Raw genomic sequence first — 224,882 nt, 5'->3', positions numbered from 1 at the left:
TCAGGTGCGCATCGAACTGCAACACCGCGCGCCGCAATGAGCGCGCCGGTGCGTGATCGCTGACGTGTGAAGGTCAGCGCGCGAAGGTCAGCGCGTGGTGAACGACCAACTCAGGTCAACCGGCTGCGAACCCAGCCGGCCGGTGACGCGCACGGTGTAGCGCTGCTGGCTGGCCAGCGGCGCCACCGGCGTGCAGATCGCCAGGCCGCGCGCGGCGCTGGACAAGCCCGACGAACGGCTGTCGACCTTGACGCAGTTGACGTTGTTGCCCTGCGCATCGGTGATGGCGAAGTTGTCAGCATCGAACTGCAGCGAGGTGTTGATCGCCTGCAGCGACACCGGGTAGCCCACGGTCTTGCCCTCGTAGCCCGGCGCCGGGTTGGGGCTTTCCGTATTGACCCAGCTGGCCGGCACGTCGGCCTGGCCGTTGAACGGGTAGGCCACCATCTGGTTGTCGCTGCCGCCCTTGGAGGCGTCGGCAAGGTCGATGGTCTGGTAGTAGGTGGCCGCGGTGCCGCTGCCGTTCGGGCCCACGCTCTCGGCAAAGCCGCTGCCGGCCGAGCCGTAGCTGCCCAGCAGCGCGGCGCGGTGGAACGGCGCATTGACCAGGTCGGAGACCAGCGCGTCCTTGGGCGACATCGACAGCTGCGCATTGGCCACCGAGGTCCAGCGGTTGGCGCCGGCCACGACTTCGGCGGTGGCGTTGGTCGGGTAGGCGGCCTGGATACGCTCGTTCGGGCTAGCGCCGGTGTAGCCCGGCCGGCCGCTGATTTCGTCGTGCGTCAGCGTGTTGTTGGCTAGCATGTAGGCGGTGTGGTTCTGCGCGACCGTGTTGAGCCCATCGCGCGCGGCCAGCGGCGGCAGGCCTACCTGCTCGCGGCGATAGTTGGCGTAGCACAGGCCGGCGGTACGCGGCTCTTCCAGCACGCGGTAATTGCTGACCGCATTGCCGCGTGCCGGCAGCAGCGTGATGCCACTGCCCGCGGCGGGCGCCGGTGCGGCACCGCTGACGGTATAGCAGGCGCCCGCCGTGGTGGAAGTCGAACCGGTCTGGCCGCCCGTCGGCGCGCCCTGCCCCGCTGCCTGCGTGGAGCCTTGTGGAGAGCCCGCCGAGGTGCCGGCATTCCCGCCATCGCCACCGCCGCCACAGGCGGACAGCGCCAGCGTGGCAGCGGCGCAAAGGGTGGTCAGGGCGAGCGTGGTGCGCCGCGCGCGTCGCGGCAGAGTCTCTTGGCAATCAGCAAGCAAGCGTGTCCCGGTCATCGGTCTGAATCGTCGTGGTAGTCGGAGGAAGAAGACTGCCCGGAGGATCCGCCGAGGCGGACGCCGGCGAGACAACCTGCGCAAACCCATGGAACGAGGCTTGCGGCGGAGGTGCCGGGGGCAGAAAGACCGGTCGATGGTATTGGCGTGAATCGCGAGGGTCTACCCTGCGAACAATTGCTTACGTGTGACCCGCGCGCGGCGCACCGGAGCGTCGCATCCGGCGCCTGGCGCCGGCTGCCGGCGTACGCTGGAGCGCTCAGGCAGCGCTCGTCACATCCGTAGTGCCGCCGCCAAGTGACGCCATCACCGCCATCAGCTGCTCCCGCAGCCAGCGGTTGGCGCCGTCGTTTTCGCCGCCCGCGTGCCAGTACAGGTGCAGTTCGAGCGTCGGCACCTTGAACGGCAGCGACAGCAGGCGGTTCGCATAGGGCTCATTGGCGATACGCGCATAGCGCAGCGGCAGTGTGGCCAGCAGGTCGGTGCAGCTGACCACCCGGCACGCGGCGGCGTAATGCTGGCAGCGCAGGCGCACGCGGCGCGTCAGGCCCATGCGGTGCAGCGCCTGGTCTTCCAGTCCGGCGCCGCGGCGGCGCGACGAGACATGCACATGCTCGGCCGCCAGGTAGCGCTCGAGCGTTAGCTCTTTCTTGACCAGCGGATGATCGCGCCGCGCCAGCACCACCATCGGGTCAGCCATGAACGGCGCGTGGTGGATGGCGGGCGACACCGGCAGCAGGATGTCGATGGCGGCATCGATGGTGCCGGCCAGCAACTCGGATTCCATCTCGCGCCGGTCAAAGCGGATCGCAGCGATCTCCACATGCGGCGCCACCGCAGTCACGCGCGCCATCAGCGGCGGCAACAGCGTGGATTCCAGCGCGTCGCGCATGCCGATGGTGAAGCGCCGCACGGTGTTGGTGGGGTCGAAGTGCGGCGTGTCCTGCAGCGTACGGGCGAACGACTGCAGCGCGGTGCGCACCTCGGCCGCCAGCGAGCGTGCCAGCGGCGTGGGCGCCATGCCCTGGCCGCGCCGCTCGAACAGCGGGTCATCGAACAGCGTGCGCAGCCGACCCAGCGCATGGCTGACCGCCGGCTGCGTCAGGTTGAGCTGGCGCGCGGCCGCGGTGATGCTGCCTTCGCTGTAGATGGCGTCGAACACCACGAAGAGATTGAGGTCGATGCGGGAGAGCTGCATGCGTGGATTCTGTCACGGAATGCAGGGAATTGATACTGGCAAATCCAGAAAATTCATTTTTCTAATTACCGGCTTTCAGATAGAGTGCATTCCATCGGCCCATGCCGCACTGATGCCGAGGCAAAACGGCGCCGCCGCCCACCCTGGCGTCCACTGATCCGTAGCGAGGAGACCACATGGATTTCGAATACAGCCCGAAGGTCAAGGAAATGCAGACCAAGCTGCTGGCTTTCTTCGACCAGCACATCTACCCGAACGAAAAGCGTTTCGCGGATGAAATCGACGCCAACCGCCGCGCTGGCGACGCCTGGCTGCCGACCAAGGTGATCGAGGAACTGAAGCCGCTGGCGCGTGAAGCCGGGCTGTGGAACCTGTTCCTGCCCCGCTCGCCGCGTGCGCCGCAAGGCCTGTCGAACCTGGAATACGCCACGCTGTGCGAAATCATGGGTCGGGTGCCCTGGTCGGCCGAGGTGTTCAACTGCGCCGCGCCCGACACCGGCAACATGGAAACGCTGGAGCGCTACGCGTCGGAAGAACTGAAGGACAAGTGGCTGGAGCCGCTGCTGGCGGGCGAGATCCGCTCGGCCTTCCTGATGACCGAGCCGGCCGTGGCCTCGTCGGACGCGACCAATATCGAATGCAGCATCGAGCGCGATGGCGACCACTACGTGATCAACGGCACCAAGTGGTGGTCGTCGGGCGCGGGCGATCCGCGCTGCAAGGTCTACATCGTGATGGGCAAGACCAACCCGGACGCCGGACGCCATGAGCAGCAGTCAATGGTCGTGGTGCCGGCCGACACCCCCGGCATCACCATCAAGCGCTTCCTGCCGGTATTCGGCTACGACGACGCGCCGCACGGCCACATGGAGATCGAGCTGAAGAACGTGCGCGTGCCGGTCTCGAACATCCTGCTGGGCGAAGGCCGCGGCTTCGAGATCGCCCAGGGCCGCCTCGGCCCGGGCCGAATCCACCATTGCATGCGCAGCATCGGCGTGGCCGAGCGCGCGCTGGAACTGCTGTGCAAGCGCGCACTGTCGCGGGTGGCCTTCGGCAAGCCGGTTTCCAGCCAGGGCGTGACCCAGGAGCGCATCGCCGAAGCCCGCTGCGAGATCGAGATGGCGCGCCTGCTGACGCTCAAGGCCGCGTACATGATGGACACCGTGGGCAACAAGGTGGCCAAGGCCGAGATCGCGATGATCAAGGTGATCGCCCCGAATGTGGCGCTGAAGGTGATCGACTGGGCCATCCAGGTGCACGGCGCGGCCGGCGTGTCCAGCGACTTCCCGCTGGCCAACTGGTGGGCGCACCAGCGCACGCTGCGCCTGGCCGACGGTCCGGACGAGGTGCACCGCAACGCCATCGCCAAGCTGGAGCTGGCCAAGCACATGAACGTGAACCCGGACAGCATCAAGATGCCGGTGGCGCGCGGCTTCTGACCGGCTGGCAAGCCGCAGGGCCGCCAGCCCTGCCGGCAGTATGGAAAACGCGCAGCCCGTCTGCGCGTTTTTTTCTTCTGTGCTTAAATCGCCCGGTTCGCCACGTCAGTGGTTGATGTGACAGTCCACCACCGCTCCAGCCAGGAGATCTTACTCAATGATCGACGTCTACACCTGGGCAACGCCCAACGGCCACAAAGTCCACATCATGCTGGAGGAATGCGGCCTGGAGTACAAGGTCCATCCGATCAACATCGGCGCCGGCGACCAGTTCGGCGAGGACTTCCTGAAAATCAGCCCGAACAACAAGATCCCGGCGATCATGGATCCGGACGGCCCGGACGGCAAGCCGATCTCGCTGTTCGAGTCGGGCGCCATCCTGCTGTACCTGGCCGGCAAGACCGGCAAGTTCCTGCCCGAGGACGTGCGCGGCAAGTACGAGGCGCTGCAGTGGCTGATGTTCCAGATGGGCGGCGTCGGCCCGATGCTGGGCCAGGCGCACCACTTCCGCATCTATGCGCCCGAGAAGATCGAGTACGCGGTCAACCGCTACACCAATGAAGCCAGGCGCCTGTACGGCGTGATCGACACGCAGCTGTCGAAGCACGCGTACCTGGCCGGCGACGAATACACCATCGCCGACATCGCCACCTTCCCGTGGCTGCGCAGCTGGCAGAACCAGGGCGTGGAGCTGGACGACTATCCCGAGCTGAAGCGCTGGTTCAACGAGATCGCCGAGCGTCCCGCTGTCAAGCGCGGCGTGGAAGTGCTGGCCAGCGCGCGCAAGGCGCTGCAGGACGACAAGGCGCGCGAGGTCTTGTTCGGCGCGACGCAGTACAAGCGGCACTGAAGCCGCCGGGGCCTGGCCTGGACCCCATGCCACCGCCCTCAGGCCGCCACCAGCGCATGGCGCGCGGCGGCACGCCCGTCTGCGTGCCGGGTGGCGCGCCCGCTTCCGCTCGCGCCTCCGTCTGCGCCGAGGGCGATGCCATCGCCGGCCCCGAAGCAGCACAGCAGTCCGGTCCCCGACAACAGCACGTCCAGGCGGCATGACTCGTGCGGATCCGGCGCGTAGATCGCGCCAGGCTGCAGGAAGGCCAAGTCGACCCCGGCATGTGCAAGGGCCTCATGCCAATGCAGGCCGATCGCGCCGCGATGGCACAGCGCCCAGCGCAGGCCACGCGCCTGCAAGCGCCGGGCCCAGTCGTCCACGGACGGGTCGAGCTGGATGAACTCCGGCCGCGCGCCATACCCTGCCTCCCCAGTGCCTTGGCGGGGGCTGCCCCCGGCTTCTTCCGCCCCGACCGCGGCGATGCTGCCCAGCGCGCAGCGGCGCGCGCCCCTCGGCAGCGACACCGCGCGCGCGGCATCGTCCTGCTGCTGCGGCACCGCGCGCACAAGGATGGTGTCGACCATCGCGCGCACCTGCATTGGCACGCCCCGCGCGGGCGCGAACAGTTCGCCGCCGCCCATCAGCAGGCAGTCTCGCCCGGGCGCCGACATGCGCAGGCCGCCGCGCAGGCAGCCCCACCATTCATTGCGGTCTGCCACAAAGGCGTCCTGCGTCTCGCCGGCGCAGAGGAATACGTAGTCGCAGGTATCGCCGAGGCCGGCCGAGGCGGTCAGCACGCGCGACTGGAATCCGAGAGTGAGGTCCGCCGGGGCGTGGCGGCCGGAATGGAGGGCGCGCATCCGCGCCTCGAACAGCGTGAAGATCTGCATGGCAACTCCCCTGGCAGGGCGACAGGACGCAAGCATCCCGTCCACGCATGCCGCGCGCTTGTCAGCGTTGCGTGCGGCATTGCGCGGTGGCCCCGTTTGGCACGGCCATGCAGGCGGTCCGGTTCATGCCATCGTGCCGCGCCTTGTTGACTGGCGCATCCCTTATTCAGCGGATCAGGCACCGATAGTGAGGAGGAGAATAAGTTGTCGTGGCCTCAAGGTCAAACCCTTAGCCTCAGACCACTCCGAACTCTTAACGAGCCCATGACTTCTCGACATCTCAGACTATTCGGATTGCATCTTGCCTGACTACGCAAGCAGCGGGGCTGGTCCCAAAAAACCCTGTCGCTCGAAAGCGGTCTGGCGCGCTCGTACCTGAGCGGCATCGAAGGCGGCAAGCGCAACGTGGCGCTGATCAATATCTGCACACTGGCCGAGACCCTTGCCATACCGCCATCCGAAATGCTGGATTTCAGCCGCCACGACGCCAGCGAGCTGCAGGTGGAGCAGCCGCGCACGCCGTTCGGTAACCGCCAGCACGCGGCGATCGAGGCCACGGTGCGCCATATGGCCGAACTGAGCGAGCCAGAGCTGAACGTGGTTGCGTCAGTGGCGCGGGCGCTGGCCGGCAAAGGCAGCTTCCGTCCGCCCGTGAGCTATGTCAGGCACGCCAGCAAGGCCGGCGCCGCCGATGACAAGGAGCGCTAGACGCCCAGCATGCCCTGCCGTTCGATAAAGCGGATCACCTCGTCCAGGCCCTGCCCGGACTTGATGCTGCCCATCACGAACGGCCGGGCGCCGCGCATCTTGCGCGCATCGCTTTCCATCACTTCCAGTGATGCGCCTACGTACGGCGCCAGGTCCGTCTTGTTGATCACCAGCAGGTCGGACTTGGTGATGCCGGGCCCACCCTTTCTCGGAATTTTCTCACCGCCGGCGACGTCGATAACGTAGATCGTCAAATCAGAAAGTTCTGGGCTGAAGGTTGCGGCGAGGTTGTCGCCGCCGGATTCGATGAAGACCACGTCGGCGTTCGGGAACTTGGCCAGCATGCGGTCGACCGCTTCCAGGTTGATCGACGCGTCCTCGCGGATCGCGGTGTGCGGGCAGCCGCCGGTTTCCACGCCCATGATGCGCTCGGCCGGCAGCGCGCCGGAAATCGTCAGCAGGCGCTGGTCTTCCTTGGTGTAGATGTCGTTGGTGATGGCGACCAGGTCATAGCGGTCGCGCATCGCCTTGCACAGCATCTCGAGCAGCGTGGTCTTGCCGGAGCCGACCGGGCCGCCGACGCCGACGCGCAGAGGAGGGTTCTTCTTGGTACGGGCCTGGGTCATGGTGCAGTGTGGATTCAGGATCGGAACAGCCGGGAGTACTGCGTTTCGTGGCGTGCGGAAAGCAGGCCCAGCATCGGGGAAAAGGTGGAGAGTTGCGGCGGCGTGGAATCGGCGCGGCGCACGGCTTCCTCAACGGAATCGAGCACCGCTGCGTGCAGGCGGCGCAGCATGTGTTGCCCTGCCACCTGGCCTAGCGGCACCGCCTTGATTGCGGCGGCTACCTGGTTCTCGGCCCAGTTGAAGCAGTAGGCGGCGAGCCCGTCGCGCGCATCGACATGTAGCGCCACGCATGCCGCGGTGAAGGCCGTCGGCAGGCAGACCGGCGACAGCGCCGCCAGCGCGTCGCGCAGCGCCGGGGTGCCCCACTCCATCTGCGCAATCAGCTTTGCCAGCGACCAGCCCATCTGCTCGGTCTCCAGCCGCAGCTCGGAGGTCTCGCGCGTGGCGTGGAACCAGTCGTTCCATGCGCGGACCTGCGCGGCGTCGCCAGCGAGCCAGTGGCGATGCAGCAGCAGCCACAGCGGCGCTTCGCATTGCGCCTGCACGTGCAGCAGGTTATCGCGGATCCAGCGCTCGGCGGTCGGCGCGTCATGCACGCTGCCGCAATCGATGGCGGCCTCGAGGCCTTGGGAATAGCTGAAGCCACCGATGGGCAGCGCGGGGGATGCGAGGTGGAGCAGGGAGATGAGTTGGGGGAGTTGGGTCATGGCTGGCCCCCTGCTTCAGCGTCTGCCCCGTTATCTACGTGGCCAAGATCCAACACAACCTCACGAAGCTGTTCCAGAACTGCATCAGTTTGTCCCAGGATTTCGTTGTTCCAAAAACGGAGTACGCGGAATCCTTCGTGCTTGAACCAGTCGTCACGGCGGGCATCTGCGGCTTGATCGTGCTGGCCACCATCAGCCTCGATTACAAGCCTTAGCTCCTTGCAGACGAAATCCGCAACAAAGGGTCCCAACTGGCATTGTCGCTTGAACTTCAGACCGAGAAATCGGTGGGCGCGCAAGTGATACCAGAGGCGCCATTCAGCTTCGGTCTGGTTGGATCGCAGCATACGGACGAAAGTCGGTGCTGGCACGTGCCTGCCCTCTCCCCCGGCCCCTCTCCCGCACGCGGGAGAGGGGAGCAAACCGCCGGCCATAATCAGCGGTGCCGCCTCTGCTGCTTGCCGACTGTGTACTCCCTCTCCCGCTTGCGGGAGAGGGCCGGGGAGAGGGCCAGGCGCATCAACGAAGTCACGCGCTGAGCTATGCACGGACCGGACCTCACCCCCAAGTTTTCGCGGGTTCAATTCGTCATCCGTTGGCATGGAGTCGCCTCCCACTTCTGTCGTCTCAAACCACTTCAGTGCTTATGCCCACAACGCTCGTCATGCACATGATGCGATTCGTCATGGCCATGCGAGTGCGAGTGCCCATGGTCATGATCATGCCCATGATGCTCCTGAAACACCGCCTGCGCCGCCGCATAGTCTTCCGCAAACGTCGCATCATGCCCATGCTTGTGCCCGCCGCCATACGCACCCGCCTCAGGCTCGAACGGCAGCTCGGCACGTTCAGCATGCACGCCCAGCCGTTGCAGCATGTCTGCCAACACCGGGTCGTATTCCAGCCGCAGGTAATTGCGCCCGATCTCCACCGGCGTGTGGCGATTGCCAAGGTGGTACGCCGCGCGCATCAGCGCGTGCGGATCATCCGAACGCACTTCCAGCACGGTTTCAGCGGCGGCCTGTACCTCAATAAAGCTGCCGTCCTCCGCCACCAGCAAGTCGCCACCGCGCAGCACGGTACCGCGCGGCAGGAACAATGCGGCTTCCTCCCCATTGTCGAGCACCGCACGCAGGCGGCTCTTGCTGCGTTCGGCGAAAGGCAGCACCAGCTTGGGAGCACGCCGCACCAGCACCGGCGCGATGCCGTGCGGGGCGCTCAGGAGTTTGTCGATCTTCAGCATGCGCGATCCGGGGTGTGCGCCCCAATGATTCAGAACAGGAAATAGCGCTGCGCCATGGGCAGCTCGGTGGCGGGCTCGCACGTCAGCAGCTGGCCGTCGGCGACCACCTGGTAGGTCTCGGGGTCGACCGTGACGTGCGGCTGCCAGTCATTGTGCACCATGTCTCGCTTGCTGACCGTGCGCGTGCCACGCACCGCCGACAGCGTCTTGGCCAGCCCGTAGCGCTCGTCGATGCCCGCCGCCAGTGCCGCCTGCGACACGAAGGTCAGCGACGAGCGGTGCAGTGCACCGCCGGCCGACGCGAACATCGGCCGGTAGTGCACCGGCTGGGGCGTCGGGATCGACGCATTGGGATCGCCCATCGCCGCCGCGGCGATCATGCCGCCCTTCAGGATCAAACTCGGCTTGACGCCGAAGAACGCCGGGCGCCACAGCACCAGGTCGGCCCACTTGCCCACTTCCACCGAACCCACTTCATGGGCGATGCCATGGGTCAGCGCCGGGTTGATGGTGTACTTGGCGACATAGCGCTTGACGCGGAAGTTATCGTGCCCGCCGCGCGCATCGTGCGGATCGCCGGGCAGCTTGCCGCGCTGCTGCGCCATCTTATGCGCGGTCTGCCAGGTGCGGATGATCACCTCACCCACGCGCCCCATCGCCTGCGAGTCGCTGGAGATCATCGAGAACGCGCCCAAGTCGTGCAGGATATCCTCGGCGGCGATGGTCTCGCGGCGGATGCGGCTTTCGGCGAAGGCGATGTCCTCGGCAATCGACGGGTCCAGGTGGTGGCACACCATCAGCATGTCGAGGTGCTCGTCCAGCGTATTGACGGTGTACGGGCGCGTCGGGTTGGTCGACGACGGCAGCACGTTGGCCTCGCCGCACACCTTGATGATGTCGGGCGCATGGCCGCCGCCGGCACCTTCGGTGTGATACGTATGGATGGTGCGGCCTTTGAACGCGGCGATGGTCGCTTCAACGAAGCCGGCCTCGTTGAGCGTATCGGTGTGGATCGCCACCTGGGTGTCGGTCGCGTCCGCCACCGACAGGCAGGTATCGATCGCCGCCGGCGTGGTGCCCCAGTCCTCATGCAGCTTCAGGCCGATCGCGCCCGCTTCCACCTGCTCCAGAATCGGCCCCTGCTGGCTGGCATTGCCCTTGCCCAGCAGGCCGATATTCATCGGGTAGGCGTCGGCTGCCTGCAGCATTCGCTCCATGTACCACGGCCCCGGCGTCACGGTGGTGGCGAAGGTGCCGGTGGCCGGCCCGGTGCCACCGCCGATCATGGTGGTGACGCCGCTCATCAGCGCCTCTTCGATCTGCTGCGGGCAGATGAAGTGGATATGGCTGTCGATGCCGCCGGCGGTGACGATCATACCTTCGCCCGCGATCACCTCGGTGCCCGGCCCGACCACGATGGTCACGCCCGGCTGGATATCTGGGTTGCCGGCCTTGCCGATCGATGCGATGCGCCCGTCTTTCAGGCCGATATCCGCCTTGACGATGCCCCAGTGATCGACGATCAGCGCATTGGTGATGACGGTATCGACGCAGTCCTTCGCCATGCGCTGGCTCTGGCCCATGCCGTCGCGGATCACCTTGCCGCCGCCGAATTTCACTTCCTCGCCGTAGATGGTGAAGTCCTTTTCGACCTCGATGATGAGCTCGGTATCGGCCAGCCGCACGCGATCACCGGTGGTCGGGCCGAACATCTCGGCATAGGCCTGCCTGGAGATCTTTGCCATCACAGCGCTCCCATGATCTTGCCGTTGAAGCCGTAGACGATACGGTCGCCGTCCAGTGCCACCAGCTCGACGGTGCGAGTCTGGCCGGGCTCGAAGCGCACCGCGGTGCCCGCTGCGATATTCAGCCGGAAGCCGCGCGCGGCCTCGCGGTCGAACGCGAGCGCGGTGTTGGTCTCGTAGAAGTGGAAGTGCGAGCCGACCTGGATCGGCCGGTCGCCGGTATTGGCCACCGTCACGCTGACCGTGGCGCGGCCGGCGTTGAGTTCGATCTCGCCGTCGGCGGGCATCAGTTCACCGGGGATCATGGCAGTCCTCCTCAGGCAACCAGCAGGCCGGCGCCGTACAGCGCCACGCCGGCGCCTGCCAGGCGTGCCAGCCAGCCGGCGCGGCGGCGCAGCAGCGTGCCCGCGCCGATACCGAGCAGGTGCAGCGCCATGGTCGACACAGCAAAGCCGCCAACATAAGCCAGCACGGCCGGCAGCGCGCCCGCGGTGTCCGGCAGCTCGGCGCCGTGCGCATAGCCATGAAACACGGCGAAGCCGCCGACCAGCAGCGTGCCAGCCCACGCCGGCAGCTTGGCACGCAGCGCCACCAGCAGGCCGATCACCAGCAACGAGGCAGCGATCATCGGTTCGACCGCAGGCAACGACGCACCGGACAGCCCGAGTGCCGCACCCGCCAGCATCAGCGCGACGAAAGCCAGCGGCAGCCGCAACGTGTCGGCAGCCGAGCGCGCGATCAGTGCGCTCCACACGCCCACCGCCGCCATCGCCAGCAGGTGGTCGGCGCCGGTGAAGGGATGCGCCAGGCCAGCCCACAGGCTGGCGCCGACAGTGGCGGCGTCATGGCCCGGGTGCGCCAGCGCGGCGGTGGCGGCAACGGTCAGGGAAGTGCCCAGCACAAGGCGCAGGCAGGAGGTGCGGTTCATGGTCGGCTCTCGGTTGGTCCTGTTGTCGGAATCGGCGAAATGGGAAAGCGCTTCAGACGATGGGATGGTGGACGGTCACCAGCTTGGTTCCATCGGGGAAAGTCGCTTCGACCTGGATCTCGGGAATCATCTCGGCGACGCCGTCCATCACGCCATCGCGGCTCAGCACGGTAGTGCCCTCATGCATCAGCTCGGCCACGGTGCGCCCGTCGCGCGCGCCTTCCATGATTGCGGCGGTGATCAGCGCCACCGCCTCCGGGTAGTTGAGCTTGAGCCCGCGTGCCCTGCGCCGTTCGGCCAGCAGGGCGGCGGTGAAGATCAGCAGCTTGTCTTTCTCTCGCGGCGTCAGTTCCATCGTGTGTTCCTTGTTCTACGGATGTTTTCTCTCACGTTGCCCACAGGCGCAGCGGCCGCGCGACCACACCGTGCATCGGCTCGCGCAGCGCCTGCCAGCTATCGACCATGACGTGACGCACCGCTTCCATCTGCCGTCCGAGCACGCGCAACAGCAGCATCGATTGCCCGTTGGCTGCCAGGCAGGTCACACCGGCGCGCAAGTCCGGCGTATAAGGCAGTCGCTCGGCGAGCATTTCAGCCAGCTCCTGCGTGGCGCCCTCGCCCACTGCCCACAGCGTGCCCAGCACGTTCAGGCCGTCGAGCCCGGCCACCGCTGTGCGCAGCGGCGAGGCCGCCTCGAAATGCGATTGTTCGATCCACAGCGCACGCTCGCCGGCGCCGATGCGCGTATCCAGCCACAGCGCGCCGCGAGCCCACTGCTCGCCCGACGCCTGCCGCCCCAGCACCACCGCATCCCAGCCGATCGCGCTGCCGCCCGGCGCCACGTCGAGCACCGTCGAGTTGCGCGCTCGGGCATCGTCAAACACGATGTTCTCCTGCGGCAGCCAGTCCAGCCGCGCGCCCTGCCCGACGGTGAGGCGCACATGCTGCGCCGCGTCCCGCCCGAGCGACTTGTACCACTTGGTCGCGCCCGGTGTGGCCAGCACCGCATGCGCACCCGCCTCCACCGTCACGTCGATTTCCAGGCTGTCCCCGCCCGCCACGCCCGCCGGCGGGTGCAGGATGACGACGTGGCAGATCCCGCCTTCCGGATACAGCGGCTTCTGCACCAGCAGCGGCCCCTGGTGGCGCCGCTCGACCAGCGCGGTGCGTTCGCCGCGTTGCGCAAAGCGCAGCCGCAGCGTGGCCTGCCATGCAGCGGGCACGGCGAGAGACGAAGGGAAGTCGGGATGGCGCATGGCGAGGAAGTGCCGGCGACGGGGACGCGCGATGGCGGGTGTTGCAGGCAATCATAGCGCGCCGCCCGCCTGTGCGGAAGCGGCGCGAAACCCACAAACCCGGCGCCGCGCCATGCCCGCCTTACACGGCGATCAGCTCCCGCACGCCGTCCTGCTCCATGCTGGCGCCGGCGCCGCGCGCCACCACCTCGCCGCGGCTCATCACCACATAGTGGTCGGCGATATGGCGCGCGAACTCGTAGTACTGCTCGACCAGCAGCACCGTCATGCCGAACTCGTCGACCAGCAGCCGCAGCGCGCGGCCGATGTCCTGGATGATGGAGGGCTGGATACCTTCGGTAGGCTCGTCCAGGATCAGCAGACCCGGCTCGCTCATCAGCGCGCGGCCGATCGCCAGTTGCTGCTGCTGGCCGCCGGACAGGTCGCCGCCGCGGCGCAGGCGCATGGTGCGCAGTACGGGAAAGAGCTGGTAGATCCGGTCCGGCACGCCGGACGGACGCGCGCGGCTGGCCGCGCCGATCAGCAGGTTCTCTTCCACGGTCAGGCGCGGGAAAATCTCGCGGCCCTGCGGCACGTAGGCCAGACCGGCCGAGACGCGCTCGTAGGGCGGCTTCTTCTCCAGCGCCTTGCCCTCCCACTGGATGCTGCCGCTGCGCGTGGGAACCACGCCCATCAGGCATTTGAGCAGCGTGCTCTTGCCCACGCCGTTGCGGCCCAACAGCGTGGTCAGCTTGCCGGCCGGCACGTCGAAGCTGACGTTGCGCAGGATATGGCTGCCGCCATAGAACTGGTTCAGTGCATTGACCTGCAGCATGCTTATCTTCCCAGGTAGGATTCGATCACGCGCTCGTCGCGCTTGACGCTGTCGAGCGTGCCTTCGGCCAGCACGCTGCCCTCGGCCAGTACCGTGACCTTGCCGGTATCGCCAGCCAGCGCGGCAACGAACTCCATGTCGTGCTCCACCACCATCATCGAGCAGCTGCCGCGCAGGCCGTTGAGCAGGCTCGCGAGTTGCATGGTTTCCTCATCGGTCATGCCCGCCACCGGCTCGTCTAGCAACAGCAGCTGCGGCTGCTGCATCAGCAACATGCCGATCTCCAGCCGCTGCTTCTGCCCGTGCGACAGCAGGCCGGCGGGCCGGTAGGCCTCGTCCTCCAGCCCGGTCAGCGCCAGCGTTTCCTCGATGCGGCGATGCCCTTCCCCGGTCAGCCGCGCGCGCAGCGACCACCACCAGCGCTTGTCGGCCTTCATCGCCAGCTCCAGGTTCTCCCACACCGCGTGCTGCTCGAACACGGTGGGCTTCTGGAACTTGCGGCCGATGCCGACCTGGGCGATGCGCGGCTCGGTCATGCGCATCAGGTCGATGGTCTGGCCGAGGAACACGCGCCCGCTGACATTGGCATTGCGCGGCCCGGTCTTGCCGGTGATGACATCCATCATCGTGGTCTTGCCGGCGCCGTTGGGACCGATCACGCAGCGCAGTTCGCCGTGGTCGATCGACAGTGTCAGCTTGTTGAGCGCGCGGAAGCCGTCGAACTGGACCGTCAGGTCTTCCAGATACAGGATCGGGCCGTGCGACACATCGATGGTGCCGGGCTCGACGATGCGGCCCAGGCCGGTGGCCTCTCCGCTTTCGGCCTGGCCGTGCTGGAGTGCGGCGTTCATGCTTCACCTCCGGTGCGGCCCGCGACGACTGGGCTGGATACGGGCTCTGGCGCGGCAGGCGCCGGCGGCACGCGGCGCTCGCGCAGGCGGTTCCAAAGCCCGGTCACGCCATCGGGCAGGTACAACGTCACCAGCACGAACATCGCGCCCAGCAGGAAGAGCCAGTACTCGGCGAAGTGGGCAGTGAAGACGGTCTTGGCACCATTGACCAGGAACGCACCGATCACCGGCCCGATCAGCGTGCCACGCCCGCCAACGGCAACCCAGACCGCCATCTCGATCGAGTTGCCCGGCGACATCTCGCCGGGGTTGATGATGCCGACCTGCGGCACATACAGCGCCCCCGCGATACCGCAAAGCACGGCGGAGAAGGTCCACACGAACAGCTTGTAGCCGAGCGGGTTGTAGCCCGAGAACATCACGCGCATCTCCGCATCGCGCACCGCGGTGACCACGCGGCCGAGCTTGGACGTGACGATATAGCGGCAGGCGACAAACCCGGCCAGCAGCGCCAGGAACGTCAGCACGAACAGCGCCGTGCGCGTCTGCGGCGCGGCGATGGCAAAGCCCGCGATGCGCTTGAAATCGGTAAAGCCGTTATTGCCGCCAAAGCCGGTCTCGTTGCGGAAGAACAGCAGCATCGCCGCATAGGTCATCGCCTGCGTGATGATCGACAGGTACACGCCCTTGATGCGCGAACGGAAGGCAAAGAAGCCGAACAGCCACGCCAGCACGCCCGGCACCAGCACCACCAGCAGCAGCGCGTAGCCCAGGTGCTCAGTGCCGTGCCAGAACCACGGCAGCTCCTTCCAGTCGAGGAACACCATGAAGTCCGGCAGGTCGCTCTTGTACACGCCCTCGCGCCCGATCGATCGCATCAGGTACATGCCCATGGCATAGCCACCGAGCGCGAAGAACAGCCCGTGGCCCAGGCTCAGGATGCCGCAGTAGCCCCACACCAGGTCCAGCGCGATCGCCGCCAGCGCAAAGCACATGATCTTGCCGACCAGCGTCAGCGCGTATGCCGACAGGTGCAGCGGATGACCTTCCGGCAATACCAGCGCGCACACCGGCACGCCGATACCGACGATCACAGTCAGCGCCAGAAGCGCCATCCAGCCCCGCGGCGAGAACAGCGACTGGCGCTCCGGCACGGCAAGCCGGAACGGCGTGGCGGAAGAATTCGATTGGAATCGCTGCATCATGCCTCCGCGCTGCGCCCCTTGAGCGCGAAAAGTCCCTGCGGCCGCTTCTGAATGAAGAGCACAATCAGTACGAGGACGAAGATCTTGGCCAGCACCGCGCCGTAGAACGGCTCGATGAACTTGTTGATGATGCCCAGCCCGAACGCGCCGATGATGGTGCCCGCCAGCTGCCCGACGCCGCCCAGCACCACCACCATGAACGAGTCAATGATGTAGGCCTGGCCCAGGTCGGGGCCGACATTGCCGATCTGCGACAGCGCGCAGCCGCCCAGCCCGGCGATGCCGGCACCGAAGGCAAAGGCATAGCTGTCCACCTTCCACGTGCGCACGCCGACGCAGGCCGCCATGGTGCGGTTCTGCGTAGTGGCGCGCACGAACAGCCCCAGCCGCGTGCGGTTCAGCACCGCCCACGCCACCGCCACCACCGCCAGCGCGAACAGGATGATGACGATGCGGTTGTACGGAATCACCAGGCCAGGCATCCATTCGATGCCGCCGCTCATCCACGCCGGGTTGGCCACTTCCACGTTCTGCGCGCCAAAGAGCGTGCGCACCGCCTGCATCAGCAGCAGGCTGACGCCGAAGGTCGCCAGCAGCGTTTCCAACGGGCGACCGTACAGGTGGCGCAGCACCAGCCGCTCGAGCACGAAGCCCACCACCGCCGCTGCCAGGAACGAGGCCGGCAGCGCCGCCGGAAGGTACCAGTCGAACGCACCCGGCGCGTAAGTACGGAACAGCGACTGCACCACATAAGTGGCATAGGCCCCGATCATCAGGAACTCGCCGTGCGCCATGTTGATGACGCCAATCAGCCCATAGGTGATGGCCAGCCCGAGCGCGGCCAGCAGCAGCACGCTGCCCAGGCTCAGCCCGGCGAACAGGTTGCCGATCAGTTCGGCGCGGCGCTGATCGCTGCGCAGCGTGTCCAGCGCCTGCTGGGCAGCCAGGCGCACGTCGGCGTCGGGCTCGCGGTAATTGCCGGCGCTGTCGCGCTCCACCAGCGGCGCCAGCTTCTGGCGGCTCTGCGGGTTGCTGTCGCTACCGAGGATGCGGATCGCTTCCAGCCGCGCGTCATGCGCGGCTGGATCGGCTGGCTCGGCCAGCACCAGGTTGGCCCAGATCACGTCGAGGCTGGCGCGCAGTCCGGCGTCGGCCTCGTTCTTGCGCGCGGCTTCGACCGCGGCGCGCGAGGCGCTTTCCGGCTGGGCGCGCAGCGTGGCGACGGCCTGCGCGCGCACCGCGATGTCTGGCGACTGCAGCAGCAGGCTGCTGGCGGCGCTGTCGACCAGCGCACGCAGGCTGTTGTTCAGGGTCAGGGATTCCAGTTCGTCGGCCTTCACCGTGACCGGTTTCCCGGTGATCGCATCGACGGTCTTGTCGCCGTCCTGCCGCACCATGCCGACCGATGGTGCGTATTGCAGCGCATCGTCCTGCAAGGCTTTCAGGATCGGGCCAGCCTGCTCGGGCGGCGCCTTGGCCAGCGCGGTCAGCGCCGCGGTCTTGGCATCGAAGTCGTCTTCGGCGAGCGGCTTGAGCTCGGCCTGCGTCAGCGCGGCGGCCCACGGCGCCGCGGCCAGCAGCAGCGCTGCCAGCAGGGCGCGCAGCCATGGCATGGCGTTTTTCGGAAGGTGTTGGCGCATAGAGGCTGGCGGAGTGGTGGCGCTTGAGCGCCTTGTTCTTATGGTGTGCGGGAAGGGAGGCGGCGCGCTTCCCTCTCCCACCTGCGCGGGAGAAGGAAGCGGTCCCCGGGAGACGGACTGGTGTCCGCTTACATCACCTTGTCCGGCTTGCCTTCGTTACCCGCGATGAACGGGCTCCACGGCTGCGCACGCACCGCCTTCGGCGTCTTCCACACCACCGAGAACTGGCCGTCGCCCTTGACCTCGCCGATCATCACCGGCTTGTACAGGTGGTGGTTCTCGCCCATGGTCAGCGTGAAGCCATCCGGCGCCTTGAAGGTCTGGCCGTACATCGCGGCACGCACCTTGTCGGTGTCGGTGGTGCCGGCCTTCTTTACGGCCTGCGCCCACATATGGATGCCGACATAGGTGGCTTCCATCGGGTCATTGGTCACACGCTTGTCGCCGCCGGGCAGGTTGTTGGCCTTGACCCAGGCCGCCCATTGCTTCTTGAAGGCCTCGTTCTCGGGGTTCTTGACCGACATGAAGTAGTTCCACGCGGCCAGGTGGCCCACCAGCGGCTTGGTATCGATGCCGCGCAGCTCCTCCTCACCCACCGAGAACGCCACCACCGGCACGTCCTTGGCCTTCAGGCCGGCGTTGCCCAGCTCCTTGTAGAAGGGCACGTTGGAATCGCCGTTGATGGTCGAGATCACCGCGGTCTTGCCGCCCTGCGAGAACTTCTTGATATTGGCGACGATGGTCTGGTAGTCGCTGTGGCCGAAGGGGGTGTAGACCTCTTCGATATCCTTGTCGGCAACGCCCTTGCTCTTCAGGAAGGCGCGCAGGATCTTGTTGGTGGTGCGCGGGTAGACGTAATCGGTGCCCAGCAGGTAGAAGCGCTTGGCGCCGCCGCCTTCCTTGCTCATCAGGTATTCCACCGCCGGGATCGCCTGCTGGTTGGGCGCAGCGCCGGTGTAGAAGACGTTCTTGGACATTTCCTCGCCTTCATACTGCACCGGGTAGAACAGCAGCGAATTCAGTTCCTCATAGACCGGCAGCACCGACTTGCGCGATACCGAGGTCCAGCAGCCGAAAGTCACCGCAACCTTGTCCTTGCTGACCAGCTGGCGCGCCTTCTCGGCGAACAGCGGCCAGTTGGAGGCCGGGTCCACCACCACCGGCTCGAGCTTGCGGCCGAGCACGCCGCCGCTCTTGTTGATCTCGTCGATGGTCATCAGGGCCACGTCTTTCAGCGACGTTTCCGAAATGGCCATCGTGCCGGACAGCGAGTGCAGGATACCGACCTTGATCGGTTCCTTGGACTGCGCCATGGCCAGCGGGCTGGTACCGATCATTGCCGCGGCGGCGATCGCCGTCAGCTTCAGCATGTCACGTCGTTGCATTTGCAGCTCCCGTTTATGGTGTTAGTCAGGGACTACGCTCCCCGGGTGATGCATCTGCAACTAGCGTGCCATGGAGGCAAACGGCCTGATACCCGCCGCGCCGGCGGCAGACGGCGTGCTGGCGCGGCGCGCAGGCCCTGCCATCGCCCGCGATCACGCTTGTGCACCATAGCAGTGCGGGCGGCGCGCGCACCACTCCCGTGCATCGGCGCAATTCCGTGCGCCGACATGCGAAAGACGCCAGCCGCTGCGAACCTCCGCACCAGGGCCGGGCACCATGCCCCACGGCTGGCGACCGGCAAAAAAAAAGCGGGGCCCCTCCCGGGGCCCCGCTCTCGATGCCAGAACGTCAGTCCTTACATCACCATCATGTTGGTATTCAGGTTGTGCATGATCCACAGCGAACCCGCCAGCACGATCACCAGCACCAGCGCCGTGAATAGCAGCGCGACTACGTTGCTGCGCTGCTCGGACGACGAGTCCAGGTGCAGGAAGTACTTCAGGTGGACCAGGATCTGGACCGCGGCCATGCCGAGGACGATCCAGAGGATGGTGCCCTTGTCCAGGTTCCCGTCCATTACGATCTTGAACGGGATCACGGTCAGGATCACCGCCAGGATAAAGCCGATCGCGTACGACTTGAAGCTGGCATGGGTGTCGTGCGACGCGTGCGCGTGCGAGTCGTGGGCGCCGTGCGCCGCCGGTGCGTTGTGTTGTGCCATCACACTGCTCCCATCAGGTAGACCACGGTAAAGACGCCGATCCAGACCACGTCCAGGAAGTGCCAGAACAGTGACAGGCAAGTCAGGCGCTTGGCCAGCGTCGGGGTGATGCCCTTCTTGGCCAGTTGCCACATCAGCACGATCATCCACACCATGCCGCTGGCGACGTGCAGGCCGTGGGTGCCGACCAGCGTGAAGAACGACGACAGGAACGCGCTGCGGCCCGGGCCGGCGCCTTCGGCGATCAGGTGGTGGAACTCGTTGATTTCCATCGCCATAAAGGCCAGGCCCAGCAGGAACGTGATACCGAGCCACGCCTGCACGCGACTGAGGCTGCGGTTCTGCAGCGAGATCATCGCCATGCCGTACGTGATCGAGGAGAACAGCAGGATGAAGGTCTCCACCAGCACGTAGTTGAGCTCGAACAGCTCCTTGCCCGACGGGCCGCCTGCCACTTCGCCACGCAGCACGGCGAAGGCCGCGAACAGTCCGGCGAAGATGATGCAGTCGCTCATCAGGTAGATCCAGAAGCCATACACCGTGTTGGCACTGGTATCGTGGTGCGCATGGTCATGGCCGTGCGCGTCGGCGTGAGCCGAGGCGCCAGCCTGCGCGGGGATGCGGTCTAGGACTTGAGTCGACATGGTTCTTAGGCCTGCGAAGCAATGCGCTGCAGATGGCGCGTTTCGATCTGCTCGACCTCGGTGGCCGGCACGTAGTAGTCGATATGGTCGTCGTTGCTGCGGTGGATAAACGCCCAGATCATGCCCACCAGGCCAACGATGGCCATCCACCAGATATGCCAGGTCAGGGCAAAGCCGAACACCAGGCTGAAGGCGCCGATGATGAAGCCCGCGCCCGTGTTCTTAGGCATGTGGATCTTCTCGTAGCCTTCGGTCGGCAGCGTCTCGCCACGGGCCTTCATGTCGGCGAACGCGTCCAGGTCACGCACCACCGGGGTGTGCGCGAAGTTGTAGAACGGCGGCGGCGACGAGGTGGCCCACTCCAGGGTACGGCCGCCCCACGGGTCGCCGGTCACGTCGGCCAGCTTCTTGCGGTCGCGGATCGACACGACGATCTGCAGCACCTGGAAGAAGATGCCCAGCGCCACGAACACCACACCGACAACAGCCAGGTACAGCCACGGCGTCCAGGCGGGGTTGTCGGTGTGGTTCAGGCGGCGGGTCATGCCCATCAGGCCCAGCACGTACAGCGGCATGAAGGCGAAGTAGAAGCCGACCAGCCAGCACCAGAAGGCGCACTTGCCCAGGCGCTCGTTCAGCTTGAAGCCGAACGCCTTCGGCCACCAGTAGGTGATGCCGGCCAGGTAGCCGAACAGCACGCCGCCGATGATCACGTTGTGGAAGTGGGCGATCAGGAACAGGCTGTTGTGCAGGACAAAGTCAGCAGCCGGCACGGCCATCAGCACGCCGGTCATGCCGCCGATCACGAAGGTGATCATGAAGCCCAGCGTCCACAGCACCGGCGAGGCCATCTGGACCCGGCCGCGGTACATCGTGAACAGCCAGTTGAAGATCTTCACCCCGGTCGGGATGGAGATGATCATGGTCGTGATGCCGAAGAACGCGTTGACGTTGGCGCCCGAGCCCATCGTGAAGAAGTGGTGCAGCCACACGATGAACGACAGCACCATGATCGCGGCGGTCGCGTACACCATGCCCTTGTAGCCGAACAGCTTCTTGCCCGAGAACGTGGCAATGACTTCAGAGAAGATACCGAACGCCGGCAGGATCAGGATGTACACCTCGGGGTGGCCCCAGATCCAGATCAGGTTCACGTACATCATGGCGTTGCCGCCACCATCGTTCGTGAAGAAGTGCGTACCGACGTAGCGGTCCAGGCCCAGCAGCGCCAGGGTCACGGTCAGCACCGGGAAGGCGGCCACGATCAGCACGTTGGTGCACAGCGCGGTCCAGGTGAACACCGGCATGCGCATCAGCGTCATGCCAGGCGCGCGCATGCGCATGATGGTCACCAGGAAGTTCACACCGGTCAGCAGCGTGCCGAGGCCGGAGATCTGCAAGCTCCAGAGGTAATAGTCCACCCCTACCCCAGGGCTGTAGTCCAGGCCCGACAGCGGCGGGTAGGCCAGCCAGCCGGTCTTGGCGAATTCACCGACGCCCAGCGAGACGTTAACCAGCATGGCGCCCGACACGAACAGCCAGAAGCTCAGCGTGTTCAGGAACGGGAAGGCCACGTCGCGCGCGCCGATCTGCAGCGGCACGACCAGGTTCATCAGGCCGGTCATCAGCGGCATGGCCACGAAGAAGATCATGATCACGCCGTGGGCGGTGAAGATCTGGTCGTAGTGCTCAGGCGGCAGGACGCCGGTCGCGCCATTGGTGGCGAGCGCCAGCTGGGTACGCATCATGACCGCGTCGGCGAAGCCGCGCAGCAGCATGATCAGGGCGACCAGGCAGTACATCACGCCGATCTTCTTGTGGTCGACCGAGGTGAACCACTCGTTCCAGAGGTAGCCCCACTTCTTGAAATAGGTGATCGCGCCTAGCAGCGCGGCACCGCCCAGGGCGACGCCGGCCAGAACGACCATGATGATCGGCTCATGAAACGGAATCGCCGACAAACTCAACTTGCCAAACATCATTGCTCCTAGGATTGCGCGCCCAGCGTCGGCTTCACCGGCGTGGTCATCGACAGCTGCTCTTCACCGAGGGTGTTGCGCGACGTGCAGATCGGGCCGCCCTTGAACCCGTCGGCAGCCAGCGCGGCGCCGCTTTGGCCCATGTACTTGTGCAGGACGTTGTGGAAGAGCTGGTCTTCCACCTTGCCGTAGTACGTGACCGGCTCCTTCTCGCTGGGTTGTGCCAGCGTCTTGTAGCCTTCAACGCCCAGTTCGGTGGACGAGGCGCGAACCTTGGCGACCCACTGGTCGAACTCGTAGTTCGACATGGCGAGGGCCTTGAACTTCATGCCCGAGAAACCGCCGCCGCTGTAGTTGGCGGAAACGCCGTCATACGAGCCGGCTTCGTTGGCGATCAGGTGCAGCTTGGTTTGCATCCCTGCCATGGCGTACACCTGGCTGCCCAGTTGCGGGATGAAGAACGAATTCATGATCGAATCCGAGGTGATCTTGAAGTTCACCGGGGTGTCGACCGGGAAGGCGATCTGGTTGACCGTGGCGATCTTCAGTTCCGGATAGATGAACAGCCACTTCCAGTTCAGCGCCACCACCTCGATGGTGACCGGCTTCTTGCTGGATTCGAGCGGCTTGTACGGGTCCAGATCGTGCGAGGACTTCCAGGTGATGATGCCCAGCGCGATGATGATCAGGCAGGGGATCAGCCATACCACCACTTCGATCGCGGTGGAGTGCGACCAGTCGGGTTCATAGCGTGCCGAGGTATTGCTGGCGCGGTACTTCCACGCAAACCACAGCGTCAGCACGATCACCGGGACCACCACCAGCAGCATGAGCCAGGTGGCGATCAGGATGATGCCTTTGATGTCGACGCCGACCTGCCCCTTCGGGTCGAGCAGCGTCATGTTGCAGCCGGCCAGCAGGAGCAGGCCGAGGCAGGGCAGGAACCGCGTCCAACGCGGCAGTATGGGTTTCTTCATGTCACGACTGGTTTGGTTACACCGCGCTTTGGGCAAAAGCGTGGCTAAACCGCCTGATGCTCGCGCAAGAGGCGTGGGGCTATGGGAAAACCGGAAGGACGTGTCCTTAGCTGGCGTTGCGGTCTGGCGGCGGATCTAACGCCGGAGGACCATGCGGCCTTGCAACGCCATGAACACGGAAGGACAACTGACTGCGCGCGCTGCAGGCCCTGTGGGACCTTGCCGGCGCTGCGGCACCTGGTGGCCGAAACCGCGAACGGTCCCGGCTCAGTACAGCGGCCGGGTAGCGTTGGAATACGAGTTTTTTGCACTTCCCGACGGACCTGCCTTCATGGCAGGCGCGGTTTTCGGCCGGGGAGCGCAACACGTAAAACATCGTGGGCGCGACTGTACCGCAACGCAACATTAGGGGTAAACCCAACGGCACAGAACACACTGTCCGGCAGAACGGACAATCGAGATCACTGACCGCAGCGCGAGTCTTGATCGGCGTCAACGTCACAAAATCCGTGCGTAAATATGCAGAAAGCCGCGCATTGCGCGGCTTTCCCAAGGTGTGACAACGCCGTGTGGCATATTGTCGCAGTGCGTCAGAACCGACGTCGCAGGGTCAACCGTACCGGCGTGTGATCGACTCTGCCACGCACACCGGGCGATCACTGCCCTCACGCTCGACCGTCACTTCCCAGGTGGACTGCGCGCCCACCAGCTCGGGCGACTTCGGCAGCGGGTCGAGCCGTTCGACCTTGAGCAGCTTGATCCGTGCCCGCAACTTGCTGCCGACCGGGACGGGTGCGGTGAAGCGCACGCGGTTCAGGCCGTAGTTGACGCCGATCTTGGACGGCATGTGCAGGGCGTTGTGCATGAACTTGGGCAGCAGCGACAACGTCAGGAAGCCGTGGGCGATCGGGCCGCCATAAGGCGATTCCTTCTTGGCACGCTCCACGTCGACGTGGATCCACTGGTGGTCGCCGGTGGCCTCGGCAAACTGGTTGACCTGCTGCTGGGTCACCTCGATCCAGTCGCTGACCGCGACTTCCTGGCCCTGCAGGCCTTCCAGCTCTTCCAGCGATGCGATGGTACGCATGGCGGTTGTCTCCTCGATGGGTGGGTTGGTGTTTTTGCGCTCAGGCCGGCCGACGTCCGTACATGCCCATGCCCTTGACCGTGCAGACCAGCTCGCCGCGCTGGTTGGTGGCTTCCCACTGGGTGTGGACCACGCCGCGGTCCGGCTTGGACTGCGACGGCCGGGTATCCAGCACATTCAGCACGACGGTGAGCGTGTCGCCTGCGCAAACGGGCTTGAGCCAGCGGATCTCGTCGACGCCGGGCGAACCCATGCTGGCCGACTTGCCGGTGCTGCTCAGCACCAGCAAGCGCATCATGATCGAGCAGGTCATCCAGCCGCTCGAGATCAGCCCGCCGTAGATGCTCTTGGCGGCGGCTTCCTTGTCGATATGGAAGGGCTGCGGGTCGTACTGGCGGGCGAAGGTGAGGATCTCTTCCTCGGTGACGAGGTAGGAGCCCAGTTCACGGCGGCTGCCGACTTCAAAGTCCTCGAAATACAGCATCGGTTGTCTACTCCGTGTTATTGACGTTTGACTTGTCTGCGCGATGATCGCATGACGGGCGCTAGCGAGTGTCCGCATTTGCGGAACACAACCCTAACCTCGCGCAAAGAAAAAAACCGCGCCTGGGACTACGGCGCGGTTTCTGACTGGCCCTGCTTGGCTCAGGCGGCTTCCTGGAACCCCGGCTGGGCGGCAAACCTGCCCAGGTGGTGATCCACGTCGCCGAAGGTGGTGTTGATCAGTGTCAGCCGCTTGAACATGTGCGCGGCCGGCAGTTCGTTGGTCACGCCCATGCCGCCGTGGATCTGCACCGCCTCCTGGCCGACCGTGCGGGCTGCCTGCCCCACGCGCGCCTTGGCGGCGGAGACATAGCGGCGGCGCTCTTCCGGCGACACTTCCTCGAAGCGGGCCGCGGCCAGCAGCGTGATCGAGCGCGACTGCTCGGCATGGATAAACATCTCGACCATGCGGTGCTGCAGCGCCTGGAAGCGCGCGATCGGCTGGCCAAACTGCTGGCGCGTCTTGGCGTATTCCAGCGTGGCGGCGTTGAGCGTATCCATCACGCCCACGGCCTCCGCGCACAGCAGCACGGCGGCGTAGTCGGCGACCTGCTCGATGATCGCGAAGGCCTTGCCAGCCTCGCCCAGCAGTTGCGCCGGCGCGTCCTGGAAGGTGATATCGGCCGCGCGCAGGTTGTCGATGGTGCGGTAGTCCTTGATGCTGACGCCGGCGCCCTTGGCATCGACCAGGAACAGCGAGATGCCGTCCTGGTCGGCGTCGGCGCCGCTGCTGCGAGCCGACACGACCAGCTTGTCGGCCTGGCCGCCATGCACCACCACGACCTTGCGGCCGCTGAGCTTGCCCTCGCGGGCGGTCACGCGCACGTTGTTCAGTTCGTAGCGCGCCTGCGGCTCGTTGAAGGCCACGGCCAGCTTCAGCTCGCCGCCGGCGACCTGCTCCAGCAGCGCATCCTGGCCGCCGGCCAGGCCGAGCGCATAGGCGCCCACCACGGTAGCCAGGTACGGCTCGACGATCAGGCCGCGGCCCAGCTCCTGCTGCACCACCATCATGTCCAGGGCCTTGCCCGCAAAGCCGCCCTGCTCTTCCGGCACCGGCAGCGCGGTCAGGCCGAGCTCGACCAGCGAGCCCCATGCGGCCTCGCCGTAGCCGGCGGCGCTTTCATAGTTCTGTTTGCGGGACTCGAAGCCGTAGTCCTTGTCGATAAAACGGCGGACGGCGTCGGCCAGCTGCTTCTGTTCGTCGCTGAGATTGAAGTTCATGTTACGTGTCTCCTCACAGCCCCAGAATCATCTGGCTGATGATGTTCTTCTGAATTTCGTTGGACCCGCCATAGATGGAGGTCTTGCGATAGTTGAAGTAGTACGCGGCCAGCGGCGCGGCGTCGTCGTAGCCGGTGACAGCGTGCTCGGTCTCGCACTCCAGGTAGGCGGTGTCGAACGGCTGGGCGTACGGGCCGACGGCCTCGACCATCAGCTCGGTCAGCAGCTGCTGGATCTCGGTGCCCTTGATCTTGAGCATGGAGGCCTCGGGGCCGGGGCCCTTGCCGGCGGCTTCGCTCGAGACCACGCGCAGCACGGTGATCTCCAGCGCCATCAGCTCGATCTCCAGCGCGGCGACCTTGGCGCCGAACACCGGATCCTCCAGCAGCGGCTTGCCGTTCTTCTGCTGCTGGCGCGCCACGCGCTTCAGGAAGCCCAGCTCGCGCTTGGAATTGCCGACGCGGGCGATGCCGGTGCGCTCATGGCCCAGCAGGTACTTGGCGTAGGTCCAGCCCCTGTTCTCTTCGCCGACGCGGTTCTCGACCGGCACCTTGACGTTGTCGAAGAAGACTTCGTTCACCTCATGCTCTTCGTCGAGCATGATGATCGGGCGCACGGTGATGCCCGGCGTCTTCATGTCGATCAGCAGGAACGAGATGCCTTCCTGCTTCTTGGCTTCGGGATCGGTCCGCACCAGGCAGAAGATCATGTCGGCGTGCTGGCCGAGCGTGGTCCAGGTCTTCTGGCCATTGACAATGTAGTGCTTGCCGTCCGGGGTCAGTTCGGCGCGCGTCTTCACCGACGCCAGGTCCGAACCCGAGCCCGGCTCCGAATACCCCTGGCACCACCAGTCGGTGCAGTCCAGGATGCGCGGCAGGAAGTAGGACTTCTGGTCCTCGCTGCCATACTTGATGATCACGGGCGCAACCATCGCCACGCCGAACGGCAACACCCCGGGTGCGCCGACGCGGGCATTCTCTTCGTCCCAGATATGGCGTTGTGTAGCGTTCCAGCCGGTGCCGCCGTACTGGACGGGCCAGTGCGGCGCCGACCAGCCCTTGCCGGCGAGGATCTTGTGCCAGCGCACCAGGTCGTCGCGGTTCGGACGGCGGTGGTTGAGAATCTTGCTGCGGATGTCCGCCGGCAAGTTGGCTTCGAGCCAGCTACGCACTTCCTCGCGGAAGGCGTTGTCGGACGCCGAGTAGTTGAGATCCATGCCCGTCTCCAGTGGTGCCGGCGTACTCTGAAGCTGCCGGCGGATTGTTCTGCCTGCGCGTCATGCGCCGACAGCAACGGGCACAGGACGCAATTCAGTGAGCCGTCTGCTTCAGCGCATCCGGCACTACGAGCGGAAAAGTCTCGATGCCCTCCTCGGCCAGCGCCTGCACTTCCTCCGGCGAGGCCGAACCGCGGATGCCGCGTTCCGGCGCTTCGTCATAGTGCATGCGCCTTGCCTCTTCGGCAAAGCGGTCGCCAACATCCTCGGTCTGGGCCAGCACCTGCTTCACTGCCTTCAAATAGAGCGCTTGCAGTGTTGCCGGTGGCGCGGCTTGCTGCGCCGTCTGCTGCGCCGGCTTGGCGGCGCCCTTGGGCGCGGTCGCGCCCGACAGGTTCAGGCGCGGCGCGCTGGGCAGCCGCGTTACGGCGTGGTCGCCACAGACCGGGCATTGGACGAGGTCACGCGAGATTTGCGACTGCGCTTCTTCCTCCGAGGCAAACCAGCCCTCGAAACGATGGTCTTGCGCACAGCGCAGGTCGAGCACCTTCATGATCTTTCCAGCCCGTCAAAAGCTATATTATCCGTGAATCGAAATTTTGTGAACGGTCGTGCTAAATTTTTTCGAACGACCGTTCGGAACAGCTGCATGCCGCACCCATCACGCCGCGCGCCGTGCCTTGTCACCAGCTTAGCGCAGGCCGGGCCAAGACGCCGACGTGACGAGTGCGCATCTCAGCCTGGCAGTGGCTGCTCGCCTGGCTGCCAGGCGCCGGAGATCACTTTTTCCAGCCAGAAAGCGCCGATGATGGTCTTCACGTCGGTAATGCGCCCGCTGCGGACCCAGTCGATCACCTGTCCTACCGGGGTGATGAAGGTCTCGATGAACTCGCCGTCGTCCAGTTGCGCTTCGCCGTGCGTCAGGTCGCGCGCCAGGAAGATGTCGATGAATTCGGTCGAATACGAGATCACCGGATGGATGCGCGTCAGGTAGTCCCAGCGCGCCGCGCTGTAGCCGGTCTCTTCCAGCAGCTCGCGCTCGCCGCAGCGCTGCGCGCCCTCTTGCGGATCGAGCTTGCCGGCCGGGAATTCCAGCATCACTTCGCCGATCGGGTAGCGGAACTGGCGCTCCATCAGCACGGTGCCGTCATCGAACAGCGGGATCATCATCACCGCGCCGGGGTGGACGATGTACTCGCGCCCGGTCTGCTTGCCGTCGGGCAGCCTGACAATGTCTTGCTTGAGGGTAAGGAACTTGCCGCGATGGACCGTGGCCGAGGCGACGCACACTTCCTTCAGTGCGTCGTCGTTCTCAGTCTGGTCGGCGGGCAGCGAGGTACCGCCTTGAGTCTTGTCGGTCATGGACGCTCCGGATCAGGCAGGGCCCGGGGCCGACAAGACCGGCTTCAGGCCGTGCGGTGTTTGACGAGGTATTGCCAGGTGAAGCCCGGGAAGGCAAACACCAGCATCATGCAGGCGGTGATGGCGTAGAACTGCCAGCCCTGCGGGAAGGCGTTGCCAAGGCTGGCCTCTACCGCAAAGCCGGCGGCGCCGGCCACCAAGTACCACACGATCAGCTCCAGCAGGCGTAGCCACAGGGACTTGCGCGCCTGCCGCAGCGGGATCACCGCGAACAGGCGCTGGTTCACAAACGGCAGGTTCGCACTGACCAGTGCCAGCAGGATGACAAACCAGCCGCTTGCGGATGCGCTCATGGCGTGTGGCGGATCAGGAACCCAGCGTCGAGCGGATGGCCTGGTAGCACAGGTTCATCAGCGCGGCCGGGAAAATGCCCAGCAGGATCACCGCGGCGCCGTTCACGCTCAGCATCGAGCGCAGGCCGAAGGTGGCCTCCAGTTCCTCTTCGGCGGCGGGCGCATCGAAGTACATCAGCTTGACGATACGCAGGTAGTAGAACGCGCCAATCAGCGAGAACATCACCGCCACCACGGCCAGCCAGGTCATGCCGGCCTTGACCACCGCATCCAGCACGGCCAGCTTGGCATAGAAGCCCACGGTCGGCGGAATGCCGGCCAGCGAGAACATCATCACCAGCATCAGGAAGGCGAACCACGGGTTGCGGCGCGACATGCCCTTCAGGTCTTCCAGCGTCTCGGCCTCGAAGCCCTTGTTCGTGCGCAGCAGGATGATGCCGAAGGTGCCCAGCGTGGTCAGCAGGTAGGTCACCGAGTAGAACATCGCCGAGCTGTAGGCATCCGCGGCGCCGTCGGCCTTGTTGGCCACCACGCCCGAAAGCAGGCCCAGCAGCACGAAGCCCATGTGCGAGATGGTCGAGTACGCCAGCATCCGCTTCAGGTTGCTCTGCACGATGGCGGTCAGGTTGCCGATGGCCAGCGACATGATCGACAGCACCACCAGCATCATCTGCCAGTCGTTGGCCAGCGGCAGCAGGCCTTCCACCAGCACGCGGATAAACAGCGCGAACGCCGCGACCTTCGGGCCGCCGGCGATCAGCAGCGTCACCGCGGTCGGCGAGCCCTGGTAGATGTCCGGGATCCACATGTGGAACGGTGCGGCACCCAGCTTGAACGACAGGCCGGCGACGATAAAGACCACGCCGAAGGCCAGCATGGTGGTGTTGACGCGGCCCGACTCGACCACGCGGAACACCTCGCCCAGGTTCAGCGAACCGGTGGCGCCATACATCATCGAGATGCCGTAGAGCAGGAAGCCCGAAGCCAGCGCACCCAGCACGAAGTACTTCATCGCCGATTCAGAGGTCACGCGCGAATCGCGGCGCAGCGCCACCAGCGCGTACGACGACAGCGACAGCAGTTCCAGGCCCAGGTACAGGGTCAGGAAGTTGTTGCCGGTGATCATCACGATCTGGCCGCCGAGCGTAAACAGCGCGAGCTGGTAGAACTCGCCGGCGAACATGTCGCGCTCGGCCAGGTAGCGGCGCGTGTAGACCAACGTGATGAACAGGCCGGCAGCACAGAATGCCGACAGCACGTTCGCCATCGGGTCGATCACCACCAGGTTCGAGAACGCGTAGTGCGTCTCGCCGCCGGCGGCGTTCAGGCCGAACCAGACGGTCAGCACCAGGGTGGTCAGCAGCGACAGCGGATAGGCCACGCTTTGCTTGCCCTTGCCGCGTGCAAGGTCGATCCAGTTGACCGCGCCGATGGCGATCGCCAGGAAAATGATCGGCGCCACGGGGCCGAGTGTCGAGGACGGTTGCATGTTGATATCTCTCCCCGATTACAGCTTGGACTGCGCCGCATGCTGCAGCAGGTTCACCACGGACGGGTGCATCACGTCGGTAAAGGGCTTCGGGTGCAGGCCCATATACAGCGTCATGATGGCCAGCAGGCCGAGCATGACGAACTCACGCTTGTTCAGGTCGGCCAGCTCGCGCACGTGCTGGTGCACGACGTCGCCGAAGATCACGCGCTTGACCATCCACAGCGAGTAGGCGGCGCCGAAGATCAGGGCGGTGGCAGCCAGCAGGCCGATCCAGAAGTCGAACTTGACCGCGCCCAGGATCACCATGAATTCCCCGACGAAGCCCGAGGTGGCCGGCAGGCCACAGTTGGCCATCGCGAAGAACACCGCCAGCGCCGCGAACTTGGGCATCGTGTTGACCACGCCGCCGTAGTCGGCGATCTGGCGCGAGTGGACACGGTCGTACAGCACGCCGATGCAAAGGAACATCGCGCCGGAGATAAAGCCGTGCGAGATCATCTGCACGATGCCGCCTTCAACGCCGATGTCGCTGAAGATAAAGAAGCCCAGCGTGACGAAGCCCATGTGCGCGATCGACGAGTACGCCACCAGCTTCTTCATGTCCGCCTGCACCAGCGCGACCAGGCCGATGTAGATCACGGCGATCAGCGAGATCGTGATGATGAACGGGGCCAGGTAATGGCTCGCGTCAGGTGCGATCGGCAGCGAGAACCGCAGGAAACCGTAGGCGCCCAGCTTCAGCATGATGGCGGCCAGCACCACCGAACCGCCGGTCGGCGCTTCCACGTGGGCGTCGGGCAGCCAGGTGTGCACCGGCCACATCGGCACCTTGACCGCGAAGGCGACGAAGAAGGCGATAAACAGCGCGATCTGCTCGTTCATCGACAACTTGGCCTGGTGCCATTGCAGGATGTCGAAGGTGCCGGTCTTGTTGTACAGGTACAGCAGCGCGATCAGCGTCAGCAGCGAGCCCGCCAGCGTGTACAGGAAGAACTTGAACGCGGCATAGACACGGTTCGGGCCGCCCCAGACACCAATGATGATGTACATCGGGATCAGCGTGGCTTCGAAGAACACGTAGAACAGCATGCCGTCCAGCGTGCAGAACACGCCGACCATCAGGCCCGACAGGATCAGGAACGAGGCCATGTATTCGGCCACACGCTCGGTGATCACCTCCCAGGCCGAAATCACCACGATCACCGTGATGAAGGCGGTCAGCACGACGAACCACATCGAGATGCCGTCAACCCCCAGCAGGTAGTTGATATTGAAGCGTTCGATCCAGTTCGCCTTCTCGACGAACTGCATCGACGCGGTGGTGCGGTCGAAGTGGAAGATCAGCGGCAGCGTGACGACGAAGCTCGCGATCGAGCCGAACAGCGACATCCACCGCACGAAGCCCGGGCTCCGGTCGGAGCCGAAGGCAAGGATCAGCAGGCCGAAAAAGATAGGCAGCCAGATTGAGAAAGACAGAACCATTTCTATGTTTTCCTTACTTGGTGCCTATCACTTGGTGCCGATCACGCCCGTGACCGTCAGCGTCAGCAGCACCAGCATGCCGACGATCATCGCGAATGCGTAGTGGTAGATATAGCCCGACTGCAGGTAGCGGCTGGCCGAGGCGAACGAGGCCACCACGCGCGCCGAACCGTTGACGATCAGGCCGTCGATCAGGCCCTGGTCGCCGCCCTTCCACAGGCCGGTACCGAGCAGGCGTGCGCCACGGGCGAACACCGCCTGGTTGATGGCATCCATGTAGTACTTGTTGTCGAGCAGCTTGTAGAGACCCGAGAAGCGGTTCGCGATGGCTTCAGGGATATCCGGGCGCTTCATGTAGAAGAACCACGACAGCACCACACCGGCGATGGCCAGCCACAGCACGGGGGTGGTCAGCGAGTGCAGCGCCATCGGCGACCAGCCGTGGAACGCTTCCTTGAGCTCGGCCATGGCGTGGTGGTTCTCGCCGACGAAGATCACGTCCTTGAAGGCAACGCCGTCCTTGAAGAAGTTGCCGAACAGCATCGGCTCGATCGCGATCGCGCCGATGATCACCGACGGGATCGCCAGCAGCACCAGCGGCAGCGTCACCACCCAAGGGGACTCGTGCGGCTTCTCGCCCGGAGCCAGGCCGTGGTGATGGTCAGCGGAGACTTCCTCGTCCTCGTGGTTCTCGTGGTGATGTGCGTGCCCCTCCTTGCCAAAGCGCTCTTCGCCGTGGAACACCAGGAAGTACATGCGGAACGAGTAGAACGCCGTGACGAAGACACCGGCCAGCACCGCGTAGTAGGCAAAGCCCGAGCCCGCGATATGCGATTCGGCCACGGCCTCGATGATCGAGTCCTTGGAATAGAAGCCCGCGAAGAACGGTGTGCCGATCAGCGCCAGCGAACCGACCAGCGAGGTGATCCAGGTGATCGGCATGTACTTGCGCAGGCCACCCATGTTGCGGATGTCCTGGTCGTGGTGCATGCCGATGATGACCGAACCGGCGCCCAGGAACAGCAGTGCCTTGAAGAACGCGTGCGTCATCAGGTGGAACACGGCCACCGAGTAGGCCGAAGCGCCCAGCGCCACGGTCATGTAGCCCAGCTGCGACAGCGTCGAGTAAGCCACCACGCGCTTGATGTCGTTCTGGATGATGCCCAGGAAGCCCATGAACAGCGCCGTGATGGCACCGATCACCAGGACAAAGGACAGCGCCGTATCCGACAGCTCGAACAGCGGCGACATGCGCGCGACCATGAAGATGCCGGCGGTCACCATCGTGGCCGCGTGAATCAGTGCGGAAATCGGGGTCGGGCCTTCCATCGAGTCAGGCAGCCAGACATGCAGCGGGAACTGCGCCGACTTGCCCATCGCGCCGATGAACAGGCAGATGCAGGCCACGGTGATCATCAGCCAGTCGGTGCCCGGGAAGATCACGGTCGCCAGCTGGTCGCGCGCGGCGAACACTTCGGTGTAGTTCATGCTGCCGCTGTAGGCCAGCAGCAGGCCGATGCCCAGGATAAAGCCGAAGTCGCCGACGCGGTTGACCAGGAACGCCTTCAGGTTGGCGAAGATCGCCGTCGGGCGGGTGTACCAGAAGCCGATCAGCAGGTACGACACCAGGCCCACCGCTTCCCAGCCGAAGAACAGCTGCAGGAAGTTGTTGCTCATCACCAGCATCAGCATCGAGAAGGTGAAGAGCGAGATGTAGCCGAAGAACCGGTTGTAGCCGGGATCGCCTTCCATGTAGCCGACGGTGTAGATGTGCACCATCAACGAGACGAAGGTGACGACCACCATCATCATCGCCGTCAGCGAATCGACCAGGAAGCCGACTTCCATCTTCAGGCTGCCGATGGCCATCCACTCGTACACGGTGGCGTTGAAGCTGGCGCCGTTCATCACGTCGATCAGCACCATCACCGACAGCACGAAGGAAATGGCAACGCCCAGGATCGTGGCGGTATGCGCCACGATCCGGCCGCCGCGCGACTCCGAGGAAAACAGGTCGAAGAACTTGGTACCGAACAGGCCGGCGATTGCGGAGCCGACTAGCGGCGCCAGCGCAATCGCAAGCAGCAGGTTGGGGTTGAGCGTGGTTGCCATAGGACGCTTAGTGGTGTGCGGTCGGTGAGTCTTGGGTATCTGCGTAGTGCGGCACGGATCAGCCCTTGAGGGTGTCCAGGTCGTCCACGTTGATCGTATCCAGGTTGCGGAACAGCACCACCAGGATTGCCAGACCGATTGCCGACTCGGCGGCGGCCACCGTGAGGATGAAGAAAACGAAAACCTGACCAGCCAGGTCGCCCAGGTAATGCGAGAAGGCGACGAAGTTCATGTTCACCGCAAGCAGCATCAGTTCGATCGCCATCAGCAGCACGATCACGTTCTTGCGGTTCAGGAAGATGCCGACGATGCTGATCGCGAACAGGATCGCACCGAGGACGAGATAGTGAGCGAGAGAGAGCACAGCGTTTCTCCGGGCTTTAGTTCTTATTGGCGGCAGCCGCGGCTTCCGTCTGCGAGGTCTGGCTTTCGGACTGCATCGGCACCAGGCGCACGCGCTCGTCGCGGCGGGTACGCAGCTGCGCCGACACGTCCTGGCCCTTGACGTCCTTGCGGCGGCGCAGGGTCAGCGCTACGGCGGCGATGATGGCCACCAGCAGGATGATGCCGGCCACTTCAAAGGCGTAGATGTAGTCGGTGTAGATCACCTTGCCGAGCGCGGCGGAGTTGGAGTAGCCCGGGTCCTGCGAACCGCTGGCGATCACCGGCGTGGTGGTGCCGATGAAGTTGCGCACCAGCACGATCGCCATCTCGGCGATGATCAGCGCGCCCACCACCGATGCCATCGGCACGTAGGTCCAGAAGTCCCGCCGCAGGTGCTCGATGTCGATATCGATCATCATCACCACGAACAGGAACAGCACCATCACCGCGCCGACATAGACCAGCACCAGCAGGATGGCGAGGAATTCCGCCTTGAGCAGCATCCAGATTGCGGCGGCCGTGAAGAACGACAGCACGAGGAACAGTGCGGAGTGCACCGGGTTCTTCGCAGTGATGACTTTCAGTGCGGAGAGCACCAGCACCAGCGCAAAGACGTAGAAGATGGTGGTCGTGAGTTCCATGGTCCCTATCGGATCCTCTCAGGGCCGTCCGGCACAAGCCATCCCCTTCGGGTGGCCCGCTCCTGCGGCATCCTTGCTTTGGCCCCTCACATTGAAGGGGCCGTATTCAAATTCGGTGGCAGCGGCTGCCAGGTCTGCTACTGGCGGCAGCCGCAAACCGGTCAGCGGTACTTGGCGTCGGCAGCCTTGGCCGCGGCGATCTGCGGCTCGTAGCGGTCGCCCACTGCCAGCAGCATGTCCTTGGTGAAGTACAGGTCGCCACGCTTCTCGCCGTGGTACTCCAGGATCTGGGTTTCGACGATGGCGTCGACCGGGCAGGCCTCCTCGCAGAAACCGCAGAAAATGCACTTGGTCAGATCGATGTCGTAGCGGGTGGTACGGCGCGTACCATCGTTGCGCACGTCCGACTCGATCGTGATGGCCAGCGCCGGGCACACCGCCTCGCACAGCTTGCAGGCGATGCAGCGCTCTTCCCCGTTGGGATAGCGGCGCAGCGCGTGCAGGCCGCGAAAACGCGGTGAGATCGGCGTTTTCTCTTCCGGGAACTGGACGGTGATCTTGCGCGCGAAGAGATAGCGGCCGGTCACGGCCATGCCCTTGAAGAGTTCCTTCAGGAGCAGGCTGTTGAAGAAGTCCTTGATGGCGAGCAGCATGATGCTTCCTAGTGTTTCCACACGGTGCGCGCCCTGCCGTGTTGCAGAAGGCGCACCGTCGTTTGGCCGTTCAGTGCCAGATGTTCCAAGGCGACTTGATCCAGATCGCCACGATGATCAGCCACGCCACCGTCAGGGGGATGAACACCTTCCAGCCCAGGCGCATGATCTGGTCATAGCGGTAGCGCGGGAACGAGGCGCGAATCCAGATGAAGACGGACAGCAGCAGGAATACCTTGATCAGCAGCCAGAAGAAGCCCGGGACCGCGTTGGTCAGCACGCTGTTGATCGGAGGCGCCCAGCCGCCGAGGAACATCAGCGCGGTCATCGTCGAGATGACGATCATGTTGATGTATTCGGCCAGGAAGAACAGCGCGAAACCCATGCCCGAATATTCGATCATGTGGCCGGCCACGATTTCCGATTCGCCTTCCACCACGTCGAACGGGTGGCGGTTGGTTTCGGCCACGCCCGAGATGAAGTAGACGCCGAACATGGGCAGCAACGGCAGCCAGTTCCACGACAGGATGTTGATGCCCATGTCGGCGAAGTAGCCGGTGTTCTGGCCATTGACGATGGCCGACAGGTTCAGGCTGCCGGCAACCATCAGCACCGTCACCAGCGCGAAGCCCATGGCGATTTCATACGACACCATCTGTGCCGCGGCGCGCATGGCGCCGATGAAGGCGTACTTGGAGTTCGAGGCCCAGCCGGCCAGGATCACGCCGTACACGCCCACCGAGCTGATCGCCATCACGTACAGCAGGCCGGCGTTCACATCGGCCAGCACTACTTCGGCCTGGAACGGAATCACGGCCCAGATCGCCACGGCGGGCATCAGCACCATCAGCGGGGCAATCAGGTACATGCCCCGGCTGACCTGCGTGGGCATCATGACTTCCTTGAGCAGCAGCTTCAGCACGTCGGCAATCGGCTGCAGCAGGCCGAGCGGGCCCACGCGGTTCGGGCCGATCCGCACGTGCATCCAGCCGATCAGCTTGCGCTCCCACAGAATCAGGTAAGCCACGCACAGCAGCAGCGGCACCACAATGACCACGGCGCGAATCAGGATCCACAGCGGCGTCCATACGCCGCCGAAGATGGCGTGGCCTTGCGAGGTAATCCAGTCGATCATGTTGCGTTCTCGCTATTCTTCTACGCTTAGGCGGTGACTTCGGCCTGCTGGCCGACCGGCAGTTCAACGGCCTTCTCGACCGTCACGGTGCCGAACATCCCGCCCAGCCCGGTGGCCGCCGGCGTTGCCGCCGGCACGCGCACGGTGTTGGCCGGCAGCGTGGCTTCGAGCACGGCCGGCAGCACCACGCTGCCCTGCCCTTGCGTGACGCGGACCGGGTCGCCCGACTGGATGCCCAGGCGGTTGAACAGGTCGGCCGGCAACGCGATCTGCATGGCGCGGCGCGCGGCGGCGGTGAGCTGCAGCGAATCGGCGCGGCGCACGATCGGGTCGGCGTGGTAGATGGGCACGTCGGCGATGCGTTCGATGCCGTTGGCGGCAGCGGCGCTGACGCGGATCGCCGCGTCGGTGCCGTTGTCCAGTTGCTCGGCAACCGGGGCCGACAGTACTTCGGCACGGACCGCTTCGGCGGTGTCGTAGTCGAAGCCGGCCACGTCCAGCAGGTTGCCCAGCACGCGCAGCACCTTCCAGCCCGGACGCGATTCGCCGAGTGCGCGGACCACGCCGTTGAAGCTCTGCGGCAGGCCTTCGCAGTTGACGAAGGTACCGGCGGTTTCCGTGAACGGCGTCACCGGCAGGATCACGTCGGCGTACTGCATGGCCGCTTCCGAACGGAACGGCGACAGCACCACCACCGTGTTGGCCTGGGCCAGCGCGGCCAGTGCCTTGCGCGGGTCGGCGGTATCGAACTCGGGTTCGGTGTTCAGCAGGATGTAGGCCTTGCGCGGCGTGTCCAGCATCGCCTGCGCATTGGCGCCGCCCTGCTTGGGCAGCGCGCCGGCGACATAACCGCCGACGGTGTTCGCGGCCTCGGTCAGGAAGCCCAGCGTCGCACCCGTTTCGGTGGCGATCCACTGTGCCAGCGCGTGCAGCGCCGAGAACTGCGGATGGCGCACGGCCTCGTTGCCGAGGAACACGGCGCGGCGCTCGCCCGACAGCAGGGCTTCTGCCGTCTTGCTGGCGGCATCGCCGCCGTCGAATCCTTCGGTACCGGCCGGAGCGGCCACGCCCTTGGCGGCAGCCACGGCACGGGCCACGCCGGCGAGGGCCGCGGTCCAGCCCGACGGCGCCACGTCGATGCGGGCGGCCACGGGCATCAGCAGGTCTTCACCACCTGCGCCCAGCACCGCGACACGGGCACCCTTCTTGGTGGCCTGGCGCAGGCGCGAGGCCAGCAGCGGATGATCCTTGCGCAGCGACGAGCCGATCACCAGCACGCGTTGCAGCGCGGTCACGTCGGCCACCGGCATGCCGAGCCACGGCGTGCCCTTCAGCCCGGCCGAGAAGTCGGACTGGCGCAGGCGGAAGTCGACATTGTCGCTGCCCAGGCCGCGCACCAGCTTGCCCAGCAGGAACAGTTCTTCCAGCGTGCTGTGCGGGCTGGCCAGCGCGGCGATCTGGTCGGCGCCATGCTCGCGCTTGATGCCGGCCAGGCCGTTGGCCACGTATTCGAGCGCGGTCTGCCAGTCGGTTTCCATCCATTCGCCGCCCTGCTTCAGCAGCGGGCGGGTCAGGCGGTCGGCGCTGTTCAGGCCTTCATACGAGAAGCGGTCCTTGTCGGAGATCCAGCACTCGTTGATGTCTTCGTTTTCCAGCGGCAGCACGCGCATCACGCGCTGGTTCTTGGTCTGCACCACCAGGTTCGCGCCCAGGCCATCGTGCGGCGACACCGACTTGCGGCGTGCCAGTTCCCAGGTACGGGCCGAGTAGCGGAACGGCTTGCTGGTCAGCGCGCCGACCGGGCACAGGTCGATCATGTTGCCCGACAGTTCCGAATCGACGGTCTTGCCGACGAAGGTGGTGATTTCCGAATGCTCGCCGCGGCCCAGCATGCCCAGCTCCATCACGCCGGCCACTTCCTGGCCGAAGCGCACGCAGCGGGTGCAGTGGATGCAGCGGGTCATCTCCTCCATGGAGATCAGCGGGCCCACGTTCTTGTGAAACACCACGCGCTTCTCTTCCTTGTAGCGCGATTCCGAAGCACCGTAGCCCACGGCCAGATCCTGCAACTGGCATTCGCCGCCCTGATCGCAGATCGGGCAGTCGAGCGGGTGGTTGATCAGCAGGAATTCCATCACGGACTTCTGCGCCTTGACTGCCTTCTCCGAATTGGTGAAGACCTTCATGCCGGGAGTTACCGGCGTGGCGCAGGCAGGCAGCGCCTTCGGGGCCTTTTCGACCTCGACCAGGCACATGCGGCAGTTGGCCGCGATGGACAGTTTGCGGTGGTAGCAGAAGTGCGGGATGTAGGTGCCCAGCTTGCGGGCGGCTTCCATCACCAGGCTGCCTTCAGCAACCTCAACCTTCTTGCCGTCGATCTCTAGTTCAACCATGTTCTGCCACGCTTAGATGTAGGCCGGAACCATGCACTGCTTGTGTTCGACGTGATACTCGAACTCTTTCCAGTAGTGCTTGAGCATGCCGCGGACCGGCATTGCCGCGGCATCGCCGAGCGCGCAGATGGTGCGGCCCATGATGTTTTCCGCGACGTTGTTGAGCAGGTCCAGGTCTTCCTGGCGCCCCTCTCCGTGTTCGATGCGATTGACCATGCGGTAGAGCCAGCCGGTGCCTTCGCGGCACGGCGTGCACTGGCCGCACGATTCCTCAAAATAGAAGTACGACAGGCGCAGCAGCGAGCGGACCATGCAGCGCGTCTCGTCCATCACGATCACCGCGCCCGAGCCCAGCATCGAGCCGGCCTTGGCGATCGAGTCGTAGTCCATGTCGGACGCCATCATCAGGTCGCCCGGCACCACCGGCGCGGACGAACCGCCCGGGATCACCGCCTTGATGCGCTTGCCGCCGCGCATGCCGCCGGCGAGTTCCAGCAGCTTGGCGAACGGCGTGCCCAGCGGGATCTCGTAGTTGCCGGGACGCTCGACGTCGCCCGAGATCGAGAAGATCTTGGTGCCGCCGTTGTTCGGCTTGCCCATCTTCAGGTAGTTCTCGGGGCCGACGGCCAGCAGGAACGGCACCGCGGCGAAGGTCTCGGTATTGTTGATGGTGGTCGGCTTGCCGTACAGGCCGAAGCTGGCCGGGAACGGCGGCTTGAAGCGCGGCTGGCCTTTCTTGCCTTCCAGCGATTCGAGCAGCGCGGTTTCCTCGCCGCAAATGTAGGCGCCGTAGCCATGGTGCGCGTGCAGCTGGAAATCGAAGCCCGAGCCCAGGATGTTGTCACCCAGGAAGCCGGCAGCGCGCGCCTCTTCGAGCGCTTCCTCGAAGATCTTGTACTCGTTCCAGATCTCGCCGTGGATGTAGTTGTAGCCCACGGTGATGCCCATCGCATACGCGCCGATGGCCATGCCCTCGATCAGCGAATGCGGGTTGTAGCGGATGATGTCGCGGTCCTTGAACGTGCCGGGCTCGCCTTCATCGGTATTGCAGACCAGGTACTTCTGACCCGGGAACGTGCGCGGCATGAAGCTCCACTTCAGGCCGGTCGGGAAGCCCGCACCGCCACGGCCGCGCAGGCCGGAGGCCTTGACGTCGGCAATCACCTGCTCGGGCGGGATCTTCTCGGTCAGGATGCGCTTCAGTTGCTGGTAGCCGCCACGCTTGACGTAGTCTTCCAGGTGCCAATTCTTGCCGTCCAGGCCGGCCAGGATCAGCGGCTGGATATGGCGGTCGTGCAGACTGGTCATGTTACTTGCCCCCCTTGGCTGCAGCCTCGGCCTTGAGCTCGTCCACGAGCGCGTCGAGCTTGTCGTCGCTCATGAAGCTGCACATGCGGGTGTTGTTGACGATCATCACCGGTGCGTCGCCGCAAGCGCCCATGCACTCGCCCTCTTTCAGGGTGAAGCAGCCGTCAGCAGTGGTCTCGTTGTAGTCGATCCCGAGCTTGCGCTTCAGGTAGTCGCCGGCCCGCTCGCCGCCCGACAGGGCGCACGGCAGGTTGGTGCAGACGGCGAGCTTGAATTTGCCCACCGGCTTGGTGTCGTACATGTTGTAGAAGGTCGCCACCTCTTCCACCCACACGGGCGGCATCTCGAGGTAGTTGGCGACGAACTGCATGACTTCGGGGGAAACCCAGCCCACCTCGCCCTGCGCCACGGCAAGCGCCGCCATCACGGCCGACTGCTTCTGGTCGGCCGGATACTTCGCGATCGCGCGATCGATTTCCTTGAGAGCTTCTGCTGATAGCATGGTCATTGCAGTAAAACGGCGGAGGCAGCGCACTGGGCGTCCTTCCGCAGGTTTGCAGCCGTCGCTGCCGTTCCGCCGGCGGGCCTTAGGCCTTGCCGGTCCGCCGCGGGTCTTCCGGGCAGCTCCCGCCCGGGGAGCGCCGCGGAAAGCGCCCGGATCGTCGTCCGGGCCGGCGGTCCGTGATTAGCGGTCGATCTCGCCGAAGACGATGTCTTGCGTGCCGATGATCGTTACCGCGTCAGCAATCATGTGTCCCTTGGCCATTTCGTCCAGCGCGGCCAGGTGGGGGAAGCCAGGTGCACGGATCTTCAGGCGGTACGGCTTGTTCGCCCCGTCCGAGATCGCGTAGATGCCAAATTCGCCCTTCGGGTGCTCCACCGCAGCATACGCTTCGCCTTCCGGCACGTGCATGCCTTCGGTGAACAGCTTGAAGTGGTGGATCAGCTCTTCCATGTTGGACTTCATGTCCACGCGCGAGGGCGGCGCCACCTTGTGGTTCTCGGTGATCACCGGGCCCGGGTTGCGGCGCAGCCATTCCACGCACTGCTTGATGATCTGGTTGGACTGGCGCATTTCTTCCACGCGCACCAGGTAGCGCGCGTAGCAGTCGCCGCCCACGCCCACCGGCACGTCGAAGTCCAGCTTGTCGTACACCTCGTACGGCTGCTTCTTGCGCAGGTCCCACTCGATGCCCGAGCCGCGCAGCATCGGGCCGGTAAAGCCCATCTGCAGCGCACGTTCCGGGCTGACCACGCCGATGTCCACCAGGCGCTGCTTCCAGATCCGGTTGTCAGTCAGCAGCGTCTCGTACTCATCGACGTACTTCGGGAAACGGTTCGTAAAGTCCTCGATGAAGTCCAGCAGCGAGCCCGAACGCGCTTCGTTCATGGCCTTGATGGCACGCTCGTTGTGGACTTTGGAGGCACGATATTGCGGCATCGTGTCAGGCAGGTCGCGATAGACGCCGCCCGGACGATAGTAGGCCGCGTGCATGCGCGCACCCGACACCGCTTCGTACATGTCGAACATGTCCTCGCGCTCGCGGAAGGCGTACAGGAACACCGCCATCGCGCCGACGTCCAGCGCGTGCGAGCCGATCCACATCAGGTGGTTCAGCAGGCGGGTGATCTCGTCGAACATCACGCGGATGTACTGCGCGCGGACCGGCACTTCCAGGCCCAGCAGGCGCTCGATCGCCATCACGTAGGCGTGCTCGTTGACCATCATCGACACATAGTCGAGGCGATCCATGTAAGGCACGCTCTGGATCCAGGTCCTCGTTTCTGCCAGCTTCTCGGTCGCACGGTGCAGCAGGCCGATATGCGGGTCGGCGCGCTGGATGACTTCGCCGTCCAGCTCCAGCACCAGGCGCAGCACGCCGTGCGCGGCCGGGTGCTGCGGGCCGAAGTTCAGGGTGTAATTCTTGATGTCTGCCATGGCGCGTTCTCAGTGCTGCAAGCCGCCGTAGTTGTCCTCGCGGATCACGCGGGGCGTGATTTCGCGCGGATCGATCGTGACCGGCTGGTAGATGACCCGTTTCTGTTCCGGGTCGTAACGCATCTCGACAAAGCCGGAAACCGGGAAGTCCTTGCGGAACGGATGGCCGACGAAACCGTAGTCGGTCAGGATGCGGCGCAGGTCCGGGTGGCCGTCGAACACGACGCCGTAGAAATCGAAGGCTTCGCGCTCGAACCAGTTCACCGAATTCCACACGTCGATCACCGACGGCAGCACCGGGAAATCATCGTCTGGCGCGAACACACGTACGCGCAGACGCCAGTTATGCGTAACCGACAGCAGGTGCGAGACCGCGGCGAAGCGCGGGCCTTCCCAGGCGCCGTCGCCGTACTCGGAATAGTCCACGCCGCACAAGTCGATCAGCTGCTCGAAACGCAGCGAGGGATCGTCGCGCAGGATGCGGGCGGCTTCCAGGTAGTCTTCGGACTTGACGATCAGCGTCAGTTCGCCGGTCGCCTCGATCAGTTTCTGCACGCGCTTGCCGAGAGCCTTCTCGAGCGCGGCCTTCAGGGTTTCGAGCTTCGCCATTTCAGCCCTTGCGCGCGATGGTGTTGGTACGCTTGATCTTGTTCTGCAGCTGGATCACGCCATAGATCAGCGCTTCGGCCGTCGGCGGGCAGCCCGGCACGTAGATATCCACCGGCACGATCCGGTCGCAGCCACGCACCACCGAGTACGAATAGTGGTAGTAGCCGCCGCCGTTGGCGCACGAACCCATCGAGATCACCCAACGCGGTTCTGCCATCTGATCGTAGACCTTGCGCAGCGCGGGGGCCATCTTGTTGCACAGCGTGCCGGCCACGATCATCACGTCCGACTGGCGCGGCGACGGGCGGAAAATCACGCCGAAGCGGTCCATGTCGTAGCGCGCGGCGCCGGCATGCATCATTTCCACGGCACAGCAGGCCAGGCCGAAGGTCATCGGCCACAGCGACCCGGTGCGGGTCCAGTTGATCAGCTTGTCAGCGGTAGTCGTGACAAAGCCTTCGTTGAGAACGCCTTCGATTGCCATTTCACATCACTCCCAATCGAGCGCGCCCTTTTTCCAGATGTAGACGAAGCCCACGATGAATTCCAGCAGAAACACGCCCATGGCGATGAAACCCGCCCAGCCGATATCCCTCAGGGCAACACCCCACGGAAACAGGAAGGCGGTTTCGAGATCGAACAGGATAAACAGGATGGCGATGAGGTAGTAGCGCACGTCGAACTTCATGCGCGCATCCTCAAACGCTTCGAAGCCGCACTCGTACGGCGACAGCTTCGCGGGATCTGGCTTGTTCGGACCGAGGATCCGACCAATCGACATCAGTGCCACGCCGAGCACGACACCGAAGATGATGAAGATGAGAACGGGGAAGTAGGCTTCGAGATTCAAGGTACGGCCAGCCTTATCTGGAATGTTGTCAACAGCACCAGCTGAAGCGGCGTCCTGTTGCCCACCCCAGGCGCTAAGCCATGAGATCCATGGCGCGCCGCCTTGCGGACTGCCGGAGCCCCACGCTCGGGTGCATTGCCCGGCCAGGGACTCCGATCAAGTTGTTTGGTGCCGACGGCGAGACTCGAACTCGCACAGCTTTCGCCACTACCCCCTCAAGATAGCGTGTCTACCAATTTCACCACGTCGGCTGGGGGAGAAACAATATTGCCTGGCGCCGGGTTTTTCAGGCCCTTCAGGCCTTTTGCAGAGGCTTTCGCCTTCGCTCAAGACCCATCGCTGGGGAATCGTTTCAAGCCTTGCATTCTAACCCAAATTTCTTGCTTTGTTCAACGCACAACTGCAAAAAAACTCAGGAATCCGCCGCAAGGCCAACGGATTATTTCGGTACAGCAGGGCCTGCGGGCGCCGATGCGGCAGCCGCAGCAGCCGGGGCCGCGGCCGGTGCAGAAGCGCCTGCCGTGGCGGGCGCCGAAGCCGGCGCCGCACCCATCACGCCCAGCGAAGCGGCCGGCTTGTAGTTGCCCAGCAGCGTCAGTGCCAGCGTGCAGGCGAAGAACAGCGTCGCCAGCACGGCGGTGGTGCGCGACAGGAAGTTGGCCGAGCCGGTAGCGCCGAACAGGCTGCCTGAGGCGCCCGAACCGAACGCCGCGCCCACATCGGCGCCCTTGCCATGCTGGATCAGCACCAGGCCAATCACGCCCAGCGCCGACAACACCTGCAACACCACCAACAAAGTCTTGAAGATTGCCATTTGAATTTAATAAGCCTTACTTGGCTAGTTACTTGCCTGATCTGACGATCGGTACGGCCGGCATTCAGGCGTTGCCGATCGCAAGAAAATCTTCCGACTTCAGCGAGGCGCCACCAATCAGGCCCCCGTCGATGTCGGCCATGGAAAACAGTTCGGCCGCATTGTCCGGCTTGACGCTGCCCCCGTACAGGATGGCCATGCGCCCGGCCACGCCAGCGTCGCGCGCCGCCACCTGGCCGCGCAGGAAGGCGTGCACCGCCTGCGCCTGCTCACTGGTCGCGGTCTTGCCCGTGCCGATCGCCCAGACCGGCTCGTAGGCCAGCACCACGCGGCTCAGCTGCTCTATCGACAGCGCCTCCAGCACGGCCTGCAGCTGGCGGCCGACGACCGCCTCGGTCTCGTTCGCCTCGCGCTGGGCCAGCGTTTCGCCGACGCAGATTACCGGGACGATGCCGAATTCCAGCGCGCGCAGCGCCTTGGCCGCCACCACCTGGTCGGTCTCGCCGTGATAGGTGCGGCGCTCGGAGTGACCGACCAGCACATAGGTGCAGCCGAACTCGCCCAGCATCGATGCCGCCACTTCGCCAGTAAAGGCGCCACGCGCCTCCGCCGATACATCCTGTGCACCCCAAGCCACGTGCGAGCCATTCAGCAGCGTCTGGCACTGTGCAAGATAGGGGAACGGTGCGCACACCGCCAAGGTCGCGCCGGTCGAACGCCCGGCGCCCGCCTTGATTCCCTCCAGCAGCGCCGCGTTTGCAGCCAGGCTGCCATGCATCTTCCAGTTGCCGATGACGAGCTTCTGTCTCACTTAGTGCCCCTCCGAAATCAAACCCGTCATTGTAGCGTGTGGCGGGGGCACGGCGCTACCGCCGCCCGATGGTTGCGGGCGGCGGCATCCGTCACATGACAACGGAAGCGGTTCTTACCAGGTCAGCACAATCTTGCCGATGTGCTCGCTCGACTCCATCAGGCAGTGCGCTTCAGCCGCCTGCGCGGCGGGGAAGACCTGGTGGATCACCGGCTTGATCTTGCCGGCGGCAAGCAGCGGCCACACCTGCTCGTGCAGCGCCGCGGCGATCTTGCCCTTGAACGAGGCCGGGCGCGGGCGCAGCGTCGAGCCGGTCACGGTGATGCGACGGCGCAGGATGTCGCCCAGCGGGATCTCGGCCTTGGCACCGCCCAGCAGCGCGATGATGACGATGCGGCCATCGTCGGCGATGCACTTCAGTTCGCGTGCCAGGTAGGGGCCGGCGACCATGTCGAGGATCACGTCGACGCCCTTACCTTCGGTCAGCGCCGCCACTTCGGCGACGAAGTCCTGGGTCTTGTAGTTGATTGCGCGGTCGGCACCCAGGTCCTCGCAGGCCTTGCACTTCTCGTCGGTACCGGCGGTGACGAACACCTTGAAGCCCAGCGCCTTGGCGATCTGGATCGCGGTCGTGCCGATGCCGCTCGAGCCACCCTGGATCAGCAGCGTCTCATCCTTGCCGCGCGGGCCCTGCCCCAGGTAGCCGCGGTCGAACACATTGCTCCACACGGTGAAGAAGGTTTCCGGCAGCGCCGCGGCCTCGATATCGCTCAGGCCTTGCGGCACCGGCAGGCACTGCGCCACCGGCGCCGTGCACAGCTGCGCGTAGCCGCCGCCCTGCACCAGCGCGCAGACGCGGTCGCCGACCTTCAGGCCGAAACGGTTGTCCGCATGCGACAGGTCGCCGCCCACCACCACGCCCGCCACTTCCAGGCCGGGCAGGTCCGATGCACCCGGCGGCACCGGGTAGTTGCCGGTGCGCTGGAATACGTCCGGGCGGTTCACGCCGGCGGCGGCCACGCGGATCAGGATCTCGCCCGAGCCGGGGACCGGGTCGGGACGCTCGGTCAGCTGGAGGACTTCCGGGGCGCCGTATTCGCGGATCTCGATGGCTTGCATGCTTCTCTGCTCCTTGTCTTTGTGTCGGCACGGGCCGCACTGCACTCGCCGCGCCGGGGTCGGTGTGAGCCTTCGCTCGATGGGTTGCCGGCAGTGTAAACAAAAAAACGGCCGGGCATCGCCCGGCCGTTTTTCCGTGGCACCGCCTTGCGGCGGCACCTTTGGGACAAGCCCGTCCCGATTACTGCTGCTGCTCCGAGCCACCGGCCGGCGCTGCCGGCGCGGCGCTTTCGCCGGCATTGATCGGGCTGATGCTGCCACCCTCTTCTGCCAGCGCAGCCTTCAGCGACAGGCGCAGGCGGCCCTTCTCGTCGGCCTGGATCAGCTTGACGCGGACCTGCTGGCCTTCCTTCAGCCAGTCCTTGATGTCCTTCACACGCTCGTTGACGATTTCCGAGATGTGCAGCAGGCCATCCTTGCCCGGCAGGATGTTGACGATGGCGCCAAAGTCCAGCAGCTTCAGCACGGTGCCGTTGTAGATCTTGCCCACTTCGGCTTCCGCGGTGATGCCTTCGATGCGGCGCTTGGCTTCGGCCATGCCTTCGGTCGAGGTCGACGCGATCGTGATGGTGCCGTCTTCCTGGATATCGATGGTGGTGCCGGTTTCCTTGGTCAGCGCCTGGATGGTCGAGCCGCCCTTGCCGATCACTTCGCGGATCTTGTCCGGATGGATCTTCATGGTGATCATGCGCGGTGCGTGCGCCGACAGTTCGGTGCGGGCGTGGCCCATCGCTTCCTGCATCTTGTGCAGAATGTGCAGGCGGCCTTCACGGGCCTGTGCCAGCGCGACCTGCATGATCTCCTTGGTGATGCCCTGGACCTTGATGTCCATCTGCAGCGCGGTGATGCCGTTGTCGGTACCCGCCACCTTGAAGTCCATGTCGCCCAGGTGATCTTCATCGCCCAGGATGTCGGTCAGCACGGCAAACTTGTTGCCTTCCAGGATCAGGCCCATGGCCACGCCGGCCACGTGCGCCTTGACCGGAACGCCGGCATCCATCAGCGCCAGGCAGCCGCCGCAGACCGAAGCCATCGACGACGAACCGTTGGACTCGGTGATTTCCGAAACCAGGCGGATGGTGTAGGCGAACTCGTCGTCCTTCGGCAGCACCGGGATCAGTGCGCGCTTGGCCAGGCGGCCGTGGCCAATTTCACGACGCTTCGGGCTGCCCACGCGGCCGGTTTCACCGGTGGCGAACGGGGGCATGTTGTAGTGGAGCATGAAGCGGTCGCGGTATTCGCCGGCGAGCGCGTCGATGATCTGCTCATCGCTCTTGGTGCCCAGCGTGGCCACCACCAGCGCCTGGGTCTCACCACGGGTGAACAGCGCCGAGCCGTGGGCGCGCGGCAGCACCGACGAGCGGATCTCGATCGGGCGCACGGTGCGGGTGTCGCGGCCGTCGATGCGCGGCTCGCCGCCCAGGATCTGGCCGCGCACGATCTTGGCTTCCAGGTCGAACATGATGTTGCCGACTTCCACCTTGTCGGCTTCCACGCCGGCGGCCTCCAGCGCGGCCGTCACGTTGGCGTTCACTTCCTTCAGCTTCTGGCTGCGCGCCGACTTCTGGCGCAGCTGATAGGCTTCCTGCAGCAGAGGCAGCGCGACTTCGGTGACCTTGGCGATCAGCGGCTCGTTCTTCGGCGCGGCGGCCCAGTCCCACTCGGGCTTGCCGCCCTCGCGCACCAGCTCATGGATGGCGTTGATGGCGATCTGCATCTGCTCGTGGCCATAGACCACGGCGCCCAGCATCACTTCTTCCGACAGCTGGTTGGCTTCCGATTCCACCATCAGCACGGCACGCTCGGTACCGGCGACCACCAGGTCCAGGTCCGAGGTGGCGAGTTGCGAGCGGGTCGGGTTCAGCAGGTACTGGCCGTCCTTGTAACCCACGCGCGCTGCGCCCACCGGGCCGCTGAACGGGATGCCCGACACGGCCAGCGCGGCCGACGCGCCGATCAGCGCGGGGATGTCGGCGGGCACTTCCGGGTTCAGCGAGATCACGTGCACCACGACCTGCACTTCGTTGTAGAAGCCTTCCGGGAACAGGGGGCGCAGCGGACGGTCGATCAGGCGCGAGGTCAGCGTCTCGTTTTCCGACGGACGGCCTTCACGCTTGAAAAAGCCGCCGGGGATCTTGCCGGCCGCGTAGGTCTTCTCGATGTAGTCGACGGTCAGCGGGAAGAAGTCCTGGCCCGGCTTCGGATTCTTGGCGGCGACCACGGTCGCCAGCACGACGGTGTCTTCCACATTGACCAGTACGGCACCGCCGGCCTGGCGGGCGATTTCGCCGGTTTCCATGCGGACCGTGTGCTGGCCCCACTGGAATTCCTTGACGACCTTGTTGAACATGGACATTTGCATTCCTTGACTTGCGTGCACGCCGCGCGGGTCCATACATGAGACCCGGGCTGGGCATGCGACGCCTGCGTTCTCAGCCGCAGGCTAACTGCCGGATTGCCGGTCGCAGTCTCAGGGAAGTGCTATGCCATTCCAGCGCGGCACTGTTGCCGATGCCGTGCTGGAATGACACAAAGCCCTGTTTCCTTGTCCGGTCCGGGATACCAAAAATACAAAAAGAACAACTTACTCCGTTGCGCGGCTTGCTGCAACGGGGGCCCGCGGAATCGGAATTCTCGCCGGGCACAGTGAAGCGAAAATCACTTTCTCAACTTTGCCGCACCCCTGCCCGGCACAGAAGCGCCGGGCCAGAAATGCAAAATGCCTGCCCCAGCAATGCTGAAGCAGGCATCGTGGCCTCACGCGAAACCGTGCAAACCCAGGAATCGCGCTGCCATCGGACGCAACCTCTGGCGCAACCTTACTTGCGCAGGCCCAGCTTTTCGATCAGGGCGCGGTAGCGGTCGGCGTCGTTGGACTTGAGGTAGTCCAGCAGGCGGCGGCGGCGGCTCACCATGCGCAGCAGACCGCGGCGGCTGTGGTGATCCTTCATGTTGGCCTTGAAGTGCGGGGTCAGTTCGTTGATGCGGGTGGTCAGCAGGGCCACTTGCACTTCGGGGCTGCCAGTGTCGTTGGCGCCACGGGCGAACTGCTTGATGACTTCGGACTTGTTGATATCGGCGACTGCCATTTTGATTTCCTTTCACTTGCGAACGCCACAGCGCGGGATGCGCCGCATGCGTCGTGTTACTTGCTATGGATGCTATTGGACTATCTGCCGCCATCCGGCCCATCCCAGCGAATAGCCAGGCGACGACAGCCGCGCATTATAACGGAAAAGCCCTGGCAGGAGAACCTGCCGCCTGCCCCGGCAAATCCAACGCTCAGGGGCGCTCCATCCGGCACGTGGTCGGCAGCGTGGTTTGCGCCGCCTTGAGCTTGCGCACGGTGCGGAAGCCGTAGCCCGAGCCCTCGTTGTCGAAGCGCACCGCGCCGCCCTGCCGCTCCATCACCGACACGTACAGCGGTTGCAGCACCTGGTGATCCTCGGCACGCACGGTGGCCTCGTGGAAGTCGTTGACGAAGCGCATGTTCTCGAGCGCGCGCGCCACCTTGACCGCGTCAGTGGAGCCGGCTTGCTCGATCGCGCGCGCCAGCATCTCCACCATCATCTGCATGCGCAGGTGGACGTAGTCGTCCCTGGGCTCCGGATAACGCGCGCGGAACTGCTGGTAAAAGGCGTCGGATGCCGCCCCGCCCACGTTCGGGTGCCACTCCGCCACCGCCAACACGCGGCCGACGCCGGCATCGCCCATCGCCGCAGGCGCGCCCAGGCCGTTGCCATAGAACGTATAGAACTTGGCCCGCAACCCGCCCTCGCGCGCGGCTTTTACCATCAGCGTCAGGTCATTGCCCCAGTTGCCGGTAATGACCGCATCCGCCCCGCTCGCCTTGATCTTGGCGATATAGGGCGCAAAATCCTTGATCTTGCCGATCGGGTGGAATTCGTCGCCGACCAGCTGGATATCCGGCCGGCGCGCCGCCAGCATCTCGCGCGCCGAGCGCGACACCTGGTGGCCGAAGCTGTAGTCTTGGGCGATCAGGTACACCTTGCGCACCGACTGGTCCTGCCGGATCACCTCGGTCAGCGCCTGCATGCGCATGTCGGCGCTGGCGTCGAAGCGGAAGTGCCAGAAGCTGCAGTTCTCGTTGGTCAGGCTGGGATCGACTGCCGAATAGTTGAGAAACAGCACGCGCGACTCCGGCTGGCGGGCGTTGTGGCGGTTGATCGCCGACACCAGCGCGCCGGCCACGGCCGAGCTGTTGCCCTGCAGGACGAAGGGGATGCGCTTGTCAGTGAGCGCTCGCAACTGGATCAGGCTCTCGTCGACATTACCCTTGCTGTCGAAGGTGACGAGTTCCAGCGGCCGCGCGCCCTCGGCGGTCTTGACGCCGCCACGCGCATTGATGCGCTCGATGGCCAGGCGCAGGTTGCGCACCACCGCCTCGCCGGCGTTGGCGAACGGGCCGGAAAGCCCGTCGATCATGCCCAGCCGGATCGGCTCCTGCGCCGACGCGCCCGCCGCCGCCGCCAGCAACAACCCGCCCAGCCATCCCCGCCACCAAGCCGCAACCTTCATGTTCTCTCCCGGAAAGCGCTGGATGGTACGGCAGCAGCCATGCTCCAGGCAAATGCCCCATGGACATCCGGCGGGCAACTATTTCCCCGACGAAGCCGCGACTTTGCACAAAGAACGGACAAAAAGCAGCGTCTCATGCACACAAACCGGGGCGCCCCACTACACTTCCGGTATCACACCCTGCATCAACCGAGGTTTGCCATGAGTTCTGCAATCGCCGGCGGCGCGCGCCGGCTCGTGCTGGCACTGGGCGCCCTGCTGCTGTCCGCCTGCGCCACCCTGATGCCAGTGCAGGAAGGCCAGAAGCTGATCGGGCAATCCCAGGCAGAGGTCCAGGCGATGTTCGGGCCTCCCTCCGACGTGTTCCGGCTGCGCGACGGCACCTCGCGCTGGATCTACTCCAAGCAGCCACTGGGACAGTACGCCTACGGGGCAGACTTCGACAGCAACGGCAGGCTGACCAACTTCCGCAACATGCTCTCGACGCCGGAGCTCTACAAGGCGCAGATCAATATCTGGACCAGGCAGGACGTGCTCGAGCATTTCGGCATGACGCGCGAGCCGATCCAGTACTACCCGCGGATGCGCAACGAGGTCTGGTCCTACCGCTTCCGCCATGAAGACGTGTGGCCGTCGCTGTTCCACTTCTATTTCGACGATGCCGGCGTCCTGCGCCGGACGCAGATCACGCCCGACCCCCTCTACGAACCGGATGAAAGGTTCCGCCGCTGGTAGGCGCGCATGAAAAAGCCCGCCATCCCCGGATCGGGAATGACGGGCTTGGTCCGGACGCTCAGGCCGGGTCAGCCTTCCGCCGTCTAACGCAGGTGTCGGGTCAGATCTGCGGGTTGATCTTCTGCACGGCCTTGTCGTGCAGCTTGTTCAGCGCGGCCAGGTAGGCCTTGGCCGAGGCGGCGACGATATCCGGGTCGGTGCCCACGCCGTTGACGATGCGGCCGGCCTTGGACAGGCGCACGGTCACTTCGCCCTGGGCCTCGGTGCCGCCAGTGATGGCGTTCACCGAATAGAGCACCATTTCGGCACCGCTGGCCACGCGCGACTCGATCGCATGGAGCGTGGCGTCGACCGGGCCGTTGCCCTCGCCTTCGCCGCTCTGCTCCTGGCCGTCCATGCTGAACACCACGCGCGCATGCGGGCGCTCACCGGTCTCGGAGTGCTGCGACAGCGAGATGAAGCGGAAGTGCTCGTTGGCATCATGCTGGGCCTCGTTCGAGACAATGGCCATGATGTCCTCGTCGAAGATCTCGGCCTTCTGGTCAGCCAGCTCCTTGAAGCGGGTGAAGGCGGCGTTGACTTCGCTCTCGCTCTCCAGCTCGATGCCCAGTTCCTGCAGGCGCTGCTTGAAGGCGTTGCGGCCCGACAGCTTGCCCAGCACGATCTTGTTGGCAGTCCAGCCCACATCCTCCGCGCGCATGATCTCGTAGGTATCGCGCGCCTTGAGCACGCCGTCCTGGTGGATGCCCGAGGCGTGCGCGAAGGCGTTGGCGCCCACTACGGCCTTGTTCGGCTGCACCACGAAACCCGTGATCTGCGACACCAGCTTCGAAGCCGGCACAATCTGCGTGGTGTCCACGCCGACGTCCAGGTCGAAATAGTCGCGGCGCGTCTTCACCGCCATCACCACCTCTTCCAGGCTGGTGTTGCCGGCACGCTCGCCGAGGCCGTTGATGGTGCATTCGATCTGGCGCGCGCCGCCCAGCTTGACGGCAGCCAGCGAGTTGGCCACGGCCATGCCGAGGTCGTTGTGGCAGTGCACCGACCACACCGCCTTGTCCGAGTTGGGGATGCGCTCGCGCACCGAGCGGATCAGCTCGGCATAGCCCTCGGGCACGGCATAGCCCACGGTATCCGGCAGGTTGATGGTGGTCGCGCCTTCGGCAATCACGCCTTCGAGCACGCGGCACAGGAAGTCCATGTCCGAGCGGCTGCCGTCTTCCGGCGAGAACTCGATGTCATCGGTGAACTGGCGCGCAAAGCGCACCGCCAGGCGGGCCTGCTCGTACACCTGGTCCGGCGTCATGCGCAGCTTCTTCTCCATGTGCAGCGCGGACGTGGCGATGAAGGTGTGGATGCGGAACGAGTTGGCGGGCTTGAGCGCCTCGGCGGCGCGGGCGATGTCCTTGTCGTTGGCGCGGGCCAGCGAGCAGATGGTGGAGTCCTTGACGACCTGGGCAATCGAGCGGATCGCTTCAAAGTCGCCGTTGGAGCTCGCCGCGAAACCGGCCTCGATCACATCGACCCTCAGGCGTTCCAGCTGGCGCGCGATGCGGATCTTTTCCTCGCGGGTCATGGAGGCGCCGGGCGACTGCTCGCCGTCACGCAACGTGGTGTCGAAAATGATGAGTTTGTCAGACATTTGTGGAGCTCCTGATTGCTTGTAGTGTGCTGTCCCCGGCATGCCGCCACCGGAGCTTTACCGCCTGTTCCGCGCTCCACGAGCTGTGGAATGCAAAACGCCCCGGCGTGCATCGAGCAGGCCGGGGCGTTGGAAAATTCCTTGCGGATTTCGCGCTAAGGGGTGAGTCCGTCCTTAGCGTGCGCGCGTCCCGACCTGATGGCCTAGTAGGCCACCTAGGGTGGTGCGGGCGATTAGGACTTGGCGCGAAATCATGGCTGCGACTATATCTGACTTGGCGCGCGCGTGCAACACAGGGTTTTCCGCACGCGCCGGCCGGCGTCCGCAGCGATCAGCCCTTGGGCGGGATGCGCAGCTTCTGGCCCGGGTAGATCTTGTCCGGGTGGCTCAGCATCGGCTCGTTGGCCTCGAAGATCTTGTTGTACTCGGCGCCGTTGCCATAGGCCGCCTGCGCGATCGCCCACAGCGTGTCGCCCTTGACCACCGTGTGCCACTGCGACTCCGCCGCTTCGACATTGACCGACATCTTGTCCTCGACCTTGTCCACGCCCTCGACGTTGCCGGCGCACAGGATGATCTTCTCGCGCGTGGCCTGGTCGGGCGCGACACCGAATACGGTGACCAGCCCCTGCGAGCCGTCGACCTGCACCGTCAGCCCGGTGGCATCCAGCCCCATCTTCTTGATATAGGCCTCGATCGCGTCGCCCGCCGCACGGTTGGCTGCATCGACCTTCTCGGCCGACGCATCCGCCTTGGCAGCGTCTTGCGCCGCCTTGGCCTCGCCGGTGCCGAACAGCTTTTCCCCCGCTTCCTTGATGAAGTCGAACATGCCCATGACATCCTCCTGACGGTAAGTGGAAACACTGCAGAGTGCCACGCCTTCAAGGCCGCGGCATGAAAACAATTGTGAATCCCCCGTGACCCCCAAAGACCCTCAATGATCCGGAAAGCACGAAGGGCGCCGTAGCGCCCTTCCCTGCCTGCAACGATCAGGAATCGCTTCCGTTGTCGCGCATCTTCTTCACCCCGCCCTGCTGTCCGTGCAGGGCACGCCAGCCCCATAGCAGGTAGCCCGAGATCGCGTAGGCCACAAAGAGGCCGAACAACGCGACCGGCGGATCGGTCGACACCACCACGAACAGCACCAGGACCAGCACCATCATGCCGAACGGCACGCGGTAGCGTACGTCGAGCGCCTTGCCGCTGTAGAACGGCGCGTTGGACACCATCGACAGCCCGGCATACAGCGTGATGCCGAACGCCACCCACGGCATCCACAGTTCCTTGACCGGCAGCTTGTTGTCGATCACCAGCCAGACGAAACCGGCCACCAGTGCTGCAGCGGCGGGGCTCGGCAAACCCTGGAAGAAGCGTTTGTCGACCACGCCAATATTCGCGTTAAAGCGCGCGAGCCGCAGCGCGGCGCAGGTGCAGTAGACAAAGGCTGCGATCCAACCCCACTTGCCCAGGTCATGCAGGATCCATTCGTACATCACCAACGCCGGCGCTACTCCAAACGAAGTCATATCCGACAGCGAGTCATACTGCTCGCCGAACGCACTCTGCGTATTGGTGATGCGCGCCACGCGCCCATCCATGCCATCGAGCACCATCGCCGCGAAAATGGCGATCGCCGCCACGTCGAAGCGCATGTTCATCGCCTGGACGATGGCAAAGAACCCCGCGAACAGCGCCGCGGTAGTGAACGCGTTGGGCAGCAGGTAGATGCCGCGCCGGCGCGGACGCTGGCGCTCGTAGACGACGTCGTCGTGGTCTTCGGCGGCATCGTCGTCGTAGTCTTCGGCACCGCGCAGCTGGTTATGGCGGAACGGCCGCAGATGCGTCACGTTGCCATTGTTGACCCGCTTGTTACGTCGATGGAAGGCAACCATCACAGTCCTCCTGTATGGCCGTCGCTCACTTGACGTCGAGTTCGGCGAGGATGGTCGACGAGGCAGACACCTTCTCGCCGATGGTCACGCGCGGACGCGCATCGAGCGGCAGGTAAACGTCCACGCGCGAACCGAAACGGATAAAGCCGTAGCGCTGGCCGCGCGACAGGTTGTCGCCGACCTTGGTGTAGCACAGGATACGACGCGCCACCAGGCCGGCCACCTGCACCAGCGTCACCAGCTGGCCGTCGGCCGCGCGCCGGATCAGCACGGCATTGCGCTCGTTCTCGATCGAGGCCTTGTCCAGGTCCGCGTTGACGAACTTGCCCGCGAAGTATTCGACCTTCTCCACCGCGCCGTCGACCGATACGCGGTTCGAGTGCACGTTGAAGACGTTCATGAAGACGCTGATCTTCAGCGCCTCGCGGCCGGCGTACGGATCCTGCGCCTTTTCGACCACGACGATGCGGCCGTCGGCCGGGGCCAGCACCGCGTTGGGCTGCGAAGGGATCGGGCGCGGCGGATCGCGGAAGAATTGCAGCACGAACACCGTGATGATCCACAGCGGCAGCGCCCACCAGAAGCCCGCGCTGACGTGCACCAGCAGCGAGATGACAAAGGCGCCGGCCAGGAACGGCCAGCCTTCACGGGCGATCAGCGGATGAGGATAGTTCATGCAGTACGAGTTTCGGTGGATACAAGACGATGGCAAGACGGCGCGGCGGCGGCGATAGCGACCGCCGGGTCGGTGCCCCATTGTCGCGGAGCAGCATAATGCACGCCTTGCCCGAAGTCTGACAAGCATAACAAAAAGCCGTCCAGGCCCCGCACCCTTCCCTTCTGATGATAGAAGGGCATGGCACGGAACGCTGAACGGCTTCGGCCCGCCGCCGTGCGGCGCGGACCATCAGGCAGTCAGGTCAGCTTAGTTCTTCGACTGGTCGACCAGCTTGTTCTTGGCAATCCACGGCATCATCGCACGCAGCTTGGCACCCACTTCTTCGATCTGGTGCTCGGCGGTCAGGCGACGGCGCGAGATCAGGGTCGGGGCGCCGGCCTTGTTCTCCAGCAGGAAGCTCTTGGCGTACTCGCCGGTCTGGATGTCGGTCAGGCACTGCTTCATCGCCTTCTTGGTCTCTTCGGTCACCACGCGCGGGCCGGTGACGTACTCACCATATTCCGCGTTGTTGGAGATCGAGTAGTTCATGTTGGCGATGCCGCCTTCGTAGATCAGGTCGACGATCAGCTTCAGTTCGTGCAGGCACTCGAAGTAGGCCATTTCCGGCGCGTAGCCGGCTTCCACCAGCGTCTCGAAGCCGGCCTTGATCAGCTCGACGGTACCGCCGCACAGCACGGCCTGCTCGCCGAACAGGTCGGTTTCGGTTTCTTCGCGGAAGTTGGTCTCGATGATGCCTGCACGGCCGCCGCCGTTGGCGGTGGCGTACGACAGCGCGATGTCACGGGCGGCGCCGGACTTGTTCTGGTGCACGGCGATCAGGTGCGGCACGCCGCCGCCTTGCGAGTAGGTCGAGCGCACGGTGTGGCCCGGAGCCTTCGGGGCGATCATGATCACGTCCAGGTCGGCACGCGGGATCACGGCACCGTAGTGCACGTTGAAGCCGTGGGCGAAGGCCAGCGCGGCGCCTTCCTTGATGTTGTCGTGCACTTCGTTCTTGTACACGTCGGCGATCTGCTCGTCCGGCAGCAGGATCATGACCACGTCGGCACCCTTGACGGCCTCGGCCACTTCCTTGACCTGCAGGCCGGCGTTGGCGGCCTTGTTCCACGACGCGCCGCTCTTGCGCAGGCCGACCGTCACGTTGACGCCCGAATCCTTCAGGTTCAGCGCGTGGGCATGGCCCTGCGAGCCATAGCCGATGATGGTGACGTTCTTGCCCTTGATCAGGGAGAGGTCGGCGTCCTTGTCGTAAAACACTTTCATGATAAATCCTTCAATCTCTGTCTTTTGTATGAGGTGGGCGGCATCCTCGTGCGCGTCGTGTGCGCCCGGATCGCGCCGCCCGGGGGATACTGCTTGAACCTGTGCGACTGGCTGTGCGGGCGGCTGGCGATCAGACCTTCAGGATGCGCTCGCCGCGGCCGATGCCCGAGCCGCCGGTACGGACGGTCTCAAGGATGGCGGTGCGGTCGATCGCGTCCAGGAACGCATCGAGCTTGACCCCGTTGCCTGTCAGCTCGATGGTGTAGGTCTTCTCGGTAACATCGATGATGCGGCCGCGGAAGATGTCGGCGGTGCGCTTCATTTCCTCGCGCTCCTTGCCGACGGCGCGCACCTTGACGAGCATCAGCTCGCGCTCGATGTGCGCGCCTTCGGTCAGGTCGACCACCTTGACCACTTCCACCAGGCGGTTCAGGTGCTTGGTGATCTGCTCGATCACGTCATCCGAGCCAGTGGTGACGATGGTCATGCGCGACAGCGAGGAGTCCTCGGTGGGCGCCACGGTCAGCGTCTCGATGTTGTAGCCGCGGGCCGAGAACAGGCCCACCACGCGCGACAGCGCGCCCGGTTCGTTTTCCAGCAGGACCGAAATGATGTGTCGCATTACAGGTCCTCCGCGCCGAGCAGCATTTCAGAAATGCCCTTGCCCGCCTGGACCATCGGCCAGACGTTTTCGGTGGGATCGGTCTGGAAGTCCAGGAACACGGTACGGTCCTTCAGGCGGAACGCCTCGCGCAGCGCCGGCTCGACGTCGGCCGTCTTCTCGACGCGCATGCCGACGTGCCCGTAGGCCTCGGCCAGCTTCACGAAATCGGGCAGCGCGTCCATGTAGGAGTGCGAGTAGCGGTTGTCGTACTCGATCTCCTGCCACTGGCGCACCATGCCCAGGTAGCCATTGTTCAGCGAGCAGATCTTCACCGGGGTGTCGTACTGCAGGCAGGTCGACAGTTCCTGGATGCACATCTGGATCGAGCCTTCACCGGTGATGGTGACGACTTCCTTCTCCGGGAACGCCTTCTTGATGCCCATCGCGTACGGCAGGCCCACGCCCATCGTGCCCAGGCCGCCGGAGTTGATCCAGCGGCGCGGCTCGTCGAACTTGTAGAACTGCGCGGCCCACATCTGGTGCTGGCCGACGTCGGAGCAGATGAACGCATCGCCGTGGGTCAGTTCCCAGATCTTTTCCACCACGTACTGCGGCTTGATGATTTCGGAGGTGCGGTCGTACTTCAGGCAGTCCACCGAACGCCACTGCTCGATCTGCTCCCACCACTTGGCGAGGGCCTCGCGCTTGGGCTTGAGGTCGCTGGCCTTGAGCTGGGCGATCAGTTCCTGCAGCACGTCCTTGACGTTGCCGACGATGGGGATGTCGACCTTGACGCGCTTCGAGATCGACGACGGGTCGATATCGATATGGATGATCTTGCGCGCCTGCGAGGTGAAGTGCGACGGGTTGCCGATCACGCGGTCGTCGAAGCGGGCACCGATGGCGATCAGCACGTCGCAGTTCTGCATGGCCATGTTGGCTTCATACGTGCCGTGCATGCCGAGCATGCCGAGGAACTGCTTGTGGGTGCCGGGGAACGCGCCCAGGCCCATCAGCGTGTTGGTCACCGGGTGGCCGGTCATCGCCGCCAGCTGGCGCAGCTCGTCGCTGGCATTGGCCAGTACCACGCCGCCGCCGGTGTAGATATACGGACGCTCGGCACCCTGCAGCAGCGCCACGGCCTTGCGGATCTGGCCCGAGTGTCCCTTGTTCACCGGGTTGTACGAGCGCATGTCGATCGACTTGGGATACTCGTACTTGCAGGAATTGCGGGAAACGTCCTTCGGGATATCCACCACCACCGGGCCGGGACGGCCGGTCGAGGCAATGAAGAACGCCTTCTTGATGGTCGAGGCGAGATCGCGCACGTCCTTCACCAGGAAGTTGTGCTTGACGATCGGGCGGGTGATGCCGACCGTGTCGCACTCCTGGAAGGCGTCCTGGCCAATGGCGTGGGTCGGCACGTTGCCGGTGATCACCACCATCGGGATCGAGTCGAGGTACGCGGTGGCAATGCCGGTGACGGCATTGGTCACGCCGGGACCGGAGGTCACCAGCGCTACGCCCACCTTGCCCGTTGCGCGCGCATAGCCGTCTGCGGCATGGACCGCGGCCTGCTCGTGGCGCACCAGGATGTGCTCGAACTTCTTTTGCTTGTGGAGCTCGTCGTAGATGTACAGCACTGCGCCGCCGGGATAACCCCAGACGTACTCGACGCCTTCTTCGGCAAGTGCGTGAACGAGAATTTCCGCCCCGATCATTTCGGGTGCGGCAGATGAATTGCTGTCTGCGTGGGAGAATTCCGCGCTGGGCATGTTCATTTCAGTCCTTTGCAATTTTCGGCAAAAAATTGTTTGGATGCTCTCTGCCGGGCTTGTGGCTCGGGTTCAAGCGGTGCGCGTCTGCATGGAAGACCGCCTCATAAGCGGCCGGATGAGACAACCACTGATGTCGTGTGAACCGGGGATGATACTGCAATGCACCAGCGCGGTCTATACCGTGGTTCACGCTTGTCACCGCCCAACGGGTGAGGGGTTTCCCCGAGGCGATAGCGTTTTCCCCGCCCCTCAATGTCTTTACCGAAATACAAAGTGGTACACGAGGGCGTTTTTTTGCTAGCATCGCAGCACTTGCGTCTGCCACGGGCCGTACGCAGCACATTCACCAAAACCGGGCCATTGACCCGAAGCAACACAGCCGCAACTCCGCCTGAATGGCCACCGACCAGGAACTGTCCGATTTTCTTGCCAGCGTCGAGCGTCGCGCCTTCAAGCAGGCCGTGTTCGCGGTCCGCGACGACGAGGCGGCACTGGACATCGTCCAGGACGCCATGATCAAGCTCGCCGAGAAATACGGCGACAAGGGCGCCGCCGAACTGCCACCGCTATTCCAGCGCATCCTGCAGAACACCATCCACGACTGGTTCCGCCGCCAGAAGGTGCGCAACACCTGGGTATCGTTGTTCTCCAGCCTGCGCGATGACCGCGACGGCGGCGACGACACTGACCTGCTGGAAACGCTGGAGGCGCAGGCCGGCTCGGAATCGGCCGAAAGCAGCGCCGACAAGGTCGAGCGCGCGCAGGTCATGCACATCATCGAGCAGGAGATCCAGCGCCTGCCCACGCGTCAACGCGAGGCGTTCCTGATGCGTTACTGGGAAGATATGGACGTCGCCGAGACCGCCGCCGTAATGGGGTGCTCCGAAGGCAGCGTCAAGACGCACTGTTCCCGTGCCACGCATACGCTGGCGCAAGCCCTGCGTGCACGGGGGGTCCGACTATGAGCATAAACGAGAGAGAAATCCGCGAACGCCGGTTTGTGCATGAGGTTCGGGCGGCACTAGACGCCGCCGCGGACGACCTGCCGGCCGACATTACCCAACGGCTCGCCGCCGCGCGCCGGATGGCGCTCGCGCGCAAGAAGGCCGCGGTCACCGTGCCGGTGCCGCAACTGGCGATGCCGGGATCGCAGATCACCCTGTTCGACGATGACGACGCCTCGCCGCTGCACCGCGCCGGTGCCTGGCTGCGCCGCCTTGGCCTGATCTGGACGCTGGTGGCGCTGGCCGCCGGCCTGATGGGCATCTACCACTGGCAGGAGCAGAAGCGCATCGAAGAGCTGGCCGATGTCGATGCCGCCATGCTGCTCGACGACCTGCCGCCCACGGCCTACGCCGACGAGGGCTTCCACGTCTTCCTCAAGCGCGGGCAATAGCATGGCACCCGCAACATCCCACTCCGACGCCCCGCGCCGCCGGCTGGCAGCGCTGCTGCTGGCTGCGGCCACTACCGCCGCCTGCTGGGGACTACTCCCGCCCGCGGCGCACGCCCAGGGCGCCTCCGGCGCCACGCCGGCATCGCAGGCCGCCGCCAGCGCCCGCCCCGCCTGGGCCGAGCTGAGCCCGGTCAACCAGCGCATCCTGGCGCCGCTGCAGCCGCTGTGGGACACGCTGCCGGAACTGAACCGGCACAAGTGGCTGCGCATCGCCGAACGATACCCGAAGTTCTCGCCGGCAGAACAGGCCCGGCTGCAGGCGCGCATGGCCGAGTGGGTCAAGATGACGCCGCAGCAGCGCCGCCTGGCACGCGAGAACTACCAGATCACCCGCTCGCTGCCGGCCGAGAAGAAGGCAGAAGCCTGGGACAAGTATCAGCAGCTCCCGGAAGAGCAGAAGAAAAAGCTGGCCGCCGCCGACCGCGTACCGCGCCGGCCCGGCGCCGTCAGCGCGCTGCCCAGCGGCAAGCGCCTGCCCAGCGACACCAGCAAGCAGATCCGCCACGAGCCAAAGTCGACCAGCGCCCATGCGGGCAGCCGCAACGCGGGCAAGCCGGCCAGCGAAGCCCAGGCGGCTTCCGCGCCGGCCGTGGCCGCGGCGGCATCGGCGCCAGCCGCGCCAGCCGCGGCACCCGCCGCACCAGTGGCGCCCGCTACTCCCGCCACGACGACTGCAGAGGGCAGCACCGAAGCCGCCTCGGCGTCGGAAACCACCTCGCGCCAATAACACTGGCTAACCTCGCCGGGTAACCCGCAAGCCATTTGCGGCAGGCCCTTTGGCATAATGGCCGTCTTGCCCCGGGCGCGGCGCGTCTCGCGCCCGCCCTGCTTCCGTCGCCTTCCATGCCCGCTGCCATCCAAGACTCCAATCCCGCCGCAGCTCCTGCCCCTGCCGCGCCGCCCCTGCGCCGCCGCTTCGCCTGCATGCTGTACGAGGGCGTGTTGCTGTTCGGCGTGCTGAGCGCGTCCACCGCCGCCTACCTGCTGGCGCGGCCGCTGCTGCAACGCATCGGCGCGGACGGTCCGCTGACCATCCAGCTGTGGAGCTTCCTTGTGATGGGGCTGTACTTCACCTGGTTCTGGCAGCGCACCGGCCAGACCCTGGCGATGCAGACCTGGCGCATGCGCGTGGAGAACGCCGCCGGCGTGCCGCCGCGCTGGCCGCAGGCGGCGCTGCGCTATGTGCTGGCATGGCTGTGGCTGCCGCCGTCGGCCGCGGTCGGCCACCTGCTGGGGCTGGTGAAAGGCCCGTTCGTCGGCGTGCTGTGCGCCGGCCTGCTGATCTGGATCCTGCTGGCCTGGCTCGATCCGCGCCGCCAGTTCCTGCACGACCGCCTGGCCGGCACGCGGCTCACCGACTTGCGCCCGCCACCCAAGCCATGAGGCTGTCGGCGGCCGGCATCCGCCGTATCGCGGTGGCTTTGCAGACGGCCGCGGCGCTGGGCATCGCCACCGCACTGGTGCAGTGGGGCGGCTGGCCATGGGCCGGCGCCGTGATCGCCGGCGTGGCCGTCATCTTTGGCGGACTTGCCAGCGGCATTGCAATCGCCTTCGCCATGACCGACCGCGGCCTGTGGGTCGGCCGCGGCAATCACCCACCTGCCCCGCCCGCCGAGCTGGCCGCCACCCGGCGGCCCTTGCGCCTGCCTGACGCGCTGCGCTGCTACCTGACCGAATGTGTGGCCGTGCTGCGCATGTTCGACTGGCTGCAGCCGTTCCGCGCGCACGCGCCCTTTGCCGCGCCGGCCGACGCCCTGCCCGGCCGCAACGCGCCGCCGGTGCTGCTGGTGCACGGCTATGCCTGCGGACACGCCATCTGGCTCGACATGCAGCCGGCGCTGGCCGCCGCCGGCTACCGCTGCGCAGCGATCGACCTGGAACCGGTGTTCGGCGATATCGACGACTATGCGCACGCGCTGCTGGCCGCCATCCGACGCCTCACCGCCGAGACCGGCCGCGCCCCACTGCTGGTATGCCACAGCATGGGCGGCCTGGCCGCGCGCGCCGCGCTGCAACTGGCCGGCGACGAAGACGCCTGCGCCGGCGTGGTGACGCTGGGCAGCCCCCACCACGGCAGCGCGCTGGCGCGCTTCGGCGGTGGCGACAATGCGCGCCAGATGCGCTGCGGCAGCCCGTGGCTGCGCGCGCTGGCGGCCGCGGAAACCCCGCGCCTGCGCGCGCGCATGATCTCGGTGTTCAGCTGGCACGATTCGATCGCCGGGCCGCCCTGCACCGGCTGGCTCGACGGCGCCGGGCATATCCCGCTATCGGGCATCGGGCATGTGTCGCTGCTGCGGCATCCGGAGGCGGTGCGGGCGGTGCTTGATGCGCTGGGCGAATTGGCTGGGCGGGGGCGCTGACTGGGCCCGCTGAGATCGCTGGCTTACTTCCCTTTTTAGCGCGAGCGTGTCAAGCCGGCACCCCTCTCCCACCTGCCCTGAGGGGGAGAGGGAGAACACCTTGCTTAGGCAAGCTCGGGCGGCCTTGGTGCACCCAAAACCGTTGGCCTTGCTGGCGTTGTCCTTTTCCATTTCATATGGCAGTCATGTTTCCGTCACGGCACCGTCATCGCACGCTGGCTGAATGCAGCCATCGCCGCAACCGGGACCGCCATGGTGCAAGCAATCCGATCTGCCCGCGGATATCTGTCGAGGGCTGTGCAACTGACGCAACGGCTGGGCCGCAGCCCAGAAAGCGGCTGGGGGAGTGATCCCAACAGCGTCGCCGCGCTGACCGCCTTCATGCCGCCGGGCCTGGATGCCGCAACGCTGGCCCCGCCGCGCGAGCAGCAGGACGCCTACCCGCCCGAGCCGCACCCGATCCACCGCTACCGCGCCATCTGGCTGTCTGACATCCACCTGGGCACGCCCGGCTGCCAGGCCACCTACCTGCTGGACTTCCTCAAGCACAACGAGTCCGAGCAGCTCTACCTGGTCGGCGACATCATCGATGGCTGGCAGCTGCGCCGCGGCTGGTACTGGCCGCAGAGCCACAACGACGTGGTGCAGAAGCTGCTGCGCAAGGCGCGCAAGGGCGCCGAGGTGATCTACGTGCCCGGCAACCATGACGAGGGCGCGCGCCAGTTCGACGGCATGGCCTTCGGCGACATCACCGTGCGCGAAGAAGCCATCCACGTCACCGCCACCGGGCGCCGGCTGTGGGTGGTGCACGGCGACCTGTTCGACGGCGTGGTCCAGCACGCGCGCTGGCTGGCCTACCTGGGCGATTCGCTGTACACGATGATCCTTGCGATGAACCGCCATTTCAACCGCCTGCGCGCGCGGCTGGGCTTTCCGTACTGGTCGCTGTCGCAGTACCTGAAGCACCAGGTCAAGAACGCGGTCAACTACATCAGCGCGTTCGAGACCGCGATGGTCGAGGAGGCGCGCCGGCGCGGCTGCGACGGCGTGGTCTGCGGCCATATCCACAAGGCCGAGATCCGCGAGCTCAACGGCCAGCTCTACTGCAACGACGGCGACTGGGTCGAAAGCCTGTCGGCGCTGGTCGAGACCATGGAAGGCGAACTGAAGATCGTCTACTGGACCACGCTGCTGGACCCGCCCGCCCCCGCCCCCGCCCCGCCACGCGCCGCCGCCGCCGCGCCGCCGTGGCCAGCTGAGCCCCGCCGGCGCGCCGCGCGCGCCGGTCACTCCCATCCGCATTGCCCTTCCACCGCCCCCTAGGAGGCTGCATGAAGATAATGATCGTCACCGATGCCTGGGAACCGCAGGTCAACGGCGTGGTGCGTACGCTCAAGTCCACGCGCCGCGAGCTCGAGGCCATGGGCCACACGGTCGACATGATCACGCCGCTGGAATTCCGCACCGTGCCGTGCCCGACCTACCCCGAGATCCGCCTGTCGCTGCTGCCGTCGGCACGCGTGCAGCGCCGTATCGAAGCCTTCGGCCCCGACGCGCTGCACATCGCCACTGAAGGCCCGCTCGGCCTGGCCGCGCGGCGCCATGCGATCCGCCGCAAACTGCCTTTCACCACCGCCTACCACACGCGCTTTCCGGAATACGTGCACGCCCGCTTCGGCATCCCGCTGACCTGGACGTATCGCTTCCTGCGCTGGTTCCACGGCCCGGCGCGCGCCCTGATGGCGCCCACGCCGGTGGTGCTGGAGGACCTGCACAGCCACGGCATCACCCACGGCGTGCTGTGGACGCGCGGCGTCGACCTGGACGTGTTCACGCTGCAGCGCCCCAACGTGCTCAACACCGCTCACCCGATCTTCCTGTACGTGGGTCGCGTGGCGGTGGAGAAGAACGTCGAGGCCTTCCTCTCGCTGGACCTCCCCGGCTCGAAGTGGGTGGTCGGCGACGGCCCCGCGCTGGCGGCGCTGCGCGCGCGCTATCCGGGGGTCAACTACCTCGGCGTGCTGAGCCAACCGGAACTGGCCCGGGTGTATGCTTCGGCTGACGTGTTCGTGTTCCCGAGCCGCACCGACACCTTCGGGCTGGTGCTGCTGGAAGCGCTGGCCAGCGGGCTGCCCGTGGCGGCGTATCCAGTCACCGGCCCGATCGATGTGCTGGGCGACAGCCCCGCGGGCGTGATGCACGAAGACCTGCGCGAAGCCTGCCTGGAAGCGCTGCGCATCGACCGCGCCACGGCCCGAGCCCATGCCGAGCGGTTCTCGTGGCGCGCCGCTTCCGAGCAGTTCCTGGCCCATCTTCGGCCCTTCGCTGCCGGCAAGCCAGGCAGCGCGGCGGCCCAACCCGCATCCCAAAGCCATGCCGAAACCCCATCCGGAACTGCCGTCCGACCCGCCTCTGCAGAGGCCGCCGCAGGCAGTCCAGAGCGCTGACTATTCGATCGAGCAGAATCCCCACAAGGGCAACCGCGGCCTGACGCGCGCCTGGCACGCAGCCATCAATTCGCTGTCGGGGCTACGTTATGCGGTGCTCGAGGAGAGCGCGTTCCGCCAGGAACTGACGCTGGTGGCGATCCTAGCGCCGTGGGCATTCGTGCTGCCGTTGGGCGTGGTCGAGCGCATCCTGCTGCTGGCCACGCTGCTGATCGTGCTGATCGTCGAGCTGCTCAACTCCAGCGTCGAGGCGGCGATCGACCGCATTTCGCTGGAGCGGCACAGCCTGTCCAAGCGCGCCAAGGATTTCGGCAGCGCCGCGGTAATGCTGGCGCTGGTGCTGTGCGGCGGCACCTGGATCGCCATCGCCGGACCGCACGTGGTGCACTGGGTGCGGACGCTGGCGGGCTGATCCGTCACTCGCCGGGTGTGCCGGCAGCAGGGGCCGGGGCCGATTGCTTATAATCGCTACCCTGCCACGATTCACCGATCGCCCGGACGCCCATGGAACCGAAACCGCAAACCGGCCCCCGCCGCACCAGGGACCGCATCCTCGACGTCTCGCTGCGCCTGTTCAATGAAGTCGGCGAACCGAACGTCACCACCACCACGATCGCGGAAGCGATGGAGATCAGCCCCGGCAATCTCTACTACCACTTCCGCAACAAGGACGACATCATCAACTCCATCTTCGTGCGCTTCGAGCAGGAGATGGAGCGCCGCCTGAAGATGCCGGACGACCGCAAGGCCACCCTGGACGAAAGCTGGGGCTACCTGCAGTACATGTCCGAGTTCATGTGGAACTACCGCTTCCTGTATCGCGACATCAATGACCTGCTGGCGCGCAACCGGATGCTGGAGACCAACTTCAAGCGCATCGTCGAGCAGAAACAGCGGTTCGCGCACGAGATCTGCCGCCAGTTCATCGAAGACGGCGAGATGGAGGCGACGCCCGAGCAGGTCGAGGCCATCTGCACCAACATAGTGGTGATCGCCACCTACTGGCTGTCGTTCCAGTTCGTGCAGCATCCGCGCCAGTACAACGATCCCGAGCAGATCCGCGGCTACCTGCACGGCTCGAGCTATCACATCTTCTCGATCCTGGCCCCCTACCTGCGCGGCCGGCCCCGGGAAGCCTTCGACCAGCTTGCGCGCGACTACGCGGCAACCAAGGCAGCCGCCGAAGCGGCAAAGGAAAAGAAGTGAAATCCGTCTGCGTCTATTGCGGCTCCAACTCCGGCAACCGCCCCGAATACGCCGAGGGCGCGCGCCTGCTCGGCCGCACGCTGGCCGAAAGCGGCCTGGCGCTGGTCTATGGCGGCGGCAAGGTGGGCCTGATGGGCATCGTCGCCGATGCCGTGCTCGAGCACGGCGGCAGCGCCATCGGCATCATTCCCGACGCGCTGATGCAAAAGGAAGTCGGCCACCTCGGCCTGACCGAGCTGCACGTGGTGCGCAATATGCACGAGCGCAAGCAGATGATGGCAGACCGCGCCGATGCCTTTATCGCCATGCCAGGCGGCGTGGGCACCTTCGAGGAGCTGTTCGAGACCTTTACCTGGCTGCAGCTGGGCTATCACGACAAGCCGGTGGGCCTGCTCAATATCGGCGGGTTCTATGACGGCTTGCTGGGCTTCCTCTCCCATGCTGTCCAGGAAGGTTTCATGAAGCAGGTGCATGCCGACCTGCTGCACGTGGCCGACACGCCGGCCGCGCTGCTGGCGCAGCTGGCCGCCGCGCCGCGCGTGCGTGTGGACAAGTGGCAGCAGGCGCGCGACAAGACCTGAACGCGCCCCCGCCGCCGGGCTTCGTTCAGAACGACGAGCCCGGCTGCCGCAGGAACGCCAGTTCCTGCGCGGTACTCTGCCTGCCCAGCACCGCATTGCGGTGCGGGAAGCGGCCATAGCGCGCGATGATCACGCGGTGCTTCTCGGCCCACTCCACCACATCCACCTTCCCGCCGCTGGCTTCGCGCAGCTGCGTCGTCAACCGCACCGCCTCGTACTGGTCTTCCAGCGCTTCCGAATGCTCGAACGGCATGTAGCAGAACATGCGGTGGTGGTCGGTCGGCAGCGCGCGGTCCATGCCGGTGGCGACGATGCGCTTGGCCAGGGCCAGCGCCTGCGCATCGGTGGCAAAGCTGCGCGGATCATTGCGGAACATGTTGCGCGGGAACTGGTCGAGCAGCACCACGCGCGCGCACGCGCCCTCGGGGGTGACCGACCAGTCGTCCGTGGCGCCATCGTGCGCGGCCTGCCAGTCGGCGAAGAACTGATGCCGGATCTGCGCATCGAATTCATCCGACTTGGTGAACCAGGCGCGGCGCTCGGTGTTCCAGCCGGCCGACCCAGGCGTTTCGAACCAGAAATCGAGCACGCGCCGGGCGGCTTCAGGCAACGGGGCTGTCATGAGGCAGGAAGTCCTTTCTGCTCTTGGTCTTGGTATTGAACGGCAGGCGCCTCAGCGCGCCACGTTGCGCATCCAGTCGGCGGTCTGGAAGAACGCCTGCATCAGGCGCAGCTGCAGTTCCTCGGTCAGGCCGACGTCCTGCATCGCCAGCGCCATGCAGCGCATCCACTGGTCGCGCTCGCTGACGCCGATCTCGAACGGCATATGGCGCGCGCGCAGGCGCGGATGGCCGAAGCGCTCGATGAAATGGTTGGGGCCGCCCAGCCAGCCGCACAGGAACCAGAACAGCTTGTCGCGCGAGCCCTCGAGCGAGGGCGGATGCAGCGCGCGCAGCCCGGCGAACTCGGGTTCCAGGTCCATCAGGTCGTAGAAACGGTCGACCAGCTCGCGCACGCGCGCTTCGCCGCCGACCAGTTCAAAGGCGGTCACCTCGGGCTTGTCGTTGGATTCAGTACTCATCACACACTCGATCCGCGCGGCCGCAGTGGCTCAGTGAAGTTGAGCTTCAGGCATCACGCAAGGTCGCCAGCGCGGGCTGGCGCAGCACTTCGCGCAGGCCCAGCCAGCCGCCGGCAAAAGCGCACAGCATGCCAGAAACCACGCCGACCGGCACGATCCAGGCATTGAAGCGGTACGGGAAGTCAAAGACGAACTGCGACAGCCCCCAGCCCACCGCGATCGCGCCCAGGCTCGCCAGGAATCCGGCCAGCCCGCCCACCACCAGGAATTCGGCGTACTGCGTCTGCCGCACCAGCGCGGCCGACGCGCCCAGCGCCTTGAGCAGGCCGGCGTCGCGCATGCGCTCGTCGCGTGCGCCGGACAGCGCCGCGTACAGCACGGTCACGCCCGCAGCCAGCGTGAAGATAAACAGGAACTCCACCGCCGCGATCACCTGGTCCAGGATGTCCTGGATCTGGCGCAGGATCATGTCGGTATTGACCACGGTGATGTTGGGAAAGGCCGCGATCAGCCGGTTGCCCAGCGCCGCGCTGGCCGCCGGCAGGTGGAACGAGGTGATATAGGTCTCGGGCAGCCCCTGCATCGCCTGCGGCGGCAGGATCACGAAGAAGTTGACCCGCATCGAGCCCCAGTCCAGCTTGCGCAGCGAGGTCACGCGCGCCTGCACGCGCTGGCCCGCCACGTCGAAGCGCAGCGTGTCGCCGAGCCGGATGCCCAGCGTCTTGGCGATGCCCTCCTCCACCGACGCGCCCGCTTGCGCGCCATCCGAGCCGTTGGACCAGCGCCCCGCGATCACGCGGTTGCCTTCTGGCAGCGCATCGGTATAGGACAGGTTGAACTCGCGCTCCACCAGGTTGCGCGCGCGCCCGTCCTCGAAGCTGTCGCCGCGGATCGCGCGCTCGCCGATATGGGTCAGGCGCCCGCGTATCATCGGGTACAGCAGGTCGTTGATGCCCGCACCCGCCAGCATCTTGCGCAGCGGTTCGCGCTGGTCGGGCTGGATATTGATGATGAAGCGGTTGGGCGCATCGGCCGGCGTGGCGCTGCGCCACGAGTCGACCAGGTCGTTGCGGGTCATGCCGAGCAGCAGCAGCGCCATCAGCCCCACCGCCAGTGCCACGGTCTGCAGCACCGTCACCCCGCGGCGCCTCTCCAGCACCGCCAGCGCGAAGCGCCAGCCCATCGCCGTGCGGCCGCGCAGGCGCCCGCGCATCAGGCGCGACAGCAGCGTCAGCAGCGCCAGCGCCAGCACCCCGAACACCACCCCCGCGGCAACAAACCCGCCCGCCGTGGTCAGTCCCAGCCGCAGGTCGCGCGCGGCCACCAGCAACAGCGAAACAAAGGCGCCCAGGCCCAGCGCATAGGCCACCCATGCCGACACCGGCGGCAGCCCGATATCGCGCCGCAGCACCCGTAGCGGCGCCACGCGCGTCAGCGCCAGCAGCGGCGGCAGCGCAAAGCCCGTCAGCAGCACCAGCCCCGCCAGCACGCCCACCAGCGCCGGCAGCAGCGACGGCTGCGGCAAGGACACCTTGAGCAGGCCGCCCAGCGACAGCAGCAGCCCGTAGTGCGCCAGATAGCCGATCAGCACGCCGGCCAGCGCGCCGGCCGCGCCCACCAGCAGGAACTCAAGCCCGAACGTGCGCAGGATCTGCCCGCGCGTCAGCCCCAGGCACTTGTAGACCGCGCAGGCATCGGTGTGGCGCTGCATATAGCGGCGCGCCGACATGGCGATCGCCACCGCCGCGATCATCGACGACAGCACCGCCACCAGCGACAGGAAGCGCTCGGCCCGGTCCAGCGTCGCGCGCATCTGCGGCTGGCCCGATTCCAGCGACTCGATCCGGGTGTTGCGCAGCTTGCGGCGCTCGATCTCGTCCCGCGCCCACTTCTGGTAGCTGGCGCCCGCGGCGTCGGGGCCGGCCACCAGCAGGCGGTAAGTGACGCGGCTGCCCCAGCCGACCAGCCCGGTGCCCTCCAGGTCCGACAACGGCATCAGCACGCGCGGCGCGAAGTTCATGAAGCCGGTGCCGCGGTCCAGTTCCTGCGTGATGACGCGGTCGATGCGGAAGGTGCGGCTGCCGAGCTGCAGCGTATCGCCCACGGCAACGCCCAGCGCGCCCAGCAGCGCTTCGTCGACCCACACCGTGCCGGGCACGGGAATGCCCTCGGCGGGCCCCTCAGTTGCGCCGGGTGCGCTGGCCACCTTGAGCCTGCCGCGCAGCGGATAGCCGTCGGTCACGGCCTTGAGCGCGGCGAGCTGGCTGGGCGCGTCGCCGCCGGCCGGCGCCTTGCCGTTGGCGGTGGCCATGCTCGGGAACGTGACAGTCTGTGCGACCGCCAGCCCTGCTGCGCGCGCGCGCTCGGCGAAGGCCGCATCGAAAGGCTGGTCCGACACCAGCAGCACATCGGAGGCGATCATCTGGCGCGCATCGCGCTCCAGCCCCAGGCGCATGCGATCGGCCATGAAGCCGACGCTGGTCAATGCCGCCACCGCCAGCACCAGTGCGAACAGCAGCAGGTAGAGCTCCCCCGCCAGCCAGTCGCGCCGCGCCATGCGCAGCGCCTGGCGCCAGGCGGAGAAACGGCCGCCGTGCGCAGTGCGCGTGCCGGCGACAGCGGGACTGGCGGGGGTGGTCGGGGCAATGGCGGACTCGGGGGGCATCGGATTGTTCGGTTCTTGGATCCCGGCGGCGGTTCGCCTCGGGTCAATCAGGGAAAGCCGGCGGTAATGGCGGTATTCAGCGCCCGCCGGGCAAGGTATCGGGTCGTTCGGTCCTGCCGCGCAGGCTTGCATGCAGCCGGCGCACGCCGCGCCACAGCTTGGGAATCAGCCAGATCGCGACCACCAGGAACACCACCAGCATGACCAGGAACACCACCGGCAGGAAGAATGCCAGCAGCAGGCTGCCGGCCGCGGTCAGGTCTTCAGTGAATGAGGCCGCCCAATTGGAGAACGGTTCCGGCGACACGTTGATCAGCGCACGCGTGCCGGCCTTGGCCGCATGCGCGGTGCCGGCCAGCGTGCCGCCGATCAGGCCCGCGGCCACCACCCACTGCGGGTCAAGCTGGCCGAAGGCCGCGGCCGCCAGGATGGCGCCGGCGGGAATGCGCACGAAGGTATGGATGCCGTCCCAGACCGAATCGAAGCCCGGCACCTTGTCGGCGACGAATTCGGCCAGGGCCAGCACCGCGGCCACGCCGATGACCCACCACGATTCCAGCGGCTGCAGCCCGGGCGGCAACTCCAGCAAGCCCAGGCGCGCCAGCACGCCGGCGGCGAACACGGCGAGGTAGAGGCGAAAACCACTGGCCCAGGACAGGCCCGCGGCCAGCGCGGCGGTTTCCAGCATGGGGCTCCTTGCAAGGGCGGGCGCAAACGTAGTGCGCCCTCGCATGGAGTGTAATACGGACCGGGCAGGCGGCGCGGCGGCGCGCCTTCAGTTCTCTTCCTTGCCGTCCGGCCCGAACCACGGCAGCGCCTCCTGCGGCGTCATGATGCCCACCGGCTCGGCCATGGTGTAGCCCGGCAGCGCTTCGATGCGCCGGGCGAAGGCGGGATCGGCAAGCAGCCCCAGCAGTGGGGCCATCCAGCCGGCGGTCTGGTCGTTCTTGCGCAGCGCCAGGTAATACGCCTCGCGCGTCAGCGGCACGAAGCCCAGTCCGTGCGCCTCGGCATTCATGCGCAGCCCGAAGCCGACCTGCGCGCGCCCGCCGTGCACCGCCTCGGCCACCTTCTCGTTGCTGAATTCGGTCCCTTCATAACCGGCGATCTGGTCCGGGTACAGCCCCTGCGCGGCCAGCAACTGGTCGAACAGCATGCGCGTGCCCGAACTGCGCTGCCGGTTGACGAAGCGTGCCTGGGTGCGCGCCAGGTCGCGCAGGTCGCGGATCTCGCGCGCCACTTCGGGGGCGACGATCAGCCCCTGCTCGCGCCATGCCAGCCGCAGCAGCCGCACCGACGCCGGCCGCAGCCACTTGCGCAGCGTCACGTGCGCCACCGAGCCCGCGGTCTGCACCGGCGAGACGTAGAAGCCGGCCAGCTCGGATTGCCGCTCCTGCAGGCAGATCAGCCCTTCGACACTGCCGCAGAACACGGTATCGAGCTGCAGCGGTGTGCCGGCCTGGCCGAGCGCGCCGGCCAGCACCTCCACCGCCGGGTCATGGCTGCCGGTGAAATGCACGCTCGTCTGCGGCTGCTGGGCGTCATCCAGCTCGGCGATGAACTCCGCCATCGCCTTCTGCACCGCCGGCTCGATCGACTCGCGCAGGCGCAGTTCGGCGCGCAGTAGGCGCTCGCCAAAGCGCGTCAGCGAGGCGCCACGCCCGCGCTCCATGTCCAGCATGCTGCGCCCGAACATTTCCTCCCAGGCACGCATCACGCCCCAGGCGTGGCGATAGGACAGGCCGATCTCGCGCGCGGCGCGGTGTAGCGAGCCGGTTTCGCGCACGGCCTTCAGCAGCTGGAACACCTTGCCGTTGGCGCGCGGATTGTCGTCCGGCGCGATCACGGGGAACAGGTCAAAGCGGAACGTCATATGTTCTGCCTTGCATATTTACTTTTCGATTTTGACTGCATGACAATGAATACCCCGTCCCTTATGTAGTTTGTCTCATTCTCTACGATCCTCGCAGGGAATAGCAATTATGTCGGCAAAAACATAATACAAAGGAAGCAGACTATGTCGCCCAGCCTCGCCCAACGGCTGCCCCGTCACCTGCGCCGCGCCGCGGCCATTGCCTGCCTGGCGCTGCTGTCCGCGGCCCATGCCGGGGAACTGAAGTTGGCCACCACCACCAGCACCGAGAACTCCGGCCTGCTGAAGTACCTGCTGCCGCGCTTCGAGCAGAAGTCCGGCGTCAACGTGAAAGTGATCGCGGTCGGCTCGGGCAAGGCCATGAAAATGGGCGAGATGGGCGACGTCGACGTGCTGCTGGTCCACGCCCGCAAGATGGAAGACGCCTTCGTCGCCGCCGGCTATGGCGTGAACCGGCGCGACGTCATGTACAACGACTTCATCGTGGTGGGCCCGGCCAACGACCCCGCCGGCATCAAGGGCGGCAAGGACGTGCTGGCCGGCCTGCGCAAGCTCGCCGGCAGCGGCAGCAAGTTCATCTCGCGCGGCGACAACTCCGGCACCGACGTGATGGAGAAGGAGTACTGGAAGCAACTGGGCATCGAGCCCAAGGGCCAGCCGTGGTACGTCAACGCCGGACTGGGCATGGGCGAGGTGCTGACCATGGCGGCGCAGATGCCGGCCTATACCCTGTCAGACCGGGCCACCTATGGCGCCTATCGCGCCAAAACCGGCCTGGCGATCGCGGTGGAAGGCGATCCGAAGATGTTCAATCCGTACGGGATCATCGCGGTGAATCCGGCCAAGCATCCGGGCACCAACTACACGGACGCGATGAAGCTGGTGGAGTGGATGACGTCGAAGGAAGGGCAAGAGGCCATCGCCAGCTACAAGGTCGAGGGGGAGCAGTTGTTCTTCCCGGACTACAAGACGCAGACGGTACAGAAATAACGCTTAAGCGAGACCTGCCTCAGCCCGCCTCGGTCTCCAAGCGCGGCAACTGTGGCAGGTCCGTCGCCACCTCCGCAATCATCCGCCGCATCCACATCACATCCGGCGCTGCATGGCAGCGCTCGTGCCAGAGCTGGTAAAAGCGCATGCGCGGGAACGACACCGGCGACGGCACCATCCGGATCGGCAGGTACTGCGCATAGTGCGCCGCAAACTGACGCCCGGTGGTAAAGACCATGTCGGTCTTCATCAGCACATACGGCACCAGCCCGAAATACGGCAGCGTCACCTGGATATTGCGCTTGTACCCCTGCTCGGCCAGCGCCTGGTCGATCATGCTGCGCTGCATCGATGCATAGGGCGCCGGCGCCAGGTGCGGCATCTCCAGGTAGTGCTTGAGCGTCAGTCCCTTGCGCGCGAGCGGGTGCTGCGCGCCGAGCATGCACACCACCTCGTCGTCGAACAGCGGCGAGATATGCAGGTGCTCGGGTGGCGACAGCCAGTTGCCGACCACGATATCGAGCTGCCCCTGCTCCAGGTCCTCCAGGAAGTCCGACGACGAGGTCATCGGGTGCACGAACAGCTTGGCGCCGGGCGCCAGCCGGCGCACGCGCTCGACAATATTGGGCAGGAAGAAGGCGTCCAGGTAGTCCGGCGCGCCCAGGTGGAAGGTGCGCGTGGTGGTGGCCGGGTCGAACTGCTGCGGCGGACGGGCGATGCGCTCCATCGCCGCCAGGCTCTGCTCGGCAAGCGCCAGCAGTTCGCGGCCGCGCTCGGTCGGCACCATGCCGTTTTTGCCCCGCACCAAAATGGCGTCGCCGGTGATCTCGCGCAGCCGCTTCAGCGTGTTGCTGATGGCGGGCTGTGACTGGCCCAGGCGCACGGCGGTACGGGTGACGCTCTGCTCGGTCAGCAGGGTGTGCAGCACCCGCAGCAAATAGGTATCGAGATGGTCGCGTCCGTGCATGGCGATAGCGGCCCTCCGGCGGGGGCCGGATGGGTGGCGTGGGGGATGGGAACGGCGCATAGTGTATGACACGCACCCCACAATCGGTCAAATCCGCACCCAACTGGCTCCGCCGGCTCCGTGCGGCGGGACACCGACCGGCGTGCCTGCTGATGGCGCATATCACCTGGGCCGAATATTGCATGAAAGGCCTGGGTGCTATGTTTCCGCCATCACCAAAAGAGAGAAGACCATGGAGACGCAAACCATCCGCTTTTTCCACCGCGGCCAGGTCAAGGAAGTATCCGACGCCCCCATTTCCCGCACCGTGCTGCAATACCTGCGTGAGGACGCGCGCTGCACCGGCACCAAGGAAGGCTGCGCAGAAGGCGATTGCGGCGCCTGCACCGTCGTGATCGGCGAGCTGCAGGACGGCGGCGACATCGAATTCAAGGCGGTCAACTCCTGCATCCAGTTCCTGCCCACGCTCGACGGCAAGGCCCTGATCACGGTCGAAGACCTGCGCCAGACCGACGGCACACTGCACCCGGTGCAGGAAGCCCTGGTCGAATGCCACGGCTCGCAGTGCGGCTTTTGCACTCCGGGTTTCGTGATGTCGCTGTGGGCGCTGTACCAGCAGCACACCCCCGGCGGCGAAGCCCCCTCGCGCCAGACCATCTGCGACGCGCTGACCGGCAACCTGTGCCGCTGCACCGGCTACCGCCCGATCATCGACGCCGGCGAGCGCATGATGGCGCTGCCCGCCCCCGCGGCCAACAAGCTGGACCCGAAACAGATCGCCGAGACGCTGCGCAACCTGAAGCGCGGCGAGACCTTCCGCTACCGCGCGCAAGGCCAGGAATTCCTCGCGCCGCGCACCGCGGCCGAGTTCGGCACGATCAAGGCGGCGCAGCCCGATATCCGCATCCTGGCCGGCAGCACCGACGTCGGCCTGTGGGTGACCAAGCAGTTCCGCGAACTGGGCAACCTGCTCTACGTGGGCCAGGTGGAGGACCTGAACCAGATCGAGGAGCGCGACGGCATGATCGAGATCGGCGCCGCCGTGACGCTCGAGAAAGCCTATGCCGCGCTGAACGCCGCCCACCCCGAGCTGGAAGAAATGTGGAAGCGCTTTGCCTCGCTGCCGATCCGCAATGCCGGCACGCTGGGTGGCAATATCGCCAACGGTTCGCCGATCGGCGACTCGATGCCGGCGCTGATCGCGCTGGGCACGGAAGTGGTGCTGCAGCACGGCGAGACGCGCCGCACGCTGCCGCTGGAAGACCTGTACCTAACTTACCAGAAGACCGCGATGCAGCCGGGCGAATTCGTCGCCGCGCTGCGCGTGCCGGTGGCGGGCCCGCAGCACTTTCGCACCTACAAGCTGTCCAAACGTTTTGACGAGGATATTTCCGCCGTGTGCGCCGCATTCGGCATCACCGTGCAGGACGGCATCGTCAAAGCGGCGCGCATCGCCTTCGGCGGCATGGCCGCCACGCCCAAGCGCGCCACCGCCACGGAAGCGGCCCTGACCGGCCAGCCGTGGAACGAAGCCACCGCCCGCGCCGGCATGGCCGCGCTGGCGCAGGACTACACGCCGCTGACAGACATGCGCGCGACCGCGTCGTACCGCAGCCGCGGTGCCGCCAACCTGCTGTACCGCTTCTGGCTGGAAACCAGCAACGAAGCGCTGCCCGCGGCAGCCGTCAACGTCCGCGCCCCGGGCGCCGGGTCTGCGACGACCCCTATTGCCATCGTCACGGCCTGAGCCAGAGAAAAAGGAAAGCATCGGCATGAACAAGCAAACCGAACCCTTCCTGCTCGACGCCAGCGTCGCCGCCGAACCGGTTCCGCAGGTCGGCATCTCGCGTCCGCATGAATCCGCCCACCTGCACGTGGCCGGCACCGCCACCTACACGGATGACATCCCCGAGCTGGCCGGCACGCTACACGCCGCGCTCGGCATGAGCACCCGCGCGCACGCCCGCATCAAGTCGATCTCCCTCGACAAGGTGCGCGCCGCGCCCGGCGTGGTGGCCGTGCTGACGGTGGACGACATCCCCGGCAGCAACGACTGCGGCCCGATGATCCACGATGACCCGATCCTGGCGCGCGACGTGGTGCAGTTTATCGGCCAGCCGGTCTTTATCGTGGTGGCGAGCTCGCATGATGCCGCCCGCTGCGCCGCGCGACTGGGCGTGATCGAATATGAGGACCTGCCGCCGGTGCTGTCGCCGGAGGCCGCGCATCAGGCCGGCAGCTATGTGCTGCCGCCGATGCACCTGAAGCGTGGCGAAGCCGTCGCGCATATCGCCGGCGCCGCCCACCAGGACAGCGGCAAGATCCGCCTGGGCGGCCAGGAGCAGTTCTACCTGGAAGGCCAGATCTCCTATGCCGCGCCGCGCGAGAACGACGGCATGCATGTGTGGTGCTCGACCCAGCACCCGACCGAAATGCAGCACGCGGTCTCGCACATGCTGGGCTGGCATGCGCACCAGGTGCTGGTCGAGTGCCGCCGCATGGGCGGCGGCTTCGGCGGCAAGGAATCGCAGTCGGCACTGTTTGCCTGCTGCGCCGCGCTCGCTGCCTGGAAGCTGATGTGCCCGGTCAAGCTGCGTCCGGACCGCGACGACGACATGATGATCACAGGCAAGCGCCATGACTTCGTGTTCGACTATGAAGTCGGCCACGACGACGAAGGCCGCATCGAGGGCGTCAAGGTCGAGATGGTGTCGCGCGCCGGTTTCTCCGCCGACCTGTCGGGTCCGGTGATGACCCGCGCCATCTGCCACTTCGACAACGCCTACTGGCTGCCGAACGTGCAGATCGACGGCTACTGCGGCAAGACCAATACGCAGAGCAACACCGCCTTCCGCGGTTTCGGCGGCCCACAGGGTGCGTTCGCGATCGAGTACATCCTGGACAACGTGGCCCGCAACGTCGGCAAGGATTCGCTCGACGTGCGCCGCGCCAACTTCTACGGCAAGACCGAGAACAACGTCACGCCTTATGGCCAGACTGTGGAAGACAACGTCATCCACGAACTGATCGACGAACTGGTGGCGACCAGCGAATACCGCGCCCGCCGCGAGGCCACGCGCGCGTTCAATGCGCAGAGCCCGATCCTGAAGAAGGGCATCGCCATCACCCCGGTGAAGTTCGGCATCTCGTTCAACGTGGCGCACTTCAACCAGGCCGGCGCGCTGGTGCACGTCTACAACGACGGCTCGGTGCTGGTGAACCACGGCGGCACCGAGATGGGCCAGGGCCTGAATACCAAGGTGGCGATGGTGGTGGCACACGAGCTCGGCATCCGCATGGAGCGCGTGCGCGTGACCGCGACCGATACCAGCAAGGTGGCCAACACCTCGGCCACTGCCGCATCGACCGGCGCCGACCTGAACGGCAAGGCCGCGCAGGACGCCGCGCGCCAGATCCGCGAGCGCCTGGCGGCCTTTGCCGCGCGCAAAGCCGGCGTGGAACCGTCTGAAGTCAGCTTCAACGATGACCTCGTCAGCGCGGGCGAGCTGCGCCTGTCGTTCGGCGACCTGGCGCGCGAGGCCTATGTGTCGCGCGTGCAGCTTTGGTCCGACGGCTTCTACACCACGCCCAAGCTGCACTGGGACCAGAGCAAGCTGCACGGCCGCCCGTTCTACTACTACGCCTACGGCGCCGCCTGCTCCGAGGTGCTGGTGGACACGCTGACCGGCGAATGGAAGCTGCTGCGCGCCGACGCGCTGCACGACGCGGGCCGCTCGCTGAACCCGGCGATCGACATCGGGCAGGTGGAAGGCGCGTTTATCCAGGGCATGGGCTGGCTGACCACCGAGGAACTGTGGTGGAACAAGGACGGCAAGCTGATGACGCACGCGCCATCCACGTACAAGATCCCGACGGTCAACGACTGCCCCGAGGAATTCAACGTACGCCTGTACCAGAACCAGAACGTCGAAGACAGCATTTACCGCTCCAAGGCGGTGGGCGAGCCGCCGCTGCTGCTGCCGTTCTCGGTGTTCTTCGCGATCCGCGACGCGATTGCCGCGGTGGGCGACTACCGCATCAATCCGCCGCTGAAGGCGCCGGCCACCAGCGAGGCGATCCTTGACGCGGTGGACGCCGTGCGCGAGACCGCGGCGCAGGCAACCGAATCAGCCGCCGAATCCGCGACCGAAGCGACGGCCTGACCGATGGCAAGGAAGCGCGTGCCTGCGGGCGCCCCGGACTTTCCCCCCTCGACTGCGTTGACAGGCGAGGGGCCGGTGGAAGAAGCAGGCGCGCGCCACCTCTGACACACAAGCAATACCAAGCATCTCCACAAGGCCCCCGACATGCAGGACGCACCGCTCAAACCCTTCCGCTTCGCCGACGCCGCCCGCATGGTGCGCGCCGGCGTGCCGGTGGCGATGGTCACCATCGTCGAGGTCAAGGGCTCCGCGCCGCGCGAGCCGGGCATCCGCATGCTGGTCAGCGCCGACGATTTGGTCGGCACCATCGGCGGCGGCCACCTGGAGTGGCGCGGCATGGATATCGCGCGCGAGATGCTGGTGCGTGGTGAAGCACGGCGGATCGAGCGCATCCCCCTCGGGCCAGCACTGGGCCAGTGCTGCGGCGGCGTGGTGCAGCTGGCGTTCGAGGTGCTGGACGAAGCCGACCTGGGCTGGCTCGATGCGGTCGAACGCCATTTCGACGCCGGCAAGGCGCTACAGCGGCAGGTGCCGGCCAGCGGCGCGGTCACCTGTGGCGACAGCCACGCCGTCATCCCCGGCGTCGTGCTGCACGCCGACGGCAGCTGGACCGACACGCTGGTGCCCGACACCATGCACGTGGTGCTGTTCGGCGCCGGCCATGTCGGCCATGCGCTGGTCAAGGTGCTGGCCACGCTGCCGTGCCGCGTGCACTGGGTCGACGAGCGCGACACGCTGTTCCCCGGAGGCCTGCCCGACAACGTCGAGGCCGAGGCCAGCGACACGCCCGAGGCCGTGGTCGCGCAGGCACCCGCCGGCAGCTACTTCCTGGTCATGACGCACAGCCATGCGCTCGACCAGACCCTGTGCGAAGAAATCCTGAAGCGCACCGATTTCGCCTACTTCGGGCTGATCGGTTCCAAGACCAAGCGCGCGCGCTTTGAACACCGCATGGCCGAGCACGGCATCGACCCGGCCCGGTTTGCGGAAATGACATGCCCCATGGGGGTTCCGGGGATCACCGACAAGGCTCCGGCTATGATTGCGGTAGCCATCGTCGCCCAGCTGCTCCAGGTCCGCGAACAGCGCCTTGCCGCGCTGCGGGCGGGCCGCCCGGAGGCGGTGCATCCCTGAACCCGTGCCGCCGGCCTGCCGGCAGGTACAGAAAAGCCCAGAAACGAGGCCCCCATGACCATCGATGCCGCACTCGCGGACAAGATCCGCCGCACTCCCAAGGCCGAACTGCATGTGCATATCGAAGGCACGCTCGAGCCGGAACTGATCTTCCGGCTGGCCCAGCGCAACCAGGTCGCGCTGCCCTACCCGAGCGTCGAGGCACTGCGCGCCGCCTACGCCTTCACCGACCTGCAGTCGTTCCTGGATATCTACTACGCCGGCGCCAGCGTGCTGCTGACCGAGGAAGATTTCTTCGACATGACCATGGACTACGTCAAGCGCGCCGTCGCCGACAACGTCCGCCATGCCGAGATCTTCTTCGATCCGCAGACCCATACTGCGCGCGGCGTGCCGATCGGCGTGGTGATCGACGGCATCGCCGATGCCTTGGCGCAGGCGCGCACCGAGTATGACTTCTCCAGCAGCCTGATCCTGTGCTTCCTGCGCCATCTGTCGGAGGAAGACGCCTTTGCCACGCTGGACGCCGCGCTGCCCTACCGCGACCGCTTTGTCGGCGTCGGCCTGGATTCGTCCGAGCAGGGCAACCCGCCCGAAAAATTTGCGCGCGTGTTCGCAAGAGCGCGCGAGCTGGGCCTGAACCTGGTGGCCCACGCGGGCGAGGAAGGCCCGGCGCAGTACGTCACCGACGCGCTCGACATCCTCAAGGTACAGCGCATCGACCACGGCGTGCATGCCATCGACGATCCCGCGCTGGTCGAGCGCCTGGCGCGCGAGCGCGTGGCGCTGACGGTGTGCCCCCTGTCCAACGTCAAGCTCAAGGTCTATCCCGACCTGCGCGACCACCCGCTCAAGCGCATGCTCGATGCCGGCGTGATGATCACGCTGCATTCCGACGACCCGGCTTATTTCGGTGGCTACATGAACGCCAACTGGGAAGCCACCTTCGATGCACTGCCGCTGGACGCGGCCGATGCCCACAAGCTCGCGCGCAACAGCTTTGAAGCGGCCTTCCTGCCAGCCATGCAGAAGGCCGAGTACCTGGCGGAAGTCGACCACTTCTGGTCGAGCCCGCCCAACTCCCCGCCCGCAACGGCCCCCGCGGCCTGAGCGCCGGCGCATGCCAATAGCCCGGCCTGCAGCGCGTTGCGCGCAGGCCGGCCAGAAGAGACAAACCATGACGACCACCCCCAAGACCCCCTCCCTGACCCGCGCCATCCGCGGCCGCGTGCTGCATTTCCTGCGCGACCCGCAGTTCCATGAGGACGCGTATCAGTATTGGGACGACGGGGTGCTGATCGTCACGGCCGGGCGCATCGCCGCCGCCGGCGACTACACCGAGCTGGCCGCGCGCATCCCGGCCGACGCCGAGATCGTCGACCATCGCGGCAAGCTGATCGTGCCGGGCTTTATCGACACCCACGTGCACTACCCGCAGACCGACATGATCGCGTCGCCGTCGCCGGGCCTGCTGCACTGGCTCGACACCTACACCTTCCCCGAAGAGCGCCGCTTTGCCGATCCCGACTACGCGCGCGGCGTGGCCGGCTTCTTCACCGAAGAACTGCTGCGCAACGGCACCACCAGCGCGGTGGTCTGGAGCACCGTGCACAAGGCCTCTGCCGAGGCGCTTTTTGCCGAAAGCGAGGCGCGCAACCTGCGCATGGTCACCGGCAAGGTGATGATGGACCGCAACTGCCCCGAGTTCCTGCGCGACACCGCCGAGAGCGGTGCGCAGGATTCCGCCGACCTGATGTCGCGCTGGCATAACAAGGGGCGCCTGGGCTACGCCATCACCCCGCGCTTCGCGCCGACCTCGACCGAAGCGCAACTCGCCGCCTGCGGCGAGCTGGCACGCGCCTACCCCGACGCCTTTATCCAGACCCACGTCGCCGAGAACCGCGACGAGGTCAGATGGGTCGCCGAGCTGTTCCCGGATGCGCGCAGCTACCTCGACGTCTACGACCGCTACGGCCTGCTGCGCCCGGGCGCGATGTACGGCCACGCCATCTACCTGGACCAGGACGACCGCCGCCGCCTGGCCGACAGCGGCGCCGCGGTGGCGCACTGCCCCACCTCCAACCTGTTCCTCGGCAGCGGCTTCTACGATTTCCACCAGTCCGACGCCAACCGCCTGAACGTGACGCTGGCCACCGACGTGGGCGGCGGCACCTCGTTCTCGATGTTCCGCACCATGAACGCGGCGCACAAGGTGGCGCGCATGGGCGGCTACTACCTGACCGCGCTGCGCATGTTCTACCTGGCCACGCGCGCCGCCGCCGAAGCACTCGGCTGGACCGACCGTGTCGGCAGCTTCAGCGAAGGCTGCGAGGCCGACTTCATCGTGCTGGACCCCAAGGCCACGCCGCTGATCGCCCGCCGCAACAACCGGTCGGAAACGCTGGAAGAGGAGCTGTTCGCCTTTGCCATGCTGGGCGACGACCGCGTGATCGACAGCGTCTATGTGATGGGTGAGGCCACCGCTGTTCCGGCCGCCTGATCCGCCACTTTCCGTCCCCATCCGCCCGCCGCCTCGCGGCGGGTGTGCTTTTACCGCTTCCCGCGTTCCTCCGGCTTGACGCCCGTCAAGATCGTTCCGGGCAAAGCCTTCTAACCTTTGAGATTCCGCCGCGGCTCATTTGCACCTGGCCGCGCCGAAACCAATTCGATCGCAAACAGAAGGTTCTGCATGACCGCTTTCCAATCCGCGCATCGCGCCCATGCCCCCCATGCCGCGCCCAACGATACGCCACACTGCGCGCCCCACAGCGCGCCCCTCCCGGAGCCGATCGCGCCGGACGCACCGCTGCCCTCGCGCAAGATCATCCGCGGCTGGCTGATTCCGCTGGGCCAGCGCAGCACGCCGCGCGCGCTGGCGCTGTTCGCCTTCGACTACCTGCTGTTCGCCGCCGTGCTGGCCGGCGTGGTGCTGGCCCAGCACTGGGCCGCCAAGCTCGCGCTGGGCGTGCTGGCGGGCCTGGTGATCGCGCGCCTGTTTATCATCGGCCACGATGCCTGCCACCAGAGCCTGACGCCGCGCCGCGGCCTGAACAAATGGCTGGGCCGGCTGACCTTCCTGCCCTCGCTGACGCCGTACAGCCTGTGGGAGGTCGGCCATAACGTGGTGCACCACGGCTACACCAACCTGAAGGGATTCGACTTCGTCTGGGCCCCATACTCGCTGGAAGAATTCAAGGCGCTCCCGCGCTGGCGCCGCGTGATGGAGCGCATCTACCGCACCGGCTTCGGCCCGGGCCTGTACTACCTGGTCGAGATCTGGTGGTGCAAGCTGTTCTTCCCGAGCAAGCGCCAGATGGCCACGCGCCGCCCGATCTTCCTGGGCGACTGCGTGCTGGTGGCGGCCTTCGGGCTGGCGTGGATCGGCGCGCTGGTCGGGCTGGCGTTCGCCACCAGCCAGTCGGTGTGGATGCTGGTCGGCGCCGGTTTCGTGCTGCCGTTCCTCGTATGGAACATCACTGTCGGCTTCGTGCTCTACGTGCACCACACCCACACCAGCGTGGCGTGGTACGACACCAAGGCGATGTGGGCCAAGGCGCAGCCGTTCGTCTCGACCACCGTGCACCTGCGCTTTCGCCACGGCATCGGCGCCGCCTTGCACCACATCATGGAACACACCGCCCACCACGTTGACATGAGCGTGCCGCTATACCGACTCAAGCGCGCCCAGGCGCTGCTGGAACACGCGCTGCCGGGCCGCATCATCATCGAGAACTTCTCCTGGCGCTGGTACTTCGACACTGCACGCCGCTGCAAGCTGTATGACTTCAAGGCGCTGTGCTGGACCGATTTCCGCGGCCGCCAGACCAGCGACAACGCGCCCGTGCCGGCCTGAACGCCGACACCCGCCATCCTGGCGGCGGTGGACGACCACCGCCGTTGCCGCTATAATCGTGGCTTCCATTGGGGAGTAGCCGCCCTGCTCTCACCGCGCCGCGCAATGCGGACTCCGGGAGACAGGGGCGTACGTCAACAGACTTGACCGCTTGCGGTTATGGCGTGCGCAGCTCCGGACCCGCCCGGCCTTGTTGTAATCGGCCCGGCAGCGTCCATGCCTGGCGAGACCGATGACCATACCTTTCTGGCCGGGCCGGGAAAGGTGTGCGTCATTGGCATCTCGCGATGCATTGCGGCCCGGTTCTCCCACAAAACAACATGGAAGCCTTCCTCGTCTCCACAGGCATCGTCGCCCTTGCTGAAATGGGCGACAAGACGCAATTGCTGTCGCTGGTGCTGGCCGCGCGCTATCGCAAGCCCGTCCCCATCATCCTCGGCATCCTGATCGCCACGCTGGTCAACCACGGCTTTGCCGGCGCGCTTGGCGGCTGGATCACGCAGGTGCTGGGCGAAAACCTGCTGCGCTGGATCCTGGGCCTGGGCTTTATCGCGATGGCGGCGTGGATGCTGATCCCCGACAAGCTCGACGACGCCGAACAGGCCAAGCCGGTCAAGGGTGCCATCGGCATCCTTGGCACGACCATCGTCGCCTTCTTCTTCGCCGAGATGGGCGACAAGACGCAGATCGCCACCGTGGCACTGGCCGCGCGCTTCAGCGAGGCGGTGATTCCGGTGGTGGCGGGCACGACCTTCGGCATGATGATCGCCAATGCGCCGGCGGTGCTGCTGGGTGACAAATTCGCCAACAAGATGCCAATCGCGCTAGTGCACAAGATTGCTGCCGCGATCTTCCTGGCGCTGGGCGTGCTGGCGTTGCTGAATATCGGCGGCTGAATCCCGCGGCCACTGCGCGCGCGATGCGCGCCTTGACGATCACCTCCCCGCATTCGAAACTGGACGGTGCACGCCAGGCGGAAGCACCCGTTGCCGTAAAGCCCCGGGCGCCTCCACCAAGGGCCGTGCAACACCCTGTCGAGGGAGGGGCCTAGGCAAGCGCGCAGGAGTTACCCGCTTCACATTCACCTGTGGATGCTGTTCGGGCCCCTGGTCCTGGCGGTTGGTGCGCTGACGTGCGGCATCCATTTCTTGATGACCAAGACGGCGCTGGAAGCGGCGGCGTCCGACGCGACACACCGGATCAGCCGGGAAACGCTCGACGAGGTGGACGACCTGATCGTGCCGGCGCAGATGGCCATCAAGCTGGTCAGCCACAGCTCGCTGGCCGAGGCGCGGTCAACCGACGCGCGGCTGGCGCGGCTGGCCCTGGTGCGTGACGCACTGGACACTTCGCCGGTGCTGCAGTCGATCTACATCGGCTATGCCGACGGCAGCTTCTTCTACGTCAGGTCATTGCGGGACGACGCCGACCGCGCGCTGTTCGATGCGCCCCGACAAGCCGCCTATGCCGTGCGCAGCGTGGAGCTGGCTGCACGACTGCGGCAAGGTCACCACGCTCGAATACATCATCGACAAGGCCACCAAGCTGGAAACGCTCTGCGACCGCATCCACGCGATCCGCATGCGCTTCGAGGTCCTCAAGCGCGACGCCGAGATCGCGTACCTGCGCGCGCGCCGGCGGCGAGGATGCCAACACTGCGCGGGAACGTCGCGATGCCGAGCTCAGGGCGCTGGACGACGACTTCCGGTTCGTGGCCACCTGCAACCAGGGCGCCGAGTTCATGGACGCCTCGCAGAAGGAACACCTGCTTCGCATCGCTGCCCGCACCTGGGAGCGGACGCTGGACGACCGCATCGGTATCTCGCAGGAAGAACTGGAGCGCAAGACCCATCGTCCGGCGGCGCCGCTGCCCGCGGTGGAACCGCTGCTCGCCGACAAGCCCGAACACGTGATCGCGCGTACCGCGCGCGACATGATCCCTCCGGACAACCCTTGGGGCTTCAGGCTGAACACGCCCAGGCATCTCTACGACCGCGGCGAACTGCATAACCTGCTGGTGGGGCGGGCACGCTGTCGGAAGAAGAGCTCTTCAAGATCGAAGAACATATCGTGCAGACGCAGGTCATGCTGTCACGCCTGCCGTTCCCGAAGCACCTGCGCCAGGTGCCGGAGATCGCCGGCAGCCACCACGAAAAAATGGACGGCACGGGCTACCCACGCCGGCTGCATCGCAACGAGATGAGCCCGCTTGCCAGGATGATGGCCATCGCGGATATCTTCGAGGCGCTGACGGCGGCGGACCGGCCCTACAAGAAGGCCAAGACCTTGTCGGAGTCGGTAGGCATCATGGCGATGGCCACGACGCAGCAGCACATCGATCAGGAGCTGTTCGAATTGTTCCTGAGCTCCGGCGTGTACCTGCGCTATGCCGAGCGCTTTATGCGGCCCGAGCAGATTGACGAAGTCGATCTTGCACAGTATGTGGGCCGTGGTGCGTCGCACGGGACCGCACCGGCCTGAAGGCACGCACGCATATAAAAAAACGGGGCACAAGGCCCCGTTCAAACCCTCGCCGGTCCGGTACTGACGGCTGCCGACTGCACAGCCCCCGGACCGTCGATCACCGATGCTCGGATTTCGCGGGCCGGCTCGCCGAGCCGGCCCCAATACGCTTCAGATCAGACTCAGTTGGTGGTCTTGGCACCGCCCTCGAACCACTGCCCCAGCAGCGCGCGTTCGTCGTCGGTGATCTGCGTCACGTTGCCCAGCGGCATGGCCTTCTGCTGCACGGCCTGCTGATAGATCAGCTGGGCGTGTGCCTTGATGTCCTCGGCGGTGTCGAGCTTGATGCCCTTGGCCGCGGTCGGCATCATCTTCGGCTGCTCGGCGTGGCACTGCACGCAGCGCGCGTTCATCACTTCCTGCACCTTGGCAAAACTGACGGTGGCCGCGGCAGCTTCGCCGCCTTCGCTCTTGGCCACGGTCGGGCGGGGCTGCGGCGCGATGATCACCGCCACCACGGCCAGCGCGGCAACGCCGGCGGCGGGCCACAGGATGTTGATCTTGCCCTTGTGCTTCAGGATGAAGAACTGGCGGATCAGCACGCCCGACAGCATGATCAGGATCAGCACCACCCAGTTGTACTTGTGCGCGTAGGTCATGCTGTAGTGGTTCGACAGCATTGCGAACAGCACCGGCAGCGTGAAGTAGGTGTTGTGCACGCTGCGCTGCTTGCCGCGCTTGCCGTGGATCGGGTCCACCGGCTGGCCGGCCTTCAGTGCCGCTACCACCTTGCGCTGCCCCGGGATGATCCACGCCAGCACGTTGGCGCTCATGATCGTGGCGACCATCGCGCCGGTCAGCAGGAACGCCGCGCGGCCCGAGAAGATATGGCAGGCCACAACGGCTGCGGCAGCGATGTAGAGCGCCACCAGGATGCCGACGACGCGGTCGTTCTTGCCGAACAGGCGGCAAATGCCGTCATAGACGATCCAGCCGATCAGCAGGTACGACACCGCAAAGCCTACCGCCGCGCCGGGCGACATGTCGAACAAGTTCTTGTCGATCAGGTACGTGCTTGCGTTGAACAGGTACAGCACCACCAGCAGCGCGAAGCCGCTCATCCAGGTGGAATACGACTCCCAGTAGAACCAGTGCAGGTTCTCCGGCAACGCCTTGGGTGCGGTCAGGTACTTCTGCGGGTTGTAGAAGCCGCCGCCGTGCACGGCCCACAGTTCGCCGTCGACGCCCTTCTCCTTCAGGTCAGGCGCGGTGGGCTTGGTCAGGCTGTTGTCCAGCCACACGAAATAGAACGAAGAGCCGATCCATGCGATGGCGGTGATGACGTGCACCCACCGCAGCAGCATATTGGCCCAGTCGAGGATATAGCCTTCCATGTCTTGTCTCCTGTTTCCCTATGCCACCGCTTCAGCTGCCGCGGTAGGTCGAATACGACCAGGGCGATACCAGGAGCGGCACGTGGTAGTGCGCGTTGACGTCGGCAATGCCGAAGCGCAGGGGCACCACGTCCAGGAAGGCGGGCTCGGGCAACTTCACGCCTTGCGCGCGGAAGTAATCGCCGGCGGCGAATTCCAGCTCATACACGCCGACGGCAAAGTCGGCACCTTCCAGCAACGGCTGGTCGCAGCGGCCGTCGTGGTTGGTGACCACGGTCTTCAGGGTTTCGCGGCGATTGTCGACAATTTTATGGAGAGTAATCGACATGCCTTGTCCGGGCGTCCCGGCAGCGGTGTCGAGAACGTGGGTGGTCAAGCGTCCCATCGTATTTGTCCTTTTGCGATTGGGTTGTGAGGGGCGCCGCTGCCTTCACTAGCACCATTTTTGGGATTGGTGCCCGCTCGGTACGTCTGGTAACGCATCCCGGCGCTGGGTTGGTGCGTGGCGACAATGCGCCTGCTCCCACCCGGTTGGCAATTCAGGGATTACCCTGAGTTGTCGAAAACCTGACTCGGTTTTGTTGACAATTCTGGGGCCCCAACCAAATAATTGTCAACAATTTTCGGATCACCGTACCCTGATACCCGGGATTCACGGTGCCCTGACTGACTGCTGGTGCCACGATGTCCAAGAGCCTGAAGCTGATCGCCGGTGTTACCGGTGTTGCCGATCCCGAGCCGACCGAGACCCAACCCGGCAAGCCCGGGAAGCCCGCCCGCAAGGGCTCGGTCGAAGAGCGCATGTACCACGAGATCTACGACGCGATCATGGAGCACCGGCTGCCGCCGCGCACCAAGCTCACCGAGCATTCGCTTTGCGAAATCTATGCCACCGCGCGGCACACCGTGCGCAAGGTGCTGTCGCATCTTGCAGCCGACGGCATGGTCGATCTCGAACCCAACCGCGGCGCCTTTATCGCCAGCCCCTCTACCGACGAGGCGCACGACATGTTCGAGCTGCGCCAGATGCTGGAGCGCGCGGTGCTGGACAAACTCGCCGCCATGCCCGACGTCAAGACCGTGATCGCGCCGCTGCGCAAGATGGTGGCCAGCGAGCGCCAGGCCTTCCTCACGCATGACCGCCCCAAATGGATCCGCCTGTCCGCCGAGTTCCACACGGCGCTGGCGGAACTGTCCGGCAACGCCCTGCTGGTCAACATGATGCGCCGGCTGGTATCGCGCACCACGCTGATGATCGCCAGCGTGGAAGCCCCGGGCAACAACGCCTGCTCGTTCGACGAACACGAGGAAATCCTCGACGCCCTGGAACAGGGCGATGTCGCGCTGGCCCAGTCGCGCATGGCGCACCACCTTGGCGCCTGCGCCGACCGCGTGCAACCGGACGAGCCGGGCAGCTTCGATCTTCGCAGCGTACTAGGCCGCTCCACCTAGCACGGTGTTCCCGCCACCGCTCCCAAAAGCAAGGCCACGCCTGACGGCACACAGCACCCGGCTGACAAGCGAGTAGTGCTGAGACGGCAGGCCCACAAGCGTCCGGCGATCACCCAGGACCGACGGCCAGGACAGTGGCGTTCCCATCAAACCAAAGGAGAGGAGACGCACCAATGAATTCAGCAAGCACCACGGTCCCCATGGACCTCACCAACGAGCGTTTGCCTTCCGGGCGCCTGCTCGCGCTTGGTTTGCAGCATGTTCTGGTGATGTACGCCGGCACGGTTGCCGTGCCCCTGATCGTGGGAGGCGCGCTCAAGCTGCCCAAGGACCAGTTGGCGTTCCTGATCAATGCCGACCTGTTCGCGGCCGGCCTGGCCACGCTGATCCAGGCCTTCGGTTTCTGGAAATTCGGCATCCGGCTGCCCGTGATGATGGGTGTGACCTTTGCCTCGGTGGCGCCGATGATCGCGATCGGCACCGATCCCAATGTCGGCCTGCTCGGCATCTACGGCGCCGTGATCGCGTCGGGGATCTTCGGCATCCTGATCGCGCCGATGATGGGACGCATGCTCGGGCTGTTCCCGCCGGTGGTGACCGGCACGGTGATCACGCTGATCGGCGTGTCGCTGATGCGCGTGGGCATCAACTGGGCGGCCGGCGGCCAGCCCACCACGCGCGCGGTGATCGACGGCGTGGCCAAGGAAGTGCCCAACCTCGCCTACGGTGACCTGACCAGCCTCGGCATCGCCGGGCTGACGCTGGTGACCATCCTGCTGCTGACCAAGTACGGCCGCGGCCTGGTGGCGAACTGCGCGGTGCTGCTCGGCATCATCGCCGGCACGCTGGTGGCGATGGCGCTGGGCAAGGTCTCGTTCGAGGGCCTGGATGAAGCCAGCTTTGTCGCCGTCATCACGCCGCTGCACTTCGGCATCCCGACCTTCGAGCTGAGCGCAATCCTGTCGATGTGCATCGTCATGCTGATCACGCTGGTGGAGTCGACCGGCATGTTCCTGGCGCTGTCGGACATCACCGGCAAGAAGCTGAGCAACGAAGACCTGACCCGCGGCCTGCGCGCCGACGGCCTGGGCACGGTGATCGGCGGTGTGTTCAACACCTTCCCCTACACCTCGTTCTCGCAGAACGTGGGCCTGGTGACCGTGACCGGCGTGCGCTCGCGCTACGTCGCCGCGGCCGGCGGCATCATCCTGATCGCCTTCGGCCTGTTCCCCAAGATGGCCCACGTGGTGGCGTCGGTGCCGCAGTTCGTGCTGGGTGGTGCCGGCATCGTGATGTTCGGCATGGTGGCCGCCACCGGCATCCGCATCCTGGGTTCGTGCGATTTCAACCGCAATCGCCACAACCTGTTTATCGTCGCGATCTCGATCGGCTTCGGCATGATCCCGACGCTGGCACCGACCTTCTTCCAGTACCTGCCCAAGTGGACCGTGCCGTTCACGCACAGCGGCATCGTGCTGGGCACGATCGTCGCCGTGGCGCTGAACCTGTTCTACAACGGCATCCAGTCGCGCGAAGAGGCGATGCGCAACGCCGCCGCCAATTCGCACGGCACCGAGTAACTGAAGTCGCCGGGCGCGGCCGCGCCCGGCACGACTGGCACGCTCATTGCGTAATTTGCGGCGCTTGCGGGCGCCGCGGCGTGCCGGCCGGTCTCCTGAAGCAAGCAACGACACATGACAAACCAGAACTATCCACGCGATCTCATCGGTTACGGCGCCCGCCCGCCGCACGCCCGCTGGCCGGGCGGCGCGCGCGTCGCGCTGCAGTTCGTACTCAACTACGAAGAAGGCGGCGAGAACTGCGTGCTGCATGGCGACGCCGCCTCAGAGCAGTTCCTCTCCGAGATCGTCGGCGCCGCGGCCTACCCCGACCGCCACATGAGCATGGAGGGCATCTACGAATACGGCTCGCGCGCCGGCGCCTGGCGCATCCTGCGCGAGTTCGAGAAGCGCGGCCTGCCGCTCACCATCTTCGGCGTGTCGATGGCACTGCAGCGCCATCCGGAACTGACGCGTGCCTTCGTCGAACTGGGCCACGAGATCGCCTGCCACGGCTGGCGCTGGATCCACTACCAGGGCATCGACGAGGCCACCGAGCGCGAGCATATGCGCATCGGCATGCAGATCATCAAGGAGCTGACCGGCGAGCTGCCGCTGGGCTGGTACACCGGCCGCGACAGCCCCAACACGCGCCGGCTGGTGGTCGAGCACGGCGGCTTGCTGTACGACTCCGACTACTACGGTGACGACCTACCCTTCTGGACCGAAGTGGAAATCACCGGCGGCGAGAAGAAGCCGCACCTGGTCGTGCCTTACACGCTGGACTCCAACGACATGCGCTTTGCCACGCCGCAGGGCTTCAACACCGGCGAGCAGTTCTTCCAGTACCTGAAGGACGCGTTCGACGTGCTGTACGAGGAAGGCGACCCCAGTGGCCTGGACAGCCCGAAGATGCTGTCGATCGGCATGCACTGCCGCCTGCTCGGCCGCCCGGGCCGCTTCCGCGCGCTGCAGCGCTTCCTCGACTATGTGCAGGAACACGACAAGGTGTGGATCTGTCGCCGTGTCGACATCGCCCGCCACTGGGCAGAAACCCATCCCTACGCTCCCCGGAAGCAAGCATGAGCCAGACCTATACCATCGCCCAACTGAACGCCATGTCGGTCGCGGAATTCGTGCAGGTGCTGGGCGGCATCTACGAACATTCGCCCTGGTTTGCCGAGACCGCCGCCGCGCAGCGTCCCTTTGCCGACGCTGCCGCGCTGACGCAGGCGCTGCGCCAGGCCGTCGATGAAGCCGGCGAAGCCGCGCAGCTCAAGCTGGTGCGCGCCCACCCGGAACTGGCCGGCAAGGCCGCGGTGCGTGGCGAGCTGACCGCCGAGTCCACGCGCGAGCAGAGCGGCGCCGGCCTGAACCTGTGCACGCCCGAGGAATTCGACCGCCTGCAGTCGCTTAACGCCGCCTACAACCAGAAGTTCGGCTTTCCGTTCATCCTGGCCGTGCGCGGCTACGACCGCCACGGGATCATCGCGGAGTTCGCGCGCCGCCTCGAAAACTCGCCGCAAGACGAGTTGCAGACGTGCATCAACCAGATCCATCGCATTGCACAGTTCCGGCTTGACGACTTGGTATCCGCCTGAGAAAAAAAGCGTCACCTGCATAACAAAAACGCTGTACCCCGATGCCGCCGGTATCCCAGACACCGAGCCCAAAGCCAGGCGGCACAAATAGAAAAAGAAAACAAAAAAACACGATAAGAACCCGACAGGGACCCAGTACACAACGTTCCAAGCAGGATTGAAACCACGGAGGTCTTAACATGCAGAAGCAGTACAAGCCGGCATTGAAGCTGGCGGCAGCAGCGGCTACCCTTCTTTCCGGCGCGGCCATGGCCCAGTCGAGCGTCACGCTCTACGGCCAGGCCGACATGTTCATCGGCGGCGTCAAGAACCCGGGCTCGGGCGAGCGCGCATGGGTGGCCAATTCGGGCGGGATGCAGACGTCTTACTGGGGCATCAAGGGCACCGAAGACCTGGGCGGCGGCACCAAGGCCATCTTCGACCTGAACGGCTTCTTCCGCACTGACAGCGGCAACAGCGGCCGCTTCAATGGCGACTCGATGTTCAGCCGCAATGCCTTTGTCGGCCTGCAGAACGACAAGGCCGGCACCATCAAGCTCGGCCGCAACACCACGCCGTACTTCGTGTCGACCATCCTGTTCAACCCGCTGATCGACTCCTATGTGTTCTCGCCGGCGATCTTCCATACCTACTTCGGCGCCGTCAGCGGCAGCGTTGCGGATCCCGGCATCATCGGCGATTCGGGCTGGAACAACTCGGTGCTGTACTCCACGCCGAACTTCGGCGGCCTGACCGCCAACTTCATCTACGCGTTCGGCGAGCAGGCAGGTGCTGCGGGCAAGAACAAGTGGGGCGGCAACCTGATGTACTTCAACGGGCCGTTCGCGGCAACCGTTGCCTACCAGCAGGTCCGCTTCAGCGAGGTGCCGACCGACCTGGCAAGCCTCGGCTTCTCGCGCCAGGACGCCGCCCAGGTCGGCCTGTCGTATGACTTCAATGTGGTCAAGCTGTTCGCCCAGGGCCAGTACATCAAGACGCGCGCCACCACGGCCGTTGATGGCGACATCAAGCACATCAACGGCCAGTTCGGCGCGTCGGTGCCGATCGGCGCCGGCAGCCTGCTGGCATCGTACGCTTACGACAAGACCGACAACTCGCTGGGCGACTTCAAGCGCAACACCTTCGCCATCGCCTACGATTACAACCTGTCCAAGCGTACCGACGTGTACGCCGCCTACTACTACGACAAGATCACCGGCATCGAGCACGGCGACACCTTCGGGGTGGGCGTGCGCCACAAGTTCTGATGACGTAACCGTCTCACCGGCAGCACTCGGCCCGCCTCTCCGGCGGGCTTTTTCATTGCCGCGTCCACGTCACTTCTTGTCGAAAATCGCCCCTTCGATGTTGCACCGCGCCATTCAATGCTACGGCGCACACCAGATCGAAAGCTGAAGATTCATAGGGGGATTCAATTGGAAGCGCCTCCGGACGCTTCCTAGATTGGTGATCCGGACCCTCAAAACTACAGCGAGAGAGGTGACTCATGCGGCGCTACGCAAAGACCCGATCCGAACTGATGGCCATCCTGAACCAGTGCCTCGACAACAACCCCGAGTGCGGCGAATGCGAGCTGCACGCGGTGCGAATGCACCAGCCTGACCACACCGGATGCAACTGGAGCGCCGAGGTCGATTTCCCGCAGGAATATGTTGAGAACCTCGACACGCAGTTGGCCGCGGCCAAGTCGATCATCGTCGTGATGCGCGAGCAGTACAACGTGCTGCAATAGGAACAACGTCAAGTGCCTTCCCCCCGCGATTGCCGCGGGGCAGCATCAAGCAAAAAGCCGGGTCAGACGACCCGGCTTTTTGCATTCTTGCTTACTGCGTTTTCAGCGCATCAGCGCACCGCGCCGCTCTCCGCCACGGCCACTGCCGTCATGTTGACGATACGGCGCGTGGTCGCCTGCGGGTTCAGGATGTGCACCGGCCGGGCCGCGCCCAGCAGGATCGGGCCCACCGTCACGCCCTGCCCGCCCGTGATCTTGAGCAGGTTGAAGGCGATATTGGCCGCGTCCAGCGTCGGCATTACCAGCAGGTTGGCGCTGCCGGCCAGCTTGGTCGACGGCAGGAAGTGGCGGCGCACGTCTTCGTCCAGTGCGGCGTCACCCTGCATCTCACCTTCCACTTCCAGGTGCGGTGCCACCTTGGCCAGGATCGCCGCAGCCTCGCGCATCTTGCGCGCCGACGGACGGGTCGAGGAACCGAACATCGAATGCGACATCAACGCGGCCTTGGGAACCAGGCCGAAACGCGCAATTTCCTCGGCGGCTAGTTGCGCGATCGCGGCCAGTTCCTCGGCGGAGGGATCGTCGTTGACGAAGGTGTCAGTGATAAACAGCGTGTGCTTTTCCAGCATCAGCGCGTTCATCGCGGCGAACACCTTGGCGCCCGGCGCCAGGCCGATCACGTCGCGCACGTGCTCGAGGTGAGCCTCGAAGCGGCCGACCGTGCCGCACAGCAGCGCATCGGCATCGCCCATATGCATCAGCATCGTGCCGATCAGCGTGTTGGAGCGGCGCAGGGCCACCTTGGCCATGTCCGGCGTCACGCCGTCGCGACCGCGCAGCGCGTGGTAGGCCTCGTGGTAGGCGCGGTAGCGCGGGTCTTCCTCCGGATTGACCAGGTCGAAGTCCACCCCGGCCTTCAGACGCAGGCCGGCCTTCTCGATGCGCATCTGGATCACGTGCGGACGGCCGATCAGGGTCGGACGGGCCAGCCCTTCATCCACTACGGTCTGGACCGCACGCAGCACGCGCTCTTCCTCGCCCTCGGCGTAGGCCACGCGCTTGGGCGCGGCCTTGGCGGCGGAGAACACCGGCTTCATGATCAGGCCGGTGTGATAGACATAGGTGGAGAGCTGCTGGCGGTACGCTTCGAGATCCTGGATAGGGCGCGTGGCCACGCCGGACTCTTCCGCGGCCTTGGCCACCGCCGGCGCGATCTTCTCGATCAGGCGCTGGTCGAACGGCGTCGGGATGATGTAGTCCGGGCCGAACTTCAGCTCACGGCCACCGTAGGCGGCGGCGACGGCGTCGTTCAGCTCGGCCTCGGCCAGCTCGGCAATCGCCTTGACGCAGGCCAGCTTCATCGCTTCCGTGATCTTGGTCGCGCCGCAGTCCAGCGCGCCGCGGAAGATGTACGGGAAGCACAGCACGTTGTTGACCTGGTTCGGGTAGTCCGAACGGCCGGTGGCGATGATGCAGTCCGGGCGCGCGGCCTTGGCCACTTCCGGGCGGATTTCCGGCTCGGGGTTGGCCAGCGCCAGGATGATGGGCTTGTCGGCCATGGTCTTGACCATGTCGCCGGTCAGCACGCCGGCGGTAGAGCAGCCCAGGAACACGTCGGCGCCCTTGACGATGTCGGCCAGCGTGCGGGCTGAGGTGTCCTGCGCGTAGCGCGCCTTGTTGGCTTCCATGTTGGCGTCGCGGCCAACGTAGATCACGCCCTTGGAATCGACCACCGAGACGTTCTCGCGCTTCACGCCGAGGCTCACCATGGTGTCCAGGCAGGCAATGGCCGCGGCGCCCGCGCCCGACACCGCCAGCTTGACCTTGGCGATATCCTTGCCGACCACCTTTAGGCCATTCAGCAGCGCCGCCGCCGAGATGATGGCGGTGCCGTGCTGGTCATCGTGGAAGACCGGGATGTTCATGCGCTCGCGCAGCTTCTGCTCGATGTAGAAGCATTCCGGCGCCTTGATGTCTTCCAGGTTCACGCCGCCCAGCGTGGGCTCCAGCGCGGCCACGATCTCGACGATCTTGTCCGGATCGCGCGCGTCGAGCTCGATATCGAACACGTCGATGCCGGCGAACTTCTTGAACAGGCAGCCCTTGCCCTCCATCACGGGCTTGCCGGCCAGCGGGCCGATATCGCCCAGGCCCAGCACGGCGGTGCCGTTGGTCACCACCGCCACCAGGTTGGCGCGCGAGGTGTACTCGGCGGCGGTGGCGGGATCCCTGGCGATCTCCTCGCAGGCATACGCCACGCCCGGCGAGTAGGCCAGCGACAGGTCTCGCTGGTTGGACAGCGCCTTGGTCGCGGTTACCTGAATCTTTCCCTTGGTGGGACTGCGGTGGTATTCCAGCGCAGCGAGGCGCAATTGCGCTTCAGGACTGTTTGGGGCATGTTGCGGTGCATCACCGCTGGTCTTGCTGCTCATTGGCTCGTCCGGAAAATGGCCCGGCACCGGAAGCGTCCCTCTCCCGCCATGATTCGTCTCGGCCTCGATCTGATCGAGGGCCGGCAGCGAAGGAAACAACTTGGCAGCGAAACTGACGATTCCGGCAACAAGGCCGGAAAAATCGAGCACTTATTCTAGCCCACGGATCGGCACAAAGCGCCACCAGAGCCAGTCTGGAAGCCGTTTTTTGGGCGGAATGTTCTAGTTAAACTGCTTTTACCAATCGGTATGCAATGAACGTGCAGGGGCATGCCCCTGCACGCATTTGCACGCACTGTCTTCGTGACATTGAAGCCGGCGAAAAAAGCTGCCCTATTTGGCGTTCTTGTCGACCTCCAGGGTCACGCGGCGCGGCCGGCCGCTTTCCGCCGGGAAGTCGGTAAAGGCGCTGCGGATCAGGTAAGGCATGGCCGCCGGCAGCGTGCCGTTCTCGGCGTGGTTCTGCGCGGTCACCTGATAGACCCGCTTGCCGGTGGCGGCCTCGATGAAATAGACGCGCAGGCTGGAGAACGTCACCGGCACGTCCCGCACCACCGTCTGCGGCGGCCAGTAGCCCGGCCCCCAGGGTCCATACGGACCCCACGGGCCCCACGGCCGGTAGTAGCCGTACGGACCCCAGTACGGGCCCCATGGACCGTAGTCCGGATAGACAGTTTCGGCCACGCGCACCAGGCCGGGCGCGGCGTCATATTCCATGCTGACGCGGTAGCGCGCCTGCTTCGCCGGCACCTGCTCGAAGCCGACGCCGGACAGTGCCGTGGCCAGCCAGGCCTCGTAAGTCTGCCGGTCCAGCTGTGCCGCCTGTCCCGGGGCGTGCTCGAAGGCGTAGGTGCGCGGCGCCTCGTTCTGCCAGCCGGCCTGGCTGAATGCCGTGACATCGGTCACCACCGTGCTGGCGCAGCCCGACAGCAACAGCACCGCCAGCAATGCCATCGACCCACAGAGCCGGTACAGCCCTGAACCCATTCCTTTTTTCTCGCCACTGCCGACATCGCCTGCGCGCTGCCACATAGTGCTACCTCACTTTCCACTCGAAACCCACGTGTCTTTGAGACCACGCCGCGGCGCCGGAATTCCCGGCTTGCCCTCGCATCGCCTCCCGGCAGCCGGCGATGCGGCTGACAACCAATGCCCCGTCGACCCTTGGCTACAATGAGGACTTCGGCGCCATGCTTTGCTCCCCGGCTGCCATGGCCCGCCCTTCCCAACGGTCTTCCGAAGACAGGATCTCTCCATGCTGCGCACCGACACGCCCGTTACCGTCTATCGCAAGGACTATACCCCGCCCCCGTTCGCCATCGACCACGCCGACCTGGTGCTGGACCTCGACCCGCAACGCACCGTCGTCACCAGCACGCTGCGCTTCGCGCGCCAGGCCGGCGCGCCGGATGCGCCGCTGGTGCTGTGCGGCGAGGAGCTCGAACTGATCGGCGTCAGCCTGGACGGCAAGCCGGTCGCCAACGCGGCCCAGGAAGCCGGCACGCTGACCATCCCCGGCCTGCCGGCGCAGGGCACGCTGGAGATCGTCACCGCCTGCGAGCCGGCGGCCAATACCACGCTGTCGGGCCTGTACGTGTCCAACGGCAACTTCTTCACCCAGTGCGAGGCCGAGGGCTTCCGCCGCATCACCTACTTCCTCGACCGCCCGGACGTGATGGCGACCTACCGCGTCACGCTGCGCGCCGATCGCGCCGCCTATCCGGTGCTGCTGTCCAACGGCAATCTCGTCAGCAAACAGGACCTGCCCGACGGCCGCCACGAGGCCGTGTGGGAAGACCCGTTCCGCAAGCCCTCCTACCTGTTCGCGCTGGTCGCCGGCAAGCTCGAATGCATCGAGGAACGCATCCAGTCCGCCTCCGGCAAGGACAAGCTGCTGCAGGTCTGGGTCGAGGCCCGCGACCTGGAGAAAACCCGCCACGCCATGGATTCGCTGGTCCACTCGATCCGCTGGGACGAGCAGCGCTTCGGGCTGGAGCTGGACCTGGACCGCTTCATGATCGTCGCCGTCGGCGACTTCAACATGGGCGCGATGGAGAACAAGGGCCTGAACATCTTCAACACCAAGTACGTGCTCGCCAACGCGCAGACCGCCACCGACACCGACTTCGCCAATATCGAGGCGGTGGTCGGCCATGAGTACTTCCACAACTGGACCGGCAACCGCGTGACCTGCCGCGACTGGTTCCAGCTCTCGCTCAAGGAAGGGCTGACGGTGTTCCGCGACCAGGAGTTCTCGGCCGACATGATGGGCTCCGAGTCCGGCCGCGCGGTCAAGCGCATCGAGGACGTGCGCGTGCTGCGCCAGGTGCAGTTCCCCGAGGACGCCGGCCCGATGGCGCATCCGGTGCGCCCCGACAGCTATGAAGAGATCAACAACTTCTACACCGTCACGGTGTACGAGAAAGGCGCCGAAGTCGTGCGCATGTACCAGACCCTGCTGGGCCGCGACGGCTTCCGCAAGGGGATGAACCTGTACTTCGAGCGCCATGACGGCCAGGCCGTGACCTGCGACGATTTCCGCGCGGCGATGGCCGACGCCAACGGCCGCGACCTGACCCAGTTTGGCCTGTGGTACAGCCAGGCCGGCACGCCGGTGGTGACCGCGCGCACCGCGTGGAACGCTGACGACGGCAGCCTGACGCTGACGCTGTCGCAGCGCTGCCCCAAGGTAGGCATCGAAACCCGCGCCGGCACGCCCGAGAAGCAGCCCTTCCATATCCCGTTCGCGCTGGGCCTGCTCGGCGCCGACGGCCAGGACCTGCCGCTGCAGCTCGAAGGCGAGAGCGCGCCCGCGGGCACCACGCGCGTGCTCGACTTCACGCAGTCCGAGCAGAGCTTCCGCTTTATCAACCTGCCACAAGTGCCACAAGGCGAGGCCGCCCCGCTGCCCTCGCTGCTGCGCAACTTCTCCGCGCCGGTGATTGTCGATGCCGAATACACCGACGCGCAGCTGACCTTCCTGCTGTCGCACGACAGCGATGCCTTCAACCGCTGGGAAGCCGGCCAGCGCCTGGCCACGCGCGCACTGCTGCAGCTGGTGGCCGACGTGCAGGCCGGGCGTGAGCTCAAGCTCGATCCCGCGCTGGTGCAGGCCATGCGCACCGTGCTGACCGATGACACGCTCAACCCCGCCTTCCGCGAGCAGGCACTGGTACTGCCCGCCGAGGCCTACCTGGCCGAGCGCATGGGCGTGGCCGATCCCGCCGCGATCCACCGTGCCCGCCAGTTCATGCGCGAAGGCCTGGCGCGCGCGCTGCGGGCCGACTGGCTGGCCGCCTACGCGGCCAATGCCACCCCCGGCGCATACTCGGCCGATGCGGCCTCGGCGGCAAAGCGCGCGCTGCGCAACCTGGCACTGGGCTACCTCGCGGACAGCCGCGATGCAGACATGCAGGCCCTGGCCGAGCAGCAATATCAGACCGCCGACAACATGACCGACCGCTTCGCCGCGCTGTCCTCGCTGGTCAACAGCTTCGCGCCCGGCCGCGAGCATGCGCTGGCGGATTTCTACGAGCGCTTCGAGGACGACGCGCTGGTGATCGACAAATGGTTCTCGCTGCAGGGCATGCAGCGCGGTGAGGTCGGCCCGCACGCCGGCAAGCGCACCATCGACACCGTGCGCGCGCTGATGGAGCACCCCGCCTTCAACCTGCGCAACCCCAACCGTGCGCGCGCGCTGATCTTCAGCTTCTGCTCCGGCAACCCGGCGCAGTTCCACGCCGAAGACGGCTCGGGCTACCGCTTCTGGGCCGACCAGGTGCTGGCGCTCGACGCCATCAACCCGCAGGTCGCCGCACGCCTGGCGCGCGTGATGGACCGCTGGCAGAAGTACGAACTGAACCTGCGCGACCGCATGCGTGCCGAGCTGGAGCGCGTGGCCGCCAGCGATACGCTGTCGCGCGACGTGCGCGAGATCGTCGGCAAGGCGCTCGCCGCCTGACTGGAGAATCCGAGCGGAAATACAAACAAGGAGGCACCGTACCGCCCCCTTTGCCCAGCGCCCCGCAATGCCGTCATCGCGGCCAGCCGGGGCGGGCATGTAGAATTGCGGCCATCCAAGGAGAACCAACCATGACTCGCATCAGCCTCACCCGCTACCTGGTCGAGGAGCAGCGCAAGCACAACACGATCCAGCCCGAACTGCGGCTGCTGATCGAAGTGGTCGCGCGCGCCTGCAAGGCCATTTCCAACGCCGTCAGCAAGGGCGCCCTCGCCGGCGTGCTGGGCTCGGCCGGCACCGGCAACGTCCAGGGCGAAACCCAGCAGAAGCTGGACGTGATCGCCAATGAAGTGCTGCTCGATGCCAACGAATGGGGCGGCCACCTCGCCGCGATGGCGTCGGAAGAAATGGAATCGTTCTACGAGATTCCCAACCGCTACCCGAAGGGCGAATACCTGCTGCTGTTCGATCCGCTGGATGGCTCGTCAAACATTGACGTCAACGTCTCGATCGGCACCATCTTCTCGGTGCTGCACATGCCCAAGCCGGGCCAGACCGTGACCGAGGCCGACTTCATGCAGCCCGGCACCCACCAGGTCGCCGCCGGCTACGCCGTGTACGGCCCGCAGACCACGCTGGTGCTGACCGTCGGCAACGGCGTGCACATGTTCACGCTCGACCGCGAGGCCGGCAGCTTCGTGCTGACACACTCCAACGTGACGATCCCGGACGACACCAAGGAATTTGCCATCAATATGTCGAACATGCGCCACTGGGCCCCGCCCGTGCGCCGCTATATCGACGAATGCCTGGCCGGCGAAGAAGGTCCGCGCGGCAAGAACTTCAATATGCGCTGGGTCGCCTCGATGGTCGCCGACGTGCACCGCATCCTGACTCGCGGCGGCATCTTCATGTACCCGTGGGACAAGCGCGAGCCGGAGAAGCCGGGCAAGCTGCGCCTGATGTACGAAGCCAACCCGATGGCCATGCTGGTCGAGCAGGCCGGCGGCGCCGCCACCAACGGCCTCCAGCGCATCATGGATGTCGTGCCCGAGAAACTGCACCAGCGTGTGTCGGTGATCCTGGGTTCGAAGAACGAGGTGGAACGCGTCACGCGCTACCACCAGGAAGCCGAAGGCAAGGCCTGAGCGCGGCCCTGCGACAAGGAAACGGGGGCGCCGGCCGGCGCCCCCGTTCTTCCGGCATGACGGCCGGGCGGCACAAAGGGGCTTCCCAAGCCTGAAAAACGCTGCTAGTATTGCGGGCTGTTCCAGTACACCGGAACATGTTGCCGAAGTAGCTCAGTCGGTAGAGCAGCTCATTCGTAATGAGAAGGTCGGGGGTTCGATTCCTCTCTTCGGCACCACAGAATTCCAGGGCATGGCCCACACAAACCCGGACGGCGTCAGGCTCTCCGGGTTTTTTGTTGCCTGTCGTTTGCGGCGGGGGATGGCGTCGATGGCCGCACGGGCAGCGACTGGCGCCCCACCCGTCGCGCCCACCAGTACCGGAACGGGTGGTCGAAGTCGGGATAGAGCACAGGCTGGCTGAAGCAGCCGGCGTGCTTCATCAGGAGGTAGGCGGCAAGAATGGCCGCCCAGAATACGAGCAGTTTCACGATCACGGCCACCCTTGTTTGCCAGGTGGCCGTTTTTATTATAGGTAGCCGGCGTGCCACGGGGCCGATGACGCACCCCGTGCATACCCTAACCTCGCTACCCCTTGATACCCTTCAATACACCTCCGGCACGATCATCTGCTTCGGCACCGGCTGCCGCACGTAGTCCTCGTGCCGCTCCCGTCCCGGTAGTACCACGGTGGGCGATTCCACTTCCGCATAGGGCACCAGGCTCAGCAGGTGTTGGATGCAGTTCAAGCGCGCCCGCTTCTTGTCGTCGGCCTGCACCACCCACCACGGCGCCTCGGGGATATGCGTGCGCTCGAGCATGATTTCCTTGGCCTTGGTGTAGTCCTCCCAGCGGCGCTGCGACTCCAGGTCCATCGGGCTGAGCTTCCACTGCTTGAGCGGGTCGTGGATGCGGCTGAGGAAGCGCAGGCGCTGTTCGTCGTGGGTGATCGAGAACCAGTACTTGATCACCTGGATGCCGGAGCGCACCAGCATCTTCTCGAACTCGGGCACGGAGCGGAAGAACTCTTCATACTGGTCGTCGTCGCAGAAGCCCATCACGCGCTCGACGCCGGCGCGGTTGTACCAGCTGCGGTCGAACAGCACGATTTCGCCGGCGGCCGGCAGGTGCGCGGCGTAGCGCTGGAAATACCACTGCGTGCGCTCGCGGTCGTTGGGCGCGGGCAGTGCCGCCACGCGGCATACGCGCGGGTTGAGCCGCTGCGTGATGCGCTTGATCACGCCGCCCTTGCCGGCGGCGTCGCGCCCCTCGAACAGGATCACGATCTTGTGCCCGGTGGCGGCAACCCAGCTCTGCAGCCGCACCAGCTCGCCCTGCAGGCGGAACAGCTCGCGGAAATAGCGCCGGCGGCTGTCCTGCTCGGCCTCGTCCGTGAGTTGCACCGGATCGCCGAAGGCCTCGCTGGCTTCGCGGTCGTCCAGTTCCAGCTCGATCTCTTCGTCGTAGTAGTCGGCGACTTCCTTGTGGATACGCCGTACAAGATCTGCCTCTCCCGGTCTCATCTGCTCTCCCTGTGGATACAACGCGGTCGCGGCGATGCTCGCATGCCTGTGTTGCAGCGGCGTGAAGGCGGGCGGCCTGCCCCGGCAGGCCTCCCTGCATGCAGGTTACGCCAACTACGCCGCGGGATTGATGTTGTGGTTATGGCGGAACAGGTTGTCCGGGTCGTAGCGCCGCTTCACCTCGACCAGCCGGTCATAGTTGGGCCCGTACGCCGCGCCGACGCGGTCGACCTCTTCCTGGGTCAGGAAATTGACGTAGACGCTGCCCAGCGCAAACGGCGTCGCCGCGCGGAACACTTCGCGGGCCCAGGCGATGCACCGGTCGTCGTCGGCAGGCGAATCCCAGCGCCCGTGCAGGTTCATGATGAACTTGGCGTCGCGGCTCGCATAGGCGGTCGCGTCCTGCGCGACGCGGTTGGTCTGCCCGCCCATCGCGCCGATAAAGACCTCGCATTGCGGTGACGGCAACTTGCCGATCTGCTCGATCAGCATCGTGATCATGGCGTCGTCCAGGCCGGCAAAGTTGTGCGACTTCCAGTAGTTGCGCGCGCCCGGCGTCAGCAATGGATCGAAGGCCTGCTGCCAGGCGGTGAACGGCATCGGGCCGACGTGCTCGCCGTAGGGCGTGCCCAGCTTGCGCAGCGGCTCGACCAGTTGGGGCCCCTTGTCGGGCGGGCCGATATAGCAGATCGCAAGCGCCGCGATCGGCTTGCCGTGCGCCTCGGGCGGCAGGAAGGGCAGCGGCGGCGCCTGGCGCAGCACCACCCATACGGTCAGCTCGTCCGGCATCGACTCGTACAGCTCGCGGTAGGCGGGGATCACCGTGGCCGCCTGCTCCAGCGGATAGACGATCAGGCCGCCATACACTTCCGGCCCCACCGGGTGCAGGCGGAACTCGAACATGGTCACCACGCCGAAGTTGCCGCCGCCACCACGCAGCGCCCAGAACAGGTCGGCGTTCTCGTCGGCGCTGGCGCGCACCAGCTTGCCGTCGGCGGTCACCACCTGCGCCGAGACCAGGTTGTCGACCGTGGTGCCGAACTTGCGGCTGAGCCAGCCGAAGCCGCCGCCCAGCGTCAGCCCCGCGACGCCCGTGGTGGAGTTGATGCCCAGCGGCGTGGCCAGGCCGAAGGTCTGCGCTTCATGATCGAAGTCGCGCAGCGTGGCGCCGGGCTCCACGTAGCCACGCTGCGCCTTGGGATCGATGCGCACGGATTTCATCTGCGACAGGTCGAGAACCATGCCGGCTTCGCAGATCGCCAGTCCGCCGATATTGTGGCCGCCGCCGCGTATCGCCAGCAGCACGCCGTTGTCGCGCGCGAAATTGACGCCGGCGATCACGTCGGCAGTGCCGGCGGCCCGCACGATCAGCGCCGGGTGGCGGTCGATCATCGCGTTCCAGATGCTGCGGGCTTCGTCGTAGGCGGGATCGCCCGGTTGCAGCAATTGCCCCCTCAGGCGGGACTTGAGTCCCTCGACAAGTTCGCTGGATAGCTGGGCCATGATGTGCCTCCCGATGCTGGTTGCAAACATCGGACGGCGCGCGGCGGACGGGGAAGTGATGGCCACGAGGACCGATGACTTCACCATTTAAGGCGGGCACCGGATGAATGTAAACGTGCACCCGGTAGTGCGCGCGCGGCAAGTGCGGTACGGCGAGCATGCCGCCGTGCCGGCCTATCATGAATCGACGGCGCGCCATCGCAGCGCCTAACCAACAGCGCCATGAACCCTTCGACCTCACCTCCCCTGTTCCTGTGCGGCGACGTGATGACCGGCCGCGGCATCGACCAGATCCTCGCGCATCCCAGCCAGCCGCTGCTGCACGAATCGTATGTACATTCCGCGCTCGACTACGTGCACCTTGCCGAGCGCAAGGCCGGGCCGATCGCTCGCCCCGCCGGGCCGGAATACCCGTGGGGCGAGGCGCTGGCGGAACTGGAAAGCCGCGCGGCGCGCCCGCGCATCGTCAATCTCGAAACCGCCATCACCACCAGCGACGACGCCTGGCCGGGCAAGTCGGTGCACTACCGGATGCATCCGGGCAATATCGCTTGCCTGCAGGCAGCGGGCATCGACTGCGCGGTGCTGGCCAACAACCATGTGCTCGACTGGGGACGCGCAGGGCTGGCCGATACGCTGGCGGCACTGGACGGGGCGCACATCGCGCATGCCGGGGCTGGTCCCGACGAGGCCTCCGCCGCACGTGCCGCGCTGTTGCCGCTGCCGGGCGGCGGCCGCGTGGTGGTCCTTGCCTTTGCGATGGAGAACGCCGGCACGCCGGCGGCGTGGCGCGCCAGTGCCGGGCATTCGGGCGTGAACCTGCTCGATGACTGGTCCGACGCTTCGCTCGAACGCATCGCGGCACAAGTGCGCGGCATCAGGCGGACGGGCGACGTGGTGGTGGTTTCGATCCACTGGGGACCGAACTGGGGCTACCGCATCGACCCGGCGCAACGCGCCTTCGCACGCGGCCTGGTGCAGCGCGCCGGCGCGGATATCGTCCACGGCCATTCCTCGCACCATCCGCTCGGCATCGAGCTGCATGCGGGCAAGCCGATCCTCTACGGCTGCGGCGACTTCATCAACGACTACGAAGGCATCGGCGGCTATGACGAGTACCGGCCCGACCTGGCGCTGATGGCCTTCGTCAGCTTCGATCGCGGTGGCCACGCCGACCTGCGGCTGGTGCCGCTGCGCCGCAGCCATTTCCGGCTGCAATATGCGCGCGAGGTGGATATTGCGTGGCTGCTGGCGATGTTCGCGGACGAAGGACGGGCGCTTGGCACAAGTTGCGAGCGCAGCGGCGTGCACGAGTTGCGCGTGTTCGCGGCGGGAGGCCTGCCCTAATGAAAAGCCCGCCGGCAAGGCGGGCCTGACAACGAGTGGCCCCGCGCGCGAGGCCATTTGCTAATGCCGGTGAATCATGTGGTCGAACCAGGTCTTCACCGACTGCTCCTGTTGCTGCAGCAGCGTCGGGTTCTTTTCGCGCAGGACCCAGATGACGAACGCCGCACAGGCAACCAGGGCGATCAACACCAGCGCGGTGATCATTGTGGCAGCCATAGCAACCTCCTGTCGGTAGTGTGGTTGCACCTTCAGTGTAGGTCGACTCGCAGGCGGTTGCAGGGGCGCAGAAAGCGGGAAGGCCAGCCGTGATGGCTGGCCTTCCGGTGATTCAAGTGCCACGTGTGTCGGTTCCGTGTAACGCTTCCACAGTTTGCTGATTCCGCTTCTGCATTCACTGCCCGACGCTAGCTCTTCTCGCCCATCCTGCGGCACCCCAGGACATAACTGCAGCATAGTACAAATCCGCGCGCAGCGAAGCGTTCAGAACCCTTGCGTTACGGGCTGGTTCAGGTGACCGCGATGCGGTCGTCGACCAGTCGGATCTGCCCGCCAGGCTTGTCTTCCATCACTTTGAGCACGCGGCTGCCTATCTGCAGCGTAACGCCGCCGTGGATGCGGCGCGCGGCGTCGATCACGGCGTCGGCGGCCGGCTGCATCTGCTGGCCGAGTTCGGTCAGCCGCCCCTCCAGCTCGAACAGGTCGCGCGAGAGCTTGAACAGCGTCGCGCGCGCCTTCTCGCGCAGGTCGCCGACGGCTTTCTCCGGGTGCCGAGCGAAGAACGCCACCAGTTGCCTGACCTTGTTCTGCTCTTCCAGCAGCCGGCGGCGATCGCCTTCCAGCGCGGCGCGCTGCGCGTCGGCGTAGGGGTTCAGGCCGACCTGCACGCTGGTGGCGGTGCCGGCCGGGGAACCCAGCACTGCGGCGCGCACGGCCAGCATGGCGCGGCTGCGGCCGCCGCTGATGCTGCCCTGCACGCCGGGGCCGCCCACCACGATACGCTCGCCCGCGGCGACGTCGCTCTGGCGGATGCCGCTGTCGACAGTGACCTCGGTACCGGCCTCGACCACGGCGTTCTCGATAAAGCGCGCCTTCACCGCGCCCTTGCAGCGCACGCTGGCGCGGCTGATGCCGCCTTCCTTGTGCCCGCTCTCGGCCTTGCCGATGATGCCGCCCTTGACCACGACGTTGCCGCCCGCCTCGACATTGGCGGCTTCGATGGTGCCTTCGACCACCACGTCGCCACTCACGCTTACCGACATGCCGGTGCGGATATCGCCCGACACGCGCAGCGTGCCGTCGAACGCGACATTGCCGGAATGCAGGTCGACCGACTCCACCTGCACCACCGGGCTGACCGAGATGCCATGGACGCCGACCAGCGGCGATCCTGCAATCACCGCGACCAGCAGGTCGGCATCGTTGGGATCGGCGGCCGCGCCAGTCAGGCCCTCGGCAAAGGGTGGATCCTCCACCGGATCGGCCGCGATGGGCTTGCCGAACACGTCCACGCCGTCGTTGCCGGGCACGGCCGGGATGCGGCGCATCAGCGGCGTGCCGGGGCTGACCAGCAGCAGGCTGCCCAGGTCACGCAGGTCTACCTTCGTGGCTTCGTCGTCGGCCTGCGCCGGCTTGCGCGGCTCCAGCAGGGTGACGAAGCGCGCCGGCTCGCCCCGGCGCGGTGCCACGCCGGCAGCGATGGTGCGCAGCTCGCAGGTGCCTTCGGCCAGTGCGGCCTCCAGCGCAAGGCTCTGGATCGGCGCCACCACGCCCCGGTCCGCCGCGGCGCGGCGAATTTCCTCCGCGGTGACCGGCCTTCCGCCTTCGGGCGGCATCAGCGTCAGCCGCACGGCCAGGCCGTCGCCGGTGATATCGAGTTCAAAAGCGCCGTCGATCAGCGCGCCGATGGTGGCGTCGATCTCATGCTCGGCCCGCTGGCATTGCGCCAGGAACTGGGCCACCGCGCGCGCCTCCAGCCGCGCGCCGGCCCAGCCCAGGCTGGCCAGGCATTGCTTGAGGCTGTCGTGATCCGGCGGCAACCTGCCGGGCTCCGGCGTGTAGCGCGCATGCACCTGCTCGCCTGGCTCAGTGAGCTCCAGGCGCAAACCCGACTCGTGAATCATGAGTCCCCCGACTGTTCTTGTGGAGCGGCAGGGGTCCCACCACAGGCTGTCCCGGTGGCAGTGCCCGCACTGCAGGAGGTCCGGTCATGCGCCGGCACTCCGCTTGTTATCGATCTATGGCCAACGGCAACAGCGTCACGAAACTTGAGCGCACAACATACCCTGCCGAAGTGGGGCCCACGCCACCTGCGCCGTCGGGGGCCGGCGGAACTTTTGGGTAAACTGTCGGCATTACGGGGCGCGCCGCGCCCTGCCAGCCTCTGTGCAGTTCCCCATGTCAAATACCCACGAAATCCGCCCCGGCCAGTCCATCGAGCTGCTCAAGGAACTCCATATCCTGACGCGCGACGGCAAGCTGAACCAGGACAGCCGGCGCAAGCTCAAGCAGGTCTACCACCTGTTCCAGTTCATCGAACCGCTGCTGCAGGAGGTCAAGAAAGAGCGCGGCCGCGTCACGCTGGTCGACCATGGCGCCGGCAAGTCCTACCTCGGCTTTATCCTGTACGACCTGTTTTTCAAGACGCTGCAGGACGACTCCCATATCTACGGCATCGAGACCCGCGAAGAGCTGGTGAAGACCTCGCAGGCGCTGGCCGCGCGGCTGGGTTTTCCGGGGATGTCGTTCCTGAACCTGTCGGTGGCGGATTCGATCACCTCGCCGGAGCTGCCGCCGACGGTGGACGTGGTCACCGCCCTGCACGCGTGCAATACCGCGACCGACGACGCCATCCGCTTCGCGCTGGCCAAGCAGGCGCGGCATATCGTGCTGGTCCCGTGCTGCCAGGCGGAAGTCGCAAGCGTGCTGCGCAAGCACAAGGGCAAGCTGCTGGCCGGCAATCCGCTGACCGAGATCTGGCGCCACCCGCTGCATACGCGCGAGTTCGGCAGCCAGGTGACCAACGTACTGCGCTGCCTGCAGCTCGAGGCGCACGGCTACCAGGTCAGCGTGACCGAGCTGGTGGGCTGGGAACACTCGATGAAGAACGAGTTGATCATCGCGCAGTACAAGGACCTGCCGCGCCGGCGCCCGGCCGAGCGGCTCGACGACGTGCTGGAACAGCTCGGGCTGGAGGAGATGCGCGAGCGCTTCTTCACCACGCCGGCGTAATCAGTCTTTCTTCTGCGGCTCGTCCTCGCCCGCCAGCCAGCGCTGCCAGCCGTCATGGCCGAGGCCGCGCATGGTGGCCTGGTTGCGCTCGTAGATATCGGCCGAATCCGGGAACGCCGCCACCGCGCGCGCGATGCTGTCTTCGCGCAGCAGGTGCAGGATCGGATACGGGGCGCGGTTGGTGTAGTTCTCGATGTCGTCCGGCTCGGTGCCCGCGAACTGGTAGTGCGGATGGAAGCTGGCGATCTGCAGCGTGCCTTCCAGGCCGAGGCTGCCCAGCAGGCGCTCAGCGAAGTACAGCAGGTCGTTGAAGTCGAGGAAGTCCGCCACCGCATCGGGCAGAATCAGCAGCGTCGTGTCGATCTGCGCCGGGTCGGCTTCCTCCAGCAGGCGCAGTTCGCGTTCCAGGTCGTCCATCACATCCGGCGCTTCCGTGGCCGTGCTGACCACGTAGCGGACCTGTTCCTTCACATACACGCTCTTGGCGAACGGGCACAGGTTGAGCCCGATCACGGCGCGCTCCAGCCAGTGGCGGGTGGCGGCAATGACGGTGTCTGCGGAGGTGGCGGAGGAAGACATGACGGCGATACTCGGGAAACCGTCATTCTAGCGCTGCGGCAGGCTCTATAATCCGCGGCGGAAACACCCCCGCCCTCCTTCGAGCTTCCCCATGCCCTCTTCCCTCAACCCTGCCCTGCACAGCACCAGTACCGACGTTGCCATCATCGGCGGCGGCCCGGCCGGGTTGATGGCGGCCGAAGTGCTCGCGGCGCAGGGTGTCAGCGTGGCCTTGTATGACGCGATGCCGTCGGTCGGGCGCAAGTTCCTGATGGCCGGCAAGGGCGGCATGAACCTGACGCATGCGGAGCCGGAGCCGGCCTTCCTGGGCCGCTACGGCGCGCGCGCGGCGCAGATCGCGCCGATGCTGGCGGGCTTCGGCTCGCAAGCCCTGCGCGAGTGGGTGCATGGGCTTGGCATCGACACCTTTGTCGGCAGTTCGGGCCGCGTCTTCCCCTCCGACATGAAGGCCGCGCCGATGCTGCGCGCGTGGCTGCACCGGCTGCGTGAATCCGGCGTGCAGTTCCATATGCGCCATCGCTGGCTGGGTTGGGAGGACGGCGCACAGCACACGCTGCGCTTCGCCACGCCGCACGGCGAAGTGTACGTGCAGGCGCGCGCCGTGGTGCTGGCGCTGGGCGGTGCAAGCTGGGCGCGGCTGGGATCGGATGGTACGTGGGTGCCGCGACTGGCGGAGCGCGGGGTCGAGATTGCGCCATTGCGGCCGGCTAATTGCGGTTTCGATGTGGCGTGGAGCGAAGGCTTTGCCTCGCGCTTCGCGGGCACGCCGGTCAAGCCGGTGGCCATCGCCCTCACGGATCGCGACGGCCATCCGCACTACCGGCAGGGCGAGTTCGTGATCAGCGCGAACGGCATCGAAGGCAGCCTGGTCTATGCGCTGTCGGCACCGATCCGTGACCGCATTGAAGCCGAAGGCAACGTGGTCATCCACCTGGACCTGCTGCCTTCGCACAGCGCCGAACAGGTCAGCACCGATGTCAATCACCCACGCGGTGCGCGTTCGCTGTCGAGCCACCTGCAAAGCCGGCTCGGCATCACGGGCGTCAAGGCGGGGTTGCTGCGTGAATGCCTGCCGAAGGACGCGATGTACGACCCCGGCACGCTGGCCATCTCGCTCAAGGCGCTGCCGCTGCGGCTGCTGCGCGCGCGGCCGATCGATGAAGTGATCAGCAGCGCCGGCGGCGTGCGTTTCGAGGCGATGGATGAACGGCTGATGTTGCGCGCAATGCCTGGCGTGTTCTGCGCGGGCGAGATGCTCGACTGGGAAGCGCCCACTGGCGGCTACCTGCTGACGGCATGCTTCGCCAGCGGGCGCACCGCGGCGCTGGGCGCCGCGGCTTACCTGCAACAGGCTTAGGCGGCGGCCTTGCTGCCGACGAGGCTCAGCGCCACCGCTTCGGCGACTTCAATGCCGTCGATGGCGGCCGAGTAGATGCCGCCAGCATAGCCGGCGCCCTCGCCCGCGGGGTACAAGCCCTTTACGTTGATGCTCTGATAGTCGTCGTTGTTGCGGCGAATGCGCAGCGGCGACGAAGTGCGCGTCTCCACGCCGGTCAGCACCGCATCGTGCAGTGCAAATCCGGGCAGCTTCTTGTCGATCTCGGGAATGCCCTCGCGAATCGCCTCGATCACGTAATCTGGCAGCGAAGTGCTCAGGTCGGTCGGCGTCACGCCAGGCTTGTACGAGGGCTCGACCGAACCCAGCGACGTCGACGGCCGTCCCGCGATGAAATCGCCCACCAGTTGCCCCGGTGCGCAGTAGTTGCTGCCACCCAGCTCGAACGCACGCTCTTCCCACTTGCGCTGGAACTCGATGCCGGCCAGCGGGCCGCCGGGATAGTCCTCCGGCGTGATGCCCACCACGATGCCAGCGTTGGCATTGCGCTCGGCGCGCTTGTACTGGCTCATGCCATTGGTTACCACGCGGCCAGGCTCTGACGCTGCCGCCACCACCGTGCCGCCCGGGCACATGCAGAAGCTGTAGACCGAACGCCCGTTGCTGCAGTGATGCACCACCTTGTAGTCGGCCGCGCCCAGCAGCTTGTTGCCGGCGAACTTGCCGAAGCGGCTGCGGTTGATCAGCCCCTGCGGATGCTCGATGCGGAAGCCCAGCGAGAACGGCTTGGCCTCCATGAAGACGCCGCGCTTGTGCAGCATCTCAAAGGTATCGCGCGCGCTGTGGCCGACCGCCATGATGACGTGGTCGGCTTCCAGGTATTCGCCGTTGGACAGCTTCAGGCCGCGCACCTGGCCGTTGTCGATGTCGATATCGTCGACGCGCGTCTCGAAGCGGATCTCGCCGCCCAGTTCGGTGATCTCGGCGCGCATCTTCTCGACCATGCTCACCAGGCGGAAGGTACCGATGTGCGGGCGCGCCTTGTACAGGATGTCCTCCGGCGCGCCGGCGCGCACGAACTCGTTGAGCACCTTTCGGCCATAGTGCTTGGGGTCCTTGATCTGGCTGTACAGCTTGCCGTCCGAGAACGTGCCCGCGCCGCCTTCGCCAAACTGCACGTTCGACTCGGGATTGAGCACGCTCTTGCGCCACAGGCCGAAGGTGTCCTTGGTGCGCTCGCGCACTTCCTTGCCGCGCTCCAGGATGATGGGGCGGAAGCCCGACTGCGCGAGGATCAGGCCGGCGAGCAGGCCGCACGGGCCCATGCCGATCACCACCGGGCGCGGATGCGAGCTGCCCGCCTGCGCGCGCGCGACGAAGTGGTACTCCATGTCGGGCGTCACGCTCCAGTTCGGCTTGCCGGCCATGCGTTTGATCGCGGCGGCCTCGTCGCTGACTTCGATATCGATGATGTAGGTCAGTTTGATGTCCGAGCGCTTGCGCGCATCGTGGGCACGGCGGAACACGGTGTAGCCGATCAGGCCATCTCCCTTGACGCCGATCTGCGCCGCGCCGGCGCGCACGGCGGCGTCCAGGTCGCTTTCGGTATGGTCGAGCGGGAGTTTGACTTCACTTAGACGTAGCATGGGGAACCCGAGAACTGCGGCCGGGGGGTTGGGCACACAAACGTGCCAGGCCGGCCGGAGCGCAATTTTATAGTTTTTCGGGCGCGGGGTCGGCAATCTGGCGGGATGCGGGCTTGCGGACCGGGCCGCCGGGGCGCGCAGTCCGCATGAGCAAGGCTTTCAGGCGCGCCAGCAGGCCCGGCGGTTGCGCGATCGCCAGCGCGCCCGGGCGCCGCGCCGCGACCTCCAGCCAGCCGCGCGCGGGCACGACCAGCGTGTCGCCGGCGCGCAAACGCTGGCGCGGCATATGGCAGGTATCGGCCAGCCATTGCGGCGGACCGGCGACGTCCATCTCGCCCGCACTGGCACGCAACACGGCGCCCGCCACCACGCGGATGCGCAGGCTCTGGCCGGCCGCGAGCCGCACGTCCGGCGATGCGGCAGAAGTGTCTTTTGGATCGCTTTGCATGGCTGGACTCCGGTAGCAGGCACAGGACTCCAGCCTATCGACCGGCACTCGCCCGCGGCAGGCACACCCCGGAACCGCCTGGACCGGAACAGCGATGCGAATTCCGCCCTGTTACGATACAGCCGCCCCGCTTCTGTATCTGTACCGATGTGGCCAACCACGCCACGATGCCGCCATGGACTCCGCCCCGCTCTACCGCCAGGTTGCCGGCCACTACCGCCGCGCCATCGAATCCGGCACGCTTACCGCCGGCGACCGCATGCCGTCCGTGCGCGCGCTGATGGCGCTGCACAGCGTCAGCCTGTCCACCGCGCTGCAGGCCTGCCGGCAACTGGAGAGCGACGGCTTGCTGGAAGCGCGGCCGCGCTCGGGCTATTTCGTCGCGGCGCCGCTGCGTCCGCCGCTGGCGGCGCTGGCCGAGCCGGCGACGGCCTTGCCCGATCCGGCGCAGTACGTGGGCATCCACCAGCGCATTTCCGGCTTGCTGGCGCGCGGCCAGCACCAGCATGTGCATACCAACCTCGGCGGCGCCTATTGCGCGCCTTCGCTGTACCCGACCGAGACGCTGCGCAGCGCCGCGGCCCGTGCGCTGCGCCGCCATCCGATGCTGTTCGGCGAAGCGGTCGAGCCCGACGGCTACCACCCCCTGCGCGCCGCGCTGGCGCGCCAGGCGCTGCACTCGCGCGTGCAGCTGGCGCCGGAAGAGATCGTCATCACAAACGGCTGCACCGAGGCGCTCAACCTGGCCCTGCGCGCGGTGGCTGGCCCGGGCGACGTGGTCGCGGTGGAGTCCCCGACCTACTACGGCCTGCTGCAGATCCTGGAAAGCCTGGGCATGCGCGCGCTGGAAATCCCGTGCAGCCCGCAGACCGGCATCTCGCTCGAGGCGCTGGAGCTGGCCGCGCAGCACTACGACAACATCCGTGCGGTGGCGGTGGTGCCCAACCTGCAGAACCCGCTCGGCTGCATCATGCCCGACGCGAACAAGGCACGGCTGGTGCAGTGGTGCGAGGCGCGCGGCATCGCGTTGATCGAGGACGACTGCTTCTCGGCCACCGCCGACGGCGACACGCCGCCGGCTGCGGCCAAGGCATGGGACGAAGGCGGCAACGTGATCCACTGCGCCTCGCTGCACAAGGTGCTGGCGCCGGGCATGCGGCTGGGCTGGATCGCCGCGGGCAAGTGGCAGGCGCGCGTGGAGATGCTGAAGTTCGGGCTGTCGCGGCCCAACGAGATGCTGTCGCAGATGGCGGCGGCGGACTTTCTGGCCTCCGGCGCGCATGACCGCCACCTGCGCCGGCTGCGCCCGCGGCTGCAGGCGCAGCGCGAATGGTTCGCGCAGGCGGTGGCGGCGAGCTTTCCGGCCGGCACGCGGCTGGGCGCGCCGCGCGGCGGCATGCACCTTTGGGTGGAGATGCCCGCGCAGGTCTCATCCGAGGCGGTGTTCGACGAGGCGCTGGCGGCCGGCATCCGCGTGATGCCGGGCGTGATGTTCTCCAATGCCGGACGCTTCGACCATTGCCTGCGCATCAACTGCGGCACGCCACGCTCGACGCAGATCGAACGCGCGTTGGGGACGCTGGCTGCCGTCGTGCAGCGGCTGGCAGGCTAGCGCCGCCGTATTTGCGACATCACTCCCTTTTTACGCCCCGCTCGCCTATCCTAGTGCGCTGTTGCGCTGGAGGGGCGGCCCGGCTGGTTCCCGGGCATCGGTCCAGACCGCCGCGTGGCAAGGGAAAAAATAAAAAGGAGAATGGCCTTGAGCAGTGCATCCGCGGCGTCGCCCGCCGGCAATACCGGCAATCTTGGCGATCACCCAGACGACTACCAGACCCTGTTCCAGCTCGCGCCGGTATCGCTGTGGCTGGAAGACTTCAGCGCCGTGCGCTGGCACTTCGAGCGGTTGCGCAGCGAAGGCGTCACCGACCTGCGCGCGTGGCTGCGCGCCGACCCGCAGCAGGTGGCGCGGTGCTCGGCGCTGATCCGCGTGATCGCCGTCAACCAGCGCACGCTCGACCTGTTCCGCGCGGCCGATCTCGACGACCTGGTGGCCAACCTCGACACCGTGTTCCGCGACGACATGTTCGACCAGCACGTGGAAGAACTCGGCCAGCTGTGGGACGGCGGCAAGCGCTTTGCCAGCCAGACCGTCAACTACACGCTCGACGGCGAGCGGCTCGATATCCGGCTGGAGGCTAGGGTGATGCCGGGTCATGAAGACACCTGGGAACGCTTGCTGCTGTCGGTCGAGGACATCACCGCGCGCGTGCGCACCGAACGCGAACTGCGCCGCAGCGAGCAATATGCGCTCGGCCTGTTCGAGCATTCGCCGGTGTCGCTGTGGGTGGAGGACTTCAGCGCGATCAAGATGCTGCTGGACGAGGTGCGCTCCGCCGGCATCACCGACTTCCGCACCTTCCTCAACGTCCATCCGGACTTTGTCTCGCGCTGCATGCAGGAGATCCGCGTGCTCGACGTCAACCAGCAGACGCTGCTGATGTTCGGCGCGGAATCGAAGCAGATCCTGCTGTCGCGGCTGGGCGACGTGTTCCGCGACGACATGCGCATCCACTTTGCCGAGCAGTTGATCGACCTCTGGCATGAAAAGCTGTGGCAGCAGCGCGAGGTCATCAACTACGCACTGGACGGCCGCGCCGTGGATGTCTTCATGCAATGGTCGGTGTTTCCGGGGCGCGAAGCGGACTGGGACCAAGTGCTGGTGTCGCTCACCGACATCACCGCGCGCAAGAAGGCCGAGGCCTATGTAGAGTTCCTGGGCAAGCACGACGTGCTCACCAAGCTCTACAACCGCGCCTACTACGAAGACGAACTGGCGCGGCTGGGCCGCAAGGGGCCATGGCCGGTCACCGTGGTGGCGGTGGACCTGAACGGGCTGAAGGTGGTCAACGACCAGTTCGGCCACGCCGACGGCGACGGGCTGCTGCGCCGCACCGGTGAGGTGCTGAAGAAGGCCGTGGGCGAGCAGGCCTGCGTGGCCCGCATCGGCGGCGACGAGTTCATGATCCTGCTGCCGGGGCGCGACGAGCGCGGCGCCGCCACAGTGGTCGAGCAGATCGACAAGGTGGTGGAACTGAACAACCAGTTCTATCCGGGCGCGCGGCTGAGCTTCTCGATCGGCTACGCCACCTGCGTGCAGGGCGATCGTCTCAGCGATACCGTCAAGCTGGCGGACAGCCGCATGTACGACGCCAAGCGCGCCTACTACGAGACGCCGGGCAACGAGCGCCAGCGCGACTGAGGGACTGGCCGGGCGTGGTTCAGCCCGGCGTGCATTCGCCGCGCATCAGCGCCCACTCCTCGCACTGCTTGCCGGACGGGAAGGTGCAGGTGCCGGTCTGCCCGCCGGGCGTCGACACGATCTGCAGCTTGCCGCCGCGTTGCGTGCAGTTGACGGAGGCGGGGCAAGTGAGCAGCCCCTTGTAAACTGCTTATAGGTGTGCAATTATTATCACCCATGAGCATACTTGCTAAAGTTACGATGAAGGAGGCGTGCGCGATGCTGGGCATCCACCCTGGCACGCTTCGCCGATGGGAGTTCGACGGGAAGATCTCCGCCGATCGGACTCCGGGTGGTCATCGTCGCTATAATTTGACCGCTCTAATGGAGTTGGCCGGCAAGAAGGTCGAGGAAGCAGAGCGCGGGCGTACTACGCTCGCCTATGCGCGCGTTTCCAGCCACGACCAGAAGGCCGATCTGGAGCGTCAGTGCCAGGTGCTGGAGTCGTTCTGCGCTGCGAAGGGATGGCCCTTCGAACTCATCCGGGATCTCGGCTCCGGCATGAACTATGAGAAGAAGGGCCTCAAGCAACTGCTCAAACGTATCTGTGCCGGAGGCGTTGATCGGCTTGTCATCACACACAAGGACCGGCTCTTGCGATTTGGTGCAGAGCTCGTTTTTGCTCTGTGCGAGCAATTCGGAACGGAAGTCGTCATCATCAATGCCAAAGGCGATTCGACGTATGAGGAGGATCTTGCCTGCGACGTGCTTGAGATCATTACCGTCTTTTCGGCGCGCCTCTATGGCAGCCGTTCCCACAAGAATCGTCACGCCATGAAAGCCCTGAAAGAGGCTGCAGATGCCATTCAAGAGGGCTGATCCCACCACTATCCAGTTCGCGAGGAAGGTCCGTCTGGTGGTGGACGCTGATGCTGCGGGCAAGCTCGACGGGCAATCCAAAATCTGCAACTGGCTATGGAATCGACTCAAGGACGAAGTCGAGACGCGCATGGCGGAGTTGTCCATCGTCGGCGGCTATGGCTATCTTGATGAGGCGCGAACCAAGAAGCTCCTGTCGGAGGTCTATTCCGAGATCGGGCTTCGCAACCTCGTGCCGCCGCTCAAGGAGCGTCATCCCTTCTTGCGCTGCGTGTTTTCTTCACCGCTGAAGAATGTCGCGCTGCGCATGGCCAAGGCCATTGCCTCGCATCGAAAGTCGAAGAACGGGCAGCGCTGCGGCCCAGACGTGGGCTGGGTCAAGTACAAGGCATGGGCCAAGCACTGGATGAGCCTGGAATACGACGAGCCAGGCAAAGGCTGGAATGTTTCCCAGTTCGGTTGGCTCAACCTGTCGTTCGGCGCGAACGCGCAAGGACAGCGGCTGTCGCTGCGCCTGAAGATGGAGAAGACACCCAAGGAGATCGCGAGCGCTCGCACTTGCCGGATCGTCCGCGAGGGCCGCGACCGCTATTTCGCTGTGTTCACGTTCAAGGGGCAGAAGAAGGCCAGGCAACGCGGCACGCGCGTGGTCTACATCGATCCGAACCTGAAGAACTTTGGCTACGCTCTGGATACTGAGGGGCGCGCCTTCGAATTGTCCAATCTTGAGAAGTTGAAGGAGTCGGAGCGCATTCTCGATCGGCTAACGAGTCTGCGTGACCGGTGCATAGCAAAGTCGCTGTGGGTAGATACCGTCCACGGCGATGGCACGGTGTCGACGCATTGGCGTCCCAGTCGCCGCTGGAAGCGTTTGGACGACGCTGTGGAGCGAATGCAAACCAAAGTGCGAGAACAGAAAAAGCACTTCATGTATTCGCTGGCGAACCAGCTCTGCAGGCACTACGACGTGATTGGGATCGGCAACTACGTGCCGGAGAACACCAACCGCGGCAAGGGCCGCAAATACAACCGCGCGGTAAGAAACAGAACGATGCACGGTGCATTCAAGGACATTGTCTCGTGGGTCGCGACGCGCTCCAGAAAGCATGCGCTGGTGCTGGATGAAACCGGCACCACGCGAACGTGCCATGCGTGTGGTCACGTTGTCGAGGGCGGGATAGCGCCCGCAATTCGGGAGTGGGATTGCCCGGGCTGCGGCACCTGCCACCTGCGCGACGAGAATGCCTGTCAAAACGGTCTGCGGCGGCTGCTGACGCAAGTCGGCGACGCTGTGGACTGCTCCCATCTGCCCTGCTCGGGCCCCGTTCAGACTATCGGGCGGTGTGATTGGCGATTCCATCCGCAAGGATGGACGGGAGTCCCGAGAGGGGGCGCCAATGTGAATTCAATGCGCCTGCCGGAGTACCGGCAGCGAATGCGCGCGTTACCGCGCGCTCGGGTTGGTGACCGCGCGTCCAAATCTGCAAAGACGTCGCCATCAGCGATGCGTAGGCTTGCTTAGATTTGGAAGAGCGGTTCGCCATGCCGACCGCGGCGCCGGTGCCTGCCGGGCGCTCTGCAGGCGTGGTGGTGCAGCCAGTCGCGCAAATGGCGGCGGCCAGCCACAGTGCGGTACCAGCGCGCATCGCGATCTCCTTGTCGAGGTGAAGGAAAGGCGGGACCGCCCAAAGCAAAGAGCCGGCTTGCGCCGGCTCTGTTGCGTATTACAGGTAGACGACCAACACCACGCCCAACACGATCAGCCCGAACTTGGCCACGTAGTAGGCCTTGCGGTTCCAGGCCTTGAAGCGGCGGCGGTATTGCCCGCCCAGCCAGACGAAGCGGAACAGCCGGTTGATCATGCCGGTCTGGTCATGCTCATCATTGGGCGAGCTGGCCGCAGTCATGACCTTGCGGCCCATCCAGTGATTGAACTTGGTCGCCCAGCCGTAGCGCATCGGACGCTCGATATCGCAGAACAGGATCAGCCGGTTGGCGTCGCTGCGGTTCTCGGCCCAGTGCAGGTACGTTTCGTCGAACACCACGCCCTCGCCGTCGCGCCAGCTGTGGCGCTCGCCGTCGACCTCGATAAAGCAGCGGTCGTCGTTGGGCGTGGCCAGACCCAGGTGGTAGCGCAGCGAACCGGCGAACGGGTCGCGGTGCGGGTTGAGCTTGCCGCCCGGCGGTAGCTCGGCGAACATCGCGGCCTTCACGGTCGGCAGCTCGCGCAGCAGCGCCACCGTCTTGGGGCACAGCACTTCGGCCGACGGGTGCTGGGCCTCGTACCACTTCAGGTAGAAACGCTTCCAGCCGTACTTGAAGAAGGAGTTGAAGCCGGCGTCGTCGTTCTTTTCCGCGGCCTTGATCTTGCGCATCGCGGCCAGCGCCAGGCCTTCGTCGCGGATTTCAGGCCAGGCGGCGCGCAGCTTTTCCAGGTCGGGGAATTTTTCGACCGGGATATACGGGGTACGCGGCACGCCCGAGAACGCGTACATGAAGCAGTTGATCGGCGCGACCAGCGCCGAATGGTCGAGAAACTGGCGCCAGATGCGCAGCCTTACCTTGCCGCGGAAGTGCACATACAGGATGGCACCGAGGTAGGCCGCGACGATTATCCACTTGATCACCGAAATCCTCCTGGTCAGCCGCCACCGCCGCGTCAGGCGCCGCGGGCAGGCTGGGTGAAAACCGGTATTTTAGCGAAACGGCAGGGGCGCCGCAGCTTGAGACGATTGCGGCACATGGTCCCGGTTGCGGCCGGGTGTCCGGCAGGTGCGTTCAGGACTCGCCGCGCGACTGGCGGGCGATGCGCTCGATCAGCGCCTGCGCGTCGTCGGGCAGGCCCTGCAGCGTCAGCAGGCGCGCGTTGAGCACCAGGTTTTCCAGCACCAGCTTGGCGGTCGACGCCCACATCGTCGCCAGCAACGCTTCGGTCGGCATGCCGGACGCTTCCATCTCGGCGGAGCGCTCAGCGATCAGCCGGCACGCCATGCGGCGAAGCGCGCCGTCGTCGAACGGCAGGTCGGCGTAGTCGATCGGGTCTTCCTTCTCCACTTCCACCATCAGTTGCAGCAAGGTGTCCTCGGTCATGGGCAGACTCCAGGCAAAGCGCGCCAGGCTGCACGCACAATGGCGGCAGCCTCTGCAACCGAAGCTAATGCACCGCGCCACGGCTTGTCAATCGACCGGCCATGGCGGGCAGGCAGCGGGCAATCCGATCAGAGCGCCGGCGGCTGGCGGCGGAAGCCCACGCCGAAGCGGTTCCAGGCGTTGATGGCCGAGATCAGCAGCGTCAGGTCGGCCATTTCCTTTTCCGAGAATTGCTCGCGCAGCGCGTTGTAGTCAGCGTCCGGCGCCTGGCTTTGCGGCAGCAGTGTCAGTGCCTCGGTCCAGGCCAGCGCGGCGCGCTCGCGCGGGGTGAACCAGCTCACCTCGCGCCAGGCGGGCAGCAGGTTCAGGCGGCGCTCGCTTTCGCCATGCTTGCGGGCGTCGGCCACGTGCATGTCCAGGCAGAAGGCGCAGCCGTTGATCTGCGAGGCGCGGATCTTCACCAGCTCCTTCACGCTGGATTCCAGCGAGCAGCGGGCCAGGTAGACCTCCAGGCCGATCATCGCCTTGTAGGCGTCCGGGGCAACGTCCTGCCAGTTCATCCGTTCTTCCATGGTGGTGGTTCTCCAGTTCGTCAGCTTGGATTTTCGCGGGCACCTGGCGCGATCCGCGAGGTGCTCGTTGGGATCAAAGATAGGCGCACGGATTGGCGCCGTACACTGCCAATTTCCGGCAGAATCTGTAGACCAATTCCGCCACCCCGCCCTGACCGTCATGGAACTGCACCTCGCCCTGGACCAGGCCAGCGACCTGACCGCGCAGATCGTCCACCAGATCCGCAACGCGATCCAGGCCGGCCGCCTGGAAGCCGGCGCGCGCATGCCGCCCACGCGCCTGCTCGGCACACAACTGGGCGTGGCGCGCAAGACCGTGACCACCGCCTATGAGCGGCTGGTCGCCGAAGGCTGGCTGCACGCCCGCGTCGGCGACGGCACCTATGTGGCCGAAGGGCTGGCCCGGCCGCCTGTGCGCATGGCGGCGGCGCCGGTGCTACCGCCCATGGTGCAGCGCTGGATGGCCGTGGAAACGCCCTTCCTCGGCCCGGCGGGCAAGGCACGCTACGCCTTCCAGCCCGGCCAGGCCGATACCACGCGCTTTCCGCATGAAGCCTGGTCGCGCTGCGTCCGCGCGGCGCTGGCCGCCGAGCGCCAACGTCCACCCGGCCCGGCCGATCCCGCCGGCGAGATGGCGCTGCGGCAGGCCATTGCCCGCCATATCGCCTTCACCCGCGGGGTGCAGAGCGCGCCCACCGATATCCTCGTCACCGGCGGCGCACAGCAGGGCATCGACCTGGTGGCCAGGCTGTTGCTGGGGCCGGGCGCGGTGGTGGCGATGGAGGATCCGGGCTACCCGATGGCGCGCGCACTGTTCCAGGGGATCGGCGCACGCGTGGTGCCGGTGCCGGTCGATGGCGAAGGGCTGGTGGTGACCCAGCTGCCGAACGACGCCACGCTGGTCTGTGTCACGCCGTCGCACCAGTCGCCGCTGGGTGTGCCAATGAGCCTGGCGCGGCGGCAGGCGCTGCTGGACTGGGCCGCGCGCCGTCATGCGGTGATCCTGGAAGACGACTACGACAGCGAATTCCGCTACGGCGGGCAGGCGCTCGACGCGCTGCAGACGCTGGACCGGCACGGCCGCGTGGTCTACCTCGGCACCTTCTCGAAAACGCTGGTGGCCAACCTGCGCTGCGGCTACGTGGTGGTGCCACCATGGCTGATGCCGGGGGCGCGCAAGGTCAAGCACCTGATGGACTGGTACACGCCAACGCTGATCCAGCAGGCGCTGGCGCGCTTCCTGGCCGAGGGCCACCTGCTGCGCCATATCCGGCGCTCGCACGCGCGCCATGTGCAGCGGCGTGAGCGCTTGCTGGCACGGCTGCAAGGGGACTTGTCGCCGTGGCTGGAGCCGCTGCCGGCGATGGCAGGCTTCCACCTGGCGGCGCGGCTGCGCGTGCCGGTGACGACCGAGACGCTGGTATCGATGGCGCGACTGTCCGACCTGGAACTCGCCACGCTCGACCCGTGCTATGCGCAGCGGCCTGCTACCTGCGCTGGCCTGCTGCTAGGCTTCGGCGCGATCGACCTGCTTGATATCGATCCTGCACTGGACCGGCTGGCGATGGTACTCTCTGCACTGGCACCCATGCCGCCGCGCGCTGCGTGATGCACCGGGCACGCTGCCGGTAAGTGAGTGCCGCAAAGTGACGCATGCAGCACCAGTCGAGATCGGCGACCAGCCCGGCGCCATGGCGCCGCAGTCACGCTGGTGTCCGCAATATGCCGTGAACAAATCGGACGAGCGCCAGTCTTACTCGCTCATTCGCATTTCCACACCACCACCAGAGTCGCGTTCATGACCAAGCGTTTGTTGTCCGCCATGCGTCAGTACGCATGGTTTGCAGGGGTGAAGCACCATGTCGTGCAGGGCGTCGAAGCCCTGGCGGAACTGCTCAAGTCCCCTTCCGCCGCGGCGCGCGCCGTCGCGGCCATCGTTGCCGAAACCGAGCACGGCGTACAGGTCTGGGTCTCGTACTTCGGCAAGCCGCTGGACCCGCACACCAACTACGTGCTGTGGCCGAACCGCGCACTGCGCCCGGCGCGGCGGCGCATCCAGCCCTCTCCCATCGAACAGTTGCAGATGCGACGGCGGCGCGGCGACTAGCCGCGCCACGCTTTGCCGCATCGCTGCAGCGCCCCGCCGATCCACGGCGCCGGGCGCTGGTGGCGCTCGCGCGTCGGCCCAACTGCCGCAGCAGGTTGTGATAGACATCGGTCAGCCCGATCACCACTTCGTGTGCCTGGGCGAGTGCCTACGACACCTGCCTGTGCTCGCGGCGGCTCCACTACAATGGTTTTGCTGTTCCCGTCCCGACAAGGAGAAGACATGTCCGAACCGCTACACGACGAAGCGTTGGTCAATCTCTACCTGGAACGTATCTCGGCCCTTTCGGTGAGCGCCTTCGACGGTGCCGATGTCAGCGGCGAACTCGATACGGTGATGCGCGAAGCGGTAACGAAGTGCCAGGCCGCCGGCGGTCCGCAGGCGCAGGGAACGCTGACCGTGCTGGCCTCGCGGCTGCGTGAACGCGCGCAAGCCGCCGAGCGCGAAGACCAGCCGCTGGTGCGCGATACATTCAAGCGTGCGGCGGAGTTGGTGCGCGCATAGACACCAATAGATACCTGGTTGCGCGCCGCGCAGTTTTACATCGAAGCTGTGAGAGTAATCTGGCCGGACGGCCTTGAGGACAACGCCTTGAAGGAGTGCGGCGAATGCCGCGAAAGGCGTTGGTTGCGGGGGCAGGATTTGAACCTGCGACCTTCGGGTTATGAGCCCGACGAGCTGCCAGACTGCTCCACCCCGCGTCTGAAGAAAACATTATGAATGATTCACACGCGCATGGCAAGCATTATCTTTGCCTGCGCGTGAAATCGTTCGTGTCCGCATGCTTGCGCGTGCCGCGCTGCATGCAATGACGATGGATCACGGCATGATATAAGCCGTTGTGCCAATCGCAATGGCGCATCCAGGTGCGCCACAAGGCCTGCACGCCGCGCGCAGGCATCACACCGGCGGCCCGAGCAGGCGGTCCACCAGCGCATAGCCCGCACCGAATGCCGCCACTTCCGCCGCATGGCGCGTGGCGAACTGTTGCGGGCCGCTGGCAAGCAGCTCGGTATCGCCTGCATCGGCAGGGTCTGCACCCTCCTGCGATACCCGCACTTCATAACCCCATCGCCCGATACTGCCCCCGCCTTGCGGCGACACCAGGACATAGACGTCCATCCCGCGATACTCCTCGACGCGCCAGTCTGCGTGTTCCATGCAATTTGCTCCAAGGGTCGGATTGGTGGTGCTGGGTCGAGCCTAGGAGGCTGCACGCGCATGCGCAAGGCATGACGCAGCAATCGCTGTCAGCGAGCGATCTCAAATGGGAACTGGAGAGAAATGAGAAGGACGAACGGAGAGCGGAGAAACAAAAAGGGCTTCCGTTTCCGGAAGCCCTCTTCTTTCTGCATAAGTGGCGCGGCTGGCAGGATTCGAACCCACGACCCCTTGGTTCGTAGCCAAGTACTCTATCCAACTGAGCTACAGCCGCACTCGAGAAAAGAGATTATATCTAAGTTTTGGATTTTGTGAAGCCCCTCCGCAACTTTTTCTCATTTTTTTGTGACGTGGGCCTCCCGCCAGCGTTTTTCTATAATGAGTATCCGAAGAAGTGATCCGGACCATGAACAAGGCATTTGTCAAAGAGTCGTCTGGCGACGAGGACGACGACCTCCCCGAAGGCGCAACGCCGCTACCTCCCGGCACCAAGAACTACATCACCGCCGGAGGCTACAACCGCCTGCGCAATGAATTGATGCAGCTGATCGACGTCGACCGGCCCGATGTGGTGCAGATCGTGTCGTGGGCGGCATCCAATGGCGACCGCTCCGAGAACGGCGACTACCTGTACGGCAAGAAGCGCCTGCGCGAGATCGACCGCCGCATCCGCTTCCTGACGCGCCGACTGGACAAGGCCGAGGTGGTCGACCCGTCCCTGCAGGGCGACAACGACCAGATCTTTTTCGGCGCCACCGTCACCTACGTCAATCGCGCCGGCGAAGAAACCACCATCACCATCGTCGGCATGGATGAAGTCGACCTGGACAGCAACCACGTAAGCTGGATCTCGCCGATCGCCAAGGCGCTGATCAAGGCGCGCGAGGGCGACACCGTGGCGTTGCGCACGCCTGCCGGGGTCGAGCAGATCGATATCCTGGAAGTCCGCTACCCGACGCCGCGCGGCGCCGAGTAAGCGCACGCCGCCCGGCGGCGGCGAAAGCAAGCACGCACCGCCGGCGGCGGCGCTCAGCCGTCGTTGCGGTCGCGGAAGATGCGGATGACGTCGGGGTTGCGGCGCAGCCCGCGCATCACGTTAGCCAGGTGCAGGCGGTTCTGCACCTGGATGAGGAACTGCATGTACGTGGCTTCCTGGTGGCTGCCGTCCTGCTGCTCCATCGCCACGTGCGCGACGTTGGCGTCGGCGGCGGTCAGGTCCGCCGCGACGCGCGCGACGATGCCCTTGACGTTGCGCACCATCACCTTGATCGACACATCGAAGGCGCGCGTGGTCTTCTTGGCCCACATCACGTCGATCCAGTGCTCAGGATCCTTGCTGTGCAGGCGCTTGGCGATCCTGCAATCCTGCACATGAATCTGCAGCCCTTCGCCCTTGCCCAGGTAGCCAACGATCGAGTCGCCGGGAATCGGGCGGCAGCACGCCGAGAAGATCATCGACATGCCTTCGTCGCCGGTGATCGGCACCGCGGGCGCTTCTTCGCCGGCGAAGGTCTGCACCGCCGCCAGCAGCGCACTGTCGACGTCGCCGGACAGCTCCTGCAGCAGGATTTCCATGCGCTTGGCCACCACCGCCGGCACGCGCCGGCCGAGCGCCAGGTCGGCAAAGATGTCTTCGCGATGCTTGTTGCCGGTCCACTGGATCATGCGGTCCCACACCGACTGCGGCACGGCCTTCAGCTCGATGCCGAGCTGGCGCGCGGACTGTTCCAGCAGGCGCTCGCCGAGCTGGATGGCCTCGTCGAGCTTGGTGGTCTTCAGGTAGTGACGGATCGCCGCGCGCGCCTTGCCGGTGCGCACGAACGACAGCCAGGCGGGATTGGGCTTGGAGTACGGTGCCGTCACCACCTCGACGATATCGCCGCTCTTGAGCTCGGTGCGCAGCGGCAGCAGCTCGTTGTTGATCTTGACCGCGACGCACTGGTTGCCCAGGTCACTGTGCACCGCGTAGGCAAAGTCCAGCGCGGTGGCGCCGCGCGGCAGCGCGCGGATATGGCCCTTGGGGGTGAACACGTAGACCGCGTCGGGGAACAGGTCGATCTTGACGTGCTCCAGGAATTCCTGCGAATCGCCGGTCTGGCTCTGGATATCGAGCAGCGACTGCAGCCACTGGTGCGCCTGCTGCTGGATATCGTTGGCGTGGTCGGCCTGGTGCTTGTACATCCAGTGCGCGGCGACGCCCGCCTCGGCGATCTGGTGCATGTCGCGCGTGCGGATCTGGAACTCCACCGGCGTGCCGAACGGGCCCACCAGCGTGGTGTGCAGCGACTGGTAGCCGTTGATCTTGGGGATGGCGATGTAGTCCTTGAACTTGCCGGGCATGGGCTTGTACAGCCCGTGCAGCGCGCCCATCGCCATGTAGCAGTGCATCTGCGTTTCCACCACTACGCGGAAACCGTACACGTCGAGCACCTGCGAGAAGGACAGCTGCTTGTCGTGCATCTTGCGGTAGATGCTGTAGAGCGTCTTCTCGCGGCCGGACAGTTCGGCCACGATGCCGGCGTCGGCCAGCCCCTTCTGCGCGGCCTCCAGGATGCGCCTGACCACCTCGCGCCGGTTGCCGCGTGCGGCCTTGACGGCTTTTTCCAGCGTGGCGTAGCGGAACGGCGAGCCGACCTTGAACGACAGTTCCTGCAGTTCGCGGTAGATCGTGTTCAGACCGAGACGATGCGCGATCGGCGCATAGATCTCCATGGTCTCCACCGCGATGCGGCGGCGCTTCTCCGGCGGCACGAAGTCGAGCGTGCGCATGTTGTGCGTACGGTCGGCCAGCTTCACCAGGATCACGCGCACGTCGCGCGCCATCGCCAGCAGCATCTTGCGGAAGCTCTCCGCCTGCGCCTGCTCGCGGCTCTGGAATTCGAGCTTGTCCAATTTGGTCAGGCCATCGACCAGTTCGGCGACCTTGGGACCGAATTTCTCGGCCAGCTCGCTCTTGGTGATGCCCTGGTCTTCCATCACGTCGTGCAGCAGCGCCGCCATGATGGACTGGACGTCCAGCTTCCAGTCCGCGCACAGCTCGGCCACCGCCACCGGATGGGTGATGTAGGGCTCGCCGCTCTGGCGGTACTGGCCCAGGTGGGCCTCGTCGGAAAACTGGAAGGCTTCGCGCACCCGCGCCAGGTCGGGCGCCTTCAGGTACGCGAGCTTTTCCATCAGCCGGGTGATGGAAATGACCTGCTGGCGCGGCGGCACCGCCGGTTGCGAGGTCGGACCGAAGAAGTGCCGGTATGACTGCGCCAGCACTGCATCGATAAACAGACTGTCCGCCGCGGGCTGCGTCGCCTGCTGCACCGCGGCCAGTTCGTCCTGCACGGCGGCGCCCCTGGCCTTGGCCGGCGCCAGTGCAGGCGCGACGGCGCGTTCGCCGACGACATCGTCGCCGAGCGGATCGGGCAGATTGGGAGCGCCGGTGCGCGCGTTCACGGAAGACTGGCCCGGAATGGTGCGCTTACGCGCCGTGGGCGGAGCCGCATCCCCATGCGCCTCCCCGCGCGGGCGCGCAGGCACCACGGCTGTCGGCGACGGCTGGGTGGGAGGCTTGGAGGGCGGATGCGGCGAAGGCATGGCGGCGGCCCGGGAAATCCGGCTGGATACGTGCTGGCACGATGCAAGGATGAACCATGGGCCGCCTGGTCGATCAGGTCGGGACCTTTTTCAGCATCTCGATGCCGACCTGGCCCGACGCGATCTCGCGCAGTGCCACCACGGTCGGCTTGTCCTTCGCTTCGACCTTGGGCGTGTGGCCCTGCACCAGCTGGCGCGCACGATACGTGGCAGCCAGCGCGAGCTCGAAACGGTTCGGAATGTGTTTCAGACAATCTTCGACGGTAATACGCGCCATATCAAATCCACCTTGGGACAAAACCTTGTGTTGGGTTGCCATTTTACAGCACGCGGCGGAAAACGCCGGCGGCGCCCCGCGCGCGTGCCTGGGGCAGGCGTGCGCTCAGTGGATGCCGAGCTCGATGAACAGCTCCGAATGCCGCGCCTTTTGCGAGGAAAACCGCAGCCGCGTGGCGGTCACCACGTTGCGCAATTGCTCCAGCGCCTCGTCGAACACCTCGTTGATGATGACGTAATCGGACTCCGAGGCGTGGGACATCTCGCTGCCCGCTGCCAGCAGCCGGCGCACGATCACGTTGGGCTCGTCCTGGCCGCGCTTTTTCAGGCGTTCTTCCAGCGCGGTCAGCGACGGCGGCAGGATGAAGATCTCGACCGCGTTGGAGAAGCGCTGGTGCACCTGCTGCGCGCCCTGCCAGTCGATTTCCAGCAGCACATCGTTGCCCTGCGCCATCTGCTGCTCGATCCACACGCGCGAAGTCGCATAGTAGTTGCCGTGGACCTCGGCCCACTCCAGGAACTCGCCGCGGTCGCGCGCGGCGCGGAAGGCGTCGACGGTGACAAAGTGGTACTCGCGCCCGTCCTGCTCGCCAGGGCGCGGGGCGCGGGTGGTGTGCGAGATCGACAGGCGGATGGCCGGGTCCTGCGACAGCAGCTTGTTAACCAGCGTCGACTTGCCGGCTCCGGACGGCGCCACCACCATGAAGAGGTTGCCGGGGTAGACGGTATCGATGGCAGTGTGAGGCGCAGTTTGAGGCGTTGGGCTCATGATGATTCTTGGGTGATTCCTGGGACTAGCTTTATTCGAGGTTCTGGACCTGTTCGCGCATCTGCTCGATCAGCAGCTTGAGCTCCATCGAGGCATCGGCCAGTTCCTTGGCCGCGGCCTTGGAGCCGAGCGTGTTGGCCTCGCGGTTGAGCTCCTGCATCATGAAGTCCAGGCGCTTGCCGACCTGGCCGCCCTTCTTCAGGATGTGGCGCGTTTCGTTCAGGTGCGCCTGCAGCCGCGACAGTTCCTCGGCGATATCGATGCGGATGCCGTAGACGGTGGCTTCCTGGCGGATGCGCTCGGCGATCTCGTCGCGGCTCATCGACGGCATGCCGTTGGGCGCGGCCAGGTTGAAGGCTTCCTGCAAGCGCTCTGTCAGCTTTTCCTGGTGGTGCGCGATCAGTTGCGGGATGGTCGGCGTCAGGCGCTCGACGATCGCCAGCATGGCGTCGACCCGCTCCATCAGCGTGGCCTTGAGCGCGTCGCCCTCGCGGCGACGGGCCTCAAGCAGCTGGTCCAGCGCTTCGCGCGCGGCGCCCAGCACGGCTTCGCGCAGCGATTCCTGCGACAGCTCGGGCTCGACCAGCACGCCCGGCCAGCGCAGGATCTCGCCCATGCGCAGCGTGCCGGCGCTGGTGAAGGTGGCGGCCACCGTGGTCTCCAGCGCGCGGATCTGCGCCAGCAGGCCGTCGTTGAGCGCCAGCGTGGCGCCGCCGGCGTCGGCGCGCTGCAGGTTGATGCGGCATTCCAGCTTGCCGCGCGACAGTTCGGCCATCAGCATTTCACGCAGGGCCGGCTCGAAGGCTCGGCACTCTTCCGGGGCCCGGAACAACAGGTCGAGGAAACGCGAATTGACAGTGCGGAATTCCACCGAAACTGACGCGGTGCGCCCGCTGGGCTCGCCCTGCGCGTTGGTCAATGGCGCCTGGCGCGTCGCCAGGCCATAGCCTGTCATGCTGTGGATCATTGGATATTCTCGTGAATGGAGGCGGCCCCGGGGCGCTGGGCCCGCAGACGCCCTCCTCGAGCCTCCCGCAACCGGATCCCGGGAGCGCTCTCAAAACGTTGAAAGGAGGGCAACAATGCCCTTATTTGTGTTCTTTACAAGTGACCGATTAGCCCGGACAATCCGGAGGCAATTCAGGTCCTATTCCCATGACAGAGTCCAAGGGCACGACACAACCGAAGAGTGCACCGCTGCCGGTCGGCACGCTGTTGTCCAACTATCGTATTGTAAAGAAGTTGGCCAGCGGGGGGTTCAGTTTCGTCTACCTGGCCACCGACGAGACCGGCGCACCTGTCGCCATCAAGGAATACCTGCCGTCGTCGCTGGCGCGGCGCAACCCGGGCGAGCTGATCCCCGTGGTGCCCGAGGAAAACGCCCCGGCGTTCCGGCTGGGCCTGAAGTACTTCTTTGAAGAGGGCCGCTCGCTGGCCCGCATCTCCCATCCCAGCGTGGTGCGCGTGGTGAACTTCTTCCGCGAGAACGCCACGGTCTACATGGTGATGAACTACGAGCTGGGCAAGACGCTGCAGGAGCACGTGCTGGCGGCCCGGCAGCAGGGCCGCGCCAAGGTGCTGCGCGAGCATTTCATCCGCAAGGTCTTCCACGACCTGATGAGCGGCCTGCGCGAGGTACATATCCACAAGCTGCTGCACCTGGACATCAAGCCCGGCAATATTTACCTGCGCGAGGACGAATCCCCGATCCTGCTGGATTTCGGCGCCGCGCGGCAGACCCTGACCATGGAAGCGGCCCGCTTCCAGCCGATGTACACCCCCGGCTTTGCCGCGCCGGAGCTGTACGGCAAGCATTCCGAGCTGGGCCCCTGGACCGACATCTACAGCCTGGGCGCGACGCTCTACGCCTGCATGGCCGGCATGCCGCCGCAGGAAGCCAACCAGCGCGAGAAGGACGACCGTATGGGCGAGGCGGTGCTGCGGCTGCGCAGCAGCTACACCAACGGCCTGGTGGACCTGGTCGAATGGTGCCTGCGCCTGACCCCGTCCGAACGCCCGCAGAGCGTGTTCCGGCTGCAGAAGGAGTTGCGCGAGCAGACCAATGCGCTGGGCGAGCAGGCCGCGGCCCAGCCGCCGGTGCCGGCCGAGCGCCCCGCCCCGACCTCGCGCTTCCTGACGCTGCTGCGCCGGCGTGACGAGCCCGCCCCCGGCGCAAGCGTCGAATAAATCACAACCCGGCACGCCCCCGGCGCGGCCAACTTATAGATTTCCCGAGCCAACATGCGATTCTCTGTCTACCAGGAAAGCAGGAAAGGCGGCCGCCGCATCAACCAGGACCGCATGGGCTACTGCTTCACGCGCGACGCGCTGTTGATGGTGCTCGCCGACGGCCTGGGCGGCCACGCCCACGGCGAGGTCGCCTCGCAGCAGGCGCTGCAGACGCTGGCGCGCCAGTTCCAGGCCCAGGCACGTCCCACCGTGCGCAATCCGGCGGAGTTCCTGCAGGACACCATCATGCTGGCGCACCGCGAAATCCACCGCTACGCCGAAGCCAACCGCATGGCCGACGTGCCGCGCACGACCGTGGTCTGCTGCCTGGTGCAGCACGGCCAGATCCACTGGGCGCACGCGGGCGACTCGCGCTACTACCTGCTGCGCAAGGGCCGGCTGCTGACCCGCACGCGCGACCACTCCAAGATCGAGAACCTGCTGCAGCAGGAGCGCGTGCTGCCAATGCAGGTGGCCAACCACCCCGAGCGCAACAAACTCTACAACTGCCTGGGCTCGCCCAACCTGCCGCTGATCGACCTGGGCGGGCCGGTGCGGCTGGAGCCGGGCGACGTCGTGCTACTCTGCTCGGACGGCCTGTGGGGCAGCCTGGAGGAGCCGGTACTGGTGGACCGGCTGTCGCGCCTGTCCGTGGTGCAGGCGGTGCCGGCGCTGATCGAGCAGGCGCTGCAGAACGCCGGCGAAGGCGCCGACAACACCACCGGCATCGCCATGATGTGGGAGCTGGACAGCACCACCACCGGGCAGGACGCGGTGATGACCGACACGCTGCCGCTGAACGCCTTCACCACGTCGATCCTGGAGCGCACCGGATCAGACAGCGACCTGCTGTCCGAGGAGGAGATCGAGCGCTCGATCGCCGAGATCCGCGCCGCGATCGACAAGACCAGCAACCTGATGCGCTGACGCGGTACGCGGGCCCTAAAGGAGCACCAAAAGGGGCACCAAGGCAGCGCGCAAAGGCTGGCGGCGTTAGAATCGCGGTCTCTCCCCGATTCGGACAAACCATCCCATGCGACCCAGCGGCCGCGCAGCCGATGCGCTGCGTTCCATCAGCCTTACCCGGCACTACACCCGTCACGCCGAAGGCTCCGTCCTGTGTGCCTTTGGCGATACCAAGGTGCTGTGCACCGCCAGCGTGCTGGCCAAGGTGCCGCCGCACAAGAAGGGCAGTGGCGAAGGCTGGGTCACGGCCGAGTACGGCATGCTGCCGCGCGCCACGCACACGCGCTCGGACCGCGAGGCCGCGCGCGGCAAGCAGACCGGCCGCACACAGGAGATCCAGCGCCTGATCGGCCGCGCCATGCGCACGGTATTCGACCTGGGGGCGCTGGGCGAATACACGCTGCACCTGGACTGCGACGTGCTGCAGGCCGATGGCGGCACCCGCACCGCTGCCATCACCGGCGCCTTTGTCGCCGCGCATGACGCGGTGTCCGCCATGCTGCGCGACGGCCTGATCGCCGCCAGCCCGATCCGCGACTTCGTTGCCGCGGTTTCGGTCGGCATGGTCGACGGCGTGCCGGTGCTCGATCTCGACTACGCTGAAGACAGCAACTGCGACACTGACATGAACGTGGTCATGACCGGCAGCGGCGGCTTTGTCGAGGTACAGGGCACCGCCGAAGGCGCGCCGTTCAGCCGCGCCGACCTGGACGCCATGACGCGCCTGGCCGAAGCCGGCATCGCGCGCCTGGTGCAGCACCAGCGCGAAGCGCTCGGCCTGGCCTGAGGCAGGATGGACATGCAACGCCTGGTACTGGCTTCCAACAACCCCGGCAAGCTGCGCGAGTTCGGCACGCTGCTGGCGCCGCTCGGCTTTGACGTGGTGCCCCAGGGCGAACTGGGCATCCCCGAGGCCGAAGAGCCTTTCGCCACCTTTGTCGAGAACGCGCTGGCCAAGGCCCGCCACGCCAGCCGTCTGGCCCACCTGCCCGCGCTGGCGGACGATTCCGGCATCTGCGTGCAGGCGCTGGACGGCGCGCCCGGCGTCTATTCGGCGCGCTACGCGCAGATGGCGGGCCAGGCCAAGTCGGATGCGGCCAACAATGCGTACCTGGTCTCGCAGCTCGCCGGCAAGCTGAACCGTCACGCCTACTACTACTGCGTGCTGGTGTTCGTGCGCCACCCTGACGACCCGTGCCCACTTATCGCCGAGGGCCTGTGGCACGGCGAGGTCGTCGACGCGCCGCGCGGCGCTAGCGGCTTTGGCTACGATCCGCACTTCCTGCTGCCGGGCGAGGGCAAGACCGCCGCCGAGCTGTCGCCCGAAGAGAAGAACGCGGTCAGCCACCGGGCGCAGGCGCTGCGCGCACTGGTTGCACGGCTGCAGGCCGAGGCCGCGGAGACCGCAGGCCGATGATCCCGATCGTACCGGCCGGCAGCGCGCCGACCGCTTCCGCCACGCCCGTCGACAGCAAGCAGCTCTGGCTCAAGCCCGGGCAGATCAGCCTGCCCGGCTCGCCGCCGCTGTCGCTGTACGTGCATATCCCGTGGTGCGTGCGCAAGTGCCCGTATTGCGATTTCAACTCGCATGCGGCGCCGGGTGCCGACAACCACGAGATTCCGGAAGAGATTTACCTGGACGCGCTGCGCGCGGATCTGGAGCAGTCGCTGCCGCTGGTGTGGGGACGGCCGGTGCATACGGTCTTTATCGGCGGCGGCACGCCCAGCCTGCTGTCCGCGGCGGGCATGGACCGGCTGCTGTCGGATATCCGCGCGCTGCTGCCGCTGGATGCGGATGCCGAGATCACGATGGAGGCCAACCCCGGCACCTTCGAGGCCGACAAGTTCGCCAGCTATCGCGCGAGCGGTATCAACCGGCTGTCGATCGGCATCCAGAGCTTTAATGACCGTCATCTACAGGCGCTTGGGCGTATCCACGGCGGCGCGGAAGCGCGCAAGGCGATTGATATTGCGCAGGCGAGTTTCGACAACATCAACCTCGATTTGATGTATGCGCTGCCGGGACAGACGCTGGAGGAGTGCAGGCAGGATCTGGAAACCGCCCTTTCCTACGACACCACCCACCTGTCGCTGTACCACCTGACGCTGGAGCCGAACACGCTGTTCGCCAAGTTTCCGCCTGCGCTGCCGGACGATGACACGGCGTACGAGATGCAGGACCTGATGGAGGCGCGCACAGCTGAAGCTGGCTATCGGCACTACGAGACGTCGGCCTACGCCAGGCCGCATCGCGAGGCGCGCCACAATCTCAACTACTGGCGCTTTGGTGACTACCTCGGGATCGGGGCGGGGGCGCACGGCAAGTTGTCGTTCCCGCATCGTGTGTTGCGGCAGATGCGGCACAAGCATCCGGCTACCTATATGGCGCAGGCGCTGGCTGGCAATGCCGTGCAGGAAGCGCGGGATGTTGGGGCGGATGAGTTGCCGTTTGAGTTCATGCTGAATGCGCTGCGGCTGACGGATGGTGTGCCTGCGTCGAGCTTCCATGACTACACCGGGTTGCCGCTGCATACGATCAGCAAGCAGTTGGCTGAGGCGGAGAAGAAGGGGTTGTTGGAAGCGGATCTGACTGTCATCCGGCCGACCGAGCTTGGGAGGCGGTTTTTGAATGACTTGCAGGAGATGTTTTTGAAGGATTGAAGGGGGGTCGATGATCGATGGCCCTCGCTGCTGGTGATGTCGCTCGGACAAAAGTGGCCCGCCCAGGAGGGCGGAACCAAGCGGTTCAACAGCGACAACATGTCACCAGCAACGCGAGCCGTCGAGCATCGACAAGACGTAACCGCATCGCAAACGCATACCCCCAACAAAAAAAGGGCCACGCACCCGCAGCCCTTTAGATTCTGGCAAACGTCAGACCGACACGTCAGTACGGCGTCGCCATGTCGTTAGCCACCCGCGCCCGCATGCCAACCTGCAAATTACCCAGGTTCGACTGCGTCACCGTCGCCACACGACCATCATCGAGCCGCACATTCACACGATACGCAGTCTGCGTACTGCTGCCCGCACGCTTCTCGATCTGGTTGCCAGCCACGGCGCCGACCACTGCACCGCCGATGGTAGCCGCAGTCTGCCCGCGCCCGCCACCGACCTGGTGACCCAGCAGGCCACCGGCCGCACCACCGATGACCGTGCCCAGCAGCCCCGAGCTGCCCTGCGTGTTGGTGATCGGCTCGATCGATTCCACGCGGCCGTAATACACCGAACCGGCAGGCGCCTGGGAGGTATTGGGCGTCTGGTAGGGCGGAGGGGGCGGGGCGTTGTATCCGGTGTTGCTATAGCCGTTATTGTACGGCGCGGTACAACCAGCCAGCACCACAATGGCGGTCGCGGCCGGAAGGATCAGCCACTTCTTACTATGGATTCGCATTTTGAGTTCTCCTCTGTTGCCAGGCGAAAGCCGGGAATGCGGCACACACCGCGACACCCGGCACGCCAATATGAGCGACGCCGGCATGAGAAGGTTCCGCCATGTCAGACGGACGCCGACAGCCGCGCCGGCAGGTGTGGCAGGAAGTTTACGCAGACATCGATGCCGCACTGCAAGACCACCATCGTTGCACGCGGGCCTTGTATAATGCGCGACCTGACCGTCAGGTCGGCAGGCAACGATGCGCGAAACGGGCCGCCCTTTCGCGCTACAATGCCCGCACTTTCCGGAAGCGTGGCCGAGTGGTTTAAGGCAGCAGTCTTGAAAACTGCCGATGGGGTGACCCATCCGTGAGTTCGAATCTCACCGCTTCCGCCAGACAGCGAACGGCCCGCACCAGTCAACCGGTGCGGGCCGTTTTCATTTGGGATCGTCGTGCAGGTCTTGCGTCAGCAGGCGGTAAGCGTCGGCCTCTGAAATCTTAAGCCGGTACTTACACGCCAGCACACGCGCGAGCCCGCGCGCCGCGCCCGGCGGACTGTGCCGCAGCTGCTCGCGATAGGCTTCCACTTCATAGCGCAGGCGCCAGCGCCGGCTGGCCAGGTAGAGCACGCCCATCAGCCCCCAGCTGCGCCAGAACTGGCGCACATGGACCTTCTCATGCTCGATCAGCGCCTCGCTGGCGCCGGGGCGCAGCAGGATCAGCGGGCCGGGCGTAAAGCCGTCAAACCCGCGCGGGATCAGCCAGCGGGTTTCGACGACCAGGCACAGCGGCGAGCGGCAATAGCGGAGCATGCGTAAAGCATAGCGCGGATGCCGCCGCCCTGCCCTGGCCTCAGGCCGCCGCGCGCAGCGGTGCCGGCGCAGCCGCCGGGGGTATCGGCGCCGCCTGCCCGCGCGAACGGCCCGAGCTGAGGTAGCCGGCGATCGATTCCTGCGTGACTTCGCCCAGGTAGTCGCCATCGGCGCCCATCACCGGCAGCCAGCTGGTGTTGTGCTGGTACATGCGCGACAGCACGATGCGCAGGTGCTCGTCGAACGCCGCGGTCACGGCGAACGGGCGCATGACATCGCTGCACTGACCCTTGCCCGCGCGCGCATCGCGGCGCGTGACATAGCCGAGCGCGCGCTGCGCATCGTCCACCACCGGCAGGTGGCGCACGTCGGCATCGTCCATCACGCCCAGCGCTTCGGCCTGCGGCATGTCGGGCCGGCAGCTCGGCGGCATGGTGGCGGCGTCGCCGGCGCGCACCAGCAGCAGGCGCTTGAGCGTGTTGTCATGGCCGACGAAGGCCTGCACGAACTCATCGGCCGGGTGTGCCAGCAGCGCGTCGGGGTGGTCGAACTGCACCAGCTTGCCGCGGCGGAACACCGCCACCTTGTCGGCCAGCTTGATGGCCTCGTCGATATCGTGCGAGACCATGATCACGGTCTTGCCGAGCTGGCGCTGCATCTGCAGGAATTCGTTCTGGATGCTTTCGCGGTTGATCGGGTCGACCGCGCCGAAAGGCTCGTCCATCAGCAGTACCGGTGCATCGGCCGCCAGCGCGCGGATCACGCCGATGCGCTGCTGCTGCCCGCCCGACAGCTCGCGCGGATAGCGGGTCAGCATCAGGTTGGGGTCGAGCTGCACCATCGCCATCAGCTCGCGCGCGCGCTCGCGGCATTGCTTCTTGTCCCAGCCGAGCAGGCGTGGCACCACCATGATGTTCTCTTCGATGGTCATGTTGGGGAACAGGCCGATCTGCTGGATCACATAGCCGATCTTGCGGCGCAGGGTCACGCCGTCGATGCCGCGCGTGTCCTCGCCCTCGATGCGCACCGTGCCCGAGGTCGGCTCGATCAGCCGGTTGATCATCTTCAGCGTGGTGGTCTTGCCGCAGCCCGACGGGCCGAGGAAGACGCAGATCTCGCCGCTGGGTACCTTCAGCGACACGGAGTCCACCGCGCGCACTTCAGTGCCGTTTTTCTGCGGGAAGGACTTGGTGAGTTGTTCGAGTTCGATCATAGCCGGATTCCTTTTGGCGTCAGCGCCCGCTGCAACCACTGCAGGAAGGCGTCCGCCACGATGGCGAGCAGGCTGACCAGGACCGCGCCCACGGCCAGCTTGCTCATATTGCTCTGGCTGATCGCCTGCAGGATCAGCACCCCAAGGCCACCCGCGCCGATGATGGCGGCAATGGTGGCAACCCCGATATTCATCACCACGGCGGTACGCACGCCGCCGAGTATCACCGGCACCGCCAGCGGCAGGTCCACCAGCCGCATCCGCTGCCAGGTGGTCATGCCGATGCCGCGGCCCGCTTCCTGGATGCCGGGGTCGACATTGGCCAGCGCGGTGTAGGTATTGCGCATGATCGGCAGCAGCGAGTACAGGAACACCGCCGTTACCGCGGGCACGTAGCCCAGCGCATGGCCGAAGCGCGCGAAGATCGGGATCATCAGCCCGAACAGCGCGATCGACGGCAGCGTCAGCACGATCGTCGCCAGCGCCAGCAGCGGCGTGGCGAGCGCGCGGAAGCGCGTGATCACGATGCCCAGCGGCACCCCGATCAGGATGGCCAGCCCCACTGCCGAGCCCACCAGCGCCAGGTGCTCGCCGGTCATTTTCAGCAGCGTGGGCCAGCTGTGCTGCAGGTACGAGATCAAATCCATGCGGCCCTCCTCAGATCAGTCCGTGGCGGCGCAGGAAATCCTCCGCGACCTTGTCCACCGGCTGCTGGCCGATGTCCACCTTGTAGTTCATGTCGGTCATGCTCTCGTTGTCGAGCTTGGCCGCCAGCGCATTGAGCAGGCCGGCCAGTTCCGGGTGCTTGTCGAGCACGGGCTTGCGCACCACCGGCACGGCGTTGTACGGCGGGAAGAAATGCAGGTCGTCTTCCAGCAGCACCAGGTCGAAGCCCTTGACGCGGCCATCGGTCGCATAGACCAGGCCCAGTTCCACCTGGTTGTTCTTCAGCGCCGTATAGACCAGGCCCGGGTCGAGCTGGATCACGTCGCGGCGCGAGAACGGCAGCTTGTACAGTGCCTTGAGCGGCTCCAGCCCGTCCGGGCGCGCGGCGAATTCCATGTCGACCGCGAACGGATGGCTGGCGTCAGGACCGGCTTTCCGCATCTGCTCGGCAAAGGCCGACAGCGTGGTCGCGCCGCTGGCCGCCGCGCGCTCCTTCGGCATCGCCAGCGCATAGGTGTTGTTGATGTTCGAGGCATCGAGCCACACCAGCCCGCGCGCGCCATCCATCTGCTTCACGCGCTCATAGCTTTCCTTGGCGCCCAGCTTTTCCTGGACCTTGTTGAACACGATCAGTGCGGTGCCGGTGTAGTCCCAGACCACGTCGAGCTGGTTGCTCTCCATCGCCTGGCGCATCAGCGTGCTGCCCAGGCCGGCGGTCAGTTCGGTAGTGAAGCCCTTGGCGCGCAGGTACTTCGACGTCATCGATGACAGCAGCAGCTGCTCGGTGAAGTTCTTGCCGCCCACGCGGATCGGCGTGGCTTCAGCATGCGCGTCAGGCGCAGTGGCCAGCGCCAGTCCCGCGGCAAGAGCCGTGACGGCAGCCACGAACATGGCGATGCGCCGGGCACGGCGGCGGATAAATTGCATTTGATCCTTCATATCGACCTCGGGGTCAGCGCGCCAGGCCGCGGCGGCGCAGGTACATCTGCCCGGCGGTGGCGAAGAGCGCGTCCAGTGCCAGCGCCAGCAGCGCCGTGGCGGCCGCGCCCAGCAGCAGCAGCGACTGGTTGTTCAGGTAGATGCCCGGGAAGATCAGCTCGCCCAGGCTGTTGGCGCCGATCAGGAACGACAGCGGCACCGAGCCCACGTTGATGACGAGGCTGATGCGGATGCCGGCCAGCATCACCGGCAGCGCGTTGGGCAGTTCCACGCGCACCAGCCGCTGCATCGGCGTCATGCCGATGCCGCGCGCCGCTTCCAGCAGCGTGGGCGACACGGTGCGCAGCCCCTCATAGGTGTTGCGCACGATCGGCAGCAGCGAGGCCAGCCACAGCGCCAGGATCGCAGGCCGCTCGCCGATACCGAGCGCGGCCAGCGCCAGTGCCAGCACCGCCAGCGACGGCACAGTGTTGCCGACGTTGAAGATCTGCATCAGCCGGTCCGCCCAGCCGAGCATGCACGGCCGACTCAACGCGATGCCGGCCGGAATGCCGGTAACCAGCGCCAGCGCCATCGACATCACCACCAGCTGGAGATGGTCGGCCACGTCGTAGAGCAGGCGCTCCTGATACTGCCGGATCACATCGACGCCGATCCACGCCACCAATGCGGTCAGCGCGGCAAGGGTCAGTCCTGCCCAGGCAAAAGCCCGTGCCGATTGCTTTGACATACTCTCTCTCATCCCTTTCCACCGGCCCAAAAAGCGCGCAACACGCCACTTGCGGACGATGGAAAACAATATGGGCTGGTGCGTGCGGAGAAGGAGCGCCACCAGGCCCGGTTCAGATTGCATTGCCGCCATGACCGGCAGGATTGCCAGCGGACGGTCTGTGGGCCCTTCCGCGGTTGGCGGGAAGCCCGATTGACGGGATGCCGGTGCGAGGCACGGCAGTCCCTGAAGCGGCGCAACCGGGTCGCAAGCGCGTTTTTAGCGCGTTGTTTCGGTTGGCCAGTGGTAGCGCAGGTATTGAAGGTTTTCGACGCGCCGCCGATCCATCGGCCGTTGACTGGCAAGGGCCTGGCGGGATTCCCCACTGGCTTCTCGCATCAACGGATGACAAAGATAGCGCTATTATAGCGATCTTCTTCGATCTTGTCATCTTCCCGCCTTCTGGCGCGAATTTGCCCCCAATTTCGGGTTACGGGGCGTCCGGTGCAGCACCGGGGATTCGCCCTGACCGCACACCGCGGACCGTTCCAAAATCGACTAGGAAGATCTGGTGACTCGATACACCAGCAGAACAATCTGTTCCCCGCCAGCCCTCTACTCTTTCCCAGCCAAACCACTAAATTGACGAGGTAGCCGAAACGACGGGAAGCACGGCGCAACCGCGGGGTGCAACCCGGCCACAGGAGAAAGATATGGACACTCGTACTACCCTCGTCACCGTTCCCGCCACCGCCGCGGAAACCGTGCAACGCTCGCGCGCCGTGGACCGCGTCGTGCGGGGCATCGCCACCTCGGACGGCGCCGGCGTCAAACTGACCCGCGTGCTGACGCAGAACCTGCAACGCCGGCTGGACCCGTTCCTGATGCTCGATGCCTTCGGCACCGACAGCAAGGATGACTACATCGGCGGCTTCCCCGATCACCCGCACCGCGGCTTCGAGACCATCACCTATATGCTGGCCGGCCGCATGCGCCATCGCGACAGCGCCGGCAATGAGGGCCTGCTGCAAAACGGCGGCGCGCAGTGGATGGTGGCGGGCTCAGGCGTGGTGCACTCGGAAATGCCCGAGCAGGAAGGCGGCCGCATGGAAGGCTTCCAGCTGTGGCTGAACCTGCCGGCCGCGGACAAGATGACCGCGCCGTGGTACCGCGACCTGCCGTCTGCCGAAATCCCCACGGTGGCGCTGGACAACGGCGCAACGGTGCGCGTGCTGGCGGGCGCCACGCATGGCGTGGCCGGCGCGATCACGCGGCCTGTGACCGAGCCGGTCTACCTGGACGTGCACCTGCCCGCCGGGCAAACTTTCGCGCAGGCGCTGCCGGCGGGGCACAACGCCTTCGTCTATGTGTACCGGGGCGAGGTGTCCATCGGTGACGGCGACGACCGCGCCGTGCTCGAGGCCCAGCGCATGGGCGTGCTGGACAATGCCGGCGTGGCCGACGGCGTCATCGTCAAGGCCGAGTCCGACGCGCGCTTCCTGCTGATCGCCGGCAAGCCGCTGAACGAGGCGATCGCGCAGTACGGCCCGTTCGTGATGAATACGCAGGAGCAGATCTACCAGACGCTGGCGGATTTCCGCGACGGGCGCTTCGCCACGATCCCGGCCGCGACCGGGGCCTGACGCCTTCCGCAGCGGCCTAGCAGCTTGCAAGCCGCCGCCTCCGAAAGGGGGCGGCGGCTTTTTTTCGTACTGTGGCCGGCATGCGACTTGCAACCTGCCTGCAACCGTTGCAGGGGCTGGAAAGTCGCCGGTTTCAACCCGTCCGGACCCTGCTCACTTATATAATTCACCACCAATATCTGGCATCACGAAATCATGATGAATGCTGCAATGCGTCGTGGCGATGCTGCGCCACGCACTGCCGCGCTTCTGACTCGCCTTGTCGCATTCCCCACGTTGCTGCCATCACAACAACTCGAGCCGCCTCAGTGACATCTCAACTCCCTCCCAGGCTGGCGCTGGCAAATATCAGCAAGCGCTACCCGGGCGTCGTCGCCAATGACGACGTCAGCCTCAGCGTCGCCCCCGGTGAAATCCACGCCGTGCTGGGTGAAAACGGCGCCGGCAAATCCACTCTGATGAAGATTATCTTCGGCGCGGTCCGGCCCGACGCCGGCGAAATGCACTTCAACGGGGAGCCGGTCAGCATCAACAGCCCGCACGATGCCCGCAACCTGGGCATCGCGATGGTGTTCCAGCACTTCTCGCTGTTCGACACGCTGACGGTCACAGAGAACATCGCGCTCGGCCTGCCGGCGGGGCAGCAAGGCAGCATGAAAGAGCTGGCCGAGCGTATCCGCGCCACCGCCGAGCGCTACGGCCTGCCGCTGGAACCCAACCGCCATGTGCATACGCTGTCGGTCGGCGAACGCCAGCGCGTAGAGATCGTGCGCGCGCTGCTGGCCAATCCGCAACTGCTGATCCTGGACGAACCCACTTCGGTACTGACGCCGCAGGCTGTCGAAACGCTCTTTGTCACGCTGCGCCAGCTAGCGGCCGAAGGCACCAGCATCCTCTATATCAGCCACAAGCTCGACGAGATCCGCGCGCTGTGCCATCACGCCACCGTGATGCGCATGGGCAAGGTCACCGGCGTGTGCGATCCGCGCCAGGAGACCGCGGCCTCGCTGTCGCGGCTGATGATCGGCGGCGAGCCCCCGCGCGAGGCGCGCGTGGCTGCGCAGCGCGGCCCAGTGCGGCTGAGCGTGCAGGATCTGTCGCTGCCGCGCGCGCATGCGTTTGCGACCGAGCTGAACCGGATCTCGCTGGATGTTCATGCGGGTGAGATTGTCGGCATCGCCGGTGTGTCCGGCAACGGCCAGCAGGAACTGCTGGCGGCGCTGTCGGGCGAGGACACGCGCGCGGACAACGTGTCGGTGCAACTCGGCGGCAAGCCGGTGGGCAGGCTCGACGCGCGCCAACGCCGCCGCGCAGGCCTGGCCTTCGTGCCGGAAGAGCGCCTGGGCCGCGGCGCGGTGCCGGGCATGAGCCTGTCGACCAATATCCTGCTGTCGCACCAGACGCCCCCCTACTTGCGGCAAGGGATGATCTCGCCAAGGGCCGCCACCGGACTCGCCGCGACGGTGATCAACCGCTTCCGCGTCAAGGCCAGCGGGCCCGAGGCGCCGGCACGCAGCCTCTCTGGCGGCAACTTGCAGAAATTCATTGTCGGCCGCGAGATCGAGAGCGGCCCGAAGGTACTGATCGTGGCGCAACCGACGTGGGGCGTGGACGTGGGCGCCGCGGCGCAGATCCACAACGAGATCCTGGCGCTGAAGGCCACCGGCTGCGCCATCCTGGTGGTGTCGGAAGAACTGGACGAGTTGTTCGCGATCTGCGACCGGCTGCATGTAATCGCCAAGGGCCGGTTGTCGCCGTCGGTGCCGACCGAGACTGCCACGCGCGAACAGGTCGGCCTGTGGATGAGCGGACTGTGGGACGGCGGTCCAGCCCAGGCTCGCACCGCGGAGGTGGCAAGCCATGGCTGACGTGCGACATTTGCTGCCCCGCTCCCCCATTACGCTGGCGCCGCGTGGCCTGCCTTCGCGCGGCATGGCCTATGCGTCGCCGGTGATCGCGCTGGCGCTGACGCTGCTGTTCGGCGCGCTGCTGTTCGTGGTGCTCGGCAAGGATCCCGTGGCCGCGCTCAAGGTCTTCCTGGCCGATCCGCTGCGCGACAAGCGCGCGATCGGCGAGGTGCTGCTCAAGACCGTGCCGCTGGTGCTGTGCGCGCTCGGGCTTTCGGTCTGCTACCGCGCCAATGTGTGGAACATCGGCGCCGACGGCCAGCTGATCGCCGGCGGCATCTGTGCCGGTGCCACCGTGCTGTATTTCGATGTGCCGGGCCAGACCATCAACGGCACCATGGTGCTGGTGCTGGCCTCGCTCGCCGGCATCGTCGGCGGCATGCTGTGGGCCTCGATCACCGCGGTGCTGAAGGACAGGTTCAACGCCAACGAGATCCTGGTCTCGCTGATGCTCACCTATATCGCGCAGCAGTTGCTGCTGTGGGTGGTCAACGGGCCGCTGAAGGATCCCGCCGGCATGAACTTCCCGCAATCGAAGGTGTTCTCGTCCGAGTACCTGCTGCCCAACCTGATGTCGGGCTCGCGCCTGCACGCCGGCTTTGTGGTGATGCTGGTGCTGGTCGCGGTGATGACGGTGTTCGTGTTCCGCAGCTTTGCCGGCTACCGCCTGCAGGTCGGCGGCACCGCGCCGGCGGCGGCGCGCTACGCGGGCTTCTCTGCGCGCAGCGCGCTGTGGAGCGCGCTGCTGATCTCGGGCGCGACCGCGGGCCTGGCGGGCGCGTTCGAAGTGGTCGGCCCGATCGGCCAGCTGCTGCCGTCGATCTCGCCGGGCTACGGCTTCACTGCGATCATCGTCGCCTTTATCGGCCGGCTGCATCCGGTCGGCGCGGTCTTCGGCGGCATCATGATGTCGCTGTTCTATATCGGCGGCGAGATGGCGCAGTCGCGCCTGGGCCTGCCATCGGCCCTCGGCTGGGTGTTCCAGGGCATGCTGCTGTTCTTCCTGCTGGCCTGCGACACGCTGATCGAAAACCGCCTGCGCTGGCGCGCTACCACGGCCTGAGCGAAGCTACGACAACAACATGGAACAACTCGCTCCCCTCATCGCCACCGCCATCAACGCCGGCACGCCGCTGCTGCTGGCCGCGCTGGGCCTGCTGATCAACGAACGCTCGGGCGTGCTCAACCTGGGCGCCGAAGGGATGATGCTGGTCGCCGCGGTGGCCGGCTTCATGGTCGGCTACCAGACCCAGTCGCCGATGCTCGGCTTTGCCGCCGGCGCGCTCGCCGGCATGCTGATGGCCACGCTGTTCTCGTGGCTGGCGCTGGTGCTGGCCACCAACCAGGTCGCCACCGGCCTGGCGTTGTCGATCTTCGGCACCGGGCTGTCGGCCTTCATGGGCCAGCGCTTCGTCGGCTACGCGATGCCGGCGCAGGCCAAGGCCGTGCCCGGGCTGGCCGACCTGCCCTTCGTCGGGCCGGCGTTCTTCCAGCACCACTGGATGGTCTACTTCAGCCTGCTGCTGTGTTTTGCCAACATGTGGTTCCTGTTCCGCACGCGCGCGGGGCTGACGCTGCGCGCAATCGGCGAATCGCCGGAATCAGCGCACGCGCTGGGCTATCCGGTGCGCACCATCCGCTTCGGCGCGCTGCTGTTCGGCGGCGCCTGCTGCGGGCTGGCGGGCGCCTACCTGTCGCTGGTCTATACCCCGATGTGGGTCGAGAACCTGGTCGCCGGCCGCGGCTGGATCGCACTGGCGCTGACCACCTTCGCCACCTGGCGCCCGGGCCGCGTGCTGGTGGGCGCGTGGCTGTTCGGCGGCGTCACCATCCTGCAGTTCTACCTGCAGGGGATCGGCGTGTCGGTGCCGTCGCAGTTCCTGTCGATGCTGCCGTACGCGGCCACCATCGTGGTGCTGGCGCTGATCTCGCGCAACCCGGCCTGGATCCGGCTGAACATGCCGGCCTCGCTGGGCAAGCCGTTCCACCCCGGGAACGCCTGAATTTTTTTGACGGAAATATCCCTGAGCCGCACCAACAATTCATCACAAGGAGAAATCATGATCGTCACGCGCAGGAAGACCCTGGCGGCCCTGGCCGCCACCGCAGTGCTGGCCCTGGCCGGCTGCGGCAAGAAAGAGGCCGAGAAGCCTGCCGAGACGGCTGGTCCGGCCTCCCCGCCCGCTGCCGAGCAGAAGGCCGAGCCGCTCAAGGTCGCCTTCGTGTACATCGGGCCGGTGGGCGATGCTGGCTGGACCTTCGCGCATGACACCGGCCGCAAGGCCGTGGAAGCCAAGTTCGGCGACAAGGTCAAGACCACCTATGTCGAGAACGTGCCGGAATCGGCCGCCGACGCCGAGCGCGTGTTCCGCGACCTGGCCAGCCAGGGAAACAAGCTGATCTTTGGCACCACCTTCGGCTACATGGAGTCGATGCTCAAGGTCGCCAAGGAATTCCCGGACGTCAAGTTCGAGCACGCCACCGGCTTCAAGACCGCCGAGAACCTGGCCCAGTACGACGTGCGCACCTATGAAGGCGCGTACCTGGCGGGCGTGGTCGCCGGCAAGATGAGCAAGAGCGGCAAGATGGGCGTGGTGGCCTCGGTGCCGATCCCCGAAGTGATCCGCAATATCGACTCGTTCACGCTGGGCGCGCGCAGCGTCAACCCGAATGCGACGGTCAAGGTGGTGTGGGTCAACAAGTGGTTCGATCCGGGCAAGGAGCGCGAAGCCGCCACCACGCTGATCGGCCAGGGCGTGGACATGCTGATGCAGAACACCGACTCCGCCGCCGTGGTGCAGACCGCGCAGGAAAAGGGCGTGTATGCCTTCGGCTGGGACAGCGACATGACCAAGTTCGGCGAGAAGGCCCACCTGGCCGCCTCGGTGATCTCGTGGGGCGTCTACTACAACAAGGTGGTGGAAGACGTGCTGAACAAGCAGTGGAAGAACGGCACCACCTGGTGGGGCCTGAAGGAAGGCATGATCGACCTGAAGGCGTTCAACACGATCGTGCCTGAGGACGTCAAGAAGCTGGTCGAAGAGCGCAAGAAGGGTATCGCCGACGGCAGCGCGCCGATCTGGAAGGGTCCGATCAAGGACAACACCGGCAAGGAGCAGCTGGCCAAGGACCAGGTTGCTGACGACAAATTCCTGCACGACGTGAAGTTCTACGTCGATGGCGTGGAAGGCAAGATCCCGGGCTGATTGCCGGTGCACCAAAGCCGCTCGAGCTAGCCTAAGCAGGGTGTTCTCCCTCTCCCCTCAGCGTGAGAGGGCCGGGGTGAGGGGTGGTCTAGCTAGGAACCACACCAAGCGGGGCCAACGGTTTTAACCCGCCGCCCTCAGCCTTTGACCCGCCCGCCCTCACCCCTGCCCGTCTCCCGCGCGCGGGAGAGGGGAGCAAACCCGCTGCCTTGGCATCTCCCAAGGCATCCCCCTGCACCTCCGGAACTTGAAGCCGCCCACAACGGCCCAAGCTATCTGTGCATGCGCCAGTGTCAGGCGCCGCCATGTGAAGGAGGCCTCTCATGTTGAAGCGATTTTCGGCCCTGTGGGCGCTGGTACGCAGCGACGGGCGCCTGTTCTGGTACGCGCTGCGCCATCCGGATGCGCCGGCCTGGCTCAAGCCCGCCGCGCTCGGGCTGCTGTTCTACGCGATCTCGCCGATCGACCTCATCCCCGACGTGGTCGCGGGGCTGGGCATCATCGACGACGTCGTACTGATCCCGCTGGCGGTACACCTGATCCTCAAGCGCCTGCCGCCGCATATCCTGCGCCAGGCGCAGTCGCGCGCCGCCGCCACCACGGTCCGGCCGCACTGACGGCGTTGGCCGCATAAGAAAGCCCCGGGGCAGCGCCTGCCGCCTCGGGGCTTTTGCATGCCTGCGCGAACTGACGCTCAGCTCGGCAGCAGGATGGTCGAGCCGGTGGTCTTGCGCGACTCCAGGTCACGGTGCGCCTGCGCCACCTCGGACAGCGCGTAGCGCTGGCGAATGTCGATCCTGATCTTGCCGGTGGTCACGGCATCGAACAGGTCGGCCACCATCGGCTCCAGCAACTCGCGGTGCACCACGTAGGTCATCAGCGTCGGGCGCGTCAGCCGCAGTGAACCCTTGTTGCCCAGCACCGAGAGATCGAACGGCGGCACTGGCCCGGAGGCATTGCCGAAGCTGACCATCGTGCCGCGCGGGGCCAGGCAGTCGAGCGAACCCTGGAAGGTGTCCGCACCAATCGAGTCGTACACCGCAGGCACGCCCTTGCCGTTGGTAATTTCCTTGACGCGCTCGACAAACGATTCACGCGTATAGACGATAGTATGGGCACAGCCGTTGGCGCGCGCCAGCTCCGCCTTCTCATCGCTGCCCACGGTACCGATCACGGTCACGCCCAGTGCCTTGAGCCACTGGCTGGCGATCAGGCCGACGCCGCCGGCAGCCGCGTGCAGCAGCACGGTATCGCCCGGCTGCACCTTGTAGCTGTCGCGAATCAGGTACTGCGCGGTCAGCCCCTGCAGCATCATGGCCGCGGCCGTGTCGAACGGGATGGCGTCGGGCAGGCGCACCACGATATCGGCCGGCATCACCCGCACCTGCGCGTAAGCACCGGTAGGACGGCCCGCGTAGGCCACGCGGTCGCCGACGCTCAGGTGCTTGACGCCCTCGCCCACCGCCTCGACCACGCCGGCGCCTTCCATGCCCAGGCCCGCCGGCAGCGGCTGCTTGTACAGCCCGGTGCGGAAATAGACGTCGATATAGTTCAGGCCCACCGCCTCATGGCGCACACGCACCTGGCCCGGGCCGGGTTCGCCCACTTCGACATCGACCCACTGCATCACTTCGGGACCGCCGGTCTGTTCGATCCGGATGGCTTTGCTCATCTGCGTCGCTCCTCGTTATGGTGTTGCATCGATCAGGGGAAATCAGGCAGCCTTGCCTTCGTCCGCCAACTCACGGGTCAGGCCCGCGAGCAGCAACTCGGCGGTGGCCACGTTGGTCGCGCACGGCACGTTGTGCACGTCGCAGGCGCGCACCAGCGCGTTGATATCGGGTTCATGCGGCTGCGGCGTCATCGGGTCGCGCAGGAACACCACGGCGCGCACAAGGCCTTCGGCCAGCTGCGCGCCGATCTGCAGGTCGCCGCCCCACGGCCCCGACAACATGCGCGTCACTTCCAGCCCGACCTCGTCGATCAGGCGCCCGCCGGTGGTCCCCGTGGCCAGCAGCTCGCACTGCGAGAGAAACGCGCGGTGGCGCGTGGCGAAGGCGACGATATCGTCCTTCTTGTGGTCGTGGGCGATCAGCGCGATGCGGGGGCGTGTCATCAGGGTTTCCTTGTTGCGGGGTCGGTGAACTGCGGAATGCGGTAGCGTCAGAAGGTGCCCGGGTAGGCGCCGCCGTCGAGCAGGATGTTCTGCCCGGTGATGTAGCCGGCATGGCGGCTGCACAGGAAGGCGCAGGTGGCGCCGAACTCGGCCGGGTCGCCGAAGCGGCGCGACGGGTTCTGCGCGGCGCGGCGCTGGGCCACTTCATCCACGGTCAGGCCTGCCTTCCTCGCGCCGGCTTCCATGGTCTTGTGCAGGCGGTCGGTTTCGAACGGGCCGGGCAGCAAGTTGTTGATGGTCACACCGTGCTGCGCCACCTCGCGCGCCACGCCCGCGACAAAGCCGGTCAGGCCCGAGCGCGCGCCGTTGGACAGGCCCAGCACGTCGATCGGCGCCTTGACCGCGCCGCTGGTGATATTGATGATGCGGCCCCACTTGCGCGCGATCATGCCGTCGACGGTGGCCTTGATCAGCTCGATCGGGGTCAGCATGTTGGCGTCCAGCGCGGCCAGCCAGTCGTTGCGGTCCCAGTCGCGGAAGTTGCCAGGGGGCGGGCCGCCGGCGTTGTTGACCAGGATATCGAGGTCGCCCAGCTTGGCCACCGCATCGAGCGCCGCCTTGCGGCCCTCCGGCGTGGTGATGTCGGTCGCCACCGCGATCACGCGGCGGCCGTGGCGCGCGCGCAGGCCGGCGGCGGCCTTCTCCAGCGCTTCGGCGCCGCGCGCCACGATCACCACGTCGACGCCCTCCGCCGCCAGCGCGTCGGCGCAGGCAAAGCCGAGGCCCTTGCTGGCGCCGCATACCAGCGCATGCTTGCCGCGCAGTCCCAGGTCCATGTCTTTCTCCTTTGTCTGTTGTCTTTGGTCGGCCGGGCTTCCGGCCAGGAATCAAGTTTTTCTTGCCGACAGCAGGTACATGCCGCCCAGCACCAGCGCGCTGCCGGCCAGCTGCACGCCGCTCACCGGCTCGCCCAGCAGCCAGAAGCCGAGGAGCAGCGTCGACACCGGGCCGATCATGCCGGCCTGCGACGCCAGCGGCGCGCCGATGCGCGACACCGCCACCATGGTCAGCGAGACCGGCAGTACGGTGCAGAACACCGCGTTGATGAGTGACAGCCACATCACCGGCGCGGGCTGCGCCAGTTCCGCCAGCGGCCGCCCCAGCACCAGGTACTGGATCACGCAGCAGGCGGTGGACACGCACATCGCATACGCCACCAGCCGCAGCGAGCCGATGCGCCGCACCAGCTCGCCGCTCAGGATCAGGTAGATACCATACGTCATGGCACTGGCCAGCACCAGCGCGCCGCCCACCCACACCTGGCTGCCGCTGACGTCCAGGTCATGCGCGAACACCAGCACGATGCCCGCGTAGGCCAGCAGCAGCGACACCCACTGGTGCCTGCCGATCGGCCGGCGGAACAGCAGCGCGGTGGTCAGCAGCACGAACGACGGCGTCAGGAACAGGATCAGCCGCTCCAGCCCGGCGGTGATGTATTGCAGGCCGATGAAATCGAGGAAGCTCGACAGGTAGTAGCCGATAAAGCCGAGGAACACCACGCGGCCGCGGTCGGCCCACGACAGCGGCGGCAGCCTGCGCGACTGCCACCAGCCGATCGCCATGAACAGCGGCACCGCGAACAGCATGCGCAGCGTGATCACCATGACGGCATCGACGTCGTAGCGGTACATCAGCTTGGCGACGATGGCCTTGGCGGAGAACAGCACCGCGCCGACGGCGGCGATGGCGAGCCCCGAGCGCTGCGGCGACGGCAGCGCGGCTGGCGCGGCGAGGGGCTTTTGGGAGGCTGGCACGGGGAATACGCGGGAAAGCGGGGAAAGCGGACCGCCACGGCGGCCCCGCGAAACGACCCGACGATTGTATTCGAAAAGGGGCAACCGCATCGGCACCCGGACCGGACGCTCCCGGACCGCCGCCCATGGCTGCGATCCCATACAATGGCCGCGCGACGCCTGCGTCACGGCAGGCGCCAGAACAACATATCCAGAGGAGATCCCGCCATCATGCCGACCCGTCCCGCACGCCCCGGCCGCCGCCCCTTCCTGCTCGCCGCGATGGTCGGCGCGATTGCCCTTGCCGGCAGCTTCAACGCCACGGCCGCCCCTGGCGACGCCTTTCCCTCCAAGCCGATCCGCTTTGTCGTCCCCTACGCCGCCGGTGGCACCACCGACCTGGTGGCACGCACCGTCGGCCAGCGCGTGGGCGAGAAGCTGGGCCAGCCGGTGGTGATCGAGAACCGCCCCGGCGCCGGCGGCAATATCGGCATGGACGCCGTGGCCAAAGCGGCGCCGGACGGCTACACCATCGGCTTCGGCGCGATCTCGACCAATGCGCTGAACCCGCATATCTACAAGCAGGTGCCGTTCGACCCGCGCAAGGACTTCACCGCGATCAGCCTGCTCGGCACCTCGACCATCGTGCTGGAAGTGAGCCCCTCGCTGCCGGTGAAAAACGTCAAGGAGCTGGTGGCTTACGCCAAGGCGCATCCGGGCCTGACCTATGCGACCGCCGGCACCGGCACTTCGATGCACCTGGCCGGCGCGATGTTCGCGCAGATGACGCAGACCACCCTGACCCACGCGCCGTACAAAGGCAGCAGTCCCGCCATCAATGACATGCTCGGCGGCCATATCACGGTGATGTTCGACAACCTGCCGGCATCGCTGCCGCATATCCAGGCCGGCAAGCTGCGCGCGCTGGCGGTGGCGGGCAGGCAACGCGCGCCGTCGCTGCCGGACGTGCCGACGCTGGCCGAGGCGGGGCTGCAGGGTTATGCGGTCGAGCCGTGGTTCGGGGTCTATGGTCCGGCCAATTTGCCGGCGCCGGTGGTGCAGGCGCTCAACGCCGCCTTCGTCGAGGCCCTGGCGCGCCCCGACGTGCGCGAGAAGCTGGCGCAGGCGGGCTTCAACCCAAAGGGCTCCAGCGCGGCCGAACTGCAGTCGCTGACGCAGTCGGAATACGAGCGCTTCGGCAAGGTCGCGAAGACCGCGGGAATCACGGTCGAATAAGTCCTTGCGGCGCTCTCGTGGTTCTTCCGGATCGGTATACTCGGGGCACGCTCATCCACCGCATCACCATCGACGTGCCCCAGTCCTCCGACCCGTCCGACAAGATCGCCAACGACTACGACTTCACCGAACAGGTGGGCCACCTGCTGCGGCGCGCGTACCAGCGCCATGTGGCGATCTTCCAGCAGACCATCCCGGATTCGCAGCTCACCGCGGCGCAGTTCGTGGTGCTGTGCGCGGTCAGGGACCGGCAGCCGTGTTCGATGAACGAGGTCGTGCGCGCGACCGCGATCGACCAGGCCACGGTGCGCGGCATCATCGAGAGGCTGAAGGCACGCAAGCTGATTGCCGTATCGCACGATCCCAATGACCGGCGCAAGGTGGTGGTGACAGTGACGCCCGCGGGGCTGGCGCTGATCGACGAGACCGTGCCGTTTGCGAAGCAGATTTCGGAGCAGACGTTTGGGAGTCTCAATCCGGCTGAGCGCGTGGCGGTGACTTACCTGCTGCGGAAGATGAGTGAGATTGACGAGGCGAATGGCGGCTAGTAGGTGTGAGCGCCGCTTGTTTGCTCCCCTCTCCCGCGAGCGGGAGAGGGAGCAAACAAGCGGCCTTTGATCGCTTCCAGCACCGTCTCCGGCACGAACGGCGGCCGGCGCAGCCGCACTCCCATCGCGTCAAACAAGGCATTGGCGATCGCCGGCGCGCCCGGCAGCGATGCCGACTCCCCTGCCCCCATCGGCGGCTCTGACTGCCGTGGCATCAGCACCACCTCGATCGGCGGAATCTCGGGGAAAGTCAGCAGCGGATAACTGCCCCATTCACGACTGGCAACGCCGTCCGCATCGAAACGCACCTGCTCCTTCAGCACGCGGCTCAGCGTCTGCACCACGTTGCCGTGGATCTGGTGGCGCACGCCGTCGGGATTGACCATCATGCCTGTGTCTTGTCCCACCACGACCTTCCCGATCGTGATGCGGCCGGTGGCGGCATCCACCGCCAGGTCGACCACCCAGGCCGCCCACGCCGCGCCGAAGCCCGGGAAGCGGCTGTGGATGTAGCGGGCGTAGGCCACACCGCGGCCATGCAGGCAACCATCGGCATCCGGCGTGCCGCGCGAGCCTTGCGCGCCGCGCTGCCAGCCCGCGGCATCGGCCACGGCACGCAGCAAATCGGCCGCACGCGTATCAGGCAGGTGGCGCAAGCGGAAATCCACCGGATCCACACCCGCCTCTGCTGCCAGTTCATCGATCACACATTCATGCGCAAACGCGTTCGGCAACGCCGACACACCGCGCAGCCACGATGCGCGTACGATCGCCGGCGTGTCATCGCAACCGATGCGACGCGCGGCATACGCATACGGCGGCACCGCGGTGCGATCGCCCATCTCCAGCGTGCGCGGCGCATTGGGCACGGCACCGGTCAGCACCAGCGCCAGCGTCGGCGCATCGTTGGATGGATAGCGGCTGGTGAAGTCGTAGCCGAGCAGCGCACCGTCATGCCCCAGCGTCGCGCTGACGTCCATCAGCTGCGCCGCGCCCTTGGGCTCCCACAGGTGCTCCTGCTCACGCGACAACTGCACGCGCACCGGCCGCCCGACCGCGCGCGACAACAGCGCGGCATCGGCGCAGACGTCGTCGGCGCAGTTGCGGCCGTAGCAGCCGGCGGCTTCCATGCGCACGATCTCGATGCGGTCTTCGCCGAGCCCGCACAGCCTGGCCAGGTCGATGCGGAGCACATGCGGGTTTTGCGTGCCGGACCAGACGGTCAGGCCGTCGTCATGCCAGTCGGCCACCGCGCACGAAGGTCCGATCGAACCATGCATCTGGTAGGGCCAGACGTACTGGCGCTGCAATACCGTGCCGGTTGCCGGCATCTCGCCGTCGGCCAGCAACTCGCGCCGCGTGGCCGGATTGGCGCGCAATGCGGGCTCGGGATCGTCCAGCGCCGGCAACGGCGGTACCGGCTTCCAGCGAACGCGCAGCCGGCGCGCGGCCTGCACCGCGTACTCCTCGCGCTCGGCCACCACGCCGACGAAGTCGCCCTGCACCACCACGTCCACCAGGCCCGGCACATCGCGCACGGAATCGCGGTCCACTTCAAGCAGGCTGTTGCCGATGAACTCGCCGCTGTCGCGCCCCGCATACGGCGGGCGCACCACGCGGCCGTGCAGCATGCCGGGCACGCGCACGTCGTGGACGAAGGTCAGCGCGCCGCGCGCCTTGTCGGGGATATCGAAGCGGCCCGCCGGGCGCCCGACGATGCGGTAGGCCTCTACCGGCTTGGTCGGCACGTCGTCGGCCAGCGGCAGTTCCACATGCTCGCCGGAAACCAGCGCGCCGTAGCCGATGGTGGCTTGTGTGCCCGCGACCCGGAACACGCCGTCCTCCGCCTCCAGCCTGCCGGCTTCAACGCCGAGCTGCTGCGCGGCGCGCGCCTGCAGCCACGCACGCGCCTGCGCGGCGGCGCGGCGCAGCGGCAGGGCCGAGATCTGGATCGAGGCGCTGGCGATGGTCGGGCCCTGGTTGGGCGTGGCTTCGGTATGGCCGAGCACCATGCGCACGCGCTCGAGCGGCACGTCAAGTTCTTCGGCCACGATCTGCGCGAGCGCCGTGCGGATGCCTGTTCCCAGGTCGACATGACCGTTGAAGGCCAGCACCTCGCCGCTGTCGCACACGGCAATGAAGATATCCGGCAGCGCCGGCACATAGTCAGAGGCCGCGCCGGGCTGGCCGGGCGCGGGGCGCGTTGCCGCCTGCGGGGCGCGCGTGACCAGCAGCACGCCAGTAGCCTGCAGCAGCGCCAGCCGCAGCGCGCGCGGCGTGGCGGGATCGGCGTGTGCCGCGGGTTGCAGGTTGGTTGCCGTCATCGTTCTACAAACTCCTTCACCGGCGCTGCCCGGGGACGCCGCGCATGGGGCCGTTATACTGCGAGCCAACAGAGACACAGCGCAACCATCGACCATGACGATTACGACCAGACCCGCAACCAAGCGGGCCGCAGCCGGCACGCGGGCCAGGCAGGCACAGGACAGCCGCGACCGCATCCTCAGGGCTGCGATCAAGGTCTTCGCGCAGCGCGGCTACGACGGCGGACGCATCGAACGCATCTCGTCGCTGGCCAAGACCTACGACCGGATGATCTATTACTACTTCGGCAGCAAGGAAAAGCTGTTCGTCGAAGTGCTCGAGACCATCTACCTGCAGCTCAATGAAGCCGAGCAGAAGCTCGAACACGAACTTGACGCCGCGGACCCGGTGCGCGCGCTGTCGCAACTGATCGACTTCATCTGGCAGTACTACCTCGACCACCCGGAATTCGTCGCGATCCTGTCCAGCGAGAACATGAGCCAGGGCAGGCACGCGAAGAAGTCCGTGCGGCTGAAGGATATCTCCAGCTACGCGCTGTCGGTGCTCGACGGCATCCTCACGCGCGGCAAGGCCGCGGGGCTGTTCCGGCCGGACGTGGGCGCACGCGACGTCTATATGGTGATCGCTTCGCTCGGCTACTTCTACAATTCCAACCATCATACGCTCAGCGCTTTCTTGGGCGAGCCCATGATGAGCCCGCCTGCATTGGCGCACTGGCGCGATGTGATCCAGCAGACGGTGCTGCGCACGGTGACCGTGCCTGGCGCCGAGCCAGGCCTGGCGCCGCCGGCCGCGCCGCGCAAGGCGGCACGCGCGAAGCGGGCCGCGGCCAGCTGAAGCCGGGTCCGGCCGCATCGCCACGCCTCAGGCAGCAGCCCGGACGCCGGCGATCTGCGCCAGCGCCTCGTCGCGCGTGAGCACCGTGGCGTACTTCTGTGCCATGTCGAACAGGTTGGCCTCGTGCGGTCCCAGCGCGCGGTCGCCCACGCAGTCGGACACCACCAACGGGCGGAAACCCAACGACATCGCATCGACCACGCTGGCGCGCACGCAGCCGCTGGTGACGCAGCCCGCCACCAGCAGCGTCTGCACGCCGCGCTGCGTCAGCCACGCCGCCAGCGAGGTGCCGAAGAACGCCGACGGCACGGTCTTGCGCACCACCAGCTCGCCCGGCGCGGGTGCCAGCTCCGGCACGATCGCGCTGTTGTGGCCGTGCTCCTTCAGTGTCAGCATGCCCGGCACCTTCAGCGTGAAGATATTTTGGTCGCTGTCGTCGTCGGCAAACACGATGCGGCTGTGCGCCACCGGCCAGCCCTGCTCGCGCGCGGTGCGCAACAGCGGCTGCGTGTTGCGAATCGCTGTCGGGATATTGCCGCCGCCGAACACGGCCGGGTCGGCAAAGCCGTTGACGAAATCGATGATCAGCAAGCCGTAGGGCGCGCGGAGTTCCATCGACGCGCCGAAGCCCTGGCGCTGGTAAGTCTTCACTGCGTCATCCATGGCGCATTTCCTTATAGAGCGAGGCGGCCGGTGCATGGTGGCCGTCCAGCACCTTGCCGCGCACCACCACGGGTTCGCCGTCGAGGCTGACCGTGCAGTGGCGCACCGGGATATCGATATGGCAGGCAGTGGTGCGGCTGCCGCCCGCCTCGTTGTTCGGGCCGAACGAGCACAGGAAGTTGCCCTCGTAGGCGCGCGCATCCATGCCAATGGTGGCCTCGCGGTCGTACATCGCCAGCGCCGACCAGCTCGCGCGCGGCTGCAGCCCCCAGCCGATATGCGACATGGCATAGGCTTCGGGGTCTTTGAACGAGGCCATGTAGTCCGCCAGCAGCTCGGCATCGAGCGCGCCTTCGATGTGGCGCACGTAGCCGGCCTCGACCGTAATGCAGATCGGTGCCTGGATGTAGGACTTCATCGGCAACAGGATGTCGCCGCGGTCCAGCACGATGGTGCCGTTGGTGCCGCCCTCGTCCGGCCAGGTCAGCACGAAGCCGCTCGGCCAGTGGTCCCAGCGGCCGGGCTCGTCGACAAAGCCGTACTCGCTGATCGCGGGGAATTCACCGAGACTACAACGCAGGTCCATGCCGGCATCGGACACGATATGCATCTCGCGCGCCTTGCTCAGCCGTTCGGTGGCGGCTTTCACGCGGGTGCGGTCGGCCTCGGTCGGCACCAGCCGGGCCAGCACTTCGGGCGGCTCGACCGCCAACAGGATCTTGGTCCCTTGCGACAGGATCTCGTGCTGCTCGGGCGAGAACAAGAGCGTCATCAGGTCCAGCACCAGGTCGCTCGCCTTCAGCGCGGCGATGGCCGCCGGGTTGCCGGTCAACGGCGTGGTGCCGAGGTAGGCCAGCGCGTCGCGGCTGAGGGCCTTCTCGCCGTTCACCGGCGGCAGGTCGAGCCGGTTGACGATGGCGCCCATCGACGCCGCCGCCACCATCGCCGTGCGCAGTGTCTGCGGATGCGTGGCGGCGCCGGTCAGCACGGTGACGGTCTGCCCCGGCTCAAGCTTTGACAGCGTCAGCACTTGCTTCCACGCCGCGGTCAGGTCGTAATCGCTTACGGGCATGTTCGCTCCTTGTTCAGTTCAGCGCCGCGCCGAGGAAGTCGCCGAAGGCGCGGTAGAAGCCGGCTTCGTCGTCCCACGGGATCATGTGGCCCGCGTCGGCGACATGCGCGACCAGCAATGCGGGCAGCAGCTTGCGCATCTCCTGCACGTCTTCCTCCCGGATCACGTCGCCCCGGCCCGCGGTCATCAGCAGGGCCGGCACCGACACATGCGGCAGGTCGGCGTGGATATCGTCCTCATGAAAGCCGTTGAAGCTGGCCAGCACCGCGCGCTCGTCGCAGGTATGCAGCCACTGCGCGCGCAGGCGCAACTGGTCCTCGGTCCAGGTCGGGCAGAAGCGGCGCATGCCTTCCACATCGATGCCCTGCTGCGCCAGACGGATCGAATCGATGTACCACGGCAGTTGCGACGGATACGGACGGCGGCCCGGCCCCGACACCGGCGGGTCGACCAGCACCAGCCGGGTGAGGCCGGCCGGCTTGCTGCGCGCGGCGCGGATGCCGATGCGTGCGCCCATCGAGTGGCCGACGACGGCGTAGCGCTGCAAGCCAAGCGCTTCTGCAAGCGCGACCACATCGGCGGCCTGCGCGTCCAGGCTGTAGTCCAGTTCCGGCGCGGCTTGCGACAGGCCGCGGCCGCGCACGTCGAGTACGTAGGTATCGAACTGCTGGCCGAACTGCTCGCCGACAAAGCCCCAGGTGACAGCGGGGCTGGTGATGCCCGGCACGATCACGATGGCGTCGCGCTGCGCTCGCGCATCGCCCTGCCCGCCATAGCGCACATAGTGCTGGCGAATGCCGTTGGCGTGGATGTTGGCGCCGTAGAGGAAGGTGCTGGTCGTCATGAGCGGCTCCTTCAGTAGGCGCCCGACAGCAGCGCGCCCGCGCCCGGCACCACCGGTTCCAGGCCCAGGCGCTTCAGCAGCGCGTAGGTGGTGGCGACGGCGGCGGTGACGACAGGCTTGCCGGTCATTGCCTCGACCTTGGCCACTGCCGGCAGCGACGGCATCTGCACGCACGCCGACAGCACGATCACATCGACGTCGGCCGTATTCATCTGCGCGACGATCTCCGGCAGGCGCGACGGATCGTGGCGGCCCACTTCGAGGTTGTCGGGGATCTCCAGCGCGCGGTAGTCGACCACCTCGTAGCCTTCATTACGGATGTAGTCGACCACCAGCTCGGTCAGCGGCTTCATATAGGGCGCCACCACCGCGATACGCTTCGCGCCCATTACCTTGAGCGCATCCACCAGCGCGCCGGCACTGGTGATCACCGGCGCGTCGCCGCCGTTCTCTGCGGTATGCGCCTGCAGGCGCTGCTCGGACACGCGGTGGTAGCCGTGGCCCATCGCCATGATCGCCACCAGGCAGGCGTAGCCGAGCACGTCGACGCGGGCGTCGCTCAGTTCCACCGCGCAACGGTCGGATTCGGCGTCCATGGCCGCCAACTCTTCCTTGACCACCTTTTTCATCCGCATCCGGCTTGAGTGGAAGGTGAAGCGCTCCGGGCGCACCAGCTGGCGCGCAGCCAGCATCGCCGGGATCTCGGTTTCCATCGTGGTGTTGGAGCTCGGCACGATCTGGCCGATTCGGAAAACTTTCTGCACTGTCGACTCCGTCATCTGTTTGTCTGTCTACCCTGCCTGCTTCGGCCTGGCGGCCCGCATGCTGCGATTGATTGTAGTGTACACACTTTATATAGGCAAACATAATCTGCTCCCTGAGAAATTCACTCATTCAGTGCATACTTAATTAACCAATCCCTGTTTTCGCTGTAGTTTTCACCGTTATAGCGCAGCTTGCGTGCACAATCACACTTGCATCAGGGTTTTCCATAGGTTCTAGATCTTCTTCCTTTACGTTGATATTTTGAGTGTGTACACTCGTTTTCAACGGTCGGCCAGATGGCCGCACCAAGCCCCCATCGACCTATGTGTCATTGCCAGGAGAAAGAACGTGCAAGGCAAACCGCGAATCGCAGTTGTCGGCGCCGGACTCGGAGGGACGGCCGCGGCCGCCCTGCTGCAGCGTGCCGGCTTCCAAGTCAGGCTGTATGAACAGGCGCCGGCGTTCTCGCGCCTGGGCGCGGGCATCCACGTGGGTCCCAATGTGATGAAGATCATGCGTCGCATCGGCATCGAGGACGCGCTCGACGACATGGGCTGCCACCCCGACTACTGGTACAGCCGCGACGGCCTGACCGGCGAGGTGATCGCGCAGATCCCGCTGGGCGACTACGCGGTGCAACATTACGGCGCCAGCTACCTGACCGTGCATCGCGGCGACTTCCACAAGCTGCTGACCGATGCCGTGGCCCCCGGCACGCTGTTCTTTAACAAGAAGCTGGAAAGCGTCACCGACCAGGGCGACGTGGTGCAGCTGCGCTTTACCGACGGCACGGTCGACGAGGCCGATATCGTGATCGGCGCGGACGGCGTCAACTCGCGCATCCGCGAAACCCTGCTGGGCGCCGAGCCTCCCAAGTACACCGGCTACGTGGCGCACCGCGCGGTATTCCCCATCGCGCGCGTCAAGGGCTTCACGCATGAGCGCTGCACCAAGTGGTGGACCGACGACCGCCACATGATGGTCTACTTCGACACCAGCAAGCTCGACGAGATCTACTACGTCACCGGCGTGCCCGAGCCCGAGTGGGACATGAGCAAGAGCTGGGTGCCGAGCAGCATCGAGGAAATGCGCGCCGCGTTCGACGGCTGGCACCAGGGCGTGCAGTCGCTGATCGAAGGCACCGTCGAAGTGACGAAGTGGCCGCTGCTGGAGCGCGACCCGCTGCCGCTGTGGAGCCGCGGCCGCCTGGTGCTGCTGGGCGACGCCTGCCATCCGATGAAGCCGCACATGGCGCAAGGCGCCGCGATGGCGATCGAGGATGCCGCCATGCTTACGCGCTGCTTCACCGAGACCGGCGTCAACGACTACGCCTCGGCATTCGCGCTGTATGAAGCGAACCGCGCCGAGCGCGCGAGCAAGGTCCAGCTGGTCTCGCACAACAATACCTGGCTGCGCAGCAACGAGAACCCCGACTGGTGTTTCGGCTACGATGTGTTCAACGTGCCGCTGGTGTCGGCCGGGCGCACGCCGCTGTCCGCGGCTGCCTGATGCCTGCCTGACCCTGGCCTGCCGGCGCAGCATGCCGGCAGGCAATATGCCGCCGCAGCCCCTCGCCGACGAAGGGGCGCGGCGCCGCGATGCGTGATGTGCAAACCGTCCCCTGCCCACGATGAATGCGCCCCGCCCCCCTCTCCGCATGGTGCTGCAGGTCAACCACGCCGAGCACACGCTCAGCGTGGCGCCTGACACGCCGCTGCTCTACATCCTGCGCAACGACCTGGCCTGCAACGGCCCCAAGTACGGCTGCGGGCTCGGGCAATGCGGCGCCTGCACGGTGCTGGTGGACGGCATGGCCGCGCGCGCGTGCGTGCTGCCGGTAAGAGCCGTAGTGGGCCATGAGGTCACCACGCTGGAAGGACTGGGCACACCGACGCAGCCCGATCCGGTCCAGCAAGCCTTTATCGACGAGCAGGCCGCGCAATGCGGCTATTGCCTGAACGGCATGATCATGACCGCCAAGGCACTGCTCGCGCAGAACCCCGATCCCGACGAAGCGCAGATCCGCGAGGCGCTGCGCTTCAACCTGTGCCGCTGCGGCACGCATGTGGAAATCGTGCGCGCGGTGCAGCGTGCCGCGGTGCTGCAGCGGCAGGCCGCCGAGGGAGCGGCATCGTGAAGCAAGGACTCGTATCCCAGGCCGGGCATGCGGCTATCGTGGCGGACATCGCCCCGCCGCCCGCAACGGCCTGCCTGGTGGCGCATGTGCTGACGCCGCCGGGCCTGCGCTGGATCGACGGCAAGCCGCTGGCGCCGCGCCTGCTCGGCGCCGACCGCGATGCCGCGCTGGCATTGCCGGGCATGCGCGCGCTCGTTATCCGCGACAACTTTGCCGGCGTCGCCGCCGAGACCGGCGCGATGGCGGCCAACGCTGCACGCGCGCTGCAGGCGCGCTGGTCCGCTCCGCCCCGCGCGGACGACACGCCGGTTTCGCGCCACGCCGTCGCGCAACGCGGCGATGCAACGGCGGCACTGGCCAGCGCCCTGGCACGCCACGCGCAGCACTACCAGTGGCCGCTGGCCGGCACGCGCGCCGATGCGTGCTGCACCGCCATCGCCGACTGGCGCGACGGCATGCTGACCGTATGGCTGCCGAGCACGCGCCCTGCGGCGCTGCGCGAGGAACTGGCCGCACTGTTGGGCATCGCACCGCAACAGGTCGCGCTGGCCTGCTGGCGCTCGCCCGACGATACCGCCGACCCCGCGCTACTCGCGCACCATGCCGCCGCCGACGCGGCGCTGCTCGCCCATGCGGCCGGGAAACCGGTGCTGCGCAGGCTGCGTGCCGCCGACCTTGGCCTGGCCGATGCCGCGCTCGATGTGCGCGTCGAAACCGCGCGCGCCGCCGATGCGATCGAAGCCTACGGGGCAACGCTCGCCGGCACCGCCGCGCCGGCCGTGCCGCTGGCGCTGTGGCTCACGCATACGCCGTCGCCGGTGGCGGATACCAGCGGCGCCGGCGATGCCGCGATGCCGCCCTACCGCATTCCGCATGTCGATGTAGGCATCGTCGGCGACAGCACTGCTTTCGATGCCGCACCGCTTGCGGCCGCGCGCGCCCAGGTGTTCGCGCGCGAATCCCATCTCGATGAAATCGCCGACGCGTCGGGCACTGATCCGGTCGCGCTGCGTCTAGCGCATCTGGACGATGCACGCGGCGCGGCACTGGTCCGCCAGGTCGCCGAGCGCGCAGGGTGGACGCCCGCCGCGCCGCGCGCGGGCGCTGCTGCCACCAACGTGCAGCGTGGCCGCGGCTTTGCCTATGCCCACACCATCGACCATGATGCGGGCCACAACTGGTCCGCGTGGATCGCGGAGGTCGAAGTCGACGGCACCACCGGCGAACTCGCGGTCACGCGCGTGACCGTCGGCCACGACAGCGAATCGCTGCCGCCGGCGTCCGCCACACCGGCCAGCCGTTCCCTGGAGCAGGCCGTCGCCGACACCGCGCTCCAGCTGACATCCGCCACGCCCGCGTTCGACACCTGGCCCGCCGGGGATCCGCCCGCCAGCCAGACGCTCCCGGCCATCGCCGGCAGCGCGCTGCCCGAAGTGCGCCTGGCCGGCACGCTCGCCACGCATGACGCGCTCGCCGCCGCGCCGACCGACACCCTGCCCGCCGCCGCAGCAGTGGCCAACGCGATCTTCGATGCCACCGGCGTGCGCCTGCGTACGCCGCCCTTCAGCGCCGAGCGCATCCGCCTGGCGCTGAGCGAGGCGCAGGACAAGCCCGGCAGCAAACGCAACAAGCCCAACAAGCGCGGCTGGATCGCCGCGGCCGCCGCGGCGGCGGCAGGCGTGTGCGCCACGCTGCTGCCCTGGCGCGCGCCGATCGCACCGGTGGCGCCGCCCGAGCCCGGCTTCTATTCCGCCGCCACGCTCGAGCGCGGCCGGCTGGTGGCCGCTGCCGGCGACTGTGCGGTGTGCCATACCGCGCCCGGCGGCGTGAAGAACGCCGGCGGCATGCCGCTGGAAACGCCATTCGGCACGGTCTACAGCACCAACATCACGCCCGATGTGCAGAGCGGCATCGGCAACTGGTCGTTCGCCGCGTTCGAGCGTGCGATGCGCGAAGGCATCCACCGCGACGGGCGGCGCCTGTATCCGGCTTTCCCATACACCGCGTTCGCGAAGATCAGCGATGGCGACATGCAGGCGCTGTACGCGCACCTGATGTCGGCCGAGCCGGCGACATCCGAAGTTCCGCAGACCAAGCTCGCCTTCCCGTTCAACATGCGCCCGCTGCTGGCGGGCTGGAACCTGCTGTTCCATCGCAACGAACGCTTCACGCCCGACCCGTCGCGCTCCGCGCAATGGAACCGCGGCGCTTACCTGGCTGAAGGCCTGGGCCACTGCAGCGCCTGCCATTCGCCGCGCAATGCGCTGGGCGCCGAGCAAAGTGGCCGCAAATACCTGACCGGCGGCGCCGCCGAAGGCTGGGAAGCGCCGCCGCTGACATCGCTGTCGCATGCGCCGGTGCCGTGGACCGAGGCCGCGCTGTTCACCTACCTGCGCGGCGGCTACGCGCCGCATCACGGCGCCGCGGCCGGACCGATGGCGCCGGTGGTCGAAGAACTCGCACAACTGCCTGAATCCGATGTGCGCGCGATTGCGCACTACGTGGCCTCGTTCGGCTCGGCGCCGCCGGCGCCGTCGGTACTGGCCGCGCAGGCGGCGCAGATCGAGCAGCGCAGTGCGCAGGCCGCACGCACCCTGGGCGGCCCCGGCGAGCGCCTGTACCAGAGCGCATGCGCGGTCTGCCACCAGCCGGACCAGGGCATCGCCCAGTTCGGCGTCAAGCCCTCGCTCGCGCTCAACACGAACCTGCACAGCCAGCTCCCGGACAACGTGATCCAGGTGCTGCTGCAAGGCATGCCCGCACCACCCAACAGCGAACTGGGCGCGATGCCGGCCTATGCCGACACGCTCGACGACCGGCAGATCGCGCAACTGGCGCAGTACCTGCGCGCGCGCTTTGCCCCCGACAAACCCGCCTGGCAGGACCTGGAGAACACCGTCGCGCGCCTGCGCGCGGCGCCTGCTCACTAAGAGCAACTGAGACCCGCGGGGCCGGCTCGCCGCGCCTTTCGCATCCACGCTGACCGCACATACGCCGTGCCTGGCAAGGCGCTTCGCCACCGGGCAGGGAGCCGTACGCCCCCACGCCGGCGCCCTGCGCGACGCGCGGGAAAACCCCAAGGAGGGAAATCGCAATTCGGCCTTGCCCGCCAGTTTCATGTAGCTTACGCTGAACGATCATGTAGTGCGCACTACATGAGTGCCGCACGGCGCGCAGCGGTGCCTCCCCCGCACAAGGACGGCGCGCCGCAAGCGGCAGACGAGACAACACAACCACAAGATTGGCCCTTTACATCACCGGAAGCGCTGGCCCGGGGCTTGCATAGTCCACCGCCATGCCAACCGTGAGGCCGGGCCTGGACCAACCAAGGGTAGACAACAAGGAGTGACTATGTCGTATCAGTACCGGGAAAGTGTTGCGGGCGTACTACCGGGTTAGTTCTAGCCTCGCCAGATTGGAGTAGTCACCACGTTTCGTTGCAATCGGTGCGATTGCATCACGCATCAGCTAGTACCGTACTCCGGCCCTGCTTCGATAAACGTGTGCTTCCGAGTTCAAGAACCAGCCTATAAAGACAGGTAGACAACATGTCGTCATCAATTTCATCCATGGCAACAACGACAATCCCAGACGCAACGATAAGCTCGGCCCAACAGCCAAGCGCGAGGGCAGCGTCGTCTCAAACCATCACGATCGAGCAAGGCATCCGCGCGGCCGGAGTCGGTCGATTCCAGTATCGGCTGTTTGCCATATTCGGCCTGGTCTGGCTCGCTGACGCGATGCAGGTGCTCTCGATCGGATTCACCGCGCCGTCCATTGCTGCGACATTTGGCATCCCCGTACCGACGGCTTTGCAGACCGGGACGATGTTCTTTGTCGGCATGCTGATTGGCGCTTTCGTGTTCGGTCGGCTTGCGGACAGGATCGGCCGCCGGCCAGTGCTCATGATGGCGGTGGTCATTGACGCTGTCTGTGGTGTCGCGTCCGCGTTCGCACCGGAATTCCAGTGGCTTCTGTTGCTGCGCTTCCTGACAGGCATCGGCGTGGGCGGCACGTTGCCCGTTGACTACACCATGATGGCCGAGTTTCTGCCCTCCGACCGGCGCGGTCGCTGGCTGGTCCTGCTGGAGTCATTCTGGGCCGTCGGCACGATCTTGCTTGCCATTCTTGCCCTGATCGCCGTCTCGCGCGGCGATGAAGCCTGGCGGCTGATCTTCTTCGTCACTGGCATCCCCGCCCTGGTCGGCGTGGTCTTCCGGTTCTTTGTTCCCGAGTCTCCGCTCTATCTGAATAAATCGGGACGCTCGGCGGAGGCACGCGCGGTGCTTCAGCGTGTAGCCACCGCCAACCGCGTTGCCGTGGAAATTGGCTCCCTGGAGCCGCAGCAGATGGAGCGCAAATCGGTTTTTGCGCTCTTCGCGGCCGGATGCCGACGCCGTAGCATCTGCCTGCTTGCCGCGTGGATGCTCATCTCAATCGCCTATTACGGCGTCTTCGTGTATCTGCCGGTAAAGCTGGCTGGCCAGGGCTTTGGCTTCATGCGTGGTCAGGTCTTCCTGATCCTGCTCGCACTTGTCCAGCTTCCCGGTTTCGCGCTCGCCGCGCACGGCGTCGAGCGTTGGGGTCGGAAACCGACCCTGATCGGCTTCCTGCTTCTTAGCGCGGCAGGTTGCATGCTCTATAGCCTGGGCCAGTCCCCTGCGCTTGTCATCGGCTCCACCTTGCTGATGAGCTTCGCGCTCCTCGGTACCTGGGGAGCACTCTACGCCTTCACGCCTGAGGTGTACCCGACGGATCTGCGGGCCAGCGGGATGGGCACCGCGGGTGCGATGGCGCGCTTTGGCGGCCTCTTCGCGCCTTCGATCATTGCACCGATCATGGCCAGCCAGTTCACACTTGCCCTTGCGCTCCTTTCGTCATTTCTTGCCATGGCGGCGATCGCCATTTTCATGGTGGATATCGAGTCGAAGAACCGCGCGCTGGATTAGAGCAAGGCACCGTCAGCCCGTTGGCGCTCCCCGCGGAGAGGGAGGCCGCCGACGGTGCTGGCTGGGGCGGGTCCTGAAACGAAGCCGCAGGCAGGGCGGCCCGCTTCCATTACAATCCGGCTGCAACGGCGCGGCGCGCTGGTCCACCCGATCTGGCCGCCCGCTTCACCCGCTTGACCCTATCCCGCCGAGCCCTAGCCGCCAGCCATGAAACAAGATCCGCGCTTTCCCAACCTGTTTATCCTCGATCACCCGCTGATCCAGCACAAGCTCTCGCACATGCGCGACAAGGAGACGTCCACGCGCACCTTCCGCGAGCTGCTGCGCGAGATCACGCTGCTGATGGGCTACGAGATCACGCGCAACCTGCCGCTGACCACGCGCCGCATCGAGACGCCGCTGGTCGAGCTGGATGCGCCGGTGATCGCCGGCAAGAAGCTGACCATCGTGCCGGTGCTGCGCGCGGGCGTGGGCATGAGCGACGGGCTGGTGGAGCTGATCCCGTCGGCGCGCATCGGCCATATCGGCGTGTACCGCGACGAGCAGCATCGCCCGGTCGAGTACCTGGTGCGGCTGCCGGACCTGGAAGACCGCAGCTTCATCCTGTGCGATCCGATGGTGGCCACCGGCTACTCCGCCGTGCACGCGGTGGAAGTGCTCAAGCGCCGTGGCGTCAAGGACGAGGCGATTACCTTCGTCGCGCTGGTGGCTGCTCCCGAGGGCGTGGAGGTGTTCCAGAAGGCGCATCCGGGCGTGAAGCTGTTCGTGGCTTCGCTGGACAGTCACCTGGATGGCGACGCGTATATCGTGCCGGGCCTGGGCGATGCCGGCGACCGGTTGTTCGGCACCAAGAACTGAGTGCCGACCCTTGCGCGGGCTTGACCGGCCTCAATAGTCCGTACTGAACGGCTCCCTACACTGGCGGCAGGCGCTGGCGGTAACCTGCCGGCGCATACCGCCAACCCACAGGGAGCCAAGCATGGAAGCCTTCAAGATCCTCTTCAGCACCAGCACCGGCCTGATGAGCCTGGGCGTGATCGTCTTTATCATCGGCATGGGCTGGTTCTTCGCGCGGATGTTCGCGCGCAAGATGCGCGAGGACGCGGAAGCCGCGAAGACACAGCAGACGGCGCAACGCAGCTGACCGTAACGGGCCGCAAGCGCGGCCCGCCCTGCTTTTCCCCGACGATTACTTCTTCTTGCCGAGCAGGCTGCCCAGCACGCCGCGGATCAGTTCACGCCCCACCTGCGACCCCACCGTGCGCGCGGCCGACTTGGCCATCGATTCCAGGATCGAATCGCCGCGACCGCTCTTGCCGGTGCCCTTGGTCAGCGTGCCGAAGATCTCGCCGGCGGTGCCGAGCCAGCCGCTGTCCTGTTCGCCTGCAGGCTGTCCGCCCGGCTGCCCGGCCGGCGCCTTGGCGGTGCCGCCGTTGCCATTGCCGACCGTCGCCACGCTGCCGCGCAGCTTTTCATAGGCCGACTCGCGGTCCACGGTCTTTTCGTAAGTACCCGCCACCAGCGAATTGGCGATCAGCCGCTTGCGTTCCTCGTCCGTTGCCGGTCCGATGCGGCTTCCCGGCGGCAGCACCCACGCCCGCTCCGTCACGCACGGCGTGCCCTTGGCATCCAGGCACGACACCAGCGCCTCGCCCACGCCCAGCTCACCGATCGCGGTCTCCACGTCCAGCTTCGGATTGGCACGCATGGTGGTGGCCGCCACCTTGACCGCCTTCTGGTCGCGCGGCGTGAACGCGCGCAGCGCGTGCTGGACGCGGTTGCCGAGTTGGCCCAGCACGGTGTCCGGGATATCGATCGGGTTCTGCGTGACGAAGTACACGCCCACGCCCTTGGAGCGGATCAGCCGCACCACCTGCTCGATCTTGTCGAGCAGCGCCTTGGGCGCATCGTTGAACAGCAGGTGCGCCTCGTCGAAGAAGAACACCAGCTTGGGCTTGTCCAGGTCGCCGGCCTCGGGCAGCTTCTCGAACAGTTCCGACAGCATCCACAGCAGGAAGGTGGCGTACAGCCGCGGCGAGTTCATCAGCTTGTCCGCAGCCAGGATATTGACCACGCCCTGGCCCTTCTCGGTCTGGATGAAGTCTTCCAGGTTGAGCATCGGCTCGCCGAAGAACACATCGCCGCCCTGCGACTCCAGCGCGATCAGCCCGCGCTGGATCGCGCCGATCGACGCGGCCGAGATATTGCCGTACTCGGTGGTGTACTGCGAAGCGTTGTCGCCGACGTGCTGCAGCATTGCGCGCAGGTCCTTGGCGTCGAGCAGCAGCAGGCCGTTGGCATCGGCGATGCGGAACACCAGGTTGAGCACGCCCTGCTGGGTGTCGTTCAGCTCCAGCATGCGCGACAGCAGCAGCGGCCCCATGTGCGAGACCGTGGCGCGCACCGGGTGGCCCTTCTGGCCGAACACGTCCCACAGCGTGGTCGGGCACGCGCCCCACGCCGGCTCCGGCAGGTTCATGTCGGCCAGGCGCTGCTTGAGCTTGTCCGAGAGCTGGCCGGCCTGCGAAATGCCGGTCAGGTCACCTTTGACGTCCGCCATAAAGACTGGCACCCCCAGGCGCGAGAACCCCTGCGCCAGCGTCTGCAGCGTGACGGTCTTGCCGGTGCCGGTGGCGCCGGTGATCAGCCCGTGCCGGTTGCCCATCTGCGGCAGCAGCACCAGTTCATGTTCGGCGTTCTTGGCGATAAGGATGGGGTCGGCCATGATCTTCCTGATAACAAGGTGCCGCGGGACTCGCCACGGCAGCGGCGCGGGCAGGCCCGCGTGATAAAATCCTGGGCTGATTATAGCCAGCCGCCAGGCATATCCGTCACCTGGCGCGCGCCGTCCCGTGGCCCTGCGGCCCAGCCGCGGCGCGCATGGCGATCCCGCATTCCATCACCGCACAACAGCGTTTTCCGTCTCGGAGAGAATCATGGCCGGTCACTCGAAATGGGCCAATATCAAACACAAGAAAGCTGCCGCTGACGCCAAGCGCGGCAAGATCTGGACCCGCCTGATCAAGGAAATCACCGTGGCCGCCAAGCTCGGCGGCGGCGATGTCGACTCCAACCCGCGCCTGCGCCTGTCGATTGACAAGGCCATGGACGCGAACATGCCCAAGGACAACATCCAGCGCGCGATCCAGCGCGGCGTGGGCGGCCTGGAAGGCGCGAACTACGAAGAGATACGCTACGAGGGCTACGGCCTGGCCGGCGCGGCCATCATCGTCGACTGCCTGACCGACAACCGCACCCGTACCGTGGCCGAAGTGCGCCATGCCTTCTCCAAGCACGGCGGCAACATGGGCACCGAGGGTTCGGTGGCGTTCATGTTCACGCACTGCGGCCAGTTCCTGTTCGCGCCCGGCACGCCGGAAGACAAGCTGATGGAAGCGGCGCTGGAAGCCGGCGCCGACGACGTCGTCACCAACGACGACGAGTCGATCGAAGTGACCTGCCCGCCCAACGATTTCTCCGCGGTCAAGACTGCGCTGGAAGCCGCAGGCTTCAAGGCGGAAGTGGCCGACGTGGTAATGAAGCCGCAGAACGAAGTCAGCTTCGCCGGCGACGACGCGGCCAAGATGCAGAAGCTGCTCGACGCCCTGGAAAACCTGGACGACGTGCAGGAAGTCTTCACCAACGCGGTGATTGAAGACTAAGTAATATCTAGCCCCCATCGGCGGCAGCCAGGCTCCAAAGACCCAAGCTGCCGCCTTTTTGCATGCGTTTCTTTTCTGGCAGTGGATCATGAAAGTATTGGTTGTCGGCTCGGGTGGACGTGAACACGCGCTGGCCTGGAAATTGGCCCAGTCCCCCAGGATTCAGGTGGTGTACGTCGCGCCGGGCAACGGCGGGACCGCGCTCGACAAGCGCCTGCAGAATGTTCCGCTGACCGATCCCGAGGTCATCGCCGCCTTTGCCGAGCGCGAAGGCGTGGCCTTCACCGTGGTCGGCCCCGAGGCCCCGCTGGCGGCGGGCATCGTCGATATCTTCCGCGCCAAGGGCCTGCGCATCTTCGGGCCCACCCAGGCTGCCGCGCAGCTGGAGTCGTCCAAGGACTTCGCCAAGGCGTTCATGCAGCGCCACGGCATCCCCACCGCCGCCTACCAGACCTTCTCCGACGCCACCCAGGCACACGCCTATATCGACGCGCAGGGCGCGCCGATCGTGATCAAGGCCGATGGCCTGGCTGCTGGCAAGGGCGTGGTGGTGGCGATGACGCTGGAAGAAGCGCATCACGCGGTCGACATGATGCTGGCCGACAACAAGCTGGGCGACGCCGGCGCGCGCGTGGTGATCGAGGAATTCCTCGAAGGCGAGGAAGCCAGCTTTATCGTGCTGGTCGACGGCAAGAACGTGCTGGCACTGGCCACCAGCCAGGACCACAAGCGCCTGCTGGACGGCGACGCCGGCCCCAACACCGGCGGCATGGGCGCCTACTCGCCCGCCCCAGTGGTCACGCCCGCGCTGCATGCGCGCGCGCTGCGCGAGATCATCCTGCCGACCGTGCGCGGCATGGAAAAGGACGGCATCCCGTACACGGGCTTCCTGTACGCGGGCCTGATGATCGACAAGGACGGCAACCTGAAGACGCTGGAATTCAACTGCCGCATGGGCGACCCGGAAACCCAGCCGATCCTGGCGCGCCTGAAGACCGACCTGGTCGACGTGATGGAGCACGCCGTCAACGGCAAGCTCGACGCCGTCGAATTGGACTGGGACCGCCGCACCGCGCTGGGCGTGGTGATGGCCGCTTATGGCTACCCCGACGCGCCGCGCAAGGCCGACGCCATCACCGGTATTCCGGCCGAGACCGACGACAGCGTGACCTTCCACGCCGGCACCACGCTCAAGGACGGCACGCTGCTGACCTCGGGCGGGCGCGTGCTGTGCGTGGTGGGGCTGGCCGACACCGTCAAGGCCGCGCAGCGCGCCGCCTACGCTGCGGTCGAGCAGATCCAGTTCGATGGCATGCAGTACCGGACCGATATCGGATACCGGGCCATCAAGCGCTGAGTCTGCACCGGCAGCCTTCCATGGGCCGGCACATTGCTGGCCAGCTTTTGGACCCATGCGACCGCCCGGCCGCCCCAGCCGGTACAATCGTGACAACGCTGTGACGCACCCGGCAGCCGAGAGGCTGCCGGAATGCCATCCGCCGGGTCCATCCGCCGGTTTTATCCGCCTTCGCCAACCATGATCGATTCCCAGGCAGTCCGTGCCTATCTGCTCGGCCTGCAAGACCGCATCACCGATGCCATCGGCGCCATCGAGGGCCAGCCGTTCCTGACCGACGCCTGGGAGAAACCGCCCACCGAACGCCTGCGCGGCAGCGGCCGCACCCGCATCCTGGAAGGCGGCGCGGTGATGGAGCGCGCCGGCGTGGGCTTTTCGCACGTCAGCGGCGATACCCTGCCGCCCTCGGCCAGCGCCAACCGGCCAGAACTCGCCGGGCGCAGCTTCGAGGCGATGGGCGTGTCGCTGGTGTTCCATCCGCGCAACCCGTACGTGCCCACAGTCCATATGAACGTGCGCTGTTTCCTGGCGGTCAAGCCCGGAGCCGAGCCGGTATGGTGGTTCGGCGGCGGCATGGACCTGACGCCGTACTACGGCAACGCCGACGACTGCACCCATTTCCACCGCACCTGCGAGCAGGCGCTCGCGCCCTACGGCGACGAGCTGTACCCGCGCTTCAAGCAATGGTGCGACGAGTATTTCTTCCTGCGCCACCGCAACGAGGCACGCGGCGTCGGCGGGATCTTCTTCGACGACTTCTCGGCGCTGGGCTTCGAGCGCAGCTTCGCGATGATGCAGTCGGTCGGCGACGCCTTCCTGGACGCCTACCTGCCGATCCTGCAGGCGCGCAAGGACACCCCCTACGGCGAGCGCGAGCGCGATTTCCAGGCCTACCGGCGCGGGCGCTACGTCGAATTCAACCTCGTGTTCGACCGCGGCACGCTGTTCGGCCTGCAATCGGGCGGACGCGCCGAATCCATCCTGATGTCGATGCCGCCGCTGGTGACCTGGCGCTATGACTGGCAACCGGAACCGGGCAGCCCCGAAGCGGCGCTGTATACCGACTTCCTGCCGGCACGCGACTGGGCCTGACGGCAGACCTATGGCCAATCCTGCGCAACACCGCAAGCCCGCCGCCGACGCGGGCGAACCGCCGCACCCCTCCCGTCCCTACCGCCTGGGTATCCTCGGCGGCACCTTCGATCCGCCCCACGTCGGCCACCTGGCGCTGGCACGGCTGTGCATCGAGCACCTGGGCCTGGACGAACTGGTGTGGATTCCCACCGGCCAGTCCTGGCAGAAGGGCGCCGACGTGACGCCCGCCGCCGACCGCCTGGCCATGACCGAACTGGCTGCTGCCGCACTCAACGACAGCGGCGCGAAGGTCCGCGTGAGCCGCATGGAAGTCGACCGCGCCGGCCCCAGCTACACAATCGACACTGTGTGCCAGCTACGCGCCGAATACGGCGCAGAGGCCTCGCTGTGCTGGCTGATGGGCGCCGACCAGTTGCTGCGCCTGCACACCTGGCACGGCTGGCAGGAACTGTTCCAGCACGTGCACCTGTGCACCGCCACGCGCCCGCGCTTCGCGCTGGCCGCGCTGGAGGGCCCGGTGCTGCAAGCGCTGGCCGAGCGCCAGGCCGACACACACCTGATACAATGCACGCCCTCCGGCCGGATGTGGATCGACCAGACGCTCGCCGTCGACCTGTCTTCCACCCATCTGCGCCAGCGCCTGGCAGCCGGCCAGCCGGCAGATGACCAACTGCCGCCGGGCGTGGCACACTACATCGCAAGCCACGGGCTGTACCGCGACGTTCCTGCGAGGACGTGACTCCCCGGCAGGGCGTGACCGGGGTCTGACCAGACCCGACGCCCACCACCCAACCGATCTCAGCTGAACAAGAAGACACCATGGATATTCGTAAACTGCAACGCGCCATCGTCGACGGCCTCGAGGATGTCAAAGCGCAGGACATCAAGGTGTACGACACCAGCCACCTGACCGAGCTGTTCGACCGGGTGGTGATTGCCAGCGGGACGTCCAATCGCCAGACCAAGGCGTTGGCAGCTTCGGTGCGGGATACGGTCAAGGAAGCCGGCGGCCATATCGTGGCGGTCGAGGGGCTGGAAACCGGCGAATGGGTGCTGGTCGACTGCGGCGACGCCGTGGTCCACATCCTGCAGCCCCAGCTGCGCATGTACTACAACCTGGAAGAGATCTGGGGCGACAAGCCGGTGCGCATGAAGCTCGCCACCGGCGCCCGCGGCCTGGCCAAGGCCAGCGAGCCAATGGAAGAAGACGAGGACGACGTCCCCGCCGTGCGCGGCACACGCCGCGCCAGCAGCCTGCGCCCGGCGCTGGCCCGCCTGCCGGAAGGCATGAAGGAGCCGTCGCCGCCGATGGGCCACGAGGACACCGACCCGGACGCGATCGCCACCATCCGCAAGCCGGCCCGCAAGACCGCCACCAAGACCACGGCGACCAAGACGGCCACCAAGACCGCCACCAAGACGACCGGCACCCGCGCCGCGGCACCGCGCAAGACCGCCGCCGGCACCACGGCACGCAAGACCGCCACCAAGACGGCTACCAAGACGGCTACAAAGACGGCTACCAAGACCGCAACGAAGGCCGCAGCCAGCAGGTCCGCCGCAGCCAAGCCGGCTGCCCGCAAGCGCACCACCCGCTCGGCCTGATTTCCGAGCGCGCGGCCGCCCGCCGGCCGCGAGCAGACAAGTCCTCATGCAACTGGTGATCGTGGCCGTCGGCCACAAGATGCCTGGCTGGATCGAAACCGGCTTCAGCGAGTATGCCAAGCGCATGCCGCCCGAGCTGCGCATCGAACTGCGCGAGGTCAAGCCGGAAACCCGCTCCTCCAGCAACAACGCGGCCACCGTGATGCAGCGCGAAGCCGCGCGGATCGAGGCGGTGCTCGGCTCGCTGTCGAAGCAGTGCCGCATCGTCGCGCTGGACGAGCGCGGCCGTGACTTCACCACCGTGCAACTGGCTGCGCAACTGACCGACTGGCAGCGCGACGGCGGCGACGTCGCCTTCCTGATCGGCGGCGCCGACGGCCTCGACCCGGCGCTGAAGGCGCGCGCCAGCACCCTGATCCGGCTGTCCAGCCTGACGCTGCCGCACGGCATGGTGCGCGTGCTGCTGGCCGAGCAGCTGTACCGCGCCTGGTCGGTCACGCAGAACCATCCTTACCACCGGGCCTGAGCCCGCCGCTCACCGGCGGTCGTTATCGCCGCTGGCGGTACAATGCGGGCCACCGCCGGGCTGCCGGCACGCCCCCATCCTTGCCGATTCCGCCGCCCATTTCACGGGCGTGATCTTCGTCCCCGCGATGCACGACTACCTCTACCTCGCCTCCCAGAGCCCGCGCCGCAGCGAATTGCTGACCCAGCTCGGCGTTCGCTACGAACTGCTGCTTGCCAATGACGACGAGGACGCCGAAGCGCTCGAAGTCGTGCTGCCCGGCGAAACCCCCGACGACTACGTGCAGCGCGTGTGTGCGCTGAAGGCAGAAGCGGCGCTGCGCCGCCGCGAGCGCCGGGCGCTGCCCGACGCGCCGGTGCTGACCTCCGACACCACGGTCTGCCTGGGCGGCCGCATCCTGGGCAAACCGGCCGACGGCACCGACGCCGCGGCCATGCTTGGCGCGCTGTCGGGCACCACGCACCGTGTGCTGACCGCCGTGACGGTGGTATCGACCACCGGCATGTGCCATGCCCTGTCGGTTTCCGAAGTCACCTTCCGCCCGATGCAGCCCGCCGAGATCGAGCGCTATGTCGCCAGCGGCGAGCCGCTCGGCAAGGCCGGCGCCTACGGCATCCAGGGCCGCGCGGCCGAGTTCGTCGAGCGGATCGCGGGCAGCTATTCAGGTATCATGGGTTTGCCCTTGTTTGAGACGGCGGCGTTACTTCGCCAGGCCCGCCTGCAGTTCTGAGCGGCCCGCCCCCGCGCCCAGACAAGACCCGGCCTGCGCGCCGGGCCACCCTATACAGCCGGGCCACCGGCACCGCGTTTCACCCGCTATGACTGAAGACATCCTCGTCAACATCACGCCCCAAGAGACGCGCGTCGCCATCGTGCAACAGGCTGCCGTCCAGGAACTGCACGTCGAACGCACGCTCACGCGCGGGCTGGTCGGCAATATCTACCTGGGCAAGGTGGTGCGCGTGCTGCCCGGCATGCAGTCGGCCTTTATCGACATCGGCCTGGAGCGCGCTGCCTTCCTGCATGTGGCCGATATCTGGCATCCGCGCGACGCCGACCGCAATGGTGCCACCCCGCAGCTGGCGATCGAGAAGACCCTGTTCGAAGGCCAGGCGCTGATGGTGCAGGTGATCAAGGACCCGATCGGCACCAAGGGCGCGCGCCTGTCCACGCAGGTGAGCATTGCCGGGCGCACGCTGGTGTACCTGCCGCAGGATCCGCATATCGGCATCTCGCAGCGCATCGAAGGAGAAGTGGACCGCGAGGCGCTGCGCAGCCGCGTGCAGGGCCTGGTGCCCACCGACGAGCGCGGCGGCTTTATCGTGCGCACCATCGCCGAGGAAGCGACCGACGAGGAACTTGGCAACGACATCGCCTACCTGCGCAAGATCTGGGGCGCGATCCGCCAGAACGCCACCACGCAGCCTGCACCCGCCCTGCTCTACCAGGACCTGAACCTGGCGCAGCGCGTACTGCGCGACTTCATCAACGACGCCACCGGCGTGATCCAGATCGATTCGCGCGAGAACTACCAGATGCTGGTGGAGTTCGCCAAGGAATACACGCCGGCGGTGCTGCCGCGACTGTCGCACTACACCGGCGAGCGCCCGGTCTTCGACCTGTTCAATATCGACGCCGAGATCGAGAAGGCGCTGTCGCGCCGGGTCGACCTGAAGTCAGGCGGCTACCTGATGATCGACCAGACCGAGGCGATGACGACCATCGACGTCAACACCGGCGGCTACGTGGGCGCGCGCAACTTCGACGACACCATCTTCAAGACCAACCTGGAGGCGGCCCACACCATCGCGCGGCAGCTGCGGCTGCGCAACCTCGGCGGCATCATCATCATCGATTTCATCGATATGGAGAATGTCGAGCACCGCGACGCGGTGCTGTCTGAACTGAAACGCGCGCTGTCGCGCGACCGCACCCGGATCACGGTCAACAGCTTCTCGCAGCTCGGGCTGGTGGAGATGACGCGCAAGCGCACGCGCGAATCGCTGGCGCACGTATTGTGCGAACAATGCCCGGTATGCCAGGGCAAGGGGCAGGTCAAGACGCCGCGCACGGTGTGCTACGACATCCTGCGCGAGATCATGCGCGAATCGCGCCAGTTCAACCCGCGCGAGTTCCGCATCCTGGCCTCGCAGGAGGTCATCGACCTGTTCCTGGAAGAAGAAAGCCAGCACCTGGCCATGCTCGGTGACTTTATCGGCAAGCCAATCTCGCTGCAGGTGGAATCGACCTTCCACCAGGAGCAGTACGACATTATCCTGATGTAATGCAGATGCTGAAGGGGCTGGCGCGGCCACCGGCAAGCGCTGCCGGTTCGCATGCCTTCCCGCCTCGGTAGTCGCCCTAGCTCCCGTTTCCTCCGGTTCGCGCTTCGATCCGCTATAACTAATCAAGGGTAGTCAGCGGCATCGTGACCGATGCCGCGCCCGGCGCGCAGCGTCCCTGTGTCACACAACGGGACACGGCCGCGCCGGTCGGCGAGGAGGAGTCCGGCATGAACGCCACGAACCATGGGGCCTGTCTGCTGGCCGTCCTGCTGCTTGCCGGCTGCGTCGAGTTTCCTATGATTGCAAGACGCCCCAGCCCACCCCCACTGCCGCCCGCGGTGATCGCCGAAGCGCCGCCACCCAAGAAGGCGCCGCGTGCCACCCCGATCGCACAAAAGACCATCAATATCGTCGCCACCTGCAAGCGCACCGAGGAAGACGGCTTCCGCGAAGATGCGCAGATGGATGTCAGGGGCAACGAAGTGCGTGCGCTGAGGTGGAAGCTGTGGGTGTCGCGGCGCGGCAGTTGCGAGTTCAACCTGGCCGACTTCCGCCAGGTCGCCGACACGCCCCACATCGAACTGCAAGCCATCGACGGCAGCCAGTGCAAGCTGCTGGTGTGGCAGGATCCGCGCCGCGTGACGCTGGCCCATGCCCGCTGCGAGAAGCACTGCACGCCCGGCATCTATGAGCAGGCGTGGCCGGTGCTGTTCGATCCCAACAACGGAAAATGCGCCGAAATACGCTGAGCCGGCCCGGGGGGCCAGCGCGCTATTTGGCTTTCGGCACCCTACCCATCAGGTAGAACTCGTCGTTCGGGCGCATGCTGATGGTGTTGGCCATCCGGTTCGACAGGCCGAAGAATGCGGTGATGGCGGCGATATCCCAGGCGTCTTCTTCCGAGAAGCCGTACTCGCGCAGCGCGGCAAAGTCCGCCTCGCCGACTTCATGCGACGCCTTGCACACCTTCATCGCAAAGTCGAGCATCGCGCGCTGGCGCGGCGGGATGTCCGCCTTCAGGTAATTCACCGCAACCTGGTCGGCCACCAGCGGCTTCTTCTCGTAGATGCGCAGGATCGCGCCATGCGCCACCACGCAATACAGGCACTGGTTGGCGCCCGAGGTCGCCACCACGATCATCTCGCGCTCGCCCTTGGTCAGCCCGCCCTCCTTGAGCATCAGCGCGTCGTGATAGGCGAAGAAGGCGCGGAATTCATCCGGGCGGTGCGCCAGCGCGAGGAAGACGTTGGGGACGAAGCCGGCTTTTTCCTGGACTTCGAGCATGCGGGCGCGGATGTCGTCGGGGAGGTCTTTCAGTGCCGGTACGGGGTAGCGGCTGATGGGGAATGCCGGGTCGGGCATGGTGGTCTCCTGTAGTCGTGCGTCGGTCACGTAGTGTTCTTCTGCTTCAGATACTAACGGATCGGCGCGGGTTCGGCGCCAGCCATGTTGCGCATGCATCGCTCGTACTGATGTCCACCGGATCAGGCATACTACGCACCTTCTGAACAAGGCGAGCGCCCTCCGAGCCGCCGTACTCTTCCCGATGAAACGCATTCTCATCGTCAAGCTGACATCCCTGGGCGACATGGTTTTCACCCAGCCGCTGGTCGCGGACCTGCAGCGGGCTTTCCCCGGCGTGAAGATCGACTGGATCGCCGACTCCTACTGTGCCGATGTGCCACGCTGGAACCCGAATATCGACCGGGTGATCGCCGCGCCGCTGCGCGCGCTGAAAAAGTCGCGTAAATGGTCGGACCTGCGCGCCATCTTCAGCGCGCTGCGCGAACTGCGCCGCGAGAGATACGATGCGGTGCTCGACGTCCACGGCGTCTACAAGAGCGCCATCGTCTCGTTCCTGGCGCGCACGCGGCATCGCTATGGCTATCCGGTGCAGGAACTGGGCGAGAGCGGGGCCAGCTTTGCCTACAACCACATCTTTGCGCCATTCGTCGAAGAGGACTGCGCACGGCAGCGTATGCGTCGCGCGGTCAGCCGCGCGCTCGGCTTCGAGCTGACCAAGGAGATGGACTACGGCCTGCAGATGCCCCCGGATACGCCAGCCCCGGCGGCCAAGGGTCCGTACGCGATGCTGTTCCACGCCACCTCGAGCGAAGAGAAGAAGTGGCCGGTAGCCGACTGGATCAGCGTCGGCAGCGCGATCTCCGCACGCGGGTTGCGCGTACTGGTGCCCTGGGGCAACGAGGCGGAGCGCAAGGAAGCCGAGACCATCGCCGCCAGCGTGCCCGGCGCCGAAGTCATGCCGCGCCTGAGCATCACCGGCGTGGCGCAGATGGTCGGCAAGGCCTCGCTGGTGGTCGGCATGGATACCGGCTTCGTGCATATCGCCGACGCGCTGCGCCGGCCGACCGTGATCCTGTTCACGACGACTTCGCGCCACCTGTACGGTGTCGATGCGCCGGGGCGCGCGGTATCGCTGGGCGGTGGCGGCGTGGTGCCACAGCGAGCCGAAGTGCTGGCCGCTATCGACGAGGTGCTGGGCGTGCAGCCGCAGGTCTCTTCACAGCACACCGAGCGGAAATAAAAAGGCCGGCGCTCAGCGCCGGCCTGCTGTCCGGGGAGTTCCCCCCGGCATCTTAATGGTGGCTCGCGAACTGGATCCGGTGCAGCCCGGCGTAGAGGCCGTTGGCGGCCAGCAGTTCCTCATGCGTGCCCAGTTCCGCCAGCCGACCGTGGTCCAGCACGGCGATGCGGTCGGCGTTCTCGATGGTCGAGAGCCGGTGCGCGATCACCAGCGTGGTCCGCCCCTTCATCAGCTCTTCCAGCGCCGCCTGCACCTGGCGCTCGGATTCCGAATCCAGTGCCGAAGTGGCCTCGTCCAGGATCAGGATCGGTGCATCCTTGTACAGCGCGCGGGCAATCGCCAGGCGCTGGCGCTGGCCGCCTGACAGCTTCATGCCGTTGTCGCCGATATTGGTGTTGACGCCCTCCGGCAGCCCCTTGACCGTGTCCGTCAGGTAGGCCGCCGCCAGTGCGCGCTCGACCCGCGCCATGTCGATCTTGTCCTCGGATTGCGCGCCATACGCCACGTTGGCCGCCACCGTGTCGTTGAACAGCACCACGTCCTGGCTGACGAAGGCGATCTGGTTGCGCAGGTCCTTCAGCGCCAGCTCGGGCAGCGGCATGCCGTCCAGCAGGATCTGCCCGGCGGTGGGATCGAAGAAGCGCGGCACCAGGTTGACCAGCGTGGTCTTGCCGCTGCCCGACGGGCCCACCAGCGCCACCACCTCGCCCGGGCTGACGCGCAGGTTGATGCCCTCCAGCGCGGCGCGCGGCGCCTCGCCATAGCGGAAGCCGACGTTCTCCAACGCCAGTTCGCCACGGGCACGGCCGAGCGGCTTGCCGCCGTCCTGCGGCTCGATCGGTTCGTCGATCAGGCGGAAGATCATCTCCGCCGCGGTGATGCCGCGCGTCAGCGGCTGGTTGATGTCAGTCAGGTGCTTGAGCGGCGAGATCAGCAGCAGCATCGCCATCACGAAGCCGGTGAAGCCGCCCACCGTGGTCTGGTTGCCCTGCGCCTGCACCATCGCGATGGTGATGATGACCGACAGCGCCAGCGCAGCCAGGAATGCCGTGACCGGCTGGTTCAACCCGCCGGCGACCGCCATGCGCATCGAGTAGTTCTTCAGCCGCTCGGCCATGGTGCGGAAGCGCGACAGCTCGTAGGCCTCGCCGCCGTGCAGCTTGACCACCTTGAAGCCGCCCACGGCCTCTTCCACCACATACGCGGCGTTGTTGGTGTAGGTCTGGTGGTCGCGGTTGAGCTTGCGCAGCCGGCGGTTGATCTTCGACATCAGGTAGCCGATCACTGGCAGGATCACCGCGACGATCAGCGTCAGGCGCCAGTTCGTATAGAACAGGTAGATCAGCAGCGCCACGACCGTCAGCGAGTCGCGCACCAGCGTGATGAACACGCTGGTCAGGATCTGCAGCACCTGGTTGACCTCGAAGATCACCGCATTGATCAGCGATGCCGCGGTGTTACGGTGGAAGAACGCCGCCGGGGCGTGCAGCAGGCGCTCGAACATCTGTATGCGCATCTTCAGCAGCACACGGTTCGAGATCAGGTTCAGCAGATAGCCCGAGGCAAACTGCGCCACGCCGCGGATCAGCGCCACGCCGGTCAGGAGCGCGGGCACATGCCACAGCGTGCCGGCGTACTCGCCGCCGAAGCCTTTGTCGAGCAGGTCGTTGACGACCTTGGGGATCACCCCTTCACTGGCCGCGACCACCGCCATGGCAAGGATGGCGCCGATAAAGACGCGAAGCTCGGGGCGCAGGTAAGACCAGAGCCGGGCCGACATGCTGGACGGCACGGTAGAACCCGGCGAAATGGGCGGTTTGGATGTGGTCACTGAAGTGTCTTCTGTGTGGATGCGTTGGCCCGGGCGCGCATGCTAGCCCGGACGCTTCTGCCGGGCCACCCGCAGGAACGGCCTGACGAGGAACTGGAACAGGAAGCGCTGATAAACGTAGCGGCGCAGATAATAGCCGATGCTGCGCCGGGCCTTGTCGGTCGCGTCGAGATCGGCGCGATGGCCCTCCAGCGCCGACTCGTCCGCCAGTTCGGTCAGGCCGATGCAATACGGCACCACGGCGCGGACCGAGACCAGGCCGCGCTTCTCGAACGCGGACCAGTAGTCGGCCGCGCACCACAGCGGCTGCAGGCCGTCGAGCAGCCGCTGCGCCGCGGCGCGGGTGACCACATAGCCATGTGCGCGCCACCACTCGCCATAGCGCCTGACCAGCTTGCGGTCGCGGCCGAGCGGGCGCGTGCCCCAGCGAGTGTATTTGTCGATATGGGACAGCAGCACAGCGTCGGGCCGGGCCGGATCGAGATGCTGCTGCAGGTCGGCGAGTACCGCCGGCAAGTCGTCGCCCAGCAGTGCATCGTCCTCCAGCACCAGCGCGAACTCCGCACCGTCCTCCAGCATTTTCCGGTACACGCCGAGATGGCTCAGCGCGCACCCGACCTCGCCGCGGCTCATGGGCCGGTAGCTGAACGCCGCCGCGGCCGCATCATAGCGCTGCGCCACCTCGTCTTCGGTCAGGGCGCGCCCGTCGACGGCCGGGAACACCTGGAAGGGAACGCCGAGCCGTTCCAGCTGCCCCGAAATGCGCTGCCGGCGCGGCTGCGCGCTTGCCAGGTTGATGACGTAGGCGCCGATCATGCCGCCACCGCCTGCGCATCCGGTCGTGCCAGCGGCTCGGGCTGGTGATCCCTGGCCACCACGATGGCAAAGCAGGTGGAGATCATCAGCGTGTAGAACGCGTTGGTCATCGCGATAAAGAACATGGCTTCGGTCAGGCCGAACAGCAGGAAGCCGACGCTGGTGGCAAGGCCCATGGTGGCAGCTACGCGCACCACCGCATCGCGGTTACGCACATGGCGCAGGAAGAAAACGGCCGGCACCAGGTAGACGGCGAGTACCGCCAGCATGCCGGGCAGCCCCATCGTGGCGCCCAGATACAGGATGTCGTTGTGCGAGTGCCCGAACTGAGTCGTGGCCGGCGTGATAAAGCCGCTGGCCGCCAGCGCATCCAGGGCGGGCGAGAAGCCTTCCGGACCCACGCCGGTCAGCGGGTGCGATTGCAGCATATTGAGTGACGCCTTCCACAGTTGCAGCCGCCAGCCCTCCGAGGTATCCAGGCCGGTTTGCGAAGAGAAGGCCGCGATATTCGAGAATGCCTCGGTCACGCGCGTCTTGACGATGCTGCTGCAATAACCGGCGACCGCCATGCTACCGACCAGCACGGCCAGCAGTGCTGCGCGGCTGCGCCAGTTCAGCCCGCGCATGACCATCAGCACAAACAGCAGCAGCACGGGAATGGCAAGCCAGCCGCCGCGCGTGGCGCTGATATACGAGGTGTACAGCCCGGCCGCCCCCGCCAGCAGCTTGGCGCCGACGGCCAAGTGGTGGCGGCGGCGGTCCCAGCCGATCGAGACCAGGGCCAGCATGCCCATCAGCAGCGACAGGTTGGCAAACGGAATCACGTTACTGACGCCGACATGGATCGGCCGGCCGTGTTCCGCCAGCGTGTGGATCCAGACCGCGGACACGATCGCGCCCGCCACAAGCCCCCACTGCACGCCTTGCAGCACGCGCCGGCCGAGCTGGGCCAGGCCCCATGCCAGCAGCACGAACAGGGCAAAGCGCAAATAGAGATACGGCACGTCAGGCGGCTCGCCACTGAGGACCTGGCGCAGCAGCAGCGCGGCCGGCAGCGACGCCATCGCGGCCGCCATGGGCCAGTGGGCGCGCAGCATTGAACCCCATGAGGCCAGGCCGGCCCGGCGCTGCAGCGCGAGGGCAATCAGGCACCACATCAGCAGCAGGGTGAAACCGGTATTGGCTGCGGAGGGATAGGTCAGCAGCAGGAGCGGAAAGGAGATCAATGCGGCACACGCCACCAGGGACAAAACCTTTTCCATCCCTGTAAAGCGGGACAAATGTGCTCTTATCATCAAATTCGTGATTGAGAAAACTGCCCCGGGAGGCTGGCAGGAACCCTGCCAGGCGTCTCCAGGGGCACTGCGCCGGTGCGGTAGAATGCGCGGTCAACATCCACCGCCTGGCGCCGTGGGCAACGCCGGCGGCCTGTCGGTTTGTCCGACCTGTGCGCCGCCTTTACGTTCCATGAGAGTCTCGGCCGTCATCATCACCAGGAATGAAGCTCACAATATCGGGCCATGCCTCGAAAGCGTGTCCTGGTGCGAAGAGGCGATTATAGTGGATTGGGCTAGCACGGATGACACTGTGGCCATTGCGCGTGCAGCCGGCGCCACAGTAATCCAGACCGAGGCGTGGCCGGGCTTCGGCCCGCAGAAGAACCGCGCGGTCGAGGCCGCCAGCGGCGACTGGATCCTGAGCCTGGATGCGGACGAACGCGTAACGCCGGCCCTGCGCGACGAAATCCTCGCGCAACTGCAGCAGCCGGGCGCGCAGGCGCTCGCCCTGCCCCGCCTGTCCGCGTTTTGCGGCACCTTCGTGCGCCACGCCGGCTGGTATCCCGACTACGTGACCCGCGTCTTCCGCAAGGGCCGCGGCCGCTTCACCGATGACCTGGTGCACGAGCATCTCAAGGTCGACGACCCTCTCGTCCATCTGAAAGAACCGCTGGTCCATTACAGCTACCGCTCGCTGTCGGACGTGCTGCGCAAGATCGACGCCTATTCCAGCGCCGGTGCGCAGCAGGCCTACGCCCGCGGCAAGCGCAGCTCGGTCGCGTCGGCCGCCGGCCACGGTCTGTGGGCCTTTGTCCGTACCTATTTCCTGAAGCGAGGCTTCCTGGACGGCAGTGCAGGCTTCGGCGTGGCGCTGATGAATGCGCAGGCAAGCTACTACAAGTACGCCAAGCTGGCGCAGCTGCACGCTGCCGCTGCCGCAGATGCCAAGCCCGCCCCCTGACGCGGCCGCCCTCATCCTCCACTCCCTCCATCGATGAAAGTTGGCATCTCCTGCAATCGCTTCGGCGCCGGCGGCGGCCTGGAGCGCTATGCGCTCGACATCAGCCGCGCGATGGCGGCCCGCGCCGGTACCGAGGTGTCGGTCTACGCGCGCCGCTTCGATGCGGGCGTGGCGCAGTCGGCCGGTGTCACGCCCCATCGCATCGTGGTCTCGTGGCTGCCCGGCAAGCTGCGCGACCGCTATTTCTCATGGCGGCTGCAGGCGCGCCTGCCCGCCGACGAAGTGCTGATCGGCTGCAACCGCGTGCGCGGTTCGGACATCGCCATTTGCGGCGGCACCCACCGCGGATACCTCACCGCGCGCGGCACGCCCCCGCGCCGCTCCGACCAGTGGCAGATCAACCTCGAGAGTGCGCAGTACGCCGGTGCGCATCGCGTGGTGGCACATTCGGCGTTGATGCGCCGCGAGGTGATCGAGCTGTACGGGATCCCGCCGGACCGCGTGGAACTGATCTATCCGCCGGTCGACACGCAGCGCTTCACGCCGGTCGACGCCGACGCGCGCGCCGCGTTGCGCCACGAGTTCGGTTTCGGCGACGACGAGGTGGTGTTCCTGTTCCCGTCGTCAGGCCATGCCCGCAAGGGTTTCGACCTTCTCGCCGACTATTTCTCGAAATCGGACCTGCCGATCACGCTCGCCGTGGCCGGCCGCCCGGTCGGGCGCAGCATCCCGCGGGTGCGGGAGCTAGGCTACAGCAGCCGGATCGACGCACTCTACCGCGCCGCGGACTTCACCATCCTGGCCTCGGGCTATGAACCCTTCGGGCTGGTCGGGGTGGAATCGGTGCTGTGCGGCACGCCGCTGGTGTTTGCCGACAATATCGCCTGCCTGGAAGTCATCCGGCCGCAGGCAGTGCATGCGTTCGCGCGCGATCGCGCCGATACGCTTGACCGCGCGATTCGTGCCGCGGTCGACGCGGCACGCACCGGCCAGGGTCGGCTGGCGGATCCGATGGCGATGCTCAACTACGATCCGGGCATCGAGGCCCACGTCGACGCCCTGCTGGCGCTGGCGGCCAGCGCGCGCGCCGCCCGGCAGGCGGCCTGACACCACCGCTGCCGTCGGCTTATTCGTAGACGGTGCTGACGCTGTCCGGCGACAGCGCCAGCCGCAGCGCGGTCAGCGCCTCGTCGGACGGCACCACCTTCCAGTCCGGACCGAGCATGGCCTCGCACGAAGCTGCCGCGGCCTGGTAGTGGATGCGCACCGGCAAACCCTGCACGCCGCTGGCGCGGGCCAGGTGCGGCGTCAGCAGTTCGCGCAGCATCCCGGTCGACGAATTGCCGTTCATCGCCAGCCGCACGGCGCTGGCAAACCGGGTGCGAGCGGCCACCAGGTCCATCACCGACTCCGCCGTAAACCGCACCCCGCCGGTAAACGTATCGTGCCGCGCATTCCCCGTGGCGATCAGCAGCTCGTCCTCGCGGAACATATTCCGGTTGGCGTCGAACAGCTCGTTGAACACCGTCATCTCGACCAGCCCGGTGCCGTCGTCCAGCGTCACGATCAGCATCTTGCCGCGCTGGGTCATCTGCGTGCGGATGCCACTGATCACGCCGGCAATGGTCTTGCCGCGCACGTCGCGGCCGAAGCCGCCGCCGTTGCCCTGCACTTCCTTTTCCAGCGCGGCCAGCGTGCCCTTGTTGAAGCGGCGCACCTCGTCACGGTAGGCGTCGAACAGGTGGCCTGAGAAGTAGTAGCCGAGCGCCTGCTTTTCTTCCTGCAGCGTGCGCTTGGGGCTCCAGCGCGGCTCGTCGAGCAGTTCGGGGCGGTGCGCGTCGCCGCCATCGCCCATCAGGTCGAACAGCGACACCTGGTTGGCCGACTCGGCCTTCTGGTCGGCGGCCTCCATCGCGATCGGCACCGAGGCCAGCAGCTGGGCGCGGTTGTCGTTCAGGCTGTCGAAGGCGCCGGCGCGGATCAGCGCCTCGATGGTGCGGCGGTTGACCTGACGGCGGTCGACGCGTTCGCAGAAATCGAAGAGATCCGTGAAGGGCCGCTCCTCGCGCGCGCGCAGGATGTCTTCGATCGCGCCCTGGCCGCTGCCCTTGATGCCGCCCAGCCCGTAGCGGATGGTCTTGCGATCGGTCGGCGCGAAGCGGTATTCGCTGGCGTTGACGTCGGGCGGCAGCACCGCGATCTTGTTGAGCTTGCAATCCTCGTAGAGGATCTTGACCTTGTCGGTGTCGTCCATGGCCAGCGACATGTTGGCTGCCATGAATTCGGCCGGATGATGGCCTTGAGCCAGGCCGTGTAGTACGCCAGCAGCGCATACGCGGCCGCGTGCGACTTGTTGAAGCCGTAGCCCGCGAACTTCTCCATCAGGTCGAAGATGTCGTCGGCCTGCTGCGCGGAGAGGCCGTTCTTGTCGGCGCCCTCGCGGAACATCACGCGATGCTGCGCCATCTCCTCGGGCTTCTTCTTGCCCATGGCGCGACGCAGCAGGTCGGCGCCACCGAGCGAGTAGCCGCCGATGATCTGCGCCATCTGCATCACCTGTTCCTGGTAGACCATGATGCCGTAGGTCTCTTTCAGGACGGGCTCGACGCGCGGATCGGGATATTCCACCTTCTCGCGGCCGTGCTTGCGCGCGCAGAAGCTGGGGATCAGGTCCATCGGGCCCGGTCGGTACAGTGCCACCAGCGCGATGATGTCCTCGAAGCGGTCAGGCTTGGCGTCCTTGAGCATGCCCTGCATGCCGCGGCTTTCCAGCTGGAACACGGCGACCGTGTTGGCCGTCTTGAGGATGTCGAAGGCGGGGCCGTCGTCGAGCGGGATATGGCTGCAGTTCCAGTCGGCCTTGCTCGGATCGAGGCGGCGGATATAGCGCTCGGCCCAGTCCAGGATGGTCAGCGTGGTCAGGCCCAAGAAGTCGAACTTGACCAGGCCGGCGGCCTCGACGTCGTCCTTGTCGTACTGGCTGACCACGCCGCTCATGCCGTCGTTCTGCGCGCCCTGCGTGTACAGCGGGCAGAAGTCGGTCAGCCTTCCGGGCGCGATCAGCACGCCGCCGGCGTGCATGCCGACGTTGCGGGTCATGCCTTCGACGCGCTGTGCCAGCTCCAGCAGCTGGCGTACTTCTTCCTCGTTGTTCTCGCGCTCGGTCAGCAGCGGCTCTTCCTTCTTGGCCTCCTCGATGGTGACCAGCTTGCCCGGCTTGAACGGGATCAGCTTGGCGATGCCATCGACAAAGCCATAGCCGAGGTCGAGCACGCGACCCACGTCGCGCACCGCGGCCTTGGCCGCCATGGTGCCGAAGGTGGCGATCTGCGATACCGCGTCCTTGCCGTACTTTTCCTTCACGTACGTGATCACGCGATCGCGGCCGTGCTGGCAGAAGTCGATGTCGAAGTCGGGCATCGAGACCCGTTCCGGGTTCAGGAAACGCTCGAACAGCAGGGCATACTTGAGCGGATCAAGATCGGTAATGCCGAGCGCATACGCCACCAGCGAACCGGCGCCCGAACCGCGGCCCGGCCCCACCGGCACGCCGTTGTTCTTGGCCCAGTTGATAAAGTCCGCCACGATCAGGAAGTAGCCGGGGAAGCCCATCTTGATGATGGTGCCGGTCTCGAATTCCAGCCGTGCGTAGTATTCCGGGCGCTTCGATTCGCGTACCGCCTCGTCGGGGAACAGCACCGCCAGGCGCTTCTCCAGCCCTTCCTTGGCCATGAAGACCAGGTAGTCGTCCAGCGACATGCCGTCGGGCGTGGGGAAAAGCGGCAGGCGCGGCTTGCCCAGTTCCAGCGTCAGGTTGCAGCGGCGCGCGATCTCGACCGCGTTCTCCAGTGCCGAGGGGATGTCCGCGAACAGCGCGCACATCTCGTCCTGGGTCTTGAAGTACTGGTCGGTGGTAAAGCGCCGGGTGCGGCGCGGGTTGGCCAGCAGCTCGCCTTCGGCGATGCACACGCGCGCCTCGTGCGCGGTGTAGTCGTCCGGCGTCATGAACTGCACCGGATGCGTGGCGACCACCGGCAGCTGCAGCTCGGCCGCCAGTTGCACGGCGTGCTGCACGTAGGCATCGGTGCCGGCATGGCCGGCGCGCTGCAGTTCGATGTAGAAGCGCTGCGGGAACACGCTCGCCCAGTGCTGCGCGGCGCGGCGTGCGGCGTCGGCATTGCCGTTGGCGAGCGCCATGCCGATATCGCCGCCCATCGCGCCCGACAGCGCGATCAGGCCGGTTGCCAGCGGCAGGTCGTCCTCGCCGGGCTCGAGGAACCAGGCCGGGTCGATCTCGGCGCGGCCGCGGTGCTGGTTGCCCAACCACGCGCGCGACAGCAGCATGCACAGGTTCAGGTAGCCGCGGCGGTCCTGCACCAGCAGCAGCAGGCGCGACGGCTTGTCGCGGTCCTCGGCGTTGGTGAGCCAGACGTCGGCACCGACCACCGGCTTCACGCCCTTGCCGCGCGCCTCCTTGTAGTAACGGATCAGCCCGAAGGCGTTGGCGAGGTCCGTCAGGGCGAGCGCGCCCATGCCATCGGCGGCGGCGGCCTTGACGGCGTCTTCCAGGCGGACGATGCCGTCCACGATGGAGTATTCGGAATGCAGGCGGAGGTGTACGAAGCGGGGTGCAGACATGGGCGACATTGTACCGGCTCGGCCCGCTTGCCGGCCTCCAATATTGCGTGCAGGCCGCGCGTGGAGGCCGCATCGCAAAGCTGATCGGGGTGCTTGGGAATGCGCGGCAGGAGCGCCCGGGCGCGTTATAATTTCGCCTTTCCAATCAGGCAGTTATCGCAAGCCGTCGGCGCCCTCCCGGACGCGGCCGTGCGCGCGCAGTCTCTCATGCAGATCGTCAACATTTCCGCTTACAAATTCGTCTCGCTGGACGACATCGAGACCCTGCGCCCGGCCATGCGCGAGCGCTGCGAAGCGGCAGGCCTGAAAGGCACGATCCTGCTCGCGCCCGAGGGCATCAACATGTTCCTGGCCGGCCCGCGCGAAGCCATCGACGTTTTCATGACCTGGCTGCACGCCGATACGCGCTTTGCCGATATCGCACCCAAGGAAAGCCTGTCGGAGAACCAGCCCTTCAAGCGCATGCTGGTGCGCGCCAAGAAGGAAATCATTACCATGAAGATGCCGCTGATCCGCCCCGAGGCGGGCCGCGCACCTTCGGTGCGGCCGGTCGATCTGAAGCGCTGGCTCGACCAGGGGCACGACGACGAAGGCCGTCCGGTGGTGATGCTCGATACGCGCAATGACTTCGAGGTCGCGGTCGGCACCTTTGAGTCGGCGGTCGAGTACGACATCGCCAAGTTCAGCGAATTTCCCGAGGCCGTTGCCGCGCACAAGTCGGAGCTGGAGGGCAAGACCGTGGTGTCGTTCTGCACCGGCGGCATCCGCTGCGAGAAGGCGGCGATCCATATGCAGGAAGTCGGCGTCGAGCGCGTGTACCAGCTCGAGGGCGGCATCCTGAAGTATTTCGAGGAAGTAGGCGGCAGCCACTATCGCGGCGACTGCTTTGTCTTCGACTATCGCACCGCCCTGAACCCGAACCTGGAGCCGGCCGGCCCCAAGCAGTGCTTTGCCTGCCGCGCGGTGGTCACGCCAGAGGAGCAGCAAAGCCCGCACTACGTGATCGGCGAGAGCTGCCCGCACTGCGTCGGCAGCAAGGACAAGGCGGCGGCTTAAGACTCGCCTGGCGGCGGCTTGGGATTCGCCTGACGGCTCAGGCCGCCAGCAGGTGGTAGAGATTGCGCAGCATGCCCGCGGTCGCGCCCCAGATAAAGCGGCGGCCGCCGTCCTCGCGCGGATAGGGCATGGCGTAGAAGATCCGTTCGCCGTCGACCCAGCGGAACAGGCGCCGCTCATGGTGCGAAGGGTCCATCAGGAAGGCCAGCGGCACTTCGAAGACATCGGCCACTTCCGATGCGTCCGGGCGCAGCGTAAAGCCGTCGCGCACCAGGCCCACCACCGGGCTTACGTGGAAGCCGGTGCCGGTGATGTAGTCCGGCAGCGCGCCGAGCACTTCAACGTAGTCGCGCGCCAGTCCCACCTCTTCTTCCGTCTCGCGCAGTGCCGTGTCGATGCGGTTGGCATCCCACTCCTCCTGGCGTCCGCCCGGGAAGCTGATCTGCCCGGCATGCGCGCTCAGGTTGGCATTGCGCTGCGTCAGCAGCACCGTCAGGCCATCGCGCCGCTCCACCAGCGGCACCAGCACGGAGGCGTCGCGCAGCCCGCGGCTGCGGTCGTAGACGCGCGATTCATCGGTCAGCTCCGGCGCCCAGGCCGGGGGCACCTCGAAGCGGTGCCGGATAAAGTCCACCTGCAGCCGCGGCGCGCTCAGGGCGCCGTTGCGCAGATCGGTGTCGATGACGGGGAGGGATTCGGGATCGAAGGCGGGACGCATAACAAGCGCAAGTATGACAGAAGCGCGCGTTTCGGCGCCGCAGCAAAATCCGCCGCGCTCGTGGCCGCGTTGCCACGGCACCATGCAAAAAGGGCACCGTAAGGTGCCCTTCCTGAGGAAACGCTGGCCGGGCTGCCCCGGCCGGCATGTCCAGCTTACTGTGCAGCCTTGGCAGCGACAGCAGCCTTCGACACCAGCTTTTCCTTGATACGTGCGGACTTGCCCGAACGCTGGCGCAGGTAGTACAGCTTCGCGCGACGCACGTCGCCGCGACGCTTCACTTCGATGCCGGCGATCAACGGCGAGTACAGCTGGAACGTACGTTCCACGCCTTCACCCGACGAGATCTTGCGCACGATAAAGGACGAGTTCAGGCCGCGGTTACGCTTGGCGATCACCACACCTTCATAGGCCTGCACGCGCTTGCGGGTACCTTCCACCACGTTCACGTTGACGATCACGGTGTCGCCAGGTGCGAATGCGGGGATGGTCTTGTTCGCGGTCAGACGCGCGATCTCTTCCTTCTCGATCTGCTCGATGATGTTCATCGTTTTTTCTCCGTAACCATCGTGCCGGCGTTGTATGCCCCAGGCATTGCCCGGGCCCCGGCAGAGGATGGGGTTTTACCTAGCGGGAGTTTCCCCCCGCCCTTCCTTCGCCGCCCATTCCGACAAGAACTTCTCGTCGGCGCGGGTCAGCAAACCTTGCTGGCGAGCGGCCTCGATCAGGTCGGGGCGCTTGCTCGCAGTATTGGCCAGCGCCTGCTGGCGCCGCCATTTCTCGATCTCGGCGTGATGGCCCCCGAGCAGGATCTCGGGTACCCGCACGCCTTCATATTCTTCCGGCCGCGTGTAGTGCGGACAATCCAGCAGGCCGTTGACGAAGCTGTCCTGCACCGCGGACTGCGCATCGCCCAGCACGCCGGGCAGGTGCCGCACCACGGCGTCGATCAGCGCCATCGCCGGCAGTTCGCCGCCCGACAGCACAAAGTCGCCGAGGCTGATTTCCTCGTCCACGCGGCGGTCGATCAGCCGCTGGTCGATGGCCTCATACCTGCCGCACAGCAGGACTAGGCCCGGCCGTTCGGCCAGTTCCATCACCTTGGCATGCGACAGCGCCTTGCCCTGCGGCGACATCAGCACCACATGCGGCTTCGGCACGCCGGCCTGCGCCTGCGCCGCCACCGCGGCATCGATCGCATCGTCCAGCGGCTTGGCCAGCATCACCATGCCAGGGCCGCCGCCATAAGGGCGATCGTCGATGGTGCGATAGTTGTCGACCGTGAAATCGCGCGGATTCCACGTGCGCAACGCATACCGCTGCTGCTTGGCTGCCCGGCTGGTAATGCCCCAGTCGGTCAGCGCGCGAAACATCTCGGGAAACAGCGTGATCACATCGAACTGCATCCGCTCTCTCCCTTCCGAACCCCGCACCGCGAAGGCACGGGTTCAGTAATCGAGCCCCCAGTCGACCACGATGCGCTTGCCTGCGGTATCGACCGAGCGCAGGAACGCATCGACAAACGGGATCAGCCGTTCACCGGCCTTGCCGTCAGGCTGCACAAAGGCAACCTGCAGGATCTGGTGGGCACCGTTGTCGATCAGGCCGGACACCTCGCCCAGCAACTCGCCTTGCTCGTTGCTGACGGTGCAGCCGATCAGGTCGACCCAGTAAAACTCATCTTCTTCCGGCGCCGGAAAATCCGCACGCCGGATCCACACGCGACGGCCCTTGAGCGCTTCCGCAAGATTGCGATCGGCAACGCCACTGGCCTGCGCCACCACCGTGCCGCTGTGCTCGCGCGACTGCGCGATCTTCACGCAGAGCGACTGGGCACGCGCCGCGTCAGCTGCCACCAATCCCGCCTGCGGCGGCGCCAGCAGCCACCAGCGGCGGGCATGCAGCAACGCGGACGCGTCATCGGCATGCGGCTGGACCTTGATCCAGCCACGGATGCCATAGGCCGCGCCGACGTAGCCAACCTCTACCAGGTCTTCCGGCAGCGGATCGGCATACAGCAGCGCCGCAGGCAGTTTCTGAGCCTTTTGCGGCTCGCCCTGGGGCCGGTTCAGCGGCCGGGGTGCGGCGCCCTGTTTGAGTTCAGTCACGTGTGCAATAAGAACGCGCCTGGCCTCACCAACGGGAGAGGCCAGGCGCGTTACAGGCAGCTATCGGGCGATCAGGCAGCAGCCTTGGCGCCTTGCTTGACCAGGCGGGCAACGGTCGGCGACAGCTGGGCGCCAACACCTTGCCAGTAGGCCAGGCGGTCTTGCGCCAGGCGCAGGCCTTCTTCACCTTCCGTAGCCAGCGGGTTGTAGAAACCAACGCGCTCAATGAAACGACCATCGCGACGGTTGCGCGAGTCGGTGGCGACGATGTTGAAGAACGGGCGCTTCTTGCTGCCGCCGCGAGCCAGACGGATAACGACCATGGAGTAATTCCTCAGAAAACGGAGTGTTCGAGGACGTTCGAACACGAAACACAAGAGTATAGCCCAGTTCCCGAGGCCAAACAAACACTTAGGTGATTGACGCGCGGTGGCGGTGCAGGCATCGTGGCAAAAACCGCGACAGGAGGCCCGACATGCGCCCGGCTCTGCACTTCATGGTTAGCGCCGTACGACGTATGTTCGTGCTCGGCATTGTACTGCTGGCGGGCGCGTCCGCCCTCCGGGCGCTGGCGACCCTGCCGCTGGACCAGGTCCGGTTGCCGCCGGGATTCCGCATCGACCTGGTGACCGATGACGTGCCCGGCGCGCGCGCCATGGCGATGTCGCCGTCCGGCACGCTCTTCGTTGGCTCGCTCAGCGAAGGCAAGGTCTATGCGGTGAGCGACCCGCTAGGTGGCAAGCCGCGAGTACGCGTGGTCGCGAACGGCCTGCGCGCGCCGGCCGGGGTGGCGTTCCGCGACGGCAGCCTGTACGCGTCCTCGGTCTCGAAGATCGTGCGACTGGACAATATCGAGTCCCGCCTCGACGACCCGCCCGCGCCGGTGGTGGTGAGCGACCGCTTCCCGACCGAAGCGCACCATGGCTGGAAATTCATCGCCTTCGGGCCGGACGGCTACCTGTACGTGCCGGTCGGCGCGCCGTGCAATGTCTGCGCGCCGGACGAAAACCGCTATGCCAACATCATGAAGATGAAGCCCGACGGCAGCGACCTGCAGGTGGTGGCGCGCGGCGTGCGCAATACCGTCGGCTTCGACTGGCACCCGGCCACGCGCGAGCTCTGGTTCACCGACAATGGCCGCGACCGCATGGGCGACGACGTGCCGGACGACGAGCTGAACCGCGCCACCGCCGCCGGCCAGCATTTCGGCTACCCGTATTGCCATGCCGGCAACGTTGCCGATCCGGAATACGGCAGCAAGCGCCAGTGCTCGGAATTCGTGCCGCCGGTGGCCCGCCTGGGCGCGCATGTGGCCGCGCTAGGCATGCGCTTCTATACCGGCACGCAGTTCCCGCCGGCCTACCGCAACAGCGTCTTTATCGCCGAGCACGGCAGCTGGGACCGCAGCGAGCCGTCCGGCTACCGCGTGGTCAGCGTAGCGCTGGACGGGTCCGGCAAGGCGGTGCGGCAGGAGGTGTTCGCGCAAGGCTGGCTGCGTGGGCGCAAGCCGTGGGGACGGCCCGCCGATGTCCTGGTTGCGCCCGACGGTTCGCTGCTCGTCAGCGACGACCTGGCCGGCGCGATCTACCGGATTCGCTATACGCCGTGAAGCGGCCTGAGCTCCCCGGAAACCCGCGCGGCGCGGGGCCTGACGGGGGCCAGCGGGGCCGAAACAATCCGTTACACCGGTAACGGGATTGGCATAGGCGGCCTGATGGCCCATGCGTACCATGAACCCATCTTCCAACAGCATCAAAGCGCGACAGGAACCTGGGAATCCGCATGCTCACCCGCTCTCTCCTGCGCGACCTGGTGGCTGGCATCCTGGTGGCCTCGGGCCTGGTCGGCGCGGTAGCCACCAGTCATGCCCAGGTCGCGTTCTGGCAAAAGGTCCGCCCCGAGGCGCGCCCCGCGCGCCTGCAATCCGGCGATGGCTGGCAAGTGGCCAGCGTGCGCGCCGAAAGCCGTGAACACGTGCAGGCCCAGATCGACCGGATGGAGGCACGCGCCCGTGCCGACGACCGCCTGAACGGACGTCGCGCGGCGCTGTCCGGCGCGCGCGACGACAACCGCGGCCGGGCACCGGAGCGCGCCAATCCGCCCAACGAAGCCCGCAACGACGTCCGCCCGAGCAACGTCGGACCCGGCTGGCAGGCGCGTGGCCGCGAAGGTGGCCGCTAGCTGCCTGCGGTGGCCGCCCCCCCTCGCGCGACTTTCCCCATTAGGCGGAACTCCGCCCCCACTTTCCATGTCTCTACATAAGTGCATGCCCCGCTTTCCGGGTGCCACGCACAGGCTGCCGCCCGGCGCTGCCCGGGGCTAACAGCGTGCCGTCCAGTGCAGACGGCAATCGAACTGACCTGCCTCTGCCCGACACCTCCTGTCGGACCCGATCAAGACGGCTCGGGCGCAGCCTCCAGAACGACAATAATTCTGTGAGGTTTGTCATGTCACCCCTGTTTAGCGACCTGGCCGAACACGCTGGCCAGTTATCGCTGTCAATCCTGTTCATGGGCATCCTGACCCTGGTCCTCTACGGGGAGACCCATATCAGCGAGCATGCGGCCCCCTTCATCAAGATCCTGCTTGACGGCTGGCATTAGCGCCGCCCTGCGCGTCTTCTGACGCACCTCCCCTCCTTGCGCTGACTGCCGGCGTACAATGTGTGCCGGCCGGTACCCGTGTGCCGCCGTTCCTGTACCGGCGCACTGCCGGCCTGCAACCGTCCGATATCCGACCATGCCAGCAGCCACGCCCGCCCGCCACGCCTCAACGCTCGCTTCGCCGCCCACCCGCGGCAAATCGAAGCTGCTGACCGTGGCGCTGGCGTTCCTGTTCGGCAGCCTCGGCGCGCATCGCTTTTATCTGGGCGGGCTGCGCGACCTGTACGGCTGGGCTCACCTGCTGGCGCTGCTGGCGGGCGTCATCGGCGTCGCCTCGATGGCGGCCGATGCAGGATCCCCTGCGCTGAACTGGACCTTCGCCGTCGCCGGCGGCGCGTCCGTGATCGGTGCGTTCCTGGCCGCCATCGTCTATGGGCTGCGCCCCGACGACAAATGGGACGCGCGCTTTAACCCCCATGGCAAACCCACGCGCTCCGGCTGGCCGGTGGTGATCCTGGTGATCCTGTCGCTGCTGATCGGCACCGGCCTGCTGATGGCCGGGTTGGCGATCAGCTTCCAGACCTTCTTCGAATCGCAGGTCGAGGCCGCGCGAGCCCTTTCGCAGTAGCAACGGCGGCGGCGAAGCGCGCGCCATGTACTTCGACCTGCTCGACGTCGCCGTCTTCGCCCGCGCCGCGGCGCTGGGCAACCTGTCGGCGGCGGCGCGCGACCTCGGCCTGTCCACCTCGACCGCCAGTGCCCGGCTGGCCCGGCTCGAACAGTCGCTGGGCAGTCGGCTGCTGCATCGCACCACGCGGCGGCTGGCGCTGACTGCGGACGGCGATCGCTTCCTGCCGCATGCTGAACAGCTGCTGGCCACGGCGGAACTGGCCGGGCAATCGGTCGGCACCAGCGCCGAGCACCCGCGCGGGCAACTGCGCGTGACTGCACCGGCTTCGTTCGGGCGCCAGCATGTGTCGCCCGCCCTGCCCGATTTCCTGGCCTCCTATCCCGACATCACGCTCGACCTGCGCCTGACCGACCAGGTGATCGGGTTGGTCGATGCCAGTATCGACGTGGCGCTGCGCATGGGCGTGCTGCCCGATTCCACGCTGGTGGCGCGTCCGCTGACGCCCAGCCGGCGCGTGATCTGCGCCGCGCCCGGCTACCTGCAACGCCACGGCGTGCCGCGCCATCCCGACGACCTGTGCCAGCACAACTGCCTGGTACTGGCCGACCAGTCGGCATGGCGCTTCGACACGCCGCTGGGCGAAACCGTGGTGAACGTGCGCGGCAACCTGCGCGTGGACAACGGCGAAGTGATTCGCGATGCGCTGGTGGCTGGTGTCGGCATCGCGCTCAAGTCGACCTGGGACGTGGGACCGCTGTTGCGCAGTGGCGAACTGGTGACGGTGCTGGACGAATACCCGGTGCTGCCGGCCGTGTCGATCTGGGCGGTGTTTCCGAGCCGCCACCTGGTGCCAGCCAAGACGCACGCCTTTGTCGATTTCTTTGCCGCGCGCTTCGGCAATCCGCCCTACTGGGACCGATTGGACACGGCCTGACGCCTTGCGCAAAGCACATTTGAGCGCGATCAAGGCGGGCGCAATCGATAGTTCCGCTTTGGCGCAGATCGCCCATACTGGAAAGACCGCCCATTCCCGGCGGCACCACGCCCCGGCGAAGCATGGCTTCGGCGGCGCAAAGGAGCACAGACCGACATGCCGACCTATGAGGAAGGACGCCTGGCGGCGATCGCCGTCCGGCTGGCGCTGTCCTCAGGACTGTCGCCATCGAGCGCCAAGGCCGCGCTGGACCTCGCTAGCAGCATGATCAGCGACCAGCAGGCAACCGAAGCGGCTCTGAGGGCTCAGAAAAGCGAACCTTGCGGATCGTCCTTGCCGCGGGGACCCCTGGCTGGGGGGCGAAAACGAGAAGTATCCAGTTCGAACCGGTTGTAGCGGAAGCCGAGCCGTTCGGCGGCCTTGTAGAAGCGCTGACGCAGCAAGTCCGCCCACACGCCCGTCCCCCGCATGCGCGTGGCAAAGCTGGCATCGTAGGCTTTGCCTTCGCGCATTTCGCGCACGCGGTTCATGACCCGCTCGGCGCGGTCGGGGAAATGGGCCTGCAGCCATTCCTCGAACAGCGGCCGCACTTCCCATGGCAGCCGCAGCACGATGTAGTTCGCATAGACGGCGCCCGCCTCGCGCGCCGCTTCCAGTACACGCTCAAGATCGGGCTCGGTGATGAAAGGAATCACCGGGGCAATGCTCACGCCCACCGGGATGCCCGCGTCGGTCAGCGTGCGGATGGTGCGCAGCCGGCGCGACGGGGTGGCCGCGCGCGGCTCCAGCGTGCGCGCGATGCCGGCGTCCAGCGTGGTAATGGTGACCGCGGCCACCGCCAGCTTCTTTGCCGCCATCGGCGCCAGCAGGTCGATATCGCGCTCGATCAGTGACGACTTGGTGATCAGCGCGACCGGATGGTCGTGCTCGCTCAGGACTTCCAGGATGCCGCGCGTGATGCGCTGCTCGCGCTCGATCGGCTGGTAGGCGTCGGTGTTGACGCCCAGCGCGATGGTTTCGCAGCGGTACGAGGGGCGCGCCAGCGCCTCGCGCAAGCGCTCGGCGGCGTTGGCCTTGGCAAACAGCTTCGTTTCGAAGTCCAGGCCTGGCGACAGGTCGAGGTAAGCGTGCGTCGGCCGCGCGAAGCAGTAAATGCAGCCATGCTCGCAGCCGCGGTAGGGATTGAGCGAGACATCGAACGGGATGTCGGGCGAGGGGTTGCGCGTCAGGATCGAGCGGGCGCGCTCGATGCGTACCGTGGTGCGCAGCGGCAGCAGTGGCGCCTCCGGCACAGGCAAGGCAGCGTCAGGTTCCGCTGGTCCGTTCGTCTCGTCGGCCACCACGGGTTCATCATCAGGCCCACTGCCCCAGCCATCGTCGAACGCCTCACGCTGGTCGCGCTCGAAACGCCCCTGCAGGTTGCTGACAGCGCCGCGTCCCTTGCGCGCAACGGGCGGCCGCGTGCCTGCCTGTGGCCATTCCGGTTCGGCGTCGGCATCGTGCCGCGCATGGCGGCGTTCATTGTCCTTCGGTTCGTGTGCGGGGCGCCCCATCGTGTACTTCGTCAACCCGGCTGGCTTTTCTCTTCGACCGAGATGGCCAGCGTCTCCTTGATTTCTTCCATCACCACATAGCTCTTCGACTGCGCCGCGCCAGGCAGCTGCAGCAGGATGTCACCCAGCAGCCTCCGGTACTCGCCGATCTCGCGGATACGCGCCTTGATCAGGTAGTCGAAATCGCCCGATACCAGGTGACATTCCAGCACTTCCGGGATGCGCAGTACCTCGCGCCGGAACTGCTCGAACATATTGCCCGACTTGTTGCCGAGCGAGATCTCCACGAACACCAGCAGCGCGCTGCCCAGCAGCGCCGGGTTCAGCCGGGCGTAGTAGCCCATGATGACACCATCACGCTCCAGGCGCTTGACGCGTTCGATGCAGGGCGTGATGGTCAGGCCGACCGCCTCAGCCAGGTCCTTCATCGACATCCTGCCGTCACTCTGCAGCGCCGTCAGGATCCTGCGGTCGAGCCGGTCGAGGGTGCGCACGGGCTGGCGACTCGTTCTCATGAGTTTTTCCTGTTTTCCTGAGAAATTCGATAACTATGACTGGATTGGATTCAATAGTATAGAGATAAATCCTTCATCAACTTGTCATCGCAGTTGGAGCCCCCGGACATGCGCGTTCTCGTACTTGGCAGTGGCGTTATTGGCGTCACCAGTGCGTGGTACCTGGCCAAGGCCGGTCACGAAGTGACCGTCGTCGATCGCGAGGCGGGTCCCGCGCTTGGCACCAGTTTTGCCAACGCGGGGCAGATCTCGCCCGGCTATGCGTCGCCGTGGGCGGCGCCGGGCGTGCCGCTGAAGGCGATCAAGTGGATGTTCCAGGAACATGCCCCGCTCAGCATCCGTCCGGACGGCACCCTGTTCCAGCTGCAATGGATGTGGCAGATGCTGCTGAACTGCAGCGCCGAACGCTACGCCGTCAACAAGGAGCGCATGGTGCGGCTGGCCGAATACAGCCGCGACTGCATCCGCGCGCTGCGCGCCGAGACGGGCATCGCTTATGAAGGCCGCCAGCAAGGCACGCTGCAGGTGTTCCGCACCGACGAGCAGTTGCAGGGCGCGACCAAGGACATCGCCGTGCTGGAAGAAGCCGGCGTGCCCTACCAGTTGCTTTCGCGCGACGAACTCGCCGCGAGCGAACCGGCGCTGGCCGCCGTCCGCCACAAGCTGGCCGGCGGCCTGCGCCTTCCCAACGATGAAACCGGCGACTGCGCGCTCTTTACCAAACGGCTGGCGAGCATGGCCGAGCTGCTTGGCGTGAAATTCCTGTACAACCGCTCGATCGACAGCCTGATGACCCAGGGCGATGCCGTCACCGGCGCCATGGTCGATGGCGAGCCGATGGACGCCGACCTGGTAGTGGTGGCGCTGGGCAGCTGGACGACGCAACTGGTCAAGCCGTTCCTGCGTGGCATGTCCAACCTGCCGGTGTACCCGCTCAAGGGCTTCTCGATCACGGTGCCGCTGACCGATCCGTCACGCAGCCCGGTGTCCACGGTGCTGGACGAAACCTACAAGGTTGCCATCACCCGCTTCGACGACCGCATCCGCGTGGGCGGCATGGCGCAGATCGTCGGCTACGACCGCAGCCTGGATCCGGCCAAGCGCCGCACGCTCGAGCACGTGGTCACCGACCTGTTCCCGGGCGCCGGCGATGTCAGCCAGGCCACCTTCTGGACTGGCCTGCGGCCGATGACGCCGGACGGCACGCCGATCGTCGGCCCGACCCAGGTGCGCGGCTTGTGGCTGAACACCGGCCACGGCACGCTCGGCTGGACCATGGCCTGCGGCTCGGGCAAGCTGCTGTCGGACCTGGTCTCGGGTACGTCGCCGGCGATCCGCGCCGATGACCTGTCGGTGGGCCGCTACCTGAAGCCGACGCGCCATCACCTGGCGCCCCGGCCGGCCACTGCCTGAAGCAGGCGCTGTCTCGATAAGTAAAAAGGGCGACCCCGCGGGGCCGCCCTTCTTCTTTCCGGCGACTGTCAGGCCGCTCAGAACTGCTCGGCCGTCAGCGCATTCACCGGTGCCGCACCGCTGACGATGGCATCGCGTAAAGCCGACGCCTGCGACAGGATGTGCTCGGCGAAGAAATGCGCAGTGGCGATCTTGGCGTCATAAAAGCCCGGATCCTCGGCACGCTTCGCATCGGCCGCCAGCATGGCACGGCCCAGCTGCCAGCCCGAGAACACGATGCCGCACAGCTTCAGGTAAGGCACGCTGCCGGCAAAGACGGCGTTCGGGTCCGACTTGGCATTGGCCGCGACAAACGCCACTACCTCTTCCAGCGCCGCGCGGCCCTTGGCCAGCTGCGCCTGCACCGCGGTGAACCCCGCACAGCTGTGCTGGCCCAGCGCGGCCTCGGTCTCGGCGATCTGCGCGCAGATCGCGCGCGCCACGGCGCCGCCGTCGCGCACGGTCTTGCGGCCGACCAGGTCGTTGGCCTGGATCGCGGTGGTGCCTTCGTAGATCGGCAGGATGCGAGCATCGCGGTAATGCTGCGCCGCGCCGGTTTCCTCGATGAAGCCCATGCCGCCGTGCACCTGCACGCCCAGGCTGGTGACGTCGATCGACAGCTCGGTGCTCCAGCCCTTGATCACCGGCACCAGGAACTCATAGAACGCCTGGTTCTGCTGGCGCGCGGCTTCGTCCGGATGCTGGTGCGCCGCGTCGCTGGCGGCGGCAGCCACGTAGGCCACGGCGCGCGCGCCTTCAGTCAGCGCGCGCATCGTCATCAGCATGCGCTTGACGTCGGGGTGGTGGATGATGGTCACTGCCTCGCGCGCCGAACCGTCGACCGGGCGGCTCTGCACGCGTTCGCGCGCATACGCCACGGCCTGCTGGTAGGCGCGCTCGGACACCGCCACACCCTGCATGCCGACCGAGAAGCGCGCCGAGTTCATCATGATGAACATGTACTCCAGGCCGCGGTTCTCTTCGCCCACCAGCGTGCCGATGGCGCCGCCGTGGTCGCCGAACTGCAGCACCGCGGTCGGGCTGGCCTTGATGCCCAGCTTGTGCTCGATCGACACGCAGTACACATCATTGCGCTCGCCCGGGGTGCCGTCGGCATTGACCAGGAACTTCGGCACGATGAACAGGGAAATGCCCTTGACGCCCTCGGGCGCGCTGGGCGTGCGCGCCAGCACGAGATGGACGATGTTCTTCGCCATGTCGTGCTCGCCGTAGGTGATGAAGATCTTGGTGCCGAACAGCTTGAACGTGCCGTCACCCTGCGGCTCGGCGCGGGTGCGCACCGCGGCCAGGTCCGAGCCGGCCTGCGGCTCGGTCAGGTTCATGGTGCCGGTCCACTCGCCCGAGATCAGCTTGGGCAGGAAGGTGGCCTTCTGCTCATCCGTGCCTGCCGTCAGCAGCGCCTCGATGGCGCCGTCGGTCAGCAGCGGGCACAGCGCGAACGACAGGTTCGCGGTGTTCAGCATCTCGTTGCAGGCGGTCGCGATCAGCTTGGGCAGGCCCTGGCCGCCGAACTCCTGCGGGTGCAGCACGCCTTGCCAGCCGCCTTCGCCGAACTGGCGGAAGGCGTCCTTGAAGCCGGGCGTGGTGGTGACGACGCCGTCCTTCCAGCTGCTCGGGTCCAGGTCGCCGGCACGGTTGAGCGGCGCGACGACCTGCTCGTTGAACTTGGCGGCTTCCTCGAGCACGGCCTCGGCCGTTTCCGGCGTGGCTTCCTCGAAGCCGGGCAGTTGGCTGACGGCTTCAAGGCCAGCCAGCTCGTTCATGACGAACAGCATGTCCTTGAGCGGAGCACGGTAGGTCATCGATGTCTCCCAATGTGTATAAAAAAGCCGTTCGCGGGGGGGTTGTGTAACCCCGCCCGGAACGGCTCTATATGCATCCTTGCCGGCCGCCGCGCGAGGCGGTGGCCGGCGCAGCAGCATCAGCCCAGTGCGGCAACCAGTTCCGGCACCACGGTGTTCAGATCGCCCACCAGGCCGTAGTCGGCCACGGAGAAGATCGGGGCTTCGGCATCCTTGTTGATCGCGACGATCACCTTGGAGTCCTTCATGCCGGCCAGATGCTGGATCGCGCCGGAGATACCGACGGCGATATACAGCTGCGGCGCGACGATCTTGCCGGTCTGGCCGACCTGGTAGTCGTTGGGCACGAAGCCGGCGTCCACGGCGGCGCGCGAGGCACCCAGCGCGGCGCCCAGCTTGTCAGCCAGCGGCGTCAGCACCTTGGTGTAGTTCTCGCCCGAACCCACGCCACGGCCGCCCGAGACGATGATCTTGGCGGCGGTCAGTTCCGGACGGTCGCTCTTGGCCACTTCGCTGGAGACGAACTGCGAGATGCCCAGGTCGGCCACGGCCGGCAGGCTCTCGACGGCAGCCGAGCCGCCTTCGGCAGCAGCGGAGTCGAAGGCCGTACCGCGCACGCTGATGACCTTGATCTTGTCTTCCGACTTCACGGTGGCGATGGCGTTGCCGGCGTAGATCGGGCGCTCAAAGGTGTCCGGGGCGTCGACCTTGGAGATTTCCGAGATCTGGGCCACGTCCAGCTTGGCGGCCACGCGCGGCAGGATGTTCTTGCCGTACGGGGTGGCGGGAGCCAGGATGTGGCTGTAGTCGCTGGCGATGGCCAGAGCCTGCTCTGCGACGTTCTCGGCCAAACCGTGGTCGAAGTAGGCAGCGTCGGCCAGCAGGACCTTGCTCACGCCGGCGATCTTCGCGGCAGCGTCGGCCGCGGCCTTGGCGTTAGAGCCCGCCACCAGCACGTGGACGTCGCCGCCGCACTGGGCAGCAGCCGTCACGGTATGCAGCGTGGAGGCCTTGATGGATTGATTGTCGTGTTCAGCAATGACGAGTGCAGTCATGTTTTCTATCTCCCCAGCGCTCAGATAACCTTGGCTTCGTTCTTCAGCTTCTGCACCAGCGTCGCGACGTCCGGCACCATCACACCCGCGCTGCGCTTGGGCGGCTCCACGACCTTCAGGGTCGACAGGCGCGGCTTCACGTCCACGCCGAGATCTTCCGGCTTGACGATATCCAGCGGCTTCTTCTTCGCCTTCATGATGTTCGGCAGCGTGACGTAGCGCGGCTCGTTCAGGCGCAGGTCGGTAGTCACCACGGCCGGCAGCTTGATCGACAGCGTTTCCAGGCCGCCATCCACTTCACGGGTCACCGAGGCCTTGCCATCGGCAACCACCACCTTGGAGGCGAACGTGGCTTGCGGCAGGCCAGCCAGCGCGGCCACCATCTGGCCGGTCTGGTTGGAGTCGTCGTCGATGGCCTGCTTGCCCAGGATCACCAGTTGCGGCTGTTCCTTGTCGATCAGCGCCTTCAGCAGCTTGGCCACGGCCAGCGGTTGCAGGTCTTCATTCGATTCCACCAGGATGCCGCGGTCGGCACCGATGGCCATCGCGGTGCGCAGGGTTTCCTGGCACTGCGTGACACCGCACGAGACGGCGACGACTTCGGTGACAACGCCGGCTTCCTTCAGGCGCACGGCCTCTTCGACGGCGATTTCGTCGAAGGGGTTCATGCTCATCTTGACGTTGGCCAGATCGACGCCCGAGCCGTCCGCCTTGACGCGGACCTTGACGTTGAAATCCACCACCCGCTTGACTGCGACGAGTACTTTCATGCGCTCACTCCACTGATAGCTGTAGTCAGAAATTTTGTTCGCTCGTCATTATAACCACCGGGCTGGCGGCTTCCCTGTTTTTCGAACGATCGTACTATTTTATCGGCAAAATGATGCCGGGCATAGCCCGGCAGACCCCAGCCGTCCGACGATTGTGCCGCAAACCGGGGCTTGCGGGGATCGTCTGATTGGATGAAACGCTCGACTTACCAGGCGGTAATCACGGACTCCTTGAAGGTCGAAGTGACGTATTGCTTGATTTCCGGCGAGTGGTAGGCCTTCACCAGCTTGGCCACCCAGGGCTTGTTCTTGTCGGCCTCGCGGATGGCGATCAGGTTGGCGTACGGGCCTTTCGGGCCTTCCATGGCGATCGCGTCCTTGGTCGGCGACAGGCCGGCCGATTCCGCATAGTTGCCGTTGATCGCGGCGGCGTCCAGGTCATCCAGCGAGCGCGGCAGCTGCGCGGCGTCCAGCTCGACGATGCGGATCTTCTTGGGGTTCTCGACGATATCCAGCGGCGTCGCCTTCAGGCCGGCGTTGGGCTTGAGCTTGATCACGCCCTTGCTCTGCAGCAGCAGCAGGCCGCGGCCGCCGTTGGTCGGGTCGTTGGGTACGCCCACGCGCGCGCCCTGCTTGAGCTGGTCGAGCGACTTGATCTTCTTGGAGTACACGCCCATCGGGAAAGTGACGGTATAGGCTACATGCGTGAACTTGTAGCCGCGGTCCTTGATCTGGGCTTCCAGGTACGGCAGGTGCTGGTAGCTGTTGGCATCCAGGTCGCCGGCGGCGAGCGCGGCATTGGGCTGGATGTAGTCGCTGAATTCGACCACCTGGATGTTGAGGCCGTCCTTGGCGGCGACCTTCTTCACCTGTTCCATGATCTGGGCGTGCGGGCCGCCGGTCACGCCGATCTTGATCGGCTTTTCCTGGGCCACGGCACCAGTAGCCAGCGAGGCGCCGAGCGCGGCGCCGAGAATCCATTGCAGCAGGTTGCGACGTTGCATGATGTGTGTTTCCTGTTTCACAAAATATGGAGCCTAGCGGTGGCTGATGCGCCGGACGAGCCAGTCGCCGAAGCTTTGCACCGCCTGCACGAAAACAATCAGGATCACCACCACCGCCACCATCACTTCGGTGATGTAGCGCTGGTAGCCATAGCGGATGCCCAGGTCGCCCAGGCCACCGCCGCCGATCGCACCGGCCATGGCCGAATAGCCGACCAGGCTGACAAAGGTGATGGTCAGGCCGGCAACGATGCCGGGCATGGCTTCGGGCAGCAGCACCTTCCACACGATCTGGCCGGTGGTCGCGCCCATCGACTGCGCAGCCTCGACCAGGCCCTTGTCGACTTCACGCAGCGCGCTTTCCACCAGGCGCGCGATAAACGGGATCGCCGCGATGGTCAGCGGCACGATTGCCGCGGTGGTGCCGATCGACGAGCCGACGATAAAGCGCGTGAACGGGATCACCACCACCAGCAGGATGATGAACGGGATCGAGCGCACCGCGTTGACCACCACGCCGATGGTGCGGTTGAACAGCGGGTGCGACAGCACGCCGCCGCGGTTGGTCAGGTGCAGCAGCACGCCCAGCGGCACGCCCAGCAGCGAGCCCACCACGCCCGAGATCGCCACCATCAGCAGCGTCTCATTGAACGAGGTCAGGAACAGGTCAGACATCTCAGACCACATGCTCGAACTCCTCCACCACGACGCCTTGCGCCTGCAGGTATTCCATCGCCGCCTTCACGTCGGCCAGCTCGCCGGTGGCCATGATCGCCAGCGAGCCGAAGGCCTGGCCCTGGATCTCGTCGATATGGCCGTGCAGGATATTGAAGTCCAGCCCATAGCGGCGGATCGCCTGGGCCAGCACCGGCTGGTCCACGCCCTCGCCGGTGAAGGCGAGGCGGTAGACGTGGTCGCGGCCGTTGCCGAGCCGGCTCTCCACGCGCTTGAGCACGCTCGCCGGCAGTTCCTGCGAAATCACGTCGCCGATCATGGCGCGGGTGACGTCATGCTGCGGGCGCAGGAACACGTCGATCACGCGCCCGGTCTCCACCACCTGGCCGGCTTCGAGCACGGCCACGCGGTCGCAGACCTGCTTGATGACTTCCATCTGGTGCGTGATCATCACCACGGTCAGGCCCAGGTCGCGGTTGATCTGCTTGAGCAGGTCGAGGATGGAGCGGGTGGTTTCAGGGTCGAGCGCAGAAGTCGCTTCGTCCGACAGCAGCACCTTGGGCTTGCTCGCCAGCGCGCGCGCAATGCCCACGCGCTGCTTCTGCCCGCCGCTGATCTGAGCCGGGTAGCGGTCCTTGAGCGCCGACAGGCCGACCAGGTCCAGCAGCGGCAGCACGGTGGCGGCAATTTCCGCCTTGGGCTTGCCGGCCAGTTCCAGCGGCAGCGCCACGTTGTCATACACGGTGCGCGACGACAGCAGGTTGAAGTGCTGGAAGATCATGCCGATCTCGCGGCGTGCCAGGCGCAGCGCGCCGTTGTCCAGCCCGGTCAGGTCCTGGCCGGCGACGATCACGCGGCCGCTGGTGGGCCGGTTCAGCAGGTTGATGGCACGGACCAGCGTGCTCTTGCCGGCGCCGCTGCGGCCGATGATGCCGAAGACCTCGCCCGCCGCAATCGACAGGCTGACGTCCCGCAATGCATGCACGTCGCCTGACGCGCCCGGGAAGCGCTGCGACAGTCCTTGCAATTCGATCATGGAAAGGTGACCAAAAGAAAACGGCAACAGTCGCGGAGGTCTCCAGCGCTGTTGCCGCACGTTATTTTTGTGAAGCGCGTATTTTAAGCGATCCGCTTCATACCATAAACGACTTTTTACCGATGTCTTTATACCTTCCCGGCATATAAAGGCCTTGTAAGTTGCTTATGATCCACGCCACGAGGGCGCGCGCTTGTCGATAAAGGCCTGCACGCCCTCCAGCGCCGAGTCGTCCATCATGTTGCAGGCCATGGTCAGGCCGGCAAGCTGGTAGGCAGCCTCAATGCCCATCTCGAGCTGGCGGTAGAACAGCCCCTTGCCGGCTGCCACCGCGGCGGCCGGCTTGGCGCAGATGCTGGCGGCCAGGCGCGCCACCTCGTCGTCCAGCTGGTCGGCGGGCACCACCCGGTTGACCAGCCCGCGCTCGCGCGCGGTGGCGGCGTCGATCATGTCGCCGGTCAGCAGCATCTCCATCGCCTGCTTGCGCAGCAGGTTGCGCGACAGCGCCACACCGGGCGTCGAGCAGAACAGCCCCAGGTTGACGCCGGATACCGCAAAGCGCGCGTCATCGGCCGCCACCGCCAGGTCGCACATCGCCACCAACTGGCAGCCGGCCGCGGTGGCAATCCCCTGCACGCGCGCGATCACGGGCTGCGGCATCTTCTGGATCGCCATCATCATGCGCGTGCAACGGTCGAACAGCCGGCGGTAGTAGTCGTGCGAGGGCGAGGCCCGCATCTCGCGCAGGTCGTGCCCGGCGCAGAACGCCTTGCCGGCGCCGGCCAGCACCACCACGCGCACGGAGTCGTCCGAAGCGATCCGCGCCAGCGCCTCCGTCAGCGCGTCCAGCAGCCCTTCGGACAAGGCATTGAAAGCCTGCGGGCGGTTCATGGTCAGGCGCGCCACGCCAGCGGCATCGCGCGATTCGGTCAGCAGCGGCGCATCCACGCGTGCATCGTTCTCGGCCATGGCGAGGGTCTCCTAGTGTTCCATCAGGACCTTCAGGTGCGCCAGCACGCTGCGGCCCAGTGCGCTCAGGTTGTAGCCACCCTCCAGGCAGCTGACGATGCGGCCCTGCGCATGCGTGCGCGCGACGTCGACGAGTTGGCGGGTGATCCAGGCGTAGTCCTGCTCCACCAGCCCCATCTGCCCGAGGTCGTCCTCGCGGTGTGCATCGAACCCGGCGGAGATAAACAGCATCTGCGGGCGGAACTCGTTCAGCCGCGGCAGCCAGATGGTCTCGACCACCTCGCGCACGGCCATGCCGTTGGTGTACGCGGGCAGCGGGATATTGACCATATTGGGCGCGATATGCTCGGTGCCGCTGTACGGGTAGAACGGGTGCTGGAAGATGCTGCACATCAGCACGCGCTCGTCGCCGCGGAAGGCCGCTTCGGTGCCGTTGCCGTGGTGCACGTCGAAATCGATGATGGCGACACGCTCCAGTCCGTGTGCCTCCAGCGCGTGGCGCGCGGCGACGGCGACGTTGTTGAAGAAGCAGAAGCCCATGGCGCGGTCGGGCTCGGCGTGGTGGCCGGGCGGGCGCACGCAGCAGAACGCGTTTTCCAGCTCGCCCGCGATCACAGCATCGGTGGCCGCCACCGCTGCGCCCGCGGCCAGCTTTGCCGCGGCGAGCGTATGGCTGTTCATCGTGGTATCCGGGTCGATCGGGTAGTAGCCGCTGGCAGGGCTGGCGCTCTCCAGCGAATCGACATAGTCGGGCCGGTGCACGCGTTCGAGCTGTTCGCGCGTGGCGGGCGTGGGCTCGCGACGCTCAAGCAGCCCATCCAGGCCGTGCGAAATCAGGTGATCCTCGATCGCCTGCAGGCGCTCCGGGCACTCGGGATGGAAATGCCCCATCTCGTGCCGCTGGAACTCCGGGTGCGTGTAATAGCCTGTCGGCATCTCTTATCGTCGCAAGGTTGTCTCCAAGCGCTACGTTAGCACAGGCACGGGCCAGCGACCCATCGGCGTGCCACCCCACGTTCTTGCGGTTGCGACGGCCCGGCGGGCTGCTGCTGCAGTGGCATCCGCTATACTCGGTGCGACTTGCAAAGGACACCATGACCGACACCCAGCGCTCTCTGCGACGCCCCCTGCTGGGCGCCGCGCTTTCCGCTGCCGCACTCGGACTCTGCGGCCTCTCCCCCAGCCTGCTCGCCGCCGGCAAGCGCCGCGTCAGCGTGCGCGAGGAAGAAATCGAACCCGGCCGTTACCGCGACAACCCGCAAACCCGCGCCTTTATCGACGAGATGGTGGCGCGTCACAACTTTGACCGCGACACGCTGCAGGACTGGTTCGGCCAGGCGGTCTATTCGTCGACGGTGGTGCGGCTGATCATGCCGCCCGCGACCTCCGGCCGCAAAAGCTGGCGCGCCTACCGCTCGCGCTTTATCGAGCCGATCCGCATCAATGCGGGCGTGCGCTTCTGGCAGGACAACCGCGACACGCTGCGCCGCGCCGAAGCCGAATTCGGCGTGCCGGCCTCGGTCATCGTCGGCATCATCGGCGTGGAAACGATCTATGGCCGCGACATGGGCACCTTTCGCGTGCTCGACTCGCTGTCCACGCTCGCCTTCGACTACCCGGACACGCCCAACCGCGACGCGCGCAGCGCGCTGTTCCGCAATCAGCTGGCGGACTACCTGCTGTGGTGCCGCGACACGCGCACCGACGTGTACTCGGTGCTGGGCTCGTATGCGGGCGCGATCGGCATCCCGCAGTTCATGCCGACCAGCCTGCGCGAATACGCCATTGACTACGACAACAACGGCCGCACCGATCTGCGCAACAGTCCGACCGACGCGATCGGCAGCGTGGCGCGCTTCCTGCAGCTGCACGGCTGGGAACCGGGGCGCCCGGTGGTGTGGCGCATTGCCGGCGATGCCGGCAGCCTTGGCGTTGCTACCGCGGCAGCGGACGGCGAGCCGTGGCCGACGCGCACGCTCAACCAGCTGACCCGCGCCGGCCTGCGCGTGGACGAGCCGATCGACCCGGCGCGAGAAGGCGAGACCGGCGTGCTGGTGGTGGACCTGCCGACGCCGGACCAGCCGACGGAGTACCTGCTGGGGCTGCGCAACTTCTATGTGCTGACACGCTACAACCGCAGCTTCTTCTATGCGCTGGCGGTGTACCAGCTGGGCGAGGCGGTAAAGGCGGCGATGGGCTGACGCCGGCGCGCCCACAAAGCAAAAAGGCCTCGCACGCGCGAGGCCTTTTTGCTTGCCGCGTTGCCCGGATCAGGCCGGGAACACGCCGGTCGACAGGTAGCGATCGCCGCGGTCGCACACCACGAACACAATGGTGGCGTTCTCCACTTCCTCGGCGATACGCAGCGCCACGCAAAGCGCGCCCGCAGCGGAAATGCCACAGAAGATGCCCTCTTCGGCCGCCATGCGGCGGGCCATATGCTCGGCCTCGGACTGGCTCACCGGCTCGGTGCGGTCGATATGGCTGGCATCGTAGATCTTGGGCAGATACGCCTCGGGCCACTTGCGGATGCCCGGGATGCGCGAGCCTTCGGCCGGCTGCGCGCCGATGACCTGGATCGCCGGGTTCTGCTCCTTCAGGTAGCGCGACACGCCGGTGATGGTGCCGGTGGTGCCCATCGCCGATACGAAGTGCGTGACGCGCCCGTCGGTATCGCGCCAGATCTCCGGGCCGGTGCCCTCGTAGTGCGCCTGCGGGTTGTCCGGGTTGGCGAACTGGTCGAGGATCACGCCCTTGCCCTCGCGCTCCATCGCATCGGCCAGGTCGCGGGCGTATTCCATGCCGCCCTTGACCGGGGTCAGGATAATTTCCGCACCATAGGCCGCCATGCTCTGGCGGCGCTCGAGGCTCAGGTCCTCGGGCATGATCAGCACCATCTTGTAGCCGCGGATGGCGGCCGCCATGGCCAGCGCAATGCCGGTATTGCCGGAGGTCGCTTCGATCAGCGTGTCGCCCGGCTTGATACGCCCGCGGGCTTCGGCCCGGGCAATCATCGACACCGCCGGGCGGTCCTTGACCGAACCGGCGGGATTGTTGCCTTCGAGCTTGCCGAGTATCACATTGCCGCGCGCGTCGTTGGCGGCACCGGGAATGCGCTGCAGTCTGACCAGCGGCGTATTGCCGATGGTGTCTTCAATAGTCTTGTAGGCCATGGGTGTCGGGGATCGATGTCGCCGGCCATTGTAATCCAGACCCCTTTCCCTCGCCGGCAGGCGGGCTTTGCGCCGGACGCGCCGCCTGCCTTGGCCTGGCGCAGCCACTCAGCCTTCCTCGTGGTTGCCTTCACCCAGCAGGTGGTACAGCAGGATGCAGCCGAAGGTAGCGGTGCCGATGCCGCCCAGCGTCATGCCGCCCAGCTTGAGCGTCAGGTCGCCGGCGGCCACGGTCAGCGTGGCCCCCACCGTGATCAGGTTGCGCGAACTGGAAAAGTCCACCTTGTTCTGCACCCAGATCCGCCCTGCCGTGGCCGCGATCAGGCCGAACACGACGATGGTCAGCCCGCCGATCACGGGGCCCGGGATAGTCAGGATCAGCGCACCGAACTTGGGCGAGAAGCCCAGCAAGATGGCCACCGCCGCCGCCACGACGAAGATCAGCGTCGAGTAGATCTTGGTGACCGCCATCACGCCCATGTTCTCGGCGTAGGTGGTCACGCCGGTGCCGCCGCCGCTGGCCGACAGCATGGTGGCGATGCCGTCGCCGATAAAGGCGCGGCCGATATACGGGTCGAGGTTGCGCCCCGTCATCACCCCGATGGCCTTGATATGGCCCAGGTTCTCGGCCACCAGCACGATCGCCACCGGGGCGATCAGCAGTATCGCGCTGGCCTCGAAGACCGGTGCGGTGAACGCCGGCGTGCCGAACCAGCTGGCCGCAGCCACGCCGGAAAAGTCGATCGACTTGCCCAGCCCCATCACGTTGGTGCCCAGGTAGTAGGCCAGGTAGCCGGCCAGACCGCCGATCAGCACCGGCAGGCGCCCGATCATGCCGGGCGCGCGCACCGCCACCAGGCCAACGGCCACCACCGTCAGCAGGCCCACCCAGGTATCGAGCGCCGCGCCGCTGACCGCCTTGACGGCCACCGGCGCCAGGTTCAGGCCGATGGCCGCGACGACGGCACCGGTCACCACTGGCGGCATCAGCTTTTCCACCCAGGCGTAGCCGGCCGCCTGCACCACCAGCCCGATCACCGTGTACAGCGCGCCCGCGGCGATGATGCCGCCCAGCGCCACCGGGATATTGGGGTTGGGACCGTTGCCCGCATAGCCGGTGGCGGCGATCACCACGGCGATAAAGGCGAAGCTGGAACCCAGGTAGCTGGGCACCCGGCCGCGCACGCACAGGAAGAAGATCAGCGTGCCGATGCCGGAGAACAGGATGGCGATATTGGGGTTGAAGCCCATCAGGATCGGCGCGATGGCGGTCGAGCCGAACATCGCCACCACGTGCTGGATGCCGGCCAGCAGCGTCTGCCCGGCCGGCAGCCGCTCGTCGGGCCCGATCACGCCTTCGGTCTTGAGCCGCCATTTGGGCAGGAATCCCGCGTCCTCGCCATTCGCCATGTGTTCTGCTCCCTGTGCTCCGGGCGGGCCGCGCAGTTAGCAGCCGCCGCGATTGTGGTTGGTTATCCGGCGCTGACTGGCTGCTTATTGCCTGTCAGCTGCCGCGCGCGGCAGATCCTGCCGGCGCGGCGTCCGCATGATACTCCGGCGCCTGCAGCCGTGCGAAGCCGCAGAGGTCTAGCACAAGGCGTACCAACAGGGGGCTATGCCCGGATGCAACGCTACCGGGCACAGGCCTGTGGACAAGTCAGCCGGTGGCTCAGCGCGATGCCTTGGCTGCGCCTGCCGGCGCGGCTGCAGCTGCCTTCGCCGGCTTGGCAGACGCGGCCGGCGCCGCGGCGGCGGCACCAAAGGTGAGCCCCGCCTCCTGCAGCTTGGCCACCGATTTCGGCCCCACGCCCTTGACGGAGGTCAGCGCCGCCTCGTCCGCCGTGTTGACGTCGATCGCCGCGTGCGCGATGCCGCCGGCGGACAGGCAGATGGCTGCAATCAGGGAGAAACGCCGGACAAATTGCCAGACCCAGTGCTTGAACATGGAAGCTCCTTTCCTGTGGATGTCAGAGGTACAACTCCGGGGTACCAGCTTGGGTACCACCCCGCCATTGCGGCGAGGCCAGGTCAGGATAGGGGCAGGCTGCCGCGGCGGCGCATACGGCAACACAAGTTGACACCGGCCGCACGAAAACGTGTCGGCCGGCTCGACAACAGCGGTAAAGCGAGGCGGTCAGCCGGCGCGTTCAAGCAGCCAGCGGCAGTAGCGCGCCACGCCTTCCTCGACGGTCAGGAAAGGCTCGCTATAGCCGGCACTGCGCAGCTTCGACACATCCGACTGCGTAAAGCACTGGTACTTGCCGCGCAGCGCGTCGGGGAACTTGATGTACTCGACCAGGCCTTCCTGCACCAGTTCTTCCAGCGACAGGCGCGGCTTGCCGTCGGCCTCGCGCAGCGTGTTGACCACGGTGGCGGCAATGTCGTTGAAGGGCTGCGCGCGGCCGGTGCCGAGGTTGAAGATGCCGGATTTTTCCGGATGGTCGAAGAAGTACAGGTTGACCTTGACCACGTCTTCCACCGAGATGAAGTCGCGGCTCTGCATGCCCGGGCCGTAGCCGTTGTACTCGCCGAACAGCTTCACCGTACCGTCGGCGCGGAACTGGTTGAAGTTGTGGAACGCGACCGAGGCCATGCGGCCCTTGTGGGTCTCGCGCGGGCCATACACGTTGAAGTAGCGGAAGCCGACGATCTGCGACAGCGCCGACGGCAGCCGGCGCCGCACGATCTGGTCGAACAGGAACTTGGAGTAGCCATACACGTTCAGCGGACGCTCGAACTCGCGGTCTTCGCGGAACACCTGCGAGGCGCCGTAGGTGGCCGCCGACGATGCGTACAGGAACTGCGCGCCCTGCTCCAGGCAGCTCTCCATCAGCGACAGCGTGTAGCGGTAGTTGTTCTCCATCATGTAGCGGCCATCGGTCTCCATGGTGTCGGAGCAGGCGCCTTCATGGAACACCGCGCGTACCTTGCCGAACTCGCCGCGGGCAAAGCGCTCGAGGAAGTCCTGCTTGTCCAGGTAGTCGGAGATTTCGCAGTCGACCAGGTTGTGGAACTTGTCCGCACGGGTCAGGTTGTCGACGGCAATGACGTTGGTCTCGCCGCGTTCGTTCAGACCCTTGACGAGGTTGCTGCCGATAAAGCCGGCAGCGCCGGTCACGATGATGGTCATGGTCGCTTCAGTCTGGTGGCGTCGCGCCTCACGGGGCGGCGCCGAACAATTCGGGATAGGTGACGACGGCGGTGCCGAGCTTGCCCACCACGATGCCGCCGGCACGGTTGGCATGCTGCACGGCTTCCTTCAGCGTCAAGCCGGCGCCCAGCATGGTGGCGAGCGTGGCGATCACGGTATCGCCCGCACCGGATACATCATAGACCTCGCGCGCCTGGGCGGACACGTGCAGCACCTCGGCCTCGGTGTAGAGCGTCATGCCCTCTTCCGAGCGCGTCAGCAGCAGTGCCTCGAGCTGCAGTTCGCGGCGCAGGTTCTGGGCGCGGATGGTCAGGTCGGCCTCGGTCTTCCAGGCGCCGACCACGGCACGCATCTCGGCCCGGTTGGGCGTGATCAGCGTGGCGCCGCGGTAGCGCGAGTAGTCCTCGCCCTTGGGGTCGATCAGCACCTTGCGCCCGGCGGCACGGCCGGCGTCGACCATGCGCGTGACGTGCGTCAGGCCGCCCTTGCCGTAGTCGGACAGCACCAGCACCTGGTAGTCGTTGATCAGGCTGACGAAGCGGTCCTGTACCGCGGCCAGCACTTCGTGCGCGGGCGCGTTCTCGAAGTCCACCCGCAGCAGCTGCTGCTGGTGCGCCACCACGCGCAGCTTGATGGTGGTATTGAGCTTGGCATCGCGGTGCAGGTAGGGCTCCACGTGGCTTTCAGCCAGCAGGGCCTCGAGCGTGCGCGCCGGCTCGTCGTCGCCGACCACGCCCAGCATGCCCACGCGCGCGCCCAGCGCGGCGGCGTTGCGCGCCACGTTGGCGGCGCCGCCCAGGCGCTCGTCGCTGCGCTTGACCTGCACCACCGGCACCGGCGCTTCCGGCGAGATGCGCTCCACGTCGCCGAACCAGTAGCGGTCCAGCATCATGTCGCCGACCACCAGGATATGGGACTGCCGGATCTGTTCTTGCGAAATGACGGTCTTGTTCATGACGATCCTTGGCAATATCGAGGCGGCCGCCGCCGCCTCCTCATCTTATCGGTTGATGTGTCCGTTGACCCGCCCGCGCTTCATTCGTTCGCGGCTTGTAGCCGCGCCCGGGTCGGGCGGCCGATGGCGTGGTACTCCACGCCGCTCTCGACCATCGCCTCGGGCTCATACAGGTTGCGCCCGTCGAAGATCACCGGCGTCTTCAGGCGCCGCTTGATCTGGCCGAAGTCGGGGCTGCGGAACACCTTCCATTCGGTCACGATCACCAGCGCGTCGGCGCCGTCGAGGACATCCATCTGGTTGTCGTGGAAGCTCACGCGCGCGGCGCCACCCGGCAGGTCGGCCAGGTCGGCATCCAGCACGCGCCGCGCTTCGGCCAGCGACACCGGGTCATGCATGCGCAGCGATGCGCCGCGCGCCACCAGCTCGCGCGCCAGGATCCGCGACGGCGCCTCGCGCATGTCGTCGGTATTGGGCTTGAACGCCAGGCCCCACACCGCGAAGGTGCGCCCGGTGAGGTCCTCGCCGAAGCGGCGCACGATCTTGTCGCCGAGCACGCGCTTCTGCGCGCCGTTGACGGCTTCCACCGCCTCCAGCACGCGCATCGGCTTGCCGTGGTCGGCGGCGGTGCGCATCAGCGCCTGCACGTCCTTGGGAAAGCACGAGCCACCGTAACCGGCGCCGGCATACAGGAAACTGTAGCCGATGCGCGGGTCCGAGCCGATGCCCATGCGCACCAGTTCGATATCGGCGCCCACTTCGTCGGCGAGGTTGGCCAGCTCGTTCATGAACGAGATGCGGGTGGCCAGCATCGAGTTGGCGGCGTACTTGGTGAACTCGGCCGAGCGCACGTCCATGTAGAAAGTGCGTTCGTGGTGGCGGTTGAACGGCGCGTAGAGCTGGCGCATGGTGGCCTGCGCGTGGCGGCCGGCCACGTCCGGGTTGCAGCCCAGCACGATGCGGTCCGGACGCATGAAGTCCTCGACCGCGGCGCCCTCCTTCAGGAACTCGGGGTTGGACACCACCGAGAACTGCAGGTCTTCCAGGCCGCGCGCGGCAAGTTCCTCGCGAATCGTGGCGGCGACGCGGTCGCCGGTGCCGACCGGCACGGTCGACTTGTCCACCACCACCTTGAAGCCGGTCATATGGCGGCCGATATTACGTGCCGCGGCCAGTACGTACTTCAGGTCGGCCGAGCCGTCTTCATCCGGCGGCGTGCCCACGGCGATGAACTGCACGTCGGCGTGCTCGACGCTGGCGGCCACGTCGGTGGAAAAGGTCAGGCGGCCGGCGGCGCGGTTGCGCTCGATCAACTCCTTCAGGCCCGGCTCGTAGATCGGCACGCCGCCCGCATTGAGCATCGCGATCTTCTGTTCGTCCAGGTCCAGGCAGAACACATCGTTGCCCAGTTCCGCCAGGCATGCGCCGGTGACAAGGCCGACATAGCCGCTGCCGATAATGGTGACTTTCATAGCTTCAGTTCAAGATCTGTTGCACCGTCCGCCGCGATCAACCGAGCGTCTCGGAACGTCGCGGGGCGTAGGTTTCCCAGCGGTTGCAGCCCGGGCATTGCCAGTAGAACAAGCGGGCGCGGAAGCCGCACTCGCGGCAGGTGTAGCGCGCCAGGTTGCGGGTGCGCAGCTGCAGCAGGTCGCGGATGGCAGTGGTTTCCTTAGCTTCCTCGTCGCCCTCCGCCTCCGCGGCCGCGGGGGCATCGCCCACCGGGGTCTCGGCCTCGGCCACGGCTGCCTGCGCCTCGAAATACCTGGTCAACGCCAGCAGCGTGGGCTGGCGGCGCAGCTGGTCGCGCATCAGCCGTGCCGCGGCTTCGGGGCCGTTCACGTCGAGCTCGGCCTTGTACGCCGTATCGAGCAGCTCGGGCGCCAGCTTGCCCTTGAGCAGGCCGCGCAGCCATTCCAGCGCGGTGCCCTCCTCTTGCAGGCTGGCATAGGCCTTGACCACGCGGTCGGCCACCAGCGGCAGGAAAGAAGCGTCCTGCCGTTCGATGCCCAGCCAGTGGCCGAGCGCGGCACGCGCATCGCCGGCCGCCGCGGCCACGTCGCCCAGCAGGATCGGGGCGCGCACATTGGCAGGGTTCTCGGCAACGGCCTGGTTCAGCCACTTCACCGCATCCTCGCGCCGCTTGCGCTGCAGCGCGTCCTGCGCCAGTTCGCAGCAGAACTGGGCGATCTGCACGCTGTAGCTCTTCTGCTCCAGCGTCTGCAGTTCGCGCGCGGCATCGATGGCCTTCTGCCACTCCTTCTCGACCTCGTAGAGCTCGAGCAGCACGCGCTTGGCCGAGGCGGCGTACGGTCCCGACATCAGCCGGCGCAGCGACTCCTCGGCGCGGTCCAGCAGGCCCGCGCGCAGGAAGTCCTGGCCCAGCTCGTACAGCGCATGCTCGCGCTCGGGCTCAGGCAGGTCGGGCCGGGTGGCCAGGTTCTGGTGCACGCGGATGGCGCGCTCGGTTTCGCCGCGGCGGCGGAACAGTGCGCCCAGCGCGAAGTGCAGTTCGGTGGTTTCGGGGTCGAGCCGGGCGACCTCGATAAAGGCGTCGATGGCCTTGTCGGGCTGCTCGTTGAGCAGGAAATTGAGGCCCTTGAAGTACGAGCGTGGCAGCGCGCCCTGCTCGCTGATGAGCTGGCGCACATCGAAGCGCGCCGCCATCCAGCCAAGGCCAAAGACAAGTGGCAGCGCCAGCAACCACCAGGTTTCAAACATCATGGATCAGACTTTCGGGCCGACTACGTTATAGGGAACAGGCTTGCCGTCGCGCGGCGCGGCTGCTGCCGGCGACGGCGGCGATGCCGCTGACACGCTCGCCTGCGCGCTGGCGTCGGGAAGCGCGCGGCGCAGCCGGGCAAGCTCCATGCGCTGGCGCATCAGGTTGGGCGCCACCGACGCCAGCGCCGCCACCGCGCCGAGCACGAAGGCAGCGAACAGGATCAGGATCAGCGGGGCATGCCAGACGGCGTTGAAGAACAGCTGCAGCGAGGCTTCGGCGGTATTGCGCAGCGCCAGCACGAACAGCAGCACGAATACGACGATGCGGACGATCCAGGCGAACAGTTTCATGCGGTTGGGCAGCGTGACGTTGGCGCCGCGCCGGCGCACATGCGCGAGGCCCGGCAAAGACCCCGGCATTGTAACGGATTGACATCCTCCCCACCTAAAGGCAGGGGGCTTGCTACCGCGGCTGAGACGATGATGCTTATCAAGAGTGCGCCCATGCTGGGCGCACGCAAAAAAAAGCGCCCCCGAAGGAGCGCTTTCTTACAGACAACACAAGCAGCAGGCAAAGCCCGGGCAATCAGGAGCGGACGAAATTCAGTCCGCCCTCATGCAGTCCCGCCGGTGCGGCGGGAGCGCTGCCCTGGCCTACCTTGCCCGGCACGGCCTGGGCCGGGCCGGCGGAATGGCCGTTGCCATTGGCGCCCGGAGGCGCCGGCTGGCTGCGGTCAACCCGTTCGCGCAATTCCTTGCCCGCCTTGAAGTGCGGCACCCGTTTTTCGGGCACCAGCACACGCTCGCCGGACTTGGGATTGCGCCCCACGCGAGGCGGACGCTTGTTCAGACCAAAACTGCCGAATCCGCGGATCTCGATGCGGTGGCCATCGGCCAACGCCTCGGACATCGCGTCGAGTATCGTTTTGACCGAGATGTCCGCGTCCCGCAGCAGCAACTGGGGGAAGCGGGCAGCCAGTTTTTCGACGAGCTCCGACTTGGTCATGGGCATACGCGCAAGCGCGGGGCCTGCGATTACTGGTTGTCCTGGCCGAGCTTGGCCTTCAGCAGGGCGCCGAGGTTGGTCGTGCCAGCCGTGCCGGTGTCAGCCTGGAACTTCTGCATCGCTTCTTGCTGCTCTGCGCTGTCCTTGGCCTTGATCGACAGGTTGATGTTGCGCGACTTGCGGTCGACGTTCACCACGAGGGCGGTGATCTGCTCGCCTTCCTTCAGCACGTTGCGGGCGTCTTCCACGCGGTCAGCGGAGATTTCCGATGCACGCAGGTAGCCTTCCACATCGTCAGCCAGCTGGACCACGGCGCCCTTGGCGTCAACGGCCTTGATGGTGCCCTGAACGAGCGAGCCCTTGTCGTTGGCCGAGATGAAGTTGTTGAACGGATCGCCCGACAGCTGCTTGATGCCCAGCGAGATGCGTTCCTTGTCGACGTCGATGCCCAGAACCACGGCTTCGACTTCGTCGCCCTTCTTGTACTTGCGCACGGCCTCTTCGCCGGACTCTTGCCAGGACAGGTCGGACAGGTGCACCAGGCCGTCGATGCCGCCCGGCAGGCCGATGAACACGCCGAAGTCGGTGATCGACTTGATCTGGCCGCTCAGCTTGTCGCCCTTCTTGTGGTTACGCGAGAAATCGTCCCACGGATTGGCCTTGCACTGCTTCATGCCCAGGCTGATACGACGCTTGTCTTCGTCGATATCCAGCACCATGACTTCGACTTCGTCGCCCAGCTGGACAACCTTGGACGGCGCAACGTTCTTGTTGGTCCAGTCCATTTCCGACACGTGCACCAGGCCTTCGATGCCGGCTTCGATCTCGACGAACGCGCCGTAGTCGGTCAGGTTGGTCACCTTGCCGAACAGGCGGGTGCCTTGCGGGTAGCGGCGCGAGATGCCGACCCACGGATCTTCGCCCAGCTGCTTCACGCCCAGCGAGACGCGGTTCTTTTCCTGGTCGAACTTGAGGATCTTGGCGGTGATTTCCTGGCCAACCGACAGCACTTCGCTCGGGTGGCGGACACGGCGCCAGGCCAGGTCGGTGATGTGCAGCAGGCCGTCGATACCGCCCAGGTCAACGAACGCACCGTAGTCGGTGATGTTCTTGACGATACCGTTGACGATGGCGCCTTCCTTCAGGGTTTCCATCAGCTTCTGGCGCTCTTCGCCCAGGGTCGCTTCGACCACGGCGCGGCGCGACAGCACCACGTTGTTGCGCTTGCGATCCAGCTTGATGACCTTGAATTCCAGGGTCTTGCCTTCGTACGGGGTGGTGTCCTTGATCGGGCGCACGTCAACCAGCGAGCCCGGCAGGAACGCGCGGATGCCGTTGACCATCACCGTCAGGCCGCCCTTGACCTTGCCGGTCACGGTACCCGAGATGATCTCGCCGTCTTCCAGCGCCTTCTCGAGGTTCAGCCACGATGCCAGGCGCTTGGCCTTGTCGCGGGAAAGGATCGTGTCGCCATAGCCGTTCTCGAGCGCATCGATGGCCACGGAGACATAGTCGCCGGCCTGCACTTCGAGTTCGCCCTGGTCGTTCAGGAACTCCTCCACCGGCACAAATGCTTCGGACTTGAGGCCGGCGTTGACGACCACGAAGTTGTGGTCGATGCGCACGACTTCAGCGGAAATCACTTCGCCAGCCTTCATATTGGAGCGGGCGATCGATTCCTCGAACAGTGCGGCAAAGGATTCGTTAGTTTGCAGGTCGGACATAAACGTAAGGTGAAATCCGCAGTACGCTGGCCGGCGCGACTATCGCGCTCAGTCTGCCAGTGCAGCGGGGTCAGGTTTGACACATGCCGGCTTCGGGCAAGCCCGGGCTGGCTCCATCCGGTGCTGTCGGGGTGCGCCGCTTTACCTATGCGTCCGCATGCATCTCATGCATCGGACCGCACAGCGGCAAACCACTCCAGCACCTGCGCCACTGCCTGGTCCACCGTCATGTCGGAGGTATCGAGCAGCTTTGCATCCTCGGCGGGACGTAGCGGCGCGGCGGCGCGGGTGCGATCCCGCGCATCGCGCGCCTCGAGGTCACGCAAAAGGTCTTCAATATTAGCAGAAATTCCCTTATCAATCAATTGTTTATAGCGCCTGCGAGCACGCGCCTCAACACTTGCCGTGAGGAACACTTTCAGCTGGGCGTCCGGGAAGATCACGGTGCCCATGTCGCGGCCGTCGGCCACCAGGCCCGGCAGCTTGCGGAAGCTGCGCTGCAGCTGGGTCAGCGCGTCGCGCACCGGCTGGTGCACGGCGATGGCGGAGGCCCGGTTGCCGATCGCCTCGGACCGGATCGCCCGGCTCACTTCCTCTCCTTGCAGCCAGACCCGGTCCGGGCCGAACTTCACATCGAGGCGGGCGGCGATTTTTGCAAGGGTGCCCATATCCGCCGGGTCGACGTCCGCACGGTCGCTGGCCAGCGCCACCAGTCGGTACAGCGCGCCACTGTCGAGCAGGTGGAATCCCACCGCGTCGGCAACCTTGTGCGCGACAGTGCCCTTGCCCGAGGCGGTCGGCCCGTCAATGGTGATGACGTTGATGATAGTCATTACTTATGACACCCACAGTAACGATTGATTGTTAATTCTATTGCGAATCATTATCATTTGATTCATGGCGCTTCACCCAAATCGACGGGTGAAGCCAAACACTAAAGTATCGGTCCTAAAGCATTGATCCCGAGGCAATCAACCATGGCAAAAACCCTGACGTTCGGCATCATGCACCTCGGCATCGCGTTCAGCGTGACGTATGCGCTGACCGGCAGCCTTGCCATCAGCGGTGCCATCACCTTCATCGAGCCGGCCGTCAATACGGTGGCCCACTACTTCTTCGACCGCTACTGGGAGAAGCGCGCGGGGCGCGAGCGCCGCCAGGCGGCGGCTCGCGACGGCGCTGCCAAGCACCGCGCCAGCGGCAACCTCGTCAGCGCGTAACGCCCGCGAACACGCTGAAGTAATCCGGGAACGTCTTCGCCACACAGCCCGGATCGTTGATCCGCACCGGCAGCGGCCCGAAAGCGGCCAGCGAGAAACACATCGCCATGCGATGGTCATCATAGGTGCCAATGCCGTCGGCCGGAGTCTGCCATGGTTGCGGCGGCGTCACACGCAGGTAATCCGCCCCTTCTTCCACGACCGCGCCCAGCTTGCGCAGTTCCGTCGCCATCGCCGCGATGCGGTCGGTTTCCTTGACGCGCCAGCTGGCGATATTGGTCAGCGTGGTGGTGCCTTCGGCGAAAAGTGCCGCCACCGCCAGGGTCATCGCGGCATCCGGGATATGGTTGCAGTCCAGCTCGATGCCGTGCAGGCGGCCGTCGTCGCGTTCCGTGCCGCGCACTTCGATCCAGTTGTCGCCCGCCATCACATTGGCGCCCATGCGATTGAGCGCCTCGGCAAAGCGCACGTCACCCTGGATGCTGGCCATGCCCACGCCCTCCACCCGCACCGGGCCGCCGCCGATCGCGCCGGCGGCGAGGAAGTACGAGGCCGACGACGCATCGCCCTCGACAAAGATCTCGCCCGGCGAACGGTAGGCCGCGCCGGCCGGCAGCACGAAGCGCTCCCAGCCCAGCCGCTCGACCTGGATGCCGAAGCGCGCCAGCAGGTTCAGCGTGATCTCGATATACGGCTTGGAGATCAGCTCGCCAACCACCTCGATCTCGATCCGGCCACTGTCGGACTGCGCCATCGGCAGGCTCATCAGCAGCGCGGTCAGGAACTGGCTCGACACATCGCCGCGCACGCGGATTGGCGCATCGATACGGATGCTGGCCGGCTGGATATGCAGCGGCGGGAAGCCTTCGTTGCCGAGATAGTCGATCACGGCGCCGACCTGGCGCACGCCGTCGACCAGGTCGCCGATCGGCCGCTCGTGCATGCGCGGCACGCCCGACAGCTTGTAGCTGCCGCCCTGCAGCGCGAGCGCGGCCGTCAGCGGCCGGATCGCGGTGCCGGCATTACCCATGAACAGCTCAGCCGACTTGTTCGGGAAATTGCCGCCGGCGCCGGTGACGATGTAGTCGGCGCCCTCTTGCCGCCATGCCACGCCCAGCGTGCGCAGCGCCTGCAGCATGACGCGCGTGTCGTCGGAATCGAGCAGGTCGCGCACGCGGGTTTCGCCCGTGGCCAGCGCGGCGAGCAGCAGCACGCGGTTGGAGATGCTCTTCGAGCCCGGCAACCGGACGGTGCCGGTGGCGCGGGTCAGGGGGCCTAGCGTCAGGTGTTCCATGTCTTGGTGGGCGCCGGGGCGCCGCGGTAAGGCGATTCGATCAGGCTGCGGCACGATGCCGCTCAGGGTTCGATATTGTTGCCCGCGGCACGCTCGGCGCCCCAGGCGAGTCGGGTCTTGCTGGCGCGTGTAAAGATGCGTTCGAGCGCGTCGCCGTCGCCCTTCTCGATCTTCTCCTTCAGGTGCGCCAGCACCGACTGGTAGGTGTTCAGCTCACGCAGCAGCGCTTCGCGGTTGGCCACGCAGATGTCGCGCCACATCTCCGGCGAAGACGCCGCGATGCGCGTGAAATCGCGAAAGCCGCCGCCGGCAAAATCCAGCTTCAGCGCCGCGTCTTCGGCGTTGGCGACCTGCGCCACCAGCGCGTACGACAGCACATGCGGCAGGTGGCTGACCGCGGCGAACACCGCGTCGTGCTGCACCGCCGACATCACGTGGCACTGCGCGCCGGCGCTTTCCCACATCGCGCGCACCGCGGCCACATCGGCACGCGCGTTTTCCTGCAGCGGGCACAGCACGGTCTTCTTGCCGACGTAGAGGTCCGCCAGCGCGGCCTCGACGCCATTGAGCTCGCGCCCGGCGATCGGATGCGCCGGCACGAACTGCGCGACCTTGTCGCCGAGCGCGGTCTTTGCGGCCATGATCACGTCGGACTTGGTGCTGCCTGCATCGGTGACGATGGTGCCAGGCTGCAGGTGCGGCTCCAGCGCGTGCAGCAGCGCGAAGTTCTGCGCCACCGGCGCGCACAGCACGATCACGCTGGCGCCGCGTGCGGCGTCCTCCAGCGTTGCGGCCTCGTCGATCACGCCAAGGTCCAGCGCCTTCTGCAGCGATGCGGGCGAGCGCCCCACGCCAACCACCGTGCCCGCCACGCCCGCGCGCTTGAGCGCAAGCGCGAGCGAACCGCCGATCAGGCCGACGCCGACAATGACAACACGGGAAAAATGCAATGCACTCACAATCTCAGGCCGCAACGGGCAGTGGCTCGGTCCGGACCGAGGTAATTCGATGACTGGCAGGTCGGCCAGCGCCATGCCAGCCAGGAAATGCCGCGATTGTAGCCGCGCTCACGCGAGCGCCCGCTCCAGCGCCGCGACAAAGGCTGCGTTCTCCTCGGGCAGGCCGATAGTCACGCGCAGCCAGCGCGGCAGGTTGTAGTTGCCGACCGGGCGCACGATCACACCCTGCTTGAGCAGCGCCAGGTTGACGCGTGCACCGGCACCGTCGTCATCGCCGACACGCACCAGCACGAAGTTGCCCGACGACGGCACGTATTCCAGTCCGAGGCGATCGAAGGCCTCGGTCAGCTGCGCCTTGCCGGAACGATTCAGTTCCGCGCTGCGGCGCAGGAAGTCGGTGTCACCGAGCGCGGCGACAGCCGCGGCCTGCGCCACGCTGTTGACGTTGAACGGCTGGCGCACGCGATTGAGCAGGTCGGTCAGTTCCGGCTGCGCCACCGCATAGCCGACGCGCAGCCCGGCCAGGCCATAGGCCTTGGAGAACGTGCGCGACACCAGCAGGTTGGGATAGCGGCGGACCCACGCGACCGAATCGTATTGCTGGTCGGCATCCAGGTATTCGTTGTATGCCTCGTCCAGCACCACCACCACGTGCGCTGGCACCTGCCGCAGGAAGGCCTCGATCTGCGCGGCCGGCACGAAGGTGCCGGTCGGGTTGTTCGGGTTGGCGAT

General features: G+C 66.2%; 215 protein-coding genes, 5 tRNA genes, 3 pseudogenes and 1 riboswitch (2 of these 224 running past the window's edge). Of the genes and pseudogenes, 87 read left to right on the top strand and 136 right to left on the bottom strand.

The features are described from left to right. A protein-coding gene (locus K307_RS30720; RefSeq protein ID WP_042884719.1) for a hypothetical protein crosses the window boundary here: on the top strand, positions 1-40 show its end. The gene continues 1,211 nt to the left of window position 1, outside the view; only the last 40 of its 1,251 coding nucleotides appear in the window; its start codon lies beyond the left edge, outside the window; its stop codon occupies positions 38-40. A 47-nt stretch (positions 41-87) separates the two neighbouring features. On the opposite strand, the gene K307_RS30715 is transcribed toward K307_RS30720, so the two are convergent. After that, positions 88-1,263 carry a CAP domain-containing protein gene (locus tag K307_RS30715; RefSeq protein ID WP_042884717.1) on the bottom strand — a complete coding sequence of 392 codons (1,176 nt, stop codon included), beginning with the start codon at positions 1,261-1,263 and terminating at the stop codon, positions 88-90. Positions 1,264-1,522: 259 nt separating this feature from the next. Further along, entirely contained in the window at positions 1,523-2,461 is a 939-nt protein-coding gene (locus tag K307_RS30710; protein WP_042884714.1) for a LysR family transcriptional regulator, read from the bottom strand. Positions 2,462-2,637: 176 nt separating this feature from the next. Between K307_RS30710 and K307_RS30705 the strand changes: the two genes are divergently transcribed. Both K307_RS30705 and K307_RS30700 read left to right on the top strand, forming a co-directional pair. Further along, positions 2,638-3,900 carry an acyl-CoA dehydrogenase family protein gene (locus K307_RS30705; protein ID WP_042884713.1) on the top strand — a complete coding sequence of 421 codons (1,263 nt, stop codon included), beginning with the start codon at positions 2,638-2,640 and terminating at the stop codon, positions 3,898-3,900. Between the two features lie 157 nt (positions 3,901-4,057). After that, positions 4,058-4,750: a glutathione binding-like protein gene (locus K307_RS30700; RefSeq protein ID WP_042884711.1), complete on the top strand. Its 693-nt coding sequence runs from the start codon at positions 4,058-4,060 to the stop codon at positions 4,748-4,750. A 38-nt stretch (positions 4,751-4,788) separates the two neighbouring features. Here K307_RS30700 and K307_RS30695 read toward each other — a convergent pair whose 3' ends face one another. Continuing rightward, positions 4,789-5,622 carry a hypothetical protein gene (locus tag K307_RS30695; RefSeq protein ID WP_042884709.1) on the bottom strand — a complete coding sequence of 278 codons (834 nt, stop codon included), beginning with the start codon at positions 5,620-5,622 and terminating at the stop codon, positions 4,789-4,791. A gap of 321 nt (positions 5,623-5,943) precedes the next feature. On the opposite strand from K307_RS30695, the pseudogene K307_RS30690 reads away from it, so the two are divergent. Beyond that, positions 5,944-6,330, top strand: a pseudogene (locus K307_RS30690) (helix-turn-helix domain-containing protein); the annotation flags it as partial. Here the strand turns inward: K307_RS30690 and ureG are convergent. The 46 genes from ureG to K307_RS30465 form a co-directional block, all read right to left on the bottom strand. After that, the gene (gene ureG / locus K307_RS30685; RefSeq protein ID WP_042884707.1) at positions 6,327-6,956 is read right to left on the bottom strand and encodes an urease accessory protein UreG; all 630 of its coding nucleotides are present in this window, start codon (positions 6,954-6,956) and stop codon (positions 6,327-6,329) included. The pseudogene K307_RS30690 and the gene ureG overlap by 4 nt on opposite strands. Before the next feature lie 14 nt (positions 6,957-6,970). Next, positions 6,971-7,663 (bottom strand): urease accessory protein UreF, encoded by a 693-nt coding sequence (locus tag K307_RS30680; RefSeq protein ID WP_042884704.1) that lies wholly within the window; start codon positions 7,661-7,663, stop codon positions 6,971-6,973. Then, positions 7,660-8,010, bottom strand: coding sequence for an endonuclease domain-containing protein (locus tag K307_RS46665; protein WP_155301293.1), 351 nt, complete (start codon positions 8,008-8,010; stop codon positions 7,660-7,662). Before K307_RS46665 ends, K307_RS30680 begins: the two co-directional genes overlap by 4 nt. Positions 8,011-8,300: 290 nt before the next feature. Continuing rightward, positions 8,301-8,906 (bottom strand): urease accessory protein UreE, encoded by a 606-nt coding sequence (ureE, locus tag K307_RS30675; RefSeq protein ID WP_042884702.1) that lies wholly within the window; start codon positions 8,904-8,906, stop codon positions 8,301-8,303. A 29-nt stretch (positions 8,907-8,935) separates the two neighbouring features. Then, positions 8,936-10,654, bottom strand: a complete 1,719-nt coding sequence (ureC, locus tag K307_RS30670) for an urease subunit alpha (RefSeq protein WP_329955936.1) — start codon at positions 10,652-10,654, stop codon at positions 8,936-8,938. Next, the gene (locus K307_RS30665) at positions 10,651-10,956 is read right to left on the bottom strand and encodes an urease subunit beta (protein ID WP_018313224.1); all 306 of its coding nucleotides are present in this window, start codon (positions 10,954-10,956) and stop codon (positions 10,651-10,653) included. The genes ureC and K307_RS30665 overlap by 4 nt, the downstream gene beginning before the upstream one ends. Positions 10,957-10,967: 11 nt before the next feature. After that, positions 10,968-11,579, bottom strand: a complete 612-nt coding sequence (locus K307_RS30660; RefSeq protein WP_042884697.1) for a HupE/UreJ family protein — start codon at positions 11,577-11,579, stop codon at positions 10,968-10,970. A 52-nt stretch (positions 11,580-11,631) separates the two neighbouring features. Continuing rightward, positions 11,632-11,934, bottom strand: coding sequence for an urease subunit gamma (locus tag K307_RS30655; protein WP_042884696.1), 303 nt, complete (start codon positions 11,932-11,934; stop codon positions 11,632-11,634). Positions 11,935-11,965: 31 nt separating this feature from the next. Continuing rightward, positions 11,966-12,835, bottom strand: a complete 870-nt coding sequence (locus tag K307_RS30650; protein ID WP_042884695.1) for an urease accessory protein UreD — start codon at positions 12,833-12,835, stop codon at positions 11,966-11,968. A 121-nt stretch (positions 12,836-12,956) separates the two neighbouring features. After that, a complete protein-coding gene (gene urtE / locus K307_RS30645) occupies positions 12,957-13,649 on the bottom strand; it encodes an urea ABC transporter ATP-binding subunit UrtE (RefSeq protein ID WP_022534088.1) in 693 nt (230 codons plus the stop codon). 2 nt (positions 13,650-13,651) lie between these two features. Beyond that, positions 13,652-14,500: an urea ABC transporter ATP-binding protein UrtD gene (gene urtD / locus K307_RS30640; RefSeq protein WP_042884694.1), complete on the bottom strand. Its 849-nt coding sequence runs from the start codon at positions 14,498-14,500 to the stop codon at positions 13,652-13,654. Continuing rightward, entirely contained in the window at positions 14,497-15,702 is a 1,206-nt protein-coding gene (urtC, locus tag K307_RS30635) for an urea ABC transporter permease subunit UrtC (protein ID WP_042884693.1), read from the bottom strand. The genes urtD and urtC overlap by 4 nt, the downstream gene beginning before the upstream one ends. Beyond that, complete coding sequence (gene urtB / locus K307_RS30630) at positions 15,702-17,318, bottom strand: urea ABC transporter permease subunit UrtB (protein WP_042884691.1); 1,617 nt, start codon at positions 17,316-17,318, stop codon at positions 15,702-15,704. Before urtB ends, urtC begins: the two co-directional genes overlap by 1 nt. A gap of 155 nt (positions 17,319-17,473) precedes the next feature. Next, on the bottom strand, positions 17,474-18,730 hold the full coding sequence (gene urtA / locus K307_RS30625) for an urea ABC transporter substrate-binding protein (RefSeq protein ID WP_042884690.1): 1,257 nt from the start codon (positions 18,728-18,730) through the stop codon (positions 17,474-17,476). A gap of 356 nt (positions 18,731-19,086) precedes the next feature. Then, positions 19,087-19,452 carry a cytochrome o ubiquinol oxidase subunit IV gene (gene cyoD / locus K307_RS30620; RefSeq protein ID WP_042884689.1) on the bottom strand — a complete coding sequence of 122 codons (366 nt, stop codon included), beginning with the start codon at positions 19,450-19,452 and terminating at the stop codon, positions 19,087-19,089. Then, complete coding sequence (gene cyoC, locus K307_RS30615) at positions 19,452-20,096, bottom strand: cytochrome o ubiquinol oxidase subunit III (protein ID WP_042884687.1); 645 nt, start codon at positions 20,094-20,096, stop codon at positions 19,452-19,454. The genes cyoD and cyoC overlap by 1 nt, the downstream gene beginning before the upstream one ends. 5 nt (positions 20,097-20,101) lie before the next feature. Then, the gene (gene cyoB, locus K307_RS30610) at positions 20,102-22,075 is read right to left on the bottom strand and encodes a cytochrome o ubiquinol oxidase subunit I (protein ID WP_042887568.1); all 1,974 of its coding nucleotides are present in this window, start codon (positions 22,073-22,075) and stop codon (positions 20,102-20,104) included. Positions 22,076-22,083: 8 nt separating this feature from the next. Next, complete coding sequence (gene cyoA / locus K307_RS30605) at positions 22,084-23,052, bottom strand: ubiquinol oxidase subunit II (protein WP_042884685.1); 969 nt, start codon at positions 23,050-23,052, stop codon at positions 22,084-22,086. A gap of 610 nt (positions 23,053-23,662) precedes the next feature. Then, complete coding sequence (locus K307_RS30600) at positions 23,663-24,139, bottom strand: MaoC family dehydratase (protein ID WP_042884683.1); 477 nt, start codon at positions 24,137-24,139, stop codon at positions 23,663-23,665. A 40-nt stretch (positions 24,140-24,179) separates the two neighbouring features. Then, positions 24,180-24,623 (bottom strand): MaoC family dehydratase, encoded by a 444-nt coding sequence (locus tag K307_RS30595; protein ID WP_042884681.1) that lies wholly within the window; start codon positions 24,621-24,623, stop codon positions 24,180-24,182. Positions 24,624-24,784: 161 nt separating this feature from the next. Further along, positions 24,785-25,903, bottom strand: a complete 1,119-nt coding sequence (locus K307_RS30590) for an acyl-CoA dehydrogenase family protein (protein WP_042884680.1) — start codon at positions 25,901-25,903, stop codon at positions 24,785-24,787. Between the two features lie 13 nt (positions 25,904-25,916). Continuing rightward, the gene (locus K307_RS30585; RefSeq protein ID WP_042884678.1) at positions 25,917-27,119 is read right to left on the bottom strand and encodes an acyl-CoA dehydrogenase family protein; all 1,203 of its coding nucleotides are present in this window, start codon (positions 27,117-27,119) and stop codon (positions 25,917-25,919) included. Positions 27,120-27,213: 94 nt separating this feature from the next. Beyond that, entirely contained in the window at positions 27,214-27,672 is a 459-nt protein-coding gene (locus K307_RS30580) for a DUF1178 family protein (RefSeq protein ID WP_042884677.1), read from the bottom strand. Between the two features lie 182 nt (positions 27,673-27,854). Next, positions 27,855-28,481 (bottom strand): NUDIX domain-containing protein, encoded by a 627-nt coding sequence (locus K307_RS30575; RefSeq protein ID WP_042884676.1) that lies wholly within the window; start codon positions 28,479-28,481, stop codon positions 27,855-27,857. 44 nt (positions 28,482-28,525) lie between these two features. Continuing rightward, a complete protein-coding gene (locus tag K307_RS30570; protein WP_042884675.1) occupies positions 28,526-28,834 on the bottom strand; it encodes a DUF2818 family protein in 309 nt (102 codons plus the stop codon). A 13-nt stretch (positions 28,835-28,847) separates the two neighbouring features. Further along, positions 28,848-30,323, bottom strand: coding sequence for an NADH-quinone oxidoreductase subunit NuoN (gene nuoN, locus K307_RS30565; RefSeq protein ID WP_042884674.1), 1,476 nt, complete (start codon positions 30,321-30,323; stop codon positions 28,848-28,850). A gap of 18 nt (positions 30,324-30,341) precedes the next feature. Beyond that, complete coding sequence (locus K307_RS30560) at positions 30,342-31,808, bottom strand: NADH-quinone oxidoreductase subunit M (RefSeq protein WP_042884672.1); 1,467 nt, start codon at positions 31,806-31,808, stop codon at positions 30,342-30,344. Positions 31,809-31,835: 27 nt separating this feature from the next. After that, positions 31,836-33,920, bottom strand: coding sequence for an NADH-quinone oxidoreductase subunit L (gene nuoL / locus K307_RS30555; protein WP_042884671.1), 2,085 nt, complete (start codon positions 33,918-33,920; stop codon positions 31,836-31,838). Positions 33,921-33,978: 58 nt separating this feature from the next. After that, positions 33,979-34,284, bottom strand: a complete 306-nt coding sequence (gene nuoK / locus K307_RS30550) for an NADH-quinone oxidoreductase subunit NuoK (RefSeq protein WP_042884670.1) — start codon at positions 34,282-34,284, stop codon at positions 33,979-33,981. Positions 34,285-34,300: 16 nt separating this feature from the next. Beyond that, entirely contained in the window at positions 34,301-34,945 is a 645-nt protein-coding gene (locus K307_RS30545) for an NADH-quinone oxidoreductase subunit J (RefSeq protein ID WP_042884669.1), read from the bottom strand. A 161-nt stretch (positions 34,946-35,106) separates the two neighbouring features. Further along, complete coding sequence (gene nuoI, locus K307_RS30540) at positions 35,107-35,598, bottom strand: NADH-quinone oxidoreductase subunit NuoI (RefSeq protein ID WP_042884667.1); 492 nt, start codon at positions 35,596-35,598, stop codon at positions 35,107-35,109. Between the two features lie 70 nt (positions 35,599-35,668). Then, positions 35,669-36,733, bottom strand: a complete 1,065-nt coding sequence (gene nuoH / locus K307_RS30535; RefSeq protein WP_042884666.1) for an NADH-quinone oxidoreductase subunit NuoH — start codon at positions 36,731-36,733, stop codon at positions 35,669-35,671. A 26-nt stretch (positions 36,734-36,759) separates the two neighbouring features. Beyond that, on the bottom strand, positions 36,760-39,126 hold the full coding sequence (gene nuoG, locus K307_RS30530; protein ID WP_042884665.1) for an NADH-quinone oxidoreductase subunit NuoG: 2,367 nt from the start codon (positions 39,124-39,126) through the stop codon (positions 36,760-36,762). Positions 39,127-39,138: 12 nt separating this feature from the next. After that, a complete protein-coding gene (gene nuoF / locus K307_RS30525) occupies positions 39,139-40,434 on the bottom strand; it encodes an NADH-quinone oxidoreductase subunit NuoF (protein WP_018313199.1) in 1,296 nt (431 codons plus the stop codon). 1 nt (position 40,435) lies between these two features. Then, positions 40,436-40,936: an NADH-quinone oxidoreductase subunit NuoE gene (gene nuoE, locus K307_RS30520; protein WP_042884663.1), complete on the bottom strand. Its 501-nt coding sequence runs from the start codon at positions 40,934-40,936 to the stop codon at positions 40,436-40,438. Between the two features lie 183 nt (positions 40,937-41,119). Then, positions 41,120-42,373: an NADH-quinone oxidoreductase subunit D gene (locus K307_RS30515; RefSeq protein ID WP_042884662.1), complete on the bottom strand. Its 1,254-nt coding sequence runs from the start codon at positions 42,371-42,373 to the stop codon at positions 41,120-41,122. 9 nt (positions 42,374-42,382) lie between these two features. Beyond that, the gene (locus K307_RS30510; RefSeq protein WP_042884661.1) at positions 42,383-42,982 is read right to left on the bottom strand and encodes an NADH-quinone oxidoreductase subunit C; all 600 of its coding nucleotides are present in this window, start codon (positions 42,980-42,982) and stop codon (positions 42,383-42,385) included. A gap of 1 nt (position 42,983) precedes the next feature. Beyond that, complete coding sequence (locus tag K307_RS30505) at positions 42,984-43,466, bottom strand: NuoB/complex I 20 kDa subunit family protein (protein ID WP_008643342.1); 483 nt, start codon at positions 43,464-43,466, stop codon at positions 42,984-42,986. A gap of 6 nt (positions 43,467-43,472) precedes the next feature. Continuing rightward, on the bottom strand, positions 43,473-43,832 hold the full coding sequence (locus tag K307_RS30500; protein WP_039010973.1) for an NADH-quinone oxidoreductase subunit A: 360 nt from the start codon (positions 43,830-43,832) through the stop codon (positions 43,473-43,475). Between the two features lie 166 nt (positions 43,833-43,998). Further along, a tRNA-Leu gene (locus tag K307_RS30495) sits at positions 43,999-44,083 on the bottom strand. Positions 44,084-44,271: 188 nt separating this feature from the next. Then, entirely contained in the window at positions 44,272-44,646 is a 375-nt protein-coding gene (gene secG / locus K307_RS30490) for a preprotein translocase subunit SecG (protein WP_042884658.1), read from the bottom strand. 64 nt (positions 44,647-44,710) lie between these two features. Next, entirely contained in the window at positions 44,711-45,457 is a 747-nt protein-coding gene (gene tpiA / locus K307_RS30485; RefSeq protein ID WP_042884657.1) for a triose-phosphate isomerase, read from the bottom strand. A gap of 114 nt (positions 45,458-45,571) precedes the next feature. Beyond that, positions 45,572-46,576, bottom strand: a complete 1,005-nt coding sequence (locus K307_RS30480; protein WP_042884656.1) for an NAD(P)H-quinone oxidoreductase — start codon at positions 46,574-46,576, stop codon at positions 45,572-45,574. 181 nt (positions 46,577-46,757) lie between these two features. Beyond that, positions 46,758-48,932, bottom strand: coding sequence for a polyribonucleotide nucleotidyltransferase (gene pnp / locus K307_RS30475; protein ID WP_042884655.1), 2,175 nt, complete (start codon positions 48,930-48,932; stop codon positions 46,758-46,760). 463 nt (positions 48,933-49,395) lie between these two features. Next, positions 49,396-49,665, bottom strand: a complete 270-nt coding sequence (rpsO, locus tag K307_RS30470; protein WP_010809136.1) for a 30S ribosomal protein S15 — start codon at positions 49,663-49,665, stop codon at positions 49,396-49,398. A gap of 193 nt (positions 49,666-49,858) precedes the next feature. Continuing rightward, the gene (locus K307_RS30465) at positions 49,859-51,115 is read right to left on the bottom strand and encodes a branched-chain amino acid ABC transporter substrate-binding protein (RefSeq protein WP_042884651.1); all 1,257 of its coding nucleotides are present in this window, start codon (positions 51,113-51,115) and stop codon (positions 49,859-49,861) included. A 201-nt stretch (positions 51,116-51,316) separates the two neighbouring features. Here K307_RS30465 and K307_RS30460 point away from each other — a divergent pair, with 201 nt between their 5' ends. Further along, positions 51,317-51,850, top strand: coding sequence for a hypothetical protein (locus tag K307_RS30460; protein WP_042884650.1), 534 nt, complete (start codon positions 51,317-51,319; stop codon positions 51,848-51,850). Positions 51,851-51,950: 100 nt separating this feature from the next. On the opposite strand, the gene K307_RS30455 is transcribed toward K307_RS30460, so the two are convergent. The 7 genes from K307_RS30455 to K307_RS30425 all read right to left on the bottom strand — a co-directional run bounded on the left by K307_RS30455 (position 51,951) and on the right by K307_RS30425 (position 59,711). Further along, entirely contained in the window at positions 51,951-53,492 is a 1,542-nt protein-coding gene (locus K307_RS30455) for a 2-isopropylmalate synthase (RefSeq protein WP_042884649.1), read from the bottom strand. A 331-nt stretch (positions 53,493-53,823) separates the two neighbouring features. Continuing rightward, complete coding sequence (gene lysM, locus K307_RS30450; protein ID WP_042884648.1) at positions 53,824-54,327, bottom strand: peptidoglycan-binding protein LysM; 504 nt, start codon at positions 54,325-54,327, stop codon at positions 53,824-53,826. A gap of 154 nt (positions 54,328-54,481) precedes the next feature. After that, positions 54,482-55,384: a CDP-diacylglycerol--serine O-phosphatidyltransferase gene (pssA, locus tag K307_RS30445; protein ID WP_042884646.1), complete on the bottom strand. Its 903-nt coding sequence runs from the start codon at positions 55,382-55,384 to the stop codon at positions 54,482-54,484. A 25-nt stretch (positions 55,385-55,409) separates the two neighbouring features. Then, on the bottom strand, positions 55,410-56,060 hold the full coding sequence (locus K307_RS30440) for a phosphatidylserine decarboxylase (protein WP_042884645.1): 651 nt from the start codon (positions 56,058-56,060) through the stop codon (positions 55,410-55,412). 249 nt (positions 56,061-56,309) lie between these two features. Next, positions 56,310-57,326 carry a ketol-acid reductoisomerase gene (gene ilvC / locus K307_RS30435; RefSeq protein WP_042884644.1) on the bottom strand — a complete coding sequence of 339 codons (1,017 nt, stop codon included), beginning with the start codon at positions 57,324-57,326 and terminating at the stop codon, positions 56,310-56,312. A 130-nt stretch (positions 57,327-57,456) separates the two neighbouring features. Then, complete coding sequence (gene ilvN / locus K307_RS30430; RefSeq protein WP_022534048.1) at positions 57,457-57,948, bottom strand: acetolactate synthase small subunit; 492 nt, start codon at positions 57,946-57,948, stop codon at positions 57,457-57,459. Then, positions 57,948-59,711: an acetolactate synthase 3 catalytic subunit gene (locus tag K307_RS30425; RefSeq protein ID WP_042884642.1), complete on the bottom strand. Its 1,764-nt coding sequence runs from the start codon at positions 59,709-59,711 to the stop codon at positions 57,948-57,950. Before K307_RS30425 ends, ilvN begins: the two co-directional genes overlap by 1 nt. Positions 59,712-60,103: 392 nt before the next feature. Here K307_RS30425 and K307_RS30420 point away from each other — a divergent pair, with 392 nt between their 5' ends. The 10 genes from K307_RS30420 (at position 60,104) to K307_RS30375 (ending at position 67,758) form a co-directional block, all read left to right on the top strand. Then, complete coding sequence (locus tag K307_RS30420; protein ID WP_022534046.1) at positions 60,104-60,673, top strand: RNA polymerase sigma factor; 570 nt, start codon at positions 60,104-60,106, stop codon at positions 60,671-60,673. Next, on the top strand, positions 60,670-61,104 hold the full coding sequence (locus tag K307_RS30415) for a DUF3619 family protein (RefSeq protein ID WP_042884641.1): 435 nt from the start codon (positions 60,670-60,672) through the stop codon (positions 61,102-61,104). Before K307_RS30420 ends, K307_RS30415 begins: the two co-directional genes overlap by 4 nt. Before the next feature lies 1 nt (position 61,105). Then, positions 61,106-61,891, top strand: a complete 786-nt coding sequence (locus tag K307_RS30410) for a DUF3106 domain-containing protein (RefSeq protein WP_042883437.1) — start codon at positions 61,106-61,108, stop codon at positions 61,889-61,891. A gap of 116 nt (positions 61,892-62,007) precedes the next feature. Beyond that, entirely contained in the window at positions 62,008-62,547 is a 540-nt protein-coding gene (locus K307_RS30405) for an RDD family protein (RefSeq protein WP_042883436.1), read from the top strand. Continuing rightward, a complete protein-coding gene (locus tag K307_RS30400; protein WP_042884640.1) occupies positions 62,544-63,524 on the top strand; it encodes an esterase/lipase family protein in 981 nt (326 codons plus the stop codon). Before K307_RS30405 ends, K307_RS30400 begins: the two co-directional genes overlap by 4 nt. A 252-nt stretch (positions 63,525-63,776) precedes the next feature. Further along, positions 63,777-64,847 (top strand): UDP-2,3-diacylglucosamine diphosphatase, encoded by a 1,071-nt coding sequence (locus tag K307_RS30395; protein WP_230626186.1) that lies wholly within the window; start codon positions 63,777-63,779, stop codon positions 64,845-64,847. Between the two features lie 8 nt (positions 64,848-64,855). After that, a complete protein-coding gene (locus tag K307_RS30390) occupies positions 64,856-65,971 on the top strand; it encodes a glycosyltransferase family 4 protein (RefSeq protein ID WP_042884639.1) in 1,116 nt (371 codons plus the stop codon). Continuing rightward, on the top strand, positions 65,898-66,383 hold the full coding sequence (locus tag K307_RS30385; RefSeq protein ID WP_080745267.1) for a diacylglycerol kinase: 486 nt from the start codon (positions 65,898-65,900) through the stop codon (positions 66,381-66,383). Before K307_RS30390 ends, K307_RS30385 begins: the two co-directional genes overlap by 74 nt. Positions 66,384-66,475: 92 nt before the next feature. Next, positions 66,476-67,177 (top strand): TetR/AcrR family transcriptional regulator, encoded by a 702-nt coding sequence (locus K307_RS30380; RefSeq protein WP_042884638.1) that lies wholly within the window; start codon positions 66,476-66,478, stop codon positions 67,175-67,177. Further along, the gene (locus K307_RS30375; protein WP_042884637.1) at positions 67,174-67,758 is read left to right on the top strand and encodes a TIGR00730 family Rossman fold protein; all 585 of its coding nucleotides are present in this window, start codon (positions 67,174-67,176) and stop codon (positions 67,756-67,758) included. The genes K307_RS30380 and K307_RS30375 overlap by 4 nt, the downstream gene beginning before the upstream one ends. A 25-nt stretch (positions 67,759-67,783) precedes the next feature. On the opposite strand, the gene K307_RS30370 is transcribed toward K307_RS30375, so the two are convergent. From K307_RS30370 to K307_RS30350, 5 genes are all read right to left on the bottom strand, one after another. Beyond that, complete coding sequence (locus K307_RS30370) at positions 67,784-68,380, bottom strand: DUF924 family protein (RefSeq protein WP_042884636.1); 597 nt, start codon at positions 68,378-68,380, stop codon at positions 67,784-67,786. A gap of 51 nt (positions 68,381-68,431) precedes the next feature. Beyond that, positions 68,432-68,839, bottom strand: a complete 408-nt coding sequence (locus K307_RS30365) for a group II truncated hemoglobin (protein WP_042884634.1) — start codon at positions 68,837-68,839, stop codon at positions 68,432-68,434. A 46-nt stretch (positions 68,840-68,885) separates the two neighbouring features. Beyond that, positions 68,886-71,504 (bottom strand): ABC transporter permease, encoded by a 2,619-nt coding sequence (locus tag K307_RS30360; RefSeq protein WP_042884633.1) that lies wholly within the window; start codon positions 71,502-71,504, stop codon positions 68,886-68,888. Between the two features lie 76 nt (positions 71,505-71,580). Continuing rightward, a complete protein-coding gene (locus K307_RS30355) occupies positions 71,581-72,192 on the bottom strand; it encodes a DUF4126 domain-containing protein (protein WP_042884632.1) in 612 nt (203 codons plus the stop codon). Positions 72,193-72,279: 87 nt separating this feature from the next. Next, the gene (locus K307_RS30350) at positions 72,280-73,377 is read right to left on the bottom strand and encodes a substrate-binding domain-containing protein (protein ID WP_042884631.1); all 1,098 of its coding nucleotides are present in this window, start codon (positions 73,375-73,377) and stop codon (positions 72,280-72,282) included. A 144-nt stretch (positions 73,378-73,521) separates the two neighbouring features. Here K307_RS30350 and K307_RS30345 point away from each other — a divergent pair, with 144 nt between their 5' ends. Continuing rightward, on the top strand, positions 73,522-74,367 hold the full coding sequence (locus K307_RS30345) for an extracellular solute-binding protein (protein ID WP_042884630.1): 846 nt from the start codon (positions 73,522-73,524) through the stop codon (positions 74,365-74,367). 19 nt (positions 74,368-74,386) lie between these two features. Here K307_RS30345 and K307_RS30340 read toward each other — a convergent pair whose 3' ends face one another. Further along, a complete protein-coding gene (locus K307_RS30340) occupies positions 74,387-75,334 on the bottom strand; it encodes a LysR substrate-binding domain-containing protein (protein WP_042884629.1) in 948 nt (315 codons plus the stop codon). 232 nt (positions 75,335-75,566) lie between these two features. On the opposite strand from K307_RS30340, the gene xdhA reads away from it, so the two are divergent. The 9 genes from xdhA (at position 75,567) to K307_RS49910 (ending at position 86,965) form a co-directional block, all read left to right on the top strand. Further along, on the top strand, positions 75,567-77,081 hold the full coding sequence (gene xdhA, locus K307_RS30335) for a xanthine dehydrogenase small subunit (RefSeq protein WP_042884627.1): 1,515 nt from the start codon (positions 75,567-75,569) through the stop codon (positions 77,079-77,081). A gap of 25 nt (positions 77,082-77,106) precedes the next feature. Continuing rightward, positions 77,107-79,497: a xanthine dehydrogenase molybdopterin binding subunit gene (gene xdhB, locus K307_RS30330; protein WP_042884626.1), complete on the top strand. Its 2,391-nt coding sequence runs from the start codon at positions 77,107-77,109 to the stop codon at positions 79,495-79,497. Between the two features lie 144 nt (positions 79,498-79,641). Further along, positions 79,642-80,631 (top strand): xanthine dehydrogenase accessory protein XdhC, encoded by a 990-nt coding sequence (gene xdhC / locus K307_RS30325; RefSeq protein ID WP_042884625.1) that lies wholly within the window; start codon positions 79,642-79,644, stop codon positions 80,629-80,631. Positions 80,632-80,685: 54 nt separating this feature from the next. Next, positions 80,686-81,741, top strand: a complete 1,056-nt coding sequence (locus K307_RS30320) for an adenosine deaminase (RefSeq protein WP_042884623.1) — start codon at positions 80,686-80,688, stop codon at positions 81,739-81,741. 67 nt (positions 81,742-81,808) lie between these two features. Continuing rightward, positions 81,809-83,131 (top strand): guanine deaminase, encoded by a 1,323-nt coding sequence (gene guaD / locus K307_RS30315; protein ID WP_042884622.1) that lies wholly within the window; start codon positions 81,809-81,811, stop codon positions 83,129-83,131. Positions 83,132-83,320: 189 nt separating this feature from the next. Next, positions 83,321-84,484, top strand: coding sequence for a fatty acid desaturase (locus K307_RS30310; RefSeq protein WP_042884620.1), 1,164 nt, complete (start codon positions 83,321-83,323; stop codon positions 84,482-84,484). Positions 84,485-84,534: 50 nt separating this feature from the next. Further along, positions 84,535-84,740: riboswitch (yybP-ykoY riboswitch) on the top strand. Positions 84,741-84,804: 64 nt separating this feature from the next. After that, positions 84,805-85,380 carry a TMEM165/GDT1 family protein gene (locus K307_RS30305; RefSeq protein WP_042884619.1) on the top strand — a complete coding sequence of 192 codons (576 nt, stop codon included), beginning with the start codon at positions 84,805-84,807 and terminating at the stop codon, positions 85,378-85,380. A 195-nt stretch (positions 85,381-85,575) separates the two neighbouring features. After that, positions 85,576-86,397: a hypothetical protein gene (locus K307_RS49915; protein WP_230626184.1), complete on the top strand. Its 822-nt coding sequence runs from the start codon at positions 85,576-85,578 to the stop codon at positions 86,395-86,397. Between the two features lie 118 nt (positions 86,398-86,515). Then, positions 86,516-86,965 carry an HD-GYP domain-containing protein gene (locus K307_RS49910; protein ID WP_419187204.1) on the top strand — a complete coding sequence of 150 codons (450 nt, stop codon included), beginning with the start codon at positions 86,516-86,518 and terminating at the stop codon, positions 86,963-86,965. A gap of 164 nt (positions 86,966-87,129) precedes the next feature. Here the strand turns inward: K307_RS49910 and K307_RS30290 are convergent, their stop codons facing one another. Beyond that, entirely contained in the window at positions 87,130-88,341 is a 1,212-nt protein-coding gene (locus K307_RS30290) for a urate hydroxylase PuuD (RefSeq protein ID WP_042884615.1), read from the bottom strand. 31 nt (positions 88,342-88,372) lie between these two features. Next, positions 88,373-88,726, bottom strand: a complete 354-nt coding sequence (gene uraH, locus K307_RS30285) for a hydroxyisourate hydrolase (RefSeq protein WP_022534020.1) — start codon at positions 88,724-88,726, stop codon at positions 88,373-88,375. Positions 88,727-89,025: 299 nt separating this feature from the next. Between uraH and K307_RS30280 the strand changes: the two genes are divergently transcribed. The 6 genes from K307_RS30280 (at position 89,026) to K307_RS30255 (ending at position 94,685) form a co-directional block, all read left to right on the top strand. Beyond that, positions 89,026-89,793, top strand: a complete 768-nt coding sequence (locus K307_RS30280; protein WP_042884614.1) for a GntR family transcriptional regulator — start codon at positions 89,026-89,028, stop codon at positions 89,791-89,793. 173 nt (positions 89,794-89,966) lie between these two features. Then, a complete protein-coding gene (locus K307_RS30275) occupies positions 89,967-91,373 on the top strand; it encodes a nucleobase:cation symporter-2 family protein (protein ID WP_042884612.1) in 1,407 nt (468 codons plus the stop codon). Between the two features lie 114 nt (positions 91,374-91,487). Further along, entirely contained in the window at positions 91,488-92,438 is a 951-nt protein-coding gene (gene puuE / locus K307_RS30270) for an allantoinase PuuE (RefSeq protein WP_042884610.1), read from the top strand. Then, entirely contained in the window at positions 92,435-92,953 is a 519-nt protein-coding gene (gene uraD, locus K307_RS30265; protein WP_042884609.1) for a 2-oxo-4-hydroxy-4-carboxy-5-ureidoimidazoline decarboxylase, read from the top strand. The genes puuE and uraD overlap by 4 nt, the downstream gene beginning before the upstream one ends. A gap of 179 nt (positions 92,954-93,132) precedes the next feature. Then, on the top strand, positions 93,133-94,200 hold the full coding sequence (locus K307_RS30260) for a porin (protein WP_042884607.1): 1,068 nt from the start codon (positions 93,133-93,135) through the stop codon (positions 94,198-94,200). Positions 94,201-94,439: 239 nt separating this feature from the next. Beyond that, the gene (locus K307_RS30255) at positions 94,440-94,685 is read left to right on the top strand and encodes a hypothetical protein (protein ID WP_042884605.1); all 246 of its coding nucleotides are present in this window, start codon (positions 94,440-94,442) and stop codon (positions 94,683-94,685) included. Positions 94,686-94,795: 110 nt separating this feature from the next. Here K307_RS30255 and K307_RS30250 read toward each other — a convergent pair whose 3' ends face one another. Both K307_RS30250 and K307_RS30245 read right to left on the bottom strand, forming a co-directional pair. Continuing rightward, positions 94,796-97,117, bottom strand: a complete 2,322-nt coding sequence (locus K307_RS30250; RefSeq protein WP_042887564.1) for an NADP-dependent malic enzyme — start codon at positions 97,115-97,117, stop codon at positions 94,796-94,798. Positions 97,118-97,450: 333 nt separating this feature from the next. Next, complete coding sequence (locus K307_RS30245) at positions 97,451-98,071, bottom strand: DUF4136 domain-containing protein (RefSeq protein ID WP_042884604.1); 621 nt, start codon at positions 98,069-98,071, stop codon at positions 97,451-97,453. 301 nt (positions 98,072-98,372) lie between these two features. Between K307_RS30245 and pepN the strand changes: the two genes are divergently transcribed. The 3 genes from pepN (at position 98,373) to K307_RS30230 (ending at position 102,444) form a co-directional block, all read left to right on the top strand. Beyond that, positions 98,373-101,078 carry an aminopeptidase N gene (pepN, locus tag K307_RS30240; protein ID WP_042884602.1) on the top strand — a complete coding sequence of 902 codons (2,706 nt, stop codon included), beginning with the start codon at positions 98,373-98,375 and terminating at the stop codon, positions 101,076-101,078. A gap of 131 nt (positions 101,079-101,209) precedes the next feature. Further along, a complete protein-coding gene (locus tag K307_RS30235; protein ID WP_042884601.1) occupies positions 101,210-102,226 on the top strand; it encodes a class 1 fructose-bisphosphatase in 1,017 nt (338 codons plus the stop codon). A 142-nt stretch (positions 102,227-102,368) separates the two neighbouring features. Then, a tRNA-Thr gene (locus tag K307_RS30230) sits at positions 102,369-102,444 on the top strand. Positions 102,445-102,483: 39 nt separating this feature from the next. Here the strand turns inward: K307_RS30230 and K307_RS30225 are convergent. From K307_RS30225 to K307_RS30215, 3 genes are all read right to left on the bottom strand, one after another. Further along, positions 102,484-102,702 (bottom strand): hypothetical protein, encoded by a 219-nt coding sequence (locus K307_RS30225; RefSeq protein WP_230626180.1) that lies wholly within the window; start codon positions 102,700-102,702, stop codon positions 102,484-102,486. A 108-nt stretch (positions 102,703-102,810) separates the two neighbouring features. Next, positions 102,811-103,728: a polyphosphate kinase 2 gene (gene ppk2, locus K307_RS30220; RefSeq protein ID WP_042884600.1), complete on the bottom strand. Its 918-nt coding sequence runs from the start codon at positions 103,726-103,728 to the stop codon at positions 102,811-102,813. 114 nt (positions 103,729-103,842) lie between these two features. Beyond that, positions 103,843-105,231: an FAD-binding oxidoreductase gene (locus K307_RS30215; protein ID WP_042884598.1), complete on the bottom strand. Its 1,389-nt coding sequence runs from the start codon at positions 105,229-105,231 to the stop codon at positions 103,843-103,845. Positions 105,232-105,453: 222 nt separating this feature from the next. On the opposite strand from K307_RS30215, the gene K307_RS30210 reads away from it, so the two are divergent. Further along, positions 105,454-106,578, top strand: coding sequence for a CapA family protein (locus K307_RS30210; RefSeq protein ID WP_080745266.1), 1,125 nt, complete (start codon positions 105,454-105,456; stop codon positions 106,576-106,578). 60 nt (positions 106,579-106,638) lie between these two features. Here the strand turns inward: K307_RS30210 and K307_RS48620 are convergent, their stop codons facing one another. Next, entirely contained in the window at positions 106,639-106,794 is a 156-nt protein-coding gene (locus tag K307_RS48620; RefSeq protein WP_196251627.1) for a hypothetical protein, read from the bottom strand. 290 nt (positions 106,795-107,084) lie between these two features. Then, entirely contained in the window at positions 107,085-108,698 is a 1,614-nt protein-coding gene (locus tag K307_RS30205) for a DUF342 domain-containing protein (protein WP_042884596.1), read from the bottom strand. A gap of 274 nt (positions 108,699-108,972) precedes the next feature. Here K307_RS30205 and K307_RS30200 point away from each other — a divergent pair, with 274 nt between their 5' ends. Beyond that, complete coding sequence (locus tag K307_RS30200; protein ID WP_042884595.1) at positions 108,973-109,806, top strand: class I SAM-dependent methyltransferase; 834 nt, start codon at positions 108,973-108,975, stop codon at positions 109,804-109,806. Here K307_RS30200 and K307_RS30195 read toward each other — a convergent pair whose 3' ends face one another. After that, positions 109,807-110,385, bottom strand: a complete 579-nt coding sequence (locus tag K307_RS30195) for a DUF1415 domain-containing protein (RefSeq protein ID WP_042884594.1) — start codon at positions 110,383-110,385, stop codon at positions 109,807-109,809. 91 nt (positions 110,386-110,476) lie between these two features. Here K307_RS30195 and K307_RS30190 point away from each other — a divergent pair, with 91 nt between their 5' ends. Then, positions 110,477-111,742 (top strand): TIGR03862 family flavoprotein, encoded by a 1,266-nt coding sequence (locus K307_RS30190; RefSeq protein ID WP_042884593.1) that lies wholly within the window; start codon positions 110,477-110,479, stop codon positions 111,740-111,742. Here the strand turns inward: K307_RS30190 and K307_RS30185 are convergent. Next, on the bottom strand, positions 111,739-113,367 hold the full coding sequence (locus tag K307_RS30185) for an NAD(P)/FAD-dependent oxidoreductase (RefSeq protein WP_042884592.1): 1,629 nt from the start codon (positions 113,365-113,367) through the stop codon (positions 111,739-111,741). The genes K307_RS30190 and K307_RS30185 overlap by 4 nt on opposite strands. Positions 113,368-113,434: 67 nt before the next feature. Next, the gene (locus tag K307_RS30180; RefSeq protein ID WP_042884591.1) at positions 113,435-113,815 is read right to left on the bottom strand and encodes a hypothetical protein; all 381 of its coding nucleotides are present in this window, start codon (positions 113,813-113,815) and stop codon (positions 113,435-113,437) included. A gap of 175 nt (positions 113,816-113,990) precedes the next feature. Here K307_RS30180 and K307_RS30175 point away from each other — a divergent pair, with 175 nt between their 5' ends. Further along, the gene (locus K307_RS30175; protein WP_042884589.1) at positions 113,991-115,427 is read left to right on the top strand and encodes a PLP-dependent aminotransferase family protein; all 1,437 of its coding nucleotides are present in this window, start codon (positions 113,991-113,993) and stop codon (positions 115,425-115,427) included. A 141-nt stretch (positions 115,428-115,568) separates the two neighbouring features. Then, positions 115,569-117,074, top strand: coding sequence for a sensor domain-containing diguanylate cyclase (locus tag K307_RS30170; protein ID WP_230626178.1), 1,506 nt, complete (start codon positions 115,569-115,571; stop codon positions 117,072-117,074). A gap of 19 nt (positions 117,075-117,093) precedes the next feature. On the opposite strand, the gene K307_RS51200 is transcribed toward K307_RS30170, so the two are convergent. After that, positions 117,094-117,249, bottom strand: coding sequence for a DUF333 domain-containing protein (locus tag K307_RS51200; RefSeq protein ID WP_080745265.1), 156 nt, complete (start codon positions 117,247-117,249; stop codon positions 117,094-117,096). 41 nt (positions 117,250-117,290) lie between these two features. On the opposite strand from K307_RS51200, the gene K307_RS30160 reads away from it, so the two are divergent. Together K307_RS30160 and K307_RS30155 are read left to right on the top strand one after the other, a co-directional pair. Next, entirely contained in the window at positions 117,291-117,932 is a 642-nt protein-coding gene (locus tag K307_RS30160) for an IS607 family transposase (RefSeq protein ID WP_042884451.1), read from the top strand. Next, on the top strand, positions 117,913-119,454 hold the full coding sequence (locus tag K307_RS30155) for an RNA-guided endonuclease InsQ/TnpB family protein (RefSeq protein WP_051975226.1): 1,542 nt from the start codon (positions 117,913-117,915) through the stop codon (positions 119,452-119,454). The genes K307_RS30160 and K307_RS30155 overlap by 20 nt, the downstream gene beginning before the upstream one ends. A gap of 202 nt (positions 119,455-119,656) precedes the next feature. On the opposite strand, the gene lpxO is transcribed toward K307_RS30155, so the two are convergent. The 3 genes from lpxO to K307_RS30140 form a co-directional block, all read right to left on the bottom strand. Continuing rightward, complete coding sequence (gene lpxO / locus K307_RS30150) at positions 119,657-120,559, bottom strand: lipid A hydroxylase LpxO (RefSeq protein WP_042884588.1); 903 nt, start codon at positions 120,557-120,559, stop codon at positions 119,657-119,659. A 151-nt stretch (positions 120,560-120,710) separates the two neighbouring features. Further along, a complete protein-coding gene (locus K307_RS30145; RefSeq protein WP_042884587.1) occupies positions 120,711-121,022 on the bottom strand; it encodes a hypothetical protein in 312 nt (103 codons plus the stop codon). Between the two features lie 128 nt (positions 121,023-121,150). After that, positions 121,151-121,594 (bottom strand): carboxymuconolactone decarboxylase family protein, encoded by a 444-nt coding sequence (locus tag K307_RS30140; protein ID WP_042884586.1) that lies wholly within the window; start codon positions 121,592-121,594, stop codon positions 121,151-121,153. 160 nt (positions 121,595-121,754) lie between these two features. Between K307_RS30140 and K307_RS30135 the strand changes: the two genes are divergently transcribed. Continuing rightward, on the top strand, positions 121,755-123,203 hold the full coding sequence (locus K307_RS30135) for a PLP-dependent aminotransferase family protein (RefSeq protein ID WP_042884585.1): 1,449 nt from the start codon (positions 121,755-121,757) through the stop codon (positions 123,201-123,203). Positions 123,204-123,392: 189 nt separating this feature from the next. Further along, positions 123,393-123,701 (top strand): hypothetical protein, encoded by a 309-nt coding sequence (locus tag K307_RS30130; protein WP_042884584.1) that lies wholly within the window; start codon positions 123,393-123,395, stop codon positions 123,699-123,701. An 82-nt stretch (positions 123,702-123,783) separates the two neighbouring features. Here K307_RS30130 and K307_RS51195 read toward each other — a convergent pair. Further along, positions 123,784-123,837: pseudogene (locus K307_RS51195) on the bottom strand (hypothetical protein); the annotation flags it as partial. 86 nt (positions 123,838-123,923) lie between these two features. Between K307_RS51195 and K307_RS30125 the strand changes: the two are divergent. After that, positions 123,924-124,205 carry a hypothetical protein gene (locus tag K307_RS30125; protein WP_042884583.1) on the top strand — a complete coding sequence of 94 codons (282 nt, stop codon included), beginning with the start codon at positions 123,924-123,926 and terminating at the stop codon, positions 124,203-124,205. A gap of 120 nt (positions 124,206-124,325) precedes the next feature. On the opposite strand, the gene K307_RS30120 is transcribed toward K307_RS30125, so the two are convergent. From K307_RS30120 to K307_RS30110, 3 genes are all read right to left on the bottom strand, one after another. Next, positions 124,326-124,402, bottom strand: a tRNA-Met gene (locus tag K307_RS30120). Between the two features lie 199 nt (positions 124,403-124,601). Further along, positions 124,602-124,862: a hypothetical protein gene (locus tag K307_RS30115; protein WP_022533978.1), complete on the bottom strand. Its 261-nt coding sequence runs from the start codon at positions 124,860-124,862 to the stop codon at positions 124,602-124,604. A gap of 197 nt (positions 124,863-125,059) precedes the next feature. Next, positions 125,060-125,136 (bottom strand) — tRNA-Arg (locus K307_RS30110). Positions 125,137-125,268: 132 nt separating this feature from the next. Between K307_RS30110 and greB the strand changes: the two genes are divergently transcribed. Continuing rightward, a complete protein-coding gene (greB, locus tag K307_RS30105) occupies positions 125,269-125,838 on the top strand; it encodes a transcription elongation factor GreB (RefSeq protein WP_022533977.1) in 570 nt (189 codons plus the stop codon). Positions 125,839-125,891: 53 nt separating this feature from the next. Here greB and K307_RS30100 read toward each other — a convergent pair whose 3' ends face one another. The 4 genes from K307_RS30100 to K307_RS30085 form a co-directional block, all read right to left on the bottom strand. Next, positions 125,892-128,306, bottom strand: coding sequence for a RelA/SpoT family protein (locus tag K307_RS30100; RefSeq protein ID WP_042887558.1), 2,415 nt, complete (start codon positions 128,304-128,306; stop codon positions 125,892-125,894). 214 nt (positions 128,307-128,520) lie between these two features. Next, entirely contained in the window at positions 128,521-128,724 is a 204-nt protein-coding gene (gene rpoZ / locus K307_RS30095; protein WP_006578656.1) for a DNA-directed RNA polymerase subunit omega, read from the bottom strand. Positions 128,725-128,829: 105 nt separating this feature from the next. Further along, on the bottom strand, positions 128,830-129,492 hold the full coding sequence (gene gmk / locus K307_RS30090) for a guanylate kinase (protein ID WP_042884582.1): 663 nt from the start codon (positions 129,490-129,492) through the stop codon (positions 128,830-128,832). A gap of 31 nt (positions 129,493-129,523) precedes the next feature. Beyond that, positions 129,524-130,459 (bottom strand): YicC/YloC family endoribonuclease, encoded by a 936-nt coding sequence (locus K307_RS30085; protein ID WP_042884580.1) that lies wholly within the window; start codon positions 130,457-130,459, stop codon positions 129,524-129,526. A 188-nt stretch (positions 130,460-130,647) separates the two neighbouring features. Here K307_RS30085 and K307_RS30080 point away from each other — a divergent pair, with 188 nt between their 5' ends. From K307_RS30080 to hemW, 5 genes are all read left to right on the top strand, one after another. Beyond that, positions 130,648-131,679: a serine/threonine protein kinase gene (locus K307_RS30080; RefSeq protein ID WP_042884578.1), complete on the top strand. Its 1,032-nt coding sequence runs from the start codon at positions 130,648-130,650 to the stop codon at positions 131,677-131,679. A gap of 54 nt (positions 131,680-131,733) precedes the next feature. After that, positions 131,734-132,648 (top strand): PP2C family protein-serine/threonine phosphatase, encoded by a 915-nt coding sequence (locus K307_RS30075; protein ID WP_042884576.1) that lies wholly within the window; start codon positions 131,734-131,736, stop codon positions 132,646-132,648. A gap of 106 nt (positions 132,649-132,754) precedes the next feature. Continuing rightward, positions 132,755-133,474, top strand: coding sequence for a ribonuclease PH (gene rph, locus K307_RS30070; protein WP_042884574.1), 720 nt, complete (start codon positions 132,755-132,757; stop codon positions 133,472-133,474). Positions 133,475-133,486: 12 nt separating this feature from the next. Continuing rightward, a complete protein-coding gene (gene rdgB, locus K307_RS30065; protein WP_042887557.1) occupies positions 133,487-134,104 on the top strand; it encodes an RdgB/HAM1 family non-canonical purine NTP pyrophosphatase in 618 nt (205 codons plus the stop codon). Then, positions 134,101-135,348 (top strand): radical SAM family heme chaperone HemW, encoded by a 1,248-nt coding sequence (gene hemW, locus K307_RS30060; RefSeq protein ID WP_042884572.1) that lies wholly within the window; start codon positions 134,101-134,103, stop codon positions 135,346-135,348. Before rdgB ends, hemW begins: the two co-directional genes overlap by 4 nt. A gap of 226 nt (positions 135,349-135,574) precedes the next feature. Here hemW and K307_RS30055 read toward each other — a convergent pair whose 3' ends face one another. Continuing rightward, positions 135,575-136,081: a glycine zipper 2TM domain-containing protein gene (locus tag K307_RS30055; RefSeq protein ID WP_042884570.1), complete on the bottom strand. Its 507-nt coding sequence runs from the start codon at positions 136,079-136,081 to the stop codon at positions 135,575-135,577. A gap of 288 nt (positions 136,082-136,369) precedes the next feature. Between K307_RS30055 and K307_RS30050 the strand changes: the two genes are divergently transcribed. After that, positions 136,370-136,459 (top strand) — tRNA-Ser (locus K307_RS30050). Between the two features lie 42 nt (positions 136,460-136,501). Here the strand turns inward: K307_RS30050 and K307_RS30045 are convergent. Genes K307_RS30045 through K307_RS30025 form a run of 5 tightly spaced genes read right to left on the bottom strand, consistent with a single transcriptional unit; the run spans position 136,502 to position 140,424 of the window. Beyond that, the gene (locus K307_RS30045) at positions 136,502-136,876 is read right to left on the bottom strand and encodes a hypothetical protein (RefSeq protein ID WP_042884568.1); all 375 of its coding nucleotides are present in this window, start codon (positions 136,874-136,876) and stop codon (positions 136,502-136,504) included. 40 nt (positions 136,877-136,916) lie between these two features. Further along, positions 136,917-138,089 (bottom strand): betaine/proline/choline family ABC transporter ATP-binding protein, encoded by a 1,173-nt coding sequence (locus K307_RS30040; protein ID WP_042884566.1) that lies wholly within the window; start codon positions 138,087-138,089, stop codon positions 136,917-136,919. Beyond that, entirely contained in the window at positions 138,086-138,736 is a 651-nt protein-coding gene (locus K307_RS30035; protein ID WP_022533965.1) for an ABC transporter permease, read from the bottom strand. The genes K307_RS30040 and K307_RS30035 overlap by 4 nt, the downstream gene beginning before the upstream one ends. Positions 138,737-138,746: 10 nt before the next feature. Next, positions 138,747-139,682 (bottom strand): glycine betaine ABC transporter substrate-binding protein, encoded by a 936-nt coding sequence (locus K307_RS30030; protein WP_042884564.1) that lies wholly within the window; start codon positions 139,680-139,682, stop codon positions 138,747-138,749. A 25-nt stretch (positions 139,683-139,707) separates the two neighbouring features. Then, complete coding sequence (locus K307_RS30025) at positions 139,708-140,424, bottom strand: ABC transporter permease (protein WP_042884562.1); 717 nt, start codon at positions 140,422-140,424, stop codon at positions 139,708-139,710. A 692-nt stretch (positions 140,425-141,116) separates the two neighbouring features. Here K307_RS30025 and K307_RS30020 point away from each other — a divergent pair. The 6 genes from K307_RS30020 (at position 141,117) to K307_RS29995 (ending at position 147,776) form a co-directional block, all read left to right on the top strand. Continuing rightward, positions 141,117-142,046 (top strand): pirin family protein, encoded by a 930-nt coding sequence (locus tag K307_RS30020; RefSeq protein WP_042884560.1) that lies wholly within the window; start codon positions 141,117-141,119, stop codon positions 142,044-142,046. Positions 142,047-142,354: 308 nt separating this feature from the next. Next, positions 142,355-143,914 carry an ABC transporter ATP-binding protein gene (locus tag K307_RS30015; protein ID WP_042884558.1) on the top strand — a complete coding sequence of 520 codons (1,560 nt, stop codon included), beginning with the start codon at positions 142,355-142,357 and terminating at the stop codon, positions 143,912-143,914. Further along, entirely contained in the window at positions 143,907-145,016 is a 1,110-nt protein-coding gene (locus K307_RS30010; protein ID WP_042884556.1) for an ABC transporter permease, read from the top strand. Before K307_RS30015 ends, K307_RS30010 begins: the two co-directional genes overlap by 8 nt. 19 nt (positions 145,017-145,035) lie before the next feature. After that, a complete protein-coding gene (locus K307_RS30005; RefSeq protein ID WP_042884552.1) occupies positions 145,036-145,956 on the top strand; it encodes an ABC transporter permease in 921 nt (306 codons plus the stop codon). Between the two features lie 57 nt (positions 145,957-146,013). After that, positions 146,014-147,159, top strand: a complete 1,146-nt coding sequence (locus tag K307_RS30000) for a BMP family ABC transporter substrate-binding protein (protein WP_042884550.1) — start codon at positions 146,014-146,016, stop codon at positions 147,157-147,159. A 323-nt stretch (positions 147,160-147,482) separates the two neighbouring features. After that, a complete protein-coding gene (locus tag K307_RS29995) occupies positions 147,483-147,776 on the top strand; it encodes a YkvA family protein (RefSeq protein WP_042884548.1) in 294 nt (97 codons plus the stop codon). Between the two features lie 77 nt (positions 147,777-147,853). On the opposite strand, the gene K307_RS29990 is transcribed toward K307_RS29995, so the two are convergent. From K307_RS29990 to K307_RS29975, 4 genes are read right to left on the bottom strand one after another with little or no spacing between them, the layout of a single operon-like run. Further along, entirely contained in the window at positions 147,854-148,831 is a 978-nt protein-coding gene (locus K307_RS29990) for a quinone oxidoreductase family protein (RefSeq protein WP_042884547.1), read from the bottom strand. Between the two features lie 42 nt (positions 148,832-148,873). Continuing rightward, entirely contained in the window at positions 148,874-149,278 is a 405-nt protein-coding gene (locus K307_RS29985; protein WP_196251675.1) for a methylglyoxal synthase, read from the bottom strand. Positions 149,279-149,322: 44 nt separating this feature from the next. Continuing rightward, entirely contained in the window at positions 149,323-150,111 is a 789-nt protein-coding gene (locus K307_RS29980) for an SDR family oxidoreductase (RefSeq protein WP_042884545.1), read from the bottom strand. 51 nt (positions 150,112-150,162) lie between these two features. Further along, positions 150,163-151,050: a DMT family transporter gene (locus tag K307_RS29975; protein ID WP_042887555.1), complete on the bottom strand. Its 888-nt coding sequence runs from the start codon at positions 151,048-151,050 to the stop codon at positions 150,163-150,165. A gap of 300 nt (positions 151,051-151,350) precedes the next feature. Between K307_RS29975 and K307_RS29970 the strand changes: the two genes are divergently transcribed. Both K307_RS29970 and K307_RS29965 read left to right on the top strand, forming a co-directional pair. Next, on the top strand, positions 151,351-152,304 hold the full coding sequence (locus K307_RS29970; RefSeq protein WP_042887554.1) for a Bug family tripartite tricarboxylate transporter substrate binding protein: 954 nt from the start codon (positions 151,351-151,353) through the stop codon (positions 152,302-152,304). 74 nt (positions 152,305-152,378) lie between these two features. Then, positions 152,379-152,852, top strand: coding sequence for a MarR family winged helix-turn-helix transcriptional regulator (locus K307_RS29965; RefSeq protein ID WP_042887553.1), 474 nt, complete (start codon positions 152,379-152,381; stop codon positions 152,850-152,852). On the opposite strand, the gene K307_RS29960 is transcribed toward K307_RS29965, so the two are convergent. Beyond that, positions 152,849-155,176, bottom strand: a complete 2,328-nt coding sequence (locus K307_RS29960) for a xanthine dehydrogenase family protein molybdopterin-binding subunit (RefSeq protein ID WP_051975224.1) — start codon at positions 155,174-155,176, stop codon at positions 152,849-152,851. The two genes, K307_RS29965 and K307_RS29960, sit on opposite strands and share 4 nt — an antisense overlap. A gap of 94 nt (positions 155,177-155,270) precedes the next feature. Between K307_RS29960 and K307_RS29955 the strand changes: the two genes are divergently transcribed. Next, positions 155,271-156,014, top strand: coding sequence for a TetR/AcrR family transcriptional regulator (locus K307_RS29955; protein ID WP_042884543.1), 744 nt, complete (start codon positions 155,271-155,273; stop codon positions 156,012-156,014). A 27-nt stretch (positions 156,015-156,041) separates the two neighbouring features. Here the strand turns inward: K307_RS29955 and K307_RS29950 are convergent, their stop codons facing one another. The 4 genes from K307_RS29950 to K307_RS29935 are packed head-to-tail and all read right to left on the bottom strand — an operon-like array spanning position 156,042 to position 159,357. Then, positions 156,042-156,677, bottom strand: coding sequence for an N-carbamoylsarcosine amidohydrolase (locus K307_RS29950; protein ID WP_042884541.1), 636 nt, complete (start codon positions 156,675-156,677; stop codon positions 156,042-156,044). After that, complete coding sequence (locus tag K307_RS29945) at positions 156,670-157,749, bottom strand: 2,5-dihydroxypyridine 5,6-dioxygenase (protein WP_042884540.1); 1,080 nt, start codon at positions 157,747-157,749, stop codon at positions 156,670-156,672. Before K307_RS29945 ends, K307_RS29950 begins: the two co-directional genes overlap by 8 nt. A 13-nt stretch (positions 157,750-157,762) precedes the next feature. Continuing rightward, the gene (locus K307_RS29940) at positions 157,763-158,593 is read right to left on the bottom strand and encodes an alpha/beta fold hydrolase (protein WP_042884538.1); all 831 of its coding nucleotides are present in this window, start codon (positions 158,591-158,593) and stop codon (positions 157,763-157,765) included. Positions 158,594-158,604: 11 nt separating this feature from the next. Beyond that, positions 158,605-159,357: an Asp/Glu racemase gene (locus K307_RS29935; protein WP_042887549.1), complete on the bottom strand. Its 753-nt coding sequence runs from the start codon at positions 159,355-159,357 to the stop codon at positions 158,605-158,607. A gap of 349 nt (positions 159,358-159,706) precedes the next feature. Here K307_RS29935 and K307_RS29930 point away from each other — a divergent pair, with 349 nt between their 5' ends. The 6 genes from K307_RS29930 to K307_RS46655 all read left to right on the top strand — a co-directional run bounded on the left by K307_RS29930 (position 159,707) and on the right by K307_RS46655 (position 167,588). Beyond that, a complete protein-coding gene (locus K307_RS29930; protein ID WP_042884537.1) occupies positions 159,707-160,867 on the top strand; it encodes an FAD-dependent monooxygenase in 1,161 nt (386 codons plus the stop codon). 121 nt (positions 160,868-160,988) lie between these two features. Beyond that, positions 160,989-161,495: a (2Fe-2S)-binding protein gene (locus K307_RS29925; protein ID WP_042884535.1), complete on the top strand. Its 507-nt coding sequence runs from the start codon at positions 160,989-160,991 to the stop codon at positions 161,493-161,495. Beyond that, entirely contained in the window at positions 161,492-164,425 is a 2,934-nt protein-coding gene (locus K307_RS29920; RefSeq protein WP_042884534.1) for a c-type cytochrome, read from the top strand. The genes K307_RS29925 and K307_RS29920 overlap by 4 nt, the downstream gene beginning before the upstream one ends. 618 nt (positions 164,426-165,043) lie before the next feature. Then, positions 165,044-166,444 (top strand): MFS transporter, encoded by a 1,401-nt coding sequence (locus tag K307_RS29915; protein ID WP_230626173.1) that lies wholly within the window; start codon positions 165,044-165,046, stop codon positions 166,442-166,444. A gap of 207 nt (positions 166,445-166,651) precedes the next feature. Continuing rightward, positions 166,652-167,302 (top strand): uracil phosphoribosyltransferase, encoded by a 651-nt coding sequence (gene upp, locus K307_RS29910; protein WP_022533940.1) that lies wholly within the window; start codon positions 166,652-166,654, stop codon positions 167,300-167,302. Positions 167,303-167,423: 121 nt separating this feature from the next. After that, positions 167,424-167,588, top strand: coding sequence for a DUF3149 domain-containing protein (locus tag K307_RS46655; protein WP_080745264.1), 165 nt, complete (start codon positions 167,424-167,426; stop codon positions 167,586-167,588). 45 nt (positions 167,589-167,633) lie between these two features. On the opposite strand, the gene K307_RS29905 is transcribed toward K307_RS46655, so the two are convergent. After that, the gene (locus tag K307_RS29905; RefSeq protein ID WP_042884533.1) at positions 167,634-169,169 is read right to left on the bottom strand and encodes a helicase HerA-like C-terminal domain-containing protein; all 1,536 of its coding nucleotides are present in this window, start codon (positions 169,167-169,169) and stop codon (positions 167,634-167,636) included. Between the two features lie 211 nt (positions 169,170-169,380). Here K307_RS29905 and K307_RS29900 point away from each other — a divergent pair, with 211 nt between their 5' ends. The 9 genes from K307_RS29900 to K307_RS29860 all read left to right on the top strand — a co-directional run bounded on the left by K307_RS29900 (position 169,381) and on the right by K307_RS29860 (position 177,723). Further along, positions 169,381-170,106 (top strand): YebC/PmpR family DNA-binding transcriptional regulator, encoded by a 726-nt coding sequence (locus tag K307_RS29900; protein WP_042884532.1) that lies wholly within the window; start codon positions 169,381-169,383, stop codon positions 170,104-170,106. Between the two features lie 88 nt (positions 170,107-170,194). Continuing rightward, positions 170,195-171,463 (top strand): phosphoribosylamine--glycine ligase, encoded by a 1,269-nt coding sequence (gene purD / locus K307_RS29895; protein ID WP_042884531.1) that lies wholly within the window; start codon positions 170,195-170,197, stop codon positions 171,461-171,463. Between the two features lie 180 nt (positions 171,464-171,643). Beyond that, positions 171,644-172,555: an oxygen-dependent coproporphyrinogen oxidase gene (hemF, locus tag K307_RS29890; RefSeq protein ID WP_042884530.1), complete on the top strand. Its 912-nt coding sequence runs from the start codon at positions 171,644-171,646 to the stop codon at positions 172,553-172,555. 10 nt (positions 172,556-172,565) lie between these two features. Beyond that, on the top strand, positions 172,566-173,297 hold the full coding sequence (locus tag K307_RS29885; protein WP_042884529.1) for a nicotinate-nucleotide adenylyltransferase: 732 nt from the start codon (positions 172,566-172,568) through the stop codon (positions 173,295-173,297). 80 nt (positions 173,298-173,377) lie between these two features. After that, positions 173,378-174,163, top strand: coding sequence for a ribosome silencing factor (gene rsfS / locus K307_RS29880; protein WP_042884528.1), 786 nt, complete (start codon positions 173,378-173,380; stop codon positions 174,161-174,163). 46 nt (positions 174,164-174,209) lie between these two features. Next, positions 174,210-174,689 (top strand): 23S rRNA (pseudouridine(1915)-N(3))-methyltransferase RlmH, encoded by a 480-nt coding sequence (gene rlmH, locus K307_RS29875; RefSeq protein ID WP_042884527.1) that lies wholly within the window; start codon positions 174,210-174,212, stop codon positions 174,687-174,689. A 127-nt stretch (positions 174,690-174,816) separates the two neighbouring features. Continuing rightward, complete coding sequence (locus K307_RS29870; protein WP_042887545.1) at positions 174,817-175,419, top strand: Maf family protein; 603 nt, start codon at positions 174,817-174,819, stop codon at positions 175,417-175,419. 88 nt (positions 175,420-175,507) lie between these two features. Then, positions 175,508-176,974 carry a ribonuclease G gene (rng, locus tag K307_RS29865; RefSeq protein ID WP_042884525.1) on the top strand — a complete coding sequence of 489 codons (1,467 nt, stop codon included), beginning with the start codon at positions 175,508-175,510 and terminating at the stop codon, positions 176,972-176,974. 227 nt (positions 176,975-177,201) lie between these two features. Beyond that, positions 177,202-177,723 carry a hypothetical protein gene (locus K307_RS29860; RefSeq protein ID WP_042884524.1) on the top strand — a complete coding sequence of 174 codons (522 nt, stop codon included), beginning with the start codon at positions 177,202-177,204 and terminating at the stop codon, positions 177,721-177,723. A 22-nt stretch (positions 177,724-177,745) separates the two neighbouring features. Here the strand turns inward: K307_RS29860 and K307_RS29855 are convergent, their stop codons facing one another. Beyond that, entirely contained in the window at positions 177,746-178,336 is a 591-nt protein-coding gene (locus tag K307_RS29855) for a peroxidase-related enzyme (RefSeq protein WP_042884523.1), read from the bottom strand. Between the two features lie 184 nt (positions 178,337-178,520). Here K307_RS29855 and waaC point away from each other — a divergent pair, with 184 nt between their 5' ends. Continuing rightward, positions 178,521-179,519, top strand: coding sequence for a lipopolysaccharide heptosyltransferase I (gene waaC, locus K307_RS29850; protein ID WP_042884522.1), 999 nt, complete (start codon positions 178,521-178,523; stop codon positions 179,517-179,519). A gap of 52 nt (positions 179,520-179,571) precedes the next feature. Here waaC and msbA read toward each other — a convergent pair whose 3' ends face one another. From msbA to K307_RS29835, 3 genes are all read right to left on the bottom strand, one after another. Beyond that, the gene (gene msbA / locus K307_RS29845) at positions 179,572-181,299 is read right to left on the bottom strand and encodes a lipid A export permease/ATP-binding protein MsbA (RefSeq protein WP_080745263.1); all 1,728 of its coding nucleotides are present in this window, start codon (positions 181,297-181,299) and stop codon (positions 179,572-179,574) included. 93 nt (positions 181,300-181,392) lie between these two features. After that, a complete protein-coding gene (locus K307_RS29840) occupies positions 181,393-182,166 on the bottom strand; it encodes a glycosyltransferase family 25 protein (RefSeq protein ID WP_042884520.1) in 774 nt (257 codons plus the stop codon). Then, positions 182,163-183,392 carry an O-antigen ligase family protein gene (locus tag K307_RS29835; RefSeq protein WP_230626171.1) on the bottom strand — a complete coding sequence of 410 codons (1,230 nt, stop codon included), beginning with the start codon at positions 183,390-183,392 and terminating at the stop codon, positions 182,163-182,165. Before K307_RS29835 ends, K307_RS29840 begins: the two co-directional genes overlap by 4 nt. A 241-nt stretch (positions 183,393-183,633) precedes the next feature. Here K307_RS29835 and K307_RS29830 point away from each other — a divergent pair, with 241 nt between their 5' ends. Beyond that, complete coding sequence (locus K307_RS29830) at positions 183,634-184,404, top strand: glycosyltransferase family 2 protein (RefSeq protein ID WP_042884518.1); 771 nt, start codon at positions 183,634-183,636, stop codon at positions 184,402-184,404. Between the two features lie 33 nt (positions 184,405-184,437). After that, on the top strand, positions 184,438-185,511 hold the full coding sequence (locus tag K307_RS29825; protein WP_042882493.1) for a glycosyltransferase family 4 protein: 1,074 nt from the start codon (positions 184,438-184,440) through the stop codon (positions 185,509-185,511). Positions 185,512-185,530: 19 nt separating this feature from the next. On the opposite strand, the pseudogene dnaE reads toward K307_RS29825, so the two are convergent. Then, positions 185,531-189,042, bottom strand: a pseudogene (dnaE, locus tag K307_RS29820) (DNA polymerase III subunit alpha). Positions 189,043-189,249: 207 nt separating this feature from the next. On the opposite strand from dnaE, the gene K307_RS29815 reads away from it, so the two are divergent. Continuing rightward, on the top strand, positions 189,250-190,098 hold the full coding sequence (locus K307_RS29815; protein WP_042882491.1) for a sulfurtransferase: 849 nt from the start codon (positions 189,250-189,252) through the stop codon (positions 190,096-190,098). Between the two features lie 37 nt (positions 190,099-190,135). Here K307_RS29815 and K307_RS29810 read toward each other — a convergent pair whose 3' ends face one another. The 5 genes from K307_RS29810 to rpsP all read right to left on the bottom strand — a co-directional run bounded on the left by K307_RS29810 (position 190,136) and on the right by rpsP (position 193,247). Beyond that, complete coding sequence (locus K307_RS29810; RefSeq protein WP_042882500.1) at positions 190,136-190,816, bottom strand: CoA pyrophosphatase; 681 nt, start codon at positions 190,814-190,816, stop codon at positions 190,136-190,138. A gap of 155 nt (positions 190,817-190,971) precedes the next feature. Then, positions 190,972-191,364, bottom strand: coding sequence for a 50S ribosomal protein L19 (gene rplS, locus K307_RS29805; protein WP_013955882.1), 393 nt, complete (start codon positions 191,362-191,364; stop codon positions 190,972-190,974). Between the two features lie 75 nt (positions 191,365-191,439). Continuing rightward, the gene (gene trmD, locus K307_RS29800; RefSeq protein ID WP_042884517.1) at positions 191,440-192,222 is read right to left on the bottom strand and encodes a tRNA (guanosine(37)-N1)-methyltransferase TrmD; all 783 of its coding nucleotides are present in this window, start codon (positions 192,220-192,222) and stop codon (positions 191,440-191,442) included. A 42-nt stretch (positions 192,223-192,264) separates the two neighbouring features. After that, positions 192,265-192,888, bottom strand: coding sequence for a ribosome maturation factor RimM (gene rimM / locus K307_RS29795; RefSeq protein WP_051975463.1), 624 nt, complete (start codon positions 192,886-192,888; stop codon positions 192,265-192,267). A gap of 107 nt (positions 192,889-192,995) precedes the next feature. Further along, positions 192,996-193,247 (bottom strand): 30S ribosomal protein S16, encoded by a 252-nt coding sequence (gene rpsP / locus K307_RS29790; RefSeq protein ID WP_042884516.1) that lies wholly within the window; start codon positions 193,245-193,247, stop codon positions 192,996-192,998. A gap of 152 nt (positions 193,248-193,399) precedes the next feature. Here rpsP and K307_RS29785 point away from each other — a divergent pair, with 152 nt between their 5' ends. From K307_RS29785 to K307_RS29770, 5 genes are all read left to right on the top strand, one after another. Beyond that, a complete protein-coding gene (locus K307_RS29785) occupies positions 193,400-194,533 on the top strand; it encodes a PQQ-dependent sugar dehydrogenase (RefSeq protein ID WP_042884514.1) in 1,134 nt (377 codons plus the stop codon). A 173-nt stretch (positions 194,534-194,706) separates the two neighbouring features. Further along, on the top strand, positions 194,707-195,105 hold the full coding sequence (locus K307_RS29780; protein ID WP_042884512.1) for a hypothetical protein: 399 nt from the start codon (positions 194,707-194,709) through the stop codon (positions 195,103-195,105). A 266-nt stretch (positions 195,106-195,371) separates the two neighbouring features. Beyond that, positions 195,372-195,527, top strand: coding sequence for a hypothetical protein (locus K307_RS48610; RefSeq protein WP_022533913.1), 156 nt, complete (start codon positions 195,372-195,374; stop codon positions 195,525-195,527). A 136-nt stretch (positions 195,528-195,663) separates the two neighbouring features. After that, positions 195,664-196,155, top strand: a complete 492-nt coding sequence (locus K307_RS29775) for an NINE protein (protein ID WP_042884511.1) — start codon at positions 195,664-195,666, stop codon at positions 196,153-196,155. A gap of 25 nt (positions 196,156-196,180) precedes the next feature. Next, positions 196,181-197,092, top strand: coding sequence for a LysR family transcriptional regulator (locus K307_RS29770; protein ID WP_042884509.1), 912 nt, complete (start codon positions 196,181-196,183; stop codon positions 197,090-197,092). Positions 197,093-197,397: 305 nt separating this feature from the next. Here the strand turns inward: K307_RS29770 and K307_RS29765 are convergent, their stop codons facing one another. Further along, positions 197,398-198,645, bottom strand: coding sequence for a PA0069 family radical SAM protein (locus K307_RS29765; protein WP_042884507.1), 1,248 nt, complete (start codon positions 198,643-198,645; stop codon positions 197,398-197,400). A gap of 11 nt (positions 198,646-198,656) precedes the next feature. Further along, positions 198,657-199,160 carry an Lrp/AsnC ligand binding domain-containing protein gene (locus K307_RS29760; RefSeq protein WP_042884505.1) on the bottom strand — a complete coding sequence of 168 codons (504 nt, stop codon included), beginning with the start codon at positions 199,158-199,160 and terminating at the stop codon, positions 198,657-198,659. Positions 199,161-199,268: 108 nt separating this feature from the next. Between K307_RS29760 and K307_RS29755 the strand changes: the two genes are divergently transcribed. Continuing rightward, positions 199,269-200,573 carry a D-amino acid dehydrogenase gene (locus tag K307_RS29755; RefSeq protein ID WP_042884503.1) on the top strand — a complete coding sequence of 435 codons (1,305 nt, stop codon included), beginning with the start codon at positions 199,269-199,271 and terminating at the stop codon, positions 200,571-200,573. Between the two features lie 77 nt (positions 200,574-200,650). Here the strand turns inward: K307_RS29755 and K307_RS29750 are convergent, their stop codons facing one another. The 8 genes from K307_RS29750 to K307_RS29715 form a co-directional block, all read right to left on the bottom strand. After that, positions 200,651-202,435 carry an acyl-CoA dehydrogenase gene (locus K307_RS29750; protein WP_042884502.1) on the bottom strand — a complete coding sequence of 595 codons (1,785 nt, stop codon included), beginning with the start codon at positions 202,433-202,435 and terminating at the stop codon, positions 200,651-200,653. Positions 202,436-202,554: 119 nt separating this feature from the next. Then, positions 202,555-203,490 (bottom strand): electron transfer flavoprotein subunit alpha/FixB family protein, encoded by a 936-nt coding sequence (locus K307_RS29745; RefSeq protein WP_042884500.1) that lies wholly within the window; start codon positions 203,488-203,490, stop codon positions 202,555-202,557. Positions 203,491-203,510: 20 nt separating this feature from the next. Beyond that, a complete protein-coding gene (locus K307_RS29740; protein WP_042884498.1) occupies positions 203,511-204,260 on the bottom strand; it encodes an electron transfer flavoprotein subunit beta/FixA family protein in 750 nt (249 codons plus the stop codon). Positions 204,261-204,466: 206 nt separating this feature from the next. Further along, positions 204,467-205,264: a MetQ/NlpA family ABC transporter substrate-binding protein gene (locus K307_RS29735; RefSeq protein ID WP_042884497.1), complete on the bottom strand. Its 798-nt coding sequence runs from the start codon at positions 205,262-205,264 to the stop codon at positions 204,467-204,469. A 33-nt stretch (positions 205,265-205,297) separates the two neighbouring features. Continuing rightward, positions 205,298-205,951, bottom strand: coding sequence for a methionine ABC transporter permease (locus tag K307_RS29730; protein WP_042884496.1), 654 nt, complete (start codon positions 205,949-205,951; stop codon positions 205,298-205,300). Further along, a complete protein-coding gene (locus K307_RS29725; protein ID WP_042884495.1) occupies positions 205,941-206,975 on the bottom strand; it encodes a methionine ABC transporter ATP-binding protein in 1,035 nt (344 codons plus the stop codon). The genes K307_RS29730 and K307_RS29725 overlap by 11 nt, the downstream gene beginning before the upstream one ends. Positions 206,976-207,140: 165 nt before the next feature. Then, positions 207,141-207,944, bottom strand: a complete 804-nt coding sequence (locus K307_RS29720; RefSeq protein ID WP_042884494.1) for an enoyl-CoA hydratase — start codon at positions 207,942-207,944, stop codon at positions 207,141-207,143. A 12-nt stretch (positions 207,945-207,956) separates the two neighbouring features. Further along, a complete protein-coding gene (locus K307_RS29715) occupies positions 207,957-208,880 on the bottom strand; it encodes a histone deacetylase family protein (RefSeq protein ID WP_042884493.1) in 924 nt (307 codons plus the stop codon). A 158-nt stretch (positions 208,881-209,038) separates the two neighbouring features. Between K307_RS29715 and mltB the strand changes: the two genes are divergently transcribed. Then, positions 209,039-210,145 carry a lytic murein transglycosylase B gene (gene mltB / locus K307_RS29710; RefSeq protein WP_042884492.1) on the top strand — a complete coding sequence of 369 codons (1,107 nt, stop codon included), beginning with the start codon at positions 209,039-209,041 and terminating at the stop codon, positions 210,143-210,145. Positions 210,146-210,214: 69 nt separating this feature from the next. Here the strand turns inward: mltB and cysM are convergent, their stop codons facing one another. The 11 genes from cysM to cmk form a co-directional block, all read right to left on the bottom strand. Next, a complete protein-coding gene (gene cysM / locus K307_RS29705; protein WP_042884490.1) occupies positions 210,215-211,117 on the bottom strand; it encodes a cysteine synthase CysM in 903 nt (300 codons plus the stop codon). Between the two features lie 108 nt (positions 211,118-211,225). Next, positions 211,226-212,527 carry a solute carrier family 23 protein gene (locus tag K307_RS29700; RefSeq protein ID WP_042884489.1) on the bottom strand — a complete coding sequence of 434 codons (1,302 nt, stop codon included), beginning with the start codon at positions 212,525-212,527 and terminating at the stop codon, positions 211,226-211,228. A 259-nt stretch (positions 212,528-212,786) separates the two neighbouring features. Then, positions 212,787-213,062, bottom strand: a complete 276-nt coding sequence (locus tag K307_RS29695; RefSeq protein ID WP_042884488.1) for a hypothetical protein — start codon at positions 213,060-213,062, stop codon at positions 212,787-212,789. A gap of 189 nt (positions 213,063-213,251) precedes the next feature. Further along, positions 213,252-214,247 carry an ADP-glyceromanno-heptose 6-epimerase gene (rfaD, locus tag K307_RS29690; RefSeq protein WP_042884487.1) on the bottom strand — a complete coding sequence of 332 codons (996 nt, stop codon included), beginning with the start codon at positions 214,245-214,247 and terminating at the stop codon, positions 213,252-213,254. 28 nt (positions 214,248-214,275) lie between these two features. Next, positions 214,276-215,223 (bottom strand): D-glycero-beta-D-manno-heptose-7-phosphate kinase, encoded by a 948-nt coding sequence (gene rfaE1, locus K307_RS29685; protein ID WP_022533895.1) that lies wholly within the window; start codon positions 215,221-215,223, stop codon positions 214,276-214,278. 80 nt (positions 215,224-215,303) lie between these two features. Further along, entirely contained in the window at positions 215,304-216,695 is a 1,392-nt protein-coding gene (locus K307_RS29680) for a UDP-glucose dehydrogenase family protein (protein ID WP_042884485.1), read from the bottom strand. A 37-nt stretch (positions 216,696-216,732) separates the two neighbouring features. Further along, entirely contained in the window at positions 216,733-217,947 is a 1,215-nt protein-coding gene (gene lapB / locus K307_RS29675) for a lipopolysaccharide assembly protein LapB (RefSeq protein ID WP_042884484.1), read from the bottom strand. Between the two features lie 3 nt (positions 217,948-217,950). After that, on the bottom strand, positions 217,951-218,298 hold the full coding sequence (locus K307_RS29670) for a LapA family protein (protein ID WP_042887541.1): 348 nt from the start codon (positions 218,296-218,298) through the stop codon (positions 217,951-217,953). Positions 218,299-218,533: 235 nt separating this feature from the next. Then, positions 218,534-218,953 (bottom strand): integration host factor subunit beta, encoded by a 420-nt coding sequence (locus K307_RS29665; protein WP_042887540.1) that lies wholly within the window; start codon positions 218,951-218,953, stop codon positions 218,534-218,536. 29 nt (positions 218,954-218,982) lie between these two features. Beyond that, complete coding sequence (rpsA, locus tag K307_RS29660) at positions 218,983-220,677, bottom strand: 30S ribosomal protein S1 (protein WP_012352088.1); 1,695 nt, start codon at positions 220,675-220,677, stop codon at positions 218,983-218,985. Between the two features lie 164 nt (positions 220,678-220,841). Next, on the bottom strand, positions 220,842-221,510 hold the full coding sequence (gene cmk, locus K307_RS29655; RefSeq protein WP_042884483.1) for a (d)CMP kinase: 669 nt from the start codon (positions 221,508-221,510) through the stop codon (positions 220,842-220,844). 144 nt (positions 221,511-221,654) lie between these two features. Between cmk and K307_RS29650 the strand changes: the two genes are divergently transcribed. Further along, entirely contained in the window at positions 221,655-221,897 is a 243-nt protein-coding gene (locus tag K307_RS29650; protein ID WP_042884482.1) for a DUF2061 domain-containing protein, read from the top strand. On the opposite strand, the gene aroA is transcribed toward K307_RS29650, so the two are convergent. The 3 genes from aroA to hisC form a co-directional block, all read right to left on the bottom strand. Beyond that, positions 221,887-223,191 carry a 3-phosphoshikimate 1-carboxyvinyltransferase gene (aroA, locus tag K307_RS29645; RefSeq protein WP_042884480.1) on the bottom strand — a complete coding sequence of 435 codons (1,305 nt, stop codon included), beginning with the start codon at positions 223,189-223,191 and terminating at the stop codon, positions 221,887-221,889. The two genes, K307_RS29650 and aroA, sit on opposite strands and share 11 nt — an antisense overlap. Before the next feature lie 62 nt (positions 223,192-223,253). Continuing rightward, positions 223,254-224,150: a prephenate dehydrogenase gene (locus tag K307_RS29640; protein WP_080745262.1), complete on the bottom strand. Its 897-nt coding sequence runs from the start codon at positions 224,148-224,150 to the stop codon at positions 223,254-223,256. A gap of 108 nt (positions 224,151-224,258) precedes the next feature. After that, a protein-coding gene (hisC, locus tag K307_RS29635) for a histidinol-phosphate transaminase (protein WP_042884479.1) crosses the window boundary here: on the bottom strand, positions 224,259-224,882 show its 3' portion. The gene runs 504 nt beyond the window's last position; 624 of the gene's 1,128 nt are visible here — the last part of the coding sequence; the start codon falls outside the window, past its right edge; it ends in the stop codon at positions 224,259-224,261.

The organism is Cupriavidus necator A5-1 (assembly GCF_000744095.1).
In the GTDB taxonomy this organism is placed as follows: Bacteria; Pseudomonadota; Gammaproteobacteria; order Burkholderiales; family Burkholderiaceae; genus Cupriavidus; species Cupriavidus necator_A.
Note: the sequence above shows the minus strand (reverse complement) of the source record. Positions and strands in the feature narration are given on the sequence as shown.

What these genes read in the sequence shown, in the direction of transcription:
- K307_RS29760 (WP_042884505.1), bottom strand. Translation starts at nt 199,160, where the DNA reads ATGAGAACGAGTCGCCAGCCCGTGCGCACCCTCGACCGGCTCGACCGC.
- ilvN (WP_022534048.1), bottom strand. Translation starts at nt 57,948, where the DNA reads ATGCGACACATCATTTCGGTCCTGCTGGAAAACGAACCGGGCGCGCTG.
- K307_RS30155 (WP_051975226.1), top strand. Translation starts at nt 117,913, where the DNA reads ATGCCATTCAAGAGGGCTGATCCCACCACTATCCAGTTCGCGAGGAAG.
- K307_RS29785 (WP_042884514.1), top strand. Translation starts at nt 193,400, where the DNA reads ATGCGCCCGGCTCTGCACTTCATGGTTAGCGCCGTACGACGTATGTTC.
- K307_RS30320 (WP_042884623.1), top strand. Translation starts at nt 80,686, where the DNA reads ATGACCATCGATGCCGCACTCGCGGACAAGATCCGCCGCACTCCCAAG.
- K307_RS29855 (WP_042884523.1), bottom strand. Translation starts at nt 178,336, where the DNA reads ATGCCCGACCCGGCATTCCCCATCAGCCGCTACCCCGTACCGGCACTG.
- ppk2 (WP_042884600.1), bottom strand. Translation starts at nt 103,728, where the DNA reads ATGAGACCGGGAGAGGCAGATCTTGTACGGCGTATCCACAAGGAAGTC.
- K307_RS30310 (WP_042884620.1), top strand. Translation starts at nt 83,321, where the DNA reads ATGACCGCTTTCCAATCCGCGCATCGCGCCCATGCCCCCCATGCCGCG.
- K307_RS46655 (WP_080745264.1), top strand. Translation starts at nt 167,424, where the DNA reads ATGGAAGCCTTCAAGATCCTCTTCAGCACCAGCACCGGCCTGATGAGC.
- lapB (WP_042884484.1), bottom strand. Translation starts at nt 217,947, where the DNA reads ATGATGTTTGAAACCTGGTGGTTGCTGGCGCTGCCACTTGTCTTTGGC.
- K307_RS29900 (WP_042884532.1), top strand. Translation starts at nt 169,381, where the DNA reads ATGGCCGGTCACTCGAAATGGGCCAATATCAAACACAAGAAAGCTGCC.
- K307_RS30545 (WP_042884669.1), bottom strand. Translation starts at nt 34,945, where the DNA reads ATGGAACTCACGACCACCATCTTCTACGTCTTTGCGCTGGTGCTGGTG.
- urtB (WP_042884691.1), bottom strand. Translation starts at nt 17,318, where the DNA reads ATGCCATGGCTGCGCGCCCTGCTGGCAGCGCTGCTGCTGGCCGCGGCG.
- rpsP (WP_042884516.1), bottom strand. Translation starts at nt 193,247, where the DNA reads ATGGTCGTTATCCGTCTGGCTCGCGGCGGCAGCAAGAAGCGCCCGTTC.
- puuE (WP_042884610.1), top strand. Translation starts at nt 91,488, where the DNA reads ATGACAAACCAGAACTATCCACGCGATCTCATCGGTTACGGCGCCCGC.
- K307_RS30175 (WP_042884589.1), top strand. Translation starts at nt 113,991, where the DNA reads ATGGACTCCGCCCCGCTCTACCGCCAGGTTGCCGGCCACTACCGCCGC.
- K307_RS30400 (WP_042884640.1), top strand. Translation starts at nt 62,544, where the DNA reads ATGAGGCTGTCGGCGGCCGGCATCCGCCGTATCGCGGTGGCTTTGCAG.
- K307_RS30505 (WP_008643342.1), bottom strand. Translation starts at nt 43,466, where the DNA reads ATGGCAATCGAAGGCGTTCTCAACGAAGGCTTTGTCACGACTACCGCT.
- nuoN (WP_042884674.1), bottom strand. Translation starts at nt 30,323, where the DNA reads ATGCAACCGTCCTCGACACTCGGCCCCGTGGCGCCGATCATTTTCCTG.
- K307_RS29740 (WP_042884498.1), bottom strand. Translation starts at nt 204,260, where the DNA reads ATGAAAGTACTCGTCGCAGTCAAGCGGGTGGTGGATTTCAACGTCAAG.
- xdhA (WP_042884627.1), top strand. Translation starts at nt 75,567, where the DNA reads ATGGAGACGCAAACCATCCGCTTTTTCCACCGCGGCCAGGTCAAGGAA.
- hemF (WP_042884530.1), top strand. Translation starts at nt 171,644, where the DNA reads ATGATCGATTCCCAGGCAGTCCGTGCCTATCTGCTCGGCCTGCAAGAC.
- urtC (WP_042884693.1), bottom strand. Translation starts at nt 15,702, where the DNA reads ATGCAGCGATTCCAATCGAATTCTTCCGCCACGCCGTTCCGGCTTGCC.
- K307_RS30145 (WP_042884587.1), bottom strand. Translation starts at nt 121,022, where the DNA reads ATGACCGAGGACACCTTGCTGCAACTGATGGTGGAAGTGGAGAAGGAA.
- K307_RS30210 (WP_080745266.1), top strand. Translation starts at nt 105,454, where the DNA reads ATGAACCCTTCGACCTCACCTCCCCTGTTCCTGTGCGGCGACGTGATG.
- rdgB (WP_042887557.1), top strand. Translation starts at nt 133,487, where the DNA reads ATGCAACGCCTGGTACTGGCTTCCAACAACCCCGGCAAGCTGCGCGAG.
- K307_RS30235 (WP_042884601.1), top strand. Translation starts at nt 101,210, where the DNA reads ATGACTCGCATCAGCCTCACCCGCTACCTGGTCGAGGAGCAGCGCAAG.
- K307_RS30250 (WP_042887564.1), bottom strand. Translation starts at nt 97,117, where the DNA reads ATGAGCAGCAAGACCAGCGGTGATGCACCGCAACATGCCCCAAACAGT.
- K307_RS30115 (WP_022533978.1), bottom strand. Translation starts at nt 124,862, where the DNA reads ATGGAACACGCAGACTGGCGCGTCGAGGAGTATCGCGGGATGGACGTC.
- pepN (WP_042884602.1), top strand. Translation starts at nt 98,373, where the DNA reads ATGCTGCGCACCGACACGCCCGTTACCGTCTATCGCAAGGACTATACC.
- K307_RS30030 (WP_042884564.1), bottom strand. Translation starts at nt 139,682, where the DNA reads ATGCAATTTATCCGCCGCCGTGCCCGGCGCATCGCCATGTTCGTGGCT.
- hemW (WP_042884572.1), top strand. Translation starts at nt 134,101, where the DNA reads ATGATCCCGATCGTACCGGCCGGCAGCGCGCCGACCGCTTCCGCCACG.
- K307_RS30345 (WP_042884630.1), top strand. Translation starts at nt 73,522, where the DNA reads ATGTCGCCCAGCCTCGCCCAACGGCTGCCCCGTCACCTGCGCCGCGCC.
- K307_RS30390 (WP_042884639.1), top strand. Translation starts at nt 64,856, where the DNA reads ATGAAGATAATGATCGTCACCGATGCCTGGGAACCGCAGGTCAACGGC.
- K307_RS30585 (WP_042884678.1), bottom strand. Translation starts at nt 27,119, where the DNA reads ATGGATCTCAACTACTCGGCGTCCGACAACGCCTTCCGCGAGGAAGTG.
- K307_RS30395 (WP_230626186.1), top strand. Translation starts at nt 63,777, where the DNA reads ATGGTGCAAGCAATCCGATCTGCCCGCGGATATCTGTCGAGGGCTGTG.
- K307_RS29830 (WP_042884518.1), top strand. Translation starts at nt 183,634, where the DNA reads ATGAGAGTCTCGGCCGTCATCATCACCAGGAATGAAGCTCACAATATC.
- K307_RS29870 (WP_042887545.1), top strand. Translation starts at nt 174,817, where the DNA reads ATGCACGACTACCTCTACCTCGCCTCCCAGAGCCCGCGCCGCAGCGAA.
- K307_RS29695 (WP_042884488.1), bottom strand. Translation starts at nt 213,062, where the DNA reads ATGTTCAAGCACTGGGTCTGGCAATTTGTCCGGCGTTTCTCCCTGATT.
- K307_RS30245 (WP_042884604.1), bottom strand. Translation starts at nt 98,071, where the DNA reads ATGGCATTGCTGGCGGTGCTGTTGCTGTCGGGCTGCGCCAGCACGGTG.
- K307_RS30700 (WP_042884711.1), top strand. Translation starts at nt 4,058, where the DNA reads ATGATCGACGTCTACACCTGGGCAACGCCCAACGGCCACAAAGTCCAC.
- K307_RS30705 (WP_042884713.1), top strand. Translation starts at nt 2,638, where the DNA reads ATGGATTTCGAATACAGCCCGAAGGTCAAGGAAATGCAGACCAAGCTG.
- K307_RS30460 (WP_042884650.1), top strand. Translation starts at nt 51,317, where the DNA reads ATGAGTTCTGCAATCGCCGGCGGCGCGCGCCGGCTCGTGCTGGCACTG.
- nuoI (WP_042884667.1), bottom strand. Translation starts at nt 35,598, where the DNA reads ATGCTGCTCGCCATCAAGGACTTCTTCAACAGCCTGCTCCTGAAGGAA.
- cyoD (WP_042884689.1), bottom strand. Translation starts at nt 19,452, where the DNA reads ATGGCACAACACAACGCACCGGCGGCGCACGGCGCCCACGACTCGCAC.
- urtE (WP_022534088.1), bottom strand. Translation starts at nt 13,649, where the DNA reads ATGCTGCAGGTCAATGCACTGAACCAGTTCTATGGCGGCAGCCATATC.
- K307_RS30305 (WP_042884619.1), top strand. Translation starts at nt 84,805, where the DNA reads ATGGAAGCCTTCCTCGTCTCCACAGGCATCGTCGCCCTTGCTGAAATG.
- K307_RS29715 (WP_042884493.1), bottom strand. Translation starts at nt 208,880, where the DNA reads ATGCCGACAGGCTATTACACGCACCCGGAGTTCCAGCGGCACGAGATG.
- K307_RS30355 (WP_042884632.1), bottom strand. Translation starts at nt 72,192, where the DNA reads ATGCTGGAAACCGCCGCGCTGGCCGCGGGCCTGTCCTGGGCCAGTGGT.
- K307_RS29665 (WP_042887540.1), bottom strand. Translation starts at nt 218,953, where the DNA reads ATGACCAAGTCGGAGCTCGTCGAAAAACTGGCTGCCCGCTTCCCCCAG.
- rlmH (WP_042884527.1), top strand. Translation starts at nt 174,210, where the DNA reads ATGCAACTGGTGATCGTGGCCGTCGGCCACAAGATGCCTGGCTGGATC.
- K307_RS30020 (WP_042884560.1), top strand. Translation starts at nt 141,117, where the DNA reads ATGGACACTCGTACTACCCTCGTCACCGTTCCCGCCACCGCCGCGGAA.
- K307_RS30465 (WP_042884651.1), bottom strand. Translation starts at nt 51,115, where the DNA reads ATGAAGGTTGCGGCTTGGTGGCGGGGATGGCTGGGCGGGTTGTTGCTG.
- K307_RS29650 (WP_042884482.1), top strand. Translation starts at nt 221,655, where the DNA reads ATGGCAAAAACCCTGACGTTCGGCATCATGCACCTCGGCATCGCGTTC.
- K307_RS30650 (WP_042884695.1), bottom strand. Translation starts at nt 12,835, where the DNA reads ATGCGCCATCCCGACTTCCCTTCGTCTCTCGCCGTGCCCGCTGCATGG.
- K307_RS29770 (WP_042884509.1), top strand. Translation starts at nt 196,181, where the DNA reads ATGTACTTCGACCTGCTCGACGTCGCCGTCTTCGCCCGCGCCGCGGCG.
- rpsA (WP_012352088.1), bottom strand. Translation starts at nt 220,677, where the DNA reads ATGTCCGACCTGCAAACTAACGAATCCTTTGCCGCACTGTTCGAGGAA.
- pssA (WP_042884646.1), bottom strand. Translation starts at nt 55,384, where the DNA reads ATGGTTGCCTTCCATCGACGTAACAAGCGGGTCAACAATGGCAACGTG.
- xdhB (WP_042884626.1), top strand. Translation starts at nt 77,107, where the DNA reads ATGAACAAGCAAACCGAACCCTTCCTGCTCGACGCCAGCGTCGCCGCC.
- urtD (WP_042884694.1), bottom strand. Translation starts at nt 14,500, where the DNA reads ATGAACGCCGCACTCCAGCACGGCCAGGCCGAAAGCGGAGAGGCCACC.
- gmk (WP_042884582.1), bottom strand. Translation starts at nt 129,492, where the DNA reads ATGAGCCCAACGCCTCAAACTGCGCCTCACACTGCCATCGATACCGTC.
- K307_RS30510 (WP_042884661.1), bottom strand. Translation starts at nt 42,982, where the DNA reads ATGGCGAAGCTCGAAACCCTGAAGGCCGCGCTCGAGAAGGCTCTCGGC.
- secG (WP_042884658.1), bottom strand. Translation starts at nt 44,646, where the DNA reads ATGGCAATCTTCAAGACTTTGTTGGTGGTGTTGCAGGTGTTGTCGGCG.
- K307_RS30290 (WP_042884615.1), bottom strand. Translation starts at nt 88,341, where the DNA reads ATGGAAGGCTATATCCTCGACTGGGCCAATATGCTGCTGCGGTGGGTG.
- K307_RS30440 (WP_042884645.1), bottom strand. Translation starts at nt 56,060, where the DNA reads ATGAACTATCCTCATCCGCTGATCGCCCGTGAAGGCTGGCCGTTCCTG.
- K307_RS48610 (WP_022533913.1), top strand. Translation starts at nt 195,372, where the DNA reads ATGTCACCCCTGTTTAGCGACCTGGCCGAACACGCTGGCCAGTTATCG.
- K307_RS29990 (WP_042884547.1), bottom strand. Translation starts at nt 148,831, where the DNA reads ATGAGCAAAGCCATCCGGATCGAACAGACCGGCGGTCCCGAAGTGATG.
- K307_RS30200 (WP_042884595.1), top strand. Translation starts at nt 108,973, where the DNA reads ATGTCAAATACCCACGAAATCCGCCCCGGCCAGTCCATCGAGCTGCTC.
- K307_RS30185 (WP_042884592.1), bottom strand. Translation starts at nt 113,367, where the DNA reads ATGCTACGTCTAAGTGAAGTCAAACTCCCGCTCGACCATACCGAAAGC.
- K307_RS30085 (WP_042884580.1), bottom strand. Translation starts at nt 130,459, where the DNA reads ATGATCCACAGCATGACAGGCTATGGCCTGGCGACGCGCCAGGCGCCA.
- K307_RS30590 (WP_042884680.1), bottom strand. Translation starts at nt 25,903, where the DNA reads ATGAACTTCAATCTCAGCGACGAACAGAAGCAGCTGGCCGACGCCGTC.
- K307_RS30570 (WP_042884675.1), bottom strand. Translation starts at nt 28,834, where the DNA reads ATGAGCGCATCCGCAAGCGGCTGGTTTGTCATCCTGCTGGCACTGGTC.
- K307_RS30695 (WP_042884709.1), bottom strand. Translation starts at nt 5,622, where the DNA reads ATGCAGATCTTCACGCTGTTCGAGGCGCGGATGCGCGCCCTCCATTCC.
- K307_RS29995 (WP_042884548.1), top strand. Translation starts at nt 147,483, where the DNA reads ATGTTGAAGCGATTTTCGGCCCTGTGGGCGCTGGTACGCAGCGACGGG.
- K307_RS29825 (WP_042882493.1), top strand. Translation starts at nt 184,438, where the DNA reads ATGAAAGTTGGCATCTCCTGCAATCGCTTCGGCGCCGGCGGCGGCCTG.
- K307_RS46665 (WP_155301293.1), bottom strand. Translation starts at nt 8,010, where the DNA reads ATGCTGCGATCCAACCAGACCGAAGCTGAATGGCGCCTCTGGTATCAC.
- K307_RS29950 (WP_042884541.1), bottom strand. Translation starts at nt 156,677, where the DNA reads ATGGATGACGCAGTGAAGACTTACCAGCGCCAGGGCTTCGGCGCGTCG.
- K307_RS30255 (WP_042884605.1), top strand. Translation starts at nt 94,440, where the DNA reads ATGCGGCGCTACGCAAAGACCCGATCCGAACTGATGGCCATCCTGAAC.
- cyoB (WP_042887568.1), bottom strand. Translation starts at nt 22,075, where the DNA reads ATGTTTGGCAAGTTGAGTTTGTCGGCGATTCCGTTTCATGAGCCGATC.
- K307_RS30425 (WP_042884642.1), bottom strand. Translation starts at nt 59,711, where the DNA reads ATGAACATGCCCAGCGCGGAATTCTCCCACGCAGACAGCAATTCATCT.
- K307_RS29905 (WP_042884533.1), bottom strand. Translation starts at nt 169,169, where the DNA reads ATGGCCGACCCCATCCTTATCGCCAAGAACGCCGAACATGAACTGGTG.
- K307_RS30045 (WP_042884568.1), bottom strand. Translation starts at nt 136,876, where the DNA reads ATGCTCCGCTATTGCCGCTCGCCGCTGTGCCTGGTCGTCGAAACCCGC.
- rpoZ (WP_006578656.1), bottom strand. Translation starts at nt 128,724, where the DNA reads ATGGCGCGTATTACCGTCGAAGATTGTCTGAAACACATTCCGAACCGT.
- K307_RS30080 (WP_042884578.1), top strand. Translation starts at nt 130,648, where the DNA reads ATGACAGAGTCCAAGGGCACGACACAACCGAAGAGTGCACCGCTGCCG.
- urtA (WP_042884690.1), bottom strand. Translation starts at nt 18,730, where the DNA reads ATGCAACGACGTGACATGCTGAAGCTGACGGCGATCGCCGCCGCGGCA.
- K307_RS29885 (WP_042884529.1), top strand. Translation starts at nt 172,566, where the DNA reads ATGGCCAATCCTGCGCAACACCGCAAGCCCGCCGCCGACGCGGGCGAA.
- K307_RS30000 (WP_042884550.1), top strand. Translation starts at nt 146,014, where the DNA reads ATGATCGTCACGCGCAGGAAGACCCTGGCGGCCCTGGCCGCCACCGCA.
- K307_RS29775 (WP_042884511.1), top strand. Translation starts at nt 195,664, where the DNA reads ATGCCAGCAGCCACGCCCGCCCGCCACGCCTCAACGCTCGCTTCGCCG.
- rph (WP_042884574.1), top strand. Translation starts at nt 132,755, where the DNA reads ATGCGACCCAGCGGCCGCGCAGCCGATGCGCTGCGTTCCATCAGCCTT.
- K307_RS30350 (WP_042884631.1), bottom strand. Translation starts at nt 73,377, where the DNA reads ATGACGTTCCGCTTTGACCTGTTCCCCGTGATCGCGCCGGACGACAAT.
- K307_RS29925 (WP_042884535.1), top strand. Translation starts at nt 160,989, where the DNA reads ATGAATGCGCCCCGCCCCCCTCTCCGCATGGTGCTGCAGGTCAACCAC.
- K307_RS30575 (WP_042884676.1), bottom strand. Translation starts at nt 28,481, where the DNA reads ATGACCGACAAGACTCAAGGCGGTACCTCGCTGCCCGCCGACCAGACT.
- uraH (WP_022534020.1), bottom strand. Translation starts at nt 88,726, where the DNA reads ATGGGACGCTTGACCACCCACGTTCTCGACACCGCTGCCGGGACGCCC.
- K307_RS29670 (WP_042887541.1), bottom strand. Translation starts at nt 218,298, where the DNA reads ATGAAACTGTTCGCCTGGATCGTCCGCATCGTCGTATTCGTGCTGCTG.
- K307_RS29960 (WP_051975224.1), bottom strand. Translation starts at nt 155,176, where the DNA reads ATGACGGCAACCAACCTGCAACCCGCGGCACACGCCGATCCCGCCACG.
- ureG (WP_042884707.1), bottom strand. Translation starts at nt 6,956, where the DNA reads ATGACCCAGGCCCGTACCAAGAAGAACCCTCCTCTGCGCGTCGGCGTC.
- K307_RS29810 (WP_042882500.1), bottom strand. Translation starts at nt 190,816, where the DNA reads ATGCGTCCCGCCTTCGATCCCGAATCCCTCCCCGTCATCGACACCGAT.
- cysM (WP_042884490.1), bottom strand. Translation starts at nt 211,117, where the DNA reads ATGGCCTACAAGACTATTGAAGACACCATCGGCAATACGCCGCTGGTC.
- K307_RS30370 (WP_042884636.1), bottom strand. Translation starts at nt 68,380, where the DNA reads ATGACAGCCCCGTTGCCTGAAGCCGCCCGGCGCGTGCTCGATTTCTGG.
- K307_RS30180 (WP_042884591.1), bottom strand. Translation starts at nt 113,815, where the DNA reads ATGCAAAGCGATCCAAAAGACACTTCTGCCGCATCGCCGGACGTGCGG.
- K307_RS30010 (WP_042884556.1), top strand. Translation starts at nt 143,907, where the DNA reads ATGGCTGACGTGCGACATTTGCTGCCCCGCTCCCCCATTACGCTGGCG.
- xdhC (WP_042884625.1), top strand. Translation starts at nt 79,642, where the DNA reads ATGCAGGACGCACCGCTCAAACCCTTCCGCTTCGCCGACGCCGCCCGC.
- nuoE (WP_042884663.1), bottom strand. Translation starts at nt 40,936, where the DNA reads ATGCTATCAGCAGAAGCTCTCAAGGAAATCGATCGCGCGATCGCGAAG.
- K307_RS29700 (WP_042884489.1), bottom strand. Translation starts at nt 212,527, where the DNA reads ATGGCGAATGGCGAGGACGCGGGATTCCTGCCCAAATGGCGGCTCAAG.
- K307_RS30715 (WP_042884717.1), bottom strand. Translation starts at nt 1,263, where the DNA reads ATGACCGGGACACGCTTGCTTGCTGATTGCCAAGAGACTCTGCCGCGA.
- K307_RS29780 (WP_042884512.1), top strand. Translation starts at nt 194,707, where the DNA reads ATGCTCACCCGCTCTCTCCTGCGCGACCTGGTGGCTGGCATCCTGGTG.
- nuoH (WP_042884666.1), bottom strand. Translation starts at nt 36,733, where the DNA reads ATGATCGACTGGATTACCTCGCAAGGCCACGCCATCTTCGGCGGCGTA.
- nuoL (WP_042884671.1), bottom strand. Translation starts at nt 33,920, where the DNA reads ATGGCAACCACGCTCAACCCCAACCTGCTGCTTGCGATTGCGCTGGCG.
- K307_RS30580 (WP_042884677.1), bottom strand. Translation starts at nt 27,672, where the DNA reads ATGAAGGTGCTCGACCTGCGCTGTGCGCAAGACCATCGTTTCGAGGGC.
- K307_RS30160 (WP_042884451.1), top strand. Translation starts at nt 117,291, where the DNA reads ATGAGCATACTTGCTAAAGTTACGATGAAGGAGGCGTGCGCGATGCTG.
- K307_RS30170 (WP_230626178.1), top strand. Translation starts at nt 115,569, where the DNA reads ATGGCCTTGAGCAGTGCATCCGCGGCGTCGCCCGCCGGCAATACCGGC.
- K307_RS30035 (WP_022533965.1), bottom strand. Translation starts at nt 138,736, where the DNA reads ATGGATTTGATCTCGTACCTGCAGCACAGCTGGCCCACGCTGCTGAAA.
- K307_RS30365 (WP_042884634.1), bottom strand. Translation starts at nt 68,839, where the DNA reads ATGAGTACTGAATCCAACGACAAGCCCGAGGTGACCGCCTTTGAACTG.
- K307_RS29915 (WP_230626173.1), top strand. Translation starts at nt 165,044, where the DNA reads ATGTCGTCATCAATTTCATCCATGGCAACAACGACAATCCCAGACGCA.
- K307_RS30280 (WP_042884614.1), top strand. Translation starts at nt 89,026, where the DNA reads ATGTCCAAGAGCCTGAAGCTGATCGCCGGTGTTACCGGTGTTGCCGAT.
- K307_RS29755 (WP_042884503.1), top strand. Translation starts at nt 199,269, where the DNA reads ATGCGCGTTCTCGTACTTGGCAGTGGCGTTATTGGCGTCACCAGTGCG.
- aroA (WP_042884480.1), bottom strand. Translation starts at nt 223,191, where the DNA reads ATGGAACACCTGACGCTAGGCCCCCTGACCCGCGCCACCGGCACCGTC.
- K307_RS30075 (WP_042884576.1), top strand. Translation starts at nt 131,734, where the DNA reads ATGCGATTCTCTGTCTACCAGGAAAGCAGGAAAGGCGGCCGCCGCATC.
- K307_RS30275 (WP_042884612.1), top strand. Translation starts at nt 89,967, where the DNA reads ATGAATTCAGCAAGCACCACGGTCCCCATGGACCTCACCAACGAGCGT.
- K307_RS30360 (WP_042884633.1), bottom strand. Translation starts at nt 71,504, where the DNA reads ATGCCCCCCGAGTCCGCCATTGCCCCGACCACCCCCGCCAGTCCCGCT.
- K307_RS30140 (WP_042884586.1), bottom strand. Translation starts at nt 121,594, where the DNA reads ATGGAAGAACGGATGAACTGGCAGGACGTTGCCCCGGACGCCTACAAG.
- mltB (WP_042884492.1), top strand. Translation starts at nt 209,039, where the DNA reads ATGACCGACACCCAGCGCTCTCTGCGACGCCCCCTGCTGGGCGCCGCG.
- K307_RS30455 (WP_042884649.1), bottom strand. Translation starts at nt 53,492, where the DNA reads ATGTCTGACAAACTCATCATTTTCGACACCACGTTGCGTGACGGCGAG.
- K307_RS30385 (WP_080745267.1), top strand. Translation starts at nt 65,898, where the DNA reads ATGCCGAAACCCCATCCGGAACTGCCGTCCGACCCGCCTCTGCAGAGG.
- K307_RS30380 (WP_042884638.1), top strand. Translation starts at nt 66,476, where the DNA reads ATGGAACCGAAACCGCAAACCGGCCCCCGCCGCACCAGGGACCGCATC.
- K307_RS30260 (WP_042884607.1), top strand. Translation starts at nt 93,133, where the DNA reads ATGCAGAAGCAGTACAAGCCGGCATTGAAGCTGGCGGCAGCAGCGGCT.
- K307_RS29840 (WP_042884520.1), bottom strand. Translation starts at nt 182,166, where the DNA reads ATGATCGGCGCCTACGTCATCAACCTGGCAAGCGCGCAGCCGCGCCGG.
- rfaE1 (WP_022533895.1), bottom strand. Translation starts at nt 215,223, where the DNA reads ATGAACAAGACCGTCATTTCGCAAGAACAGATCCGGCAGTCCCATATC.
- K307_RS29945 (WP_042884540.1), bottom strand. Translation starts at nt 157,749, where the DNA reads ATGCCCGTAAGCGATTACGACCTGACCGCGGCGTGGAAGCAAGTGCTG.
- K307_RS29750 (WP_042884502.1), bottom strand. Translation starts at nt 202,435, where the DNA reads ATGACCTACCGTGCTCCGCTCAAGGACATGCTGTTCGTCATGAACGAG.
- K307_RS30205 (WP_042884596.1), bottom strand. Translation starts at nt 108,698, where the DNA reads ATGATTCACGAGTCGGGTTTGCGCCTGGAGCTCACTGAGCCAGGCGAG.
- cmk (WP_042884483.1), bottom strand. Translation starts at nt 221,510, where the DNA reads ATGACTATCATCAACGTCATCACCATTGACGGGCCGACCGCCTCGGGC.
- K307_RS30025 (WP_042884562.1), bottom strand. Translation starts at nt 140,424, where the DNA reads ATGTCAAAGCAATCGGCACGGGCTTTTGCCTGGGCAGGACTGACCCTT.
- K307_RS30040 (WP_042884566.1), bottom strand. Translation starts at nt 138,089, where the DNA reads ATGATCGAACTCGAACAACTCACCAAGTCCTTCCCGCAGAAAAACGGC.
- K307_RS29860 (WP_042884524.1), top strand. Translation starts at nt 177,202, where the DNA reads ATGAACGCCACGAACCATGGGGCCTGTCTGCTGGCCGTCCTGCTGCTT.
- K307_RS29970 (WP_042887554.1), top strand. Translation starts at nt 151,351, where the DNA reads ATGGTCGGCGCGATTGCCCTTGCCGGCAGCTTCAACGCCACGGCCGCC.
- K307_RS30130 (WP_042884584.1), top strand. Translation starts at nt 123,393, where the DNA reads ATGACCAAGCGTTTGTTGTCCGCCATGCGTCAGTACGCATGGTTTGCA.
- K307_RS30405 (WP_042883436.1), top strand. Translation starts at nt 62,008, where the DNA reads ATGCCCGCTGCCATCCAAGACTCCAATCCCGCCGCAGCTCCTGCCCCT.
- rpsO (WP_010809136.1), bottom strand. Translation starts at nt 49,665, where the DNA reads ATGGCAGTCGCCGATATCAACAAGTCCGAAGTCATCAAGCAGTTCGCC.
- trmD (WP_042884517.1), bottom strand. Translation starts at nt 192,222, where the DNA reads ATGCAGTTCGATGTGATCACGCTGTTTCCCGAGATGTTTCGCGCGCTG.
- K307_RS29680 (WP_042884485.1), bottom strand. Translation starts at nt 216,695, where the DNA reads ATGAAAGTCACCATTATCGGCAGCGGCTATGTCGGCCTTGTCACCGGC.
- K307_RS29940 (WP_042884538.1), bottom strand. Translation starts at nt 158,593, where the DNA reads ATGACGACCAGCACCTTCCTCTACGGCGCCAACATCCACGCCAACGGC.
- K307_RS30125 (WP_042884583.1), top strand. Translation starts at nt 123,924, where the DNA reads ATGTCCGAACCGCTACACGACGAAGCGTTGGTCAATCTCTACCTGGAA.
- K307_RS30680 (WP_042884704.1), bottom strand. Translation starts at nt 7,663, where the DNA reads ATGACCCAACTCCCCCAACTCATCTCCCTGCTCCACCTCGCATCCCCC.
- K307_RS30710 (WP_042884714.1), bottom strand. Translation starts at nt 2,461, where the DNA reads ATGCAGCTCTCCCGCATCGACCTCAATCTCTTCGTGGTGTTCGACGCC.
- greB (WP_022533977.1), top strand. Translation starts at nt 125,269, where the DNA reads ATGAACAAGGCATTTGTCAAAGAGTCGTCTGGCGACGAGGACGACGAC.
- lysM (WP_042884648.1), bottom strand. Translation starts at nt 54,327, where the DNA reads ATGGGCATGTTCGACTTCATCAAGGAAGCGGGGGAAAAGCTGTTCGGC.
- K307_RS30420 (WP_022534046.1), top strand. Translation starts at nt 60,104, where the DNA reads ATGGCCACCGACCAGGAACTGTCCGATTTTCTTGCCAGCGTCGAGCGT.
- waaC (WP_042884522.1), top strand. Translation starts at nt 178,521, where the DNA reads ATGAAACGCATTCTCATCGTCAAGCTGACATCCCTGGGCGACATGGTT.
- K307_RS30560 (WP_042884672.1), bottom strand. Translation starts at nt 31,808, where the DNA reads ATGGTTCTGTCTTTCTCAATCTGGCTGCCTATCTTTTTCGGCCTGCTG.
- K307_RS49915 (WP_230626184.1), top strand. Translation starts at nt 85,576, where the DNA reads ATGCTGTTCGGGCCCCTGGTCCTGGCGGTTGGTGCGCTGACGTGCGGC.
- K307_RS30515 (WP_042884662.1), bottom strand. Translation starts at nt 42,373, where the DNA reads ATGGCAGACATCAAGAATTACACCCTGAACTTCGGCCCGCAGCACCCG.
- K307_RS30415 (WP_042884641.1), top strand. Translation starts at nt 60,670, where the DNA reads ATGAGCATAAACGAGAGAGAAATCCGCGAACGCCGGTTTGTGCATGAG.
- nuoG (WP_042884665.1), bottom strand. Translation starts at nt 39,126, where the DNA reads ATGGTTGAACTAGAGATCGACGGCAAGAAGGTTGAGGTTGCTGAAGGC.
- K307_RS30195 (WP_042884594.1), bottom strand. Translation starts at nt 110,385, where the DNA reads ATGTCTTCCTCCGCCACCTCCGCAGACACCGTCATTGCCGCCACCCGC.
- cyoA (WP_042884685.1), bottom strand. Translation starts at nt 23,052, where the DNA reads ATGAAGAAACCCATACTGCCGCGTTGGACGCGGTTCCTGCCCTGCCTC.
- purD (WP_042884531.1), top strand. Translation starts at nt 170,195, where the DNA reads ATGAAAGTATTGGTTGTCGGCTCGGGTGGACGTGAACACGCGCTGGCC.
- K307_RS30655 (WP_042884696.1), bottom strand. Translation starts at nt 11,934, where the DNA reads ATGGAACTGACGCCGCGAGAGAAAGACAAGCTGCTGATCTTCACCGCC.
- K307_RS30190 (WP_042884593.1), top strand. Translation starts at nt 110,477, where the DNA reads ATGCCCTCTTCCCTCAACCCTGCCCTGCACAGCACCAGTACCGACGTT.
- rsfS (WP_042884528.1), top strand. Translation starts at nt 173,378, where the DNA reads ATGGATATTCGTAAACTGCAACGCGCCATCGTCGACGGCCTCGAGGAT.
- rng (WP_042884525.1), top strand. Translation starts at nt 175,508, where the DNA reads ATGACTGAAGACATCCTCGTCAACATCACGCCCCAAGAGACGCGCGTC.
- K307_RS29735 (WP_042884497.1), bottom strand. Translation starts at nt 205,264, where the DNA reads ATGCAACGTCGCAACCTGCTGCAATGGATTCTCGGCGCCGCGCTCGGC.
- K307_RS30600 (WP_042884683.1), bottom strand. Translation starts at nt 24,139, where the DNA reads ATGCGTACCATCGCATCGCTGGAAGAGCTGGAAGGCCTGCAGGGCCAG.
- K307_RS30410 (WP_042883437.1), top strand. Translation starts at nt 61,106, where the DNA reads ATGGCACCCGCAACATCCCACTCCGACGCCCCGCGCCGCCGGCTGGCA.
- nuoF (WP_018313199.1), bottom strand. Translation starts at nt 40,434, where the DNA reads ATGACCAGTCTGCACGACCGCCATATCCAGCCGCTGATCCTGGCCGGC.
- uraD (WP_042884609.1), top strand. Translation starts at nt 92,435, where the DNA reads ATGAGCCAGACCTATACCATCGCCCAACTGAACGCCATGTCGGTCGCG.
- guaD (WP_042884622.1), top strand. Translation starts at nt 81,809, where the DNA reads ATGACGACCACCCCCAAGACCCCCTCCCTGACCCGCGCCATCCGCGGC.
- K307_RS30595 (WP_042884681.1), bottom strand. Translation starts at nt 24,623, where the DNA reads ATGCTGTATTTCGAGGACTTTGAAGTCGGCAGCCGCCGTGAACTGGGC.
- K307_RS29765 (WP_042884507.1), bottom strand. Translation starts at nt 198,645, where the DNA reads ATGGGGCGCCCCGCACACGAACCGAAGGACAATGAACGCCGCCATGCG.
- K307_RS30135 (WP_042884585.1), top strand. Translation starts at nt 121,755, where the DNA reads ATGGAACTGCACCTCGCCCTGGACCAGGCCAGCGACCTGACCGCGCAG.
- ureE (WP_042884702.1), bottom strand. Translation starts at nt 8,906, where the DNA reads ATGCTGAAGATCGACAAACTCCTGAGCGCCCCGCACGGCATCGCGCCG.
- K307_RS30055 (WP_042884570.1), bottom strand. Translation starts at nt 136,081, where the DNA reads ATGCGAATCCATAGTAAGAAGTGGCTGATCCTTCCGGCCGCGACCGCC.
- K307_RS29725 (WP_042884495.1), bottom strand. Translation starts at nt 206,975, where the DNA reads ATGATCGAATTGCAAGGACTGTCGCAGCGCTTCCCGGGCGCGTCAGGC.
- K307_RS29730 (WP_042884496.1), bottom strand. Translation starts at nt 205,951, where the DNA reads ATGTGGTCTGAGATGTCTGACCTGTTCCTGACCTCGTTCAATGAGACG.
- K307_RS29720 (WP_042884494.1), bottom strand. Translation starts at nt 207,944, where the DNA reads ATGGCCGAGAACGATGCACGCGTGGATGCGCCGCTGCTGACCGAATCG.
- cyoC (WP_042884687.1), bottom strand. Translation starts at nt 20,096, where the DNA reads ATGTCGACTCAAGTCCTAGACCGCATCCCCGCGCAGGCTGGCGCCTCG.
- K307_RS29980 (WP_042884545.1), bottom strand. Translation starts at nt 150,111, where the DNA reads ATGGACCTGGGACTGCGCGGCAAGCATGCGCTGGTATGCGGCGCCAGC.
- K307_RS30660 (WP_042884697.1), bottom strand. Translation starts at nt 11,579, where the DNA reads ATGAACCGCACCTCCTGCCTGCGCCTTGTGCTGGGCACTTCCCTGACC.
- K307_RS30340 (WP_042884629.1), bottom strand. Translation starts at nt 75,334, where the DNA reads ATGCACGGACGCGACCATCTCGATACCTATTTGCTGCGGGTGCTGCAC.
- K307_RS30005 (WP_042884552.1), top strand. Translation starts at nt 145,036, where the DNA reads ATGGAACAACTCGCTCCCCTCATCGCCACCGCCATCAACGCCGGCACG.
- K307_RS30215 (WP_042884598.1), bottom strand. Translation starts at nt 105,231, where the DNA reads ATGGCCCAGCTATCCAGCGAACTTGTCGAGGGACTCAAGTCCCGCCTG.
- pnp (WP_042884655.1), bottom strand. Translation starts at nt 48,932, where the DNA reads ATGTCCATGTTCAACAAGGTCGTCAAGGAATTCCAGTGGGGCCAGCAC.
- rplS (WP_013955882.1), bottom strand. Translation starts at nt 191,364, where the DNA reads ATGAACATCATCGAGCAGATCGAGAAGGAAGAGATCGCGCGTCTGACC.
- K307_RS29745 (WP_042884500.1), bottom strand. Translation starts at nt 203,490, where the DNA reads ATGACTGCACTCGTCATTGCTGAACACGACAATCAATCCATCAAGGCC.
- K307_RS30665 (WP_018313224.1), bottom strand. Translation starts at nt 10,956, where the DNA reads ATGATCCCCGGTGAACTGATGCCCGCCGACGGCGAGATCGAACTCAAC.
- upp (WP_022533940.1), top strand. Translation starts at nt 166,652, where the DNA reads ATGAAACAAGATCCGCGCTTTCCCAACCTGTTTATCCTCGATCACCCG.
- msbA (WP_080745263.1), bottom strand. Translation starts at nt 181,299, where the DNA reads ATGTCGGCCCGGCTCTGGTCTTACCTGCGCCCCGAGCTTCGCGTCTTT.
- K307_RS29955 (WP_042884543.1), top strand. Translation starts at nt 155,271, where the DNA reads ATGACGATTACGACCAGACCCGCAACCAAGCGGGCCGCAGCCGGCACG.
- ilvC (WP_042884644.1), bottom strand. Translation starts at nt 57,326, where the DNA reads ATGAAAGTGTTTTACGACAAGGACGCCGACCTCTCCCTGATCAAGGGC.
- K307_RS30480 (WP_042884656.1), bottom strand. Translation starts at nt 46,576, where the DNA reads ATGCAAGCCATCGAGATCCGCGAATACGGCGCCCCGGAAGTCCTCCAG.
- rfaD (WP_042884487.1), bottom strand. Translation starts at nt 214,247, where the DNA reads ATGACCATCATCGTGACCGGCGCTGCCGGCTTTATCGGCAGCAACCTC.
- K307_RS48620 (WP_196251627.1), bottom strand. Translation starts at nt 106,794, where the DNA reads ATGGCTGCCACAATGATCACCGCGCTGGTGTTGATCGCCCTGGTTGCC.
- K307_RS29815 (WP_042882491.1), top strand. Translation starts at nt 189,250, where the DNA reads ATGCAGATCGTCAACATTTCCGCTTACAAATTCGTCTCGCTGGACGAC.